Raw genomic sequence first — 230,686 nt, 5'->3', positions numbered from 1 at the left:
GAGCCCTGTACTATTTTTTGCCGGGTGCCATCCACACCGATATAGTGCATGGTGTCGCCAGGGGAAAGGCTTTTCGCCCATTCAACACCGGCGCCTTCGTGGCTGGTATCAATAAAAAGGGTACAGGTGCGGAGAGAGACATTCCAGCGGGCCGGCGTATAGTCGCGATAGTGATATGGCGCTACGCGGCATTTGATATGAGGCGGTGACTGCCAGTTGTGCATGTTCACGCCGGGCAGGTGAAGGTCTATTTCGCAGAAACCGGTTGTTTCCCAATGCCGAACGTCCAGCACAGATCCTTGCCGGTTAATGGTTTTCTCAAGGAGCCCCATGCGGCGTTGACGTAAAGTAGTTGTTTCCATGTGCATTTATTTACCATGCAAAACAACGAATGAATCATTGCCCGGGAAATAGACAATCAAAGGGAAAGATTGGACAAATCGCGGTATCTGGCACGGAAGGTCAGGGGCGTTTCACCCGCCAGCTTATGGAATACGCGCGTGAAATAGGTATGATCTTCAAAGCCGGTGCGGAACGCGATCTCTTTAGTAGTAAGGTCTGTATAGTAAAGTAGCCGTTTGGCTTCCCGTAAGGACTCCTGCTGTATCCAGTGGCTGACAGGAAAGCCGGTATGTCCTTTTACCACTTCGTTGAGATAGGAAAGGGAGAGGTTCATTCTCTCTGCATAGGCGGCCGGGCTTTTCAGGGAGAGAAAATGTTCTTTCACCAGTTCTTTGAACTGCCGGGTGATAATGGCTGCGCGGCCGTTCTGTTGCCGGCTGCTGTCGCTGGCTTGCAGGAATGCTGCGGCCACCATGCCTACGTAGGCGTCAATCAGGGAATGCAGTACTTTGCGTTGCAGGGGATCGCTGCCGGACAGCTGATCGTATTGAAACACCAGCTGAAGGCATTGTGTGAAAGGGCTGATATCGTCCACCGGAATACATTGTTGTTCTCCTTTGGCGTTTTCAAAGATATTGCGCCAGGTGTCCTGTACCAGCGGGATTTCTACCGCAAGGAACCAGCCCTGGGAAGTACCATTGTCCAAATAGTGATGTACCTGTCCGGGTGCGATGAACCCGATGCCTTTGCCCTTGGGGCTATGAAGCGCGAAGTCGATCATCAGTTCCATTTGACCGCTGTCCTGCAGGAAGAACACGAAGTAGTCGTCACGGTGCGGTTCCAATGCTTCCAGTGTACCGGGCTTTATCTGGGTGTATTTTATTTCAATCCCGTTGCCGAAATGGGCTTTATGGGTGGGTACCTGTTTTCTCTTTTGTTGTTTGCCGGGCATAGTATGTTTATTTAGGATGACAGGAGCGCATAGGCTGTTTCGGCGGTCCGCAGCGCTATGGTGGCATCTTCGCCGGCGTTGAGGCTCCAGGCGGCGGAGAGGCCGCCGTAGGCGATGATCCACCGCAGCAGGCGGGAAGGCTCTATGCGGGCGGCGGTACTGACTACCGCTACCTGTCCGGCGAGCCGTCCGGGCGTGCCGGCTGTTTCCTGGTCAGGGTTGCAGAAGATATTGGCGTAATCGTAGCCACGGTCGCCCCATAATCCTTTGGGATCGATGGCCAGCCATCCTTTGTTGCCGCCGTCGAGTACGTTGCCATGATGAAGATCGCCATGCAGAATGCTTATTTCCTGCTGATGACGGAGCAGGTCGTGTGCAATCAGCTGTGCGTCTCCGAGGATGCCACCGTATTTGTCGGCCGCGGGGCGCAGCTCATCGAACCATTTTTCCAGTGGCACCAGTTGAGCGGGCGGCGGCGTGCTACGCGGGGCGTGGAGCAGGTCTGCCACTTCGCAGATAATACGGCTGGCGGTAGCATCTTGTCCGTTACGCGCCATTTCCGCCAGTAGCGGTGTGCTGTTGACCCGTTCCAGCAGCAATGCGGGCCCGTGCTGTTGCAGCACTTTTACGGCGCCTGTGCCGTTCCAGTAGGCCATTAATAAACCGCCGCGTTGCTCTTCTGTTTCGAGGGCTATTTTCAGCATGGCGGGCTGTTGTTGGTAACGTACCGGTTGGAGCCAGCAGGCGTAGGTTTTGAATGGCTTGCCGTCGGGTCCCAGCTGCCATTGTTGCAGATAATGTTTCCGTTGCTGGTCACCGGCCCTGAAAGCAGCTGCTGTTCTCCATTCCTGCACAGGGGCGGTGTTATGATGGTTGGACATCCGTTGAAAGGAGATCGTTGTTAGAAAAAAAGTCCCTCCGGCTGGCGGAGGGACAACCGGTTATGACGGTATATTATCTTTTGCGATAACGGTCCAGTCCTGGCTGCCGTGGCCTTTAGCGATCCAGCGGTCCATTTCTTCCGCGATCGCGGGGATAACGGCGAGTTGAGTGCCGTTTTCCTTAGCGGCGTTCATAAACAGCTGGGTGTCTTTGCGGGACATGTTCAGCTCCCAGGACGGTTGGTCGTACGTGCCTGAGGTCAGGCGTTTTAGCCGTGGCACTACCTGTGCGCCAGGGTTCCAGGCGTTGAACAGGGAATACACTTCCTCCATTTTTATGTTGAGCGCTTTGCAGAGAGACAACATATCAGAGAGGCCGGCGGTGAAGGTCACCAGGAAGAGGTTGCCCATCAGTTTAATAGCGGCGGCTTTTCCCGGTTCCGGACCGAAGTTGAGCACTTTACCGGTGAACGGCGCCAGTTCAGGCTCCAGCTGGCTGATCAGCTCCTGGTCGCCGGACACGAGGATGTTGCCGGTACCTTCCAGTGCATTGGCAGGGCCCATGAACACGGGCGCATGCTGATAAACAAACCCACGTTCCTTCCATGCTCTGGTGCGTTGCACAGAACCTTCGGCGGAAGTGGTGGTATGATCTATGATAATGGCGCCTGGCTTCAATCCGGCGCTGGCGGCGGCTAACACCTCATCTACAGACGCATCGTCTTTCAGGGTAAGATAAATCCTGTCTGCTCCTTTTACGGCATCTGCCGCATTTTCAAATGCTTTGGCGCCATAGGCTTCCAGTGCAGTTGCACGGGAGGCGGTGCGGTTCCATACCTGTACCTGCAGTCCTTTATTGATCATTGCCCTGACAAAGCTCGATCCCAGCAGGCCCATACCTAAAAATGCTACCATAATATTGATTTTTTGGCAAAGGTAGGAAAGAGTGGGAATATGGTTTTTACACTTATAAAGTCATCAGCCGCATAAATGCGGCAGTGCTGCTTTTGTTTTCCCGTGCAGCATGCAGTTCGCGGAGGTAGGGAAAAGTGTGGATATTATACCGGAAAGCTGGCAGCTTGTGGCTGAACTTCTTCTCAAGGTAATCATTGAGCGCTGCGTCGGTTTTATCTCCTTCTATATAGGCATTCAGAAAATAATACAGGCTTTTGTATTCTTTCTCCAGCAGCAGGTGCAGGGCGATGACAAATGCGCCGTAGGTGATATCGTTGCTGCGGGCGATGATACTGCCTGCTTTCTCATAGAAAGCGGTATTCAGCTGCTGGTAATGTTGAGGTAAAAATATCAGGCAGAAATATTCGATGTTGTTGTTTTCAAAAACGCCGCCGGTGGTTTCTCCGCCGTCCATATTGTGCCAGGTGGCCCACTCCATGAATTCGTTGAGCGGCTGCCGGCCGGCCAGCAGCTCGTCCAGCTGGTGTGCCAGTCCTTTTACTGTGGGAGCGGTGTCTTTGGCATATTGTTTATAATCCTGCCACTCGAAAAAATAATCGGGCTGGTAGTTTTCCAGCGCTGTCTCAAAAAGAGACACCGGATCGGTGAACCCGGGCTCATATGGTTCGGGCTGCAACACTTCTTCCATTTGGGCAATCAGTTCCCTGGTAGTCAGTTCTCCCTGGAACCAGCTGATGATCATATCGTGAAAAAACGGGTATTGTTTTCCCGGAGCATTCATGGACAAACAGGTTTATGAGCGCTAATGTACGAAAGAAGTGATTACAGCGGCGTTCGCAAGCCGCGTGGCCGGCGAACGGCCGTTCATCTGTTATTTCTTACCGAAAAACCGCTGCTTCTCGCTTTTTGCTGGCACCATACTTTGTATCGCCGCCGCCGCTTCAATGGAGCGGTCAGCCTCTATAAGGCTGGCGCCATCACGGATGATGGCCTGATAGGCGGCAGCGCGGGCAGTGGCGTCGGGTTGTTTATCGTAGGTGGGCGCGGTGGAAATCATGCACATGACGCCGCGCTGATGAAGTGTTTCGTATAGCGGTTGCAGTTGGGGCTTGTTGTCGGGGCCTACATAGGCCATGATATGCGACCACGGAATGCCGGCGGCTTCATATTCGGCCATGGCCTCCGGTGTTTTGACGAAAGCTTCAAACACAAAGTCCTTGTTGCGGTCATAGTACCACCGGGCTTCCCTGGCGGTATGTACGGTGATCATGACATGTCCTGCTGCCTGGTTTTTAGTGATGAGGGAAGCGGTCATTTCAAAAGGCACGTCTTTTTTATCGAGGATCAGAACGGTTTTACCTTTTGCCCAGGTGATGGCTTCCTGCAGGGTAGGGATGCGGTATTCCGTGATGTTACCGTCCACATCTTTCAGCTTCAGTTGTTTCAGCTCGGCCAGGGTGTAGTCGGATACTTTGCCAGTGCCGGTGGTGGTGCGGTCCAGTGTGGCATCGTGCATAAGCACGATAGCGCTGTCTTTTGTCAGCCGCGGGTCTATTTCAAAAGTCGCGGGCGTATGCCGCAAGGTGTTTTCAAATGCCGCAATGCTGTTTTCCGGGAAACCGGTGTTTACCCCGCCACGGTGACCGCTGATGAAAGGGATGTCTTTACCGGTATAACGAAGAAATGCCTGTAGCTCTTTGCTGTTGCGGATTTTTAGCACATGCATTTTTTGCGCATGGGCAGACAATTGGGCTGTCAGGAAAGCCGTTGCCAGGAACAGTTTTTTTATCATGATCAGGATTTGACAAGCGCGAAATATATCTGTTTTGTTCCAACAATACCGGAAAGGTATATTAAGTTATTTGCATATTTTATTATTCCTATGCTTTTAGGAGAAGATAAAAACGGGAAAACTCCCCTAAATCTTTAGCGTGCATGAATTATTTTTGCAGTTCCTTTTGAGATATAATCATACCATGATCTTTAGGAAAATCGCGAACTGCTGGAATGCTGTCGTTAACATAGGAATACATCCCGGATTGTCTTTTATTGAAACGAGAAGGACAAAACTCCTGAATACGGTGGCTATTCCGGGGGTTATACTGACATTGTATTTCTGTGTTCTCAACCTGGTACAGCACCGGCCGGCATTAGCGCTGGTGAATATCGTCCATACCCTTGGCGATCTGCTGATACTGTACCTGAACAAAAAACAGCGTTACCTGCAGGCAAGGGGAGTGGTGATCGTATTAAGCCTCACCCTGTACGGTATTTCAGGGCTTTTGTTCCGGAACGGGGCGGAGTTTTACCTGATACTCATCCTGGTGCTTACCTACCTGATTTATGACAACAAATGGTTATTAGGTTTCCTTTCTGTATTGATCATTTCTGTGATAGCATTTGTGTACTATGCGCCGGTAATGTGGGACCTGAAGCCACTGGTGCCTTCCGGCAGGATACTGGCCAACCTGGTGATAGCCCTGGGGGTGGCGGTCATCGCCCTGATTTATTTCAAAAGCGTGCATGCTGAATACCAGGAACAGACGGAAGAACAGCGTAAAGTGCTGGACTTGCTGAACCGCGACAAGGTGAAGCTGTTTTCCATCATCGCACATGATATCCGCAGTCCGCTGGCCACCCTGGAAGGGTTGCTGCTCATGTTCAGCAATAACCACTACAGTGAGGCCGAAATGAAATCGGCAGCGAAGGAGCTGCACCTGAAAGTGTCGCAGCTGGGAGAAACGCTCAATAATCTCCTGCGCTGGACAGCCGGACAAATGAAAGGGCTTCATACCGAGCCGGCAGATGTGCTGCTGGCGCCCCTCGTCAATGATGCGCTCAGCACCTTTGAACCCAATATCCGGCAGAAAGGGCTGAAGCTGGACATGTCAGTGGATGACCGCACTCCGGTATATGTAGATACCAATCAACTGATGATCGTGCTGCGTAACCTGATCAGCAACGCTATTAAATTCAGCCACCAGGATGGGACCATCACCATCAGCACCGCCACAGACAATAAAAACGTATGCCTGGCCGTGACTGACGAAGGCATGGGCATGGACCGCGAGCGGCAGGAAACACTGTTCTCTTTCGGTTATAAACCAGGCTACGGCACCGCAGGCGAACGCGGCTCCGGAATTGGCCTGGTGCTGTGCGCCGAATTTATCCGCCAGAACAATGGCGAAATAAGCGTGGAAAGCACACCAGGCAAAGGCACCACCTTCCGGTTGACATTGCCCGCCGGTCATGAAAAAACACCGGAAGAAATAGAAGAAGAATGGTGGGCATAAATACCGCTGCCTAAACTTTACATGATACTGGGTTTGATGAAATATTTTCATAGCTTTGTTTTCAAGGCTAAACATTTTCATCAACCAAACCAATGCCCGCTTACCACGTATACGAGGACAGTGAACTACTCGACTTTGTAAAGTCGGGCAATGAAGCCGCGTTTGATGAAATCTACCGCCGGCACTGGCACAGCCTCTATCACAGTGCCTATTACCTGCTCCAGGAAGAAGCTCCCGCCATGGACATCGTACAGGACGTATTCGTCTGGTTCTGGGAACACCGTGACCACCTGGTGCTGACCTCTCTCCGCGGATATCTCCTTATGGCCGTCCGGTATAAAGTGGCCAACTATTTCCGCCGGCAGAAAGTACGGGCCGCCTTTGCCGCAGAATCCATAATGCTCTCCCGTGAAGAAGGCGCCTGCGAACAGGCACTGGAGCTGAAAGAACTGAAAGCAGTCATTGCCAGCTTTACCGCGGAACTGCCCGAACGTTGCCGGGAGGTATTTCAACTGAGCCGCCAGGAACATTTGTCTAACCGGGAGATAGCCCGTCAACTGGGGGTTTCAGAGAAAACGGTGGAGAACCAGCTGACGATAGCACTGAAGAAATTAAGGGTGAGACTGGGGAGTATGTCGTTGTTGATGTAGGTGCATTAGAAAGAAATCGTGTTTCCTTCTTCCAGTTTTATCTTGTACTTGCTCAGAAAAATAGCTCTTTGGGAGTTGGAAGACGCTCTGGTGGGGTATTTGTCCTGTCTTTTGAAACAAATAATGGCTTTCGTTTCGTAATTTGTCAGATCAATGCTTTCACTTCTGAAAGCCTCGATTGTTGCTGCCAGTTGTTCTACTGCTTTATTCCGCTTGGCATTTCTGGCGCCGGCACTGCTCCATTTGATTTCGACAAAGAAAAGTTTGTCCGTGCTGTGCAGAATGCAATCACATTTACTGACCTGATTTGGAAACAGGCATTTATCAGTTTTTATAAATTCTATTTCAAGTTGATAAGGATTTTCTACCATAAGCTGATGATCTTCGTGAGCGCCTACGATTTGTGAAGGTCGGCCATCGTCAGCATCGCAGACGTAGAATACCGGATCAGTAATAGTTTGATAGGAACTCCGCTGGCCGCACGTCGATGTAGCCAGGTGCTTACAGTCTCCGAAACTTGCTCTTATGAGTGTTTTCATGCGGTTAGTTTGCTAATTCCATTAATGCATCAAAATCATCTGAGAGCTTGTCTGAAGCTTTGTCAATGAAATTGTCAATGATAAGGCCGTTTTCGCGGTCGAAAATGGATTCTGCCATGCCATTAGATACTTGATACGCAGTGAAGTAGTCAGGGTCTATTTCAGCGGAAACTACATTGTTAACTTTTTGATAGAATTCTTTTCTATTTAAATCACTAGATAGAATAGAATCCTTCACTTTATTGGCATAAAGAAGGTTGTTTAATGCAGAAAGAATATAAGGACTATGCGTAGTGTAGGTGTGTATTGAGCCCGAATCTTCCCAGTATGGCTCATTTCTTGAAGATTCCAGTTTCTTTATTAACTCATATTGTGCAAGAGGAAATAAATTTAATTCAGGTTCTTCGATTACAAACGATCTATGACCAGCCACGTCTTTATGAGCTAAAATCGGAATTAAAAGGGGTAAGACGCTCTGAACACCAGAAGCTGCTTCTGTCAACTTTATACTGTGCTTTGTGCTTGTAAATATCCTGTCTTCTCCATTTATATTTTTGTAAACTAGGTCCTTCTGCAAAAAACTTAGATCAATGTCTTCAATAGATGCTTTCTCAACTTCTGCCCCAAACGCCAAGATATGTTTAGGAATAGGAACGTTATGTAGCAATAAATTGAAAGACGCGTTTTTAACGATATTGACAAAGTTTCGTTCAGCAGGAATGTACAGTGCTGCATTGGTGCTTAAATTAGCCTCAGTTTCCTTAATAACTTTTATGATTTCTGAGAACTGCCCTTTAGTTAAGTTGGTTAATTCCCGAGATTCTAGGTCAAATACACTGAAGTCTAAATCTGCTCCCAATATTTTTAAAGTACGAAAGCTAAAACCAATGAACTTGCTTGCGAGGTCACTAATGCTATACGTTATGTTTGCTCGGTTCTCCTCAAAGTTCTCCTTCAACTCTTCGATCATTTCAATTCTATTGAGAAGTAGCGGGGTGTAAGTTATCTTTCCCTTCCTATAGCTTATGGAATGTAACTCGGAGGTAAATTCTATTTCAGTTCCATTTTTAAGAAATGAAGAGATATTATATTCCTCTAATACCTCCCTAAATTGCCAATTGACCTCTTGTGGCTCAGCAACGATATCAAACCTATCTTCCTTAATAAACTTTCTCGGGGCTTTAAAAATAGTATATAGCTTGGCCAAAGCGCTTTTACCGCTCGCCTGTGGCCCTATGAAAACATTCACATTTCTCAGATCCAAATCCACAAATTCTATTGGCCCAAAGTCTTTAACTATCAATCTGGACTGCATATGCAACTAAAAATTTAATGTAAAATACAGAACTTAACACAGAAACAGAAAATTAACCCGCTCGCGGATGGATTAAAATTCTGTCAAAAAAAATTCACCACCCCTTTGGGGGATCACCTCCATAAAGGTGCCTATTATACGAGAACGTCCTCTATGGAACAGGAAGCACTACAGCGTTTATTGGAAAAAATCAGTGATGGCACGGCCACAGATGATGAAATAGCCTCGTATCTCCGGTATTGTGAAGCAACGGAGAAAGCAGGCGAACGCTCCCTGCCACGGCCCGATACGGAAGGCGTGGAGCTACGTATGCTGGCCGCCATCCATCAGCGCACCGGCAGGCGCAAGCCTCGCCGTATGGTGCGTTACTGGTATGCCGCAGCGGCCATGCTGACGGGCCTGATAGCCCTGGTGGCATACCTGAAACCGGAACGCCATGCTGCGAAGCCGGCGATGGCCACGTCGGTTCAGCAGGACATTCCCGCCGGTACGGACAAAGCGGTGCTCACCCTCGCAAACGGCAAAAAGATCACACTTGGAACAGCTGATGATGAAGCCGTGGCGCAACAGGCAGGGCTGAAGGTATACCGGAGCGACAGCGGCGAGATCGTCTACGAAGCCACCGGCGCGGGCAGCGGTTTCCATGAAATCAGCACGCCGCGCGGCGGACAATACCGGGTAGTACTGCAGGACGGCAGTAAAGTATGGCTGAACGCGGCTTCTTCCCTGCGTTATCCGGCTACCTTCACCGGCAGCACCCGCACGGTAGAATTGAAAGGGGAGGCCTATTTTGAAATTGCCGGCAATGCCCGTCAGCCTTTTATTGTACATACGCCTTCGCAACAGGTGGAAGTGCTGGGCACCCATTTTAATGTGAACGCGTATGAAGACAATGCACACACGCAGACAACTTTATTGGAAGGCCGCGTAAGAGTCAGCGCAGGTCATAACGGAGTTATATTAAATCCAGGAGAACAGGCCAGCCTCAACCACCAGGGCGCCCTGTCCAAAGCCCCGGCAGATGCGAATGCCGCGGTAGCCTGGAAAAACGGGTATTTTATTTTTAACGATACGTACCTCACGGAAGTATTGCAGCAACTGTCCCGCTGGTATAATGTGGAAGCAGATTTCAAAGCCGTTCCGAATATGCGCTACAACGGCGTCATTCCCCGGAATGTACCGTTGTCAAAGGCTCTGGAGATGCTCGAATTCACCGGCGGCGTCAAATTCAACGTGAACAATAATATCATCAGTGTCAGACATTAAACAGTAAAACAAGGAGGAAAAAAATCGTCAACCAAAAAAAGACCGGCCATGCGCCAACATGACCGGTCGGAGATAAGGTAAAACAGTTACCAAACGCTTATTCAGTAAACTATTCTTTCACCTAACCAAGCAAATGTATGAATTTCAGAAATCCATACAAGGGGGTGTTTTGTCCCACCACCAGGAACCCCCGTCACCAGTACCTAACAAAATTTTTAAATGTTATGAAGCTGACGTTTCTGTTGATGACGGTCGCTTTCCTGCAAGTGTCTGCTGCTGCATTTTCGCAGCAGGTAACGCTGCAACTGGAGAAAGCCTCCCTTAAAACAGTGTTCGCCGAAATCCGGCGGCAGACAGGCTATCAAGTGCTGTTCAGCACGGAAATACTGGAGAAAGCCACTCCGGTCAGTATACGGGTCAAAGACGCTTCCATCGATGAAGTGATGGCCACCGTACTGTATCATCAACCCCTGTCATACCGGGTGGACGGGAAAATCATCCTGATTGGCAACAAAACACCTAACCCTGTTACCATGCCGGTCGTCGTAAAAATGCCGGTCAAAGGCAAGGTGACCAACGACAAAGGAGAGCCGCTGCCTGGTGTCAGCATCCTGGAAAAAGGAACTGCCAACGGTACTGTCACTGATGGACAGGGCGCGTTTTCCCTGAATGTACAAGGTGCGTCGTCTGTACTGATTGTCCGCTTTATCGGTTATGCGCAGCAGGAAGTCAAAGCCACGGGCAATATGAGCATCGTGCTGCTGGAGGACCTTTCTGCCATGAATGAAGTGGTGGTGGTAGGTTACGGCTCTCAGAAAAAAGCCAACCTCACCGGTGCTGTGAGCTCGGTAAAAATGGACGAAGTACTGGGCGACAGACCCGTTAGCTCCGCCTCACAAGCCTTGCAGGGCGCTGTTCCCGGGCTACAGATCACCTATGGTTCCGGGCAGCCCGGTACGTCCACTGCTATCAATATCCGCGGTTATACTTCTATCAATGGCGGTGAACCGCTGGTACTGGTAGACAATGTACCGATGGACATCGACGATGTAAACCCGAAAGACATTGACAACATAACAGTGCTCAAAGACGCGGCAGCTGCCTCTATCTACGGCGCACGCGCTGCTTTTGGCGTGATACTGGTCACGACGAAAAAAGGAAAGAAAAACCAGCCCGTACGCTTCAGCTATTCCAATAACTTCACTTTCAGCTCACCTACCACACTGCCTAAGAAAGCCTCGCCGCTGGAACTGGTACGTGCCCTGAAAGATTTCGGCACCAACTCCTACTGGACAGGCCAGAATGTAAACACCTGGCTGAAACTGCTGGAAGAATATCAGCAAAACCCGTCCTCTTACCCTGACGGCTATACGACGGTAAACGGGCTGAAGTATCCGCTGGCCGAAACAGACCTCTACGGAGAGCTGTTCACCCGTGGCTTTGAGCAGATGCACAACTTCTCCTTCGGCGGTGGTTCTGAAAAAACAACGTTCCGGGTGTCCGGCGGATATACCGGTGAAGACGGTATCCTCGTTACCAACAAAGACAAATACACCCGTTATAATTTCAACGCTTTTCTCGGTACGGAACTGACCAAAAACCTCAACGCCAGCGTAAACCTCTTCTATAAAAACAGCAACCGCACTACGCCGGCGGATTTCGGCAGCCTCTTCTATAATGCGATCACCTATAGTTCGTATATACCTACGGGTTATGGCACTGCGCCCAACGGGGATGTGCTGCCCTACAATACCCCCAATAACGTGGTGAAAACAGAGCCCGTCAATACCACGTTTGGCGACGATCTGCGCCTGTTCGGTAAATTGGAATATAATCCGCTCAACGGCTTAAAGATCACCGGAGAATATACGTACGACAAAAGAAACCAGGACGACCGGAAGATACAGGGCAAAAATGAATACATCAACGCGGCCACTTATGACCGCCAGTTCCTGAACAACAATACCCGTTACACCCGTGCTAACGATCAGACGGTATATCAGGCGGTGAACCTCTACGCCAGCTATACCAAAGCGCTGGGGCAACATCACGCCACGCTGCTGGTGGGCACCAATCAGGAAATCAGCAAGCAGGAAAATTTCAACATCAACAGGCTGGACATCCTGAGCCCACAGGTGCCTTCCCTGTCCACTTCCACCGGTACCATCGCAGGCGGTGACGGCTTCGGTGAATACGCTATTTCCGGTTACTTCGGCCGCATCAACTACGACTATAAAAATAAGTACCTGCTGGAAGTAAACGGCCGTTTCGATGGCTCCAGCCGCTTTGCGCCGGGACATCGTTTTGGTTTCTTCCCTTCAGTGTCTGCCGGCTGGAATGTCAGCGAAGAAGCTTTTATGAAACCGCTGAGCCCTGTGCTGTCACAATGGAAGCTGCGTGGTTCTTTCGGCGAAATAGGCAACCAGGTGGTGTTTAGAAGAGACAAAAACAATAACAGGGTGCCTAACTATTACCCCTATATTCCTGGTATGGAGCCGTACAACGCTTCGTGGACAGACCCTGCGACCAACATCCGTTACGTGTCCCTGGGCATGCCTGCACTCGTAAGTTCCGACTTCACCTGGGAAACGGTGCGTACGCTCGATTTCGGTACAGACATCAGTTTGTTCCGCGACCGGCTGAATGCCTCGTTCGACTGGTTCCGCCGCAGCACCCTCAACATGCTGGCGCCGGGCGCCGAACTGCCCGCTATCCTGGGCGCGCCCGCACCATTGCAGAACGTGGCAGACCTGCAATCCAAAGGATGGGAACTGCAAATGTCCTGGAAAGATAAGATACGGTCTGTGAGTTATTCCATCGGCTTCAATCTGTCAGACAGCCGTGCCTTCATCACGCGGTATAACAATCCTGCCGGCCTGTTGACCATCAACGGCAGCGGCCAGCTGGACAACTATTACACCGGGGAAGAAATAGGAGAAATATGGGGCTTTGTGACCCACGGATTTTATACCGTCGATGATTTCCAGAAAGGATCGCTGGACGCCAACCTGCAAAAAGGCACACTGTTGCCCGGCGTGCCCGGATACCGCGGCGTGCCGCAGAACCCCGGGGATATCCGTTATGAAGACCTGAACGGCGACGGACAGATCTTCACCGGCAACAATACCCTGTCAGACCCCGGCGACCGTAAAGTGATCGGTAACACGCAACGCCGCTTCCAGTTTGGTGTTTTCGGCAATGCTTCCTGGAATAATTTCGACTTGTCCTTCTTCCTGCAAGGCGTTGGTAAAAGAGACCTGTGGCTGAGTAACCAGCTGTACTGGCCTTATCTCAACCAGTTTGGCACCATGTACAAACATAACCTCGACTACTGGACGCCTGCCAATCCGAACGGTTTTTATCCACGCGGATATCCCGATGGCGCCGGTAACGCCGACAAGAGCCGTTTTGTGCAGACCAAATATTTATCCAACGGCGCTTACCTGCGGGTAAAAAACATCACGCTGGGATATACCGTGCCGAAGCCACTGCTGAAACGTATTTTCATCGATAATATTCGTGTATTCGTGAGCGGTGAAAACCTTTTCACGTTCGATCATCTGCCCGATGGCATGGAGGCAGACGCCAATATCGTCAGCGACGGCGGTATCTATCCATTCCTGAAGAAATACAGCTTCGGTCTTAATGTTAATTTCTAACCAGCAAAACCAATCAGTATGAACCGTATTCAACATATTGTTTCCATTGCTGCCGCAGCCTTGTTGCTGCACAGCTGTCAGGGCCGGCTGGACCTGCAACCCAAAGACCAGCTTACCGAAAAAACAACGTTTACACAATACGATAATATCAAGGCCTACGCCTGGCAGTTTTACGAAGTGTTTCCCGGCTATGCGCCCGCAAGCGTGAACAAGGAGTACGATGCGGACCTGTTCCTGAATGCCAATCCCAACGGGGAATCCAACTGGATATGGCAGCGTGTGACGATCCCCTCTGCCTCTGACGATTACAAAGACCCTTATGCCAGGATACGGGCGGTGAACATCATGCTGGACAACCTGGACCAGTCACCGATTTCAGCATCGGATAAAGACCACTGGCGCAGCGTGGGGTATTTTTTCCGGGCCTATAGCTATGCTAACCTCGTGAATAAATACGGCGATGTGCAGTGGGTGGACAAAGCCCTGTCTGATAGCGACGCAGACCTGCTCTATGGCAAACGTACACCACGTGCCGAAGTGACGCAGAAAATACTCGACCAGCTGTTGTGGGCAGAAGCGCATATCAAACCTGCCGGCGACGGTCCCAATACCATCAACGTAAACGTGGTGCGGGCGCTGATTTCCCGCTTCGGGCTCACAGAAGGCACATGGCGTAAGTACCACCAGCTGGGCGACCCGCTGCCCTATTTGAGGGCCAGCGCAGACGCCGCCGCCAAACTGGTGAAAGATTTTCCCTTGCTGAATCCTAACTACGACCTGGATTTTAACAGTGAGTCACTGGCCGGCGTGCCGGGCATACTGTTGTATAAACAGTACGATCAAACGCAGGTGTATCATTCACTGGCATCGCTGGGGCGCAATTCTGCCGGCCGCTGGGACCTTACCAAAAAAGCTGTGGACATGTACCTGATGACCGATGGACAGACACGCTGGAGCAGTCCTTTGTTTGCCGGTGATAAATCACCTTACACCGAATTCCGTAACCGTGATAAACGTTTATACTTCACCGTGCCGCCGCCGTTTAAAGTGCTGGTAAACCATCCCAGTATGAACTGGCAGCCGACCGCCAATCCTGCGGACCAGGAGTACTTTCCGGTGATGGCCGCTATCTCCGGACCTAAAAACAAAACATTGCCCACGCTCAACTGGCAGGGGCTGGTGGTGCGGCAGGAACCGCATTTTGTAGACGACAACCAGGGACAGCCTTTTAACGTTACGTATACCGGTTACCGTTTTTATAAATTCAGCAACAAAATCCAGATGGTGCAGAACCTCGATGTGAACGATGCGCCCATCTTTCGTATGGGGGAAGTGCTGATCAACTATGCCGAAGCCAAATACGAGCTGGGCGAGTTTGACCAGGGCATCGCGGAACAAACCATCAACAAGCTGCGTGCGCGTGGCGGCGTGGCGCCGTTGCAGCTGGCGGCCATTCCCGATGATCCTACCCGCGATCTAACGGTGACGCCTGTACTATGGGAGATCCGTCGCGAGCGCGCTATTGAACTGATGGGAGAATCGTTCCGCTTCGATGACTTGCGCCGCTGGAAGAAAATGGATTATGCCGTGCAACAGAAGCTGGGGCGCTGGATTAAAAAAGGCGCCGATGTATCCGCCACCGCGCCCATTCCTGTTCAGAATGGCGCTACCGAAGGATATATCGCCTACGAGAAAGTGCCGCCCGCACCTTTTCCCGACTATTATTATCTTTATCCGGTCCCATCTAATCAAACGGTGCTGAATCCCGCGCTGGCGCAGAACCCGGGATGGAAATAACCCATAAAAAATGAACGTGATGATGAAAAAAATGCTTCTTCCGCTTTTGTCAGCCTTATTGCTGACGGGGATGTCTATGCAGGCGCAGCAGCGCCCGAACATTGTGTTTATCCTTGCTGATGACCTGGGATATGGCGATCTCGGCGTATATGGCCAGCAGAAAATCAAAACGCCCAATATCGACAGGCTGGCCCGGCAGGGAATGATGTTCACCCGTTTCTATGCCGGTACTTCTGTGTGCGCGCCTTCCCGCTCTTCTCTGCTGACGGGGCAGCATACCGGTCATACGTACGTGCGCGGCAACAAGGAGATAAAGCCTGAAGGCCAGGAGCCGCTGGCAGATACCGTGCAGAGTTATGCCAGCATGCTGCAACGGGCAGGTTATGTGACCGGTGCCTTCGGTAAGTGGGGACTGGGCATGGTAGGCACTTCCGGCGCGCCTGATAAAAAAGGCTTCGACGTGTTTTACGGATATAACTGTCAGCGCCAGTCGCACCGCTATTATCCCACGCATCTGTGGAGCAACAATACCCGCATTGACCTGGAAGGGAATGACCTGACACAAAAAAAAGTATATGCGCCGGAGTTAATACAGCAACAAACGCTGGCCTTTATTGAAAACAACCGCAGCAAGCCTTTTTTCCTGTTTGTGCCGTCTATTCTGCCGCATGCGGAATTATCCGGGCCGGACGATCAGTATTACAAACAATATGAAAATGCTTTCCCCGAGAAGCCGCATCAGGGCAATGATTACGGTCCTGGCGCGCTGGTGCCCGGTTACGCTTCCGTCGAAAAGCCACATGCCACGTACGCTGCTATGGTCAGCCGCCTCGACGCATACGTAGGCCAGATACTCGATAAACTGGACCAGCTGGGGCTTACACAGAACACCATCGTTATCTTCAGCAGCGACAACGGCGCACATCGCGAAGGTGGTGCCGATCCGGTGTTTTTCAATAGTTCCGCCGGTCTGCGCGGGTTTAAGCGCGATCTGTACGAAGGGGGCATCCGTACGCCTTTCATCGTCAAATGGCCGGGCAGAGTGAAATCCGGCAGTCGCAATACCTTTATGGGCGCGTTCTGGGACCTGATGCCCACCTTTACAGACATAGCAGGCGCACCAAAGCCGCCCTACACCGATGGTGTTTCCCTGGTGCCTACGCTTACCGGAAAAGGCAGACAGGCGCAGCATACTTACCTTTATTGGGAATTCCATGAAGACAATGGAACACAGGCCGTGCGTATAGGCAAATGGAAAGGTTTCCGAAAAGGGGTGTCAAAAAATGCGCAGGCGCCACTGGAATTATATGATCTCGACAAAGACCCGGCAGAACAGCGTAATATCGCTTCATCCCATCCTGGTATCGTCAAAAAAATAGAAGGGTATATGAAAGAAGCGCATATTGAAAGTCCGGTATTCCCGCTGATCGCACAATAAAAAGTCATTAAACAAATAAAAACAGCCAGCTCATTCGTGGGCTGGCTGTTTGCATGAACGGGTATTTTTTTGTACTATTAACTACGTTTAAAATTCCCGTTTATGCATACACGTCGTAATTTCCTCCAACAGGTGGCAGCCGCCACCATGGCCATCCCGCTATCATCGCTTGCCAGTCTGGCTGCCGTGCCCCGCCGCGAGGGACAGGTGCTCAGAGTCGCCCTGATGGGCCTGGGTGGCTACGCCAACCGTGTGGCAGAAGCCATGCAGTCCTGCACCAAAGCGAAGCTCACCGGTATAGTGAGCGGTACGCCCGCTAAAATAAAGGACTGGCAAAGCAAGTATGGCATCCCCGAAAAGAACTGCTACAGCTACGATACTTTCGACCAGATCAAAAACAACCCGGATATCGATGTGGTATATGTGACCACGCCGAACGCTTTGCATCACAACAATGTGATACGTGCCGCAGCGGCCGGTAAACATGTGATCTGTGAAAAGCCGATGGCCCTTAATGCCAAAGAAGGCAGGGAGATGATCGCTGCCTGCAAAAAGGCCGGGGTACAGCTGCTGGTAGGCTACCGGATGCATTTTGAACCCAAAACGCTGGAGGTTGTCCGCATGCGTAATAATGGCGAATTTGGGAAGATCCTGTTCTTCCAGGGCCAATGTGGTTTTCGTATAGGCGACCCCACGCAATGGCGGCTGAATAAAGCGCTGGCAGGCGGCGGTTCCCTGATGGACATCGGTATTTATGCGCTCAACGGCGCCCGTTATATGGTAGGGGCAGACCCCGTATGGGTGACCGCACAGGAAACGAAAACAGACCCGGTGAAATTTAAGGAAGGCGTAGATGAAACGATACAGTTTCAGTTGGGATTTCCGGACGGCACGGTGGCTTCCTGCCTGTCGACCTACAACATGAACAACCTGGACCGGTTCTTTTTAAACGGAGAGAAAGGTTTTGCGGAACTGCAACCGTCTACCGGTTATGGTCCTATCCGTGGACGTACCCATAAGGGAGAGCTTACACAGCCGCATAAGACACATCAAACAGTACAGATGGACGAGATGGCGGGCATCCTGCTGGAAGGCAAACAGCCGGTGGTACCGGTCAATGGCGAAGAGGCACTGAAAGACCTGCAGATCATCGATGCTATTTACCAGGCGGTGAAAACAGGCCGTAAAGTGGACCTCCATCTTGGGTAACTATCCTCTGAAAGTGTTGGGCGCCACAGATGTTTGTTTCCGGAAGAAATTGGAGAAATGCGCCAGCTCTTCGAAGCCCAGGCTGTAAGCGATCTCGGAGATGCTCCAGTCGGTTTGTTTCAGCAGTATTTTAGCTTCCTGTAATATTCTGTTGCTGATCAGTTCCGTGGTGGTTTTACCGGTTTGGTCCTTTAATACTTTGTTGAGATGATTAACATGTACCGCCAGTTGCCCGGCGTAATCTTTCGCCGTGCGGAGGCTTATTCTGTGCTGCGGAGAAGCCACCGGGAACTGGCGTTCCAGCAATTCCATAAATAGTGACGATACTCTTGCCGCCGCATTGTGCGAGGGGTTTAGCACGGCGACAGGCTGCAGTTTCTGGCCGTAGTGGATGAGTTCCATGACATAGTTGCGCAGCAGGTCGTATTTGTAGAGATAGTCGGAAGTGAGTTCTTTTTGCATTTTTCTGAAGATGGCCAGTATTTCCGTAGCTTCTTCATCGGAAACCTGGAACACCGGCACGCCTCCCGGGCGGTAGATAGGCAGCTCTTCCAGTATCACGCCGCTTTTCATGCGGGTGAGGAATTCAGCATTAAAAATACAGAAGCAGCCATTTTGTTCTTCCTCCAGTGGTACCCAGTTGTAGGGTATTCGTGGAGTGGCAAACAGCAGGGCGTTTTTTTCTACCGGGATGATCTTGTCCGCATATTCCGCGCGGTTTTTCCCGCTAATGAGACTGATTTTGTAATAGGTGCGCCGGTTGTAGGGCATCACGCCCTGTTTGCTGACCTCCGCGGTATTAAACACATTAAAGTGGCCTATTTCTTTGCCGGCGTCTGCCGGTTGTTGTTTCTCTGTCTCCCTGTAAAAATCTTCCAGTGTACTGATATCCATAATCATGTCGGATTTGCACTGGTCAAAGGTACAAAAAGACCGCTGATTTGAATTTTGCAAACAATGGATTGATACACACAACCAGCCGCAACAATAGCGGGTTTACCTTTGTAATATCAAAAACAATATTTCATTTATGGCATCTCATAAAAAAATAGCACTGATAACAGGCGGCAGTCGTGGACTGGGCAGGAATATGGCCCTGCGTGTCGCAGAAAAAGGTATAGACGTAGTGATTACCTACCATAGCCGTAAAGATGAGGCTGATGCGGTGATCAAAGCCATTGAAGGAAAAGGCGGCAAGGCGGCGGCGCTGCAGCTGGAAGCCGGCAATATCAAGGGTTTTCCGGATTTTTTTCAACGGTTGAAAACCGTGTTGAAGGATACTTTTCAGACAGACCATTTTGATTTCCTGGTGAACAATGCCGGTACCGCATTATATAAGCCGTTTGCCGAAACAACCGAGGAGGAGTTTGACGCCGTGATGAACATCCATTACAAAGGTGTTTTCTTCCTGACGCAGCAGGCGTTGGCATTGCTGAACGATGGTGGCAGGATTATCAATATTTCCTCCGGTCTGGCGCGGTTTTCCTATCCCGGCAGTTCCGCTTATGGTTCCATGAAAAGCGCTGTTGATACGCTGACACGTTACCTGGCCAAAGAGTTGGGGCCGCGTGGCATAGGTGTCAATGTAGTGGCTCCGGGCGCTATCGAGACAGATTTCGGTGGTGGTCATGTAAGGGACACGCCTGAAATCAATAAAACCATAGCGGCCGCCACAGCGTTGGGCCGGGTGGGGTTACCGGAAGATATTGGCGGTGTGGTGGCGTTCCTGCTCACCGAAGATGGCCGTTGGATTAATGGCCAGCGGATAGAAGTGTCCGGTGGTATTCACCTGTGACCATGACCGCCGGCAGATGTGATTGTTGCTGATGCCCCTGAGTGGGTGGATGAATAATAAAAACAGCCATGGATGTTGAATCCATGGCTGTTTTTATTTTTTTATTTCTGTTGTGATTTTTTTACATCTCCTGCGAATAATATAATAGGCAGATGTTATCGCGTAGTAGTTGCAAAATTATTTTCTCCACGTGATCGTTGCTGATTTCGTCTCTGCAGAATTGGTACCAATGCGGATGATGAATTCGCCGGGCTCCCAGACGTATTGCAGGTCGCTGTTATAGAATTTCAGGTCTTGTGTAGAAATATTGAAGCTGACTTCCTTGCTTTCGCCGGGTTGCAGGGATATTTTACGGAACCCGATGAGGTCTTGTACAGAGCGGGTGACAGAGGCTACCGGGTCGGTGAGGTAGAGCTGCACCACTTCTTCCCCTGCATATTTACCGGTGTTGGTAACGGTAACGCTGGCGGTGATGGTTTCATTACCGGCGGGGTTTTGTTTGCTCACTTTTACGTCACTGTAGGAGAAGGTGGTATAGCTGAGGCCATAGCCGAACGGGTACAGGGGCGTATTGGGAACATCGAGGTAATCGGATTTGAATTTCTGGAAGGCGGTGCCTTCCAGTGGGCGGCCGGTATGTTTATGATTATAGAACACCGGTATCTGGCCTACGTTACGGGGGAAGCTGGCCGTGATTTTCCCGGACGGATTGTAGCGGCCAAACAGTACGTCGGCGATGGCGTTGCCAGCTTCGGTGCCGGGGAACCATGCATCGAGGATGGCGGTCACGTTGGCATCTTCCCAGGAAATGGTCATCGGGCGGCCGTTCATGAGCACCAGTACTACGGGTTTGCCGCTTTTAACGAGTGCTTTGAGCAGCGTGCGCTGACTTTCGGGAATGTCGAGGTTGCTGCGGCTGGCGCTTTCACCGCTCATTTCGGAAGCTTCGCCTAATACGGCCACCACTACATCGGCTTTCTGGACAACGTTGAATGCTTCATGCAGCAGCTGATCCGGGCTGCGGCTGTCTATTTCCGCGCGGGGACCGAACACGTTCACGTTTTTGGCGAGGGTGGTGTCATCGGTGAGGTTGGCGCCTTTGGCATATAATATTTTCACGCTGTCGCCCACTACGTTGCGGATACCTTCGCGAACGGTAACGGCCTGTTGCAGGTCGCCGGATACGGCCCAGGTGCCCAGCATATTGTTTTTGCTGTCAGCCAGCGGGCCTATGAGAGCGATGGTGCCTTTAGCAGCGAGGGGCAGCGTTTGCCGGTCGTTTTTCAGCAGCACAAAAGAGCGGGCGGCTGTTTCGCGGGCAACGGCCCTGTTGGCCGGCGTCAGGATTTCTTTGGCCGAACGGTCTTCCCGGATATAACGGTAAGGGTCATCGAAGAGGCCCAGTTTATATTTGGTTTCCAGCACGCGGCGGCAGGCGTTGTTGATGTCCTGCAGGGTCACTTTACCTTCCTGTAATGATTTTTTCAGGGTGGTCAGGAAACCTTCGCCTACCATGTCCATATCCAGGCCGGCCTTAAGGGCCAGCGCAGATACGGCTTGCAGGTCGCCGAGGCCATGGGCCATCATTTCATTGACAGCGGTGTAGTCACTTACGACGAGGCCCTTGAAGCCCCATTGTTTGCGGAGCAGGTCGGTGAGCAGCCATTTGTTGCCGGTGGCGGGCACGGCGTCGATATCATTGAAAGAAGTCATGATGCTGCCAACGCCTGCGTCGATAGCGGCTTTATACGGAGGAAGGTAGTACTGGTACATTTTGATGCGGCTCATGTCTACGGAGTTGTAGTCGCGGCCGCCTTCAGCAGCGCCATAGAGGGCGAAGTGTTTCACGCAGGCCATGAGGGTATTGCCCTGGCTATAGTCTTTGCCCTGGTAACCTCTTACCATGGCTTCGGCTATGCGTGAGCCAAGATAAGGGTCTTCACCGGAACCTTCGGCTATGCGGCCCCATCTGGGATCGCGGGAGATATCGACCATAGGGGAGTAGGCCCAGGAGAGACCGTCGGCAGTGCCTTCCAGCGCAGCGATGCGGGCGCTGCGTTCAATCAGTCCCATGTCCCAGGAGGCGGAGAGGCCCAGCGGAATGGGGAAGATGGTTTTATGTCCGTGGATAATGTCCAGCCCGAATATCAACGGGATGTGCAGCCTTGAATTTTTAACGGCGATGTCCTGTATCTTGCGGATCTTTTCCGGGCCGGTGATGCCAAAGAGGCCGCCTACATTGCCTTTGCGGATATTGTCATCCACTCCCTGGCTGACTACCGAGCCGGTAACGGTACCGCCTCCCGGCACTACGAGGTTGAGCTGGCCGATTTTTTCCTCTAAAGTCATTTTGCCCATCAGATTGCTGACAAAGGCGTTCATTTTGGCGTCCTGTGCGTGTGTTTCCGTGGCGACTACCAGTAGTAGTCCAATTAGTAGCTTCTTCATCTCGTGTATTTTAAGGCCCGTTGGCGGGGCATTTCAGGGTATCCGGTAAGATACAAAAGCGAGCCGTCGTCCATCGGGAGACCACGAAGGTACATTGATTGTGCCTTGTCCGCCAAAGAAAACCGGCGTTAAATCACGGACGGTCTGACTAACGATGTCGAGCAAACGAAGCTGCACGTTTTTTCCGAAAGGATGTTCCTGCTGCTGGTCGTCCATGAAACTGAGGAATACGACCAATTTCCCGTTGGGCGACGGATGCGGGAACCAGTTGGCGTAACGGTCATCTGTGAGCTGCTCAGGGTCGCTGCCATCGGCCTTCATTCGCCAGATCTGCATCCGGCCGGTACGATAGGAGTTGAAGTAAATATGCTGGCCGTCAGGAGCGTAGTCTGGCCCGTCATCCAGTCCTTTTTCGCGGGTGAGCCTCTTTTCGGGGCCGCCGCCTGCGGGAACGGTATAGATGTCGAAATCGCCGTTGCGAAGCCCTACAAAGGCAAGGGTGCTGCCATCGGGGCTCCAGCTGTGCCAGTAGGAGGGCGATTGACGGGTGAGCTGTTGCAGGGGCCCTCCTTCGGCAGGCGCGGTGAAAACATGGGAGCCGTTGGCGCCGCTGCTGACGGCCAGCTGCGAACCGTCCGGAGAGAAGCCATGATCGTTGTTGGCCTGTAAGGTGCTGTCAAACGGCAATTCGTCAGTGACCCGGTCGTTTAGCCAGTACCGGTATAACCTGCCCTTTTTGTTGAACAGCAGGTAACGGCCGTCTTTCGACCAATTGGGCGATTCCAGCAGCGTGGCCTCGGAATATACAACGGTGCGCTTGCCGGTGCCCACATCAATGACTTCCAGGGAACTGTGTACATGGGCAGGGGCCTGTGCCTGTGCCTGTGCCCGACTGTGGCCGGCATACAGGAAAATAGCAGCAATGCCTGTCAGTGTACGTAGCAGTGGTATATGTGTAACCATATCTATGAGGTGCGACCAGGGTTTCAGAAGAGGAGCGTTCGTCTACAGGGGAAGGGCTTTTACTACCGTATTGTGTTCTCGTGTACTGAAAGATAAAAAGTCTTTTTGATATGTGCGGTTTAAATTGTGTTGGCAGAAAAGCGGTACAAAGGATTAGCCCGCTGCCGGCGGAGCCGGCAGTTGCAGTCAGGGCATTTTTTTTGAGCCCGGTTATAAAAACATATTTATGGCAACGAAGAAAAAAGTATCCAGGCCAAAAAGAAAATGGTCTGCCCGTGTAACCATGCCGGAAGCCACCGTGGAAAATGTGCTGCACGCGGTCAGCAAGGCGTTACAACTGGCCTGGCAGTCGGTTGCCTGTAAGTGGTGCGACCTAATAATTCATCGCACCGATGGTAGATGTATTCCATGGAAGGCTGCCGCGTCCAGTCGATCGTGCAATGAAGATGCTGAAGCAGTGGTGCCCACCGGTGCGGTTCTCCGTCCATACTGATCACCAGGCTCGGCGTAGCGGTGGCTGCGGCAATATGGGACACGCCGGTACAGTTGCATATCAGCGCGCGGCTGCTTCTGATCAGTTGTGCCATACAACCCAGAGAAGTACCACCGGCCAGGTCTATGGCCGGAAACCGCATATAACGCTTTACTTCCGCGGTAAGGTTTTTTTCCTGTGCAGTGCCGGTGAGCACAATTTTCCAACCCTCACTGGCGAGGTAATCGGCTATAGCGGCAAAGTAAGCTGCTGGCCATTGCCGCTCCGGCACGCTGGCGCCGGGATGTATGCAAACATATTCGTAGTCGCCAGCAGGCAGCGCCAGGGCTTCAAAGGCCCGTTTGTCCGCGGAGGTCAGTGGAAATTCCAACATGGTATTGGGGACCGGAACACCTATATGTTCCAGCAAATGCAGATGCCGGTTGATCTCATGCAGGTCTTCCGGATAAGTTGTGAACAGGGATGACGGCGGTCTCTCTCCGGCAGGCATGAAACCCGCAGTATACCTGGCATTCCATTGCATTACAATATCATTGATGATGGTGCCGTCGCCCTGCATTTGCAGCGCCAGGTCATAATGCGTCTGCCGTTGCTTTTGCATGAAAGCGGCAAAAGCAAAGGTGTCAGGTTCCTTTTCCGGCAAACCGGCAAAGCCGGGAAATATGACCAGGTCATCGATATAATGGGAAAAACGTTCCCTGAAGATGGCAGCCCATGGTAGTCCGGCGAGGGTGATATGCGCCCGCGGATACGCGAGCCGTAAGGCCCTGAATGCGGGAACAGTGCATAAAAGGTCGCCCAGTTTCAGGGCCCTCAGTATGATAATTCGTTGCACATCTTGTAACATGGCGGTGGATGTTAATGGTTACATAAAAAATGAGCGATATCTAATCATGCCGTAAATATGCCAGTACACCGAGAGGAAAGGATCGGTCCTCTTCCGCGCCATCACTTTTTATTCATCTGATGAATGTAAAAAACAAGGTGGGCGGTTATTTTTTCATAAAGAAGGCCCAGCGAATGCGGCATGTCTACCTGGCTGATGCGCGTAAGCTGCAGATGATGTGGGTAGCCGTCTGTCAGCTGACCAGGCGCATTGGCAATGGCCTGCAAAAAGATCGGGTCCCACGGTGACAGCCATTTCTCCGGCATCTCTTTACCGGCGGGGAAAAGCGGAAGGTTAATTTCCGCTTCTTCCCCCGTTCCGGCAGGCATCAGTAAATAAGGGTCAAAGGAGTAAGCAAAATGATCAACCTGGTGTAATGTAATCCCGGCTGACTGCAAACAATAGTTGATAGCGTGGTAAGGCAACTCGTAGGCTGCGAATGGGATGGGTCTTTTCCCATGTTTTATGTGCGTAAAACGTTCGTCTTCCGCGGCCGCCACCAGCTGCCCGTCTTTTACAAGACAGGCGGCAGAATCGTGGAAAGCAGCGTTAATGCCTAAGGTATACATGGTCGATGGATGATTAAAAACAAAAATTTAACAGGTTAGTAGCAGTAGTTCAGGCATTTCCTGAACTTCCCTCTTGTTCTTCTCCAGGTTCCCATTCAATATCGTCAGCCTCTTCATCGGAGAGACTGTTTTCTTCAAGGTCCTCTTCATCCAGTACAGGATCAGTGTCTTCCACTGTTTCACTGTCCTCCTCGCCGGGATTGTTTCCCGGGTCTGCGGCTGTAGGCACGGGCACTCGCTGCATCGCTGCACCCGGTAAAAAGGAAGGGCGTTTCCGCCGCATGGTTGATGTAGGTGTTGGAAATAACATAAGCGTGATTTTAGTTTTATAAACCCAAAGACTACGCCATGATGCCAAACGGCTTCCAATGCCTGTAGCGGTATAGATATGCGGAAACACTTACTCATCCAATAGGGGAAACGGGATACATAATGGGAGATATTTTACAGCATGTACCCGGTTAAAATCTGCTGCTAAAGGCTGTACCCGTAAAAAAATAGTATCTTCGCCCGCATTTTTTAGTGAAAGCATCATGAAACTGGAAGAACAATTACAGCAAAGAAGCGGCAACCAATGTGAGTTGTGCGGCTCTACAGACAATCTCAAAATGTATGACGTGGCACCCCGCTCCGGCGATGGCCCAGACAGCACCGTGCTGATCTGTCATACCTGCCGCGCGCAGATTGAACGCAAGGCCGAGCTGGACAACAAACACTGGAGCTGTCTCACCACGGCCATGTGGAGCGAAGTGCCGGGCATCCAGGTACTGTCCTGGCGCATGCTGCACCGCCTGAAAAAAGAAAGCTGGGCCATGGAAGCCCTCGACATGCTGTACCTTGATGAGGAAACACTGGCATGGGCACAGGCTACCGGCGATCATGATAACGACGACGCCGTGGAACTGCACCGCGATTGTAATGGCAACGTGCTCCAAAACGGAGACAGCGTGACCCTTATCAAATCCCTCGATGTAAAAGGTTCTACCCTGAATGCTAAAATGGGAACGGTGGTGAAAAACATCCGCCTAGTGGAGGATAATACAGAACAGATTGAAGGGAAAATAGAAGGACAGCTGATCGTCATTCTCACCAAATACGTAAGAAAGCAAAACTAGGCTACAGCGGCATGTTGATGGCATCCATGAACAGCTTCAATACATCTGAAAGAAGCGGGAGCTTTTTTATTCTTTCTTTTTTTCTTCCATGTGATGCTCATAGCCTTTTACATTGACTAAGAATATCAACAGGATCACAATGATCACCACCAGTACGATGTAGGCGATCATAAAAGGAAAATTATAGATACTGAGGGGCATCAGGTTGGGTTCTTTCTGTCCTGGCCTGGAGAAAGGCGCTGCATCGGCCTGCGGCGCTTTTCCGGCTTCTTCTTTTACATAGGCCAGGATGTCGCGGATCATGTCGTCTGAAAGATCGGGATGGTCCGGCATCGCTACCTGGTTATTGGCATTATATACGGCCAACGCTTCTTTATCACCTGCTTTTACCATACTCTGGGACGCTTTCACAAAGCGGATGATCCATTCTTCGCTGTGGCGCTGGTCTACCCCGGCAAGGGCGGGGCCGGTCAGTTTTTTATTCACGTTATGACAGGAGGCGCAGCGCGCCTGAAACAGTTTTTTACCTTCTGCCGGATTGGCGGCCTTCGCGGAGAAGCAGTATAGCAATAATATTAGGCCGATCAGTTTACTGTTCATGTTGCAGTTTTTTGATGTCCCTGATCAGCTGGTCTACAGCTGATGCGGACGTGCCTTGATAATAACCTCTGATATGTTGTTGCTGGTCGAGCAATACGATATTTTCACTGTGGATGAAATCGTCCGGTCCTCCGTCGCCGTCGGTGGCCGTGATGTAAAGGCCTTTTCGGGCGAAGCGGTAGAGCGATGGTTTATCACCGGTGAGGAGCGCCCAGCCTTTGGCTGGCAAGGCAAACCGCCGGCTGTACCGCAGTAACGCGGCGCTGCTGTCCCGCACGGGGTCTACTGTCAGGGACAGGAAAGCAACGCCTGTATCACTTCCGGCAGCAGCGTATACCCGTTGCAGTTGGTGCATCATCGCTGGACATACCACCGGGCAGGAAGTAAAGAAATAGTTCGCTATGGTGATATGCTGCTGTAACCGTGTATTCGTCACTGTATCCCCGTATTGATCGGTAAAGGCGAATGCGGGCAATACCGCTGCCTGTTGCGGACTGCTGACGATAGTGTTGTTGGGGCCGTACCATGGCAGGGGGGCATAACGGTCTTCTGTCCACCGCACGAGGCTGTAAGCCAGTAACGGCACGCAGATCAGCAGCGCCGCCGCTGTCTTCCAGGAATACAATATGTGCCGGAAGCGGTGATGCATGTCATGGTTTTTTATGCACGATGGGCGTGGGGTCGGTCGGTAAATAAGGCGGCGCCTTTTTACCGGTGTTGTTCAACGCATCGGAAATGGCCGGCAGATAAGTCATGAAGAGTATGAAACCCATCAGGATGAGCCACGGCCGGAAGGTATCGAACAAGGGAATTCGTTTTTCCTCATGCAGGCTTTCGCTCACCGGGAAATCGATCATCGGCTCGGCGCTGCGCTTGCGCAGGAAAGTACCGAAGAACACGATGAAATATAAAAAGCCTGCGGCAAACATAATGCCGCCGCCGGCGAGTCCCAGCATGCTGGAAATAACCCAGTACGGATGGTACTGTTCACTGGCGGGATTGAGGTAAGTGAGGCCCATATTGGTACGGCGCGGTTCTCCCATCAGTCCGCCCCACATGAGCCCGGCGGAAAAAATCAGTACGCCCACGGTCCACAGATAAGGTATAATAGTATTAATAGCCGGCAGGTATATCTTTTTACCGGTGAGCTGCGATACCAGGAAAATCGACATGCCCAGGATGGCCAGGAATACCGGGCCGGCTACGGTGAGATGAAAATGTCCGGGTATAAAGGCGGTATTATGTACCGTGTTGTTCAGGGAATAGGAAGCGTTGACCAGCCCCGTCAGTCCGCCGAAAATAAAGAGGATCAGCCCATTGATGAGGTATCCGAAGAGAAACACGTCTTTCCGGAAGAACGGCAGTTTCCATATCCAGCTGTATAACCCTTTACCACCCCGCAGCCAGGAGGCATGTTCCAGCGAAGCGGCAATGGTAAAAGCGGTAATAAAGCTGGGAATGGCCACGGCAAAGGTAAGCAGTGACTGGGTGAGCTTGATGCCCCGGCCGATGGAAGGGTCGCCAAACTGGTGATGTACGCCAATGGGAATGGAAAACAACAGGAAAAGGAAAAAGGCAATGCGCCCTGCGGTGCCGGAGTAGAGTTTACCGCCGGCCAGTTTGGGCAGCATGGTGTAAAACATGATATAGGCGGGGAGGAGCCAGAAATATACCAGGGCATGGCCAAAGAACCAGAACAGGGTACGGGCCAGCATCACGTTTACGCCGGCGGTCCACCCCAGGCTCCAGGGCACCAGTAATACAAGCACTTCATAAGCTACCGCCAACGTACATACGAACCAGATGGTGAAATTGACCAGCGTGCCGATCACGGCCAGCGGCGTATTCTCTTCCCGGTGTTCCCTCTTCCACCGCACATATACCACGGCCCAGTCCCAGTAAGCTACCCAGGAACCAACGATCAGCATGGCAGTGCCGATATAAAATGCCGGATGTGCTTTTAATGGCGGATAGAAAGTATAGAGTACCGATGCTTTGCCCGATAATATGGCGGCAGCGGCCATCAGCGTGCCGACTATCATCAGTACCAAAGACAGCATGGACGCTTTACGCCCCGGTTCACGCTTCAGGAAAAAGGCGATGGTAGCATGACCAAAGGCCACTGCAAAAAAAGTAGTGAGCACAATGGCATTGATCACACCATGCAGCGTGAGGCCCTGGTAGTAGTCCAGCTTTGCCACCGAAGCCTGGTGGATCACGCCGGCCCGGTAAATCACCTGCATCAACCCGTGATAAATGCCAATGGTGAGTAACAATACCGGTACAAACAGTTCTGCAAGGATGATGTTCCTGAGGTATCTGCTTACATTCATCGCGACTTATTTTTTGGGATAGTTGACAATTATTTCTGCCTGCATGTTCTGATGGCCGGTGCCGCAGAATTCATGACATACGACTTTATATACGCCTGGCTGGTCAAACCGCACCGTCGTTTTGGCGACGCCTCCGGGAACACCCATCAGGTTTACATTTTTGTTGTAGATATCGAAGCCGTGTACCACGTCCTGCGAGGTGAGGAACAGGTCCACTTCGCTGCCCACCGGTATATAGGTGATGGCCGGCTCAAAGCTCCACATCCGGGCGACGTAGAAGATCTGATAGGTGGTTTGGTCGATCTGGTTGACCCTCGCGGTTTCATACGATTTATCGTAGGGAAGGCATTCTGTTACATCCGCTTTTTTAGCGCCCATCGCGTAAAACAGGGAGAAAATAAAAAGGCCGGACAACAGTAATGCCGCAATGATGACGTTCCGTTCAAATTTGTCGATCATGAGGAAACAGTTTATATCCTGGAAAGCATGAGGAAATAGATGCCGAACCATATTATCAGTCCTAATACCACCAGCAGCGCGAAGAAGGCGATGGCGCCCCGGGGAACGAATTTTTCCTGGTTGTTGGATTCTTGCATAAGACAGGATTTAAGAGAGATATCTCTTTGTTATACAAAAAATCGCCGGAAATGTTTGATGTTTTGTTTTTGGGGAGATAAAAAAGCCCCGGGAGACCGGGGCGGATTATTTGTTTGTAGAGTGATTTGTTTATTTCAGGAAGCCGGGTTGCCTGTAAGCCGGATCGGGGTACTTATAGAAGCCCTCTCCGGTGGCGGTGCCGAGTTTTCCTTTGTCGATAAAGTTTTCTTTCAGGAAGGCGGCTGCTTTTGCCTTTTCCGGATCTTTGGTTTTGTCAGCGGCCATATTGGTGATGTTGTAGGCAGTGGTGAGCCCCACGACGTCCAGTATGCCGAACGGCCCCAAAGGTGCGCCGGTGGCCACCATCCATGTCTTGTCGATGGTCTCCACATCGGCCACGCCTCTTACCAGCAGCGTGGTAGCGGCATCCAACAGCGGCACCAGCAGAGAGTTGACGATATAACCGGGTTGTTCTTTGTGCAGCGGAAGTGCCACCATGCCAATAGATTTGGCAAAGGCTACTACGGTATCAAAGGCCGCTTTGCCTGTGCCGGGATGCCCCATGATTTCTGCCGTATTGTGTTTCCATATTTCATTGGCAAAATGAAGTGACAGGAAACGGTCCGGTCTTCCGGTGGCGGCAGCAAACTGGCTGGGCAGCAGGGTGGAGGAGTTGGTGGCGAAAATAGTGTCCGGGTCTGCCACGGCAGCCAGTTTTTGGTAGAACTCCATTTTGATGGACGGGTTTTCCGGGATGGCTTCTATTAGCAGATCGGCGCCTTTAACGGCGGCTGCCAGATCGGTGAAGTAACGGATACGGCCCAACGCAGTGTCAGTGTCTGCTTTTTCCAGGTGAAGGTCACGCTGATAGGCGCCTGCCAGCTGTTGAAAAGTGGCTTTGGCTTTTTCGAGCACTGCGTCGCTGATGTCATACACATTGACCTGGTACTGATGGACTGCGGACTGAAAGGCTATCTGGGCGCCTAATACGCCGCTGCCGGCCACGGTAACTGTTTTTATATTCATATGCTGAGATTGTTGCGGTGATGGAATATGATTAACGGTAAGCGGTGTGTACGGCTTTGGCCAGCACATCAGGACGGCGGTTGTAAGGTGTTACAGGCGCCACTTCCCTGTCTATGTTGAGCAACGTGTACACAGCAGTGCGGGCGGCCCTTACGGAGTATTCCTCTGTAAATACCATGTCCTGCGGTATCTCCACAAACTGGCTGATCATAGCGAGGTTGGTGGAACCCCTGGGCACTACCGGCGGCCGGTCGGACTTGGCATGTGGCTGAAACAACGCATCGATGTAGGGCATCATAACGGGGATGACGTTCACTACGCTCTCTTTGATTTCAGTTTCATGTTGTTCAAAATGCAGGTGGTGTAGCAACTCGGTGAGGATTTCTTCCCCGGTGCAGTCGATCATTCTTTTCTGCACAAAATCGCCCGTTTTGTCGGGATAGAGGCCGTAGCCCCAGAAGATGGTGGTATCCTCGCCCTGCGCTTTAAAATGCGGTTGCGCTGCCACCACGATAGACATCCGCCAGGAGGAATCTTTGAAGGTCATCAGTGCGCCGCTGCCGGGTTTGTTGCCGGAGAAGGCTTCTATGAGCTTCAGCATTTTGTTGCCCCGGAAGGTGGCGGTAAAGGAATACCATTTTGTTTCATCGGGTTTGCCGAAGAAAGGGTCCGGATTACCGAGGCGTGGTTTTTTAAGCGCAATCTTTTTCCACAGCGCAAAAGAAGGCGGATTGTCCGGCAGGTACCGGGCCGGCGTTTTATAGTCGCCATTATCGGAGTTGTCCGTGATGCAGCCGTTCGTGAAGAAACAGAGATCACCTTCCTGTAGCGCGATACTGCCTGTTTGTCCGTCGGCGTCCTGATATTGTATAGCCGTTACCGTTATACCGTTGTCGTCTTTGAAAATAAGATCGGTCACGGTCCTTTTCAGGGAGTAATCGACCCCGAATTTGTCGAGGTGTTTTTTGATGGGAAGGATGACGGATTCATATTGGTTGTACGGCGTTCTGGTGACACCTTCCAGCGTGTCTATCCTGGAAAACTCCAGGATCATGCGGTTCATGTATCTTCTGAACTCGAAGAGGCTGGACCATTCCTGCCATGCGAACGTGGTTTGCCACATGTACCAGAAATTGGTGGTGAAAAAGTGGTCGCCGAACCACTCGCGGATGGTCATATGGTCCAGTTCATTTTCGTCGGTGAAGAAGAGTTTGAGCATCTTCATCCGGTCGTCATGATCGAAGCCCATGGAATGCACGTCGAGGATTTTACCGTATTTATCGATCAGTCTTGCTTTGGCGTGGGTGGGATTGGCATGGTCGAAGGCCAGTATTTCGTCTTTTACGGAGATATTGGGCATTTCGAGGGAGGGAATGCGGCTGGTGAGGTCCCAGAAATTCTCATATGTTTCTTCGTTAAGCATTCTGCCACCACGGCATACAAAGCCCTCCTGTTTGGCGCCGGCGCCGTCGTTGCTGCCGCCTAGAATGGGCAGTGCTTCGATGATGTGAATGTTTTCTCCTTTGAAACCAGCGTCTTCAATCAGGTAAACGGCTGCGGCCAATGAAGCGAGGCCTCCGCCTACAAAATAGGCGTGTTTGTTGCTATCGTGCATAATCAATCAATTTTAAGCAGTTTAACGGAGTTGTGTGTGATGACTTAACAACCGGGTGGTTGTTTTGTTGTCTCAGGGTTGCGGGATAACTGCAGTGGTGTATAATGAGTACAATTTCCAGCCGAGCGTTTCATACAGTGCTTTGCCGGCAGGTGTAGCCACGAGTATGCCCTTTTTGAAGCCACGCGAGACGGCTTCCATGGTGAGGGCGTTCATAACGGCGCTTCCCAGTCCGCGGCGCTGATGTGCAGGCGTGGTGGCGATGCGGTCGTAAATAGTATAGTCGTCAACGATAGCCAGCAGGCCACTGGCGGCTGTTTCGCCGTCGGCAGTGTATATGGTGGCTGCGGGGCCGGCGCTGGTGGTGGTAACAGTAAGGGTGTATCCTTCAGGAAGCCGCACCCCTGGAGGGTGAACAGGCAGGGAGCAGGTCATCATGAATCCGGGGCGCTGTATCTCCCAGCGGGGAGGCAGTACGGGTCTTACGAGGGAGGCCGGCGCACATACTTTCAGAAAAACCGCCGGTTGGAAAATGGTGTTGGCGAAGTGAAACAGACCGGGGCCAAGTGCAGAAAAAACGTACCGTTTTTGCTGGTCTGGCCATCCTACATCTACCCGGAGTCCGCCGTGGTCGGCTATTGGAGGTGGGAGTTCCCGCGCCAGTGACCAACCTTTCAGCCATGTTTCCACTATCTGAGGGTCTGCTTGCTCATATGTTTCTTCTGTTGTCATGAGGCACAATAAAGGTAGGCATTTGATGTCTCCCAAAAACATCTGTTATAGTAAAATATTCAAATTCTGTGTCTGTTACATATTCTTCCGGTGGATTAATTTTGACATCAAAAACAGGAAATCATGGAAACAGATCTGACGTACCTGCCGCCCAACCTGCCCGTCCCAACAGATGACGGCGCCTGTGATCATCTCGACGGATTACAAATACCGGATATACAATTAGCTGCCACAGACGGCACGATGCTGCGCCTGCGGAATATCCCCGGGAGACTGGTCATTTATTGTTATCCGATGACAGGGCCCTCCCATATCCCATTGCCCCCCGGATGGGACGAGATACCCGGCGCCCGCGGATGCACACCGCAGGCCTGTTCCTTCCGTGACCACTATCAGGAGCTGCAACAGTTACAGACAACTGTCTTCGGCATGAGCACGCAGTCACCGGAAATGCAGCGCTCCGAACGGGAACGCATACACTTGCCTTTTCACCTGCTGAGCGATGAGCACCGGCATTTCAGCGAAGCACTCAGGCTACCTGTGCATATGGTGGACTCACTCATTCTCATCAAAAGACTGACGCTGGTCTTTGAAAATGGTTACATCCGCAAACATTTTTATCCTGTATTTCCGCCGGACAAACATATCGATGAAGTGCTGGCTTACCTGAAAGCAACCGCTGTATAAACCAGCTTTTGCTTATTTTTGCGGGATGAAGTACATAGATTGTGTTGGCCTTATCGTAGTGGAAAACAGAGAGCTGATGCTGGCTTTCAGTAAAAACAAAAATGCCTGGTACCTGCCCGGCGGGAAAGTGGACGCCGGCGAAACACCGCTGCAAGCCATGCAACGGGAAATAAGAGAAGAGCTGAATATGGACCTCCCTGCTGACAGCCTGCATTGGTACTATCACATTACCGCCCCGGCTTTCGGCGAAAACAATGTGGAGATGCGGCAAAACTGTTTCCTGCATCAGTTGCGGCAAACACCGCAGCCATCAGCGGAAATAGGCGCCGTGCGTTTCTTCAGCCTCGAAACATACCGAAAAGAACAGCATCAGGTACGCGGTGTATTGCTGGCATTTGAAAAACTGCAACAGGACGGCCTGGTGGATTAACAATACTATATGAAAGTCATCCGTCATCAAGATCATATCGATATTATGGCTGAGGAAGGCGAAGAGATCACTATTCACCGGGAAACAATATATCCCGGCAGGGTAGTGGTCTTTAAGCGCTTGTCGGAAAATGCCTGGCAGGAAATCCATTTCGATAAAAACAACGGAACATGGATCAGCCGTGAAGAACGGGAACAAACGTTACCTGTTTTGCACTTTGACTTCGGGGAGGCTGGTATTAAAGCTGAAGTGGAACATGTATTTCTGGACACGATCAACTTTAACGGCTATACGCCCCTGCACAAGGATACGGAAACCATACGTGTCCGGCTGTTTCGTGAGGGGAAAGCGTGTGGCCATGGCGTTCGTGAAGTCCGGGTAAATGAAGGAAGATATGATTACGCCAAAGCCGCGCGCCATGATGTGGACAGTTTGTTGCAAACGGAGGCTGGCAAACGGAAGTTTGACCTCTTCCTGCGTGATACATATGCCCATTTGCCTGTGGAAGAAAAGATTCACTATCACTACGGCCGCATCCTCTTTGAAGACAGGATGCAGGGCGGCTATCCTTCCGGTTATACCAGTCCCGCAGCAAGCTGTTTCGCCAAATGGTTCATAGATACTTTTTCGCCCTATAACACCGATTGTATCGGTACTTTACAGGAGATCGCGAAGCGGTTCGGTCTTCACATCGATGAAACGCAGTTACGGGAAATGGTCCGCTATGAATTACACAGCGCTGAATGGCGGACCATCGCGGGTCAGCTGGGGCTGCTGGACAAATAGCCACTGCTGCGTAACGGGTTTCATCAATGCTGAATAATGTTAAAGTCAATTCATTTTTTGCAATCCCGCCCGGAAAAATCTAAGTTTACAGCCCATTAATACTACGGCCATGCAACGCATGCACGAACTTCTCCGTCAACAGGTAAATATCACTGAAGAAGACTGGCGCACTTTTTCTGCCTGCTTTGAACCTAAAACCTATCCGGCTAAAACTTTCTATCTGCAGGCAGGGGAAACGGAGAACTATCTCACCTTCGTGGAAAGCGGTGTGGTACGTTTTTATGTAGAAGCTGCCAATGGCGATGAAACGACCGTCGGATTTGCTTTTGACGGCTGGTTCATGTGCGTGTACAGTTCGTTCTATACCCGCGAGCCTTCGCGTTATTACGGCGAAACCATCACTGAAACAAAGTTGTGGCGTATTCACTACGACGATATGCAACGGATGTACGACCAGCTGCGGGTCGTGGACCGGATAGGCCGGCTGGCAACGGAACAAATGCTGCTCATCAAATCAGAACGGGAACTGTCATTGCTGACGAAGACGGCGGAGGAGCGTTACCTGGACCTGCTCAGCAAGTCCCCGCAGCTGTTCCGTTATGTGCCCCTCAAGCACCTGGCTTCCTATATCGGCATTACCCCGCAGGCGCTCAGCCGTATCCGCAAACGGATTTCTTAACCCAGGTTCATCTGCCCGGCGATGTTTGTCAGCTACCTTTGCTGAAAACTATGTGAAGTGAGCCAAACAGACCCATTCCGCCAGATATCGCGCGGCATCTACACCTGCCTGGAACAGACTACCGGTGCGTCCTATGATTTTAAAGCAGGTTATTACGAGCGGCTGGTCAGTACCCACTGGTTCAATCGCCTCTTCTGGGACACCTCCCGCAACGATTACCAGGAGTTTGCGGCCAAAGGAATTCTACGTACAGCCGGCACCGTATTGGACATCGGTTGTGGCGGCCTTGCACAAACATCGCAGCTGTACCGGGCCACCGGCAATGACTGCATACTGCTGGACCGCTCCGTCGAAATGCTTAAGATAGCCCGGGCCAGGCTCTCTGCCGATAACGGCAGGTTGCCTTCCAATATACAGCTGCTGCAAGGCGACGCCTTTCAGTTACCTTTTCCCGACCATACCTTTGATACCGTATGCAGCTTTGGCACCATTCATCTGTTTGACAACAAACGGGCGTTTGTGGACGAAGCCTTGCGGGTGCTGAAACCCGGCGGTAGATGTTACTTCTATTCCATGACGAGCGAGCGGAAGATCAGCCGCATTTTTATGTCTTCCCTGCGGCTGGTGCATGAATTCGGCGAAGTATACTCTGCGGCGCAAACGCTGTCATTGTTTCATCAGCGGCCGTTGCTCGTCAGCAGTCATCTGATCGGTAGTACTATATTCATGGAGGGACTGAAAACGAAATAGGTTATTGCTCCGCAGGTACTGCGCGGGATTGCGCCCTGGCAGACCATCCTACAATGACCAGGGCTATTACGCTCCATAACAACAATTGCCAGGTGGCCATGTCCCAGCCGCCATACTGCCACGCTGCCACACCACAGGAGGTGCCCAGGGCCGCGCCCATAAAATAGGCTGTCATATATACGGTATTGAGCCTGCTGTGGGCGTGTTCGTGCAAGCTGTATATCCGGGTGAAATTAGTGATCTGTGTGGCCTGTACGCCTACGTCCAGCAGGAAGATGCTGACAGACAACAACAGTATGGAATGAGGAAATATCTTCAGCAGCAGAATACTGACAATGACCATCGACACGGTCAGGAACAGCGATTTGTAAACCTGTCCCTTGTCTGCCAGTTTACCGAAGAGAGGGGCCGCCAGTGCGCCGCCGATAGCGATCAGACCAAACAATCCGATACGCGAGGCGGAATAATGCAACGGCGCCGCGCTCAGGTGAAAAGTCAGCGTTGTCCAGAAAGAACAGAACGTCCCAAACGTAAAAGCGCCCAGCAGCGCGGCCTGGCGTAATACGCTGTATTCCCCGATGAGTTTTACAGTAGAGGATAACAGTTGGGGATAACTGCCCTGGAATTTTGGAGGTATCACCGGCAGGTAACGGTACAGGAGCACTGTCACAATAAGCACCAGCAACGCCGATATGGCAAATACATAACGCCAGCCCAGCAGATCGGATACGGCGCCCGCTACCACCCGCGCGCCCAGTATGCCGATGAGAATACCGGCAAACACACGTCCGACCGTTTTACCCCTGTCGCCTGTGCTGATGGTGGCTGACATAGGCAGCAGTATCTGTGCCGGCGTAGAACCGATGCCGACGAAAAAGCTGAGCAGGCAGATCTGCTGTATGCTACGCGCAAAACTCAACAGCAGCAAAGAGAAGAACAGCAGGCTGGTCAGGCCGGTGATCAGTTTTCTGCGGTCCAGCTTATCGCCCAGCGGCACTACGAAAAACATGCCCAGTCCATAACCCAGCTGGGCAAGGGTGGAGACCCTTCCCGCTTCACCGGCAGTAGCGCCGGTGGCGGCGCTGATATCATTCAGGATAGGCTGGTTGTAGTAAATATTGGCCACTGTCACCCCGGCGGAAATAGCCATCAGCGGGACCGTGAATGGATGGTAAGGCGTTGTTTTCATCTTACAAACCTACATTGACGGGGCTGCGGAAAACTTGTACTTTTGAGGATATTACTTGTATCAAAATGAGATTGATCCAGCACGACGATTTGTTTATCCGGCATTTCCAGGCAGGGGAGTGGCCCTTTGAACTACATAACCACAACCATTTTGAACTGATCTTTATTCATCACGGAGCAGGTACGCACCAGCTGAACGGAGAGACTTTCCGTTATGCCGGCCCTTGTGTGTATGCGCTGGCGCCGGAAGATGAGCACATCATTTATATTGAGCAGGAGACGAAATTCACGGTACTGAAATTTACCAACGTATATCTCGGACAGCAGTTGCAGGCTGCCGCCAAAGAACTGTGGGAGCAACGTTTTCAGCAGCTGATCGTTGCCACGCGCTCGCATGGCATACCGGCGGCGTTGCCGGAAGCGCTGGCCCGCATCGGTAACGTGATGCTGGTCATTGCGGCGGAATGGACGTTGCGCCCGGTGCCTTCCAACGAGGGCGTGTTACATCTGATACGTGGCGTGCTGGCGATGCTGGCGGAGCTGCTCACAGAAACGCAGCAGGGGCCGCTGCGGTCTGTAGCGCTTACAAAGGCCATGCACTACATCCACACACATATTGCCACTCCTGAACAGCTGCAGCAGGAGGTGATGGCGCCGGCGCTGCAAATGGGAAAGGCGCGGTTACAGGGATTGTTTAAACACGAGCTGGGCACTTCTGTCCGGGATTATATCAATGAATATAAAAGCCGGCAGATCGAAAATAAGCTCCGTTACAGTGATATGAGTATCAAGGAAATCGCCGTCAGCTACGGGTTTGGTGATCTCAGTCACCTGAATAAATTCTTCCGGAAAATGAAAGGCGTGAACCCCCGTTCTTACCGGGCGCAGTATAAATCAGGTGAGGACGCCTGACAGGAAATCTGCATAGAAGTCGGGAACAGGACTGTTACGTATGCCCGTTAACGTTAACTCCATATCATACTCCACTTTTTGTATCGTGGCACGGAACATTTCGGCCAGCGTAGGTGCGTTGCTGTTACAGATCTCCAGCCGGAGGTAAGACGCCAGCCGGTCGGGCTCTTTGCTGCGCCCGGCGGAGCCGGTGTTGATGGCGGTTTTCAGGCCGTTGCTGATGGTGCGGACATACGACAGATGGGTATGTCCGGTGATGAGGATATCTGCGCCGGCATTGTCCATCATTTCCTGCAGGGCTGCTTCGGGGTGATCGGCATAGAGGTACGTCTCATTGCTGTCGGGAGTGCCGTGCGCCAGTAAAATACGGTAACGTCCAAAGTGGAGGCGCAGCAGGGATGGCAGGGTACGGAGGAACTGTTTGTTATCGGCGGTGATGGTGTTGCGGGTAAATTCGATGGCGGTCAGCCGGGCGGCCCTTTCTTCCGGTCCGTGTTTGGCCAGGGGCTTCACGGGGAGGTCAAAAGCGATACGTTCGTCGTGGTTGCCCATAATAGTAGGAATACGCAGGGAACGGACCCGTGCTATCACTTCGTTGTGCCAGGGGGCGGCGTCGGTAAGATCGCCCAGGCAATAGAGCTGGTCGGCCCCATAGCGGGAAATATCTTCCAGCACGGCTTCCAGGGCAGGCAGGTTACCATGGACATCACTGATAACGGCTATTTTCATCATCCTCTCTTTGGGATGAAGGTAGGAAAGGGAGGGAGAAGAAAAATGGTATTAATAGCAGGAAAAGTTGTAAAAATGCAACGGGCCGGCTTTACGTGCCAGCCCGCTGAAAATATTTACAATAGTTTTTATTTAGCCGGTGTGATCACGAGTTTTTTGAATTCAATCGGACCGTGGTCGCCCTGAATATAAATCGGGCCGGGTTCACCTTCGTTGCTGTCCAGTGCGCCGCCGGTGATGCCGGGGATTTCCTGGTTGTTGATCACGGTTTTACCGTTTACCACGATGGTGACCATGCGTCCGATGAGCGTGATATCGTAGGTCTGCCATTTGTCGGGGCCGAGCGCGTTGATCTCGCTGGGGGCCAGGAAACCGTATACACCGCTGAACAGTACGCTGGACGGGTGAGTGTCCGGGCTGCTGTCTTCGATTTGTACTTCATGACGGCCTCTCAGGTAGATACCGCTGTTGCTTCCTTTCTGGTATCTGAATTCAGCGTGCAGTTTGAAGTCGGTGAATTTCTGCTCGGAGACGAGGTTGGCGCCGGAGTGCGGGCTGGTGAGGATGCCGTCTTTTACTATCCACTGGTTTTCTTTGCCGGCGGCTTTCCATCCGGAGAGGTCTTTACCGTTGAACAGGTTAATGGGCTTGCCCCAGGCAACGGTGCCGGTTTTTTTCAGGTAAGGGGCTTTTACGCCTTTCCAGTTGTATTTTTTGCCTTCGCTGGTGGTGATGGTGCCCTGGATGCCGGCGTCGGTGAGTTCACCTTCGATGACAAAGTCCTGGTTACCGCCTTCCCATTGTGGTGGGATGGAGAAGTTGAATTTACCGTTGTCGAAGTTGACTTTCGCTACGGGCCGGGCGCTGCCGGAGGTGCCTACAAAATATCCCACGAGGGTTTTGAAGCCGGAGAGTTTCACTTCCAGCCAGGAGGGGGCGGATTTACCGTTTTCGTCGATGGTGATGTCCCAGCGGCCGATCAGAGCTTTCGCATCTGTGGGCGCCTGAGCAGTGCAGGGCTGCGGGTGGCCGGATGCCATTGCCGGGGCCATGGCTCCCAGTGTTAATAAGCCGCTCATGCCGAGTACCAGGATGTTTCTGCGCATATGTATCATGTTTTAGCTGATTCTTGAAATCTTTCAGCAGAACAAGATACCGCTTATTCGCATTTTTCCAAATGCCTATCTTACCTCAAACCGCAGGTATTTGCTGAATACGCCCATCGTGGAGATGCCCTGGATGACGCATACAAATACGCCGGGAAGATCATTGAGCCGGAAAGAGAAATTGGCGTGGCCCTGTTCGTCGGTGTTGATCAGGTGGTTCCAGTACAGGGTGGTATTGTAGTTGCGGGCGGTGACGGTATCGCTGGCCTGCTGGAATTCCGGCACCTGGTATACTGGTTTTACTTTTTTCACATAGCCGGGTTCCTGTTGGGGTACGGGTACCTTAGGGTTTGCGGGAGCAGGGGTGATGACGGTGGCTGCCGCTGTTTCTTCCGGTGTGAAGATGGTGCTGTCGGCCATATCTTCCGGCGTATAGGGGTAGTTGATTTTGGCAAGCTGGTGATTGACTCTTTCGATATCATTCAGAAAATTGATTTTAAATTCAGACTGGTTACCTTTCACTACGCTGAGGATGGCGTCCGGTTGTCCGGAAGGGGTGAACAGCTGGTAGGAGTTGAGGCAGAAGAGCCCGTCTTTATTGGTTTTCAGGGTAATCATTTCATTGTTTTTCATGAGCAGCAAGGGGATGGGTTTCTTCACTTTTTTAGTGCCTTTGGTGACGAAACCGCTGACCGGGTTGAGTTCCTGTTGCGCAGTGGAAAGGTCTACCGATGCGGGGAGCCGGTATTGGTCGATGAAATAGTAATGGCAGATGTCCCATTTATCGTGTTTGCGCAGTCTTCTTTCGCACACGCAGGCGACGGAGAACAGTCCCTGTATGGCTTTGCCGGTAGTGTCGGTAAGTACCACGCGGCAATTGACCATGCCTCGTTGCTGATAGGCCGCAGAATCTGTTTCCAGCCGGATGCAGATATTGGAGTCCGGTATTTTCAGTTTAGCCGTACGGGTGGTATCTGCCGGCGTCTTTTTCATTTTAAAGGCGGGCTGATGTGGTTTGCGGACGGATATCCACTGCTGGAATTCCTGTTCGTGGTTGTCAGCGATGTAGTTGTTGGTGTAGCCTACGAGGGCATAGTCGCCGGAAGGCAGGCTGTCCGGCAGTTCCAGCAGACCTTTGCAAACGCCGCGGTCAAATGCAAAACGTTCGTTGAGCACCGGTTTATGGGTGACTGGATTGATGAGGGCCACGAAGAGCGTGTGATAGGGGAGGGTGTCGGTCGCCCGGATATTCAGGAGGTAACCGGTGAACCATATTTTTTCCGCGGGCGTGTAGATGTGTTTGTCTGTGTGGATATACAGCCCTGTGGAGTTGATGTCCCTGTTTTGTGCATGGCAGGGGATGTACAGTATGTACAGAATGATGCTCAGTTGCAGGAGTGTAAAGTTTTTCATGGCTGTTTGGTTGTAGTCAGTTTTCGATATAGGCCGGGAACGGCCGGGTTATGATGGTAATGGTGCTGATGCAGTCCTTACCACGTTACTGCAATACTATAGCAGAATCAAGGCCTAAGTCTCCTGATCTCTCTAAAAACCAGCGATTAACGTGAGATTAACATGCTGTCAGGCAGGCCCTTCCAAAAAAAAGTTCCAGCCTTGTGATTTTTCTCTTCATCCGGCGAATAATAAAACAGTAACATTATTTTTTATCAATGGATTCCGTTATTACAGATCAGTTCCTGGCCGTAGTAGAGACGCACAAGGGCATCATTTACAAGGTGGCCAATGCCTGGTGCAGGCAGGCAGAGGACAGGAAAGACCTTGTTCAGGAGATCATTGTACAGTTATGGAAGGCATTTGGAGGTTATGACAGCGGGAAGGCGCAGCACAGCACCTGGATATACCGTATTGCGCTGAATGTGGCCATTTCCTTTTACCGTAGGGAAACCCGCCGTCAGGCCGCGACAGACAGGCTGAAGGCGGCGGTGCTGGAAATGGAAGGCAACGGGACTGTAATAGAAACAGATGAACAGCTGCAATTGTTGCAGCGGTTCATACATGACCTTCGGGAGCTGGACCGGGCGCTGATACTCTTGTATCTGGAAGAAAAAAGCCATCAGGAAATTGCGGAGATACTGGGCATCTCCGTGACCAATGTGGCGACGAAGATCGGGCGGATCAAAGTATTGCTGAGGCAGCAATTTTCACGTATTAAAACGTAATCGTCATGCAAGACACAGACATTATTCATCTTTGGAAATCGTACGAAAAGCAGTTGGACGAAAACCTGTTCCTGAACAAAAAAAACGCAGCAGAAATTACCGGCATTAAAATTCATTCATCTATCGCCGCTATGCGGCCCATCAAATACTTTGCGCTGCTGGCGGGCATTTTATGGGTTGCATTTATTGACACGCTGCTGGTCGGCATGTTTAGCACCGCCAGCCCGTTTTTCCTGGTGTCAATGGGCATTCAGTCACTGCTTACCACTGTTGCTATCGGTATCTACCTCTATCAGCTGATATTGATCGAAACGATAGACATTTCGGGGCCGGTGCTGGACGCACAGGAAAAGCTGTCCGGACTGAAATCTTCTACCTTGTGGTGCGCCCGTTTGTTATGGCTGCAACTGCCGGTGTGGACCACCTTTTACCTTCATGCGGCCATGTTCATCAGGGAAAATGCATGGCTGCTGGTGATACAAGGGATCGTAACAGCCGGCTTTACCATCGTGGCGATCTGGCTTTTTATGAATATTCGTTATGAAAACAAGGACCGTAAATGGTTCCGGTGGCTTTTTGAAGGAAAGGAATGGACGCCTGTGCTTCGGTCCCTGGACATGCTGGAGGAGATAAAGGCGTTCCGGGAAGGAAAATAAGGCAGGGGTGGAAAGGTGCAGGCCACATCTTAGATATCATTTCAGATGGGGCCTCCTGCGTCATCAACAAATCGTAGCCCAGGGCTTCAGCCCTGGGGCTATTGGCGGCGCAGGTTATATTCCGCCCCGTTGGTTTTTTCTGCCTGCCCGGGCGCCTGTATGGAACGTTCCTGCAGCTGAATGGTATTATCATCAATGATGCTAAAGGAAGTACCCCGGTCGGCCAGATTTTTATAAGTGAGATAGATGCTTTTGTTGGCGGCATCGTAGCTCCATTTGCCGGTGTTGTCCATCTGGTGTTCCGGCTTGCCTTCTTTGGAGAGGTAACTTTCTTTCATGCTGAAAGTGGAGTCTGTATGGAAGGTAATGGAAATGTCCTTTTTTTGGGCGCCACCGGGAATAGTGCCTTTGAAAGTACCGGCATTAAAAGCGGCTGTTTCGGGAGCGGGCATGGGCGCAGGCATTGTGGAATCGGGTATTTCCTTTTGCCTGGAGGGGTTGCTGTTATTACAGCCCAGTGTGATAGCGGTGGCTACCGTACAGATGAGAAAGAAAAAGGATGTTTTGTTCATACAGCGGTTTTTATGCATTAACAGCGGTATGCCCGGGTTTGTTTGACAGGATGGTCAATGTGCAGAAGTTTTGGAAAACAGGTTCACGATGATCACGCCGACGATGATGAACAACAAGCCGATAATGGCGGCGGTGTCCAGCTTCTGGCGGAACATCACCACGCCGATGACAGATACCAGCACAATGCCAAGGCCGGACCAGATGGCATATGCGATGCCGAGCGGAATTTGTTTCAGGGTAAGGCTCAGGCAATAAAAAGCAATGGCATACCCGGTGACAACGATGATGGAAGGCCAGAGACGGGAGAACCCTTCAGAAGCTTTCAGCGCGGAAGTAGCAATGACCTCCGCAATAATGGCAATCAGTAGTAGTACGTATTTCATCTGCATCGGTTTACGGCTAAAGTAACAGATGCGCCCCGGAAAAAAAATTTTTTGTCTGATGGAAAAACAGGCGTCCGGCATTTTGGCGTATAGGCTCAATTATATACCGACAGTGGTGCCACCACTGCTCAAAAGATGGCTGGCAGGGAGGCATCCGGGAGAATCGTGTAATGCATGCCGATAGTTCCAAAAGGCAGACTGACAGGAAGCGGAATTGAATAAATCGTTTATTCGCGGCCGTTACATGCAGCGGATAGGCTGACTCAAAGAGGCACAGGTTAATCAAGTGCCGGTTATTTGAAAAAGAATAACTGGTTTAACTTAATTTAGCGCTTCCTATACTTTGTATTTATTTATGCCAATGACCAAACTAATTGCTGTTGCACTGTTAAGCTCCATGCCCCTGATTGCCGCTGCCCAGAAAGATTCACTGCCGGACAACGGATTAAAGCCCCTACAGATAAAAGGTAACCTTATTCTGCCGGGCATAGGCATGTCGCTGGAAAGAAAGTTGTCCCCTAAAACCACGTTGCACGCGGAGATAGACCTGATGGGAAGTTACTATTACACTTACAGCTCGTACTATGGAGGCGACTGGGGGTATGAACTGGTCCCCGCGGTCCGGCTGGAGGAACGTTTTTATTACAACCTGCGTAAACGCCTTGCCCGCGGCAAGTCTATGCGCAACAACAGCGGAAACTTCCTCGCTGTCAGCGGAAGTTATTTTTTCGGACCGGTGGCCAACAGGAACATGCGCAGCCAATGGTCATTTTCATTGCAGCCGCTATGGGGCATGCAACGGGGCGTAGGCAAACATTTTAGTTTTGATGCCCGCTTTGGCCTGGGACCGGTATATTACAGCGATGTCCGCAGATGGGAGGTGCAACCCCGTGCACAATTAATGTTGGGTTATGTCATCAGATAAACGTTCACGGCTATATTTGTTCACACGATAAAGGCACGACGAAGATACAGGTGCGGCATGCTGATTTTTTTATTAACTTGGATAGCTAACCAAGACCTGTTTCCATGAAAATCGCGACTTATAATGTCAATGGTATCAATGCCCGTTTGCCGGTGCTGCTACGCTGGTTGAAAGAGTCTGCGCCAGACGTGGCCTGCCTGCAGGAGCTGAAAGCGCCGCAGGAAAAATTTCCGGAGCTGGCTATCCGCGAAGCGGGATATGATGTGATATGGCATGGCCAGAAGAGCTGGAATGGTATTGCTATCCTGTCTAAAGTAGGTGTGCCGCAGGAAATCAGAAGAACGCTGCCGGGAGATGAGGAAGATGTGCACAGCCGCTATATGGAAGCTGCTATCAACGGGGTATTGATTGGTTGCCTGTACCTGCCAAATGGCAATCCTGCGCCAGGGCCGAAATTTGACTATAAGCTCAGCTGGTTTAAGCGGCTGACGGCTCATGCACAGGAACTGCTTTCACAAAAGACGCCAGTCATTCTTACCGGTGATTACAATGTGATGCCTACTGACCTGGATGTATATAAACCGGAACGCTGGGTGGATGACGCCTTGTTCAGGCCGGAAGTAAAATCGGCTTTCCATGCGCTGGTGGCGCAAGGCTGGACAGACGCCATCCGCAAGCTGCATCCCGGTGAAAAGATTTATACCTTCTGGGACTACTTCCGTAATGCTTACGAAAGGGATGCCGGCCTGCGGATAGACCACTTTCTGTTGAGCCCCGAGGTAGATAAGCGCCTGGTGGCTGCGGGCGTGGACCGTCATGTACGGGGATGGGAGAAGTCCAGCGACCATGCGCCGGTATGGATAGAATTAAAAGGCGCGTGATCAGGCAGGGGTGACTTTCTGTACTGCTGCCAGTACTTCCAGCAACTCGGCCTGCAAACTTTTGCCTTTGTCTTCATTGTACCACTGCTGTAATTCGATCTTCGTCCGTTCAAAGTCTGCTTTCTCTGCTTTCAGCCGGTTGTACAACACCTGGCATTCGGCGGGCCTGGGGCCCCATACGGCCATATCGTTGCCATCCCGGTCACGGATGATCAGTTTGGGGATGGACCTGGTGCCGTTGGTCAGATACTGTTCTATCAGGAAAGGAGGTGTATCACGTAGCTGTATGTCGATGGTGATCAGCGGATTCAGTGCCGCTATTTTGTGCAGGAAAGGCACAATATGCGCAGCATCGCCACACCAGGGTTCCGTGATGATCACCCATTGTTGCGGGGTCGTGATATTTTTTACGGCCGCTGCGATGTCTTCGACGATCACACCGGTTTTCAGCCAGCGTTGTTGTCTCGACCAGTTGAGTTTTGTATAATTGAAATAGTCGGGGTTGCTGTAAGGAGCCTTCGGTTCCGCGTCTTGCAGGATGTTCTCAAACAGCTGCAGATAGTCTGTAAAATTCATCTCTCACATTTTTATTGTTGAAGGCCGGAAATAATTTTCCGGAAGGCCGCAGCAGCATGGTGCACCTGTACGCTCCATTCTTCTGCTGCACCGCCATCGGCGCCGTCCGTGATATATTTCAGGCACAGAAAAGGTATATTCTCTTTCATGGCCACCATCGCGAGGGAATATGCTTCCATATCGATCACGTTGTAGTCAACGGTACTGTGGCCCGTCTCGAAATTGTCGCCTGTGCCGCAGATGCCATACTGAAAGCCGTCCAGCTGAAGCCCATATTCCAGCACCGGTTCCAGGTTGGAGAATGGCGTTTCATATTTACGGTAGCCAAGACCGGTAACGTCCATGTCCCGCTGTATAAAACGGTTGCAGCATACTACTTCGCCACGTTTGAAAGTGTTACTGCCGGCAGAGCCCAGGTTGACGATCAGTGCCGGTCTTTCTTCCTGTATCCTTTTAGTCAGGTTAAAAGCGGCGTTCACCTTTCCGATGCCGGCGATCAGGATATTATCCCCGTTAAATTCTTCCGCTGCTTCGGAGCTGAGTGCAAAGACAAAAAGTGGTCGCTGGCTCAACAGGCTGGTGATATGCTGCGTCTGTACTGACGGTTCCTGGATCATATATGTTCTACGGTTGTGTTAGTAATTGAAAGCTGCCGCAAAGTTACGTTAAAATGCGGTAGCAGAGCGGTGTTTTGGGTGCGTGGTTACCTGTGGGATACCGCGATATTGACTTACATTTATTACTTTAGGCTTACGATGGACCCACAGCAACAATTTAACGAGACCCTGCGGCAATGGATAGCTTTTCTGGACGATTATTCACTGGAGATGGTCTGCCGGCCAACCAGCGCCGCGGCGTGGTCGCTCGGACAGGTATACAGGCATATCATCGATGATACCGGCTGGTATGTGGAGCAGGTGGAGACGGCATTGGTGCGCCGGGAACATCATGATCAGGAGATGACCGAAGAAGGCCGGCAGATACTGGCCAATGGGTTTCCGGACATACGGATTGCAGGACCTGCCACTAACACGTTTATTCCGCAGCCGGAAAGCCTTGACCAGTTGCGGCAAGGGCTGTTGTCCATTCAGCAGTCGGTTGCGAAGTTATGTCACAACGGTGATTTTGCAGCTGCCACAGGCAAAACGAAGCACCCGGGCCTGGGATATTTTACGGCGGCGGAATGGCTGCGTTTTGCGGTGGTGCATATGCAACACCACCTGCGGCAAAAAGAGAGAATCGACGCGCAGTTGTTTGCCGGTAATACAGTGAATAAATCAGTACTTATTCAGTCGCCGGCAGCGAAAGTGTGGGAAATGCTTACTGTTCCTGAAAAAATAGGGCAATGGATGATGGACACGCCGGTACAGGTTGCGTCTGACTGGCAGGTGGGCAGCCCGCTGGTGTTTACCGGTGATCTGCATGGGATACCTTTTGAAAACAAAGGCGTGATACTGCAACTGGAACCGGAAAAACTGCTGGCTTATACACATTGGAGTTCCCTCTCCGAAAGGCCGGATGAACCGGGGCAGTATGGCATTATCACCTTCAGGCTGACAAGTACCGCTGAAGGCACGGTGTTGGACTTCTCCCAGACGAATACCGGCAAATACGCCACGGACCGGCATGTCAACTACTATTGGGGCACGGTGCTGGTACTGATTAAAAGACTTTGTGAGGCGGCAGCTACACTAATCACCCCCATGAAAAAATAAGGGCTGTCGGTTTTGTTCTATTTTCCGGGGGTAGCGACGGGTAATTTTGAGTAAAGTTAAAAACAATGAAATACCTGATCATACTCCTTGCCCTGTTAAGCGTAACACCTATAGCCACTGCCACCATTCCGGAAGATGACAAGGAAAAAGCCCTGCTGGTGCTCCAGACCAAATGCAATATTTGTCATGTCCGCAATAACCCATTCCGCATTTTCAAAGAAAGGAACATGGAAAGAAATGCAAAGGACATCTATAAACAGGTGTTTGTGAAAGGACGTATGCCGCTCGGCAATGAAGTGAAGCTGACAGAGGAGGAGCGAGAAACGTTGAAGAAGTGGCTGGAAGCTAATATACATTAAGTATACTGTTGATAATCAATATATTAAAATATATTAGCAAGATCGGTATAGTAAAATTGCAAAATTTGTATAGTTTTTATGATTTTTCATTAAATATATCCTGTTTTTGTTGAAAAAATATTTCAAGATGTGATCATTTGTTAGTGAATATTTATAGTTTTGCAGTAAACGTTGAAATATATCCAAAACAATCTTATATCAACTAACAAGATGATCACATTAACTGCAAAAACAAACGATATCCTCCATTTGGAGAAGGGAATATCCCTCATTAAAGATTATTTCCCGGCAGGGTTAAGCCAACGGCTGTCGCTGACCAAAGTGTCCGCCCCTTTGTTCGTTCAATCCGGTACAGGATTTAATGATGACCTGAACGGCGTGGAAAAACCGGTAAAATTCAACCTGAAAAATATCCCCTACCCGGTGGAGATTGTTCAGTCTCTGGCCAAATGGAAACGTATGCGCCTGCATCAGCTGGGGCTGGAGCCGGAACAGGGCATCGTGACAGACATGCGGGCTATCCGCCCGGATGAAGTGGTGTCGCCTGTTCACAGCTTTTACGTGGACCAGTGGGACTGGGAAAAGCGTATCCTGGCAGAGCATCGCCGTATCAGTTACCTGAAAGAGACAGTAGAACAGATCTACCAGGCTGTCCTGGACACTAACGCCATGCTGGAAGAGGCGCACGAAAAGGCGCTGGACCTGCCTGCGTCCGTGTATTTCATCGATAGTGAAACACTGCTGAAACGTTATCCCGGTCTGACGCCCAAAGAAAGAGAAAACCGTATTGCGAAGGAATATGGCGCGGTATTTATCATGGGTATCGGTGGCTTGTTGTCTGATCAGGCGGTGCATGATGATCGTGCCCCGGATTATGATGATTGGTCTACCGCTAACGAAGAAGGTTTCTATGGCCTGAACGGGGACCTTATCCTGTGGAACCCGGCTATGAACAGTGCGCTGGAGCTGTCTTCCATGGGTATCCGGGTAGACGCTGGCGCGCTTCGTGAACAGCTTGCGCTGAAAGATTGTGAAAGCAGAAGCGAATTATTGTTCCACAGTAATGTATTGAACGACGTATATCCGTTGAGTATGGGTGGAGGCATCGGGCAGTCCCGCCTGTGCATGTTCCTGCTGCAGCGTAAACATATCTCCGATGTACAGTCCTGCATCTGGCCGGAAAATATCTAGAGATCCAGATACTGAAGAAGTCCCAAAAGGCATGCGCTTTTTGGGATTTTTTTATACCTGGAGATGTAGCGATACCACGTCTCCGATAACAATTATGGCCGGGTGACCGATGCCGGCCTGCTGTGCACGGAGATGAATATCGCTGACCGTGCCTGTTACGATGCGTGCCTGTGGCGTGGTGCCTTCCTGTATAATAGCTGCCGGCGTATATTGTTTCCCATGATCTATAAATATTTGCAGGATGTACCCGAGGTGGTGCATGCCCATGAGGATAACGACTGTGGCAGTAGACTGCGCTGCCAGGGCGATGTCGCCGGAGAGTTGGCCGGAGCAGGTGGTGCCGGTCGTTACCCAGAAACTTTCCGCCACGCCCCGGGAGGTAACGGGTATCATCTGTGAGGCCGGTACCGCTGTGGCGCTACTGATGCCGGGAATAACAGTCACGCCTATATGATGTTGCTGCGCCGTAATAATTTCTTCCACTGCCCTTCCAAAAACGAAGGGGTCTCCTCCTTTCAGTCTCACCACATGGCCGTACTGTTGGGCCATTTCCACTATCAGCCTGTTGATTTCTTCTTGTGGCAGGCTATGTCGGCCGCAACGTTTGCCTACATACTGCCGGATGGCTTGCGGTGGCGCGTGATCCAGCAACGCCGGGTTTACCAGTGCGTCATATAAGACTACGTCTGCCTGGCCAAGCACACGGACCGCTTTGAGCGTAATCAGTTCGGGGTCTCCCGGGCCGGCGCCGATTAGAGATAAAAATGGTGCTTTCATTTATATGGCAAATAAATTAATGTTAAATAATTGCCGGCTGAGCATTAAAAAACTACCCGTCCGGATTGTTCCTGATCTACGCCTGCTAAGGATAACCATTTGTTTTCAAATTATATTATAAATTAATTAATATGATTAAATTTTGAATTGACTATTTAAAAATAAAGTCAAAACAACTAATTTCATAATCAAAATCGAATGATCGGTGTAAGAAATGATAGTAAGTGCTCTTGAGAATATCATATTGAAAAATTGCTAATATAAATTCTCCATCCAAAATCTCTTCCAATGAAAATCGTGGTTATTGGAAATGGCATGGTGGGCTATAAATTCTGCGAAAAGATCCTCACCAAATCCGCAAAGACGCCTGTTGAACTGGTCGTATTTGGCGAGGAGCCCCGTCCGGCCTATGATCGTGTACATCTCACCTCCTGGTTTGAAGGCTCAACAGCAGATCTTTTAATGGCTACCACCGAATGGTACGAGCAGCAGGGCATCCGGCTGCATCTGGCCGACCCGGTAATTGCCATTGACAGACAGCAGCAAACAGTACGTTCCTACAGCGGCATCGTAGAGACCTATGACTATCTCGTTCTGGCCACCGGCTCCGCAGCCTTTGTGCCGCCCATACCCGGCGTAGAAAAAAAGGGCGTCTTCCTGTACCGTACCATTGAAGACCTGGAAATGATGAAGGCCTATGCGCCACAAGCCCGCAGCGGTGCGGTAATAGGCGGTGGCCTGCTGGGCCTCGAAGCTGCCAAAGCCCTGCTGGACCTAGGCATCACTAATATTCACGTGGTCGAGTTCGCGCCGCGGCTTATGCCCCGGCAGATAGACGACAAAGGCTCTCGACTGCTACAGGAAAAACTGGGGCAGCTGGGCCTGAAAGTGCTCACCAGTAAAAATACCAGGAAAATAACCGGCGAAGAAACCGTCAGCGGCCTGCAATTTACAGACGACACGTTCCTGAAAACGGACATGCTGGTGATATCAGCCGGCATCAAGCCCCGCGATGAACTGGCCGTAGCTGCAGGACTGGCAACCGGTCCCCGTGGCGGCATTGTGGTAAATGAACAACTCCAGACGTCTGATCCGCTCATCTATGCGATCGGCGAATGTGCCCTCTATCAAAACATGATCTACGGCCTCGTAGCGCCAGGCTATGAAATGGCGGAAGTGGCAGCGTCGCATCTCTGCGGAGACAGCAAAGCCTTCACCGGTTTTGATATGAGCACGCGTCTCAAACTCATCGGCGTGGAAGTGGCCAGCTTTGGCGATCCTTTTTCACCTGCGGACAGCTGCCACAGCATTGTATTTGAAGACCGGCTCAAAGGCATTTACAAACGCATCGACGTTACACCCGACGGGCAACAGCTCCTGGGAGGCATCCTGATAGGAGAGGCCAGCGCCTATAATATGCTGCTGCAAACAGTGAAAAATAAAATGGCCCTGCCGGCAGACCCGGCATCATTGTTAGCACCGCCCGCACGGGAAGGCGCAGCTGTCAGCGCCGGTGTGGACGCGCTTCCGGACGAGGCGCTGATCTGCAGCTGTGAGAGCGTCAGCAAAGGCGCGATCTGCGAGGCGGTAACATCCGGGCACGAATCTTTCGATGATATCAAAAAATGCACAAAAGCCGGCACCTGCTGCGGAGGATGTGCACCCATGGTGAAAGACATTATCACCGCCACGCTCAAATCACAGGGTAAATACATCCGCAATGTGATCTGCGAACACTTCGCCTACTCCCGCCAGGAAATGCTGGACATCATCAGGATCAATACACTGCGCTCTTTTGATGAAGTGCTGGACCACTGCGGCCACGGCGAAGGTTGTGAAGTATGCAAGCCAGTGGTGGCTTCCATCCTGGCCAGCCTGTGGAACGATATGATCCTGGCACAGGGTAATGACACTGCCCAGGATTCTAACGACCGCTATCTGGCCAATATTCAGAAAGGCGGTACGTATTCAGTGGTGCCACGTATCCCCGGCGGGGAAATCACTCCGGAGAAACTGATCACCATCGGCATGGTGGCACAGAAATATCATCTCTACACCAAAATCACCGGTGGCCAGCGTATCGATCTTTTCGGGGCGCACCTCAGCGACCTGCCGCTTATCTGGAAGGAACTGATCGATGCAGGGTTTGAAAGCGGCCACGCCTACGGGAAAGCGCTGCGTACGGTGAAGAGCTGCGTTGGCTCTACCTGGTGCCGCTTCGGACTGCACGACAGCGTGAGTTACGCTATCCGCATAGAAGAACGGTACCGCGGCCTCCGGGCGCCGCATAAAATCAAATCTGCCGTTTCAGGCTGCATCCGCGAATGTGCGGAAGCACAGTCCAAAGACTTCGGCATTATCGCCACGGAGAAAGGCTGGAACCTCTATGTATGCGGCAACGGCGGCTCCAAACCACAACACGCGGTACTGCTGGCCGCCGACCTGGACAGCGAAACCTGCATCCGTTACATTGACCGTTTCCTGATGTTCTATATTAAAACCGCAGACCCGTTGACCCGCACGGCCACCTGGCTCAATAAACTGGACGGCGGTATCGATTACCTGCGAAACGTAGTAGTACAGGACAGCCTGGGCATCGGCGCACAGCTGGAAAGTGAGATGCAGCTGCTGGTAGACAGCTACAAGTGCGAATGGAAGGAAGTAGTGGAAAACCCGGACTTGCGTAAACGCTTTTCCCATTTTGTCAACTCACCGGAAGAGAAAGACCCTACTGTAAAATTTGAGACCCTGCGCAATCAGAAGAAAGCTGCAGAGTGGAAATAATCGCATCATTAAAATGTACTGTTATGTCTATGTCATCAACAACGATTCACTGGTTCCTGGCATGTAAAGCATCGGATGTGCCGTCTAACGGCGGCGTATGTGTGAAATATGGAGAGGAACAAATCGCCCTGTTTTATTTTGCCCGTAAAGACGAATGGTATGCCACGCAGAACCTTTGCCCGCACCGCAAACAGATGGCCCTGAGCCGCGGTATGACCGGCACGCTAAAGGATGAGCCCAAAGTGGCCTGCCCTTTTCATAAAAAAACATTCTCACTGCTTGACGGGCGCTGCCTGTCAGACGAAACAGAATGCTCACTTAACGTTTATCCGGTAAAGGTAGTAGATGGCCAGGTGTATATAGGCGTAAATGAAGAAACAGCAATGGTAACAGTATAAGTTGAAACCCGGCAGCGGGCAGGCTGGCCGGGTTTCGGATCTTATATTGATTGGCTCAAATAAAATCAACCAAAGGTACATGAAAAAATGGTTTCAAGGCGGGATCCCCTGGATACTGCCAGGGCTGCTGCTGTCGCAGCACGGCTATGGCCAGTTTACACTGGGCGCCCAGTTGCGTACCCGCACAGAACTGCGCGACGGACAGGGCGCTCCCAAACTACAGGGAACATCTCCCGCTTTCTTTACGTCCCAGCGTACCCGCCTGATGGCCGGACTGAACACTTACCGCCTGAAGCTGGGGCTAACAGTACAGGATATACGCGTCTGGGGACAGGACGCATCCACTATCAACCGCACCACCACGCCTGATAATAACGGCTTCATGCTGCATGAGGCCTGGGCCGAAGTCCTGCTGACGGACACCGTGACAAAGGACCGGCGCCTGGCGCTTAAAATAGGCCGGCAGGAACTGGTATATGACGACAGCCGTTTGCTGGGCAACCTCGACTGGCTCCAGCAGGGGCGCCGCCACGATGCCCTGCTGGTAAAATATGAAACAGCGGTATGGACCGCACATGCAGGACTGGCATTTAACCAGAATAAAGAATACGCGGCGGGAACAGTGTACAATCCGGTCCCACCCGGTAACTACCCCGCGAACACCAACGGCGGCGGTGCCTACAAAAGCCTGGAATTCGTATATGTGTCCCGGAAGTTCAGGCAAAGCAACCTTTCTTTTCTGCTGCTGGCAGACCAGTTCCCCAAATTTCATATAGACAGTACCGTTACCCCTGCCCAGAAAAAGTGGGAAGCGTCTGTACATAACCGTTATACCACCGGGCTGTATTATACCGGGCAGTACAACAACCTGTCGTGGACCGCAGCTGCCTATTACCAGGGCGGGACCAACAGCAGCGCGCAGGATGTCAGCGGTTCGTTGCTGACAGGATACCTGCAATATGGTTTCAACCGGCGTGTCAGTGCAGGTGCCGGCGCTGATTTTACCTCTCCTGATTTTGATCCGTTGTATGGTACGCCTCATAAGTTCTGGGGGTATATGGATTATTTCTATGTGGCCAGCGCTTTTGGTAATAAGGGGCTACAGGACTATTACCTCCGGGGCAAATGGAAACCCGGCAGTCGGTTCACCGCCGGCGCCGATGTGCATGAATTCTTCAGCGCAGCAGCCATTGCCGGTAACGGCAAACGGCTGGGCACAGAAGTAGATATAACGGCTACGTATACACTGACCAGTATGATTGCTTTTGAAGCCGGCTACAGCCACTTCTGGAGCACGCCTTCCCTGGCTTTGATAAAGCAGGTCAATAATGCGTCCGGTAATAACAACTGGGCTTATGTGACCGTCAATATCCATCCTGAATGGCTGATAAACAAATAACCAAATAACTAAATAATTATGCCTGCTCTAACAACACTCAATATATTCCGTATTGATTCCATACAGATGCGGACTTTCCATATCGCCTGGCTAATGTTTTTTGTTTGTTTCTTCGGGTGGTTTGGCCTGGCCCCGCTGATGCCTACCATCCGGGAAGACATGGGCCTCAGCAAGGCGCAGATTGGCAATATCATGATCGCCTCCGTGTCGGGCACTATTATCGCCCGGCTGTTGATTGGCCGCCTCTGCGACCTGTGGGGGCCGCGCAAAACGGCGGTCCGCCTGTTGGTACTGGGTTCGCTGCCCGTTTTCCTGGTGGGCCTGTCCAAAGACTATATGTCTTTTTTATTGTTTCGTTTAGCCATCAGCGTGATAGGCGGCTCTTTTGTGATCACACAGTTCCATACTTCCCTGATGTTTGCGCCCAACATCAAAGGCACGGCCAATGCCGTCGCCGGCGGTTGGGGCAACCTTGGTGGTGGCGTCACCAATATGGTGATGCCGCTGATCTTTGCCGCTATTGTCGGTTTCGGCTATACGAAAGGGGAGGCCTGGCGCTATGCGATGATACTGCCGGGGCTGATGATGCTGGGTGTGGCATGGCTGTATTACCGTTACACCAAAGATACGCCCGAAGGGAATTTTGATGAGATACAGCGGTCGGAAAAAGCGGATAGCATCGACTGGTCGGTGCTGCGTGACTGGCGCATCTGGGTGCTGACCCTGGCTTACGGGATGTGTTTTGGGATGGAGATCACTTTTGATAATGTGGCCTCTTTGCATTTTGTGGACACCTTTCATTTATCGCAGCGCAGTGCTGGTTTCTGGGCCGGCGTCTTCGGGTTTATGAACCTCTTTGCCCGTGCGCTGGGTGGCATAGCGGCGGACAAAGCCGGGGCCAAAGCGGGCATCAGAGGGAAAGGATGGCTGCTGGCAGCGATGTTGATGCTGGAAGGCACCGGTCTGCTTTTATTTGCCAGTGCAGGTTCGCTGGGGATGGCCATCGTTGCCATGCTGAGTTTTGCCTTGTTCCTGAAAATGGCCAACGGTGTCACCTACGGCATCGTGCCGTTCCTGAGTAAACGCAATGCCGGCCTGGTGAATGGAATTGTTGGCGCAGGCGGCAATATCGGCGGTATGTTGTTTGGATTTTTGTTTAAATCAGATCATATCACTTATATCGATGCTTTTAGCTACATCGGCATGACGGTGATGGCGGTAGGGGGACTGGTACTTTTTACCCGTTTCACCCCGAAAGCCGAAAGGGCCGCCGTTACAATAGAAGAAGCGCCGGTAGTTGTATCCTGATCATTATTAAAAAAGGCATTATGCAGCCTCCTCTTAAAACGACCTGTTGTTATTGCGGTGTGGGATGTGGTATACTGGTCCATAAAGACCGGCAGGGAAAACTGCAGGTGGAAGGCGACCCTGACCATCCGGTGAATAAAGGGATGTTGTGTTCCAAGGGAATGAACCTGCATTATACCGTCATGGACACGTCTGACAGGTTGTTGTACCCTGAAATGCGCTACCACCGTAACCTGCCGCGGCAGCGGGTGAGCTGGGACCAGGCGCTGGAGCGGACCGCGGCCGTGTTCGCGTCCGTCATACGGAAACATGGCCCCGACGCAGTGGCGTTCTATGCATCCGGACAATGCCTCACCGAAGAGTATTACGTTGTCAACAAATTAATAAAGGGATTTATAGGCAGCAATAACATCGACACCAATTCCCGGCTTTGTATGAGCAGTGCGGTGGCGGCCTACAAGCTGGCGCTGGGAGAAGACGCGGTGCCCGGCACTTATGAAGACATCGAAAAGGCTGATTGTATTTTGGTGGCCGGCGCTAATCCCGCGTGGTGCCATCCTATTCTCTGGCGGCGGGTAGAAGCGGCAAAGGCGGCCAACCCCGGACTGAAGATCATTGTCAGTGATCCGCGTGTCACGCAAAGCTGCAGCATCGCAGACCTTCATCTGCAAATTAACCCGGGAACAGACATCGTGTTGCATCATGCCATTGGAAGGGCATTGATCGAAAACGGCGATATCAATGCTGCTTTTATCGATGCGCATACGGAAGGATACCTGAAGTACGAAACAACGGTGATGGAACGCACCGTTGAAGAAGCAGCGGCCATCTGCGGCGTTGAGTCCACCGCTGTCTATGAAGCGGCAGAATGGATCGGCAAAGCAGGCGGCTTTATGTCCTTATGGACAATGGGATTGAACCAGAGCGCTGCCGGTACCAATAAAAACCTTAGCCTGATTAACCTGCATCTGATCACCGGGCATATCGGGAAGCCGGGCAGCGGCCCGTTCTCGCTTACCGGTCAGCCGAATGCGATGGGCGGCCGTGAAGTCGGTGGCCTGTCCAACCTGTTGCCTGCCCACCGGTTGCTGAGTGACCCGGCGCACCGCCGGGAAGTGCAGCAGTTCTGGGGTGGCACCACTATCTCGGAAAAGCCCGGCCTTACAGCCACGGAAATGTTTGACGCGCTGCACGACGGTCGCCTGAAAGCAATCTGGATCATGTGTACCAATCCGCTTATCAGTCAGCCGGACGTGCGCTTTGCGGAAGCGGCGCTGCAAAAGGCGAAGTTCGTGGTAGTGCAGGAAATTTCTTCCAAACCGGAAACGCTGCGTTATGCGGACGTAGTGCTGCCTGCTGCCGCCTGGACTGAAAAAGAAGGCACTATGACCAACGCGGAGCGCCGTATCAGTTACCTCGGTAAAATCACAGCGGCGCCCGGAGAAGCACTTCCGGACGCGGAAATCATTTGCCGTTTCGCACAGCAGATGGGCTATAAGGGCTTTGACTACGCCACAACGGAAGATATTTACAAAGAACATGTACAACTGACCGCCGGTACCAATATCGATATCAGCGGACTGAACTACGATATCCTGAAAGCGCAGCGCAGTGTGCAATGGCCTTACCACATGGGAAAAGGAACGCCGCGGCTGTTTACCGACCACCGGTTTTATACCGGCGCCGGCAAAGCGGTGATACACAGCTTTGAAGATGACCACCGGTCGGAACCGCTCACGCCCGAATGGCCGCTTATCCTCACCACGGGCCGTATCCGTGACCAGTGGCATACGATGAGCAAAACCGGTAAGGTAAACAAGCTGAAACAGCATATCGGCAGCGCCTTCCTGGAAATACACCACGAAGATGCTGCGGAGCGGAACATCACTGATGGCGACATTGTAACGGTAACGAATATTCGTGGTCAAGTGCAGGTAAAAGCCCGCGTTTGTGATACGATCAAAAAAGGCGTGGTGTTTCTGCCCATGCACTGGGGGAAAATACTACACAACGATTTACACCGGGCCAATAACCTCACCAGCAAGCGGCTTGACCCTATTTCCAAACAACCGGACTTTAAGTTTGCCGCCGTACAGGTAGCACGTTACCGGAAACCGGTACAGAAGATCGTCATCATTGGCGCCGGCGCCGCTGCCTGCGGGTTTGTGAAATCGTACCGTGAATTGAACACCACCGACGAGCTGGTGGTTTTCGGCAAAGAAGACCAGCCGTTTTACAACAGGGTGATGCTGCCGGACTATATCAGCGGCGCCCAGTCCTGGAAACAGCTGGTGAAGATGACCTACAGCGAAGAGAAAGCGACCGGCATTACTTTGCACAGGGGCGTCAGCATTGTGGATATCGACCGTTCACAAAAGACAGTAAAGGACAGTAACGGTAACGTACATACGTATGATCTGCTGATACTGGCCACTGGCAGCCGTGCCGCTACTTTGCGCCATGTGCCGGCACTGGAAGGCATCTTTACCATGCGTACCCGCTACGATGCGGACGCCTTCAAAGCCCATGTTGATCCTCAGAAAGGAAAGGTAATGATCATCGGCGGAGGGCTGCTGGGCATAGAGCTGGCGGCGTCCCTGAAAGAGATGGGGATAGCGGTAGGGCTGCTGCAACGTACTTCCCGGCTGATGGACCGGCAGCTGGACACATTGGGAGGCCAGCTGCTGTACCAGGAACTGACAGACCGGGATATCGAGATTTACTATAATGATGAGGTAGACCGTTTTTCGGGGCACGGACAGCTGGAAGGCATTCACCTGAAGAGCGGCCGCTATATTGCCTGTCAGGCTGTGGTGATGTCTATCGGCACGGTGCCCAATATCGAGCTGGCCAAAGCATTGCAGTTGCCCTGCGACCGCGGTGTGATCGTGAATGAATACCTCCAGACCGCCGATCCGGATATTTTTGCGATCGGTGAAATAGCCTCGTTCAAAGGGATGTTATACGGCATTACCGCAGCAGCGGAGCAACAGGCTGCGGTGGTGGCACGCTATCTGAACGGCGATATCGGCAGCTACTACCAGGGTTCGCTGACGATGAACATCCTCAAAATGCACGGGGCCGATTTCTGCTCACTGGGCATGGTGGAAACGCCGGATGATCCGGCTTATGAAGAAGTGGTGTTTATCGACAAAGCCAAACGTTATTACAAAAAATGTATTATTCACCAGGACAGGCTGGTAGGCGCTATCCTCATCGGCGATAAATCGGAGTTCCCCGAGTTCCGTGACCTGATACAGCAACGTATGGAGCTGTCAGACAAACGGCTGGAACTATTAGGTTCCGGCAAAAAGGGGACACCCGTTATCGGCCGGCTTATTTGTTCGTGTGGCAATGTAGGCGAGGGGAATATAGAGGAGAAAATAGCTTCCGGCTGTCATCAGTTGCAGCAGCTGTGCCAGGCTTCCGGCGCAGGAATGGGCTGTGGCAGCTGTCGTTCGGAGATCAAATCAATACTGGAAAAAAGCCTCGCTGTTCCGGTATCTGTACCGGTTTAATTATGGCCAGACAATCACATACCATACAAGTCAATTTCAGGGGCGGTATTATTCCGCCCGGCATATTGCTGGAGCTGCTTGAAATAGCGGAAGCGGCTACGGTCACGCAGGTACGCTTCGGACTGCGGCAACAGTTATTGCTGGACGTGCCATATAAGCTGTTGCCCGCTTTTAATACCGCCTGTCATGACCGTCAGATAGACCTTTCGGAGTACCCAAATATGCTGAGCACTTATCCGGCTGCCGGCATTTTTCTGCATGATACCTGGCTGGTGGAGGGAATCTATAAAGATATCTTTAACCAGTTTGATTATCTGCCGTTATTAAAGGTCAACATCTGTGACAGCAAACAAACTTTTGTCCCGCTTTTCACCGGGCATATCAACTGGATATCGTCGCACACGGCCCACTACTGGCACCTGTACCTGCGTTTGCCCGGCAGCCAGGAGCTGTTTCGCTGGCCGGAGCTGATTTATACCAACAGCATAGCGGCGGTCAGCAAAGCGGCGGAAACGCTGATGCTGCGCGGACTGGAGCCTGCTGCTGTTTTTAATGACATCAAAGCGCTGCTTTCCTATATTTTTCGTGAGAGCGATGGAGAGCCGGAGTTCCCTGCTTTCCATCTGCCCTACTACGAAGGGTTTAACAAGCAGGATAACAGCTACTGGCTGGGGATCTATCGCCGGGATGAAACGTTTCCGGTTTCCTTTTTAAAAGAAGTGTGCCGCCTTTGCATGGAAACCCGCACGGGCCAGCTATACAGCACTCCGTGGAAATCGCTGGTGATTAAAAATATTGATGCCGGTCACCGGTATTTGTGGGATTATCTGTTGGGAAAATATGCTATCAATGTGCGGCATGCCGCCAATGAACTGAACTGGCAGGTGGAAGATAACAGTGAAGACGGACTGATTATAAAACGTTACATCATCCGGCATTTTGATGTGGCGGACGTGCGTACCTACGGCCTGTGTTTCAGTGTACGGATGAAGGAGCAGACAAGCCTGTTCGGTAATATCGTGATCCGCAAAAAGGCGAGCCGTCATGGCAGCAAACTCAAATATATGCAGCGGTATGATATCCTCTATACCGCAGGTTTTAATGCCAATTCCGCTGTGCTGGCGCCTTATAGGGAAGATGTGTCCAAGGAGCAGCTGGGGCCTTATGTGGCTTCGTTATGTAAGTTGTTTTACGAACAAAGAAGTGAGACGGACATGCTGCAACATTTTGTAAAAGCGCAACAATCGCCGGTAATGAAGGCAGACACCGTGCGAAAGGTGCATCAGTGTGTGTCCTGCCTTACGGTATATGATGAAACGGCTGGCGACGAGTGGCAGGAAGTGCCTGCCGGCACATCGTTTACGGCTTTGCCTGAAGGTTACTGTTGTTCGGTGTGTGAAGCAGGGAAGGAAACTTTCAGGGAGATAGCCGTGACCGTTACAAGCTGATTTTTATGTTGCCTGGGATAAAAAACATACAGCCGTCTCCGTAAGGGGGCGGCTGTTGTTTTCAAAACAAGGTTTCCGGTTAGCGTCCCAGGAAGGTGTCTACCTGGTTGAAGAACCATTCAGGCTGATCGGTCATAATGAAATGGCGGGCATCATCTGACATCGAAATGACAGCTTGCGGGGCTTTCTGATATTGTGTGCGATAATTTCCCAGTACCATATCGCGGCCAATGCCATAGTTTTTATAGCCTATCCAGTCTGCCAGCACCAGTAGTGGGCAGGTGATCAGGTTCAGTTGCTGCCGCAGGTCGGTGGTGTACAGTTCATACATCACCTGGGCCTGGGTAGGGGAGTGGCTGCGCATGGCCATGTTCATTACTGGTATGCGGTTGATACTGTCGGTGATGAGGCTGGGCAGGACCATCAACTGGTTGGCGCGTGTTTGTTCCGGTGTCAGGGTAGCCATGGCCTTCTGCATATTGGCGGCTATTTCGCGTGTTTGTTGCGGGGTGGCGTCCGGGCCCATGGCAAATGCCGGGAAGAAAGGGCCGGCGCTCACCGCTACCACTTTACCTGGCAGGTCCGGGTATAGGATGCCCAGTTGCAGCGCTATAAAGCCGCCGAGGCTATGTCCAATGACAGTCGGTTTGTCAAGCCTGTTGTCCCGGATAAATCCTGCCAGTTCGCGGGTGATGCTTATCAGCAGGCTGTCGGACTTGATGGGAGGCTGACCGGCAAACCCTGGCAGCGTTAGGGCATAACAGGTGTAGTGGTCACGGTAATGTGCCATGGATTGCTCCCACACTTCGCCGGAGCAGTACAGGCCCGGAATAAAAATAACGACTTTGCCTTTGCCTTCTTTTTTGACGCCGAAGGAATAATGTTGTGCGGATACTTCAGGCCTGATCATCGCCAGGTACAGGCAGATGAACGTAAAAATGCGGACAGGTACGTATTTAAAGAATGGTATCATATGGAGTTGTTTTATCGGTTGATCCGGCACAAAGTGAATTATTCTGCGGGGACGATAAAAATCAATTTGACAAGAAGCTGTTTCTGACGGACGAAATATTGTTTTACGCGGATAGTGCCTGCCAGGACGCCCGGAAGCGGGGCGGAGAGGCATTTAATCCATCAGAAGACAGGTTTCGTCAATAAATGTTGTTAACTTCCCCGGACCTTGCTACTTTACCTACTTATGCGACGATTCTTTTCCACATATAAAGGAGCACATATCCTGTTTTGGCTGGCCAGCCTGTGTTTCTGGACTTATTCCACGTGTGCTACCTACCATGTGTCCGTAGGGGAGGCGCTGCGTAACAATGCTCTATACCTGTTTTTTCAGGCCATACTGGTGTATGCTATTATTTACTGGTTGATGCCACAGTATTTCTATCGCAGGCAGTACTGGCGGTTTGCGCTGACTGCCACCGGATGCTGGGCTGTGATGTCGTTGTTGATTGCGTGGCTGATGTTGTTGCTGGTCAAAGGCGATCATCCCATGGCGAAGATAAGCGGCATTTTTTCTTTTGCCATCTATACAGCGATGACCAACTTTTATGTTTGTTTTGTATTTATTGCGGCTAAAACCATCAAGGAGCGGCTGGTGGAAGAACGGCATCAACGTGAAGCGGAAAAGGAACGGACCGAAAATGAGCTGCGCTTCCTCAAATCGCAAATGAACCCGCATTTCCTGTTCAATGCTATCAACAGTATTTATGTGCTCATCCGAAAAGACCAGGAGATGGCGGCCGGTACGCTGGCCACTTTTGCGGACATGCTGCGGTACCAGTTGTATGAATGCAATACCGAAACCATTCCGATAGAAAAGGAAATAGCATATTTAAACAATTATGTGCAACTGGAGCAGCTGCGGAAGGGGAAAGCTTTACAACTGGATTACCAGGTAGGAGCGAATGTCCGTCATTTTTCCATTGCGCCGCTGCTGCTGATCCCTTTTGTGGAGAATGCGTTTAAGTATGTGTCTACCTATACTCACAAGGACAATCATATCCGGTTGAAACTGGACCACCATGACAATGATTTCCTGCTGGAAGTAGAGAACAGTGTGGAGCCGGTGACCAGCCGGCCGATGGTGAATGGCGCCGGCGGTATCGGGCTGGAAAATGTGAAACGCCGGCTGGAACTGATCTATAAAGGAAACTATGATTTACAGATCACCCCGGGTGATACTGTTTTTACTGTAAAACTGACCTTGAAAATAATATGAACCTGCGTTGTATCATTGTTGACGATGAGCCACTGGCCAGAGAAGGGCTGGAACTGTTGGTCAGGGAAACCGGCATTCTGGATTTTCTTGGCAGCTGCTGTAATGCGATGGAAGCCAGTCAGATGCTGGCACGCGAACAGGTAGACCTTATGTTTTTGGATATTGAAATGCCGCGTGTCCGTGGTATCGACTTTCTGAAAGGGCTGTCATCTCCCCCGTTGGTGATCATCACAACAGCCTATCCCAATTTTGCGCTGGAAGGTTTTGAGCTGAATGTATTGGATTACCTGGTGAAGCCCATCACACCGGAACGATTCCTGCGTGCGGTCAATCGTGCGCGTGACATGTTAACGGTCAAACATACGCCCTCGCCGGAAGCGGATTTTTTCTTTATCAAGTGCAACAACAGCTATGAGAAAATCAACTATGACGATATCCTTTATATAGAGGGTACGCAAAACTATGTAACGATCAATACACAGCAGGGTAAGTTTATGACGCTGGCCACCATGAAATCAGTGGAGGAGCAGCTGCCGGTATGCCGTTTTCTGCGCATACAGAAATCGTTTATTGTGGCGGTGAACAAGATACAGTCCTTGTCAGGCAATGAAATTACGATAGGTACCCATAAGATCCCGGTAAGCAGGATTTATAAAGATGAGCTGATGCAGCTGATAGACAGACACCTGATCAGGAAATAATTGACTTGAAACTAAAATCCCCGGCACCGGTGCCGGGGATTTTAGTTTTGAAGGGATTTAATATTTGTCCTTTCGGAAAACAGGCGTCCATTTGCTTTTGGGTTCAAAATGTTTCCAAAGCAGCGCGGAAATTTCCCGGATCATGTTGACCGCCTCATTGTCGGCTGTCCACCGTTGGTCCTGGATGTTTTTGGTGCCGATATAAAATACATAGTCCCCGTGTGGCGCATTGACCAGCACTACTTCCGAGCGGGATTCATTGACAGAGCCTGTTTTAGCGGCCGCCTGCACATATGGCGGTATCTGGGTGAGCGCCTGTTCGTCGTAGTAGCCTTTGGTCATCAGTCGGTACATCCGTTCACTGGAAGGGCGGCTGATGATTTCTCCCCGGAAGATTTTTGTCACCAGTGTCGCCATTTCACGCGGGGTGGTCTGGCCCCAGCCATATATTTTCCGGTTCTCTTCCCGGCCAGGGGTACGGGAATTTACGCGGGTGTCTTTTAAACCATATTTTTCCAGCAGGGCGTTAACGGCCGCGCCGCCGCCTGCCAGCTGCTGATTCCAGAGGGAAGTGGTGTTGTCGCTGTAAGCCATCATTAAAGCAGCAAGTATGCTGACTTCTGTTTCGGAGCTGTCTTTGAAGAATTGCATCAGGCCGGAGCCGCCGGTTTTGGCGGAGTCACGGTATATCAATGTCTGGTGGTAGCCCAGTTCTCCCTTGTCCAGTTTATCGAACAGTCCCACCAGCAGCGGGACCTTTACAATACTGGCCGTCGGAAAGATGGTGTCTGCATTGATAGCAGCCCATTCGCCTGTTGCTAACTGTTGCACATATACGCCGGCGGTGCCTTTGAACTTATCGACGATCTGCTGCAGTTCCTGTTGCAGCCGGGTATCCGGCTTTTTCTTCAGTTGGGAAAACGTAATGGCCGGCCATAGCAGCAATGCCAGCAGCGTGAATTTATGCATGGAATGATGAGATTGTACGGCAAAAAGATAGAAAGAAAAGTGGAGGAATAAAAGTACCTTTTCCCTAAGTTCAGCGCAGTCCCCATATTTCCTGTTCCAGTTTATTTCTCAGGTTGGTGAAAAATACACTGAACAACGGGATAGTTTTAGGCCATGATGCCTCCAGTGATACGAGGTATTCGGTGGGTGTTTCCTCAATAATCAGCCGGCCATCGGTAAAATCAGCGAACTTGCCCCGGTGACGGCCTACCCTGAAGGCAGCGCCCGAAAACCTGACCATATTATCTTCTATATATGCCTCGTCAGCACCTCCAAGGCGGATCTCACGTCCGTAGAGAGTTAACAATTGGTCGAGTGTAACGCCGAGTATCTGTGCCTTGATGAAATAAGTTGTAGCAACAGGCATATTTAATTCGGTATAAAGGATAAGATGAAATAATTTACATTAACGTACTCAAAATATATAAAACCTATGAAGAAATGTTTGTTTTCCTTTGTACTGAGCACCACATTTTTAGCCGTACATGCACAGGAAACTTTAGAGACAGTTACACAAAGAGGGAAAACCACCACGCAACGAATCGTCTTAGGCACCGTTGACGACGGAACTACTAAGCTTCAGTTAATGGATGGTGGCATGACGATCAACGGAGGATTGAACAACCAGGATTCCCGTCCTCCGCTGTCAGCCGGAACGGGATATGAGATCCGGGCAAGGAGCAAAGATAATCATATGCTGGATGATGGCTTTTTACGGTTGACCGCCGGTGGAGGTACTAACTTTCCCACAAAATCCTTTATTGAATTGTCTGGGTACTCCACCGTTCCTGAGATGAACCAGAATATTGTGATAGGGACAGCCGGAACAGAGCGGATACGCATCAATCCCAATGGTTACGTAGGTATCGGTACCAACAAACCCTACGCGATGTTATCTGTAGCAGGTGACATTATGGCTAAGAAAGTGAGAGTAACGCAGACCGGCTGGGCGGATTATGTATTTGACTCCTCGTATGTACTGCCATCACTTGAAGCAGTGGAAAAACATATCCGTCAATATAAACATCTCCCGGAAATACCGGCAGCAGCGACTATCCTGAAAGACGGGCTGGACCTGGGCGACATGCAGCAGCAACAAATGAAGAAGATAGAAGAGCTGACGTTATACCTGATAGAACAAAACAAGAAAATGGAACAGCTTCAGCTGCAACTGCAGCGGCAGGAAGCGCGTATTAAAGAACTCGAAAAGAAATAACACATGCAATATTCACTGCCTTACTTCGGAGAAATCAACCTGGCGCAGTTGGAAGAATACTACCAGGCAACGACTGCATCAGGCGTCAAACTTGATCTGAACTTTGAACACACCAGCGTTGATGTGAGAATGGCTGATCTTATCAAGTCGTGGTTGCAGGACATTGAACAGCTGGATAACCAGAACATATTGGCTATTCAGCATGATTTTGCCACCGGTGAAGGTGAAACACGCGATTACATCCGTTTTTATATCGAAGAACTGGAGAATGAGGAAGTGGCAGGCATCATTGGGGATGCAGGGAGTGACGAAGAAAAGTCAACTGCATTGTTACATAAGCTGAGATTAAAACGCGTAGGCTTTTATCCTGATGGTAAGTATGGTACCGCCGATTTCGCAATTTTCGATTATACCATCGATATCAATGGAAAACCCTGTGACCAGCTGCTGGTGCTGAAATGGAAAGAACCGCGGCAGCTGGCTGAAATCACATGGGAGAGTTGACCGTTGCTTCCTGTTGGGCTATCTTTCTTTGTTTATTGCCCCAGTTGCTCAGTTGACTTAAGATAGGTTCCAGTTCCCGGGCGGCATCTGTCAGTTCATATTCCACCCGGGGTGGTACTTCCGGATAAACGGTCCGTTTTACCAGGCCGTCCTGCTCCATCGTTTTGAGCTGTAATGTCAGCATACGTTCAGTGATATACGAAAATTCTTTTTTAAGCTCGCTGTAGCGCATTTTGCGTGCGGCGAGCTTATCCAGTATCAGGAGTTTCCATCTGCCGCCAAGCATGTAAATAGCGTAGGTAAGATCGCAGCCGGTGATGCATTTTTCATTGCGGCTATAGGTCGAGTTTTGTTTTCTGTTTGCCATGACGCACATATTTGTATGTACCACACAATTGATGGTATACAACATAAAATTAACAGTTGCTGTTTACTTTTACAAAGAATTTCAAAACAACAGTCATGGACCTCTATTTAAAAGGAAAAACAGCAGTAGTAACAGGTGCCAGTCAGGGCATGGGACGTGCCATCACCAAAGAACTGGCCCTTGAAGGCGTGAAAGTATTGGCCACCGGAAGAAATGAAGATTTATTGAATAGCCTGCGCGAAGAAGTAGTGGCGGCAGGGGGCGTGGGACCGGTGATATTATCGCAGGACTTTATGGCGACCAATGCGCCGCAGAAAATAGCCGCAGCGGCATTCGCAGGATTAGGGCATGTGGATATCCTGGTGAACAACGCCGGCAAAAGCGTGCCACTAGACGTCATCGGCGCGGATAAAGACTGGGATGCCTCTTTCCTGCTGCATTTTGACCGTCTGCGACAGCTGACGCAACAATTCCTTCCTCAAATGATGGAGCGCCGCGACGGTGTTATCCTCAACATCACCAGCACCTTCGAATTGCGTACCATCAATGCATCTTCGGTGGCCAAAGCGGCTGTAGTGGTATGGTCCAAACAACTGGCCGGAGAACTGGGCAAATATGGCATCCGGGTGAATAACCTGCAGCCGGGCCTGATAGATACGGAAAATATCCGTCCGTTTTTTCAGGGCGAGGAGCGTCAAAAATTTGCATCGAAAGAAATACCACTGGGCGATTTCGGGGAAACACAGGACATTGCCAATATGGCAACATTCCTGGTATCACCCCGTGCCAGGTACGTGACCGGCACCATGGTGGGAGTGGATGGTGGTCTGCGCTATAGCGCGTTTTGATGAAGGTTGTCACTGCAAAAGGCGCCTTTGCAGTGGCCTGCCGGAAGATAATGCTTTTGGCGTTTTTTGTGGTATTTTTGACCTACCATGTCCACCGTATTACAACAACACATCCGTAAGTTTGTGGATGTCAGTGATGAAGACCTGACTTCCATCCTCTCTTATTTTGAAAAAGTTGCATTGACCAAGAAGGTCAACCTGCTGGAAGAAGGCAAAGTCTGCAAGTATGACTATTTTGTAGAGAAAGGCTGCCTGCGGTTGTTTTTTGTCAATAACAAAGGCGTGGAAAAAACAATCCAGTTTGCCATTGAAAACTGGTGGATGGCGGACTATACTTCGCTGCAATTGCAAACACCTTCTGAATTCTATATACAGGCTGTGGAAAAATCCGAAGTGCTGGCCATCAGTGTCGCCAACCGTGAAACAATGCTGGCGCTTCATCCCAAGATGGAACGTTATTTCCGGCTAGTACATCAGAAAGCGCATGCTGCTGCACAGTACCGCACCCGCTACCTGGGAGATTATTCCAAGGAACAGCTCTATCTTCATTTCAGCCGTAATTTCCCGGAGTTCGTGCAACGGGTGCCGCAGCACCTGCTGGCTTCCTACCTGGGCCTCACCCCCGAATATCTCAGCGAACTAAGGGCCAGACGTATTTCTTAATCCAGCTTAAGTTTTTCCGGTAGCCGGCGTTGTAGTTTTGTGCTGTACTAAAAAAATAACAGCCATGAGTCAACGTCTCCATATGAAAAGATTAATCCCGGAAGGATATAAAGCCATTCTCGCCATGGATACTTTCCTGGCCCACAGCCCGCTGAAAGAATCCCACAAAGACCTGATCGATATACGCACAGCGCAAATCAATGGTTGCACCTATTGTATGGACATACACAACCGTACGGCGTTACAGCACGGAGAAAGCAGCCAGCGGCTGTTTGTGCTGAGCGGCTGGCGGGAAGCCGGCCTCTTTACGGACGAAGAAAAAGTGGTGCTGGCCATGACGGAAGAAATCACGCTGGTCCACCGGCATGGACTGAGCGATGAAACGTATCAACTGGCCTTGCAGTATTTTGATGAGACCTACATCTCCTATCTGATCATGGCCATCATCTCTATTAATGCTTTAACGAGGGTAGGGGTGAGCACACGTATGGAAGTGGTGAAGGTCAATAGTTAAGGCGGTTTAGCCCATGCTACGGAACAACACATCTGCATCTTCCTGTTTGCAGAGCGTGGTGCCGGGGTGCATCGTAGCGGCAGTGCCGCAAGCCACACCATATTTTACTGCCTGTAATATATCTTCGCCGGCCGCCAGTTTGGTGACAATACCAGCCACCATGCTGTCGCCGGCACCTACGGTACTGAGCCGCTTTACAACAGGCGCCTGTATGCGATGCACCTTTTTTCTCTCTACCAGCATAGCGCCGGCTGCGCCCAGGGATACTACGAGGAACTCACACCCTTCCTGATCAAGCACCTGCTGTGCTGCATGCACGACCTCTTCCCCTGTCAGCTTGTCTTTACCTGTCAAAGCAGCCAGTTCTCCCAGGTTAGGTTTCAGAAAATACACGCCGCTATTGGCAGCCAGCTTCAGAGGCTCTCCTGATGTGTCTACCACGAAGGCAGCGCCATTTTGTTGCGCGATACGCCCTGCCACACTGAAGGCATTGGCAGGCACGCCAGGTGGCAGACTGCCGCTCGCCACCACAAATGCGGCATCCCGGGTGAGCGCCTCGAGGCGTAACTGGAAATGCTGCCATTCCTCCTGCGTTACCTGCGGCCCTGGCATATCCAGCAGGAACTGTTCTTTAGTGGAGTTATTGTATAGGATAAGGTTCTCCCGGGTGATACCGGCAATAGGTATCCTGATAGATGCCACCAGCTCCGCTTCCAGCAGGTCATGAAAGAATGCCCCGGTATGCCCGCCTGCCAGGTATACCGCTGTGGCCGTCCCTCCCAGTTTTACGATCGCCCTTGCCACGTTAACACCGCCTCCTCCCGGCTGGAAGACCGGTACAGAACATTTCAGTTTCTTATCCGGCAGCAGCGCCGGTACAACGGTGCTTTTGTCCAGCGCCGGATTAAAGGTGATAGTGACGATTCGTTTCATACGTCCTTAACTTTTACTGAATTTTCAAACAGATGTACAAATTTATGCGTTTTTAGCGGACGACATTTGTGTAGTCAAACAGTTCAATTGTATGAGCAATCGCAGAACATTTATCAAACAGGCCAGCGCCACCGGCGCACTCAGCGTTTTACCCTTTACGCAACTTTTTTCTGACAGCCCAAAAACAAAAATCATGAATAATCCTACTCACTGGGCCGATGGTTCCCGGCTGGTGGTCTCCGTGTCCATGCAGTTTGAAGCCGGTGGCCAGCCGGACAATGCAGAAAGCCCTTTCCCGCAAAATATGCAGCAAGGTTTCCGTGACCTGCCTGCCGCTACCTGGTACCAGTACGGCTACAAGGAAGGTATTCCCAGAATGCTGGACAACTGGGACAAACTGGGCATTAAAGTGACTTCCCACATGGTGGGCACAGCAGTGCTCAATCATCCGGAACTGGCGAAGGAGATCGTTCGCCGCGGCCATGAAGCAGCAGCGCACGGGATGAACTGGAGTTCGCAGTACAACCTTTCTTATGAGGAAGAGAAAAAGTTTATCAAAGACGGTGCAGACGCCGTGAAACAGGTAACGGGCGTAATGCCCGTAGGATATAACGCCAACTGGTTACGGAGAGGAGAAAATACCCTGAAGATATTACAGGAACTGGGTTTTATTTATCATATTGATGACCTGAGCAGAGATGAACCTTTTGTGATACAGGTCAACCGGAAAGATTTTGCCGTAGTGCCCTACACCCTGCGCTGCAATGATATCCTGTTGATAGAAGGGAAAAATTTCTCTGCCGGCCAGTTTGTTGAACAGGTGAAGATGGAGTTCGACCAGCTGTACCTGGAAAGTGCGCAACGCCGCAGACAAATGTCCATCAGTTTTCATGACCGCATCGGCGGTACGCCACAGATGGTGAAAGCCGCACATGACATCATCCGTTATATACAAGACCACAAGGGCGTGAGCTTCAAACGTAAAGATGATATTGCAAAAATGATTTTACAGGATAAAACGGCGGTGAGGGAATAGTCCCTCTTCCGCCGCAGGTGCCACTGATAAAGGAAACAATGTCTTAACAATTATTTTATATGCGATCTTACCGGCTGCTGATTACTTTTGACATATGGCTATTGAAAAGGAAGGACTTCCGGATGAAGGGCTGCTGGTAGAAAGGCTGCGTCAGGGCGATGAAAAAGCTTTCCGTGCGCTGTATGATTTCTATTGGGAGAAGCAGTACGACCTCGCTTATTACAAGCTGGGCGAGAAAACATTGGCGGAAGAGATCACCCAGGAAGTGTTTGTGGCCCTGTGGATACAGCGCGAAGCGCTGGACCCCGGAAAGCCTGTGGGCGCCTGGTTATATGGCGTTGCCAAAAACAGGATACTCAATACCTACCGTAAACAGTTGTCCCACCACAAATACCTGCAACATGCCCCCCTGCAGGAAATTACCCATAACACGACAGAACAATTATCTTTTAATGAGCTGAATGCCGCCGTACAGCAAAGGATCAATGAACTGCCCGACAAATGCCGGGAAGTGTTTACCATGAGCCGTATACAGGGCTTCAATACGCAGCAGATCGCTGAAATGCTGAACATCTCCCCCAAAACTGTCAACAACCACCTCGTAAAAGCACTCCGCATAATGCGGGTGAACCTGAAAGACTATATCGCGCTGTTGGTCCTCTTGTCTATCCGCAGGTAACATTAATTTAACGTAGCACTGCGTAGGTGTAAGTCCCCACTTGCGGTAAGTATGATTGACACCGGCCATCAGCCGGTGTTGTAATTACTACTTCCATGCAGGACAGGAATGAATTAAACAGGCTTATAGATAATTATCTCAACGGAAAAGCCACACCGGAAGAAACCATCTGGCTTAATAACTGGTTTGAACAGCTGCATACGCCCGGTAAAGACCAGGACGTTAATCGCCGTGAACTGGGACAGCGCATTTTTGAGGCCGTGCAGGTACAGCTGGATATGGCCGCGCCGCAGGAAGAAACGCTGACTGTTCGCCGTAGCTCACGCGTGGTACGGTGGCGTATTGCCGCTTCCGTTATTTCAGCCGCGCTGGTGGCCGGCGGTGGCTGGTGGTACCAGTCGGCCGTGAAAACACGCAAGCCGCTCGCCAAAATGCTGGACCTGCGCACACAAGGCGGACAGATGACCAAGATCACGCTGACAGACAGTTCTGTGGTATGGCTCAATGCCAACAGCCACCTGCGGTACCCGGAAGCATTTGCTGATGACCGCACGGTATATCTTCAGGGAGAAGCATATTTCGACATCCATCCTGATCCCGGACATCCTTTTATTATCGAAAGTGGCGGCTACAGGACCAAAGTACTGGGCACCGCTTTCAGTATCCACGCACATGCGGCACCACAAATATACAAGGTGACCGTAGCCTCCGGAAAGGTGGCGGTGTTTAAATCGGCCGACAGCAGCCGTATCGCATACCTCACCGCTGACCAGGAGCTGCGCATCAATGAAGATGCCGGCACCCAACAGGTAAGGACCGTACACGCACAAACGAAAATGTCCTGGAAAGAAGGAAGCCTTACCTTTGAAAAAGACTTCCTGTCGGAAGTGGTGATATCCCTTCAAAGCCGCTATGGCGTGACGTTCGCCTTCAAAAAGACACAGCTGAAAAATATGGAGATCAGCGGCATTTTTGATCATTCCCAATCACTCAACGATATCCTGAAAATATTAAGTAAAGTATACGGCCTGCACTTCAGCCGGCAGGCAAACGGTATTATACATATTTCCTGATCATTAAAATCCATAGCATGGAAGAAAGATTTACATAACGCGGCAAAGAAAAAACCGGATCACGCAAGCGTACCCGGTTTAAGGTGCGATGCTGATGATACCAGGCCTGAGAAACCGCATCATCGCGTCGCTGTCATTAACTAACCCGAAGGATTAACTAATTAACAAGGTAAAAGTATGAATTTTTTCCTGGGGAAACCCTGCGCTTATTTTAAATGGGTTATGCGTATCTCCTTTTATGTAATGGTGGCTTCCATTGTTACAACAAACCTGATGGCCAGTGTGAGCACCAAAGGGCAGTCCGTGGAACGGACACGCCTCTCGGCCGATTTCAGGAAAACGCCGCTCCGGACAGCACTGGAACAGCTGTCTGCCAGGTCCGGTATCCGGATCTACTTCAACGATGAAAAAGTGGATAATGCGCAACGGGTGTCTATCCATACCGACGATGCGCCACTGCTGGAGATCCTGGACAAATTGCTTGCCCCGGCCGGATTGGCGGCACAGGTGTATAGCGACAATAAAATCACGGTCGTGCCCCTGAGCGCCATTCCTCCGCCGGTGAAAGGTACCGTAACGGATAAAAACAACGGCACGCCCCTGCCGGGCGTAGGTATCCGCATCAAAGGCCAGAGCGGCGGCGTTATCACTGACGGCTCCGGCCATTTCAGCATCAGCATCCCGGAAGAAGGCGCTGTACTGGTGATCTCCTATATCGGTTACCAGCAACAGGAACTGAAAGTAGCAGCAGGCACCACCTCCCTGCAGATCGCGATGAAACCTTCCCGTACCCAGCTGAATGAAGTACAGGTACAGGCCCGCCGTAAAACCAATACGGAAGCTTCCGTCCTCGCAGAAAGAAAAGCCTCCGCCATCGTGCAGGACGCCATCTCTGCGGCCAACATCGAAAGAACGGCCAGCATCACCACCACCCAGGCTTTACAACGGGTGTCCGGTGTTACCATCACTGACGATAAATATGTGGCTATCCGCGGTCTGGGCGACAGAAGCGTGATCGGACAGCTCAACGGCGTACGCCTCGCCTCTTCTGATCCGGACCGCAGCGCTATCCCGCTGGACCTCGTGCCGGCAGCCCTGCTCGATAATATCACCATCTATAAAACCTATACGCCAGACAAACCGGCCGATGCCGCTGCGGGCATCATCGAACTGAAAACCCGCTCTGTGCCGGATACGGCGGTGCTCAGCGTTATCGCGCAGACAGGCTTCAATTCCAATATCGGACTGGGAGGCAGCATCAACAGCTTCAACAATGCAGACCCCGGTTTCCTGGGCCAGAAAGTGAAGCAGGCAGGCCTGTCTAAAGACTTCATTGCACTCGGTAGTCAATACCCCGGTGGATTTTCACAGGTGCAGTCCATGATCGCCAACAGCGGCAATGACCCGCAGCTGAAGCAGGAGGTGAACCGCATCAACAATATTATGCACGGCTTCGACCCGGTGCTCACTACCCGTTATACAACAGCGAAAATGAACCAGCTTTACTCCGTGACCTACGGCAACAGCTTTAACGCTTTTCGCAAACATAAACTGGGCGTGATCGCTGGTGTCAACTACTATCAGCGGGCGACAGACATCCACGGCGGAGACCTCACCCAGTGGAGCATCTACCAGGGCGTACTTACTGGTAATAACCAGGTGAACAGCACCCGTATCATCCCTAATTATATCACACCTAATAACATCAACCTGGGGAAGTATATCTCCTACAAGGAAAATACCGGTACCTCCACGCTCAACTATGGATTTCTCGGAGGCCTCACTTACCGCTTTAATCCCCGTCATGAAATCAGTATGCAGTACATGGGCAGCAGGGGAGCGGAAGTACAGGCGACCAATTTATACGGCGCCTACGAGTACACCGGTTTATCAGGAGATGTGAGCAACATCGTGTATTCGCTGAAGCGCAGCTACCGTACCCTCAATACCTTTAACCTGCAGGGGGAACATAAACTGACAGCGGGCGAATACGCGCCCCGGTTGAGTTACAACTTCGCCACCTCCACTTCCAGCCAGGATGATCCGGATTACCGTTTTGTGAACCTCGCGGCTTACACGCCTGTTGGCGGCGGTGCTATCAGCGTGCCTGGCAGCCTGCCTAATTCTACCGGTGTTACCGGCACACCAGTATATTATTCACTGGTGTCCGGTTATGTGAATGGCTATGGCCCCTACGGTATCATCCAGGCAGATCCCAACGGCCGTCGTTACCGCAGCCTGAAGGAAACGAACTATAACTACAAAGCCGATCTGACGCTGCCTTTCCGCCTGCTGGGCAAACGGCAGGAATTCAAAACAGGCTTCAACTACCTTTTCCGCGACCGTCAGTTCAGGGAAAACGTGCTTTCATTGCCAGGCTCCAACTTCTCGTCCACCGGCAACCAGGCGCTGTATACCGTTCATGGCAACCTCGATCGACTCGTAGGCTATGACCAGATCGGCATCAAACAACCAAACGGCCCTGTCGGTGAAGGACAGCCTGCTGTTGGCGGGTTCCTGTACAACGCACAGAAATCTCCCAATAACTATAAAGGCTCCTTTGAAACACGCGCTTTCTATGGTATGCTGGACCTGCACCTGCTGGACAACCTGCGGTTAACAGGTGGTGCCCGTTTTGAGCTGACCGATATCCGCACGGCGGTGGACACTGCCGGCGTTTTCCTGGACCCTGCACTGACCACCCCCAACAAAGACGGGCAGACCGTGAAGCTGGTATTTACCCAACCTTACTCTGTCTACAAAACAGACTATAAGCCCTATTATTCCCTGAACCTTACCTATACCCTGCAGGAAAACATGAACTTCCGCTTAGGGTACAGCACCACGCTGGCAAGGCCGGAGCTGCGTGAAATCACCAACGTGTTTGAGTTCGATCCCTTCCAGTTTGCACTGGTAGTGGGTAATCCCAAACTGGTGAACCAGTCCACTACCAACTACGATTTCCGTTGGGAATGGTTCCCTCATTCCGGTGAAGTGATCGCCGCTTCTGCCTTTTACAAACAGATAGACCATCAGCTGACGAAGGTGTACACCCAGAACTCTGCCGGCCTGGACGCCCGTTTCCCTGAGTTTCCGGCCATCCGCTTTGAGAATGACCCTAACCGTGGACAGGTATATGGCATCGAGCTGGAAGTAGTGAAAAACCTCGGCAGATGGTGGTATCCGCTTCGGAACTTTAATCTCGGTTCCAACCTGTTGCTGGCACAGAGTGAAATCAAAAAGTCACCTGAACGGCTAAACGATTCCAGGATCGTGGACCGCCGGTCCCCGTCCAACAGCCCGCTGTTTGAACAGGCGCCTTATTCCATCAACGCTTATCTGAACTATAACAACCCGCGCACCCGCACAGACCTCACCCTTACGTTCAACGAAGTAGGTGAGCGGCTGATACAGATCAACCTGACCGGTGAGCCCGACCTGTACAGCAGGCCTGCACCCGTACTGGATTTTGTTTTCAGTCAATATCTCACCAAAAGGTTACAACTGAAAGGATATGCCAAAAACATTCTCAACCCCGCCTGGAGAGAAGTATATGCCAATCCCGGCACCGGAGGGAAGTACTACGGTAACATGTATATCCGTCGCAGTTATTTCAGAGGCACTGAATTTATGCTGGGATTGAATTATAATATTTTCTAAAGGGAAAGACCGCAAAATGAAGATAATGCAAGCAGTAAAATATTTTTTCCTGACATTCCTTCTTACAGGGCTGTGGGCCTGCAAGAAAGACAAAGCGGACTACCTGTTCCGGGAACTGCCGCAACAGCCGCCGCTGACAGCATCCACCGTGCGGCTGATGAACATGGGACGGACTGCCACAGAACTGATCATCAATGATACGCCACTGACCAGTTTCGTACAGCCTAATATCGAAGGGTACTTTCTCGACGCACGGCCTACACTGTATTTTCAGAACGGTCGTATGGGCAGCAGTTATACCATTCCGCAGCGGTTTATCGGCGCTAACGGGAACGCACATATAAAAATCGGGAGCATGATATACGGTCATAAGGAACTGATATATCCCAAGGAGTTTGATATCCATGAGGATGTGAACAACCCGACCGATTTCTACAATGTGTTGTACGGCGATCATGGGGGCAGCAATATACTGGGTGATGACTCCCTGTTTGCCATTCCTCGCTCCATATCCCCGCCGGCCAACCCGGAACATTTCAAAATACGCCTGCTGAACCTCAGCTCCGCACCGGATGCAGCGTCTCTTGAAGGAGATATGTCACTCGTATTTGCAGACGGGACAAAAGTAAGCGCCACTACCAACAACATCGCCACCGGGAAATATTCAGATTATATAGAACTGCCTTATGGTACTTACCAGTTTAAAGCGATGACCAACGACGGCAGACTGCTGCCGGCCGTGAGAGTAAATGCTGATGAGTTGTTGAGCGTTGTTAACAGAACGACAGGCACCATGACAAACGGTAACAATCCTGTAGTAGATACCCGCCTTACGTATGCGCCTATACGTACATTTCAGCCCGGTGGTGTTTATACCATCATGGTATGCGCCAGCATGAGCTTTAGCTCGCTCGATGCCGGCAGCAGTTCTGCTTCTCCGGCAGGTATCAACAGCTATCGTATCATCGCAGACAACAAAGAAGCGTTAAATATCACCTATGGCCGTTTACAGGCGGTGAATGCCATGCCCGGTGTATCTGTTTCTGTCAGCGTGGACAGCAAGCCCCTGCAGGAAGGTGCTATGGCTTTTTCCAAAGCTACCGGATATAAAACATTGGTCAACGGTACACATACCGTGCAGCTCACAGATGCCAGCGGTAAGAAACTCGCCGAGCAGTCCCTGACCATACAGGGCAGCGATAACTATACCGCCTGGGTATATCCGGGAGAGAATGGTCAACCGGCGATGAAGCTGGTGGCCAATAACCTCAGCGGTAGTTTTTATCTCAGCAGCAACCCTAAAGGCGATGACGGCAGCAATGACCAGTATACTTATTCCATGCCGTTTAAGATACGTTTCCTGAACCTTACCACTGATATCCCTGAAGTGACCTTCACAGGCGCCAATGGCGCGCTGTTGAATGATTTCCTGAGCTTCAGAGGCGGCAGCAGCCAGCATATCAGTAGGGGACAGGTCATCACTGATCAGCCGTATATCTTTTTCTCTCCTTTGACGGGCATCAAAAAGCTGGGCGTATACGCTTCCCAGCCGGGTGTGCTGCCGGGTGACTGGATACAGGAAATTCCGCAGCTGTCCGGTACTGATTTTATTGCCCGTCCGGAATTATATGCCGGCTTGCTGCCCGCTTATGAAACAGGCGTGTATACCGTAGCGCTGACAGGTAGCCTGCATCCGAAGAATGCCGGCGAAGCCGCTGCCAGCATGATTATCATCAAACATAACCAATAATGGCCCATGAAGCAGGAATATAAAAACAAGATTCATTTTTTAGGGGGACTGATCGCTTTGGTTTGTATCCTGGCAGCAGGCTGCCGTAAAACGGATTTCCCGGATGTCAGTTCACCCGCTTATCTCCGGGTGTTCAACTGTCTGACCTATAACGTCACTATCGACAACAAAGATGCTCCGCAACCTTTCCTGACCATGCTGATAGACCCGGTGCTGGATGCTTCCGGCATGCCTGTCAACGCAGACGTTACCTTCGATTTTATGACCACCAGGGGCCCGCTGGCAAGACCATACCCCGATGCCGGCAATACCGCCCTGTGGCAGAAGGAGTTTCCCGGTACGGCAAAAATACCCGTAGGCCCTATCGTGAACGGCTACGACCTCTCCGGCTACGGCATGGTGAAAAGCGGTAGCCACCGGTTTATGTTCATCTCACGGCCACGCAGCAACGACCCGTTCTACTCCCTGCCAGCCAGCGCCAGAAAAGGCATACTGGTGGATACTACTGTCAACCTCGAACAAGGCGAGATCTATACGATGAACATACTGGAAAAATCTGTATACACAAGGAAGACAGGGCTCTACCTCCGCAAGGAAATATTCACCAAAATCCCGTTGTCGGATTCACTGGTGTACACCAACTTTTACAACCTGAGCTCAGAAGGGTATGCGCAGACCTTTGTATTCGATGATAACAGCAAAAACACCTGTATCAGGGATACCATGAACATCTTCTATACGCTCTATGCAAAAGACCGGCAGAAGATCAAAGGATATACGAATGCCTTCATGACCGGCGTGACCCGCTCACAGGAACCTGTAGTGCATCCTTACAGCAACTTCCCGCTGTTCCCGGATTCTACCGCCAACCATATTTATGCCGGTACGTCCGGACAGATGTTCAATATCCTTAGTCCTGGTACGCCGCCTGACCAGGGCGAACAGTCTGATGACAGCAAAGGTAACTACACCTCTTTTGCACTAGGTCCTGAAGCGCCGGCGGCCGTGTTCAACCTCGGTGGTGATGTGCGTACGGGCATGGTCATCTCCGTTTACTCCGGTGTCTATAATCCGCGGTCATTTGCTACTGTCAACACCGTAGAATATGTGAATGGCAATATGTACATCACCACGCTGCAGCGCCGTTATGATCCGCCTGTCTATAAATAAACGAATCATGAAAAGATACTTCATCGCTTATATTTCCTTGTTGATGCTGTGGGTAACGGCCTGTAAAAAGATAGACGTTACCGGTGACGAACACACGTCCGATATCCGCACTATAGGTGACTTTATACACAATAACTACGATCTGAGCCTGTTGTCTGCCGCTTTGCAGCAAACGGGGCTGCTGGACAGTCTCAATACAGATGGGCCTTTCACCATATGGGCGCCGGACAATAAAGCGTTTAACGATATCGGCATCAAAAAGCCGGACGACTTTGACCGGATGAACAGGGACAGTCTGCGTACCGCCCTGAAAAATCTGATGCTCAAAGACCGTTTATACACGTCCGTTATCCCCACGCAGCTGGACAACCGCTATGCCTGCCTTGGCGGCATGTCGTCCTATATTTCCGTGGGCGTTATAGGCACCAACGCTGATGCCTTTCCCACGGCCTTTAACGGAAGCCTGGTATATGATGTGGGCAAACGTAACCTGGGCATGAAAAACGGGGTCATACATATACTGAAAGGAGTGCCCAAATACAACGAACGAAACACGCAGGAATGGCTGGCAGCAGATACCACCCTGTCCATTTTCGTGGCTTTGCTGAAGAAAACCAATCAATGGGATGCCCTGAAGACAGAAGGCCCGTTCACCATATATGCACCGGTGAATGACGCTTTTCGCAATTCTCAGCTGACACCCGACAGTATCGCCAAAATAGACCTGGCACGTTACAAGCCGCTGGCATTTAACATATATACGCTTGGGTTAAAACCACATCATATCCTGATGAATGATATGACGGTTATCGGCGCCACCAGCGCCCGTATTGACCTGGGAGACGGATATTCCATTAATCCCAACCCCTACGGTGGTTTTAACGTCTATGCGCCGGGAGGTAAATGGAACTACCATACCCCCGGCGGTGTAGACATTGCGGATGGTGCAAAAGGACGGGATATCATGACCACCAACGGAGTGGTGAACCGTATCAATAACATCCTGTTGTACCCGGACTCCCTTTTAATCAAATAAAACCGGAAATGATGAAGAGAAAATATTTCATATATACGTTTGCGTTATTCCTGCTGTTTCTCTCCGCCTGCCGGTTAAAAGATGCACAGGTGACACCGGTGGGCAAGCCCCTGGAGTATGCCGGGCCTACCCGCAAAATCCGTGAACTGCTGGACAGCACCAACCTCACTGTTTACAAGGCTATCTGGAAAAAGGTGAATATGGATTCCGTGATCGCTGACGGAGCCTGGCAGGCCTATACATTGCTGGCACCGACAGATGACGCTTTCGCTAAAGCCGGTATCACGGCGGACAAAGTGAAGGTCATGCAGGTTGAAGACCTCGATACCCTGTTGTTTTACCATGTACTCGACAGCTGGCTGTCAGGCGACCAATTGAAAAAACTCACCGGCAGCAACAATATGCGTTCGCTGCTGCGGCGCACAGACCTGCCGGGCTTCTACAGCAATGACCCTTATATCTACGCGCAGTATCTGGGATATCATGACGGTAAACTGATGATTAACGGGAAACCCTACACGCTGAAGCCGCTGGAAGCCATCAACGGTACCATCTACCTGCTGGACGCCGTGCTGAACAAACCGGCGCAGGACATGTACGATTACCTGCTTAATAATCCTGAATTCAGTTACCTGATGGAAGCCTTTCGTATCAGCGACAGTATTTACCAGTTGTCGTGGAAGCAGCCCCGGATGACGGACCTGCTGAAAACAACAGCGCAATACAAATCGTTCACACTGTTTGCGCCTACCAACCGCGCTTTTCAGCAATCCGGGTTTAATACGGTGGATGATCTCCGGCAAAGGGCATTGCTTTATGACGTGGGGGATTCCTACTACAATGATAACATGTATTACGTGAGCCCCACCACGTCATTGGACTCCGTGCTGTCGGCCAATCACCTGGATTTTAATGCTGCCATGAAGCCCAATTATCCGTTGGTGCTGTTTTCCAACGACCTGACGGACAACGCCATGCTGGCAGGTTTCCAGATCAGGCCCGGATCTACTTATCACGAAGGGCCGCAGTTTATCCGGCTTTCGTTTGCCAATAATGCCGGAAGCATTATGGTAAAGCAGCTCGGCTCATCCCTGCCCGCCCGCAAACTGGTAACAACCGACCTGCTTTTCCGTAACGGGGTGATTCACGTGATAGACGATGGTCTGTTTATGCCATAAGGCTCATCAAAAATATTTAACAAGATGAAGAAATATATATTGTTTGGGTTGATGACAGCCGCTTTGATTTCCTGTAAGAAGGACGACGATAACCTGTCCCGACCTGATAAAGACAACAATAATATCCTGTACGTGATCGAGGATAATAAGTTCAATTTCTCTTTTTTCAATACCGCCATAACGGTGACCAACTATGGTCCCACTTTCCGTGAGAAGGGCCCGTACACCGTGCTGATACCGGATGATAACGCTTTTCAAAAATCCGGTTATAATACTGTTTCAGACGTGGCCAAAGAAAAAGGCGCAGTGCTGATGAACATGGTAAAGTATCATACCCTGCCGGGAAAATGGCAGCTGGACAAACTGCCTTTCCGGTTTAATCAGCCGGTCACCACCGCTACAGGCGCGCAACTGTACGTTACCCATTGGGTACACGGAACAGACACCGTTATCGTGGTGAACGGCACCCGTGTGACAGCGCTCAATATGCCTGCCAGCAACGGATTGATACAGGTGATTAACACCGTGCTGAACCCGCTGGTGCAGGATAAGCTGAGCGACGCCGTGGCCGCGGAGCCATCGCTGACTTATTTCAACGCCGCCCTGCAACGCGCAGGCCTGAAAGATCTGCTGAAAGGCGATGGTCCGCTCACCATATTCGCCCCCGGCAACGACGCTTTCATCAATGCCGGTTTTCCTACCACCGACAGCATTGTGAAAACCGATCCCGCATTGCTGCGCAACCTGCTACAGTTCCATATGCTGGCCACCCGCCGCTTCGTATATGACTACGTGTTGACAACTGACAACAGCAACCAGACGCAGCAGAATATGCTCAATAACAGCGCCACCACCGTTAACCTGCAAAATAACGGCAACGACTATAGTATCACCATCCAGGGAGCCGGTAACCGGCAACCGGCACAGGTGCTGAAGTCCAATGTGCTGACCAACAACGGGGTGTTGCATATTATCGATCAGGTATTAACGGAAAACTTCTGATGCGTTATTTAAAATGATCCGAAAATGAAAAAATTATATATACTATTCAGCCTCCTGTGTGTGCTTATTGCCACGCACCTGCAGGCGCAGGAAACCAGCGGACGGCTCGACGGGCGCGTGCTGGACGGGAAGGGGCAGCCTGTTCCCGGTGTAACGGTACGGGCCATACATACGCCTACGGGCACACGTTATGGTACCGTGGCCGGTAATGATGGTCGTTACCACCTGGCTGGCCTCCGGATTGGCGGCCCCTATACAGTGCAGGCATCCATGATGGGAATGGGCACACAAACGAGAGATGGCTTGCAGGTAAGACTGGGAGAACCTTTGCAGCTGGAGCTGATATTGGAAGATAAACAGAAACAGCTGTCGGAAGTTGTGGTGAAAGGAAACAAAGTGGCCAAAGCCAGCACCTACGGTGCGGGACAGAACATCAGCAGCGCGCAGCTGAAAAATATGCCGACGATCAATCGCAGCATACAGGATATGACGCGACTGGTGCCACAGGCATCGAAAGACAATTCCTTCGGCGGTACGAACTTCCGTTACAACAACGTTACCCTCGATGGCGCCATCAACAATGATGCGATAGGATTCAGTCCTTCTACCGGTGGCATCACCGGTACTTCCGGCATGCCCGGCGCCAGCACCCATACCAATCCGGTGTCCATGGACGCCATAGAGGATATGCAGGTATACCTCGCGCCATTCGATGTGAAGATCGGCAACTTCACCGGCGGCAGTATCAACGCGGTGACCCGTAGCGGCACCAACACCTTCACCGGTTCCGTATATGCTTTTGGCCGTAATGCCGCTATCACCGGCAAAGACAAAGCCGGCACCCTCGGCAAAATGAACAGCGACTTCTACGATTATCAGACCGGTATACGACTGGGCTTTCCTATCATCAAAGACAAACTGTTCTTTTTTACCAATGAAGAATTTACCGGCCGCCGCGATCCCGTGCAACTGCTGGCAGGACAGCCTGAAACGGCACAGATACTCTCTGCAAAAGACGAGCAGGATATCCGCAATGCCACGCTGCAGCGCTACGGAAATGCCTTTGATCCCGGCACCGGCGGCGCTTTCAGCGCTAAAAGCAATTCCCATAAATTCTTTAATCGCCTCGACTGGAACATCAACGATAAACATCAGCTGTCTGTCCGCAACAATACCATCCTTTCTGAAGCCATGATGATGGACCGGGACCAGGCCGATTTCCGCTTCACCAGTATGGCTTACAAACAAACCAACAACCAGACGTCCACTGTGGCGGAACTGAAATCCCGCTTCAGTCCTCAGCTGGCCAACAGCCTTATCGTTGGTTTTACATCGGTGAAGGATAAACGTGATCCGCAGTCCGATCCTGCATTGCCGCAGGTACAGATCATGGGCCGCACGCCAGGCACTACCATCTATCTGGGCACAGACAGGGAAGCGGCTATTTTTAACATGCAGCAGCGCACCTGGGAAATCACTGATAACGTGACCCTCTACAAAGGAAAACACACCTTCCTCTTTGGTACGCACAATGAACTATATCATATCAACTATGGCTTTGTGAACAGCTGGAACGGCCGTGTGGATTATCTCAGCATAGATGATTATCTCCAAAACAATCCATGGCGCGTAAGGGGTAGCTATAACTATACAGACAACAGCAGGGCCTATATCATGGACCACCCGCAGTCTTTTAACCTGGACATGTTGAGCGCCTATGCACAGGACGAAATTCAGCTGACAGACAAACTGAAAATTACGCCAGGTATCAGAGCCGACTATACGTTGTTGCCGGAAAAACCAACGTTGAGCGACAAAACCCAAACCGCCATCCAGGACGGTTTCCTTGGCACCACTTACTACTACACGCCACTGAACCGGATCACCAACCATTATCTTAACAGGGTACAGATCTCTCCACGCCTGGGCTTCCGTTACGACTGGATGGGCAATCAGCGCCTGATTCTAAGAGGTGGAATCGGTATGTTCACCGGCAGAATTCCGCTCGCCTGGCTGGCCTATGCCTATTACAATAATGGCGACACGTACGGCGCATTCGATCAGAAAGCTGACCAGCAGGCATTCGTAAAAGGTTCCGATCCGCTGAAAGGCGGTAACAACGGCATCGGCGGGTTCATTGAACAAAATGGCGCTGTGTTGAACAATAAAAACACCGGTAAAACGCAGGTGGACGTGGTGGACAATAACTTTGTGATGCCGAAAGTGCTGCGTACCAGTCTCGCCGCTGACTATACTACAGCATCAGGCTATAAGTTCACCATAGAGGGTATCTATACCAGGAGCCTGAAAGATGTGATGTTTAAACAGGTGAATATTAAAGATGACCCGCGTTATTACGGGTATGATGTAAATCAGTCGCAGCCTGTATTTGGCGGCAGCATAGATCCTCGCTTCGCCAATGCGTATGAATTAAGCAATACCAATAAAGGCTACCGCTACAGTCTCACCGGCAGCATCAATAGGAATTATGCATTCGGATTAAATGCAGGAGTGTCTTATACCTACGGTGAATCAAAAGACGTGGCCAATGGCATTCGTAACTCTATGGAGAGCAACTGGCAGCTGAACCAGGCGCTGAACCCCAACAATCCCGGTCTCGCGTATTCCAATTTCGATATCCGCCACCGCATTGTTGTGCATGTAGACTACCGCAAGGCGTGGGACAAAAAATGGGTCAGCAGCTTCTCATTGTTTGTCAGCGCGCAGTCCGGTTCTCCGTTCACCTACGGTATCGTGAACAACAGCATACAGGGATTGCCGCAGCAGGTAAGCCTGGTGTATATTCCACAGGCTACAGAGGCGGTCCGTTATTTCCAGGATTATACAGATGCGGCGGGTAATGCGGTAACAGCAGCGGCCCAGGCAGAAGCCTTTAACCGCTATGTGGATGGCAACGCATACCTGCGCAGCCGTCGCGGTAATTTCACTGAAAGGAATGCTGGCCGTACGCCCTGGAACACACAGGCCGACTTCCACTTCGGGCAGGAGTATCACTTCTCTGGTCGTCCGGGCAGCAGCTTCCTCACCTTTACACTGGACGTGATGAACCTCACCAATCTGCTGAACAAAGACTGGGGCAGGTCATATTTTTCGCCTAATACTTTCAACTCAACAGCCAGTGTGGGATTGACACCTTTTTATCCCGGCCGGCAGAGCAAAGAGAATTATCCGGTGTACATGTTTTCAGATCCGGGAAAACCTTATGCGGTTGATTTCTTTAATTCCCGCTACCAGTTGCAGCTGGGAATGAGGTATTCATTTTAGGTAATCGATATCAAATTAAAAAGTGATGAAACAATTTATATATTTTTTAGCAGGCGCCATGCTCATGCTGGCTGCCTGCAAAAAAGACCATAAGGAGGTAGAGACGCCGCTGACGGTTTCCAACTTTATGCCGGGCAGCGGTAACCCCGGTACGGTGGTGACTATACGCGGAACGGGTTTTAGCCGTACGCTGGAGTCCAATGAAGTAGCTTTCAATGGGACTGCCGCCCGGGTAGTCAGCGCCAACGATTCCGTGCTGGTGGTACAGGCCCCGGACAAAGGCACTACCGGCCCCATAACAGTTAAGAGCGGCGACCGCACCATACAAGGCGGTACCTATACCTATCAGGCATTGAGTATTCACGGTATTACACCTGCCAACGGTCCGGCCGGTACGAACGTATATATTTCAGGCGCCGGTTTCACCGCGACCGACGGCCCGGCTGAAGTGACCATCAACGGACATGCAGCCATTATTGCGAATTCCAACGATACCCTGCTGGTCGTGATAGTGCCTGCAGATGCCGGTGCCGGCGCGATAGAAGTGAAAGTGAACGGTACACATGCCACTGGTCCGGCATTCAACTATCAGTCCATCGCGCAGATCAAACCTGTGAAAGGCGGCGCTGGTACGCAGGTAACGCTGACAGGTTCCGGTTTTGATCCGGTTGTTGCCAATAATCAGGTTTCCTTCAACGGAGCCGTGGCCACCGTGGTCAGTGCCACCGCTACGTCACTGGTGGTGATAGCGCCGGCCAATGTAAAAACCGGTCCGGTGTCGCTGACCATGAACGGGCAGAAAACCACTGGTCCTGTATTTACGCAGGTGCCGCCGCCTTCTGTCAAGACGGTAGCGCCGCTCAGTGGCCCGGTTGGCAGCACTGTTACCATCATGGGAGATGAGTTCAGCGATATCACCGACGAAGATTCCGTATTTATCAATGGCACGGCAACGCATATATTAAGTGCCATGAAGGGCCAGCTGGTGGTCACTGTTCCTCCCGGCACCACCTCCGGTACGCTTAAAGTAGTGGTAAACGGCCAGGAGGTAAATGGCCCGCGTTATACCGTACAGGCGTTAGGGGTAGCGGAGCTGTTGCCTGACAACGGGTTGGCTGGCACCGTGATCAGGATCAGGGGTACCGGCTTTGACCCTGTGGCGGCCAATAACCATGTTACCATTAATGGCCTGGCGCTGACAATCAATACGGCCACCGACACCGTGTTGACCGCTACGATACCTACCGGTATCACTACCGGCGCCTTGCAGATCACTACCGGTAGCCTGTCGGCCACAGGGCCGCTGTTTCGCAGGGCGGGCGTCAGCCTGTTCTATCAAGGCGCGATGGTGGTGGCCAACCAACGGGGCATGGCCATTGACAGCAAAGGATATGTATACCTGAGCGCCAACACAAAAATTTACAGGATCAACCCGGACGGCTCCGGTGGTACGCTGTTCGCGGGCGATGATAACTCCGGAAATGCCAACGGCACCGGCGGCGCTGCACGTTTTAACGGTATCTGTGGTCTTGCTTTTGATGCAAACGACAACCTGTATGTGGCCGATGGCTGGAACAACAGTGTCAGGAAAATCACGCAGGCAGGAGTGGTGACGACCTTCTACTCCGGTATCGAAAATCCACCGCGCTATATTACAGTCGATCCGTCAGGCAATGTGTATATAGGGTCTGAATACAACGGCACCTACCGCATTTCTGCCGATGGCTCCCAGATCAAACAGCTGTCCAGAGGTGGTTTCTCTTCGCAGTTTACTTACGTGAACGGGTCCGTGTTCTGGTCCAACACCGATGGCGGTGCGGTGTACCGCTACAATAGTGTTACCACCGAGGTCGGATTGTTTGCGGGCACCTTCTTCCAGTCAGGTTACGTGGATGGTCCGCGTGGCGTGGGCAAGCTGGACGGACCAGGTACGTTGGTGTATGATCCTGTAAGCGGATTGATTTATGTGATAGATGGCAATAATGCGTCTATTAGAAGCATATCACCGGCAGATGGCACCATTGGTACGGTCACCGGTTCGGGCGGCACTTATGAGCCGTGGCATACCGGCAATAAGAATGGTACTTTACAGGAGGCGCTTATCTCGCCGGCATCGGCGGGGTCTATGGCGGTAGACCGGCAGGGAAATATCTACTTCGTGGAAGATTTCCTGGGGCAGATCAGGAAAATAACCTTGCGCTGATAATAGCCCGATCATAAAGAAGGGTCCGTTTGTCTTCAGGCAGCGGACCTTTTTTATTGCCGGTTTTCTGCGATCATCATGCCGTGAATTTTTATCGGGATTAACACGAAAGTCCGCTCCGGCTTGCCGGAGCGGACACCTGTTATATTCTGATCGTACAGAATGTGGAGCTAATAAGGTTGATTGTCTTCTTCAGACAAGTTACCGAATGATGGTGAACATGTTTTTAGTATAACCACCGTGCGGCTATCTTGTCATAGTTAGACAATACAGTGGCGCCGGAATTACACTGTCCTGCATTCATCAGCGAAAGTGCGTCAGTAACAGGTGTGCCGGGGATTTGCATACCACCGGTTTGATTGGTGTGCATGATGGAAATATTATGTCCTATTTCATGCGTAATAGTACGTTGACGTTGTGCAAAGCTGTTGCCTGCAATATATGACTTGTTGATCTGGATGAGGTTACCTGCCTGACCATTGGAAGGGAAGGTGCCCTGTCCGCAGATGCCTGCGCCAAGGTTGGTGTCCTTGATCAATATGTCATAGGACGTACCGGTAACGATGCTGAGGTGTAAAGCAATGTCGCCACCGATATTGTTCCACTGGTCAATGGCAGAATTGATTTCCGCCATCATGGAAGCCATGCTGTCGTCTACTTTGATACGAACATTCAATGCGTTGGCTGCGGTCAGTTTGCTGCCTGTCCATTGTTGCTCGGTGGAAGCTTTGCCATCAGGGACTACCATGTCTTTGGGGAAGCGGATGTCTCCATCGACGATATATGCGTCGCCGTTATCAACGATGTCGCTTTGGGAAAAGCCCAGGCGTTGAATGTAGGACATCACTTTGTCTGCGTTATCTTTTTTTTCCTGCACTACAGGTACATCAGCATTTTTGCTACAGGATGCCAATAGGAATGCTGACAGTACAGTAAAGGCAAGTGTTTGAAGGGTTTTTTTCATGGCTAATTTAATTTGGTGATTGAGGGGGACGATCAAAATATACAGGATAACATGTACAGTAGCGGAAATATGGCTATTTCGCTTCACTACCGGAATGTTTTTGTGATTCAGACTGGTTGTATGTGCGCTGACGGATTTTATTTGTTTGTAAAGCAATGACAGCATAGCTTTCCGGGTATAAAGCAAATGCGTGGCATTCCTATCGTGCAGACAGATTTAGTATTTGTGAATATTGTTGAAATTAATAACGGTTTAGAAAAATCACTTTGTCAAACGGGTTTGATCAGGTTTTCGTTGTGCTCGTCGTGCTTGAAGCGTGTGCCGTGCTTTTGTGTACAGATTTTGGTTTCTAGTCAGCAATAATATAATAAACAATTCAAAAAAAGAATTTTTTTTGAACGAAAAACGTTTTACCATAATGATAATTGTTTTAGTTATTTGAAGAATGCCTGGCATTCTTCAAATAACTAAAACATCAGAATCTCTAAACAATAAAATGATGGCGGAACGTTTGTAACCAATTTTTTTCACGGTCCCAGAGCAGTGCGTTCTTTTTTCCTGTCAACAGTTCGTAGAGCTTTTTTATTTCGGGGTTGCCGGCAACATGCTGCACCAGGAATTCAAGCGCAAAGATGATTTCTGTTTTACCATCGGTGCTGATCGCCTCTATGGCCCGTTGTTTGGCCACCAGTTGTTTTACCCGCCTGATAAGATCAGGCACCACCTTTTCGTCACCGTATTTAATGACGCCGTGCAGGGCGGTGAACTTGTTTTTGCCGTTTTCCAGTTGTTCGCGGAAAAGGTCGAGATAGGACGCATCGCCTAATTTCAGAATGGCGCTCAGTGCGGTGCCGGAGACATCCTGTTTTTTGTGTTCCAGCAATTTCACGAGATAAGGCAGACTGGCAGGCGACCCTGATGTGGCCAGGGCGATGTTGGCATATATCAGGGCGTATTCATTTTTACTGGTGCTGATAACTTCCAGCAGGGCTTCCTCAGCTGTTTTCTCCGCGGAACGGGACAGCGCTTTGATAGCACTTTGGCTGACCTGCCACGAACTACTTTTCACCGCCTGGACCAGGGGCGTAAGATCGGTGCCTGCCGGCTTTTCCAGATCTGCGAGGTGGTCCAGTATATTCGATTGAATATATTTGTCTTTTTCTTTTGTTACCCGGGAGATAAGAAACTCCATCGCTTCCCGGTTGTCGGTATTTTCTGCGATATGCGCGAGCGTAAAGTAGGCGCTCTTGCGTCGCCGCGCATCTTTCTCCGTGTTGATGAAAGTGATCAACTGGGGAATATGGGCGGTATTGTTGAGTTTTTCCGCTTCTCTCAGCGCAGCCCATGAAATGGTGGTGCTGCTGCTTACGCCCGGCGGCGGAGGCCAGTCGCTGGTGTCATTCATACGGTCGATCAGTTCAGTCAGATATTGGTCCATGGCGGATGAAAGAATTAATGAAGGGCTAAATATAAGCAATTGTCCGCTAGGATGTTACAGGCCAATGTTCATGCGTGGTTATTTCCGCTTTAACCGCTCCAGAAACTGCTGCCGGTAGGTAAGCCCTATCGGTAATGACACCTTATGCAGCATCACCATGTTTTTTTCATACATCGTAATATGCCGGAGGGAAATAACGTATGACTTGTGTATGCGGACGAAATGCTGCGGGGGCAATAGTTCCATCAGCTCGTTCATGTTCATCAGCGCCATCAGCTTTTTTTCTGTCGTATGGAATTGCATGTAGTTACCGGCAGCTTCAATATACAGGATATTGTTTGTCCGGACGCGGTGCCACTGTGAGCCGCTTTTGATCACGACCTCTTCTTCCGCGGGCGTATTGCCTGGTTTGTTGCCGGCTGCGGCAACAGCTTTATTGACGGCTCTCAGGAAACGGGGATAGTTGATGGGCTTCAGCAGGTAGTCGACGGCATTGTATTCATAACTTTCCGCCCCAAATGCCGCATAGGCGGTGGTAAACACCACCATGGGCTGCACCGGCAGAGAGGCCAGCAGGTGCATGCCGGACAGCCCCGGCATATTGATGTCGAGGAAAAGGAGGTGTACCTCTTCCCGCAACAGGTACTCCATGGCTTTAAACGGATTGGTGAAACTGCCGGCCAACTGCAGCCGGGGCGTTTGTTCTATGTAACGTTGCGTCAATGCCAGGGCTAAAGGCTCGTCATCCACCACTATACATTTCATGGCTGTTTAAATTTATTTCAAGCAGGATGTCAAAATGATGATCGTTATTGTTGATGTGCAGCTGGTGCCCGGAAGGATATAGTAACGCGAGCCGCTTTTTTACATTGGCCAGCCCCACGCCGCCCACCTGCGGGATGGCTGTTGCCGGCGTTCCCCCTGCGCTGTTTTTTACAGAGAAAGACAACTTATTGTCCACCACCAGCAGCTGTATGTCGATGTAAGACAGCTCACCCAGTCTGATACCGTGTTTAAAGGCGTTCTCCACAAAGGGGAGCAATAACAGCGGGGCTATCTGGTGATGGCTGTCTGCCTGGTGGTAAAACCGGATATCCGCCCGGATCTCATCAGAGATCCTGAATTGCTGTAATTCAATATAATCTTCAATGTAGGTGATCTCTTGTTCCAGCAGTACCTGTTCTTCATTGCTTTCATACAACATATACCTGATCAGATAGCTGAGCTTGTCGATAATACCGGCAGTGCGGGCATCGCCATACAGCGTGGCGCTGGCATAGGCGGTATTGAGCGTGTTGAAAAGAAAATGAGGGTTGACCTGCGCCTTCAGAAAATTCAGTTCCGCTTTCAGTTTTTCCTGCTGTATCACCTGCTGCTGCGCTTCTTTTTTTAGCCAGGTACGAGTGAAACCATAGCCCATGGCCAGACTCAGCAGGATAAGGTCGAAAACGGCGTTGATCAGGATTTGTTCTTCGAATGACTCTTTTTGTGTAGATACAATACTGTCGAAAAAGAGGAAATCGATGACAGACTTCAGTGTGGTGGTGCCGATATAAAGCAGCAGCAGTTGCAGTGCCAGTTGCTGCTTTTTTTTCAGTGCAGCACCCCGGGGGATGATGATCAGCGACGCAGTATAAAACATGGCGGCATTGATCAGGGTGCCCACTGTCAGCGGATAAAAAAGCGTATGCTCCCTGCTGCTGAAAACACCAATGGTGTCGGCAACGAAGGCAAAGAGCAGATAGGCGCAGGTCCAGATGAGCAGGTGGATAATAACTTCAATGCGTTTTCTTTTCAAGTACGGTGATTTACGGATGAATGTAAAGCTATTCCCGTGTATGGGGAAAAAGAGTTGATGAACCGGTGTTTTTTTTATTTGAAATGCGTAGACAGTGTTAACCGGTATATACAGATAGCCGTGGGCGTTATTGGTGTATTAGCTGTGGCCGCCGCTGGATACAGGACTAAGTTTGCTGTAAATCACAACACATGAAACGTTTTTTTACATCGCTGTTGTTACTGACGGCAACATTTTCCATCAACGCACAGCACTTCAAGGGTATCTGGGTAGGTACGGTAAACCTTACCGGGATGGAGCCTCCGGAGGTGGCCTTCGAAATTGCTGCTGACAGCGCAGGACAGCTGCGGTCACGCATGCATATCATCAACCAGAAAGTTTTTAATATCGAAACGGAGAACCTTATGGCCATCGGGGGACAGCTGACAATGGATATTCCGGCGATGAGCACGCACTACGAAGGCCTGTTGATCAACGACAGCACCCTCTCTGGTTTTTTTCTCATGAAAGACAAACGCAAATTTCCATTCGAGCTGAAAAGGCGGGACGTCTTGCCTACCGCTGCGCTGAGAAGGCCACAGGAACCTGTTCCGCCGTTGCCATACCGGGAAGAGGAAGTGACATTTGTTAACCGTAACGCCGGCGTTTCGCTGGTGGGCACGCTCAGCCTGCCGGCAGGAAAGGGGCCTTTCCCGGCGGCAGTGCTTATTTCCGGCTCCGGTCCAAGTGACCGCAACGAAACCGTATTCACCCACAAGGTATTCCTGGTGCTGGCGGATTACCTTACCCGGGCCGGTATTGCGGTGCTGCGGGTAGACGACCGCGGCGTCGGTAAAAGCACCGGTGATTATGAATCCGCTACCAATGAGGACCTGGCAGACGATGCACTGGCAGGGGTACATTACCTGCAATCCAGAAAAGAACTGAATCCCCGTGCCGTCGGGCTGATCGGGCATAGCCTTGGCGGAGAAATAGCGCCTATTGCCGCCGCTTCGCCGGATGTGGCTTACGCTGTGTTGATGGCTGGCAGCGCTTCGGATATGATCACGGCCTATAATGAATCCATCATGGCCGTTGGCAAAGGGAGTGGCGCCAGTGCTGAGGCTATTAAAGTAAACGTGAGGCTGATGGACAAAGTGCTGGAAGTCATTGCAGCAGAACCGAGCGACAGCATCGCCAAAATAAAGCTGGCAGCGGCATTGCTGCCGTTTGACGCAGAAGTGGCCCGGCTCTCTGCCCGCGACCGGGAAATCATGGAATTAACACAACCCCTGCATGCGGAGGAATTTTATCCTTTTTTGTCGGGCCCCAGGCGTGCCGACTTTTTTCGTGACCAGTCAGCGATTTTGCGGAAAGTGAAATGTCCGGTGCTGGCTATTAATGGCAGTAAAGACGTGCAGGTGCTGCCTGCCCAGCTGCCACGTATTGAAAAAGCTTTGCGTGAGGGTGGTAACAAACAGGTCACCATTAAATTATTCCCCGGGAAAAACCATTTATTTCAAAATGCTAACACAGGACTTCCTGTGGAGTATCCGGACATCGAGCAAACTATCGCGCCGGACGTATTGGCTTATATGGCAAAATGGATTAAACAAAGGGTATATTAATTAATAGCGGCCATTATCAAATGGCCGCCATCATTTATTTTACTCCGCCTTCAGGCTTTTTACCGGATCTGCCAGTGCCGCCCTGATGGACTGAAAACTCACTGTTACAATGGTAATGGCCACTGCTCCCAGGGCCGTAACAAACAATACGCCGGCGCTGATATTGATCCGGTACTCATATTGCTGCAGCCACCGGTGCAGCAGGTACCAGGTGAGCGGTGCGGCCGCTATACAGCTTAATACCGCGAGGACGACAAAATCTTTGGAAAGTAACAGCCACACCTGCGATATGGAAGCGCCCAGCACTTTCCGGATACCGATTTCCTTGGTGCGTTGTTCTGCCATATAGGCCGCGAGCCCAAAGAGGCCCAGGCAGGAAATGAAAATAGCCAGTACGGCAAATACGCCGGCCAGATTACCGACCAGTGTTTCGAAACCGAACTTATCGGCATATGCATCGTTAACGAACTGGTACCGGTAAGAATAGAATGGATTGTGTTTGTTGAAAACGGGTGTCAGTGCGGCTATTGCTTTATCAGTAGGCACGCCGGGCGCCAGGCGGTACGTGATGACGTTGGCCCAGTCAGGATTGTATAAAAACATACAGGGAGGCACTGAGGAATAAGGAGAGCCCATTAGGGCGTCCTTTACAACGCCGATCACTTTCTGGGTCTTCTTCGGCTCGTTCCAGCGTATGATCTGATTGATGGGATCTTTGAAGCGCATGCGTTTAACGGCCGATTCATTCAGAACGATGTAATCTGTATCAGATGCCAGGTTGCCGGCGAAAGTCCTGCCTGCGATGACCGTCATGCCGGTGGTCTTAAAATAGTCTGCGTCGGAAACAGCAGTGGTCCCCAATTCCAGCGATTCGCCAGGTTGTTTGCCCTGCCACTCCCGGATATTATTGGTTACCCATATGCCGGTAACCGGACTGGACGACTTAGTGACGCTGCTTACCACGCCTGTTTGCAGCAGGTCGTTTTTCAAAGCGTCGTAGTTGTGGTTCATATCCGGACTGTTGTCGGTCATCATCAGCCGCTGTGTATCATAGCCTTTGGGGCGGTCTTTGGCATATTGGATCTGTTGATAGATGACTATGGTGGTAATCATCAGCGCTACGGAGCAGGTGAACTGCACCATTACCAGTACTTTTCGCGGCAGTACGGCGGCTTTGCCAGTGTGCAGGGTACCTTTCAGTACTTTTACGGGCTGGAAGGACGAGAGGTAGAATGCCGGTCTCCCGCCTGCCAGCAGGGCTGTCAGTAGCACATAAACGGTCAGTATGCCCCAGAAAACGGCGCTATCGTAAGGTATGCGGATATTGGAGTTTGTGAGCGCATTGAATGAAGGAAGCGTTACCTGCACCAACACCAACGAAATCACAAAGGATATCAGGGTAATCATCAATGATTCCAGCAGAAACTGAAATACCAAGTCATTACGATGGGAGCCAATCGCTTTTCGTATACCCACTTCCCGTGCGCGCTTCTCAGAGCGGGCGGTGGAGAGGTTCATAAAATTGATACAGGCAATCAGCAATACCAATAGCCCGATGATGCTGAACATCTTTACATAATCCAATAATCCGCCGGACACCACGCCATTCTTAAAGTCAGCCTGCAGGTGCCACTGGCTCATCGGTTGCATGAATAACTCACTTTTGGCGATACTGTATTCTTCCACACTATATTTTTTCAGCAACATTCTCATATTGGCAGACACCTGGTCAAAGGATGCATGAGGCTCCAGGCTTACAAACGTCTGAAAACTGTTATTTCCCCATTGCGTGCCCCAGTGCAAGACCTTTACCATGTAATTCAATGGAACAATATAGTTGAACTGAAAAGTAGAGTTGGAAGGTACGTCTTCCAATATGCCTGTCACTTTTAAGTCGGTTTGATTATCGAGACGGACGATCTGATCGAGAGGATCGGTATCGCCGAACAGTGCCTTCGCCGTGGAGGCTGTCAGCACAATGGAATGCATGTCATTCAATACATCGCCGGCTTTTCCGCGCAACAACGGATACTCAAATACTTTCAGGAAATCAGGACCGGCGGTTACGCCGTTCAGGTATAACTTTTTCTCTTTGGCCACCAGTCCATGCCAGGCCGTCCAGTCCGTTTGGACCACATACCGGATACCGGGAACTTCCTTTTTCAGCACCTCTGCCAGCGGATAGGAGGTAGACCGCTGCGTGAGTATGTCTCCGTTATAGACGGTCTTGTGCATTACCTGGCAGGTATGCTGATAACCCGGTAGAAAGCGGTCAAAGGAAAACTGGTAATATACCCACAACCCGATCAGCAGTGCTACTGCCATACCAATGGCCAGACCAAAAATATTCAGTGCGCTATACGCCTTGTTGTTGGTCAGGCTGCGCCAGGCTGTTTTAAAGTAATTCAGCAACATGAAAAAGAAGTTAGTCCGCGGCGATATCTGAAGAATAATGCCATAAAATAATTTATTTAATATTATTTTATTATACGTTATAAAATATTCTATATTGTTCGATTTTAAAACAACGATGTCCGGTTTTGGCAGGCTTGTTATCTTTGAGACAAACTATCTGATTTACCGGAACAAGCACATTTCCCCTGCGTGGTGAACTATCGTTATCCAAACAACCTGTAATATGGGCAAAAGTAACAAACAGAAATTATCAGCAGCACAACAGGCTACGTTGTTGGCTACACTAAAATTACGCTTTGAAAAAAATATGCCCCGGCATAAAGGCCTGGAGTGGGAAGAAGTAGAAACAAGGCTGAAAGCCAACGGTGACAAACTGTGGTCTCTTCAGATCATGGAGGAAACCGGCGGTGAGCCTGATGTTGTGGGGTTCGATAAAAAAACGGGGGAGTTCATTTTTTATGATTGTTCTCCCGAAACGCCGGCAGGGCGAAGGAACGTATGTTATGACCGGGAAGCGCTGGACGCCAGGAAAGAACATAAACCGGCAGACAGCGCGCTGGACATGGCGGAGGCCATGGGCGTGTCCCTGCTGACAGAGGAGCAATACCGGGCGTTACAGCAGCTGGGGAAATTTGACCTGAAAACTTCCAGCTGGATAGAAACGCCCGCCGCCATCAGAAAGTTAGGCGGGGCACTGTTTTGCGACCGCCGTTATGATCATGTTTTCGTGTATCACAACGGGGCTTCTTCCTACTATGCTGTAAGAGGGTTCAGAGGGGCGTTGAAAGTATAAACTTACGTAAAACACTATACGAAAAAAAAACAGCGGCCTATTCCGGTTTGATGCTTTTAACCGGATTGGTGAGCGCTGCTTTGATGGCCTGTGAACTCACCGTTAAAAGCGCAATGATGATCGCGAGCATGCCTGCTATGATAAATATCGGGATGCCGGGTGTGATCCGGTAGTAAAACTCCTTCAGCCACTGGGAATTATAAGTTTTTTAAACATCCGGTAAACGTACGATTGCGGACATCGCAGTGCCGGGCATTAACGACCGGCACTGCGATGTTATCTATAGATGATATGACTGATAAAGCGCCGGCAGGAACTGTCCGAGGATGCTCATTTCTTCGTGGCAATGTTTCTGTAAACCGGTGCCCACTTCGTCTGGATATATGCGTACGCGTGTGTCATAGTCATTCTCCAGTTCATTATCAGCGAAGCAGCCGAGCCAGAAGCGGCTTCGCATTTCGCATCCGTAGGACGTGTCTCTCACGAGGTGCACCATTTTAGCTGTCCATCCCGGTGCGCCGTCTTCTCCGAGGCGTGCATGTACAGCGGTGCTGACACCTGCTGCCGTAAAATGTTCGGTAGCAAGCAGCTCGGAAGGAGAGCGGAAATTGATTTTCAGTTTGTGTACTGTATCGCCGCCCAGCTTCTCATGGGCGATGTGGGTACCGCCGATATACTTACCGGTGCCACGTTCACCGATCCAGTCGCTGTACACATGGTCTTCCGGATGCCATTGTTTGTATTGTTCGGTGGTATGCACGTAGCTGAACCACCAGTCGATCATATGCCCTTTTACGTTTATGAGGCTGCTGCGGGCTGCGACCAACAGGATGCCGTTGTCAAGTCTTTGATAACCGGCTTCAAAAGGCAGGTAGCCGGGTTGGAGGAGTTGGTTTGCTTCTTCTGGTTTCATAAAAATATATTTCAGGATGATTGATTCTTTTTTGTCGATGATAGTATGATGATCAGGGAGATGATAATACCGCCGATACCGGTGAACAGGAAAAGGTGCGGCAGCATTACGACGAAGACAGCCAGGAACTGCCCGCCGAATACGGCCATGGCATAGTATCCCAGGCTGGTGCCCCGGTTGTTGGCAGTACTAACGTTGACGGTCATATGATTTAACAGGGGTATGGTGAACCCAAAGCCACCGCCAAGGCACAGTGCGGCGAGCAGCAGCAGCGACAGTTGGCCGGCGCTGTTCAGCAACAGGTTTCCTGCCGCGAGCATTATAAATCCGGTAACAAGCGTAAACCGTTCTGATATACGTTTGACCATTACCGTTAGCCTGCCAGCGGCCGCCACCGCCAGCAATGATACCGCGCCCATATAGTAGCCTGTCTGCGTGGCGCTGAACTCAAAGCGCTGATGCAACAGTCCCGGCAGCTGAAGGATGCAGGTGAAAAAAAGCAGCATGGCCGCCGCCGCTCCTGCTACAATTCCGTACACCGCCGCCGGCACTGCTGTTGTTTCGTTGAGGGTGGTTCCCTGCTGCTGAGGGCTGCGCGGCACGGTGACCGTCATCATCAGCCACAGTGCCCATGCCAGCAGGTAGATACAGAAGGGCAGCCGCCAGTCGATATCGCCCAGAATGCCGCCGGCCAGCAGGAACAGGGCGCCACCCAGTTCAATGGCCATGCCCTGCGCTGCCATTATTTTAAGCCTCGCTTCTCCAGCAAAGTGAGCGGCCAGCAAGGCGGTGCCGGCAGCCATGACCGCCGCGGTGGCGCCTCCCAGCAGGAGGCGGGTACATAGTATCAACCATGGGGGCAAAGAAAAGACGGCGGCTATGCCCAGCAGGCCATAGGCTGCAAGGCCGGCCTGCATGGCGGTGTAGGCGCCCCTGCGGTCTATAAGCGCCCCGGCAAGCGGAGAAAATACCACCACGCCTAAGGAAGGTAAAGTGATCAGCCACTTGCCCATTGTGTCCATGTGTAAATGGGGAGCTATAATGGTCAGCGACGGCGCGATGGCGGTTCCCACCATAATGGTCAGACAGCTGGTCAGCAGGAGCGTAGCTGTACCTGCTACAGAGAGTTGCTGCATAAGTCTTAAGATCGGGTGAAGAGAAGGCTACCAGAGCACAGGGGCGTTGTCGCCGTTTTTATTTTCTGCGTAGTAGAGCGATGGCAGGAAGTGGGAGAGATAACTGAACTCGGAATAACAATGCACCATCAGTTGCAGCCCTGTCTCATCTGGTACGGGGTGTTGGGCGCCGAGATAAAAACGGCTCCGTAGCACGCAGCCCCACGCCGTATCGCGCAACAGGTGAAACATATAGCCGTCAAGCGGATCGCCGTTGTCGTCCAGCGGGGTGTCTTTTCCGAAACCGATACGGGCATATACGGCGGCAGAGACTTCGTTCCGGGCATAGGCCACCTCCAGCTGGTGCGGATTGAATACTTCCGCCGGATGGTGGAACTTAATAGTGGCAGGGACCGGAGGGATGCTGCCCAGTGATTCGGTGGCATGGACAGTGGCGCCGATGTAGTTCTCATGCCGTTGCCAGTGCTGGTCCCAGCCGCCGTGCTGCACATGGTCATGCGGGTGCCACCATTTGATATGCTGCGTCGTCTCAAAAAATTTAAACCACCAGTCCACCATGCGGCCCCGGCAGCCGTGAAGGTCTGTCCGCACGGATACCTGCAGCATGCCATTGGATAAACGACGGATGCCTGTTTCCAGCGGCAGTGGCCTGGCTGACAATAACTGGTCTATATCTGTAAAAAGTTCTTTCTCCAGTGTTGTTCCTGTCTTCATATGATCTTCTTTTTGATGAATGATTAAAATGACAGATCAAATGTAGAGTGGACAGGGGCTTGGAAAACTTGATCGGGGTTAAGTTTTATGCCGGCTTTTTTTGAGTATGCGGCTGTACGCTTCTGCGGTGATGCCCAGGTACATCGCGATATGTTTATAAGGCACCTGCCGGATAATGTCAGGGTAATGCTCCCGCAGCTGATGCACCATTTCTTCCTTAGTGTAGAGGAGTTTCATATCGGTCAACCAGATATCTTCTGCCATCATCTCCAGGATCATCTTCCTGAACAGCACGCCTGGCCCATGGCTCCGGTAGTAATGCCGGAGAAACTCCACCGCCGGCATACTGATTATTTTGCACGGCGTAACGCTCACTATCTGAAACCGGGAGGGCACCTGCATCAGCAGGCTGTCGAAGTTGGTACAAAGGGCACCGGGGAGAAAGAACCGGCCGATCACCGTTTTATCTTCCATACTGAATTCGGAGGCCAGGATGCCTTCTACAGTCAGCAGCACTTCCTCACTTCTTTTGCCTTTTTTCAGAATGACTTCGTTTTTTTTATAGGTGCGAACGCTGGCGCTGTCCACAAGGCTGGCCCATTCCGGATCATCCGGCTGAAAAGAAGGGCCGGCCTTCGTTTGCAGGTAGGCAGTTATCTCATCCATAGTGACAGATCTTAACGGGGTTTGGTCAATCCTGCCCTGATGCCATGTTCCAGGGCAGTAAACATCTCATAAATACGATCGGCGGCGCCGGGCTGAAACCGGTCCTGCATAATAAATTCCGTATAGGCTTCCCTGTTATCATGCAGTGTTTTTACCTGGTGTAAAAGGGCCGCAGGATTTTTCCTGTCGTAAAAGAGGATAGCTTTTTTATTGAGTATGTCCGGTTCGGGATGATTGTTATCTCCCCAATAAATGGGTATACAACCGCTCACGATCGCTTCAAAGACTTTCTCTGTCACATAACCATGCCGGTTGGTATTCTCCGGGCATATGTTGAACTTGTATTGCCGGAGGAACGCTACTTTGTTATCCTGGTACACCGTTTTCAGGGCATCCGTGTTGTTCAGGAACTTACCGGCGCTGTCCACTTTTTCCACTGTGCTGATCAGGTTGAATAGTTTTTTCCGGTTGCCGTTTTTATCATGGCTGCAAATCAGGGAACAGAAACGTTGTTTGGCCGCTATGATGTTCCCGCTGTTTTGTTTAATACTATCTAGTTTCGCTTTGATAGATTCATAGGTGCTGTCAGGCTCGAATAAAAACATTATCCACAAGGGGAACCTGAGATATCCTGGACGATTAATGTGATCGGAGCCGAGGGACAGATCGACGAAATCAGCGCAATAATCGCGGTATCTCCGGAACCTCGCAAGATTTTCACCGGAGAAGAACACTTTGGTTTTGGAAGGACTTTTCCTGATATGTGACTTGTCTCCGAAAAGCGATGCCAGCAACAGTGAATTCTCTTTATCCAGAATGTCTTCAAATCTGGCGGTGACAAAACGGTACAGCCAGAGGTCCTTACTGGCCTGTCCCGGCCAGAAGTTCAGCACTTCAACGCCGTTGTCAAACGGAGTGTAGGTGTAATGGTCATCGGTTTTAAACAAATAGCGCCAGAAATTAAGTCTCATTAGCAGTGGAAAGTAGTGGTACCGGCAATAAAAAAAATAGTTTCCTTTTGTTATAACGCATGAATGTACGATAGATTCATCGTATACGGAAATATTAATATAGATGTTAAGCGGGTGTTATGCAGATTCCGATTATTTTTGGAAGATCAATTTTAATAATGGCTCACTGAAAAAATAACACGCTACTGAAATGACCTATTTGTACACGGCACGTGCCAGATTTGATCAAAATAATACGAAAGGTTTTTCATGGTCCAAATATATTCAATGGAGCCGGCTGAAACAGTTGACAGAACTGGTTTCCCTGGATATGGGTTTAAATGAACTGCTGGTAGAGCCGGACAGGGACAGTGAAGAAGACTGGAAAGAGATCGTGCTGGAGAATGTCTATGAAACAGGGTTGTTCAGAACACTGGAATATGTGCTCCGGAAAGTGGCCGGCCGGGAAAAATTCAATCTCCTGGCGGTGGTGATCGAACCGGAATCAGATTGTTCCCTGATTCACCTGGATGGTTTTGAGTTTCTTGGCTATGATCTTTTGGACCAATACTACGATACCAGCGCGCTGACCAACTGTGGCGGATTTGATGAAACATTCCTCCCCCGGGATTTAAATGAGGTGGGTTTGATCGATAATTATGAAAAAGCTTATGCTATCAGGAAGGCCCTTTTGGAAAACAATCCTGGCGAAGATCACGCGGACACGAACGTAATAGCCGTTTGGCGCCATCGTTCGATAGGGCGGTAAGGGTGGAATTTTATTAAAATATGGCTATTTTCACGGGATCGTTTTTAAAACATAACAGACCTATGAACATGCAACTTTTGAAAGTCGTCAATGGCCTCAGACCCCAAACCGCATTGGCATTGATTATCCAGGACGACGGCAGCCTTGATAATCCGGGACAGTTAATCCATGATGATTTTTCGGGCCCCAAGGTGAAGTCAACCGTGATTTTCTATAACGGAGACAGTATCTATGATGTATGGGTGTCTGCTACGGGCGATATATGGGTTTGCAGTTCTTACGGGAACGTCTACACTACGGCTGATGTCAAATTTCCTGAAAATGCGGTTAAAACCCCTTACGACCTGGACCACGACGATGTCCGTAACAGCGGAATGGACTGGAAGATGTACTGCCTGGATGCTGTTCAGAACGGGACATCCATTTGGTCGCCGGACGGCGTTAATATTTTTGTAGGGACCTACTCGGGGCATGTTTACCGGTGGGATGGACAAACCTGGACACAACAGGAAACGCCTGTGAGTCAGCATGACGGAAAATATATCACGCATTTTGCCGGTTCTGCTGCGAACGACGTTTACGCTATTGGCGCTCATTCCCGGGAGCTGCTGCACTATAACGGAGACACCTGGAAGCGCACGGCGTACGACGAAAGCAAACACGGGAGCATGGACCCTAACGGTATCGTACGCACGCCTGAGGGTGACTATTACCTGGCCAGTGAAGGAGGCCGTATTTGGAAAACCCGTGACGGACAAGACTTTGAACTGGTAGCAGTGGACCCTGAACTGGATTTTGTGGGATTGACGTACGCGCATGATCAGGTGGTCCTGGCTGCCGGTAAAAAGGGTGTTTACAGTATTAAAGACGGAAAACTGTCGAACCTGCGTAATACGTTTACCGCGGAAACAGCGGCAGGAGAAGGCACTCAGGCTGTTTTTGTTCGTCCGGCGAAGGAGGAAAAAGACAGGACCACGCTTGCCTATGCAGTATACACAGGGGCAGAAGAGAGGCCATGGGTGGGATATTCGATATACTTCGGCAAGTAAAATAAGCCACGTTTCAAAATACCTGGTAGCGGGGATGCTGTCAATGCCCCGGTTGTCCTCTTCCTGTGTAGCGGGCTCTTACGCTAAATGCCGCTGGAGATGTGCGATCATTGCGGGTAAGCCCTTAACCGGGACGGTTTGGCCCCGGCGGAAAATAATTTGACGATCCCCTTGCTGAAACGAATAATATTTACATTATATTTATGGCTCCTTTGAAGGTCATGCCTAAAAACTCAAGAAGTGCAAACTATCACTGAAACAGCGGAAAACACGCAATTATTCGATTACGCTCATTGGAATGCTCAGTTGCCTACGCTCAGCAAAGATTACCAGGGAGCCAGTCCTTATCCTCATATTGTATTGGAAAATTTCATGAACCCCGATGTTCTGGCCACCTGCGCCCGGGAGTTTGATAAATTAAATGAGGAAGAAGGGTGGATCAACTACGTCCATTACAATGAAAATAAAGCCGGGTTGAATAAACTCGACCTCTTGCCGGCCACTATCAGGAAAACGATCAACGAACTGAATTCTCCTGAATTTCTGGCGTTTCTCAGCGAGCTGACCGGCATCAAAGGCCTGATGAAAGACGATCTCCTGGAAGGTGGCGGCATACATCAGTCCAAAAGAGGCGGTTACCTGAACATACATGCCGATTTCACCGTACACCCGCACCATCGTCACTGGCAACGCCGGGTAAACGTGCTGGTATACCTCAACCCCGACTGGGTAGAGGAGTGGGGCGGTAAGCTGGAACTGTGGGACACACAGATGAAGGCTTGCGAAAAGAAAGTGCTGCCCATCTTTAATCGTTGCGTGATCTTTAATACAGACGCCGATTCCTATCACGGACATCCGGAACCTACTACCTGCCCCGAAGACCGTCACAGAAGATCGATCGCACTGTATTATTATACCGAAGAAGCCCAGCCTTTCCGCAGAGCTACACATTACATGGTACGCCCGGGCGAAGAGAAAAAGAAATTCATGGTGAAGCTGGACAATACCATGGTGGCCGTTTACACGGAAATCAAAGGTATGCTGGGATCAAATGATAAAGTGGTGAGCAAGATATTGCGGTTTTTCTCCGGGAAGAAGAAAAAGAAATAACTTAACTGCTTAAAAATATAAAAAAGGAAAGGCGTTGAAATTATTTCAACGCCTTTCCTTTTTATCGCATGACCGGTTATTTCACCGGCACTTCTCTCTTCAAAAACACAAACCCGTTTTTACGATACAGTTCTTTTAAGGAGTACTGTTTGTAATCATCCACCCGGTCTACTTTAGTAACAAAATAGGTGGGCTTGTCAATATCTCCTGACAACAGCCAGGATTCCTCGTAAGAATTTGGATTCGTTGGTTTCTCTTTGTGGGTATAGAAGAATGGTGCGTAGCTCCAGTAACCCAGGCAGGTCACATAACAATCTTCACCCTGGCGTTGCTCGAAAAACTCGATGGCGGCGGCCTGTGAATACTTTTCCACTTTGGGGACAATGATGGCGGCGGCCATGAAAATAACCAGCCCTGTTCCGACAAAGTAGGTGGTGGCAGCTTTGATAAAGGCGTGTTTGCGCAACTGTATTAATCCCACGATGATAGTCACCACCATTAAAATGCCTACTGAACCTTCCAGTCCGCTCCAGTGTACATCGGCAGCCATATTCGCCTGGGCGAAGGTATCGTGGACGTAGGGTATCAGTCGTTTGATGTTTAAGGCGATGAGCGTAACCGCCAGCAGTACGATGGCGATGATCGCTCCCAGGATGGTGGTTAATACGCCCACATATTTTTTGTAGTCCATTTCTTTCCTGTCCCATTTATAGAAGGAATAGGCAGCCAGGAAGGTAACGGGGAACCAGGCCAGGGACGAGTAGTGGATAATGCGGGATTGCACGATGGTAAACAACACTGTTACCACCCAGAACAACAATATCATCCAGATTTTAAAATCTTTATCATACCGGCTGGTATAGCGTCCCTTAAAGAATGCTGGGATCGCAAAAAGAGAGGCCGGAAAACAGCCAATGAGCAGCACTACATAGTGATAGCCGAAAAAGCCCGCCTGTCCTGCATCGTGGGTGGTAAAGAGACGGTATTGGTACTTCAGGAACTCCGTGATGAACCACGGACCGTTTTTAGCCGTTTCGTAGCCGTACCAGGTCAAAGTGACCAAAGCCGTCACAATCAGGAACAGCAGTGCATGCCACCAGTTAAAATAGATCCTGAACCGGTTGTAGATGAAATATATGCCCAGCACCATCAGGAACACCATCAGGGCTACCTGCCCTTTGGTAAGGATGGCCAGTCCCATAAAAACGCCGGACCATACGGCATAGAACACCGGTTTTTTATTTAACCCTTCTTTGTCAAAGCCATTCCTTTTCCAGTGATATAATATAAAATAGAAGAGCGCCAGGAAGGTGAACAGGTTAAACCACGGATCAATGATACCGGATTTAAAGTACATATTAGGGAAAAGGGAACCACCGAAAGCAAGCGCCCAGAGAATACCAAATTTTCTGTCGTATAACCTGGTACCACAAATGAGCAGTACGATCAGCGTCACAATACCACAAACGGCATTGGGAAACCGGGCCGCGAATTCATTGACGCCAAATACTTTCATGGACAAGCTCTGCATCCAGAAGAACATAGGCGGCTTTTCCCAAAAAGGTTTAAAGTTGACATAAATCCTGGTGTAATCGTCCAGCTTCAGCATTTCCCTCGAACACTCGGCAAAGTTGATTTCGTCCCAATCAAACAAATGCACACGCCCCAGGAAAGGAATGAAAAAAAGCGCTGCAATTACGGCCAGTAATAGAATAGTCGATAGTTTGGGTGTACGCATATGTACTGTATGTAAATGATTGTATTGAACAAATATATGTTGATATACTATCATTTGCAAATTGCCCGGTTTCCGGGCAAATTTGGACGGGAGGCGGAATGCTCTTACATGAACTTCCTGATATTATTTTCCAGTTGCCCTAACCTGTCCTGACCAACTACATCGTTGGCAATAATGACAATCCCCAGCTGTTGGCCCGGATACACGGTACAAAGCGTATTGAACCCGAGTTTCGTGTTACCGTCGTGATAAAAGTAACGCTGACCGTTTTCCACGTTTGCCATCCAGCCGAGGCCGACGCCAAAGCCATCGGTTGTTTTGCCAAAGGTGGTCCGGTGAGACAGCCTGATAGCTTCGTTTTTCTCTGCCAGCTGGGCTTGCAGGTAACTGACTATGTCACTGACCGTCGCATTCATGGAAGGACCTATAAAATAGCCTTTCAGGTTGATGTACGCCACCTGGTCGCCCTGGCGGTTATATCCCTGTGCTGTATTCCTCAGCTCCGTCCGGGTAAGCAGGGGCGTGGTATGCAACATGCCAAAGTGCTTTTGCAGGTAGGTAGTTACCAGCTGGTCATAAGACTGTCGGTAAATCCGTTCCAGGATACAGGTCAGCAGCATATAGGCGGCGCTGTTATAGCGGAACCGCGTGCCTGGTATGGTGTCTGGCCTTAATCTGTGCAGATCTGCCAGCAGGCTGTCCTGGGTGTAGGTGGCGAAAAAATCGGCCTGTTCGCTGAGCGTTTGTCCTTTGAGCCGGTCCGCTGCCCAGGAATAATCATGAAATGAGCCGGGCAGGCCGGAGGTATGGTTGGCTAAATCTACCAGGCGTATGGGGTGACCGTTGAATTGTAAATTGTCAAATGTGCCGGGTAAATATTTCCGGATATCATCATGGAGTGCTGCTTTCTTTTCTGTCACCGCCACAGCGAGCATGGTGGCGACAAACGTTTTGGCCACGGAGCCGATATTATAGTACAGCCCGGGAGGAGTAAGCTGGCCACTGCCCTTTACATTCTCTCCATAACGGTACAGCCGCCGCTGCCCGTTTTGGGTCACTCCAATGACCAGCCCATTGGCAGAGTCGTTTTTCAGATAGATCAGCGCTGCCTGATGCACCGCGGAATCAAGTTTGTTTTTCAAAGGGTTGTCAGTCAGTATGCTTTGTTGGGCATGGGTTTTAACACCTGCGAATAAACCGGTAGTGATGATGAAACATATGCTGAGGGCGCTTTTCATGTTTTCTGTGTTTATAATAAAGTCGGCTGGTGGAATGTTGGTCACGTGAAAATAGACAAATGGGCGACAGCAGGCAATATGCCTGTCACAATATCCCCCTCATAATGTCGTATTTTCCCGTCGCGGGAGAGAAAATCTACCGTTATCTTTATAAAAAAGATAAAAAAATGAGAAAGGTGATTGCCGCAATTAATATGACGATTGATGGTTATTGTGATCACACCTATGGCGTGGCAGATGATGAACTGCATGATCACTACACCGCGCTGTTGCGTAATGCAGACACTATCTTGTATGGAAGGACCACTTACCAGCTGATGGAAAGTTACTGGCCCCTGGTGGCGAAAAATCCCACAGGCGACAAATCAACGGATGAATTTGCAATGGTGATGGAGCATATTACCAAAGTAGTTTTTTCCTATACACTGAAAAGTGTTGACTGGGACAGTGCCACTTTGGCGAAAAGAAGTATTGAAGAAGAGGTATTGGCATTGCGCCGGCAACCGGGAAAAAATATCCTGGTGGGCAGCCGAAGCTTGATTATTGCCTTGCTGAACCTCCATCTGATCGATGAATTCCAGCTCTGTATCCATCCGGTGATAGCAGGGAAAGGCCTGCCGTTATTCGCCAATATAAGCGAGAGCATGAAGCTTCATCTCACCAAAACAAAAACCTTTGGCTCAGGCGCCACCGTATTTTACTACGAGCCTCAGCGATCATGATCACGTTGTTATCTTATCCAGGCTATCAGCGTAACAGTACTGAGCCATCCCATAATGAGTACTACGCACCAGCCTATTGCCTGTAGCCATACAGGGTATCTGTAGGCGCCCATCAGTTTCTTTTTCAGGGCAGCGACCAATATCACCGCCAATGCCACCGGTAGAATAAGACCGTTCAGTGCACCGGCTGTAATCAACAGCTGTACCGGGTTTCCAACGAAAACAAAGACGATGGTGGAGAAAACAATAAAGAACGATATGATCCAGCGCTCATAGGCCAATATCAGGGGGTGAAATGTTTTCAGAAAAGATACTGAAGTATAAGCAGCGCCTACAACAGAAGTAATCGCTGCGCTCCACATCACCACGCCGAAGAACCGGTAGCCTGCTACGCCCGCCACGATGCGGAATACCGATGCCGGCGGATTATTGCTGTCCAGCGCTATGCCTTTGGCCACTACGCCAAGGGTGGCCAGGAACAGGACGGTGCGCATAATGCCGGTGATAATGATACCGCTGACAGCGCTCTTGTTGACCAGCTTTAGTTGCCCCGTTCCGCTGATGCCCGCGTCCAGCAGCCGGTGTGCGCCGGCAAAACTGATATATCCTCCAACAGTGCCGCCTACCAGCGTGATGATCGCTTTAGTGTCGATAACGGAAGGCCAGACGGTTTGGCGGATGGCTTCTCCGAGCGGCGGCTGTGAGCTGACAGCGATGTAAACGGTCAGCAGCACCATCAGCAGGCCCAGCCAACGGGTAAACTGATCGAGCATATATCCCATCTCTTTTATCCAGAAAACGAATAATGCAATACCGCAACTGAGCAGCGCGCCATATACCGTGTCCATCCCGGTGATCACCTGTATCCCTAGTCCGCAACCCGCTATGTTTCCGATGTTGAAAGCCAGTCCGCCCAGTACTACCAGTGCGGCCAGCAGGTAACCCAGTCCCGGCAACAGGTCATTGGCGAGGTCCTGTGCGCGGCGCTCTGTGATAGCCAGCACACGCCATATATTGAGTTGTGCGCCGATATCCAGTAAGATAGATATCAGCACCACAAATCCGAAGGCGGCGCCCAGCTGCCACGTGAAAACGGTGGTCTGCGTCAGAAAGCCCGGTCCGATAGCGGAAGTGGCCATCAGGAAAGCAGCGCCCATAATGGCGGAAGATTTTTGTTTACTCACGGGTGTTGGACAGTTAAATGATGATCAAGCAAGGCGGTATGTATGGCACGGGCATATTCCAGCGCATGGGCGCCATCGCCGTGTATGCAGATGGTTTCCGCTTTCAGCGGAACAACTCTCCCTGACAGGGCGGTCACTTCCTGCCGGGTGACCATTTGCAGTACCTGTTGTACGGCCAGTGTTTCATTTTCGATCATAGCGCCTGGCTGTGATCGGGCCGTCAGCGATCCATCGTCCTGGTACGTCCGGTCTGCAAATACTTCGCTGACAGTTTTCAGGCCGGCTGCAGCCGCAGCGCTGATCAGGAAACTGTTGCTCAGCCCGAAGAGCCGTAGGCGGCTGTCAATGTCTTTTACGGCTTTTGCAATAGTTTGTGCCATAGCAGGTATACGGGCGGCCATATTATACAGCGCGCCGTGAGGCTTCACATGGTGCAGCGGTACGCCATGCGCGCGGCAGATAGTCTGAAGCGCGTAGATCTGCGTGCATACCAGGTCGTACAGCGCTGTATCGGTGAGCTGTTGTTCCCTGCGCCCGAAGTGCTCCAGGTCTGCAAATCCGGGATGTGCGCCGATGGCTACCTTGTGTTCCGTCGCCAGCAGCACGGTTTTGTTCATGATGTCTGCATTGCCGGCATGGTAACCACAGGCAATGTTGGCGCTGGAGATGAAGGGCATGATCGCTGCGTCATTGTCCAGCCCTTCGCCCATGTCACAATTAAGATCGATATAATTCATATGGTAGTAACCATTTTTCCAAATGTAACTGACTGGCGTGTTGCAGGTAGCGTACTGCTTTTTCCTGTTGCCATAATGCCGTTGTTGCGGCTTCCCCGCTGATGACGCTGAACTGCAATGACTGCCCGGGCTGATACTGGGCCAGCGCCGGCATATCGGCGGTGATGACATGTGCTGCCACCGGGTAGCCGCCGGTAGTCTGGTGATCGGCCATCAGTATGATCAGCTGGCCATCGGGGAGAAGCTGTATGGCTCCTCTGCATATGCCGGCAGATAACTGCTCCTCTTTTCTGACGGTGCGCAGGGGCGTGCCGTTCAGCCGGAATCCCATACGGTCGCTATGCGGGCCTATCAGGAAACTGCCGGTAGTGAGCTGCTGTTGTGAAGAAGCCTCCAGTATGTCCCAACAGGCGCCCGGCAGGATGCGGACAGCACCTTGTTGATGATACAGGTGGCTGGTGGCGGCTGTCCACGGAAATGTTTCGGGGTGCCTGTCACCGGTAAACTGCGCGGATTGACGGAGCGGTAGTTTGTCTCCTTTGCGGAGGGCCCTGCCATTAAAGCCTCCCTGTGCCACTTTCAGATGGGTGCTGTAGCTGCCAAGCCATGGCGTCAGGGAGAAGCCATGGCGGACGGCCAGGTAGCAACGTGCCCCGGAGCGTAGTTTTTCAAACGTCAGGATAGCGCCGGCCTGAACATACAGCAATTTATGCATCGGTACGGCGAGGCCGTTGATCGCAGCGCTGAAATCTCCTCCTGACAAGGCAATCAGGGCAGGCGCTTCAAACAGGTATTTGCCGGCAGGGAAATGTAATTCCAGCACCGCTTCACCGGGTGGATTGCCGGTGAGCGCATTGGCCACGGCCATGGCTATACGGTCCATGACGCCGCCGGGATTGATCCCAAGATGCTGGAAACCATATCTGCCTTTGTCCTGTATCGTGTCCATGATGCCCTGTTGTAGTACTGCTATGCTCATTGCTCCTGTTGTATCTGTCTGAAAACTTCCAGTGTGACTGGTATAAACTGCACCCGGTCTCCGGGCCTGCAATAGCACGGATCTGCCTTGGCGGCATCAAACATCCGGAGGGGCGTTTGCCCGATGATATTCCAGCCTCCGGGGGAGTCCAGCGGGTAAATGCCCGTCTGTACGCCCGCAATGCCAACGCTGCCGGCAGGAACGTGTAGCCGTGGTTGTTGTCTGCGCGGGGTTGCCAGTGCAGGGCATACTTCCCCCATATACGGAAATCCCGGCAGGAAGCCTGTCAGATATACCGTGTATATGGTTTGTGAATGCCAGGTGATGATATCTTCTATGGCCACATGACGGGAAGCGGCCATCTCTGTGATGTCCGGTCCCAGTGACGGGTCGTAGCACACCGGGATGTGCAGCTCCCGGGGAGCAGGGAAAGAAACGGTGGCCTGTGTGGTTGTTTGCTTCCGTATATAGGCGGTCATCCACTGCAGTCCCGGTATACGCTCGTGACGCCTGAGTTGTGCTGCATCATATACGATGGTTAAAGAGGCGTACGCCGGTATCAGATCGAGGATATAGGAAGATGTCCCGGAGCGGAGGCTATAATAGGTTTTCATCACTTCCTGATGTATTGCCATACTTATCTGCTGCTGCCATTTAAGGATAACAGCACTGTCACCAAGCGGATGTATGACGTAGTCAGGATTCATGGTAACAAGATAACAAATTTCTGACAAGGTATATCGGGAGGATTCTGTACCTTAATATCATCACGTTATTCCGTATACCGCTATGAACAGGATTATTATAACCCTTACCTTATTTCTCTGCTGTGGCAGCCATCTCAAACTTAGGGCACAGCCATCCCGGTCACCATTCCCTTTTAAAAGTTATGCCAGAACGCTGAACGTGTCTCCCCATGGCAGCATGGCCATCACCACAAAAACGGGGGAAATCGCCTATGCTGATTCGGTCAGTGGTTTATGGCGCAGTATATCACCCATGGATGGAAACTCCAGGCCCTTTGGATGGTTACTGGAACGTACCAATCTGTTTAATAATGATACCGCTTTTACGTCCGGGTTCATCGAAAATGAGGGTAAATATGATGTCATCTACAGGACGGAGGACGGCGGAAAAAGCTGGTCCCGCGTGAATTTCGGACAAGATGGCTGGATAGACGCAGCGGTAAGCCTGTCCAATGGGGAAGCCTGGATGGCCGTTGCTGGGAAAGGCGTTGCTCATACTGCTGATTTTGGGAAAACATGGGAGACTGCGCCATCTGCGGATTTGAAACAGCGATATACCAAAATGTTCTGCAATAGCAAACGAGAGGGGATCATGGGCTCTGTCTGGAACTCATTGGGCTATTCTTCCGATAACGGTAAAAGCTGGATACGAATCGCCACACCGCTGGACCAGAAAAAGTACGATAAGACCAATCCCGACAGACGTCCGGAGTTGGATGGGGTGACCATCTTTAAAAACTACTTCCTGGTAAAACAGGAGAATATGGTTTTCGTTTCTGAAAAGAACCCTTTAGACTGGAAGTACATCAGGAATATTGAAGATTTTTATGCCGATCCGGAGCATGACGACTTGTACCTTAGATTGAAGGATAAATCCATTATTCACGTAAATGAGCGGCTGGACACGGCAGTAGTAGGAAACGCAGCAGGTGTGCCGTTTTCCGGAACCTGTGTAAACGGCAACCTTTATTTGCTCACCGATAATAATATTGTTTGTATAGCTGGAAACAAAAGTATGCAACAGTTTCCTGTGCTGCGCTCAGGCAATATTGTGGTGGAACCACAACCATTTAGGATATCTCCTGATAAATACGAGTATGGAATTGCTGGCAGCATAGTTTATAAAAGGAAATTGGAAAAGGACGAATGGAAACCTATGCTAACACTTGCTGTAAGCCCTGATGTGAATACACTGACATTTAGCCCGCAAAAGAATGAAATAGCGTTTGAGGTAAATAATGATTCCATTTATCACGTAGATATAAACAATGGTAAGATGAGAGTGGACCGGAAAGGCGCATACCTGTCCCGGTTTCAGCATCACGCTGTTAGTCGGGTAATAGTTTCTACGGGCAGCCAGGGATGTTTCCATGGTTATAGCGATAACCTGGAATATGAGAGAGACGGAAAAGAATTTGTACTGATGGACAATAATGCCCAAGGAACGGAGCATACCAGGCGAATGGCATCTTCGGTGGAGGTGATAGCAAAAGATGAGGTGGACCGATTGGTGAAAGCTGTCTGTAACGATCCCCAAAAATTGCCGGTCATGACAGAATTAGGATTTACGCAAAAGGACTATGAGCAATGTAAAAAGGATATTCAGGCGTTTAATGTTAACAGAAGGGTAAAGGGAAGACCAGGTAGTACTTCTTTCTATATCGAGGAAAATAATGTCGATTTTAATAAGCTGATTTCATTGGTAGATAGTATTCAATCACTGGACAGTGCAGCAATTGGTAAAATCCTGTTGAATAGCGAGCATATGTTTAGTACCACCACCAACTGGATGTCGGTAACGTTGGTGAATGATAATGACGAGGTACTGCGAATAGCGTATTCCTATTATGAACAGCCTAATGCTATGCGTTTGCCATGTGTCTTGTCTTTTGATGAAGAGACAATGGTGGCATTTACGCCGGAGATCACCCGCTTTATGGATAAAAATTGTCCGGCTTTGATGAAAGATAAAAACCGAATGCCCTTGTTGTATGACATGGTGAAATATCTCTACTCCATGAGAATGTAAATAGGTATGAATTATTTTATGTGATGTACATTTGGTATGTGGATGGAACAGCATCCTGATGCAGCCTTAAACCCTGGTTTTGGCCTCAGAATTGTGATGGCAATGGCACGCCCCGGCTAGACTAAGTGCAAAAACCGGTACTGAAAAAAACGATACAGAATGTGTCTGTATGGAATATCGAACTATAGATAAAATGGCAAATTTATCCAAGCATCCAAAGCGCCTAAACAAAGTATGGCGTTTCTTTAAAAAATTTGGACCAGGACTGGTAACGGGCGCCAGCGATGATGACCCTTCGGGTATTGCCACCTATTCGCAGGCTGGCGCACAATTTGGCCTCGCCACCCTGTGGACGGCACTGGTTACATTCCCGTTAATGGCCGCTGTGCAGGGTATGTGTGCCAGGATCGGTATGGTCACTTCCCAGGGACTGACAGTTACTTTAAAACAGCATTATTCCAAGCCGGTCCTCTTTATCATGCTGCTTTTCAGTTTCCCGGCCATTACGTTAAACATTGGCGCGGATATACAGGGAATGGGTGCGGTAGCACATATGATTGTTCCGGCTGTTCCTGCTTCAGTTTTTTGTGTTGTTATCACGGGAGTCCTGTTGTTTATCATCATCAGGTACCCGTACCGGAAAATTGCCAATATCCTGAAGTGGCTCTGTTTATCGCTGCTGCTGTATATTATTGTGCCATTTTCGGTTGATCAGGACTGGCCGGAGGTGCTTCGGAGAACATTTGTGCCTGTCTTCTATTTTAATAAGGAATTTATTTCAATAATTGTTGCATTATTTGGTACGACAATTTCTCCTTATTTGTTTTTCTGGCAAACGACGATGGAGGCTGAGGACAACGCTCAAAAAGGGGTTGTTTTTGTAGATAAACGAATGTTGGATGATATGAAGACGGATGTAAACCTCGGTATGCTGCTGTCAAATGCTGTCATGTTTTTTATTATTCTCACCACCGGAAGCGTACTCTTTAAAGGCGGCATACGTCAGATCGATACGGTGGACCAGGCGGCGAGGGCGCTCCAGCCGCTGGCGGGAAAGTTTACCTATGCTATTTTTGCTACCGGCGTCCTGGGCACAGGGTTGCTCGCCATACCAGTGCTGGCGGGCTCGCTGTCCTATATGCTGGCGGAGACTTTCGGCTGGAAAGCGGGACTGGACAAAACGTTCACCCAGGCCAAGCCATTTTATATGTCCATTATCGTTTCACTTATTGTTGGGTTATCGATGGATTTTTTTGGGGTCAGTCCTATTAAAGCACTGTTGTTAACGGCTATTGCGTATGGCCTCACTGCGCCGGTCATGGTGGCTATTATTATGCATATCGGGAACAACAGGAAAATAATGAAAGAACACACGAATTCCTGGTTTTCAAATATCCTGGGAGGCATCACACTGGTGCTGATGTCAATGGCCGCCATAGCGATGATCTATTATTTATTTAAATAAGTATAACGGGCAGCCACCTCCGCAGTTTGCCTGTAAAAGGCAGAGCATGATATGCTTCCCGCTCTAATGTTCCCTGTGCATACCATTGTGTGGAGATTTATGCCCATACCCTGAGCCGGATTGCTCCTTCCCATGCTGCGGCCTTGCCGGCGCATTTATTGCGAAAGAGTTGCTGTTACTATACAGCAAAATACATTTTTATGAATTACAACGTTATCGCATTTTCAGGCAGCTTGCGAAAGGAATCTTTTACTACCCGGCTGGTAAAAGCATTCGCGCAATTGGCGCCGCAGCACATAACGGTGAGCTATATCGATATTGGACAACTGCCTTTTATCAATGAGGACCTGGAGGCAAATCTGCCTCAGTCCGTCCTGGACCTTTATGAAACAATAGAGAAGGCGGATGGCGTTATCTTCGCCACGCCTGAATATAACCGTTCGTACTCCCCGGTGCTGAAAAACGCCATTGACTGGGGTTCGCGGCCAGAAGGGAAAAATAAGTGGAAGAAAAAACCGGTAGCCATTGTAGGGTGTACGCCTTATAGCCTGGGAGCGTTCGGCGCACAGAATCACTTAAGGCAGTCCATTATGTACCTGGATATGGTCCCGCTGCAACAGCCGGAGTTTTACCTGGGGCAGGCTGCTGAAAAGTTTGATGCAGCCGGTAATCTGACGGATGATGCAACCAAAAAGAAAATACAGGAATTATGGGAGGCGTTCGCGTCGCTGATAGAGATGCATGGTGGAAAAAAATAAGGAATGTGGAATTTGGCCCATCAAATGCCACAGCAATCCAGTGCCAAAATGACCTGGAAGAGCTGATTTCTTGAGTTCAACTATTGATATTAGCTATAATTGCTTTTCGGAACTGAGTTATTCGATTTATTTGGGATCGCTTGAGTGCATAGGCGGGCTAAATTTTACAGATTTAAACTGCTCGAGATAACTTGTCAACAGGAAAAGTATATCGGAAAATCTGAAAACTCCTATTCAAGATGTAGTATATAGTTTTCTTTTGAATAACACGTGTATGTGCTTTAGTTCCGTCTCAACTTGCGCAGGTAGGAATCCCACGACTCCAGGTTGATAGGAAGACTGGAGTAGCGTTCAAAGTCATGTCTCATACTGCTTTCTTTTAGATCGTCGACCGTCCTTCCGCCGATAATGATGCTATGAAAATTGACATCCTTGTTGGGGTCGACCTGAGTAGCTGGTTCTGGACCAGTAAAAGCGTTAAAGAGAGAAGTTCCGGAAATCACTTTCTCTCTGATTTCGTGTACATGTTCTTTAAATGCCTGTATATTGCGGTGGATAAAACCCAGTCTTTCTCTGATCTGGCTTGCTGCCGTGTCAATATTGGCATTAAACTTCTGATATCCGGACTGGTTAACAATATTAAAATCGGCCCCTTTCACTTCAATCAATATCACCGTCATCCATGAAACGCCCGTGAATATAGCAAAGTCCACAAAACCATTTCCAACTGGGAATTCGGAAAAGCAGATGTAGTTATATGACGGGGAAGCATAGGTTTCTGCCAGCAAAGACAGATCCCTTTTTATCAGGGACTGTATTTGGCGTTCGCCGGCGCCGGCGTGGACCAGCTCCTGTAATGCTGATTTGCGGACCATGTTGTTTTCTATGGTGAGCTGTCGCACCAGCTTTGCAGAATCTACATAGGAAAACTCCATGAGAGGGTCTATCTGCACCCTCATTTTTTCGATTTCAGTCATCAGGATCTCGTTCTTTCTGGTGATGTTTTTCAACTCTCCTTTATTAGTGGAGATTAACTCGAGGACTTCACCACACTCTATACTGTTCCAGGTAGGGGTATATTTTTTATCGAACGTTACTAGGCTGTAAGCGATGATCGGAATAAAAACCATAAGGCTCCAGATGTTGTACGATAATGCTTTCTTTAGGAATGACTAGTTTGGCAATTAATTCTTTTACAATCACTTCTATTAGTTGCACTACCGATCCGGAAGGATTGAGATTTCCCAAATCAGTTATTAATACGACAACAGCCTGTTTCTTCCAATTAACAAAGGTTCTTACTCTGCATAAACCATCTCTGTAATGCCATCCTGTAAATCTGAAAATGCGATCACTTGTTTTCATAGGTTGGTTGAAATTCTTTAAATAGTATTGAAAATTACCCCTTTTTAGGTAAAGGGTAATTAACTTAACAAAGGATTAACTGAGCTTGTCCCCAATTTGGACACGGTAAACCAGAGATTTTGGACGTATTGTACCATATGAACCATTGTTCGATAAACACTATAAAATACCCTTAAAGAGCAGCAAACCCTTAATGGCAACTTGGCTGGCATTGAGAAAAAAATAGAAGCGCTGGAGGAAAATTCTATATCGAGAAGAAAGTCCCTGCCGAACCCTATGAACGGTTAACGATGAAATTAGCTATTGAGTAGAAGCAGATATTAGAATCTTTGGCCGGAGCCGGCATAGGCAGTTCTAGCTTAAAATAATAGTTCAGTTGGGCAATGATACTTTCGTCTAAGCTCCCTACAACATGAGATTCCAACAAAGTGCCAGTGAAAGAGAAGGCACCAAAACTGCTGTTTCCAGAAGAAGTAGGCTGTAATTGGGAAAAAGGCACATTTCTAATTACAAAAACTAACGAAGTATTTGCGCCAATTGTAAGCCTGAACAGGATTATAGGTTGGGTAAAAAAGAACAGGATGGTATCTATTACCATCCTGTTCCTTTTTGTCGGGATGACTGCCCGAGGGAAGTTGTCTATAATTGTATTGTCTATCAATTAGTTATATTCTTCATTTCCTTTTGGGCCACAAATGGGACATACTTCTGTTAAATCGCTAAGCACTGAACTTTAGTATTCCAAAGGCTAGTCAAATTGAGCAACTTGTATTGTTATATTGCATGTAATTTTAATATAATAGGTTCTTTAAAGCGCTAATTTTACTCCGTTTACTTTAAGGTAATTAGGCATTTTTTCATCCAGCTCAGTCCAGAATTCGGAGGAATGGTTGGGATGAAGTAAATGGACCATTTCGTAGGTAATGATATAATCCAAGACACCAACAGGAGCCATTTTGCCCCGGAACTAATTCAAAATTAATAAAAACGTATAAAGGGGAAAGGGAGAATTCCAATCTATCATATGGTAAATTAGTACTTCGATTTATAACTTATTATTGAAAAAACTCCAATGGCTGACAAGGTGCTTAACCCTCCATTTCATTACCTGATCCGCTTGCTCCAGATCATCAAACCGAATGTCTATATTTCGGATCTGTATATCAATTTCCTTTAGCAACATAGCTGACGGAACGTTGAAAGCTGAGGGTGAATGAAGTCCGTTAGTCATTGCGGGGTACAGCATTAAAATATTGCTGCAGTTTCTCCTCAGTGCATAACTAATCATTTGATACATGTCGTTCTGACTTACCCCAGCTTTTAGGCCATCCTCCGTAGAGCGGCTTTTATATTTCGTGTCGACAATAAGCTGGTCAGGGATGTACAGATCGTTTTTTATCTGAAAGACCTCTTTATTTTGATTAAGCGCCAAATATCCTGTGCTCTGGCCTCGGGTATTCAAAGATGGCCAATGAGTTGTAAGGAAGCCAAAAATGAAATCTTCAAAAACGTATTCCATAGGCACCAGGAAGCAGAAATTCCTGCTACTCTCGTCATTTGTATCAATCACCTGATTAGAGAGGTATAGTTTGCACAATGCCAATATGTGCTTATGGTCTTCAAAAAGCGGGTTCAGTTTCACTTTGTCGCAGTCCTTGGCAGTGCAGGGAATATCGGATACATCGTGGAGTAGAAAAAGAAGCGAATTGAGTTTTTCTATATTAGGCTGATGTCTACTAATGGCAGCTAATCTCTTAGTGATGTATTTTACGATCCTGTTGAACAGATTGTCATACACAAATGGCTCATGCATGCAGTAGAAATGTTGCCATTTCCCCGTGATCAAATTGTGTTTAGTGTAGTTGTCGAAAGATAAGCGCCCCTTCAGGAAGGTAGTTTCCTCTTCTACAGTCTGGTAGGTCTGGAATGGTTGATTGGATATGATTTCCTCTGTATAATTGGCAAAAATATAAATGAGTAATTCCAGGAAATCGTTGAACGCGGAGCTCGATATGTCGGCCAGAGAAAATGGAAACCTGATCTTGCTGCAATAGCTAAGCCAATAGAGTAAATTCTGTTGCCATAGTTTTGTAGGTTCTGTATGGTCTCCTGCGAAAATTTTCGGATACACTTCCATACGAATATCTTCATACTGAACTACGCCAACATAATTTCTTGCAGCGATTTTTCCGTCTACGGTAAAATTGAAAAAGCGCTGCCTTTGTATCTTTTCCTCCTGTTGCTCTTCTTCTGAGATTTCTTCAGGCGACTCGATATAGCGATTCCTGTTTTGCCAGACACTTGAAAGGTAGTTGACAAAATTATTTAATTTATCTTTGTGCGCTTCAAAAGAAGTGTTTTGCCATTCGGAGAGTCTCACTCTGCTACAATTTGATAATTATTTTTGATGCCTGGTTGCTGAATGCCAATTCCTGATTTGTTCAGTATATGTTTTACACTTTCTGCATTGTTCTGGAAATATTCGTTCAACAACGGAATGATCTTGTTATTGAAGATATTAGTCTTATCTGATTCCTCTTTATTAATGAAGAAGGCGTGCCCGATAAAGAAATCAGCGTTTCTTTTCTTCTCATAAATGGCATCATTTAAAGTTTGTAAAACAGAACTCCACCATGCTCCTTCATGATACTCGGGATAAAGGGCTTTGAACTCAAAACGTCTCCTAAGTGCTATATCCAACAGTGCTATAGAACGGTCGGCAGTGTTCATAGTGCCGATAACATATAAGTTGGATGGTACGCTAAACATTTCATGTGAATATGGAAGTTTGATCCACATCTCTGTCAATTTTCCATCTTCATTAGTAACCCCCGTTCGTTTATCCTCTTCCAATAGTGTAATCAATTCACCAAATACAGCAGAAATATTAGCTCTGTTTATTTCATCAATGAATAAGGCGAATTGTTTAGCAGGATTGTTCCGGGCTTTTTCAAATTTTTCAATTCTGTTATCAGGTGTGTCATTATGGCAGGCTTCAAATGATTCATAACCTGCTAATTTGAGTGCTTCTAAACAACTGTTGTAGAAAATTCCCTTTTTTAATTCAAATTGCAAATCGCCAGAAAGTTCCTCTACTTCCTCATTTTTGAGCATGGGCTTTATTCCTTCTATAAAATCTTCATAACTATATTTCTGATGAAAGGTGATGAAATGATAGCGCAATTTATCAGCTACATTTTGAGTTGGCTGTTGCTCTGGGTGTACCACAATGTCCATTAGTTCCTGGCTGATATCAGCTAATACTTCATTCTTGTTTGGCATGATGCCCCAGCGGCTATCTTTGTCTTTTTGAAATAATTCGAAGGATCCTTTGTATTTCGCATTCAACTCTGTAGAGTTGCTGTCTGCATAAGATTGCAATATTCTCCAAATGGTACTTCGGGGAGCTCTGGCTTCCGGGTTCAATTTGGCTTTTACTACAGGGTTACTCAACAGTTCAGAAACAGACACAGGTTTATTCAGTGTACTCATGACAGCAGCGAGTATTTGCCAAAAAGGATAGGCGTTTACATTTTCTCTAAGTACTTCGTCACTGCTCTTTGTAATTCCTTTATCTGTAAAGAAGTCTTCTTTGTACCTATTCAGATTATATGTCTTGCCAGTACCGGGAGGGCCATACAGAATAGTATTGATACATAAGCCAATGTGGATGTTCATAGTTTTAATGCTTTTATTAGTAAAACGACTGTTCCAGATTGCTATCGCTCTATTTTTAATTTCCGGTAAGTGTACATAACAACGGCCTTGTTGTAAATTGTACGAAAACCTTTCTTCTTTTGATAATTCATACCATTCTGCAGATGCGTATTTTACCCATTCTTCATAATCGATTTTGTATTTATTGAAATCTGCCGCTAACTCAAAATTAGAAGTAACAGGTTGAGGGTATTTCAAAATCCTGGCTAATGCAAAAACAGTCTGACCTTGGGTGACTAATATCAAATCATTAGGTTGATACAATAGATCATCGGCGCAAATTGCAATCTTTCGCTCGCGGATCATTTTATAAAAACTTGGCGCCCCCTTGCCCCAATTGCATCCCAGCTTAATGACCGTGTTTGTTAAACGATTGGTTGTATTGCCTGCATTGTCTTGCTCTTTTGGCTGTATCTCAAACCCAAATTTTTCCAGGTACTTATTGGTAGGTTCTCCACCGCTGTTAGGCCAATCCATTGTTTTGTTTGCCATCAAATTGGCATAACGCATAATCTCTTTGGGCGGATAGGCTTTACCATTAATCACTACATCAAATTTGGCGGATGGCTGCAGTGTAATGTTTTCCCGTTCTATTTTATCAACGGCGGCTAAAACATGTTCCCTGGTGATTTTGTCTATACTCATGTCAGTTTACAATCTTGGGTTAGTAGGATTATTGCCATTATGTTGTTTCCATATTTTGTCAAAAACAAATTCGAGGTACTGACGCTTGAAGTCGGCGTCGTCAGTAAATTTTTTGTAGAGGTCGGTGTAGGTGAATATAATGTCCTGCATGAGGTCTTCTACTTTTTTATCGGATGTAATTTTGGCATTCTGCTTATCGGAGTTGATGACAGCGGTTACGGTATCCTCGTCTTTTTCAAAATCTGCGGGCAGTTGCTGAAATAAAAAGCTTTTGACCTTATCGTCGTCCGTCCAGTTGTCAATGCCAAAACGGTTGTTAAATTCTCGTACAATCGTTTCCAGCTCATCAAATGCATTGTATCCTTTCTTTCCTTTTACAATGGCTGGTGTCGGGTCTATTTCTTCTCCGCCATCCAGGCGTATATTTTCTGTGGTTGTTTTGCTGAGTCGGTAGCTGTCCAGGTCTATCGCTTCCAATATTCCTTTGGCAAGATCGTCATGCTCCGCGGGTTTTATTTTGGGTATCAAAAATTTCAGGAACCAATATAGCCGCTCCCAGTATGTGTTGCTGAATGACAGGATCTTGGAAAGGAAAGCGTAGGTTCTGTAGAATGATCTTGCCTTTACATAGAAGCCAATTTGTGCATCTACATGCAACTCACTGCGAAACTGCGCTACGCAGGCATCAATAATGGGATCTAATGTTGTTCGGTCTGTGCTGGTTATATACAGGTCAGTAAAGTTAATCACATCGTCTGTGGCATATACTTGTGCATTGTCCAATGCGTCCTGTAGATCGTTTAGCTTATTGGCGTCAGTTTCTTCGCTCAATATAGTGGTGGTGTAAAACGGCTCGAAGGCTTCTCTGATATCGTCTGTGCTGTTAAAAAAGTCTAGCACAAAAGTATCTTCTTTGTCAGGCTTGTAGGCTCTATTGAGGCGTGACAGCGTTTGTACAGCCTGTACGTCTGCTAGCTTTTTATCTACATACATGGTATGTAGCAAGGGCTGGTCGAAGCCTGTTTGGAACTTATTGGCTACAATAAGGAAGCGGTATTCATTTTTCTTAAAGGTATTTGGTATATCGCCGCTGGCAAATCCGTTAAGTTTAGCTTCGTCATATTCTACTCCGTCAATGGTGCGCTTGCCGGAGAAAGCTGCGATGGCTCTGTAAGGCGAATGTATTTCGCGAAGGTATTCGTTGAAGGAACGGAAGTATTGAATGGCGTTATTGATGGAGCGGGTTACCACCATTGCTTTGGCTTTGCCTCTGATCTGTTTCCTGACGTCGGTATGGAAGTGATCGATCATTACTTTGGCTTTTTCACGAATGGAGAAGGGGTGGTTCTCTACGTAGGCTCTTAATTTTTTCTGTGCCTGGTGTGTTTCAAACTCGGGGTTTTCTTCTACAGCTTTATGCAGTTTGTAATAGCTTTGATAGGTGGTGTAGTTTTTCAGCACATCGAGAATAAATTCTTCTTCGATGGCCTGCTTCATGGAATAGAGGTGAAAGGGATAAAATTTCCCTGGTTCGCCCGGGGTGTCATCGGGCTGTATTCCTTTGCGGCCAAAGGTTTCGAGTGTTTTGTTTTTGGGTGTGGCAGTAAAGGCGAAGTAGCTGGCGTTTTTCAGCATTTTGCGTTGCTGCATTTGCTCATGAATGATGTCTTCGGTATCCTGTGGTTCGGGATCAGATTTAGTGTCTTCATTGCCGTAAGGCTCTGCCCGATCACTCAGTACCCAATTCATTTTGGAAGCGGTTTCGCCGCTCTGGCTACTGTGTGCCTCGTCTATGATGATGGCAAATTTCTTTGCGGCCAGTTCGCCGATCTCGTCCATCACATGAGGGAATTTCTGCACAGTGGTAATGATGATCTTTTTGCCATCTTCCAATGCTCTTTTGAGTTGCTTGCTGCCTTTGTCTATAGCTTCTACTACTTTTGCTACTTGCGCAAATTGTTTGACGTTGTCGCGTATTTGCTTATCCAGCATTTTACGGTCGGTAACCATAATGATACTGTCAAAAACAGGCTGAGTATTGGTGCTATCGTGCAGGCTTACCAGTTGGTGTGCGAGCCAGGTAATGGAGTTGGATTTGCCGGAACCTGCGGAGTGCTGTACGAGGTAGCGTTGTCCAATATCTTTTGCTTTGGCATCTGCTAGTAGCTTTTGCACCACTTGTAGCTGGTGATAGCGGGGGAAAATGAGCTTGCGTTTTATCTTTCCGGTGTCCTCATCTTTTTCTTCTATTACTTGCGCATAGTGCTCTAGGATATGACTAAGGCAGCGTTTGGATAATATTTCTTTCCACAGATAATCGCTTTTGAGTCCATGCGGATTTACGGGATTACCTGCACCATGATCTACGCCTTTGTTAAACGGCAGGAAGAAGGTGCTCTGCCCGCCCAATGCGGTGGTCATATATACAAGATCGGGATCTACAGCAAAATGTACCATGCAACGCCCGAAGATAAATAAAGGTTCTTTGGGGTCGCGGTCTTGCTGGTATTGTTTGATGGCATGTTTTACATTCTGCCCTGTCCAGGGGTTTTTAAGTTCCAGTGTACTAACGGGCAATCCGTTGATAAAGAGCACCATGTCCAGCGAATTGCCGTTGCTGAGGCTGTAGCGCAATTGCCGAGTGACAGAAAATATATTGGATTCGTATTGTTGTACTGCTTTGGTATTGAGTGCGGATGCGGGATTTTTATAGTACAGCCACACCTGCAAGTCTTGGTCTTTAATGCCTTTGCGCAATACATCTATAATTCCGCGTTGTTTAATTTGCTCTGCAAGCCGCTTCAGAAATTTTTCTTCACCGCGTTTTTGAATGGTGGACCATGCTTCGGGCTGGGTGGTATTGATAAATTCAGCCAACAGCTTTTTATCCACGCACAACTCCCGATCGTAGTCGGTAGGATAGGATATGCGATAACCACCGTCTGTGGACAGTGCTTTTTCAATGATGATCTCAAGACCTTTTTCTGATGTATCGCTGCTCATAGTTTATACAACTTTTATCTTGCCCGTTACTACTTCGGCAATCAGGCTTTGTTTGAGTTCTTTTACTTTTTGGATTTCGGTTTGTATGCGTTGGATAGTGGTATCTATTCTATCAGTTTCAAATTTAATTCTACATAGTACCTCATTCTGCTTTTGAATAGAAGGAATAACAGCCAGATAGTTTTTTACAAATTCAACAGGCACACGCTTTTGCCCAGCAGAGCCTTCCATGAAATACTCTCCAAGAGACAAAAATGCTTCACTATGTAATATCCACCACAAATATTCTGGATTAACCTTTTTTGTATAAGCCCTTACTGTGTGAAATTCGGTGCTTCCAAAACCATAAGGAGTAAGCAGATTTGAAAGTAATGCGCCTTTGCCATTTTCAAAACAAGGCGTAATTTTCGCAACAATAATGTCTCCTTTTTCAAAAAAGGTAAATCCATTTTTTAACTCAAGTGTGGGTTTCAGAATACTACAATCTATTTTCCCATTTTCTGAGACTTTTTCCATTGGCAAGAATACTACGTTATCGCTGTCGTCAATTTTCAGAGTTGATGACGACTTAGTAGGATTGACTTTCCCGACAAACTTGACGCGAATAGTAGGATAAATATCTTCACCTTCATTCAATATCTCATTAATAAAAGCTTTCTTCTGCTCTTTCAGCAATGCTATCAATCGCTCTTTTTTCTCAATAAAACGATTGATCTGCTCTGTTTTTGCATCAAGGTAATGAGCAATGGCTGTTTGTTCTTCGTAAGGGGGGAGAGGTAATGTAGCGTCCCTGAATGCTGTGTAATCTATATTTTGCCCTTCACGAATACCCGTTACAAACAAAGTAAGCGAATTAATAAAGGGATATGATTTGAATAGATGCTTGAAGTAGCCTTTATAAGTATCAGCATCTTTCCTTTCGTAAAAAATACTGTAGGCCGGGCTGATAATTCCCTGATGCCAGGCATATTCTATTCCACCTTGAAATGAACGCAAACTGATAACAAAGTCTTCTTTTCTTACCAGCTTGAGCAAATGAAAATCTTTCTGAGCTGTAACTGTTCTGGTCTCATAATCCTCTTTCCTAACTACTCCTTTGGTTTGTGTAGCAGCCAATAAAGGCTCATCGGGAAATCCTTTTTCAGAACGTTCTTTGAAAAGATGTTTTACTTTCCTCACTTCCCAATGCTCCGGCATTTCCGGAAGCCAGGGAATAGATGTTGGGTTGTATGTTGAATATGTCTCTTGCATAAGTATTATGGCCGAGGAAGGGTGATGAAGTTATTTGTAGGGTCAAAAGACGCTAGATGTATGCCGGGAAAAGGTCTGATCAAAGTGCCATTAATCATGATACCATTAATAAGTACATTTATTACCTCGCTGTACGTTATGAATTGATAATACCATATAGAAAAGAAACCATTTGTTCTTGCTAATTGGATAATATTCTCCAGGTCAGTTGTAGGATTAGCCGCTGTGTATTTTTGATATTGTCTCTTTACAATGTCATATACCTTCAATCTTGTATCCCATCTATCATCTTTGTCTGAATAATCTGAATGTCCGGGAACTCTGTCTATTCCTGTAAGATTAATAAATCCTCTTATTCCATTCGTGTCTGTCGCACTTAACCCCGCTTTAATCTGAATAAGTCCCCCTGTATTTATAGTAATATAGTGAATCAGGTTATTTATATGTGGCATATACGGATTTGTCAGGGCAATATCCTTGTTGCCCTTTACACTATTACAATTTACACATGCCAATAGAAAATTGTCCCAACGATGTTTTAAAGTATCGTAGATCAATACCCCCGCTGCATTAATACACTTTTTGCCATAAATATGTTCCACATGTAAGGCCGAACGACTATTGTATTTTTCGCAAAATGAACAAAAACTACCTATTTCGGATATCAACACTTTTTTTGCTTTTCCCCAAGGGGTATATTCCATTGGAGTGCCGTCTGCCTTTTGTTTATTTGTCTTCACTACAGGTCTCATTGGTCTAATCTTTTTTAGGCATTTCGGACTCTAATAAAGCTACATACGCCGGATCATTATTGTACTTAATCCTCAGTTCGTCTAATTTCTGTTTTGCGTCATGCAATATTTCATTCGGAGCTCCTTGCTTAATCAGGTCAAAATACTCTTTTGCTCTACTTTTCATTTCTATAAATTCTTTGCTTCTCTTCACTTCTTCAACCCCCATTTCCTGCTGCGCGATCTCTTCAATGCTATTTTTGAGAGGATCATCTGCAATCATTCTACCTTCATCTAAAATTCTCAATTCATCAGCTTTCAACGACTGTACAATAAACGGCGAATGTGTAGTTGCTACAAACTGGATTTTGGGAAATGCTCTTTTAAAATCATCTACAATCCGGCGTTGCCAGTTGGGATGCAGGTGCATGTCAAGTTCATCTATAAGTACAATGCCCGGCGTTTTTTCAACTGCCTCTTCTTTTAAATGCGGATTAAGTTGAATGCACCGATAGGCTAAATCGCCGGCAATGGCTATTATGTTTCTAAAGCCATCACTCAGCTGGCTAAATTTGAGTTTCTCTTTTGTGCCTGCATCCGTAGTAAAAATGCCTGTGAGTTCATTCTCCTTATTATCAAAGGCTACATCCTGCCAACGGTCATCGGGTATTAGCTGTGTAATCGTTCTTTTAAATGCCGTAAGATGTGCCATGTCAAGTGGCTGTTCAAATTTTTTAACAGAATCTTCCTGTGTCTTAAACCATTGCAGAAATTCTTTTGGTGAGGCTTTGGCAGAAAGTGCATAAGCATAAGCCATTTTAACACCCTCTTCCTGCTTTTGATAATTTAGTTTTTCGTGTATTGCCCACAACCTACCCGTGCCATAAAAAGCGAAAAGAGGAAAAACAACTCTGGATCCATCGCGACTGGCTTTAAGCAAGGACTCTGCAAATGTCCTGATGTTTTTGGCATCTTTACTGGTAGTATTGTTTTTTATGTTCTCCCGTTTCCATTTCATCTCAGGTTTAATAGCATAATCTTTCCATAAGACCATTTCCTCTTGTTCTGGTCGCCATTCTGCTTCAATTACAACGGGTTTTTGTGGTCTTGGCTGTCCGTCGATCGTTTTCACTCTTACTTCATTTTTCTGTATAGCACGGGAATCGATGCCATCGATACCTAGAAAAAAGCTACCCATTGCTACCGACATTGCCTGAAGCATCGCAGTTTTTCCCTTAGCATTGTCTCCAATAAAAACCGTGAACTGAGGATTGAGGGAGAATGATTCATCTTCAAATCCTTTAAAATTTTTTATGTTGAGTTTATCTATTCGCATACTATGAAATTATTTCGTTGAGCAAACCTTCTGTCTCTTTTTCCAATTGCATAATCTCTTCGGTTATCTCTGCCACGCTGCGCAAGGGTTGGTATTGATAAAATATTTTGGTGAAGGATATTTCGTAACCCTTCACCGTTTTGTCATGGTCTATCCAGGCATCGGGTACAAATGGCAATACTTCTTTTTCAAAATAGGCCTGTATGTTTTGTTTTACAGGTATATTTTCGTAATCTCTCAATTCGGTGTCTGCTTCATATACAGTAGTGCCGCGTTCCTGTTTCTTTATGACAGGCATGGCGGTTTCATCTTTTTGGGAAATAGCATCCAGGAAGGTTTTCCGCTCTTTGGGTTTCCATTTTATTGCCAGTTTTTTTAATGCTTCATCCAGCGCTGGTGATAGTTCATTATAGTCCTGCTGAATTTTTTTTCCAAACTTTTTTTGGAGTGCCGCCATTACGGGCATAAATAGTTCTTTATTGTCAAGTCCAGCCAGTCGTTCCTCTGTCAACTGCCAGGAAAGACGCAACGGACGGTCAACGGTGATGTTCCAATAGGCAAAGTCATCATTATCAAATATACGGCTGATAGGTGTTTCTTTACAATCTGTAAATACACTGGTAATTTCCTGGATGTGCGCTTCGCTTAATTCGTTGGATTTGCTGCCCAGTCCTTTTCGCATTTTACGAAAGATGCCTGATGCGTCTATCAACTGCACTTTGCCTTTGCGATTTTTTATTTTTTTATTACTCAGCACCCATATATAAGTAGCGATGCCAGTGTTGTAAAACATGTCGTTCGGCAACTGAATAATAGCCTCGAGCAGGTCGTTTTCGATGATGTATTTTCTCATTTCACTTTCGCCACTGCCTGCATCTCCTGTAAACAAGGATGAGCCGTTGTGAACGGAAGCTATGCGGCTGCCGATCTCGCTATCTGTTTTCATCTTTGATACCATGTTCATAAGGAAGAGCAGTTGCCCGTCGCTTACTCTGGGCACGCCCACGGCAAAACGCTGATCGAGTATTTCTTTGGTCTTAAGATCTATGATGCTTTCCTGGTCTATCTTCCATGTTTTGCCGTAAGGAGGATTGGATAGCATAAAATCGAACTTCAGCTTGGGAAATCCATCATTGGATAAGGTGGATCCGAAGGCAATTTTCTCAGGGTCTTCTTCCTTAATAAGCATATCCGCTTTGCAAATGGCAAATGTTTCGGGGTTCACTTCCTGGCCATACAAGTGAAAGGTGGCTTTGGGATTTATTTCCAGAGCAAAATGTTCTGCTTCCGTGAGCATACCACCACTACCACAAGCAGGGTCATAGATAAGGTAAGTGCCTTCTTTAATTTTATCTTTTATCGGATCAAAGATAAGATGCGTCATCAGCTTAATGATCTCACGAGGCGTAAAGTGTTCTCCCGCTTCTTCATTGTTTTCTTCATTAAACTTGCGGATCAGTTCTTCAAACACGTAGCCCATACCGAGGTTGCTCAATCCTGCATGAATAATGTTGCCCTCTTTGTCCTTTACAGGAACAGGGCTTAAATTGATTTGTGCAGAGCAGAATTTTTCGATTAAAGGGAAGGTTATATTTCCTTCTTCCAATGTGTCTAACTGGTTGCGTAGTTTAAACTTGCTGATTATGTCCTGTACATCGGAACTAAAACCATCCAAATAGTTTTCAAGATTTCGACGGATGTTAGCTGGATCATTGAGCAATTTTTTGAAGGTATATGGAGATGTATTGTAGAACACATAGCCTGATACCTTACACAATTGGGGTGATTGGTTATCGATCTTCAGTTTATTCAATTGCTCATGCATGGAAATCACTTTGTCCTTGGTTGTTTCCAACAAGGCATCCAATCTGCGCAGTACGGTAAAGGGCAAAATGATATCGCGGTATTTGCCGCGGGTATATACATCGCGGAGTACGTCATCGGCAATGCTCCATATAAAGTTTACGATCTGGTTATGCTGTGTATGATTCACTTGTTCTTTTTTATTTTTTTTGATACTGTTTTTAAAGCTTCACTAGCCAGCTTTTCATCTTTTAATACGTCCATTACCTGGTCTGCCAGCCAAAGTGTTAATAGTTCGGCTTCATTAGCTTTCAGGATTAGAGCGAGATGAATGGCTACTTCTTTTTTTGCGATTCGTTCGCCACGTTCTATTTTGCTGTATAGTGGTGTGTCTATATCGAGTAATGCAGCTACCTGTCGCTGTAGAAGTCCCCGTGTTTCCCGTAGCTCTCTTACCCGCAACCCAAATTGAGTGTCCATGAACTGTGTTTTGACTTGTCAAATTTTGGTAAATATAGGTGTTTACAATAATACTAAATTTATTTAGATTTTTCATCATGAGAGATGCAACTGGTTTGGAGTGGCTTGTACTTAAAATATTGAACCTTATCTTTCCCTGGAAACCATGACAGTAGAGGATGTAAAATAAAAGGAGTGATTAGTTACTTTCACTCAGACAGAGTTGAAGAAGGGAAAAATGGTTAAACTTACTCAGTTAAAACCCAGTAATGTGACTCAGTTTTTTACTTGGTAAAACTAGAAAAAGAATCCTCAGACGGAATTACTATAAAAAAATAGCTCGCTGGATTTCAGCGAGCTATTGTCGGGATGACTGGATTCGAACCAGCGGCCTCTTCGTCCCGAACGAAGCGCGCTACCGGGCTGCGCTACATCCCGTTTTTGCTCGGGGCCACAAAGTAAACACGATTTTTCCTAAAATCCAACTTTTTTTGACTCAAACAGGCAGATGGCCGTTTACAGGGGTTGCTGGCGCACGACGGCCTGTTGTCTTTCGGCAATGGCCGGTAAAATACCATCTCCCTTTTTTACCATAAAATAGTTGGTGCCGGCGACTTTATACCTGTTCACCTGCTTCATTCCGGAGGCCTCCTGGTAGGTATACAGGACGTCGTATTTATCGGTCAGCAATGCTTCGAATTGTTCCTGGCGGATGCTGGTATGGGGATAGCTGACCAGCTTCTCCCGGAAACCGGAACCTACTTTCCCATGGCCATGGTGACTTAATTTGGAGGTCTGGATAGAGATAATATCAAAGGGCTCCAGGGAGAGGCTTTGCCGGTTGAAGATCATAAAATCGGCGTCTCGTGCCTTTAGGGCCAGGAGTGTCTGACCGGGGGATGCTGTATACTGATACGCTCCGGAAGTAAACACAATATCGGCGGGTGGCACGTCTTCCAGGGAGCTGACAAAACGAAGCTCGGCTGTCTGAAAGGGTTTCATGGCGGCTGTCATACCCGGTGTTTCTACAATGGTCCATAGTAAACGCACAAACGAAGGGAGCGTTTTTCTGAGATGGTAGTAGTATTTACCTTCTCCGCCGCCGTAATCTATGATGCTGACCTGCTTACCGGGAGAAACCAACAGCACCTGGTAGACGGCCGACAGCAGTGCCATAATACCAGGGTTCACATCGGGTACTGTGGTGGTGGTCATCTCTGTTTCCAGGCCTGCTCCTTTGTTGGCGACGGTGTCAATAATATCATTATCATGGTAGGCGGCGGAATGACAGGCTTTAAGTGCCTCGTCGTAAGTGGTATAAGTCCGCTCCGGCAACAGCTTATAATGCCTGGCGGTGTAAGTTAACAGCTTCAGTACTTGCATGGTCACATGACTTTGCGGTAATTTATGCCAATGCTGTACAGAAGTCCTGAAAAAAAATATATCACGATAAACTGACTATCCCCCGATTTCTCTGAAATGCCCCGGAGCCGCGCCGGTGAACTGTTTGAGCTCCTTGATAAGATAATTTTGATCATAGTATCCATGATCCGGTGGGAGGGTGCGCAAAGGCCACTACAGGGCTGCTTACCCGATGAAATAAATCGTACCTTGGCGGTATGAAAATGAGCCAATACCTGCGGCAGGGGAAATCCGAGAACTACCAGGACGCGGAAGAAAAAGGTCTGCTGAAGGCGGGTGACGTGGCGCGCTTGCTGACGAAGAAGTTTAAAGAGAAAATATCGGCTGCGGAACTGACGCCTTTTGCTTCGGAATGGCATCATGCCGGCGTGTTTAAATCAGGCAACGCCCTCAAGGGAAAACGCATCTACTTCTTTTCACCTGCTGCCGTTGAAAAGATAACGCTGGAGCAGGTGCTGGCCCGCCGTCAACAACCGGTGAAGGATACACGCGCGGTGAAAGGATGGTACCCGCAATATTTTCGTATGACCGACCCCGTGAGCCGGCGTACTTACAACAAACGTTTTGTAGGCATATACGAAGGACCGGCACACAAAGCGCCGAAAGGCTTTCAATCGCTGCCGGAAGAGGTATTTAAAAAAGCGGTGCAGCAAAAAGGAAAAGAGCTGAAAGCAGGAGAGGTGCCCGTTTTTTAAAGCAGTATCTCTGTTTTTATCCGATGATAGCCTGCCGTAAAAACACCAGGCGGCGCATAACGCTCTACCCTGTCAAGGATTTCAAGGAATGGCTCTTTCCTGAAAAACTCACGGTCCAGCCGCAATTTACGGTCTCCGTAACGGATAATCAGCTGCACTTCCCGGTATCGCCCTACACGCTTCAGATCTACGTCGGTAATATCGGTCCATTGAAAATGGTGTGGCCGGAACCCGCCTGTATATGACACTTCCTGCGGGCTGAGCGTCAGTTTTAACCTGGGATAGGCATACATGGACCACGCCAGGAAAAAGAATGCAAGGCTCATAAAAATGAGACTGTCTCTTTTGTGCTGGGAGAACTCGATGTAACCAATGAAAACGCCCATACATACCATAAATACGGCGCCCGCGTAACAAAGGTTACGGTACCAGTCGGGGAGGGTAAATGTTTCCTGCATATAACGAATGTATTACTTTCACGGCTGCTTTGTCGTTTTGCGTGAAAAAACGTAAATTAAATATCGAAATACTCCATGGTATGAAAAGCTTGCCAACACTCCCGCTGGTCGCAGATCAGCCCCGCTTCAGCCTACTGGACCCTGTTCGGAACAGGATTGAACTGATCGTTTTCTGCAGTGTTTTCAGTTTTTGCTTCATGTATATTTTCCTGCCCTTTAATATCAATATGTGGTATGAAGGGCAACATCTGCACCTGGTGGTGTTCTTCGGCATATTTACCGGTTGCGGCATACTGGGGCTTACGGTTTCACAATTTCTGCTGGCAGGCTGGAAAATCCGCCGCAGGCTCACCAACGCCACCTACCTGTTTTGGCTGCTGGGCGAAATCGTACTGGTGGCATCTATCGTGACCATGGTGGACGTACTGCTGACCGACACTTTTTTCTTCACCTGGAGCGAATTTATCAACACCCTTCGATATACTGCGCTCATCATGCCCCTGCCTTATATGATCTCCCTGCTCTGGTTTTTCTCCCGGGAGAAATATAAGCAGTTGAAATCACTGGAAAACAGGGTGTCACAAATACCCGTGCTACCTGCCCCGGTAGCGGACATTCCGGCGCCACTGCCGGCGCCCGTGCCGGACAGCTGCCTGCAAATCAAAGATGAACAGGGAAAGACCGTCTTGTCAGTACATCCTGCCAAACTGCTGATGATCAAAGCAGAAGATAATTATGTGCAGGTGTTCTATCGCAACGGTGCTGCTGTCAGCAAAGAACTGGTGAGAGTGCCCCTCAAAAAAATGGAATTACAACTGACGGCCAACGGCTTCGCCCGCGCCCACCGGTCCTATCTGGTCAATCTCTCTAAAGTGGTACTTTTTAAGAAAAATTCAAAAGGGTGTTTGTTACATATCGAAGGCATGGAAGATACCCCCGTTCCCGTGTCCGGTACTTACCTGCCGGTGTTTCAGTCAGCCTTCGGCTGATGACCGACATGATACCCGATACCCGTCCTGCTACCATTATCCAATATCAACAGACCGAAATGGCAAAATAACCAACAGCCCGTCCCTCAGTAGTCGCTAAATACCGAAATGGCAAAGTAACCAACAGCCCGTCCCTCAGTAGTCACCAAATACCGAAATGGCAATGTAACCAACAGCCCGTCCCTCAGTAGTCGCTCAGTACTAAAATCTCAAAATACCAAAATTCGTAAATCCAATTTTCGCCCCATATGTGCCTGATTTCACCCCAAACCCGCCGCCGTGGGCACGTTGCCACGGGTGTTTTTGGTAATATCGCCTTTGTCAACCTGTCTAAATTCCACCCTGATGTTCAAAGTCTTATTATCAACCATTATTTGTCTGATGGGTTTTATCCATCTGTCGCAGGCCCAGATCACGGTCTCGGGCAACGTGCGCAATGCGGACACCAAAGAGGTGGTCCCCGCCGTATCAGTGACCATGAAAGAAGCGCCTAACGGCGACTATACCAATGATCAGGGCAACTTCCGCTTTTCTGTAAAAAAACAGTATCCCGTTACCCTGGTTTTTTCCTCCCTTGGATTTGAAACCAAAGAGGTGATCGTCAGTAGTGCCGGCCCACTGAAAATAGAGCTCACCCCTGTGTCCGTGCTCGGCCGGGAAGTGGTGGTCTCCGCCAGCCGCTTTACACAAAAGAAGATTGAATCCCCCGTCACTATCGAACGGATCAGCACCAAAGAAATCATCAACTCCCCACAGCCCAGTTATTTTAATATGATACAGGGCCTCAAAGGGGTAGACGTCACCACTTCCAGCCTTACCTTCACTACTATCACTACTCGTGGTTTTAATACCAGCGGCAACACCAATTTCACCCAGATCGTTGACGGGATGGACAACCAGGCCCCCGGCCTCAACTTCCCCCTCGGCACGGCTATCGGCCTCACAGAACTGGACGTGGACAACCTTGAAGTGCTCTCCGGCGCCTCTTCTGCCCTCTATGGCTCCCGCGGCCTCAACGGCACCCTCGTCATGACCGGCAAAGACCCGTTCAAATACCAGGGCCTCAGCGCCCAGATCACCCAGGGCGTGAACCATGTCAGCAAAGGCAAGTCTAATGATCCGTTTGGGCCATCGCCTTATTATGACTGGACCGTCCGCTGGGCCAAAAAAGTGAGCGACAAATTCGCGTTTAAGATCAACGTGCAGTATATCCAGGCCAAAGAATGGATGGCCACTGATACGACCAATACCAACGGCCCCGGCGGCCCGCTCACCGACCCCAAATACAACGGGGTGAATATGTATGGTAGTAAAACCATGGTGGACATCAACCCGTTCCTGCAGGCGGCATTGCAACAGACGCCGGAACTGGGGCCTGTCATCAACCCGCTGCTGCAAAACGGCAGCAACTATGTGGCCCGTACCGGTTACCCGGAATACGGCTACCTGAGCAACGACGCCAAATTATTAAAGGCCAACGTGGAACTACGGTACAAAATCCGGCCCCGGCTGGAAGCGATCATCTCCGGCACCTTCGGTAAAGGCAATGCAGTGTACAGCAACGATACCCGTTATGCCCTCACCAACTTCGAACTGGGCCAGTACCGTGCGGAACTGAAAGCGGAACACTGGTTCCTCAGAGGCTATACCACCCGCGAAAACTCCGGTAACACCATCATCGCCAGTCCTACCGCACAACTGATCAATGAAGCCTGGAAACCCAGCTTCAACCCGGCCACCAACGACGGCTGGTACCCGCAATACACCGGCGCGCTGCTGGAAGCCATGGCCGGTGGTAAAAGTTACCTCGATGCAAGCAACATCGCCCGGGCTTTTGCAGACCAGGGCCGCCCGGACGCGTCCAGCCCCCTGTTCCAACACCTGAAAGACAGCATTGCGTCCCTGCCCACTTCCAAAGGAGGCACGCTGTTCCTCGATAAAAGCAAACTGTATAACGTAGAAGCACAGTATAATTTCACCCACCTCGTGAAATTCGCGGAACTTATTGCCGGCCTCAACTACCGCCTGTACCGCCTCGACTCCAAAGGCACCCTGTTCCCCGATAACGACGGTCCTATCGATGTGGCGGAATACAGCGCCTACGTCCACGCCACCAAAAAAGTGCTGAAAGATAAACTGAGCCTGAGCGCCGCTTTCCGGTACGATAAAAACACCCTCTTTGAAAAGCCGCGTATCACCACCAGGGCATCGGCAGTAGGAGAGGTCAACCGCGAAAGCTTTATCCGTTTCTCCTACCAGAACGCCTACAGCTTCCCGTCCAACATCCAGGCGCTGCAAAGCACGCCGGTAGATTACAACAGCTTCGCCTCCGGTGGCTCTTCCCGGCTGCTCAACGGCGTATACCAGTTCGACCGCTATCCGGCCTATACCCTGGAAAGCGTCACCAAATACCAGCAAAGTAACAATCCGGCTGACCTACAAAAGTTCGCCCTCAGCGATATCAAGCCACAGTCCGTAGATGCGTTCGAGTTAGGTTATTCCTCCCTGATCGCTAAATGTATACTGATAGATGTGCTGGGCTACTACGCCACCTGGAAAAATTTTATCGGTTATGTGAACGTAGCTAATACGCCCGGTACCGATGATCCGGCCGCCTTCAAGGACCACAGCACTTACATGTCCTATAACATTGCCTACAACGGCGCCGAGAAGGTGAACACCTACGGTTATGCCGCCAGCGTAGCCGTGGACATGACACACAACTTTATGGGGAAAGTCAATTTCTCGTCCGACTTCCTCAAAAACAGGAACAACAGCCAGGTCAACAATTTTAATACGCCTAATTATAAGTTCAATATTGATTTTGGCAACACCGGCTTTGGTAACAAGGAACGTTTTGCTTTCAGTACAACTTTCCGTTACCGTCCGGGTTATTTTTATCAGATAGGGTTCGCTGCCGGTAACGTGCCAGCCTCTTCCGTGATAGATGCGCAGATCAGCTACCGGCTGTTGCAGGCGCATTGCAGGATTAAGCTGGGCGGTACCAACATCACCAATGTGTATTACCGCAACGGTTTCGGTAGCCCGGCCATCGGCGCTATGTACTATGCCAGCTTTGCATACAACGTATTTTAATCATTTATAAAAATGGAAATCATATGAAACGATACAACAGATATCCTATCCTGGCCCTCGCCCTGGCAGGCCTGCTGATGGCATGCCACTCGTCGCAGGAAGACAAGGACGGCTACAAAACAAAACTCTCTTTCGGCCCCGGTGACGAAACGAAAATAGCCGAAGCTTTCCTGACCCTCAAAGACAGCAGCAGCATCTATCTGAAAGAAGGGACCTATAAGTTCGATAACCTGAGCATCGCACAGGTGAAACATATCCGCATAGAAGGCGCCGGCCCCGATAAAACGGTGCTGGACTTCTCCTCCCAGAGCCAGGGCGGTGAAGGCATCCGCGTGACTGACGTGAACGGCTTCTCTATCCACGGCATGACACTGAAAGACTCTAAAGGAGACCTCATCAAAATAAATAAAAGCCGGGAGGTGGTCATCACCTACCTGCACGCCATCTGGTCAGTGTCTGACTCCACCAGCGGCGGTTACGCCATCTATCCCGTGATGTGCAAAAATGTGCTGATAGAAAACTGTTACGCACAAGGCGCTTCCGATGCCGGCATCTACGTAGGACAGACTGACAGCGCCATCGTGCGCAAATGCAAGGCTTATAAAAATGTGGCCGGTTGTGAAATAGAAAATACGTCCAACGCACAGGTGTATGACAACGACTTCTATGGAAACACCGCCGGCTTCCTCATTTTTGACCTGCCGGACCTGTCTCAGCGCGGCGGCCATGTGAAAGCCTATAACAACCATTTCCACGACAACAACGAACGTAATTTCGCCAAAGCAGGCAGTTTCGGATCTACCTGGGGCGTGGGAAACGCCGCTCCCGGCAGTGGAGTGGTGATACTGTCAGCCTCCGATATTGAGCTGTACAATAACCGCATTATCAACAATAATTCCAGCGCTATTTCCGTGGTGTCCGGATTTTTTATTGATTCCAATGCGGGCGCTAAAATGAACGACCACTATGACCCTATACCTAAGAACATTCGCATCCACGACAATGAAATGCAGGTGGGCGACAGCTTTCCACCAGCTGTCTATGAGCACCATACCGGTAAAATACTGGTTGGACTTGAACAACAGTTGAACGCACAAGACCCTGCCCGTAAAAATGCCCGCCTGCCTTTCATTACCTACGACGGTATCACCAGCAACGTGCTGACAAAAGGTAACGCCGCCAATCCCGATTCCATCTGTATCCGCCAGCAACAGCCAAACCTGTTTGTAAATGTGCATGCCCTGCAGATGGGTACCAAAGAATGGCGCCCGGATACTGATGTGACACCGTTCTTATGTAAGTAATGTTATTTTGATAGTGGGTCATTTGATCATTTGATTATCGGGTGACTGTAGATTTAATTTTTTAGCGAGATGAGGAAGCCTTGTTTGCTGTTATTGATGTTTGTTTCCCTGCTGGCATGGCTCAACAGCTGCCAGCAGAAACCTGCGGGCCAGGGAAACACCGGTTTTGCGTTTAAAGAAAAACTGTCTGATTATGGATTTTTTACGGGCGAGCTGAAAGCGCTGGTTCCCCGTAAAGGCGTGGTGCGTTATGAGCTGTCAACGCCACTGTTTACCGACTATGCGGTAAAAGACCGTTTCGTGGTGCTGCCGGAAGGCAAAGCGGCGAAATATACCACCCATGGCGCACTGGATTTTCCGGACTCCACTTTTATCATCAAAAACTTCGCGTATACCAGTCCGGAACATAAGAAGGTGATGATAGAAACACGGCTGCTGTTCAAAGATCCGGCTGGCAAGGGCTGGAAAGTAATGAACTATCTCTGGAACGATCAACAGACAGACGCGGTGAAGTGGATACTGGGCAAAAAAATTCCGATCACCCTGCTGGACGATAACGGAGAAAAAATTTCCACTACCTACCAGATGCCCAATACCAATGACTGTAAACGTTGCCATATCAACAACAGCGTACTGACGCCCATCGGACCGAAAGCGCGCAATCTCAATTTCACGCTGGCAGGACAGGCGTCCAACCAGCTGCAGCAATGGGCCGCTGCCGGTATGTTGCAGGGGATGCCGGCATTGAAAGACGTGCCGCAGCTGCCAGATTGGAAAGACAGTACGCACTACTCCGTTGACCAGCGCGCCAGGGCCTACCTCGATGTGAACTGCGCCCACTGCCACACAAAAGGCGGCGACGCGTTTAATACCGGACTGTTCCTCGAATACGAGCAAACCGGCCATGACCAGCTCGGTATCATGAAACAGCCGGTATCTGCCGGCGGCGGCGCCGGAGGACTGGACTACGACGTGATCCCCGGCGACCCGGTGCATTCTATACTGGTACACCGGATGAACAGCACAGAGCCGGGTACGGCCATGCCGGAACTGGCGCGTACTGTGATCCACAAAGAGGGCGTAGCGTTGATACGTCAGTGGGTGGCCGGGATGCCCCGTCAGTAAACAGCAGTTAAGCATAACATTAGACAGCCGGACAATACGTCCGGCTGTTATTTTTTATGGAGGAAGGAGATGTTATACCCTGAATTTTTGGATTAGTTGTTCTTTGTATGACTGGCTGACAGGGATCGTCAGGCTCTTGGAAAGATAAAGGGTATCTTTTTTAATCGCGATGATCTTCTTTACCGGAACAATGTAGGATTTATGCACCCTGATAAATTCATCAGCAGGCAATTCCTCTTCCAGCGCCTTTAATGTTGACCGTTGCAGCAAATACCTGTCTGAGAGATGGATCTTCATATAGTCTCCCACAGCTTCGATGTACAGGATATCATCATGGTATATCTTTTCAGTGGAACGGTTATTATTGGAAAAAAAATAACTGCGCTCCGGCGTAACCGTTTTCTCCGTCTTTATTTTATCAATGGCCTTCAAAAACCGGTCATAGGAGAAAGGTTTTAAGAGATAATCTACTGCGTTCAGTTCAAAACCATCGATCGCATATTCCTGGTAAGCCGTGGTGAAAATCACTGCGGGAGGACGTTCCAGGTTTTTTAAAAAGGTAAGGCCACTGATCAGCGGCATTTGTATGTCTAAAAAGATCAGGTCTATGGCGTATTTCTCCAGCAATGCAAGCGCCTCCACGGCATTGCGGGCATGGCCCACGATGGTAATGCGTCCGCAACGCAGTATATATTCTTCCAGAATTTCATGAGCGATAGGCTCGTCATCTACTATAATACAGTGTATCATGAAAGATTCAAATCAATTGATAAATAAACTTTGTACTGCTTGTTCCCTTCGTCGATCTTTAAAATGTATTTGCCGGGATAACACAGTTCCAGCCTGGCTCTGACATTTTCCATTCCCACGCCCTTGGGGCCTTTCAGTATGTCAGGATTATCATGCACATCGTTGGCGATTTCGAAATACAACCGGTTTTCCTGTAAGGTGATCTTACTGTCTATCTGCGCGTTTTCCCGGAAATGCTGCGCTCCGTGTTTGATGGCGTTTTCAATGAAAGGCAGCAGTATCAGTGGCGCTATCATGGTGCTACTGTCTATGCCCTGGGATGCAAAACGTATCCGGACATTTCCCAGGCGTTGGTTTTCTATGGCAAAGTAACTTTCAATAAAGGCCACCTCTTTTTCAAGCAACACTCGTTCTGCACTGCTTTCATACAGGATATAACGCATGGCGTCAGACATCCGCAGAATAAAATCCGGGGCGTCTTTTTTCCCTAATAACGTCATCCCATATACACTGTTCAGGGTGTTAAACAGGAAATGAGGATTTATTTTGGCTCTCAAAGCATCTATTTTTAATTGATAGTTCTGACGTTCCATCTGCCAGTTTCTTTGCTCGCTTTCAATGGCGTACCGTAAGAAGGCCACGGAGCTAAAGGCGATGAGGTCCGGGGCCAGGATATTCATGGACCATCCTCTGCCATACGCCATACGCCGGGCATATACCGCAAATTCTGACGCATAAAACCGGTGCAGTTCCTCCTGGCCGTTCAGTTGCATGAAAATCCAGGTGACAAAGTAGTTGTTGGGAATGGAAAGCACCAATACAAAAAGCAGAATAGCAATGAGCAGCAGCCAGTGCTTTTTATGCCGCAGTATCCACGGCACCGCTGCCCGGTAGTACAACAGCCAGTACAAGGACATGGCGAGCGCGTAAATCGCTACCTGGGGATACGGAAACATACTGACATTATGCGCAATTTCCACCCTGTCGACATAATAGGCATATTTATAGGTGCCGACATACAGCACCCATATCGTGATTTCATATATCAGTGGAAGTCCGCCAGTCTTCAATCCTGAATGTGTTTGCATACTGTAAATCTATTCTAAATATCAGTACGTAGTTTTTTTTGCGATGAAACGGTCCCATTTTGCGATAAAACAGCTGCCTTCCTTTTTTGTCTTAAAAAGCAGCCGGGAGAAAGAATAGAATTGGCAAGGGAAACAACGGCAGGTAGTTTTGTGTCATACAAAATCCAAAAACATGAACCGCGTCGTTATCTTACTTATCTCCCTGGTTTTATCTGTGCGGCTGCTTGCACAGCCCGATGCTAAAAGAGCGCTCATTCCGCTGAAAATAAAGGGCAGCGTTATTGCTGCCAGCCAGCTTCAACCCCTGATTAACAGTATAGGGGATCAAAAAATTGTGGGGCTCGGAGAAGGCACGCATGGTACAAAGGAATTTAATGAACTGAGGATCAATATTATTAAACAACTGGTGGAAAAAAAAGGGTTTCGCATTATCTGTTTTGAGAATGCCTTCGGCGATTGTTATTACTTTGATCAATGGATTAATTCAGACAAGCCGATAGACGAGGGAATGAAGAAATATTTGATCGCCCTTTGGCAAACCCGCGAGCTGGAAGGCTTATTTGAATGGGTAAGAAATTTTAATAAACATCATGCGGACAAGGTGATGATCGCCGGTATGGACTTTAACTATATCGGCAGTACGGCCGGCATTATCCATGAAGAGGCCCGGCAACTGAATAATGCGTCCATGATACAACTGGCGCAACAGCTATGCTTTGCTGCCCAGGCATTTGATTCCGCGTGGAATAACCAGATGAAAGGAATTAGCCGGAAAACATTCGCGCTGATCAGGAACAGTATCCATACAAACCTGCACCAGATAGACAGCATGGTCAAAGCTGACAGGCTGCCGGTTACGGAAACATGTAAGCGTGCACTTTTTAATGGCCGGTGTTGGTTGGGAGGAGAAGAAAAAAGAGACAGCGGCATGGCCAATATGGCCGTCAATATAGCGCAGAACGGTAAAACGGTGCTATGGGCACACGCGGTCCATCTGGCACTAAAATCGCCATTTAGCGATAACACCGTAGGTGGCTGCGGAGGCTTGATCAAAAAGATGGTGCCCGCGTATTATTCATTGGGCATGGGAACTGCGGAGGGCAGCTACGGGGGACTGGAAGACCGCTTTGATACCCGGTTGAATGTCATGCATGCCTATGAGCTGCCGGCAGTAACAAAACCAAGCTGGGACGAATTTTTCCTTCAATACAATATCCCGGCATTTTATATGGATATGCATAAAGCCGCTACAGACTCCACCCCCAGACCGTTGCGTCTTATTGGCTATGGCCCGCCGAAATCTATTTCATACAGTGATGAAGTGAATTGTTCCGATTTGTTTGATGGGTATATTTTCATAAAGCATACTACTGCACCTGAATATATTCCGTAGGGAAAGCAGTTTTTGCCGGTCCGGGTCCGCTTAGGCGGCTCCCGGACTGTTGTTTTTTACCCAGGGGGAAAAAAATGATGACTTCTGCCTGCTTCCTGTTGTTCTTTGCCTTCAACTTCTTAGTTTTACGGGGAACAATGAATGAAGCTACAAAGTGAACAAGACATCAATCCTAATCTGAGATAACATGCATTACCTGAAAAAATTACTGTTTACCGTCGTCCTCACGGGTATGGCCCATGCGGCGGTAAAAGGTCAGCAGAAAGGACAACAGCCCAATGTGATCATCATCTATGCAGATGACCTGGGATACGGGGATATCAGCTGCAACGGCGCCACCCGGGTGAAAACGCCGCATGTCGATCAACTGGCATCGGAAGGGATACGCTTTACCAATGGCCATGCAACGGCAGCTACGTGTACACCTTCCCGTTATTCCATTCTCACCGGTGAATATGCATGGCGTAAAAAGGGAACGAACATCCTCCCCGGCAATGCCGCACTGATTGTACCAACAGACCGCACCACGCTGGGCAAAGTGTTCCAGCGGGCCGGCTATCGTACGGCCTGCATCGGTAAGTGGCACCTTGGACTGGGAACGCAGGGAGAGCCGGACTGGAACGGGGAAATCAAACCCGGTCCGCTGGAAACAGGTTTCGACTACGCATTCTTTTTCCCCGCTACGGCCGACAGGGTGCCTACCGTATACGTGGAGAACCACCGTGTGGTGGCCCTCGACCCGAAGGACACCATACAGGTCAACTACCAGCATAAGATCGGCAGCGAGCCTACCGGCAAGGAAAACCCCGAACTGCTCAAAATGCACTCTACGCCCGGTCAGGGACATAATCAGACCATCGTGAACGGCATCGGCCGTATCGGATGGATGACCGGCGGCCAGCGCGCCCGCTGGACAGACGAATCGCTGGCAGGTGATTTTGTGGACCAGGCGCAACACTTTATAGAAGAACACCGCCGTCAGCCTTTCTTCCTGTATCTCGCGCTCAGCGATATCCACGTGCCACGTATGCCCGGCACCCGCTTCAAAGGAAAAAGTGAACTGGGCTACCGCGGCGATGTGATCATGCAGCTGGACTGGTCGGTAGGAGAGATCATGAAAACACTCGACTATCTGGGCATCGCGAAAAATACCATCGTCATTTTCAGCAGCGATAACGGCCCGGTGCTGGATGACGGTTATCTGGACGGTGCTGTTGCCCAACAGAACGGCCACCAGCCTGCCGGCGTTATGCGCGGCGGCAAATACAGCATCCTCGAAGGTGGTACGCGCGTGCCTTTCATCGTTCATTGGCCTGGCACCGTGAAACCTGGTGTTTCCGGCGCCCTGGTAAGCCAGGCGGACCTGCTGGCATCTTTTGCGGCCATGCTCCGCCAGCCGCTGTCCGAAAGCGATGCGCCTGACAGCTGGAACATCCTGGGCACCCTGCTGGGGAAATCACAACAGGGCCGCAGCAGCTATGTGGAACAAGCCAACACACTGGCGCTTGTCAAAGGCGACTGGAAATACATCGCGCCACAGCGCGGGCCTAAACTGTTTGATGCCGTGAACATCGAATCCGGATTGGACACTGTTCCCCAGCTGTACAATCTGAAAACTGATCTGGGTGAAAAAAATAATGTTGCCGCCGCACATCCTGAAATGGTGAAGGAGATGTCTGCTATGCTGGAAAACATCAGGAGCAGTGGCCGCAGCCGCTAAATAGCAATCAAAAAACCTCCAAATGTTACCGTGTCGGTTTTGTTCTATTTTCCGGTAATCCGGTGTGCTAGTTTTGACTTATAAAAACAAAGCAACCATGAACAAAGCACCCATTTTAATATTAGGAGGCACCGGTAAAACCGGCAAAAGAATCGCGCAACTGTTACAGGAAAAAGACCGGCCATTCCGGATTGGCTCGCGTGCTGCATCCCCGTCGTTTGACTGGGAAGATCGCACTACCTGGCGCGCCGCACTGGAAGGTGTTGCTGCAGTATACCTGAGTTATTTTCCTGACCTGGCAGCGCCGGGCGCAGCAGATGCTATCCGTGGTTTCACGCAGCTGGCGGCCGAAGCGGGCGTAAAGAAGATCGTGTTGCTGTCCGGCCGCGGCGAACATGAGGCCCAGGCCTGTGAGGAGATCGTGATCAATGCCGGTATGGAGTGGACGATCCTCCGTTGCGCCTGGTTCAGCCAGAACTTCAGCGAAGGCTACCTGTTGGAGCCGTTACAGGCGGGCTTTGTGGCCCTTCCGGCCGGTGGGGTGCGTGAGCCCTTTATTGATGCCGATGATATCGCTGATGTTGCGGTGGCGGCCCTTACTGAAGATGGTCATGCCGGAGAATTGTACGAATTGACCGGCCCCCGCCTGCTGACTTTCGCCGAGGCCGTGGCCGAAGTGGCCAAAGCTACCGGTCAGCAGATACAATACCAGCAGGTGAGCGTGGATGAATATGCCGATATGTTGGAGGAATATGGCCTTCCCAACGAATTTATCTCGCTGATTTCCCACCTTTTCTCAGAAGTGCTCGATGGCCGTAATGAAAGCCTGACAGATGGAGTACAGCGTGCCCTTAAAAGGGCGCCCCGTGATTTTGGCGATTATGTGCGTACTACTGCCGCATCAGGGATCTGGAATCAGCAGTAATCAAATCCGGAAAAGTATCCGAATCAGGAATGATCAAATCCGGAAAATATCAGGAACCAAGAACTGGTTCCTGATATTTGTTTTATGTATAGTTTATTGATAATCAATTCAAATATTTGTTGAAGGATAAATTTTTCCGCTTTGCGTAAATGCTTTTCCCGATTCGCCGATGCTATGAACCGGGCACGGCGTTCCTTTGCGCAAAATTTATTGAGCGTTGAAAAAATTATACTTCACTATTGGTTTTGTTTTGATGAGCGTTGCCGCTATGGCGCAGAACGGCGTTATCAAAGGTAAAATCAATACTGCGGACGGCGAACCGGCTGCTTTTGTGACAATAGGACTGAAAGACACGAAGAGAGGCACCCTTACCAATGAAGACGGTACTTTCACCGTTAAAAACGTTAAACCGGGCGTGTATACGCTCGTAATATCCTGTACTGGTTGCCAACCCATCCAAAAAACAGTTACTGTAGCACCTGACCAGTCTGTAGAAATCCACCTGGACCTGCAGAATACTTCCAGCCAGCTGAATGAAGTAGTGGTAGACGGTACCCGTACCCGTACCATCAACCGCAAGCCGGTGTCCATCGGCAAACTGCCGGTACCGGTGATGGACCTGCCACAGAGCGTGGCCATTATTGGTCATGAGGTACTGGAAGACCAGCAGGCGCAACGCCTCAGTGATGTGGTGAAGAATGTGAACGGCGTTTATATGGCTTCTCAGCGTGCCGGTACACAGGAAACTTTCAATGCCCGTGGTTATGGTTTCTCCAGCACCAACATGTTTAAAAACGGTACGCGTGTCAACTCCGGCGCCATGCCCGAAATGAGCTCCCTCGAAAGAGTGGAAATCCTTAAAGGCAGCGCTGCCATCCTGTATGGTAACGTAGCCCCCGGCGCTGTGATGAACATGGTGACCAAACAACCGAAATTCAACTTCGGTGGCGAAGTAAACCTGAGGGCCGGCAGCTATGGCCTGTTGAAACCTGCTTTCGACGTGTACGGCCCCATCTCTTCCAAAATCGCTTACCGCGTGAATGGTACCTTCGAAACAGCCGACAGCTACCGCGACCAGGTGCATTCCAAAAGATATTACATAAACCCGTCACTGCTGTTCAAACTGAGCGACCGTACGGAATTACTGGTGCAAGGGGATTACCTGAAGCATGACTTTACACCGGATTTCGGTTTGGGCTCTATTGCCGATACCATCATCAATAAAGCTCCCCGCAATACTTTTTACGGCGCACCATGGCAATATGCGCACACACAGCAGTCTACTGCTTCTGCCAACATCAAACATAAATTCAACGAGAACTGGTCTATCAATGGCCTGGTGTCTTATTCAAAATATGCCCGTGATTATTATGCGATAGAGAGAATTCAGGCAAATGCAAGCGGCGACTGGGACCGTCCACTGGGTAGGAACGCTACCAGCGAAGACTACTATGCTGCGCAGGTAGACCTCACCGGTAAATTTAAAACCGGGTCTGTAGAGCATACAGTGCTGGCTGGTGTAGATGCTGATCGTTATGTTACAGGTACCTATGGTTATGGTCTTGCAGCGACTAAAGTAGGAACCGGCTACATTTACGACAAAATGAACGTATTGGATCCCACTAAATACGCCCTGCGTACAGATCGTCCCGGCGATACTTTGCTGACGGTTAATAATGTGCCTATTAACAGGGTAGGAGCTTATATTCAGGACTTGGTGAGCATCTCTGAAAAACTGAAAGTATTGGCAGGTGTACGTGTTTCTTATCTCCAGAGTGAAATACCGGTGTCCTATAATTTCCAGAATGGCGGCAAGACATTGGGCGCTGCCAAAGGTAAATATGATAATGCGGTATCTCCACGCTTTGGGATCGTTTACAAGCCCATCGCCACTACTGCGTTGTTTGCCAGCTATTCTACTTCCTTCACGCCAAATACCGGCCAGGATATTTACGGACAACCTGTAAAGCCTTCTATTATTAACCAGTATGAAGTAGGTGTGAAAAACGATTTCTTTAAAGGTCTGTTATCTGTGAATGTGACTGCGTACCGTATTCGTAATAACAACTACGCACAAACAGCGCCGTTCCTGGCAGATGGCATAACTGCAAATAACAATACGAACATCAAATCCCTCATCGGCGAAACCCTCAGCCAGGGCGTAGAAGTGGATATTGCCGGTCATCCGCTGCCCGGACTGGACGTTATTGGTGGTTACAGCTATAATAACATGACCGTTGAAAATACGCCTACGTCCACTGGTTCTGTAATTGCCGGTCAGCGTCTCGTGGGTAATCCTAACCATACTGCCAATGCCAGTGTTTTCTATACTTTTCAGGAGTCAGCTGTAAAAGGCCTGAAACTGGGCGCCGGCTTCTATTACATTGGCCAGCGTTATGCAGGCTGGAATAACACAGTTGGCCAGAAGCCGATACCAGCGAGCCGCCTGATTTCCGTTCCGGGATACACCACGCTGGACCTCAGCGCAGGTTATTCTTTCAAACGTTTTGCTGTAATGGGTAAAGTGTCTAACGTTACCAACACGTACAACTACTACGTTCACGAAAACTACAGCATCAACCCGATTCCGCCTACACAGTTTGTAGGTACTGTTTCTTACAAGTTCTAGTGGATACTTTTTATAGTTAGCAAAGAGGCTGTCTCCAAAGAGGCAGCCTCTTTTTTTTGCTGATATTACCGGAAAAATCAAAACCGGCAGCGGACGCCTGCGCTGACGTACAGGTTCGTTGCCAGCCTGTGTTCCGGACGGGTGGAGAACATGTCAGATATCTTTTTGTCCCTGAAGGTGACGGAGCGCAGCAGCACGGTGCCACCGGCGAGATTGAAGTCGATTTTTTTGCTGAGATGCAGGGTGTTTTCCAGGCCCAGGCTCATTTCCTGGTAGCCCATCAGGCGTTTGCCGTCCTTCCTGTTTTCCACGTCATAGGCGCCACCGTTGAAACGGAAAGCGAGTGCCAGGTCGTCGTATTTGCTGAGGGAGCTGCTGACACTGAGCTTTTCGGGGAAGTTGATGTCTACCCTGAACCGGTCGCCGGTACGCCACTGCACCAGCAGGGCGGGCAGTACCATGGGAGTACCGAAACTGTTGGTGAGGGCGGCGCCCACGCCAAGGTTTAGTTTGCGGTTGATTTTGCGGATGAAGATCACGCCACCGGTGATAAAAACATCGTCGTAGGTGATTTTCTCCAGGTCTGTATACAATCCTACAGACACCATGCCCATCAGGCTCCATTTGGGATTGAGCGTACGCATATGTTGCAGCGCTATTTCACCGCCAAACAACTCTTTCGGAAAGACAGAATTTTCGTAGTCTTTATTGGAAAAACTGGTGTAGGAGCCCATCACGCCGAGGTTCCATATACGCACCTTGCCAGTAGAAGTATCTATTTTTTGAGAGAGCGTAAAGCCCGCTCCCAGCGTGAGCCGGCGTTGTACGGTAGTAGCAGGCATTTTGAGGGAATCTTCCGGACGGATATAATGACTGGAAGGCTGATAGTCGGCATTGATGGCAATCCCCGGACCGGTGAGACTGCTGGCGCCCAGCTGCGCCCTGGCACTGCCGGCCAGCAGGAGAAGGCCCGGCAGCAGCCAGTAAGCAGGTTTATTAAATACCGGCTTTTTGATAAGCCGTGTCCGGATGCTGGAAAGTAGGTGTACCATATCGAAAAAAAATATTCAGTTTCGATATCGACACCTAACTATTCGCGTACCCCTATTTACTTGCAGGAAATTTTTAAAAGAGGCGCTACGTCAAATTTGAGCGCGGCATCATTGCCGGAGAAAACAGGGATGCCTTCGGGGTTAATACTGTCGGGCACCGCTTCATAGGCCTTGTCATCCTGCAGTTTGAACACTACAGGGCGTGTGCTTTGTACGCCTTCGCTCATGAACGTGTATTGTGCGTGGATAATATTATTGCGGATACTGCCACTGATGGCGCCGGTGTTTTTGTCTTTTTCAAAATAACGATAGCTCAGGTCTCCGCTAATACTGGTATCCTTTATATGAACCTGTAACAGCACGCTGTCTTTGCCGGTGGCCTTCAGGAAACAGGCGTCGCTGTTGCCGCTGGTCACCTCAGTTTTTAAACTGTCGGTATTTTTATTAGCTTGGCTGCCCGATTGGCTGCAGGAAGTCACCACCGCGGCCAGCAACAAAAAGAAAGGAAGTGTTTTCATAAAATTTAAACGTTTGAAAAACTAAAAGTAACCAAATGACCAAATTTCTGAAGATTTTAGGTGTGTTATTTTTTTTACGGGGGATGTGTGTGGCCGCGCCGGATACGGCTGTTGCCGGCTGTCAGCGCTGCATCGTGCTGGCGGAGCAGGCGGAACACCGTATCGTTATCGCCGATATTGCCTCCGGGAAAATAATCTGGGAATGGAAGCCCGCCCTTTGCGGCGTATTGCCGGAACATGTGAAATGGTTCAACAATCCCAGCGAAGCCAAAGCTGTCCGCAAAGGGGAATATATCCTTATGACCGCCTCCGGTGGCGGCGTGGCACTGGTCCGCATTGCTGATAAAAAGACTGTCTTCTATGGATACGCGGGTGGCAATACCCATTCGGCCGCCATACTGCCGGATGGTAATATTGTCAGCGCTTCCAGCACCGGCAACTATCTCATGTTGTTTAAAACAGATACTACCGGATATAATGCCAATGCCTATACGAAAAAAATAACGGTGGCCTTTGGGCATAATGTGGTGTGGGACGCGGCGCATAAGCGGTTGTGGACAGCCGCCATGGACAGTATGATCGTGTTCCGCTACAACTACGACCACGCGGCGCCGGACCTGCTAAAGGATACCAGTATGCTGCTGCCGGGCACGGAAGCGCATGACCTGTACCCGGAATATGGCACCGGCAACCTGTGGCTGACCAACACCACGAATGTTTACCGGTTTAACGTTGATACCCGGCAACTATCTGCCGCACCGGTGATACAGCAGAATATCAAAAGCGTGTCCTCCGGCCCGGCACGTCCGGTGATCGTCTGCAAGCCCAAAGTGTCCTGGTGGACAGACGAAGTGCTGGACGCACAAGGAAAAAGGGTCTTTATGCAGGCCGGACTGAAGATTTACAAGGCCCGCTGGGTTTTGCCCGACCCTTTCAGTGAATCGGCACAGTAACAGCGGCCCCAATTTTTATTTTCGTACTTTTGCCGCAAATGCAAAAAGGAACATACTCATTAGGAAATATTCTTTCCAATCTTAAAATCGACGCGCTCAACGAAATGCAGGAGGCATCGGTAGCCGCCAACCAGCAACAGCAGGACGTTATCCTGTTGTCAGCGACCGGCTCCGGTAAAACCCTCGCATTCCTGTTGCCCGTGCTCGACCGGCTGGACCCGGACCAGAAAAAAACACAGGCTATGATCGTAGTGCCCTCCCGTGAGCTGGCATTACAGATCGAAAAAGTGTTTAAACTGATGGGCACCGGCCATAAAATCACGGCCACCTATGGCGGTCACCTCCGGGAAACAGAGGAAAACAACCTGATACAGCCACCAGCCCTCATTGTAGGCACTCCTGGCCGTATCGGTGATCATATCCGCAGAGGCAATATCACCACCGACACCATCCAGACACTGGTGCTCGATGAATTTGATAAAACCCTCGAACTGGGCTTCCAGGAAGAAGTGGCTTTTATCATCGAATCACTGCCGAACGTAAAGAAAAGGATACTCACCTCCGCTACAGAAGCGGTGGAGATACCCGATTTCGTGCAGCTGAACGAGCCGCAGAAACTCAACTTCCTGCCGGAAGACGGTACCCCGCAGGCCCGGCTGGCCTACAAACAGGTGCTGTCACCGGAAAATGACAAGGTAGATACCCTCTTCCGCCTGATCTGTCACCTGGGGAACCGCTCTACTATTGTGTTCTGCAACCACCGCGATGCGGTGGAACGTACCAGCACCATGCTGAGCGAAAAAGGCATCCTCAACGAGTTCTACCACGGAGCGATGGAACAGCGTGACCGTGACGCGGCGCTCTGCAAGTTCCGCAATGGTACCGTCAATGTCCTCGTGACCACCGACCTGGCCGCACGCGGACTGGACATCCCCAATATCCGCTACATCATCCATTTCCACCTGCCGCATACAGAAGACAGCTGGACACACCGCAACGGCCGCACGGCAAGGATGGAAGCCAGCGGCACCGCTATCGTCATCCTGGCGCCGGACGAAAAACTGATGCCTTATGTGACCGAAGACGTAGAAACCATCGAACTGCCGGAAACAGCCGTTCTGCCACAAAAGCCAAAATGGACGACGCTGTACATCTCCGCAGGTAAAAAAGACAAAGTCAATAAAATTGATATCGTCGGCTTTCTTACCAAAAAAGGCATGTTGAAAAAAGAAGATGTGGGATTGATAGAGGTGAAAGATTTCTTCTCTTTTGTGGCTGTGGTGAAGTCCAAAGCCTCTCATGTCTTACAGCTGGTGAAAGATGAGCGGATCAAGAACAAGAAAGTGAAAATTGAAGTAGCTAAGTAGTTACCATAGGAAGAAGGCCGGAATCATTTCCGGCCTTCTTGTTTTTTGTTGCCAGTGAAAGCAACAGCAGATCATTTCAGCAGGTAGCTCATTCGTACCGGTGCGTTACCTCAATCAGCCCCACAATATTATCATTCATAGCCTCCAGCTCTTCGGCGGGTATCCATAGTTCATCATGAATAACACCACCTACGTTTTGCACGGGGTAGGCTTTCAGAAAATCAGTATTGACTTCAAAGCGGGTCACATAACCTTTGCCATAGGCCGGCACGTTCCATTCAGTGGTGATCTGAACGGCATATGCTTCATTCATGACAGGGTAGAAAATAGGTTGTTCCGGCAGGCGGGGCGGAAAACGTTTCCAGCCGGATTGTTCGATCAGCAGCAGCTCTGCCTCTCCTACAGGGCGGTATAAAGTAGTTGTCATAAGGGGTCAACCAATTTTTAATGATAAGATCGTCCGTTCAAATGTTTGCTTCAGCACCGCTTCACTCAACCTGAACGGTTTGTCGAAGAAAGCGTTGTTATGTACGTGGAAACCGACAAGCGTATAGAACGGCCCGTAAGCCAGCGCCCAATACACTTCTACCGGAAGATCAGGGATCTGTTTACGACGTATCGCATTGGCCGTAAATTGTTGCATCGCCTGCCTGAACGCATCTTTTCCGATGGCCGGATGGCGGATTAACGGTGAGTGACGGAACTGCTCGGAAAACAGGTAGTGCAGCGGATATCGCTGGATATAACGGAAACGGTTACGCCATTGCAGCCAGAGCCCTGCCTCAAAGTCCATCTCCGGATCAAAGTCCTGCAGCGTTTCGCGGACAAATACCGCCATCACGTCGATATACAACTGGTTAAGCAGGTCTTCCCTGTTTTTAAAATAGATGTATATCGTAGATACCGATATGTCGACCGCTTTGGCCAGTTTGTGCATACTGAGGCCATCGAAACCTTCACGCACGATCATTTCGATGGCCTTTTCCTGAATAAGGGCGGCTTTTTGTTCGTCTTTTACACGCATAACGTCACAAAGATAAACGAATAACCGTTCGTTTTATGTATTAGCGAAGAAAATTCAGGTTGCTGCCGGGATCAACTTCATAAGGCGTTTTTCCGGCTTCAAATATGCGGGCGGTGGGTTTGCCTTCCAGCGTGATCTGATCGCCTTTCACCAGAATCCAGCCGCCTTCACGCAGCCCCAGCACCGGCGTGGCATGTTGGGTATGGAACTCTTTGATACGTGTTTCGCGTGTTTCACCCATATGGGGCAGGTTAGGAATAGGATCGAGGTAGTGTGGGTTCAGGTTAAAAGGCACCAGTCCCATCGTCTGGAAACCCGGCGGATACACGATCGGCATGTCGTTGGTCGTTTGCATGGAAACACCGCCAATATTGCTGCCGGCACTGCATCCCATATACGGACGGCCTTCTTCTACGGCGGTTTTCAGTTTGTCCATCAGTCCGCGCTCCAGCAGTTCCTTCACCAGCAGGAAAGTATTGCCGCCGCCGGTAAAGAACCCCTGTGCTTCACGGATGGCCGAGGCAGGATCTGCAAAAGTATGCAGCCCTTTCACCTGTATCTGTAACGGCGCAAAGGCCGCTGCGGCTCTGGCGGTATATTCATCATGGGAAATGCCACCCGGACGGGCAAATGGCACAAAGATAATTTCACTGACACCGGCGAACAATGTCTGCATCACAGGTTGTAAATAAGCCAGATAACCTTCTCCATAGAGGGTAGACGTGCTGGCCAGGACAATATGCTTCATATAACGTTTTTCTCGAAGGCCAAAATTAAGGGTTCAAAAGGAGAAAAACAGGTTAATAGAGACGGATTGAAAATACGCAGGTATTACTACCTCGTTTTTTTATTGCTGTTATCGTTTCGTTTATGGGAAGGTTTTAGTTTACGGCCGGTACTTTTATAATAGTGAATGGCTTCACTGATTATTTGACGGTCTTTGTCAGTCAATGGTTTGGGATCAACCACCCAATCAACGCCTTTAGGTTCTTTAATGTATCCCATATATCATTATTTATAATATTTGTTAATGAGAATGGCCGCGTTTTCCGGAAAGATAATCATTTTATGGTTACCGATATGGGTGGCGCCAAGGCTTTTTTCATAATGGGAAATAAGGCGTGTTTTAGATGCGAAAGCAACAAAACCCTGGTAGCCTTGTTCCTGGGATAGCTTGCAGGCAAAGGCAAAGAGATTGCCGGGAACTCCTTCATAAAGCTTGGGGCTTCCGGTATTAAAAGGGGCGCTTTCAATGAGATGAGTATAGTAATGGTTCCTGCAATCACTTAAACTCATGAGTCCCTGGACTACTTCATGATTATCCATAATAGACAGTTTATAGGTTACCCTGTCTTTTAATCGAAACTCCTTTTTCCAGTCAAACTTCCAGTTTGTCTTCGCTGAAATCATCCTTAAATCTGCTTTGTTGACAGGGTTGACAATCGTTTCGAAACTGTCTCCGGAGATAGTATTGACAATACTGTTTGTTAGTTTGTCAATGGTTACTTCAATACGGTATTTGGTCAGTGTTGACATGAGTTAACAAATAATGGCTAAGAAATTGTGTTTGGCTCCCAATAATAGCCACAAATCACGACTTCACTAACCGGCGCTTTGTTAATACAACATTTTTCATAAATGATTCATACCACCCACAAACAATAATTAACATCTCCCCATTTCTTCTTTTCCCTAATTATCACGATATTTAACGATACTATTCACTTAACCTTATATACGTTATGGAAATGAACCTCAGGGGGCTCTCGGCCCTGATGATCTCAGGCACTGTCCTGTTGGGCGCCTGCAACTCGGCTAACGCTCCTAAAGAAGAAAGCAAGACCGGCACGGACACCGCTGCCGCTGTTACGGCTACTACGGCCCACAACTATGGACAAACAGACGGACAGGATGTATTGCAATACACTCTCCGCAATGCTGCCGGCATGGAAGTGAAAATTCTGAACTATGGTGGTATTGTCACAGATATCATCGTGCCGGACAAACAAGGGCAGAAAGCCAATGTGGTATTGTCTTACGACTCGCTCAGCGGATATCAGCAAAAAGGACAGCCTTACTTCGGCGCACTGATAGGCCGGTATGCCAACCGTATCGCAAATGCCAAATTCAAACTGGACGGTAAGGAATATACGCTGGCAGCTAACGATCACGGCAACACGCTGCACGGTGGTATCAAAGGCTTTGATAAGGTAATATGGTCTGCCGCACAATCCGGCGACAGCTCCCTGCAACTGGAATATACCAGCAAAGACGGGGAAGAAGGATATCCCGGCACGTTGAAGGCGACAGTGCAGTATACGCTTACGCCTGACAACGCCCTGAAGATCCATTATACCGCCACCAGCGATAAAGCCACGCCGGTGAACCTCACCAATCACAGCTATTTTAACCTCTCCGGAGGCAAAGACAGCACCATCCTGGACCAGGAGCTGCAGCTGAAAGCCAGCCGCTACACGCCGGTAAATGATAAACTGATCCCCACCGGCCAGTTGCAACCGGTGAAAGGCACCATGATGGATTTTACTACGCCTAAGAAAGTAGGAAAAGATATCGCTGCGGTGAAAGGTGGGTACGATCACAACTTCGTGCTAGACAAAGCAGCAGGCAGCCTGGAAACAGTAGCTACGCTCTATGACCCCGCCAGCGGACGTTTGATGGAGATGTCCACCACCGAGCCGGGGGTGCAGTTTTACTCCGGTAATTTCCTGGACGGTACATTGTCTAATACCCGCGGCGGAAAAAAATATGTGCAACATGCGGGACTGTGCCTGGAAGCGCAACATTTCCCTAATTCGCCCAACCAGTCTGATTTCCCTACGGTTATCCTGAAACCGGGAGAAACCTACCAACAAACAACGGTGTATAAATTCTCCACCAAATAATAAAATAATCCGATAACCAAATGGACCGGTGTTGCGGCTGTCTGCTGCAACACCGGTTTGTTTTTTTAGTAGTTCGGATTCTGTACCAGCGTGCCTTTGCTCTTATCGATCTCCGTCTGTGGCATCGGGAAATAATAATGTTTAGGCCGTATAAACTTACGTGGTGAACCGCCTCTGCTCATCACAGTGCCGTCATAGGCCAGCTTAGGCTGGTTGTTGATGGCCACAATATCGATCAGCTTCGCTTTGTCCCATCTCAGCAGGTCCTGCTGCCTTTCGTTTTCACCGCACAGCTCTACACGGCGTTCATGCATCAGCTCCTTCATACCGGCACTGTGTACAGCCGGCAAAGTGGCGGACGCACGGGTACGGATGGCCTGTATCTCTGCATCGCCGGCGCCTGGGCCATTGAGGCGGATCTTCGCTTCTGCCACCAGCAGATAAATGTCTGCGCTGCGCAGGAGCGGGGTTTTTAACGAATAGTTAAGACCACCGGAAGGTTTCCACGCACAGAATTTTTTGTAGTGGTAGCCGGACCAGGAAAGGTCTGCTGTAGCGGTTTCTATACCGGTGCCTACGTTGACTTTATCGCCGGGCGCCATAATACAGATCTCTTTCCGCGGATCACCGGGCTCAAATTCATCTACCAGCGATTTGGTAGGGTAGAAGAAGCTCCAGCCGTTCCACTTGCGTGGCGCATGGTAGGTGACGAAGTCGGAGTAACCGGCGCCGTCAACGGTCTGCACGGCCAACAACATCTCTGAATTATTGCCGGTAGCTACGCTGAAGTTGTCAGCATACCGTGGCGCCAGTGCGTAGTTGGCGTTGCTGATGACTTTATTGCCTACGGCGATGGCTTTGTCCAGTTGGTCCCATTCCATGTACAGCTTACAGAGCAGGCCCCAGGCGGAACCTTTGCTGGCACGGCCTTTATCGGTTTCGCCATAGGTTTCCGGCAGTTCGTCGGCGGCCAGCAGCAGATCGGCTTCTATCTGTTTGCGCAGTTCGTCGGCGCTCACTTTGGGCTTGTTATAATTGACTTTCGTTACATCATCTTCCGTGATAATGGGTACTTCTCCATATATCAGCAGCAGGCGCCAGTAGGCGTATGCACGAAGGAAATGCGCTTCTCCAAGGCAACGTTGTTTGATGGCGGCGTCAATGTTGCTGATCTTCGGAATATTGATCAGCGCACTGTTGGCGCGGTTGATGGTTTCATATTTCCATCGCCAGCCGGCGCGCACGGTAGGCGTAGAGGCGTCATACGTGAATGCTTCAATGGCATCGTCATAATCATGGTCGCCACCACGCACCTGGTCGTCTGAACAGTTATCAAAAACAAATTCATTGAAGCCTGTAAAATCTTCTTCCAGCAGGATATTGTAAATACCGGTGATGCCCTCTATGGCCTGGTCCTGATTACGCCAGTAGTTACCGGTGGTGAAGTTGCCCTGAGGCTGTACGTCCAGCACGTTTTTACAGCCGGATAACAAGGTGGCGGCGGTAAGGCCGGCCAGCAGTATATGTTTCATTGATTGCATGGTCGTCAGTTTTAGAAGTTGAGCGTAGCGCCAAAAGTGAATGTTCTTGCCTGCGGATAAGCAGCCACGTCTACGCCGCGTTGCCGGTTCCCGTCCTGTGTGGCGTCGTTATAACCCAGTTGTGGTGTGAGCCCGGAATAGGAGGTGAGGAAAAACAGGTTCTGTGCTGCCACGTATACGCGTACGTCGGAGATACCGGTACGACCCCATACTTTGGACGGAATCGTATAGCCGAGCGCGATATTACGCAGGGAGAGGTAATCGCCTTTTTCCACAAAACGGTCGGAAGTACGGTTGTTGCTGTTGTCGCTGGAGAGGCTCATGCGCGGCACGCTGTTGCTGGTGCCCGGACCGTGCCAGCGCTGAAGCGCTTCTGCGTACATATTGTACGGATAGGTGGGGTCCATGCCCTGCATTTTATCGGCGTTGTATAATTTAACGCCGCCTACGCCGGCAAAGGAAAGGCTCAGGTCAAAGCCTTTGTACTGTGCGCCTGCCTGAAAACCATACACTACGCGCGGATTGGGATCGCCGAGGTTGGTGCGGTCCAGCTCATTGATGATGCCGTCGCCGTTGATGTCCACAAAACGTACATCGCCGGGTTTGATGTTTTCCTTATTGGGATCTTTGGCGATATAAGGGTCAGCATCGATTTCCTGTTGGGTTTGATAAATGCCGTTTGTTTTCCAACCGTAGAAAGATGCCAGCGGCTGCCCTTCGTAGGTACGGGAGATCTCCTGGTTTTGCCGGCCGTAGTTGCTGGAAGAAATATAAGTACCGGCTTCATAGAGTTTGGTAACGGTATTTTTGATAAAGGACGCATTGGCGGAGAGGTTGTAACGGAACCTTTCGTTGCCGCCCTGGTAGCTGACTTCCAGCTCCCATCCTTTGTTGTTCAGCTGACCGATGTTCTGGTCAGGGATGGCGGCAGTGCCGTGCAGGTCCATGGCTGCGGCAGGTACCAGCATGTCTTTGGTGTTTTTGTTGAACCAGGTGATCACCGCATTCAGCTTGTTTTCAAAGAAGCCGGCTTCCAGGCTGATGTTGGTCATTTCGGCTTTCTCCCAGGTGATGGAAGGGTTGGCGAGGCGGGAATTCCATATGCCTACGTAGGGACTTTCGCCGAAGTTATACCGTCTGTCTTTATTCACCGGTGCGAGATACTGGAAATCACGAACATTCTGATTGCCCAGCTGGCCCCATCCGCCGGTGATTTTCAGGTTGCTGACAAACTTCACATTGTCTTTGAAGAATGTTTCGTCCGAAACGCGCCATCCGGCGGAGAAAGCGGGGAAGTAGCCCCAGCGTTTGCCCGGTGCGAAGCGGGAAGACCCGTCGGCACGGAAGGTAACGGTGAGCAAATATTTTTCCTTGAAACCGTAGAAACCTCTTACAAAGCCTGATGCGATGGCACTCTGTGGGTTGAAGTTGCCGCTGGCGTCATGAATTTCGTTGCCGTTATCGAGCACGCGTACGTCTGGTGATTCGTCGGCAAAGCCCCAGCGTTCGCCTTTGAAGAAATAGCCTTTGGTTTCCTGTTGGGAATAACCGCCGGTGAAGGTAACATGGTGCTGATGAAAGAATTTGTTATAGGTCAGAAATACTTCACTCAGCTGGGAGCTGTTGGACTCGCTGCGGTTCCACAGTTGGGCACGGTCACGGGTACGCGTCTGGTCCAGCACTTTGGGCACAAAGTTGGACTGGTTGTAGATGCTGCCGTCATAACCATAGTTGCCGCGAAGGGTAAGGCCGTCGAGGATTTCCAGTTCCGCATATACGTTGGCCAGCATGCGGTAGTTTTTGGCCCATCCGTCGGTGGTCTGTGCGGTAAAGACCGGGTTGTTGATATCGCCGAGTTCATTGCTGGCTTTGGAGGAGCCGTAGCTGCCGTCCGGGTTGAACACCGGGATGGCCGGATTAAAACGCAGAGCGCTGAAGATAAGGCCTGTCTGGGAAGAGTAGGTATCGAAGCCTTCATTCTGGCGGTAGGTCAGCTGCAGGTTTTCACCCACCTTCAAACGTTTGCCCAGCTTGTGTTCCGAATTGATGCGGACGGTGTACCGTTTGAAATAGGTGTTTTCTATGATACCTTTTTCATCGTAGTAGCCGGCGCTGAAGAGGTAGTTGGAGCTGCTGTTGCCGCCGCGGAGGCTCACATCCGCGTTGGTTACCTGGCCGGAGCCGAGCAGGGCGCGTTGCCAGTCGGTCCGTTGTTGCGAATAATAAGGGTCGTTCCAGATAGGATCTATCTGTTTACCGTCATTGGTATAACGTTCTTTTTTCAGCATCACCAGTTCAGGGGCGGTGAGCAGCGGAATGTAGCGGATAGCGTTGGACACGCCTTTATATACGTTCACGGAGGCTTTCAGCTTTTCACCATAGTTGCCTTTTTTACTGGTGATGATGATAACGCCGTTGGCCGCCCTTGTCCCGTAGATAGCAGAGGAGGAGGCGTCTTTTAGTACCTCCATGGAGGCGATGTCATTGGGATTGATATCGCTAAGCCCTCCGGCGGGTACGCCGTCTATGATGACCAGTGGTTCTGCATTGTTGATGGTACCGGTACCGCGTATACGAATACTGGGAGCGCTGCCGGGCTGTCCGTCGGACCGTACGATGTCTACGCCGGTAACGCGGCCCTGCATGGCCTGGGCTGCATCGCTGACCGGCAGATTTTTGATGTCGGCGCCTTTCACGGAGGAGATGGTGCCGGTCAGGTCGCGGCGCGTTTGGGTGCCGTAACCTACAACTACCACTTCGCCCAGTCCTTTGGTGGTGGATTGCAGGGCGACGTTGATCACGTCCCGGTTACCGATGGTGACGGTCTGCGCTTCATATCCAAGAAAGGAGAATGCAAGCGTTTGTGCAGTTGCGGGTAAGGATAACTTATACACGCCGTTGGCATCGGTGCTCGTGCCCGTGCTGGTACCAGGCACCGTGATGGTGACGCCCGGCAGGCCCTGCCCGTCGGCGGCGCCGGTTACTTTGCCGGAGATCGTTCTTTGTGCCATGGCCACTGCGGTGATTACGCAGAGAAAGGCCAGCAAAAAGCCCGTTTTTCTAAGAAAGGAAAACTTCATAGTGAATTGAAATGAGCGGTGAATGAAAACTGTTTGTAAGCGTTATGATGGATCGTTCTGTCAGGCAGCTGGACTTTTATGCTTTGGGATAAATAAGTTTTAATTGTTGGCAAAGGTTTGCATTGATACAATTTCACATAACCGGCCCCGTTAGGCTGTGGTACACACGCTCTCCCTGTTTCATGAACTACACTACACAGCCTTTGCCCTAACTATATCGATTTAGCTAAGGAGGCCCGCTTTAACATCTCTCTAAAAATGCAAGCGCTAAAATCTTGATGGAATAATACAGTTGTTGGTTTTTCTTTTGGTCGATGCTGTTTGGTTTTAAAACAAGTTAATGAATTATGTAAATTAAGTGTATAGTTTTTTCTCAACAGGCTGCCGCATGTTAATTATCTATTAACAGTTGACTGAAAAATATCAGGCCGCCAGCCATAGGGCTGAACGCTATCCGGCACATTCGCAGGAAACGCTTATGGCGGGCTGTTTTCATCTGGTCACAAGGCGGCCGGGATGAATATGTTCAGTGGAAGGCCGGAAAGCTGTTGCCCGCTTTCGGATGTTTATTTATATGCAGCGGGAGATATGTTCATATCTGCTTTACGACCGCCTCCCGCGGCGTCTTTACACCTTTGGGATGACCAGCGCCGTCTGCTATAATGCCAGCGCTCCTGATAGGCGCTTGCCACAGGTTTAAATTTGCCTGCTGCAGTGATGCAGTATCTGTGCAATTTCTTATCATGCTCGTATAATGATGGTTTCCTTATAAACAGTTATCTATACCTATACATTTATCTCACCTCATACCATTACCGCTCATCGGTGATCGTAATACATTCTTTTCAAAATGTTCCCCAATAACCATCTTTCCTCGGTTCGATCATCATCTTCCTACAGTCACCATCTTCCTACGATCACCATCTTTTCCCGATCCGATCATTATCTTCCTACAGTCACCATCTTCCTACAGTCACCATCTTCCTACGATCACCATCTTTCCTCGATCCGATCACCATCTTCCCACGATCACCCGGTAAAATATTCCCAAAAAAATAATTCACTTTGAAACACAAAGTGCTTTTTATATCTTTGATGCAGTTATCCCGTTATTATGAATGAATATCCATCGGGCGCATTGCTCGTTATTTACCGCATTGGCCTCTTCCTGTTAGCTGCTTATGCGGCTGTTTGGGTATTGTTCTATTATATATGGCATGAAAACGGGTTGAAGAGAGAAGTGGTATTCCTGACAGTGTTAAACGTTGCCTGGCTGGTAATAGCTGTGGTCCTGAAGGGGCTGAAACGGGGATGTCCGCTCAGACGGAAAATTGTAGCTGTATGGCTTTGTATGTTCATGCTTTCAGCGCTGTGGGTGAACAGTATCGTGTACCGGACGTTTGTATCCCCCGCCGGGTGGTATGCGATCGTATTGCTGCTAATATGGTTAAATACCTTCCTGTTGTCTTACTTCGATGAGATGCCGGTGTATATCAGGGAAATACAAGCCTTTGCATTAGGTATCACCACCTGGATTTTATTATATCTGATGGTATATCTACTCCCCGTATATCCGTTTGCGTTGATGGCGGCCTTTCTTTTCGGCATTTCATTAACGGCATTTGCTCCACTGGCATTGGCCTGGTATAGCTGGCGTACTGTTCGGTATATGCTTTGGCCGCAACACAGGTACCGTTGGGCCTTTCTGCTGGGCACAGGCGTTTCTTTGATGATTGTTACCTGCTTCTGTATTTATTTCGGTATTGTACAACATGATATAGAGAAACGTTACAGCCAACTGGTAAAGAGTAGGGATGTTAAGGACCCGGAAATGACACTTGCCCGGGAGCTTTCCGGGAGCTTTATGGAAAAACGGGTGTTAAAAGCAGGTATCGTATATACTACACCGTTATTTCGTCCCTCCGCTCCAGCGTTTGGAGTGGATGAAACCTGGGACGTTGAAATGTGCAAAAAAGGAATTCATGATCCGCTGGTCATGATAGCTGCGCTACTTTGTGGAGAATCTTCCATGCCACCGGGAGAAGGAAGTAATTGTCCGGCTGATGTCCGGAGAGAAATTATCACCGCGATTTAGTCCACCAGTCATTATAGACACTGTCAAAGTCCGTAAGACCTCGGACCTGCCTTCCGAACACATGGCCGATGATTAATCTTCTTGACTACTGCAACGCATACACGATAATATTCACGCCGAACTTCGTATTGTCCTCCGCCAGGAAACGTTTGTTGCGGAAGTCATAATCCCATTCACAGCCATAATCCTTGTTACTGTACAATACGCCGATACGTCCATTCACTTCAATGGCTTTCAGGTAATCATGTACCAGGTCGTCGCCCCAGCCATTCAGCTCAAAGGAAGTATTGGGCGGCCCCTTTTCAAATTTGAAGAAGCTGTTATAAACAGCGTGCGTGGAAGGAATCTTTTTTAAGGCATGGGGCCCAAACAGCTGCGACATCTGCGTTTCAAACGAACGGGCAAACAGCCCGTCGATGTCATGGTTGCAATCATCCACAAAAACAAAACCGCCCCGGTTGACATATTGTTTGAAATTGGCCGCTTCCGCCGCATCAAATTGTACCAGCTTATGCCCGCTCAGGTAACAAAACGGGTATTGAAACAGCTCGCTGCTGCTGAGATCTATCACCTTCTCCTGCATGGCCACCGGTATAGTGGTGTACTCAATCAGTGAATTGAGGAGGTTGGAAGGCATCCGCTGATCAGTGTCCCAGTCGCCCGACCGGTATCTTAATCTCACAAATGTAAATGTATTCCCTTGCATGCGTTTATCATTGGCTGTTGCCGCCAGTCTAATTTTTCTTCAATTTCATAATTTTATTTCGTTATTTACTAATTTATTATTTGGTTATTTTGTGTGAGAAGAAACCTGCGGGGAATTTAATAACCCGATGCCAAAATCAGAACGAAATCAAATGGGTATACAATTGCTGGAGAAGTTACCGCTGCTTAAACAGGAAATCAGAAAAGTTATTGTTGGCCAGGAAGCCGTGCTGGATGAAGTGCTGGTAGCCATGATGGCCGGAGGCCACTGCCTGCTGGAAGGCGTGCCCGGACTGGCAAAAACACTGATGGTCCGCACGCTGTCACAGGCGTTGCACCTGTCTTTCCGCAGGATTCAGTTCACCCCCGATCTCATGCCTACTGATATCATCGGTACGGAAGTGCTGGAAGAAGACCATGCTACCGGCAAAAGGTTTTTTAAGTTCAACAAAGGCCCTTTATTCGCCAATATTATATTAGCTGACGAAATCAACCGTACGCCACCAAAGACGCAATCCGCGCTGCTGGAGGCGATGCAGGAGTTTGAAGTCACCTACGCCGGACAAACTTACGCGCTGGACAGGCCGTTTTTTATCCTGGCTACCCAGAACCCTATAGAACAGTCCGGCACCTATCCTTTGCCGGAAGCACAGCTGGACCGCTTTCTGCTGTACGTTAAAATAGGTTACCCGACTGAACAGGAGGAAACAGCGATCCTCACCGGCACTACCGGCACTCGTAAAGTTGATGTGCAACCGGTGCTGGATGCCAATGATATCAAACAATTACAACAGCTGGTGCGGGAAGTGTCTATTGATGCTGAACTGGTGTCCTGGGTAAGCCGCCTGGTACGCAATACCCGTCCGGACACGACTACTGTCGATTATGTGAAGGAATGGGTGCGCTGGGGCGCAGGGCCCAGAGCCGGCCAGGCACTGATCCTTACAGCCAAGGCTCATGCATTGCTGCAGGGCCGTTATGCTGTCACCACCGCTGATATCACCGCCATGGCTTATCCCGTTTTGCGTCATCGTATCCTCATGAACTTCAGGGCGGAAGCGGAAGGCGTACATCCCGACAAAGTCACGGAGAAACTGTTACAACAAGTAGAAAGAGCGGCCACCCGCTTGTCCTGATCAATATGAGCAACCTGCTGGACCCGAAAGTATTACTGGCCATCAAAGACCTGCCGCTCGCTGCCAAAACAGCGGTCGATGGTTTTATGGCCGGAATGCATGCCAGCAGAGTGAAGGGAGCGGGGCTGGAATTCAGCCAGTACCGCAGCTATCAGCCGGGAGATGATCTTCGCTGGCTTGACTGGAAAATGTACGCGCGCTCTGACAGGTACTATATCCGTGAATCGGAAATGGAAACCAGCATCGATATCAGTTTCCTGATAGATGCCAGCAATTCCATGTTGCATACGGAAGATGGTATTTCCAAAATAGATTATGCCCGTTACCTCGCAGCTTCCCTCGCTTATTTGGCCCACTTGCAGGGCGATGCGGCGGGACTGGCCGTGTTGCACAACAGCCGCCTGTTTACCATGACGGCCAGGAGAGAAGCGCAACACATGGCCCGCCTGTATTACCAGCTGGAGAAAATACAGCCCGGCGGAACTTTTACGGAACCTGCCCATTACCGCGATCTCTTCAGTGGACCGCACAGCCGGCAATTGCTGGTATTCATTACGGACTATTATGAACAGTCCAATGAAATTACCACGTTGCTGCAAACATTGTCGGCCCTGGGGCATGAGATACTCGTATTTCATCTGTTGGGAGATAAGGAACGCCGCGGCGATTTCCGTGGCTACGATGCCGTAGAAGACCTGGAGACAGGGCAGCGGCTGGAACTGACGGGCATAGCGGATACCGACTATCCTTCAAAGCTTGAACAATACAACGATCACCTGCGTACACAATTGCTGCAACGGCGTATCTACTACCGGCAACTCCTCTTACAGGAGCCGCTGGATACCGCCCTGCGCGATTTTTTGAACCAGCGTAATAAAATGAGAAAATAGTTTTGCTGCACCTGCTACAACCCATATGGATGACACTTGCCACCGGAATTGCTGTTCCGGTGTTTATCCATTTGTGGCACCGCCGCCCGGGAAAGGTGCTCCGTATCAGCAGTGTGCAACTGCTGGCCGCTTCTTCTGTACGGCATGCCCGCAGCTGGCGCGTGTCTGACTGGTGGCTGCTGTTGCTGCGCTGCCTGCTGATCGTCCTGCTGGCTTTGCTGTTGTCTCAGCCGGTATGGCGTAAGCCACTGACAGCCCGCACCGTGAAAGGCTGGGTGGTGACAGAGCAGGCAGCTTATCCTGCTTTCCGCCACCAGATCGATTCCCTGTTGCGGCAAGGTTTTCAGCTGCATGCCACGGATACAGCGTTTACTCACCTGCGCCGCCCGGATGAGCTCACGCCGGATACCTCGACGGCCTCTTACTGGCAACTGCTGCAAACCCTTTCCCATAAAGTGCCCGCAGACTTACCGGTGTACCTGTTCACCGGCAACCGCCTGGCCCGTTTCTCCGGACCAATGCCGGCAGTAGCTTTAACACTCCACTGGCAAACAATGACGCCGGCAGATTCGGTTGATAACTGGAACGACTATACGTACCTGCTGGAAAATGACAGCCTGCGCATACGAAAGGGCAGGAGTACGCCGTCAGGGACCGTTTTCAGTTATCATGATACCCAACGGGGCAACAATGATACCGCGACCTTATATTATACCATTTATACAGATAAGTATCCGGAAGATGCCCGCTACCTGGAGGCAGCACTGAAAGCGGTACGGCAATATACCCACCGGAAAATCAGCCTGCTGTCTGTGAGACAGGCAACCGCTATACCTGCATCGCAGGACTGGCTCTGGTGGCTGTCAGACAGCCCGGTGCCCGCAAATATCAAAGCAGGAAGGACCATACGTTATGCCACCGGCACACCGCAAATAGTAGCCGCCACCATCGGTAATACTGATATTCGGCTATTCCGGCGCCTGCCGGCAACAGATACTGCCGGCGCCATGTGGCTGGACAGTTACGGTAACCCTTTGCTGACAAAAGACAACCTTTATACGCATATCGATCCAACATGGAATGAGCTCCCCTGGAGTGGGGAATTCCCGGAAATGCTGCTGGAACTGATGCTGCCGGCTACCTGGGAAAAGCAGCATGACCGTCGCAGCATCGATACGCGGCAACTGGCACTGCCTGCGCCTGCCGCCGCTGTTAAACCGGCCGTGTTGCCGCAACAGGAAACTTCCCTGGAGAAAACGATTTGGATAATCCTGTTCCTGGCATTTTGCATGGAACGATATCTTTCATCCAAAACAGCTGTAAAAAGTGAATAACGTCAACGGTCATATGAAAATAGCAGACATCCGTGCCCGCTGGGTACGCAGCCAGCTATTGCGCTATGGCCTGTTGTCAATAGCGCTGGCAGCGCCGCTGGCATTGCTGGGGACCATACCGGCCGTCATCGGAGGCGTATTGGCGCTGACGGCCCAGCTATGGTGGCACCAGCCCTGGCGTTTGCCGGAGGAGGAAGTGGCGCAGTACCTGAACCAGACCTTCCCGGAAATGGAGGACAGCGCAACGCTGTTCTTAAAACCCGCTACAGACCGCAACCTGCTGGAAGCCCTGCAGGTAGAGAAGATAACACCCGCGCTGGAAAATATACAACTGCCCGGGAAGTTCTATAAACCGTTACGCCAGGCGGCCCTGACAACTTTGTTTATGATATTGTTCACCGCGGGTTGGCAGGTACTGAATAACTATGTCGTCTCACATCCAACCGGTACCACAAACACTGCCGCCCCGGCAAATCGGCCGGAAAAAATATTGCCCGGCATCAACAGGGTGGAGGTCACCCTACAGCCGCCGGCATACATGCGCCGTCCTGCCAGCACCCAGTCGGCGTTTAACATCACTGCTCCTGACAGCGCTTCGGTAAAATGGACGTTGCATACCAATGACCAGGTGCAGGAACTGGTATTATTGTTTAACGACAGTACACGGCTGGCGTTGAAACCTGATGCAGCGCATACCACGTGGACGGCTACACGGACTTTGCATAAATCCGGTTTTTACCAGGTGTCCATGAATGGCCGCCTGTCCGAATTGTACCAGTTGCAACTGATAGCTGACCAGCTGCCGGTCATACGTATTACCAGCCCTAAACCCTATACCACCATTGAATTCGGACAGTCCACCAAAGTGAATGTACAGGCGACGCTGTCCGACGACTATGGCGTCCGCAACGCATATATCTCCCTTACCATTGCCAGCGGCAGTGGCGAAGCCGTTCGCTTCAAAGACCAGGAACTGCCTTTTGATAACAACTTCAGCGCGGCACTGCCCCGGTACGAGGTCAGCAGAATGCTGGACCTGTCAGCCATGGGGATGAAGCCGGGCGATGAGCTGTATTTTCATATACGCGTTACCGATACCCGCCGGCAGGAAACCCGCTCTGATGTATATATCGTCACACTGCCGGATACCGCACAGCTCTTCAGTATGGAAGGCATGGTGACCGGCGTGGCCTTTAAGCCCGAATACTTCCGCAGCCAGCGTCAGATCATCCTGGACGCAGAGCAGCTGCTGCGGGAAAAAGACAGCATCGGCAAAGAGAAGTTCAACAGCCGCAGTAACGATCTCGGCACAGACCAGAAGCTGCTGCGCCTGCGCTATGGAAAATTCCTCGGGGAAGAATCAGCATCCAACGTAGGCGACCCGCGCGTGGCCGCGGAAGAAGGCCACGATGACCACGACCATGACCATCACGGCAAAGAAGAACACGGGGCCGCAGACCCTAAGGATTTCGGCAACGCCGCCAAAGTGCTGGACGAATTCACAGACAAACATGACAACGCGGAAGATGCCACCTTCTTTGATCCCGAGGTGAAAAAACAACTGAGGGCCACGCTGACGGAGATGTGGAAGTCGGAGTTGCAGCTGCGTCTCTATAAACCACAGGAAGCCTTGCCGTTCGCTTACAAGGCGTTGCGCCTGCTGAAGGACCTCCAGCAGCAGTCCCGCGTATACGTGGCAAAAACAGGCGTTAAAACAACGCCGCTGAAGCCGGAGAAACGGCTCACCGGAGAGCAGGATAAGATTCAGCCGCGGCAGCAAAAAGAAACTGTCACCTACCAGGACCAGCTGCTGGCCGTGCGTCAGGCGCTGGCCGTTCTCGATGCCATGAAGCCCGGTGATACCAGCGTGAACATGGCCGTTCTCCGTGACGCACAGCAGGCGCTGGCCACACAGGCCGCTGCTACGCCGGCGGTGTACCTGTCCGCGTTGGAAGCGATGCGCCGCATACAAATACACAAAGGCACGGAGAAGGATATACGTACCGCCCAGCAGGGGCTGCAGAAAATCCTGAAAGCACCGCCATTGCAACCGGCACCGGCTTCGGCGCCGGTATCTCCTTCGTTACCGCAACACTATTTCCATAACCTTAAAACCGGTACACCATGACCAGCTGGAACTACTTTTTGTTAGTCGCCGGCCTGCTGGCTGCCTGCTGGTTGATTATACGGGAGGCACGGCGCCCGAAAAAAGACCGCCTCATAGCACGTATAGCCGCTACCGTTATCGCTGTGGCAGGTGTGGTGCTGGCAGGCTGGCCGTTGTACGTTGCCCATGAGGCGCCGTTGCAGAAACAGGCAGTTGCGGCGGTAGCCCCGGCCGCGGGCATCGTGGCCTGTGACTGGCCCCGCAGCCTGGCTACCGGCAGCGAATGGACCGTACAGGGAAGATACCGGAACAACACCAATAAAACCGTCACTTTACGGCTGGCTGGCTTTGACACTACGCTGGACTCCGTGGCGATAGCGCCTCAGCAAGACTCCTCTTTTTCCCTCAAAGCATGGCCGCTACATCGGGGCAGAGCGGTGTACAGGATCACCGCCATGTCTGGCAGCGATACGCTGGAACAACAGCCTTTACCGCTGGAAGTAAAGCCCACGGCACCGCTGGCGGTACTTTTCCTGGCACAGTCGCCGGACTTTGACAACCGCTTTCTGGCCGATTGGCTGGTGCAACAGGGAAATGCCGTGGCTATGCGCACCCTGGTGGCAAAAGATAAATATCTGCTGCGTTTCTCCAATTTTCCGGAGCAATCGCTTGATGCGCTGACACCGGCCCTGCTGGCCAAATTCGACGTAGTGGTGGCGCAAAGCGGCGCTATCGATAAAAATACCCGTGCCCGGCTGGAAGACGCCGGCATCGGACTGGTATTAAAAGCAGACAGTACCGGCACGCAGCCACGTCCGCTGTCGCTGAAGCTGCGTTCAGGGCTGCGCATGCCCGCCTTGTCCACAGATCCCGGACAGGCATTGCCCCAGGGCAACGGTCAGTTGCCGCTGGTAACAGACAGTCTGCATCGCGCGTATGTAACGGTGTCGCTTGCCGGTGCAGGAAAACTGGTGCGTACGCATCTCCTGAATACCTATAGCTGGCAGCTGGAAGGACAGTCCACTGCTTATGGACAATACTGGTCGGCCATCCTCGAAGCAGCTGCCCGTAAAAAGGCCACTGTGGAAAAAATAACATTTACGCCGGCAATAGCCCGTGTGTACCATCCACTGGACATTCAGCTGGAAACCACCGCCACACAGGCTTTACAGGTGGGTGGTGTTACGCTGCCGCTGGTACAGCATCCCTGGCTTAATGATCATTATACCGGCACCTGGTGGCCTGTAAAAACCGGCTGGCAACAGGTGACCACTAATACCGGCGCCTCCTGGAACTATATCTTTCAGGAAGATGACTGGAAAAACCTGCCTGCCTCCATCGCGACAACGGCAGCTCCGGCATCCCGGCCAATAACCCTCGTACGGCTGTCTCCCGTTTGGTGGCTGCTACCGCTGCTACTCGCACTCATCTTTTTATGGTGGGAAAAGAAAATGTGACGAATGGCTAAAAAAAGTAAGAAAAAAAAATTAGCTTAGGATTCTGGAAGGGTTACAAGGTTTTATGCTCATGAGAATTGCATCACCATGCCGCTGATGGTGCATGGAATCACAGATACCCGCTGTCAACTAAAATCTAAACCAAACTAAACCGGAGGACTTTCAATTTGAAACGTAAAGATTTTATCCAGCTATCCGCAATGGGGCTGGGAGCACTTGTCCTGCCGAATTTTTCCGCTTTCGGCACACCCGTCGACCCATCACGCTTTCTCAATGATGGTATGGACGTAAAACTCAAGAAACAACTGGCAGATGTGGCGCTTAATGCCGCCCGCAGCAAAGGGGCCACGTATGCGGACGTACGCATTGGCAGGTACCTCAACCAGTTCGTCGTAACCCGCGAAGCCCGCGTGCAGAACATCGCCAACGCGGAATCGTTTGGCGTAGGCATCCGCGTGATCGCCAACGGCTGCTGGGGATTTGCCGCTACCAACGTGGTCACGAAAGAAGCCATCGCTAAAGCAGCGGAAAGGGCTGTGGCAGTGGCTAAAGCCAACTCGCGCGTAACCACTACGCCCGTGCAGCTCGCCCCGCAAAAAGGCTATGGTGAAGTATCGTGGAAAACACCCATCGTGCAAAGCGCCTTCACCATCCCGGTGAAAGACAAAGTGGACCTGCTCCTGAATGTGAACAGCATCGCCATGAAAGGCGGCGCCAACTTCGTGAATTCCGCCATCCTGGCCATCAACGAACAGAAATACTTCGCATCTACGGACGGCTCTTATATCGACCAGGATATCCATCGCCTGTTCCCCACTTTTACGGTCACTAAGATAGACCGCGGCAGTGGCAAATTTGAAACACGCAAATCGCTCAGCTCTCCTGTAGGCATGGGGTATGAATACCTGACGCCTACGGCGGACAATAAAGTCGGCGGTATCGTTACCCGTTATAAAGACCGGTACGATATGCTGGAAGACGTAAAAAATGCGACCGCGGACGTGGACCAGAAACTGAAAGCCAAGTCAGTGGAACCAGGCAAATACGACCTCGTGCTAGATCCTTCGCATCTGTGGCTGACTATTCACGAATCGGTGGCGCACCCTACGGAACTGGACCGCGTACTGGGCTACGAAGCCAACTATGCCGGCACCAGCTTCCTCACGCTTGATAAATGGAAATCACGCAACTTCCAGTTTGGCAGCAAGCTGGTCAACGTGGTGGCAGATAAATTACAACCCGGCTCCCTCGGCGCCGTAGGCTATGACGATGAAGGCGTGCAATGTGGCAAATGGGACCTGATCAAAGACGGTGTGCTGGTCAACTATCAGGCTATCCGCGATCAGGCGCATATCATCGGCCTCGATCACTCTCAGGGATGCTGCTACGCCCAAAGCTGGTCTGATGTGCAGTTCCAGCGTATGCCCAACGTGTCGCTGCAGCCCGGAAAAGAAAAACTCAGCGTGGACGATATGATCAAAAACGTGGAAAAAGGCATTTACATCATCGGTGACGGCTCCTTCTCCATTGATCAGCAACGGTACAATTTCCAGTTCGGTGGACAAACATTCTACGAAATCAAGGACGGAAAAATTGCCGGTATGCTGAAAGATGTGGCCTATCAGGCCAATACACAGGAGTTCTGGAACAGCTGCACGGCCATCGCCGACAAGAGCGACTACCGCCTCGGCGGCGCCTTCAACGATGGAAAGGGACAGCCCGGCCAGTCCAACGCCGTGTCCCATGGCAGTTCCACGACCCGCTTTAATGGTGTAAATGTTATTAACACAGCAAGAAAAATCTGATCTAACGCACATGGCTATATTAAAAAAAGAAGAAGCAAAAGCATTACTGCAAAAAGTGCTCGCCCACTCCAAAGCAGATGAATGCGAAGTGTCGCTCCGCGGGGAAGAAGGCGGCAATATCCGCTATGCGCGCAATGCCATTTCCACAGCAGGAGATATCGACAATACCACCCTGTCCGTAACGTCTTACTTTGGTAAACGTTCCGGTACTGCTACCATCAACGAATTTAATGATGCCGCCCTTGAAAGGGTGGTGCAACGCGCTGAAGAACTGGCGCGCCTGGCGCCGGAAAACCCGGAATATATGCCGTTGCGCGGCCCGGCGGATTTTAAGGATTCCAAAACCTATGTGCCGGCAACGGCGGCCATCACGCCGGATACCCGCGCAGACGCCGTGGCCAAAAGCATACAGGTAGCAAAAGAAGCTCAACTGGAAGCTGCCGGTTTTATTGAGAACACTACCAGCTTCTCAGCCATACTCAATTCCAAAGGACTGTTCGCCTACGATACAGACACCAACGTGGTGTTTACCATCACTACCCGCAACAGCGCCGGTACCGGCTCCGGCTTCGCGGCCCGCGGGTATAACGACATCAGCCGGCTTGACACGCTCTCCGCTACCAAAATTGCGGCGGCGAAAGCTAACAGCTCCGCCGGCGCAAAAGCGATAGAACCGGGTAAATACACGGTGATACTGGAACCGGTGGCGGCTACCTATATGCTGGAAAATATGTTCCGTGGCCTCGACGCCCGTAACGCGGACGAAGGCCGCAGCTTCATGAGCAAACCCGGCGGCGGCAACCGTATCGGCGAACAACTCATGGACGACAAGGTGACAATCTACTCCGATCCTTTCCATCCCGATCTTCCCGCTTCCACCTGGAACCGCGATGGTTTCCCCCTGGAAAAAACAGCATGGATAGATAAAGGCGTGGTCAAAAATCTCGTCTACTCCCAGTACTGGGCTAAAAACAAAGGCGTACAACCAGTGCCCCAGCCCTCCAATATCATCATGGAAGGTGGCAACGCCTCGCTGGAAGAGCTGATCAAAAGCACCGAGAAAGGCATCCTGGTGTCCCGCCTCTGGTACATCCGCCTGGTGGACGCGCAAACATTGCTGCTGACAGGACTTACCCGTGACGGAACGTTTTACATCGAAAACGGAGAGATCAAATACCCGATCAAAAACCTCCGTTTTAATGAAAGCCCGGTGATCATGCTCAATAACGTGGAAGCACTCGGAAAAACGGAAAGAAGCATCAGTATTGAATCTTACCGGAGTTACCTGATCCCGCCGATGAAGATCAGGGACTTCACGTTTACGTCTCTTTCTGACGCTATCTAAAAGATTATCTTGATAGAATTGATGGATGTTTTGTTCGCTGTAACTTGTTATCTTTAAGAATAATGAAGACAGCCAACGGGACATCCATTCTTTTTCGATAATACACACGTCACCCAAACTCTTAACACCAAATATGCTCCATGTAACAAAGCTCAACACAACGTACTAATCCCTTATTGCTAACAATCAAGATCACTCCTTTAATCCTGCTATAATGAAAAGAAGAGAATTCCTCCATTACACAGGCCTCGGATTGGGCGCAGGACTGCTGTCCCAGATCCCGATCATCGGAAAAGCGGTTCCGCTGGAAGCTCCCTGGTACACCATCGACGTGGCTAAGAAAAAAGAGCTCGCTGATGTGGCCCTCAACGCTGCCCGCAGCAAAGGCGCTACCTACACCGATGTACGCATAGGCCGTTATCTCAATCAGTTTGTCATCACCCGGGAAGACAAAGTGGAAAACGTGGTCAACACTGAATCCTATGGCATCGGTATCCGCGTGCTGGCCAATGGCAGCTGGGGCTTTGCTTCTACTGACCAGATGGACAAAGACAGCATCGCCCGCGCTGCTGCCACCGCTGTGGCCATCGCCAGAGAGAATGCCCGCCTGCTGACCACTCCCGTACAACTGGCCCCACAAAAAGGTTACGGCGAAGTCAGCTGGAAAACCCCCATCGAAAAAAATGCATTTGACGTTCCCGTAAAGGAAAAGGCAGACCTGCTCCTCTCTGTCAGCGATGCAGCCATGAAAGGCGGCGCTGACTATGTAGGCTCCTTTATGTTCCTCGTAAATGAACAGAAATACTTCGCTTCTTCCGACGGGTCCTATATAGATCAGGACGTACACCGTATCTGGCCTACGTTCCAGATCACCAAGATCGATAAGGCCACCGGTAAATTTGAAACACGCAACGCCCTCAGTTCCCCCCGCGGCATGGGCTATGAATACCTCATTCCCCGTGAATCAGATAAAATACATGGCGTAACAACGTTATACCGTGACCGTTATGACATGCTGGAAGATGCCCGCCAGGCAGGCACGCAGGTAGGGGAGAAGCTGAAAGCCAAATCCGTGGAACCGGGTAAATATGACCTGGTGCTGGATCCTTCGCACCTGTGGCTGACCATCCACGAATCGGTAGGACACCCCACAGAACTGGACCGCGTGTTAGGCTACGAAGCCAATTTCGCCGGCACCAGCTTCCTCACATTGGATAAATGGGAAAGTAAAAAATTCCAGTTCGGCAGCCCGCTCGTCAACATTGTGGCAGATAAAACACAGCCCGGCTCCCTCGGTGCCGTAGGGTATGACGATGAAGGCGTGGCCACCCAGAAATGGGACCTGATCAAAAACGGGGTACTGGTCAACTACCAGGCTATCCGTGACCAGGCACATATCATCGGCCTTAAACAATCTCAGGGCTGCTGTTATTCGCAAAGCTGGTCTGATGTGCAGTTCCAGCGTATGGCCAACGTGTCGCTGCAACCAGGCACTGCTCCGCTTACGCCGGCAGAACTGATCAAGAACGTGGAAAGAGGCATCTTCATCGCAGGCGACGGCTCTTTCTCCATCGACCAGCAACGCTACAACTTCCAGTTTGGCGGCCAGCTTTTCTATGAGATCAAAAACGGTCAGATAGTAGGCATGCTCAAAGATGTGGCTTACCAAAGCAACACCCAGGAATTCTGGAACTCCTGTAAAGCGATCGCTGATAAGCGGGACTACCGCCTCGGTGGCTCCTTCTTCGATGGAAAGGGCCAGCCTTCACAGGTGAGCGCCGTTTCCCACGGCTCAGCGACCGCCCGCTTCAATGGCGTAAACGTTATTAATACAGCTAGAAAAATTTAATATATGCCGATACTCACTAAAGAAGCAGCACAGGCATTATTGAAAAAAGTGCTTGCCTATTCAAAAGCAGACGAGTGCGAGGTCTCTATTTATAGTGGCGATTCCGGCAATGTGCGCTATGCCCGCAACGAAGTGTCCACCAGCGGCGCCAATAGCAAAAGCATGCTGGTTGTTTCTTCCGCCTTCGGGAAAAAACTGGGCACTGCCACCATCAATGAGTTTGATGATGCCTCCCTCGAGAAAGTAGTCAGAAGGGCCGAGGAACTGGCCCGCCTTGCGCCGGAAAACCCGGAATATATGCCGATCCTCGGGCCGCAACAGTATGGAGAAGGCTCCGGTGGCTACAACAAAGACACCGCCGCGATAGATCCGGCCTACCGTGCGGACGCGGTGGCCCAAAGCCTTACCATTACCAAACAGAACAAACTGGTGGCCGCAGGATTCCTCGAAAATACAGTGGCCTCTTCTGCTATGATGAACTCTAAAGGACTGTTTGCATATAACAGTTCCACCGAGATCAATTTCAGTATCACTGTTCGCTCGGAAGACGGCACCGGCTCTGGTTACGCCTCCAAAGCATACAACAATGTAAAGAAACTGGACGCGGCAAAAGAGACCAGCATCGCGGCGCAGAAAGCCAGCGGCTCCAAAGGCGCCAAAGCCATTGAGCCTGGCAAATATACCGTGATCCTGGAGCCTGCCGCTTCCATCGTACTGATCGAGCAGCTCGTCAATAACCTGGACGCACGCAGCGCGGAAGAGGGCAGAAGCTTCCTCAGCAAAGCCGGTGGCAAAACCAAACTGGGTGACAAACTCATGGACGACCAGGTGACCATCTATTCTGATCCATGGCATCCGGATATGCCTACATCACCTTATAACAACGATGGCCGCCCTCAGGAAAAAATCACCTGGATCGAAAAAGGAGTGGTGAAAAATATGTACTACTCGCGCTACTGGGCACAGAAGGACAACGTAAAAGCCATTCCCGGCCCGGACGCTTTTATTATGGAAGGCGGCACCGCTTCGCTCGAGGAGCTGATCAAAAGCACCGAGAAGGGCATCCTGGTGACCCGCCTCTGGTACATCCGCCCGGTAGACCCGCAAACACTGCTGTTTACCGGCCTTACACGTGACGGGACTTTCTATATCGAAAACGGTGTGATCAAACATCCGGTGAAAAACTTCCGCTTCAACGAAAGTCCGGTGATCATGCTTAACAATGTGGAAGCGCTGGGCATACCGGAAAGGGCTGTCAGCGGTGAAAGCAATTCAAGTGCTATCCTCCCGCCCATGAAACTGCGTGACTTCACCTTTACCTCTTTATCAGATGCTATCTGATCTGAGGTTCTAATGATAAAATAAAGAAGGCACACTCTTTTTGAGGTGCCTTCTTTATTTATTGTTCTTACTCTTCTCTCATTCTCACTTTCCTGATAGAAAAATCCTGCTTCAGCGATAAAATTAAAAAAGCTAATAAAATTAGTTTTAAATGCTAATATTATTAGTAAATTCGTGGTGATACCTTTTGTTTTAATTAAATATTGTTAACCTATGATCTTCTCAACAATTGGGCTGTTAAAGCTTACTCCTGGTGCCGCCAATAATGATGTAGCCAATGTATTAGGATATTATGCTCCTGGAGATGGTGGTGGTGGTGATTTTTACTGGGATGACAATTCCACCGCAGATAGTGATAATGGAATTGTATTCCAGGTGTCCGGTATTGCAACCGGAAGGTGGAAAAGACTATTCTCCGGTCCTGTCAATGTTAAGTGGTTTGGTGCCCAAGGGAACAATTCTTTTGACAATTATGCAGCTTTTGCTGCTGTAAGCGGCTATCTGTCAAATTCTCCATATGGGGGCACGATGTATATCCCTGAAGGCAGATATCTTCTTGAGCGGGGTGTTGAGTTTAATCAGCTTGTGGGTGATGAGTCTGCGTTGAGAAGGATTTCTGTTAATGGTTCCGGAATGGGAAGTACAGAAATTATTTTTACGGGAACAGGAAATGCGTTTCGGTTTTACTCGCAATACCAGTCAGCAGTCGTTCAGAATTATTCCATATCTAACTTTAAACTTCGGAAAGAAGGTACTTTACAAAGCGAGGTCGGGATCAAAATCGAATATTCGGCTTTTATGGAAATGCAGAACGTTAAAATTGTCTTCTTTGAAAAGGCGCTGTTGGCCGACAATTTCCTGGGAGCGTCTTTTTATTCCTGTATTTTTAATCAGAACAATTATGGTGTGGTTTTTCAGGGACAACAACTGGCTCCCAATGATATTAATTTGTTCGGTTGTACTTTGGCGGGTAACACAACCCTGGCACTTTATGCCATCGGTGGTGTCACATTAAACATTTTCGGTGGAGATGTAGAAGGCAATGGATGGTTTCCGACAGATGCCAGGCAAGGCGGTATCGTTATAGATACCGGTACTAATCTGATTGGCGGTGGCATATCAGCAAATATACATGGTGTATACTTCGAAGGAAATGGAGGAGCGGCAGATATCATGTACTATGGTGGCAATGGGGCCGGTTTGTCAGTACTAAATGTGTATGGAACAACCTTTAACCGTATCTCTCGGGATACTAACAGATTCGTGGTGAATAATATAGCGGTACAACTTGGAACTCAGCAAAATTCTCCTTCCAGAATAAATGTGAAGGATTGTGCTTTCAGAAGTTTTAATAGCTATGTTCCTGATGCCGGCAGACGTTATATCAATGTAAACACGAATGGAGCTGTATTTAGATTTTCTGATGAGGGTAGCTCCTATGAGAGCAGTATTGAAGTACCCGATATAAAAGGAATAGTTTATAAAGATAATAATAAAGTTGCTGCTGGCGTGGTCTTTAGAGGGGTTGATGCTTCCATAGTCAATAATATGGGAAACATCTCCACAGTTATCAGGAACGGTATTGGTGATTATACCATAAAATTTATAGAAGCATTTTCAGGTCCCTGGTACGCGCCGTTTTTTTCTGGTACCGAACCTGCAATAATATATGTGTTCTCTAGTTTTGTCGATAGTCTGAGGATTAAGGCGGAAGATGGACAAGGAAATCCTAAAGACATCGCTGCTATTTTTGTTACGATAAGCGGCGTATAAACCGCTTAAGCTTTCAATATTGATACAAAAATGTCCAGGCTGCGAGTTAAGAGATTGTCTTAAAGTAATCTTCTGTAGGGTAGTTTACTCTTAAGACAATCTTTTATCACATGATCTCTTCAGTTTCCTTATGCCTGGGTTGATACCAGATGTAATAATACGCCAATATCAACAGCCCCGATACAAACGGCACCAACGCCAGATGTTTGTATGTGACCGCTCCCCATACGGTCAGCATATCAAAGTGGAAGAACTCGCTGATCATCCAGTAGGAGTTGGCCGTTATCCAAAGGGAAATAGCCACATTATGGCATAGCTCCGACATGAACTGCCGCGTACGCCAGGCGATCACCAGGGAAATGATCAGCGTGGGAAAGATCATGGCCACACCCAATGGTTTCCAGATCATACACCAGCTGATATCTTTCAATAACCAGAATACAATATGCAGGTTTTCCATTCTCCGGTAACTCAGGGGGATACTGTATACCGGCGTATCTTTGGTGTCTTCGCGCATGCTGTGTGTCAGATTTTAAGTTGATAAGACCGCAAAAATATAAAAACAGCTGCACAACGGGCATGAAATTTTGCATGAGAATAAATGTTTATATTCGCTGGCATGAACGAATTTTACTGGTCATTCCGGAATACCCGCTTTCACGGCATCAGCTGGATACCTGAGCAATTCAGCCGGGTGATGGTCCTCGTGCACGGCATCGGTGAAGACGTGGGGCGGTACGATCATGTGGCCCGTTTTTTTAACGGGGAAGGATATGCGGTGCTGGGCATTGATCATTACGGCCATGGTAAGAGCGATGGGAAACGGGGCGCTACGCCTGGCTTTGAATACATGTTCGACTATGAAGCGGCTTTTCTGGCTTATGCGAAGGAGTTGTACCAAAAGCCGGTGGTCATGTACGGGCATAGTATGGGCGGTGGCCTGCTCACCGGTTTCCTGTTGCACAGAACACCAGATATACTGGGGGCTGTTATCTCCGCGCCGGCGCTGATCGTCGCCAAACGTCCGGGCAGCTTCCTCCGCGGCCTGCTGCGTGTACTGAACAGGATCGTGCCCAATCTCCGGTTGAACCAGGGACTGGACATCACCAAAATATCGCATGACACGGATGAAGTGGAGAAATTCCGGCAGAACCCTCTCCGGCATGACAAGATGAGCGTGCGCCTGGCCAGTGATATGATACACAACGGCCTTTGGTGCCTGGAACACGCCCGGACCCTGCAAATACGTTCCCTGCTGATTCATGGGGGAGAAGATGAATTCACCGCGGTAGACGGCTCACGCCTTTTCGCGGAAAGGGCACCGGCCAGCCTGCTCACCTACCGCGAATGGCCCGGCGATTACCATGAACTGCATAATGAAATCAACCGGCAGGAAGTACTGCTTTTTGTGGCGGGGTGGTTAAGCGCTTTACGCTAGTGCAGATACCCTGCGTAGTAATCATCTATCTTCACTATAAATAACCGTTCTGTAAAAGGAACCCCAATTCGTCATTCGTCATTCGTAATTGAAATATCCTATGGCCATCAGAAAACGACAGGAGAGTGCCGACCTTACCGTTAACCCGGGATCGGACGTTATCCTCAACATCACCATCGGCAATGCCCAGATCGGCGCCAGCGTGGTACGTTTTGACAAAGACACGGACGCCCTGGCAAAGGGTGAGATCCGTAACCTCCGCCTGGGCACAGCGGCAGACCTGAAAGGCAAAACACTGAAGGTGACCACCAATGTGCTGGACACCAACAGCCTCACCAACGGAATTGTCGTTACCTACGCTTTCAGCACCTGTACACCTTCTGTTATCCTTTATCAGGATGAAGTGAAAACAGACGGAGATATTATGTCTTTTTTGCTGGACTTTAATTTTAAGTAAACCATGAAAAAGTTATTCTGGTGGGTGTTGCTCCTCGCAATCGCCCGCCCCGGCTATGCCCAGTTCCAGGATTCCCTGAAGATATCCGATATGACCATGCCTTCTTCGCCAGGGCTTATACTGGCCGACAAAGCGCCGGCGGCCATCGACAAGCCCACCAACCCTAAAGCTTTTGGGATCAGCCTTATCAACCTGTGGCAGGGCGGGGCGGTAGATGTAACGCCCTATTGGCTCACAAACAAACCGAACCTCACTTTTGAAAAGTACCTGAACAACAATTTCCCGGTACTGCAAACATTCAACATATCGGCGGCCACTTTCAGAACAGACACCACTACCAGTATATCTGCAGGCTTTCGCACACAGGTGTTCCGGTTTTATTACCGCCGTAACCGCGAAGCCATGTTACAAAAGAAAAAGGAAATAGAAGCGCTGCTGGCAGTAGAAGATCCGTCGCAATTGGATACCGTGGCGCTGGCGCAAAAGAACAGGGAGTTGCGCGATATGTTTGATGTGCAGCGCAATAAAGGCCTCGTGATCGTGGAACTGGCAGGTGCGCTGGCTGGCAGCGCGCCAGGCAACCGCTTCAAAGACCTTGCCTCCAGCCGCTCCGGCATATGGACCAACATCCGCTGGGCGCCGGGCAAATTTCCGCTCGACTTCATCGCCCTCGGCCGCTATATCTGGAACAACCAGGACGTCTATACCGGTAGCTTCCCGTATAACAGCCAACTGCTGGACTACGGCCTCTCCGCCAACTATCAGAAAGGCCGCTTCGACCTCTCCGCCGAATATGTCAACCGCCACGATCTGAAAAACGGCCAGCACTACGACCGCCTCGCCTTTGTGACCAACTTCATGATCAGCGACAGCTTCTACGCAGTAGCAGCATTCGGCAAAAATTTCGACCGGATGGATAATATCCTCGCAATACTGGGCATCAAATTTGCGCTGTCTAAAGAAATCGTACGCCTTAATAACGGCCACTAACTAACCCATTATAAATAAGCCCCCGGTGAAATCTTCACCGGGGGCTATCTGTTTATTGTCATGATATAAATCGTTGTTTAAAACCGGGCGTTGTTATACCACCGCATCACAACAGGTTATCGCCAGAGAATTAAACACAACGTAGCCCAGGGCTTCAGCCCTGGAAACCGGAAATTATGGGTTCGTAGACCACATAGACGCCGTCTTCAGCACTACTCTTCTGTTCATCTTCAGTTGCGCTACAATCAGTTCTGCGAGGTCTTCCGGCTGTAATACCTTCTCCGGATTGCCGTCTGTCAGGTTGAGTTCTTTGGCCATGTCAGTGGCGATGGTGCTCGGTGTGAGCGCGCTCACGCGGATATTGTGTTTTCTCACTTCCAGCATCAACGACTCGGTAAGGCCAAGCAGCCCGAACTTGGAGGCGCTGTAGGCGCTGGTGAGTGGGGCGCCGCGTTGGCCGGCGGTAGAAGATATGTTGATGATATCGCCGGTCTTACGGGCAATCATATCAGGCAATACTGCACGGGTCACATAATATACGCCCAGCAGGTTCACCCGGATAATATCTTCCCATTGTGCAGGCGTAAGCTCCATGAAACCGCCGAAAGCAGCAATGCCGGCGTTGTTGATCAGAATATCGATGTTGCCCAGTTGTTGCGTGAGACTGGCCACCGCTTTGTCCACTTCTGCCATCACCCCCACGTCAGCAATAGCGTAGGCTGCCTTCACGCCCATACCGGTGAGCGTTGCAACAACTTCCTGTAACGGGCCTTCGCTGCGTCCTATTAAAGCAATGTCTGCCCCTTCCTGTGCCAGCGCTACCGCTACCGCACGTCCTATGCCCTTGCCACCACCGGTGATCAGCACTTTTTTTCCTTGTAATGATTCCATATGAAACTGCTTTTAAGACCACAAAGATAACACCCATGAAGCGAACGGCAGGCCGGGGAACGCGTTAATTTTTGTTTATCTTCGTTTTTCTAAGGCTTTACACGTATGATAACTCTTTCCAACGATCAACTGACAGTCTCGCTGGCCACCGCCGGCGCTGAGCTGCAACATATTATCCGCAAAGACAACGGACTGGAATACCTCTGGAGCGGAGATCCCGCTGTATGGGGCAAAAAAAGCCCGGTGCTGTTCCCTATCGTAGGCGGATTAAAAAACAATACCTACACGTATAACGGTAACAGCTATACGCTGGGAAGGCACGGGTTTGCCCGGGAAAGCGAATTTGAAGTGCTGACACAATCTACAGAGGAGGTGACTTTCCGGTTGACCGACAATGAGGCCACCCGGGCCGTATATCCGTTCCGGTTCGACTTCCGCGTCCGCTATTCCCTGATTGGTGATACGCTGAAAGTGACTTACCATGTTCACAATACGGACAGTAAGGAGCTTTTGTTCTCCGTAGGCGGCCACCCGGCATTTAAAGTCCCCCTGGTGGATGGCACAGACTATGAAGACTATTTCCTCACCTTCAATAAGACGGAAACTGCCGGCCGCTATCCGCTGTCACCCGGCGGACAAATAGAGCTGCAACCGGTGCCCCTGCTGGACCATACCCAACAGCTGCCCCTGAAAAAATCACTGTTCCTAGAAGATGCCCTCGTCTTTAAATCACTCGCATCAGACGCCATCAGCATCAACAGCGGTAAAACACCGCATGGCCTCACCGTAACATTCAGCGGCTTCCCTTTTATGGGCATCTGGGCAGCGAAGAACGCGGATTTTGTATGCATTGAACCGTGGTGCGGCATTGCAGACAACGTGGCGGCCACCGGTGAACTGACGGAAAAAGAAGGCATCAACCGGTTGGCGCCCGGAGCTTCATTTGAACGTACCTGGACGGCGACCTTTTTCTAAACTACACCATGAACTATAAGATCATCCTGGATGAAGAAGCCCTGAAAACCTTCATCGACTGGCTTCCTGAATGTAACGAACAGGAACAGTACTACGTGTCCCTGCTGGCCCGTACCAAATACCTGGAAGAAGGCCACGGCTTTAAATCAGATAAACAACAACTGAAAAGGTTTACCAGCAAAAAAGAAAACATGCTGGAGAAAATCCGTCAGCTCGAATGCGCTGTAGGTGCCTATACACAGCGGGGAATGCCTATCCCGCAGGAAGCCCTGGCATTGTACATCAGCATCAATCCCCGCGACCTGTGGAAAGCTACCTTTGCTTCACTGGTCACCTTTGCGGAAAATATTCAGGCCAACGCCAGCGCAAAAAATCCCCACCAGGAGGTGATGAGCGCTATTCAGCAAGCCTGCAGCAACAAGTATTATATCGATATCGATGTGGATGCGAAAGATCCGGCCATCCTGGAGAAAATAAAGGAATATGTCAATCCTTCCTGCCTGACAGTGGTGGAAACAAGGGGCGGTTATCATGTGTTGGTGGAACTGGCAGCATTGGACCCCGCTTTGCGGAAATCGTGGTATCCCAATATTATGAAACTGCCAAACGTAGATCAGAGCGGAGACAATATCATCCCGGTGCCAGGCTGTACCCAGGGCGGGTTTACACCGAAGTTTATTTAGTTGTTGGGTTATTTTGATATTTTGTTATTGAGTTAATAGACAACTAAACGAACTCAATAACAAAATATCAAAATAATCTAATAATTAAATTTAAAAATTATATCCTGCTTTCAGGCCCCAGAATCCATGGGTGCCATCTTTAAACCAGGCTTCATATTTACCTTCCACATCCAGGCCCAGTAAACGGATGCCGATGCCCGGAGCAAATAATGCACCCATACCATTGTTGTAATCGCCGGTGAAGTTCACGGTACCGCCTTCTGCTTTTACATACAGGATGGATACCAGGTTGTAGCGAAGGCCCAGTCTTACCGGTATTACTTTAGCAGAAGCATAACTGATATTGTTGTCGCTTTTGCCTTTGAAATACATAAAACCGACAGAACCTACGGCAGTCAGGCCCGCCACCAGTTTTACGTCAGCACCCAGTCCTACGCCAAAACCCGGCTTGTGGGAATTGCTGAAATCACCGGTAGGAAAACCAGCTTCTACATAAGGACCAATACTGAATCGCTTTAACTGTGCCTGCGATTGTTGCGCACAGAGGCATACCGTTAACATGACTGCGATGAACGCCAGGATGTTTCTTTTCATAAGAACAAATTTTCAGAGGAAATGGTGGTAGTATCGTAATAGCCCCAAAAATAAGGAAGAATTACGAATTCAGCACTGCTTCCTTCGGAATAGACAGCTGATGCCCATGTCCGTTGCCGTTATACTCCGGTGATACCGGGGGCTCAGCAACTATTTTCGGGGGAATCAGCTTGTATACCACCGGCGTAACAATCCTTGACAACAGGGTGGAACTGATCAGGCCTCCTATCAATACTATGGCCAGCGGCGCAATCATCGGGTTGGTAGAGATGGCGATAGGTATCAGTCCCCCGATGGCGGTCAGCGATGTTAACACGATTGGCAGAAACCTGATTTCGCCGGCTTCCCGTATCGCCTCTTCCAGTGATTTGCCCTGTGCCCGCAACTGGTTGGTGAAATCCACCAGCAGAATGGTATTCTTCACTTCAATACCCGCCAGGGCAATCAATCCTACAATGGCAATAAAGGAGAGTGAATTGCCGGTCAGCCACAAGGCCACGGCAGCGCCTACAATGCCCAGCGGAATCACAGACAACACGATCAGCGTACTCTTGAAAGTCTTGAACTCCAATACCAGCACAGCAATGAACAGGAAGATGGTCACAATGATGATACTCATAAAACCACCGAAGGAATTGTTCCGGCTTTCCACTTCACCGCCCATTTCATAGGTATAACCTTTTGGCAGTTGCAGCTGGTCCATCTGCCGGATAACGTCATTGATCACACGGTCTGGCAGGAACCCTTTTTTTACAAAGGCACCCACGGCCACCAGCCTGTTTTTCTCCTGATGATTGATGCTTAAAGGGGACGTCTCCAGTTTCACGCTGGCCACCTGCGACAGCGGAATGGCGGTACCGGCCGCATTGTTGACATACAGGTCCCGGAACACGTCCAGCGTAGGCTTGCCGCTTTTTTGTTTGGTGACAAGGATATCGTAATCGGTATCGTTTTCGTCATTATACCTGCCGAGGTTAATACCGGCGATGGCTAAACGTACTGCCCGGTCTATATTGACAGTGGGGATGCCCAGCTGTTGCGCCTTTTCGCGGTCAATGTTCACCCGGATGTCTGATTTCAGGGTGCTGACAGGATTGTTGATATAGATGGTGCCGGGCGTTTTCTCCAGCATCCTTTCCACCCGTGCGGCCAGTGTACGCAGGGTGTCCAGGTTATCGCCAAACAGCCTTACTTCCACGGGGGCGGTAATGGGTGGGCCCTGCTCAAAATTTTTCACTTCCACTTTGGCGCCGGGATAAGGTGTCCATTTTTTCCGGAGTTTTTCGATGAGGGCCAGTTTGTCATCCGGGCTGGTGTTCTGGTCCAGCTGGATGAACAGCTGAGCGTAGTCGCTGTGCTCATTTTCCTGTACTTCGTTGTAATAGATACGGGGATTGCCTTTCCCGATATTGCTGGCCACATAGCGGATGCTCTTTTCCTGCTTCAACTCTTTCTCCAGTTTCTCTACGATGCTGTTGGTATAGGCAAGATTGGACTGGGGCGGCGTCAGTACGTTGATCAGGAACTGTGGTTTCTCCGAAGCGGGGAACAGGCCAAAGCCTACCGCTTTCATGAGCACCATAGAGCCGCCGAACAACACCAAAGACACGAGAATGGTCAGTACCGGGCGGTGCAGGGCTTTGTCCAGCAGCCTGGCATAACTGCCATGGATCAACTTTTTCAGCAGGCGCATAAAGATGTTGCCTTCCGGGTGGCCGCTATGCGTTTTCAACAAACGGCTGGCGAGGAATGGAATGATCGTCAGTGACACGACCATGGATGCCAGTACGCTGAAAATCACGGCCAGCGGCATGCTGCGGATAAAGTCGCCGCTACCTTCCGGTAAAAACACCAGCGGCATGAAGGCGATGATCAGCGTAGCGGTGCAACCAATAACGGCCATGCCTATCTGAGAAGTGGCTTTCAGGGTAGCTTCCATGCGGGAGTGCCCTTCCAGCATCCAGCGTTCTATATTTTCAATCACCACAATACTGTCATCTACCAGCAGGCCGAGGGCCACTACCAGGCCTACGATGCTGAGCTGGTTCAGGTTGTAGCCGAAGAGGCGCAATAGTACAATGCCAATGGAAAGGGACAACGGAATAGAGATCATCACGATGAGGGCGGGCCGCTGCCCTAACGGCAACAGGGTAAACGCCACCAGCGCGATCGCGATCAGGAAATCTTTGCCGAGGCCGCTCAACCGGTGGTTTACCGCGTCTGCCTGGTCAAAGTACTGCACCATGTCTATGTTGGCAGGTAATGTCTTTTTAAACTGCTCGATCACCGGTTTGTATTGCAGCTGCGTTTTGCTGATGTTCTCTCCGGCTTTCTGTGCGGCAGATACGCTCACGCTGCGGTGCCCGTTGAGCCGTGCAAAATACTTCTCATCTTCAAAACCATAATACACTTTTGCGATATCTTTCAGGAAGATGTTTTTGCCATTGGCGGCGGTAACAATCGTGTTGTTGATCTCATCAATGTTTTTGTAGTTGCCGCTGGTTTTGATGTTGAAGCTTTTATCGCCCGCATCGATGCTGCCGCCGGGGATATTGGCCATTTCGCCCTGGATGGCGCCCATGACGGTGCTGACGGGGATGTGCAGCTGTGCCATCTTGTCGAGTTCCAGTTCCACGCGTACCTGCTGGTCGGGGAGGCCGTGTATCTTCACATTTTTCAGGCTGGAAACTTTTTCCAGGTCTTCCTGTAATTTTTCGGCATAATACCGCAACTTATCTCTGGAGGCATTTTCTGATATCAGTGCTACCTGGAGCACATTTACATCAGAGGGCTCCAGTTTTTTTACCTCGATGCTGTAGATGTCGGCCGGGAGCGTGGCTTTTTTGTTGTTCACCTCTCTGACCAGCTCCTGGTATTTCTGGTCTACGTTGGATTCGTATTTGTATTCCACACGCAGTACGGCCACGCCGTCGCTGATAGCGGTACGGAGCCGTTTGATATCAGCGAGGCCGTAGATATCTTTTTCGAGTGGGTCTACTACCAGGTCTTCCATGTCTTTGGGACTGGTGCCGGGATAGATGACCACGACGGTAAACTGTGGAGCCTGCATTTCCGGGTCTTCGGAGCGGGGCATATTGAGGATGGTTGTGATGCCGAGCACAATGATCATCAGGAAGATGACGAGGGTGAACTGGTAGTTCTTGACGGCGTAACCGGATATTTTCATGGCAGTAGTGTTATTGGATGATACGGATACGGGATTCGTCTTTCAGATAGGCGCTGCCGGAGATGATCAGGGACCGGGCCTGTTCCATGCCCTGGCTGATGAGCACCTGGTCTTTTTCCATGCCGGCGATGGTGACGGGGATGCGGTGGGCGGTTTTGTTGTCATTGGTCACAAACACATAACCGCTGTTGCCGTTGCCATCGAGCAGGGCTGCATAAGGAATGCTCCAGGCAGTGCCGCCGCCAGTGCCGCCCGTGGTGATGTGGCACCTGCCGAACATACCGGTGGCAATGGCGGCGGGCTTGCTGCCGCTGAGTTGTACGTCTATCACGAAGGTGCCGCTGGCGGCGTCAATGCCTTCTGATTTGCGTGTTACGCTGCCGGTAAATGTTTCACCTGGCAGGGAAGGGGTTTCAACGGTGGCTTTGTCGCCGGTGCTGACTTGTGCCCACTCTCTGTCAGTGACGCCTATACGAAGCAGCCAGTGGGCGCTGCGGGCGCCGTTGATTTGTAGGACAGCGGTGCCGGCTGAAACAAACTGGCCGGGGTTGGCGAGTTTGCGGAGCACATAGCCGTCCTGGGTGGCGCGGATGGCGGAATAGCTTTTGTTGAACTGCGTGGAGCTGAGTTGCTGCCGGGCCATGTCCAGCGCGGTCTTGCTGTTCTGCAGCTGTTCCAGCGTGGCCACGCTGTCATTGTGCAGGTTAAGCGTACGCTGATAGTCGCGTTGCGCTTTTTCAAATCCCAGCTGCGCCTGTTGCACCTGTGCATCTATCTCGGTCATGTTCAGCGTAGCCAGCAACTGTCCGCTGCGAACGGCATCGCCTTCTTTCACAAGGATAGTATGGATGATGCCATTGGTTTTGAAAGAGAGGTTCACTTCATCGTCGGTGGTGAACTGCCCGGAGGCATGGATGGATACAGCGCTGCCGTTTTTTTCCAGCGGTATCACTTTTACCGGTATCACATCGGTGCTGTCTGCATTATTGGCCGCGGTCTTTTTGTCGCCGCAGGCAAAAAACAGCAAGGAGAGCGGAAGCAGGAGAAAAGTATTTTTCATGAAAGAATTTTTATGGTTGAACGGATTCGATATTGTAAGAGGCTTGTGCACGTTCTACACCGGCGTATGCCGTTTGTACGGCGGCCTGTGATACTGCCATCTGTAGCTGTGCCTGTGTGAGCTGGTTTTGCGCATCTACCAGTTCTATGTAGAGCAATTGCCCTTCCTTGTATACTTTCAGCTGATCGCGGTAGTAACGCTGTGCGAAAGACAACTGGCTTTCTGCGGTGGTCAGGTTACGCAGAGCAGTGCGATAGTTATTACCGGCCTGGTATAGCTGTAACTGCAATGCGTCTGTCGTTTGTGCGGTGGCGTTCTCAATGGCCTGTATGTCCAGCGTGGCCTGCTTAATGCGGTATTTGTACTTATGAGAGCCAAACAGGGTCCATTCAAGGTTTACACCAAAGAGATAGTAGCGGGACTTGTCATCAAAACGGAAGGCGGTAGACTGTGATCCGAGATCAAGGAAGGTGCTCAGGCGCGGGATGATATAGGCTTTCTGCAATTTTTCGTTTAGGCGGTACGCGGTAGCGGCGCTTTTGTATTGCTGCAGCTCTTCTCTTCCGCTGATATTATTGCTGCCGGCGAGGGGAGCAGGTGGGTTGACCAGCAGGCTGCTGTCCAGCGCGATGTCCCGGTTCAGGTCGCGGTTCAGCAGGAAGTTGAAATATGCCTGCGCATTCTGTTGTTCATTAAGCGCCTTGCTGATGGCCGCATCTGTTTTTTCCTTTTCGGTCTGGGAGCGGTATAGGGCGGTATTGTTACGGACACCGTTACGTACCATGCTTTCATTGATACGGATGCTTTCCTGTATCAGCGATAGGGCATTGCGGTAAATGGCCACTACCTGGGATGCCTGATAATACTGGAAGTAGGCGGTTTTGATGTCTTGTACCAATTGCCGTTTGTATACGTTGACTGCCGCCTGTTGCCGGGTCAGTTCTTCCTTTTTGATCTTCTGGTTGTAGTAGATCTCGGCATTGATCAACGGAAGACTGGTCCTGAATTTGGCATCATAGAAGTTGTCAGGGTTCAGCAATACGGACACGTTGTCTACCTGTGGAAACTGATGACTGTTGGTCAACTGGTTCAGGCTTGCATACACGGGGTTCAGCAGGTCGCCGATAGGCATATCGATAGTACGGCCGCCGCCGGCTTTGGTGTAGTTGCCCATAAACGTTATGTTGGGTCCAAAGAGGCTTTTGGCCTCCTGCAGGGCTGCCAGTGATTTGTCGAGCTGAAAACGCTGGTCTTTGAGGCCTTTGTTGTTGCTGAATGCCTCCCGGATATATTCGTCGAGAATACCGGCGGCATGGTCAGTATGGGCACTGCTGCTGTCATGGCCGGGCTTTGCCGGGAGAACTGCCACGCCGTCGGCAGCCGGGTACGACATACCGGGGGCTGCTACCAGGGCGTTTTGAGGAGAAATTCCTTTCCCCGCATATTGAGCCATCACACTACATCCCGCGACCAGCAACGGTATTAACATTGCTCCTTTTGTGATGATTGTTGACATAATGAACGGTGTTTATTTATCTTGAAAAAAATAAGCCCGAAGGGCTGCTATTGTCAATGTTTATATACTGAACAGTGTTTAATGCTGATGCTTTAAAAAGGCCTGTGGGCCTTTACTGCTGCTGTCAGCAGCGTAGTATGTTTTTTTTGCAGTTTCGTTTTTCGCCGTTATCAGTCCGGATCTTTTTCCTTCTTCATCATCGGGATATTCTTACCTGAATTCATCACTTCACCAACAACACGCCTGTTTTACTTCCTCAATACTTTATTACGTCCAGGTATTCCCTGATGGAATCATCAATACTTACGTTCAGCGTTTTATCGGGCAACTTACATACCTTCAGCCGTGAACGAAGGTCCAGGCTGATCAGGCCGTGCGCAAAGGCCCAGATAGACATCGCAGCGACGGTCGGGTCTTTGAAGCGTATTTTTTTCTTCTCGATACATTCCGCTACCAGGTTATACAACGCGTCATATGCAGGATCGCCGTTCTCCCATTTCTCTTTTTCATGCTCTGCATTCATGGGCGCTTTGATGATAAACATCAAATCATATAGCTCCGGGTTTTGCCGGTAAAAACCAACATAGGCCCATGCCAGCTGTTCCAGCCGCTCCAGCGGGTCTGCCGCGGTAAGGTCACGCGCAAAATGCTCCGACAGCGTGCCAAAAGCTTCCTTCTGCACGTCGTATAACAGCTCGTCTTTGTCTTTGTAATACAGGTAAATAGTGGCAGGGCTGTATTCTATCCTGTCTGCTATGTTTCGGATAGATACTTTCTCGTAACCCTCTTCCACAAACATCTTGATCGCTGCGTCCACAATGCGCCTGCGCATATCTGCCCGCTCACGCTCTTTTCTTTCTGCAATGCCCATGTGAGAATGTTTACGCTGCAAATATACTGAACGGTGTTTAGTTTCCAAATTAATAGTCAGAAATTTTTTCTGGATGGCAGTAAGCTATTTTAAATGAGCTTCCTACATATTTTACTTTTGTATGTAGGGAGATAGACAGGCATGCTTCCCTTAGCATTTCCCGGGGTAGGCGCAAGTCATTAACTATTTCAGGTAATGGGACAGCTCTAAAACTTCCGCTGAAACACCAGGTAGATATCATACTGGTTCTGATAATCGGTATTGGTGATCTTCTGATTGATCCACGTACCGAAAAGTCCCACGGTGGTACGGTACCGGATCACCTTCTGATAACCGGTGCCTACGCTGTGCGTCAGCAGGCCCGAAAGCTCAGGGAACCGGATCAACCGGCTACGGTCATCAGGAGAAGTACCAATACCCGCTATCAACGTCACAAAATCCTGGTGGTTGTTCATATAATATCGCGTGGTCAGATTAAAGGCGGTATAAAAGTCGGAAGACTCGCTGATAAAATACGCCCGCAAATTCACCCAGAAATCGCCGAAAGGCCGCGCTACAGAGGTCACCCCGGTGAAACTGTTGGAACTGTCAAGGTTCAGGTAACGTGCTCCCAGTTCCACTTCTATCTGGTTGTGAAAAGTCTTGAAAATAGAATAGGCTGCCCGCACTTTCGGAAACACATCGTAATTGGAATAAGCCAGTAGTCCATAGGAATACAACGATGGCCGGTGCGTATAATACAATTCTGCTTCTCCCTGTATCCCGTTGCCGGTCTGCCTTCCGGCATAGTTCACCCGGAAAGCGTAGGACCCTCTTTTGAAATAACGCCGGTATTCTACTGTGGCGATATTGTACTTGTTACTGGAAAAATCATAGGAAGAATTCAGATAGTACAAGGCAAACTGATTTTTCAGGGTCTTGCTTTCCAGCATGTACAGGTAATCCCTGTTGGGCGTGCTGGGGTCCAGCTGTACTACGGAATCCATCGCCAGCGCGGCGGCTACATAGTCTTTTTTATTTTCGAGCGTATTGGCCCGTTTCAGCAGAAACGTTTCATGACGGGGATAATAATGCAGCGCCTCTCCGGCATATGTCAGCGCAACATCATAATCCTGCTGTTCATTGTTGATATTAATGCAATACAACAATGCCAGCGTATCTTTTGGATTGAGTGCCAGCACGCTGTTATAGGCTATGAGTGCGCTGTCGTGCCGCTGGCGCTGCTGATAGGCCCTTCCGGCAGCCATCTGGCTGGTCATAAAGGCATTTTTGTATTTAACGGTATAAGGGTATTTGTCCATCAGCTTTTGTGTGATGACGGAAGAACCGGCATAATCTTTCATGTCATACAACACGGACGATTTTTTCAATAGCAGGTCGCGGTCATCAGGATAAGCCTCCAATGCCTTGTTGGCATACAGCAACGCGCGGTTCAGATGACCGGTGGCGCTTTGCAGGTTGATCATATAGTTCAGCGCGTCCTTATTGGTTGGTTCCAGGGCTAGCACCTGTTCCAGCTGTTGTTTGGCCGGATCGTAATCCTCTGACTGCATCAGCGCCCTGGCATTGGTCATGCGGATGTCCGCCAGGTTGGCTTTGTAACGAGGGTCGTCAGGATTGCGCGTGGCCAGATCGGCCATCAGGGCGGCGGCTTCTTCATGCCTGCCGCTGCCTGCCAGCAGACTGGATTTCTTCAGCTTCAGCCGCTCGTTGTCCGGTTCATAGGCTAATGCCTGGCTGAGGATGTCCAAAGCTGCGCTGCTGTCTTTTTGCGACAGGTAGGTATTGGCCAGCAGGTCAAGTACGGCGGTATTATTGGGGCTCAGTTTCCGGGCGGCCTCCAATGCTGTGAGCGCCTGCTCGTACTGCTGATCGGCCAGGTAGTCGCGGCCGCTGTTCAGCTGCAGCCCCACCAGCCGTTCTTTCAGCTGCGGATTAGGCGACTGCTGGTACAACCTGGTGGCCAGCTCCGCGGCGGCGCTGTATTTTTTGTCTTCTTCCAGCATATCGGTTTTTAACGCCAGCAAACGATGGTCATTGGGACTGCTGCGAAGCCCCTGGTTGATCCAGTCCATAGCTTCCTGCCGTGATCCACGCGCCATGCTGTGCCCGATCAGTTTGTCCAGCGCATCACGACTGTGGCTCCGCTCATATACTGACTGGTACAACGAGTAGGGGTCGGCGTTAGTATAGTACTGTGCGGCTTCCATGCGCAGCGAATTCTCCATGGAACGGGCCTTGCTGTCGCCCGGATATTTGCGGATGATTTCCTGTAATACAGACAATGCTTCGGTATAGGCGTGCATGTCCTGCAGGATGCCCAGTTTGCGCATCAGCAGATTATAGGAGTTGGGGTTAACAGATAATTCACTGTTGACCTGCTCCAGCGCGCTGGTATACCGGCTGCCCTTCAAATCAGCGGCCAGGCCGCCTTCCTTGGCTTCATCATTCAACGGGTCTGCTTCCAGCGCTCTGTCAAAACTTTTACGCGCCATATTGGTATTGCCGGTCTGTTTATAATAGCGGCCACTGATCAGGTGGTGTTCTATGTAAGCTTTTCGTATAACCGTATCTGTTGGATATTTGGTAAACATCAATCCGGCGTAGTTGTCAGCCTGCATCACTTTATGCTGTGCGTCCAGGATGCTGAGCTTTTTCAGCATCAGCTCCTTGCTGCCGGGGAAATAGGTTAACGCCTGTTCGGTGTAGCGCAACGCTTCATCATAATGCCCGGTGGACAGTTCAATATTAATAGCATAGCTGTAAGCATCGCGGTACCGGGGATTCTTCGTCAGCACCTGTTGGATATATTTGCGAGCGTTGTCATACTGTTTGGTTTGCAGGTACAGTTTTCCCAAAAGCAACTGCTGGTCAATAAAGTCGGGCTGCCTGGACAGCGCCTGCTGTGACAGCTCAATAGCTTTATCGTAATGCTGTTGGCGGGCTTCCCGGACGGCCTGTTTATACAGCTCTTCCGGCGTGGCCTTATGCTGAAAGATCTGTGCGGACAGCTGCAGCGCTGTGCACAGTAACATCATAGACATCAGGGATTTCAAGACAGTCATAATACATCATTTAAATTTTGGAAGGGATGCTGTTGGTTGACCGAAGCCTTGCCGTTGCATATTGCCCCAGGGCGTTTTTTTGCCGGTAAGAAAAAACCAGTACCCGCGCAGGGCAAAAAACATAATAAGCGGATGATAGATAAAAGGCTCCAGATAAGCCATCAGGGCTAAGCCCATTACCTCCCGCCAGCTGCGGTAATAACGGTAAGTCAGTTGGTCCCAGCAGATAGCCAGTGTAGTGATCATCACCGAATACAGATAAGCGAACACCAACAGGATGGTGGCATACACCCAATATACCTGGTGGGTGAAAATCAGGTAGAGATATACGATCAGTCCCACACACTCAATGATGGGGGCCAGAAATTCAAAAAAGAGATTGTAGGGCAATACAAGCATGCCCAGCTTTTTATAACGGGGGTTGAAGATCAGCTGGCTGTGCATGTTCATGATCTCTGAAAGGCCGCGGCCCCAGCGGGTGCGCTGCCGGCCAAAGACAGCCATGTTCGGTGGTCCCTCTGTCCAGCACTGGGTAGTAGGAATATACCGGATGGCATACTGCTGATGGTTGTCCATCATATAGGCCGACATCCGGGTAACGATGTCCATATCTTCTGCAAACGATTTGCTGTCATAACCGCCCGCCTTGATGGCTATTTCCTTGTCAAACAGGCCAAGGCCTCCGGACACATTGGGCACGCTGTTCATCATGCTCCAGCCTACTTTCCCCAGCACATAGGACCGCACATACTCCATTTCCTGGAAGCGGGGCAGCGGGTTTACAGGCGGCCGCACCCGAAGGATCTCGCCTGCTTCCACCTCGCAGGAGTTGGCAATACGCAAGGTAGCGCCGGTGGCAATTACCCGTTTACTGTCTTCTTTTACATGCACATGTCCGCATTCGGGACAGGGTTCGCCTACTTCTTTGATCTGTCGCAGCTCTTCTGTCATAAAAGGTTTTACCATGCGTAACAAGGTATCTTTCTCTAAAACAGAATCTACATCGGTGCACAGAAAATAATTAAAGGAGGCGGCGTTAATACCGGCGTTGGAGGCATCGGCCTTGCTTTTGCCATTTATTTTGTCAATGACCAGCAATTTATCATAGGCAATATTGACCGACTTGAAAAAACGCCGCACGGCCTGTGTTTTGATTCTCTCGTGATACGCAAATTCAATCTCGGTTAGTTCGTACTCCCGTATCAGTTTCTCCAGCGTGTCGTCTGTACTGCCGTCATTGATAATGATCACTTCAAAGCGTGTATAGTTCAGCGTTAGTAAGGACCGTACGTTGGAAATGATGGTCAGGCCTTCGTTGAAAGCAGGCGCAATTACCGAAATGCCCGGCGCCAGCGGTGATTCCAGCAACTGGTTAAAATCGGTGAAACTGTTGTGTTTCCGGAACAGCTGTATCGACCGGTAAGAGAGCACGGCCAGTACGCCATACATCAATAAAATGAAGGCGCCGTAGATAAATACCATTGTGCTGAACAATACTTTGAGCGAATCCATGATCACGATGAATTATTTTTTACCAAAGCCCTGTCGTTGCATATTTCCCCACGATACCTGTTTGCCGGTAAGGAAATAATAGTAGCCCCGCAGGGAGAAAAACACAATAACAGGATGATATATAACAAACTCGAGGAAAGCGGTCATACACAGAAATGCCACTTCCTTCCAGGTCTTATAGTAACGGAAGGTGAGCTGGTCCCACAGGATGGCAATGGTGGTGATCATAATGGAATAGGTGTATACAAACAACAACAGCCATAGTGCATTGTGCCAATGTATATATCCCAGCAGGGCCAGCAGCAGATAGATGATAAGCCCTGTCATTTCCACTACCGGGCCCAGCAGCTCAAAGAAAAAGTTATAGGGGAAGATGATCATGCCGATTTTACCATACTTCGGATTTAGGAACATATGGAAGTGGGCATGTATCAGCTGCGCCAATCCTCTGGCCCAGCGTATCCGTTGCCGCTTGAATATGGTCAGGGTGTTCGGAGCCTCTGTCCAGCACAGGGTTTTGGGAATATAGCGGATGGCGTAATCAATGTTGTAGTCATAGGCGTAACGGCACATACGGCTCATCAGTTCCATGTCTTCACCGAAGGAGGTATGGTCATAACCGCCGCAGCGTATGGCTACTTCTTTGTCAAACAGTCCCAGTCCGCCTGAAACATTGGGCACGCAGTTGATATAACTCCAGCCCATTTTGCCCAGCACAAAGGAGCGGATATATTCCACTTCCTGGAACCGCGGCAGTAGCTGTCGCGGCGGCCGCATGCGTACCATCACGCCTTCGTCGAACTCGCAGGAGTTGCCGATACGTAACGTAGCGCCGGTGGCTATCACACGTTTTTTCTCTTCCTGCAATACCGGGCGTATCAGCTCCAACAGTGTGTTTTTATCCAATACACAGTCTACGTCCGTACAAAGGAAGTAATCGAAAGAGGCGGCATTGATGCCGGCGTTGGAAGCATCGGCCTTGCTTTTACCGTTTACCTTGTCCAGCACCACGAGGGTGGAATAGGCAGGGTCGGCGGACTTATACACCCGTTTGACCGGCTGTGTTTTCAGTTTTATATGATAGGCAAAATCAACTTCCTGCAGGCTGAACTCCCGGATAAGCTGTTCCAGCGTATCATCTGTGCTGCCGTCGTTGATGACGACGATCTCGAAGCGGGGATAATTCAGCGTCAGCAACGAACGGACGTTATCGATAATGGTGGGGCCTTCATTGTATGCCGGCGCCAGTACAGTGATGCCGGGAACGATACCGGAACCGGCCAGCACGTCCAGCTGGTAGTCGTTGTTTTTGCGGGCATACTGCCGTACGGCCAGCATGGAAAACAACGCCAGCATGGCATATACCAGCAACAGTACCAGCCCGTACAGGAAGATGGTACTTTGGTAAACATGGCTGATAACGTCTGCAATGCTTTGCATCAGTACTTGATTAAGGGGTTCATACAATGTCTTAGTATCCGCAGGTTTTCCGGGGTAACGGAAGAAACCAGCTCGTCACCGGGCTGATCGCTCACCCATTGGTTTTTCACCAGCGACTTGGCGGCGTGTTTGCGCAAATCAAAATCCGTGGCATGCAGGAATTCTGTTTTCAGAAATTCAACATGTTCCCCGCTGCCGATACGGCCCAGCGCTTTGAGTATTTCTATCTGGCATGGGATGGGTTGATGGCTGTATAGCCCTACCAGCTTGTCTTCTGCGATACTGGCGCGCAACTTGCCCAGACAGTTGATGGCGTCTGCGCGCAGATAGTGGTCTTTGGTGTCCAGCAGCCGGAGAATTGCGGGAACGGCGTTATGTTGGTTGTAATGCACCACCAGCTTCAGGCAGAAAGAAATCACACTCTTGTTGCCGGAATAGGTAATCCATCGCGCGAAATTGGGAATGGCAATATTTTCTGTGCTGGTAATGGTGCGGAACAGCTCTACCTGGTCCCACATCAGCAGCGGCTCCTTCGCTATGTCGAAGAACTTGAACGGTTCGTTTTTGCTCAGCTTAATATAGGCGTGCCGCGCGGCTGCACGCAGCTCCCGGTTGCGGTCATTGGTCATCGGCAGAATGGTGACGTCAGAGATGAACATATCAAGACTGGTCAGCTCGGTAAGGGCCTGTACCTTTTTCTCCCAGTGCCGTGACTTCAGTTTTTTAATGGTATCGTTGTCCAGGTCCAGCTGCATGTACAGGTTGCGCAACAGTTGCGCGATATTGCCCCGCACGTTGCGGCGAAAGTGGATAATGCGGCTGGTGAGGGCCTGCCGTGCCCATCTGCGGTGTAGTGGCAGTTGTTCAAAAGGGGCGATGTTGAGTTGTATTTCATCTGGTGGAATATGCTGCTGTACCGACGGATGGCTCAGCACTTCATCTATCAGCAGGTTGTCAATACGCGGGCACAAACGCGCCAGCTTCCTGTCAGTCCGGTATCCCCGGTAACGGTTGCGCAGTATAGAGATATAGGCCAGCATTGTGGTAACAATGGCAATGATGATGAACACCATCGCTATCTGGATGGTGAGCGGGGCGTTCAGGAAGGTGGTTTCCATAAACCGGACAGCTGTTTTCACAGATGTGGAAGCTGTTTCCAGGTATGAGGAAGCTGTTTCCACAAAAGCGGAAAGTTTGGGGTTGTCAATCTGTGACATGACTAACTATTCTTCATTAATAATTTTTTGACCCTGATCAGCAGTTCAGCAGGGAGTATAGGCTTTTTTAAAAAGTCATCTGCACCCAGCTTGAACCCTTCCATGATCATATCTTCATTGCCTGCGTTGGAAATGATAATGACCGGGATGGGATGGTCCCTGTGCTTTATCTTACTTAGAATCTCAAAGCCGTTGGCATATGGCATCATGATGTCTGTAATAATCAGATCATAGGCGTAACTGTTCTCTTCCAGTTTCTGCAGGGCTTCTTTTCCATTGGACGCATGTTCAAGCCTGTACTCGGTGGAAGGGAGGATACGAGCCACGATTTTGGGCATGATCTCGTCATCTTCTATTAATAAAATCTTCTTCATAGACGGCCTCCTTTCGGGCGTTAACAACCATTCTAACAAAGTAAACCATACATTGTTTCATGGATATATGTTAATGATTTGTTGTCGTATGTGCGTTGCTACAACCTAACGGGACAGCACGTTGTTATTCAGGTATGATGAAACTATCTCCTGCAAAAAGATTGTACCTCGGCCTGGCTGCTGTTACCCTGCTCATGCTGCTGGGCGGCATTCTTTCCTGGTGGCCTTTCCCGCAACGTTCACGCATGACCGGATTAATGCTTCCGTTGAATACTGCTATTATCATATGTATTGGTTGTGTGTTGATGTATTTTTTTTATAAAGAGTTTTATTATGGACAGCTGGTCCGGAAAAAAATCAACAGCAAACTGGAAGAAGTAGTGACGCTCAACAGGGAATCCAATGACCGTAACTGGCTGCTCAGTAGACTGAACGACATGAAAGAAAACCTGCTTGGCATTCATAAGCCGGAAAGCCTGGCATATAAATGTTTGCTGTCATTCACAGAGAGCGCTGGTTTCACGGCAGGTGCGCTGTACCAGTATGAAAAGGATGAAGTGTTGCTTCGTTTGTGCAGCAGTATTCATCTGCCGGCAAACATACCGGTGCAGTTGGCGCCGGGTGAAGGGCTTACCGGCGATGCGGCTACCGGCAGGGATATACGCATCATCAGCCAGCTGCCTGTCAACTACCGGAGTAAGGTGGCCGCGGGCGCCCGGATATCTCCCAATATGCTGGTATTTGTTCCGCTGTTAATGGGAGATGAGTTGATCGGGGTACTTGAACTCGTTACCGCCAAACAGGTTACCCCGCTTCAGTTACAGCTGCTCGAACTGGTGTCCGGTGATGTGGCCGTGGCGCTGCATGCTGCACGCGAGCGGGAAAAAGTGCTGGTCCTCCTGCGGGAGGTACAGGAACAGAAACAAGCGCTGTACTGTCAGCAGAAAGAACTGCGCCAGTCCAACGAAGGGCTGAGCCGGCAGTCCGAATTCCTGCAGGCGTCTGAAGAAGAGCTGCGTGTGCAGGAAGAGGAACTGAGGCAGGTCAATGCTGAAATGGTCATGAAAAATACCGAACTCGAAACTGCCCGTCAGGCCCTTTCTCTCAAAGCTGCGGAACTGGAAGCCAACAGTCGTTATAAATCCGAATTCCTGGCCAATATGTCGCATGAACTGCGTACACCGCTCAACAGCGTGCTGATACTGGCTAAAATGCTGGAGGAAAACAAGGAAGGTAACCTGTTTCCCCGACAGGTGGAATATGCAGCGATCATGCATAAGTCAGGTTCAGACCTGCTGCGGCTGATCAATGATATTCTTGATCTCTCCAAAATAGAAGCCGGTAAAGTGGAGCTCACGCCCGAGCCGGTGCGTATTGCAGCTATTATCGAGGACCTGAACAATTTGTTTGGAGTGGTGGCCCAGGAAAAACAAATACAATACACCACCGAAGTTACTGTCAACGTACCGGCGGTCATTACTACCGACAGGCTACGGTTGGAACAGGTGTTACGTAATCTGTTGTCTAATGCTTTTAAGTTTACGCCAGTCGGTGGACATATCAGCCTCTCCTGGTACCTGCTGCCTGAAAATGCGCTCTGTATCAGCGTTACAGACACCGGACCGGGCATCCCGCCTGAGAAACAACAGCTGATCTTTGATGCTTTTCATCAGGGCGATGGGGCCACTACCCGGAAATACGGTGGTACGGGCCTGGGGCTGTCCATTAGCAGGGAACTGATGTTGTTACTGAAAGGGGCCATTCATCTCGAAGCCAGCAGTCCGCAAGGCAGCACGTTTACTGTAATACTGCCGCTGAACGCGGAGCAGCCGCTCCGGAATGATATGATACGGAGTTTATACGATGCAACAGTACAACTTCCGGCTGAACAAAATGATGACGGCCGTCACCTGTTCCCCGGCGGGCAAAAAATATTGGTCATCGGAACAGAAATATTTATCGGAAGGAAACCGAACGTTTATTATGACGTAGCGGCCAATATGGCCGTGGCAGCGAATTTGATGGCCGCCGGAAAATACGGCTGCATCATTTTGGACATGGGCTGCGACCCTGAAGCAGGTAAGGCGGCCCTCATTACCTTACAACAAATGAACACTACGCCCTCTACGCCTGTTATTGTATATATCGACCAGGATATCTCAGCTTCCGAAGAACAACAGATCAGAAAACAGGTGGCTGCTATTATACGTAAAACCCCATTTCCGACAGATCGCCTGACCGATGAGCTGGAACGATTACTCAATAACAGCACGCAGATGGAGGAAGTGTCCCGTCCCCATGGTCCCGCCGCTAAGAATATACTCGCCGGAAAACGGGTGCTGCTGGTAGATGACGATATGCGCAATGTATTTTCCATGAGCGCACTGCTGGAAGAACAGGGCGTTTGCGTACTGACGGCCGCAGACGGAAGAGAGGCGCTCTCTGTATTAGACCGTCATCATAGCGTGGACCTGGTCCTGATGGATATGATGATGCCGGAAATGGACGGCTTCGAGGCTATCCGGCATATCAGGAACGACCGGAGACTGGTACAATTGCCGGTCATCGCGATCACGGCCAAAGCCATGCCGGGCGACCGGCAGCATTGCCTCGACGCGGGGGCGTCAGACTACATTGCTAAACCGGTTGACGGTATCAAACTATTGTCATTGCTGCATGTATGGTTATCCTGAACTGATAAACAACACCGATACCTATGATAAAAGAAATCAGTAATGAGGAACTGGAAACGCTGGTGGACGTCATTCACTGCCAATATGGCTACGACTTCAGCGATTACGCGCGCGCTTCCCTGAAGCGCCGCTTCCAGCGCTTTATGGGACATGCCTATATTGAAGAGGTGACAGAGCTGTCAGACAAGTTGCAGCAGGATGCAGCTTTCTTTGAGCGCATGACGCAGTTCATCACCGTTAATGTAACGGAAATGTTCCGGGACCCGCTGTTCTATAAAACACTCCGGGAAATGGTGCTGCCGCGACTGGCCACTTATCCTACCATTAAAATATGGCATGCCGGCTGCGCTACGGGTGAAGAAGTGTTTTCCATGATCATCCTTTTACAGGAAGCCGGTCTGCTGGACCGCTGCCGCATTTACGCCACAGATCTTAATGCCGTCAGTCTCCACAAGGCGGAAATGGCCCTCATCCCCCTGAAATACATGAAAGATTATACCCAGAACTATCTGCAGTCAGGCGGACTGGAAGATTTTTCCGGCTATTATACGGCAAACGAGGAATATGCTTTGATCGATCCGGCCCTGCGCCGCAATATTGTTTTCTTTCAACACAACCTTGTCACAGATCAGGTGTTTAATGAGTTTCAGTTGATCTGTTGCCGGAATGTGTTCATCTATTTTAATAAACAGTTACAGGACCGTGTGCTGCGGTTATTTTATGACAGCCTGGCGCCCCTGGGGTATCTGACGCTGGGACTAAAAGAATCGATGATGTTTTCCGGAGAAAGCAGCCGGTTTGAAACGTTAAGCGCTGTCCATAAAATTTTCAGACGTAAAAGCTAAATCTTGCAGGTAACATCTCCATACGACATGATAGCCATTGGCGGCTCTGCCGGCAGCCTGCCGGTGCTGGCTGAACTGTTGGAGCAATTACCGGCATCCATCGATTGCACGATGATGATCATTGTACACCGGCTGAAAAATGTGCCCAGTGATCTGGACCGGCTGCTGTCGCTTAAGGCGCCCATCATTGAGCCGGAAGATAAACAACCGGTATTGTCCCACCGGATATACCTCGCACCACAGAATTACCACCTGTTGATAGAAGACGAAGGTACTTTTGCATTGGATTATGCTGAGCCGCTGCATTACAGCCGGCCTTCCATCGATGTAAGCTTCGCCAGCGTGGCGGAAGTTTACGGACCACGGGCATTGGCCATCCTGTTGAGCGGCGCCAGTAAAGACGGCGCAGCCGGTATGCAACGGATCATAGCGGCAGGAGGCACGGGCTTTGTACAGGACCCCGCCTCTGCCTTGTTTGACACCATGCCGCTGGCAGCCCTCGAACTTTGCCCGGAAGCACAGGCAATGAGTCTTACGGATATGGTACATTTTTTAACGGAACTGAAAATGAGCGCAGAACATGACCAGTGATTCCCCGAATAGTTTTTCCCTTTTATTGGTAGATGATAAAATGGAAAACCTCATCTCCCTGCAACGAATGCTGGAAGGGGACAACCGTTGCTTTCACCTCGCCACGTCGGGTAACGAAGCGCTGAAAACAGTGCTCCGCAACAACGATATCGGCCTCATACTACTGGACGTGCAAATGCCGGAAATGGACGGCTTTGAAGTGGCCCGCCTGCTACAGCTCAACCCCAAAACCCGAGATATCTCCATCATATTCGTCACGGCTATCAATAAGGAAGAACAAAACGTTATTCGCGGGTTTACCGCCGGCGCGGTAGACTACCTGTCCAAACCACTCGACGTAAACGTCACCCGCGCAAAGGTCAACGTGTTTGAAAAACTATATTTCTCCCGGCAGGAACTGAAAAACGCATTGGCAGAGAAAGACAAGATCAACAAACAACTGGAACGATTTACCTACATGGTGGCACATGATCTGAAATCGCCGCTGGCAGGCGCTATCAGCCTGCTGTCCATGATCAGCGAAGAAGATTGTGTACAGCAGTCGCCGGAAATGAAGGAACAGATGGGCACGGTGCTTAGTGCCACTAATCATCTCACGGAAATGATCTCCGCTATACTGGACTATGCCCGGCAAAATGATACCGCTGAAACAACAGAAACGGTAGACATAAACCTGCTGATCACCGATATTTCAAAGTTACTGTTCCCGCCGCCCAATATCTGCATTGTGGCAGACGGAACATTGCCTGTGATCACAGCTCCCAGGTTGAAACTGCAACGGATATTCCAGAATCTGATCTCCAACGCCATCAAATACAACGATAAGGCCAACGGGCTGATTGCCGTAGGGGCCACAGACAAAGGCGATTTTTACGAGTTTTATGTAAAGGACAACGGTCCGGGCATGCAGCAGCGCGACACAGAGCGCGTGTTCCGCCTGTTTGAGCGGTTGGATTACAATGGTAAGGAAGAAGGCTCTGGTATCGGCCTTAATATTTTTAAAATGTTGGTGGAAGAGCAGGGTGGCAAGGTATGGGCCAAGTCGGAACCCGGACAAGGCAGCATTTTTTATTTCCTGTGGCGAAAAATATGACCGGTCACTCTTCAAAAATCCAAAGGCGGCCGCTGATACGCTGAGAGGCTATCGGCAGGCACGATACCCGGTAGGTCCTGGGCGGATCGCCTTCCAGCTTCCATTCCCAGTCGGCAATAGTATTTCCCGGTGAAGCAAACAGCTGTATGGCGGTGTTGTAAATGTCTTCTGTATTCATCGCTTTGTTACGCAGCAATGTCATGGCATCCGAGAGAATGGCGGGCAACTGTTCGCCGGGCCCCGCAAGCCCGAGGATGTCTGCGGCCTTCTGGTTTACCCAGCCTGCGTATCCGTCATTGTTGATAAACACTACCGCGTGGGGAAGGCTGTGCAGGATAGCGGCAAACCTGACGGCAATGCCCTGAAAGTACAGCCGCTCCTGTGTTTGACTGAGTATCTCCCTTAGCCGCAGCCGGATGGTTTCTATACAGTCCTGGAATCCCTGGTCAAATGTCTGCGGGTCAGACCATCCCAACAGCAGCAGGCTGTTGTGCGGTTCTATATTGATCGGGATAATCACGGCGCAAAGCAGGTCCTGTAACTGTTCCTTCAGGGGATTGTCTGACGGGATCTCCGGCCAGTAAATGGTTTTGAAGGCATTGCGGTAGAGCAGCTGCCGTACCGGGTCAGGGTTTACCACCGCTCCGTTGTGGAAATGCGGGGAGGCATTTTTTACCTTGGCGGAATGTTCATGCTCAAACTCCAGTTGCAGCGCCACATCTGCCTGCAGCAGGTTTTTGACCAGGGAAATACTGAACGCCAGAAAGGAGGATATATGTTTTTCCTTGTCCCAGCGGCTCGTCTGGTTGATAAAATCGAGTGCTTTACTCTCCCATTTGATCACGGTATAAAGATTAAATACTGAATAAACTATACAAATGACCGCAACGCAGCGATCACTTCGTTAGGTGCGCTGATCTGCGGAAAATGGCCTTGTGCGTTTATTTTAATTCTTTTGCTGCCGGGGATATGCCGTTCCATGTATTCACTGACGACTGCGGGTACCACGATGTCGTTGGCAGTCTGTATGATCAGGGTGGGTTTTGATACTTTAGGCAGCTCCGGCCGGTGGTCCAGCAGGAAGATAGCCCTTGCTACGGCCAACGCGATGTCCGGCCTCAACGCCTGCAGGGAGCTGGCAAACTGCCTGGCCAGTTCCGGCCGCTCTTCGTTGCGCATGGCCATCGGCGAAAAGCCGATCACCCACGCTTCGTAGTTGGTTTGCATCGCCTCAAACAATGCCTTCAGCGCAGCTTCGTCAAAACCGCCGGTATAGGAAGTCTCCTGGTCGTTGAGGTAACGCGGACTGGAACCTATCAATACCAGTTTATCGAAAAGGTGCGGTTGCCGGTTGGCGGCCATCGTGCCTACCATGCCACTCACGGAGTGACCGATGAAAGTGGTATGGCTGCCCTGCGCAAAGGCCATGATGTCCGTCAGATCTGTCACATAACCTTCCAGTGTTTCATAACGCTCATAGCTATACGAAGAAAGGTCTGATTTCCCACCGCCTGCATTATCGTACAGTACAATACGGTAGTCCTGTTCAAAAGCGGGAACGATCTGGGAAAAAGACTGTTGGTCGATGCCAAAGCCATGTCCGAAGACAAGTGTTTTACCGGCTTGAGGGTTACCGGCAAAATGGATATTATGTTTCTTGCTGAGGTCCATGTTTCAAATAGCGCTTTAACTGTTGCGATACCTTTCGGCAGCAGCTTTCATAACAATGGTCTGTAACGTTTTCAAATATAAGTAAATAGTTCCGTTCGGAACTATTTACTTACGGCCAGTACCCGGAAGGTGCCGGGGGCGATGGCGGCTTTACCGTCGGCGCCGGCTGCCTGGCGATCGGCCACGGGCAAAAATACGGTATGTGTCAGCGGGTCAACGGTCAGCGTTTTGGCGCCTTTGGCAGTGGGAACGTGGGCCACCAGCTTATACTTGTCGGCTGTCTCCTGGTGGTATACGGACAAGTTGCCTTCTCCGTTGGAGGCAAACACCAGTTGACCGGCAGCGTCAAAAGCTACGCCGTCACAACCATCACCGATAGGCAGCGTAGCGATGGTCCGGCCGTCATGCTCGTCCAGCACGATCATCAGCTTGTTGTCACAACCGGCGAAAAGCCGGTGATGCACGGTGTCAATGGCCAGCCCGGTAGGTGCTTCCCCTTTGCCCAGCGGCCACTCTTTTTCTACTTTGAAAGTAGCCATGTTCACTACGGCAATACGGCTTTTGTCTTCCAGGTTCACAAACAGCCGGCCTTTCCCGTCGGAAACAGCTGTTTCCGGCCTCGCCTGTAAAGGCACGGTGGCTACCACTTTCTGCGTATTCGGATTGATGATGCTCAGGTCTTTGCTGGCGCCGTTACAGGTAATGACTTTATCGGAAAACGGCTCAAACAGGATGGCGTCGGGATTACCGCCAACAGGTATTTCTCCCTGCACCTGGTTGTTGTGCAGGTCAAAAACCGTAACGGTGTTCAGTTTGCCGTTGCTGGTGAATCCTTTTCCAAACGGAACGGCAAAGGCGATGCCGTGTACGCCGGTGGTGTGCGGGATCACGCCGGCCTCAGCGCCGGTAGCCTTGTCCAGGATATTGACCTCGGTACCGTGTGCAACGTACAACTGTTGCGTCACCGGACTGACAGCGATATAATCCCATTTCCCGTCGCCTTTTACGGGATAGGTGGCAGATACATGCCAGGTGGATGTTTGCGCGGACGTTGACATAACAGTGAACAGCAAAGCCGGCAACAATAGTTTTTTCATAATAGGAGATTTTGTCTTCAAAACTCCATCTTAATTCTGGAGAGAAACTGTAGGCGGATATATTATCTTTGCGGCCATGAAAGCGTTTATTTTCGATCTCAACGGGACCATGATCAACGACATGGAATTTCACCTGGACGGCTGGCACAGCATGTTAAACAAACTGGGCGCCAATATGACCAGGGAAGAAGTAAGAGGCCATATGTATGGTAAAAATGAAGAACTGCTGATGCGCATTTTCGGAAAGGAGCGTTTTACCATGCAGGAAATGCTGGACATCGCCCATCAGAAAGAAGTGCTGTACCAGGAGGCTTTCCGTCCGCACCTGGAGCTGATAGCCGGCTTACCCGTATTTCTCCGCGAAGCGGCCGCCAAAGGTATTCCCATGGCCATCGGTTCGGCCGCCAACCGTTTCAACATCAGCTATGTGCTGGACAACCTGCAGTTGCATGGGTTTTTCAAGGCCATCGTCAGCGCGGAAGATGTGACGACCAGCAAACCCAATCCGGAAGTATTCCTGAAATGTGCGACGGCCCTACAGGCTGCACCGGCAGATTGCATCGTTTTTGAAGACGCCCCTAAAGGGGTGGAAGCTGCACTGAACGCAGGGATGGAAGCTATCGCATTAACGACCATGCATACACGGGAAGAATTTGCCGGCTATTCCAATATACGGGCTTTCGTGTCTGATTATAATGATCCCGTGCTACAGCAACTGCTGACGGCATAACCCACCAAATATTTTTTTAATATCATCCCGGTGACATAAATTGCTGCTGTCAACTGTTAAACTGTTATGAAACATCATACCGGGTGGTCTTCTATGCTGGTGACGGTGGTAAACATTATTTTCGGTTTCGATGGTCAGGACCTGAAACTGTTACTGGTGAAGCATGGCGAGGAACCCCTGAAAAGCAGGTGGGGCCTGCCCGGCGATAGCCTTCTGTCTTCCGAAAATTTCGATCAGACTGCCGCCCGTATCCAGCAAACACTGACCGGCCATGAAAAAATACACCGGGAACAACTGGGTGTTTTTGGTCCTTCCAAACGTACTGCCGGAGAACGCAAAGCAGCAGTCGCATTTTTTTCACTGATGTATATCCGCAGGGAGAAGCTGTTTCCACTGCATAACGGTCACCCGCAATGGCACTCGTTTCACGAGCTGCCATCGCTGCCGGCGGACCAGCGGCATATACTGGAAGCAGCATTGCAATATATCCGTTGTCAGTCGTCTGCCGTTCCGCTGTTGTTCAGGCTGCTGCCGCCGAAATTCACCATCCCGCAACTGCAACTCCTGTACGAAACAGTACACGGGCACGCTTTCGATAAACGGAACTTCAGCCGTAAAATGCTCTCCACCGGCCTGCTGGTGAAACAACCGGACAAGGAAAAACTGAGTTCTAAGCGTGGCGCATTTTATTACAAGCTATAGCTATAAAAAGGAACAGCCACCGACAACACGTCGGTGGCTGCTGTTTTTTGTTATTCAGAGGATCGGTTATGGTTTCATCGCTTTTAATATCTTCCTGAAAATTTCATTGTTCTCATACACCCCCTGAAACTCCTGGCTGTTAGGGCCATACGCAAAAACCATCACAGGTATGCCGGTATGGTCGTTGGTAGCAAAATGCCCGCGCAGCGTACCATTGGCGATGCTGCCGTCCATCAGGGCCAGGCCGCCGGTTTCATGGTCTGCGGTAACAATGATGGTGGTCTGTTTGTCCTTATCAGCAAAACGCAGCGCTTCACCGATGGTATCGTCGAAGTCCAGCATTTCCCGCACGAGGTAGTCGAGATCGTTATGATGGCCGCCATGGTCTATGCGGGAGCCTTCCACCATCAGGAAGAAACCTTTGCCGGAAGCGTTGAGCTGCTGCAAGGCTTTTTTAAGGGCGTTTTTAAGATAGGGACCACGGCCATCACGCATGGAGGTAACGGTTTTGTCGGAAAGGATAACGAGGGTACGGCCTTGCGTGGTGGCGTCCCAGGCATTGAGATCGTCATAGAAACGGATGCCGGACTGGGCAAGTGTTTGACGCAGGTCACCCTTTACATCGCGGGCAAAATCTTCTTTGCCGCCGCCAACGGCCAGCTGTAGCTTGCTGCTGATCAGTTGCTGATGAAGCACCTGTGTGTTGTCACGGTCGGCGGTGTGCCCATAGAAGCCTGCCGGCGTGGCGCCGGTAATTTCTTCGGTCACAATAACGCCGCTGGGAATACCTTTGGCAGCCAGTATCTCCGGCAATACCGGGATAGCATGGTAGGTATTGTCCATCCCAATTTCCCGGTTGTTGGTTTTGGAACCGGAGCTCAGAGCGGTGGCGCCTGCGGCGGAATCTGTATGATAGTTATCGGTGGAAGCTGTTTTGGACAAGCCCAGCTGCCGCATGCGGAACAGGTTCAGATCGCCCTTGTTGGCGGTATAGCCGGCAAACATCTCGGCCAGACCGGTACCATCACCGATGAACAGGATAACATTTTTGGATTTCACACGGGTGGCGTCGGAGGCGTATGTCGGCGTATACACCGGATGTACGGGCAGATTACCGGTGCTGGTGTGGGCCGTGTTTTTAAGTACGTCTGCCAGTTCTTCGGGATAGTCGGTGCCAATTACATCAGCGCCCAGGTCCATCAGTTTGTAATAACATGTTTTGGCGGAAGGGGCGCCCCAGAAGCGGAAAGGAAAGCCCTGCTGGTGGACCTGGGAGATCACCGCTTTTACTTTTTCCAGTTCTGCCGGCAGGAAAGTGCCTTTGCCATTCCATTTGCTGTACAGGTGGAAGTCGGTGCTGACGAGCGCCACGCGTTGTTTTACGGCAGCAGGGTAGGTGCTGTCGGGACGGCCGTCAAAGAAAAAGAGTTTGTCGAAATCTGACCAGGCGCTTACCGGCGGAATGTTTCCGGAAAGAATCACCTGCACGGCATTGGGATTTACGGACGGATCAAAGTACTGGCGGTAAGGCAGCAGTAATGTTTGCAAAGCCTGTAACGTAGGCACGCCGGCAGTTTTGAGGTCTACCAGCAACCGCAGCGGGGTGCCGTCAACATAGGCTTTGCCGTCGTTGAGGGCAAACTGCCGGAGCACCGGCTCCAGGTATAATGCTTTGAAAGTCCGGTTGGGCCTGATGTCCCGAGTGTCATGGGCCACATACAGCTCACCGTCTTTCAGATGGATGTCTGCTTCTATATAACCAAACTGCAGGGCGGCCGCCTGGTAGAATGGTGTTTTACGTTCGTAATCGTTATGGGAATGGGCGTTGGCCAGGGTGTAGGTTTTCGTTTGGGCGTAGGTGTTAACCGACAACCACGCGGTGCATAAGAGAATGATTTTTTTCAATTGTCTGGATTTTAACGGCTTAACTATGAAAACGAAGGGGCAAAGGTAGTTGCTGGATGGGTTCCTGTAGGGCTCCCTGTTTTATGTTTATGTTAATTGTCCACCTTGATTCCCTGTAGAAAATCGATTTAGGAGCTGCGGATAAAAAAACGGGCTATAGGGTAGGCCAGTTTTGTACCAGTTCTTTCAGCAGCCGCTGTCCTTCCAGCCATTCGCCGAGGCCGGAACTGGCGTTGATATGCCCTTTGGGACCGGCATTGACAAACCGGCTGCCCCACTGTGAAGCCAGGAAAGATGCACGGGTAATGCTGCAATATTCATCATTGGTGCTGGCCACCACAATGCTGCGGAAGGGCAGCTCCTGTAAAGGAACAGGCGTGAAGCCGGTGGCTTCCGGCGGAAATTCCGGCCTTTCCGCATCGGCGGGAGCTACCAGCAGAGCGCCGGTGATATGCAACCGCGTTTGCGCCGCCCAGTGCGCCAGCGCTATACAAGCCAGGCTGTGCGCTGCAATGACCACCTGCGGACCAGCTTCTGCCACGGCAGCTTCAATGGCCGCCACCCAGTCGCTGCAAACAGGCCGGTCCCATGAATGCTGCTCTATCCGCCGGGTGCCCGGTATGGACTGCTCCCAGAGTGTCTGCCAGTGCAAAGGACCAGAGCTGCCAAGCCCCGGCGCAGTCAATACTTTTATTTCCATGACAAAACGGTTGTGAAGTGTTGAAGTTGGTCGCTGAAGATAGTGCTTTTGCATGATTTCCGGAAATATCCGGCAAAAGGGAAAACGTGCGTAAAAAAGTATACGTATAGCCACGCCGGTTATACCTTCCCCAAAAGAAAAAAGGTCGAAAGAATTCGACCTTTATCGCTAAAATTCCACGTTATGGCACTCAGGTCCATAAAAAGCTGAATCAGTTATCTTCCGGCGAAGCCGGGATATATATAATTGATTGAAAGCATTTATTGAGTACAAAAGTAGGTGATGCTAAATCCATTGTCAAGTATTTAGCAGATATTATTTTGTTAAAAGATAAATGAATCCTGTTAACAATATATGCGGATAATTTAATACGATAGTATTACCCTTTTACAAGGATAATCTGTATTTTTTAGCCCTAATTCCATGTGATGAGAAAACAATTACTCGTGGCAATATTTGGCTGCCTGCTGGCTGCCCTTACTGCCAGCGCTCAGCAGGAGCGCCGCCAGCCGGTCGTGACGCTGGATTACCACTACAATTACGAACATAAAAAAGACAAAGCCGGTAATACCGTCCGCTGGCACTATATCTGGGAGGAAGACGAAAGCGGCGGCCTGTCCATATGGGGCCATATCTTCGACTCGCTCGGCATCCGCCGCGATACCCTCCACGATGCGCCTACTGCGGCCAATCTCCGCAAATCAGATATCTATATGATCATCGACCCGGACACAGACAAGGAATCACCCGCACCCAATTATATGGACGCGGCAGCAGCTAAAGTTATCTACAACTGGGTGAAAGCAGGTGGCGTCCTCGTGTTGCTGCAAAATGATTCGCTCAATGCGGAGTTTGATCACTTCAACCTGCTCAGTGAACAGTTCGGGATTCATTTTAATGGCGACAGCCGAAACCGTGTACAGGGCCGTAACTGGGAACAAGGCGCCTTTGTATTGCCGCAAAACCATGAGATCTTCCCGGGAGTAGGGAAAGTATATATTAAGGAACTGTCTACGCTTACGCTGAAAGCGCCTGCCAGGGCTGTTTTTAAGGACAACGGCTTTAACATCATGGCGGTGGCCAAAGTAGGGAAGGGGACGGTCTTCGCGGTGGGCGACCCCTGGTTCTACAACGAATATGTAGATGGAAAAAGGTTGCCTGCAGACTACCACAACTATGAGGCAGCTGCGGCGCTCACAGCGTGGCTTAAAAAACAAATACCGGCGAAACGTTAACGTTTCGGGTTCAGAAAATGAAGATTCCTGCGGATACCGGCATACTTGCTGCGTTTTAACGGCGAGTGCCGGAATATTTCCCGGAAAGCCTCTTCTGTCATGTCTTCCCAGTCCTGCGTGCTGAAATTGAGAATAGCCGGTATAGGCGCAAATTCCGCTTCGGAATGGGCTTTGGAGAAGCGATTCCAGGGACAAACATCCTGGCAGGTGTCACAGCCAAACATCCAGCCGTCAAACTGCCCCTGCATCTTTTCAGGGATAAGCTGCTCTTTCAGCTCTATCGTAAAATAAGAAATGCAACGACTGCCATCCACCACGCCGGGCGCTACCAGCGCCCCGGTGGGGCAGGCGTCCAGGCAACGGGTACAGGTGCCGCAATAATCACCGACCGGGCTGTCATATTCCAGCGGGATGTCCGTGATCAGCGTGGCGATGAAAAAGAAAGAACCCGCCTGTTTGTGGATGAGGTTCCCGTTTTTGCCAATCCAGCCAAGGCCGCTGCGGCGGGCCCAGCTGCGCTCCAGCACCGGGGCAGAGTCTACAAAACCGCGTCCCTGCACCGGCCCGATATGCTCCTGCATCCGCAGCAACATGGTTTTGAGCCTCGCCCGGATCACTTCATGGTAGTCCTGTCCATAGGCATACTTGGAAACTTGAGGAGCATCCGGCCGCTGCCTTTCGGAAGGAAAATAGTTGAATAACAGCGTGATCACCGATTGCGCTCCTTCCACCAGTTTACGGGGATCTATCCGTTTGTCGAAATGGTTCTCCATGTACTGCATGTTGCCATGCATTCCCTTATTGAGCCAGCGCTCCAGCCTGCGGGCATCATCGTCCAACTGCTCCGCCTTTGCAATGCCGCAATGGTCGAAACCCAGTTCAGCCGCCAGCTGTTTGATATATAAGGTGTTGTTCATCCCCGCAAAATTACGGATAACAAACACGCGATGCATAATTTCTATTATCTTCGTGGCTCAATCCCCTATACCTGTATGAACTGCAAGTCCGGTTTATTAACCTTTATCATCGGTTGTCTGTATGCCATAACAACCCTTGCGCAGGATGGCGCTAAAATAAAATATGGCAAAGTTTCCAAGGAAGATTTTACCGTACCTCCTGTAGCCGGCGATTCCGGAGCACATGCTATCGTCCTGGCCAGGATCGGTTCTTCCCGCTTTGAATCCGATGGAAGCTGGTTCCGTATGGTGTATAAAGTCCATGCCCGTATCAAGATCATAGACAAAAACGCGTACGACCTGGCCACGGTAAAAATCACACTGCACAAAGGCAGCTCCGAAGAGGAGAAGGTGCAGAACCTGAAAGCGTCTGCCTACAACCTCGAAAACGGAGAGGTCGTGGAAACGAAAATGGACAGTAAAAACGTCTTCACAGACAAACAGGATAAGAACATCGTCGTGAAGAAATTCGCGATTCCTGCCGTGAAAGAAGGCACCATTATCGAATACACCTATACGGTGCTGTCTCCCTACTACCAGCACCTGCGCTCGTGGGACTTCCAGGGACCTTACCCTGTCCGCTACAGCGAATACAGTGTAGGTATTCCGGAATATTTCGATTACATCCAGATTCCCCAGGGATATGAGAAATTTGTGTTCTCCAAGGAACAAAGCCGTACTACACTGACTTTCCGCTCGGAAGCCAGCAACGGTTATGGCGGCTCCGCAGGCTCACCGTCTGAAGTGACCACCGTTACGCCCAGCGTCATGATCTATAAATGGTACCTGCAAAACGTGCCGGCCATGCGTGAGGAAGATTTTATCACCACAACGGACAACTACGTCAACCGGATAGAATTCCAGCTGGCTTCCATCAACTGGCCTAACAGGCCTCCCCAGCCGATAACCAATACCTGGCCCAAACTGATGGAAGAACTGATGAAAGATGAAAACTTCGGTTCTGCACTTGGTAATAACAACGGCTTCCTGGGTGATGTGGTGGACGGTTTGGTGAAAGACGCCAAAACAGACGAAGAAAAAGCAAATGCGATCTATCACTGGGTGAGAAGCAATTTCACCTGCACGGACCATTCCGGCGTATGGATTTTCAGGACACTGAAATCCATCTATAACAGTAAAAACGGTACCGTGGCGGAAGTGAACCTGCTGCTGGTGGCTATGCTGAAAAGAGCGAAACTGGAGGCCTGGCCGGTGATCCTCAGCACCCGGGATAACGGTCATATCTATCCGTTTTATCCGCTGCTGGCCCGCTTTAACTATACCATCGCAGGGGTACGCCTCAACGATAAGTTCGTCAGCCTCGACGCCTCTGACCCATTGCTGGGATTTGCCCGCCTTTCTCCCAACTGCTACAACGGGCCTGCCCGTATTGTGGATGAAGGCGCTACCGGCGTGTCTTTCGAAGCCGATTCCCTGCGCGAACAAAAGTTCACCAGCGTGATGTTGGGCAAAATCGAAAACGGTATGATAGAAGGTTCTTTCCAGCAAAGACCTACCTACTTCGAATCTTATAAAGTCCGCAAAACAGTAAAGGAAAAAAATCAGGACGAGTTCTTTGACAATATACGCAAAGGCTTTGTGGGAGAAGTGGAACTGGCCAACAAGGAAATAGAAGACCTGAAAACACTGGAATCGCCGGTAATGGTCAAGTTTGACTTCAAAATCAGGCTGGACAACGATCAGTTGATCTATATCAACCCGATGTTTACGGAAGCCAACCGTTCCAACATCTTCAAATCCGCGGAGCGCAAATTCCCGGTTGAAATGAACGCTGTGTTTGACGAAATCTATTCGCTGAATATGGAACTGCCCGAGGGATATGAAATAGATGAGCTGCCGAAACCAGCTATCGCAAAGTACAACGAAGAGGAAGGCATTTTCCAGTACCTGATCCAGCAACAGGATAACCACATCCAGCTGCGTTCCCGTGTGAAACTCAACAAAGCTAACTTTGCGCCGGAAGACTATCCGTCCCTGCGCGAGTTTTTCGACCTGGTCGTAAAAAAACAGGCCGAACAGATCGTGTTAAAAAAGAAAAAATAACCCCCATGTATAAAATAATGTCATCCCTTGCAGCCGCATTGTTATGCTGTACCAGGCTGATGGCCGGCGACCCGGTGTATCCTGTGAAGGCCATCCCGGACTCCATGCGGGAAAATGCCCACCTGGTGAAGCGGTTCGAGGAGATTGTCCAGACCATCTCCGGTCCGAAAGAAGTGAATGTGGTTACCCACTATGTGCTCACCGTGCTCGATGAAGAAGGCGCTGAGGCCAGTACGCTCGTAGAGTCATATAACAAACAGGTCGATGTGAGGTCCATCAGCGGCGCGTTATACGACGCTGACGGTAAACTGGTGAAAAGATTGAAACAGTCGGATATCAAAGATCTGAGCGTAGACGGTGATGGCAGCCTGATGACAGACACCCGCTATAAAGTACACCGGTTCTATCATAACATCTACCCCTATACGGTGGAATATGAAGTGGAAGAACGGGTGAATAACACCTATCATCTCCGCTCCTGGATGCCTCAGGTCATAAAAGAGTGTACAGTGGAACTATCCCGCTTTGTGGTGGAAACGCCTGTAGGCTACAAATTACGTTACCTGGCTTCCGGTGCTGCCGGCGAGCCAAAGGTGGCTGAAAAAGGAAAGGTAGCATACAGCTGGGAAGTGAAAAATATTCCTGCGTTTACAGGGGAACCTTATTCCAGGGAATTTGTGGAGCTGAGCGCCAACGTGTTGTTATCGCCTTCTGTTTTTAAGTTCGATGATTACGAGGGCAACGGTACCACCTGGGAAGGCCTGGGTAAATTTGGTTACACCATCAATGCCGGCAGAGATGAGTTACCGGACAACATCAAACAGAAAGTACAGGAGCTGACAGCTGGTCAGTCTTCCAAAGCACAGAAGATACAGGTACTCTATAAATGGCTGCAGCAAAACTACCGTTACATCAGCATTCAGCTGGGTATCGGCGGCTTGCAGACTTTCGACGCTAAAACTGTAGCCGCAAAGGGGTACGGCGATTGTAAGGCTTTATCTAACTACATGATGGCGTTGTTGAAAGAGGCGGGCATTAAATCCTACTGTGCCTGGGTAAAAGCAGGAGAGGGGGAGAAATATATTAATGAACAATTTCCGGATGATGACTTCAATCATGTGATCCTGTGTGTGCCGGACAAAGATACCACCTGGCTGGAATGTACCAGCAATACGCTTCCTGCCGGATACCTGAGCGGCTTCACGTCAGACCGTGCAGTACTATTGCTCACAGAAGAAGGGGGTAAACTGGTGCACACGCCCGCATTGGGCATGAAAGACAACCGGCAGGTACGTACTGTCAATGCGGTTATGCAGGACAACGGCAACCTGAAGGTCTCTGCTGTTACCATGCGTAGCGGTGAAGAACAGGAAACGCTGCATGAAGCGCTGCATGTGTACAGCAAAGACAAACAGCTGGAGATGATGCGCAAATCCCTCGATTTGTCAAGTTATGATGTAGGTAAATTTGACTGCCGCGAGCTGCCGGCGCTCATTCCGGAGATTGAAGAACAGCTGGACCTTAACTGCAATGCCTATGCTACGGTCACGGGCAAACGTATTTTTATTGTGCCCAATATCCTTAACCGGAGCAGGGTAGGTAAACTGGAACCGGATAGTAACCGTATCTCTGATGTAGTGCTGAAATTCGCTTTTGAACATGTGGATTCTGTCAGCATTACAGTGCCGGAAGGTTACAAAGCAGAAGCAATGCCGGCGCCGGTTGCCCTGCAAACGAAGTTCGGCAGCTACAGTGCCACCGCTGCCATGAAAGGTAACACCATTACGTATATACGCAAATTGCAGCGGAAAGCTGGTATTTTCCCCGCCGCTGAATACAACGAATTTGCAAAATTCTATACCGCCATCTACCGTGCAGACCGCAACCGGATGGTGCTGGTGAAGGAATAAAAACAAAAAGCGAAAAACAAAAAGCGTCTGACATTAGATTTGTCAGACGCTTTTTGTTTTATAAAACTTCGCACAGATTCTCGTTAATCAGGCGAATCAGTGATAATCATGACCTTCACAGTTTATTTTTCCCGTACGCTCACAGAGATATGCCTGTCTTTTTTCCTTTCTTCATCAGGAGCGGTGGCTTCAGCTTTGGCGAATTGTGAGCCATAACCTTCGGCGCCCAGCAGCTGTTTCATGTCCGCTTTTTCGTTTTTGAGGGCTGTTTCCACAGCTGTGGCGCGTTCCTGCGACAGTTTCAGGTTCTTGGTGCTGTCGCCGGTTTTATCGGTGTAGCCGCCGATTTTGATTTTAGCTTTAGGGAAAGCTTTGAGGATGGCAGCGATGTTTTTCACCTGCTGCATACTTTCCGGTGTGATCTCTGCGCTGCCGGTTTTGAAATTGAGGTTATCGAAATCAAACCATACATCTTTCCCGGCCGGCCGGCTGTCGTCTTTAAGGAAAGTCACCAGTTGGTCTTCAATGCCGCCTTTGTAGGCCTGAAGCACGGTGCCATCGGGCAGTGTCACCTGGATATTCTCGCGGCTGACAACAGGACCGCCTTCTGTTACATGCGTGGCTGCGGAATCTGCCAGCTGACTGGTGGTAATACTATCGGTGGCGGTGGTGCTTTCAGGCTTATTGCCTCCGCAGCCCCTCATCAGGTACCATAGCAGAATGATGGCCACCAGTATCAGCAGGAGTGACCATATCCACCTGCCGCCGCCGCTTTGTTTCACCGTGTTGATCGCGGAGTTGGCAGCGCCGGTGGCGGCCCCAATACCTGCTCCGCCAATGCCTGCAGCAAGGCCTCCCAGTTTTTTGCCAAGATCGCCCAGGCTGGAAAGGCCCAACATGCCGGCCAGGTTAAGGCCGCCGGGCACGGCGTTTAGGATGCTGTCTTTTTGTGTATTCAGGAAGGAAAGGAAAGAATTGGGGGTAAGGTTGTTTTGTGCCGCATATTGTCCTGCTGCGCCTAATGTGGCTGGTGTGGCTGTCTGCAATAAGGTGCTGGCAGAAGATTCCTTGATGCCTGCGAAGGAAGACAACATGCCCGTGATAGAACTGATTTTGTCGCCAAAGAGGCTGCGCAGCAGGTCCCCGCCTTTGGCCAGCAGGCCGCCACCGCCACTTTGCAAGGCGCCCGCCACGGCTGACGGATTAGCGTCGCCTGCCACGCCCTTGATCATATTCAGTAAACCACCGGCGTCTCCACCTGAACCGGCTTTATTTAACAGTCCCGTTAATACGACCGGTACAATCCCACTTAATGCTTTTTGGATGCCGCCTTCGCTCTCCCCCAGTTGTGAGGAAGCCTGACTAACGACATTACTGTTAAAAATACTTTTTGCACTTTCAAGTAAGTCAAATGACATAATTGTAGGGTTTAATGATGAAGAAATTGCTGGAACAGATTGGAATTCAACCGAACTTATAACAATCTCTTTTGCGAGGTTGTTTGATGTTTTTCAAAAAATGCTTGGCAGCGGAGCCATTTTTTCGTATTTTTGCAAAGCTTAACGCAAAACCCGACTGTTTAAAAGTGCCTTCCGAGCACAACGCATTACGCTATAACAGTCAATATTATTGGAAATTTGATCATTTGTCGGGCCGTTTCGCGCCCGGTTTTCCTTTTACGCTCGCTGTCAACAGTGCAGTGGCATGCTCATAGGTCCCCTATGTCGCCCGGGAATAGATCAGCTTAAACATATTAAATAATTAATGACTATGATAAAATCATTGCATTGGTTGTTGCTATGCTTATTGCTTCTCTTGCCTAGTTTGGTTATTGTTGCACAGGATAGTACGGAAACCAGAAAAACAGATAAACCCACGTTTCACATCGGAGGCGCATTGCGCTTCAACTATAACCTCTCGTCCTGGAAAAAGGAACAGATGAAAAGAGGAGGTGATTTCGGCTTCGACATGTTCCGCGTAAATGCGGACGCGTCCTGGAAAAAATTATCGCTGCACGCTGAATACCGCTTTTACTCAAAAGATTTTGGTGGCAGCTTCCTCAAGGAAGGATATGTGCGCTATCACTTCAACGATAGTACGCACCTCGACATAGGCCTTACACAGGTACCCTTCGGTAACGTTACCTACAACTCACACAGCTGGTTTTTTAACCTGCCTTATTATGTTGGGAAAGAAGATGACTATGATATGGGGATCAAGTTTGAACGCCGCGCCAACCGCTGGCTGTATCAGCTGGCATTCTTCAAGAACGCGGAAGAACTCAGCTTCGGCGATAAGTCGGCCATTGACCCCGGCCGCTACTCTTACGATGTGGCTGGCCGCAATAAAGAAGTCAATCAGGGAAATGCCCGCGTGGAATATTTCCTGAATAAAAATAACAGTATAGGCGCTTCCGTAATGCTGGGCGGGTTGTATAACATCCCCTCCGGAAACATGGGAAGCCACTGGGCCGCAGCGGTACACAGCAACCTGAACAAAGACCGCTGGAACCTCAAACTGCAATCCATGTACTACCGCTATAATGTGGCCGATTCTGCCCAACTGGCGGACCATGTGGAAATGGCGGCCTATGGCTCGTCTTATCAGGTAGCCGCGGAAGCATTTATGCACACGGCATCCCTGTCTTATACACAGCCGGTCCACTGGGGACCTGTCAGTGCATTAACGTTTTATAACGATTACTCCTATATGCAGAAACAGGGCAAAGGACTTTACAATTCCCAGATGAACGTGCTGGGATGTATGATCACGGCAGGCCACATATTTACTTATGTGGATTGGGCCGCCGGTAAAAACCATCCCTGGCTGGGACCTGTATGGAACGAAGCCCTGGCTGCCGGTACGCCCGATGCCCGCTGGCACAGCCGCCTGAACCTGAACATCGGGTACTATTTCTAAACGCTAAAATCACGATGATGCCTAAACTAAAAATAGAAAATCTTACGCTGATCTTCGGCCGCGAACAACAAGAGGCGCTGCAGATGCTTCAGCAGGGCCAGTCAAAAGCGGACATACTGGAACGTACCGGTGCTACCGTCGGCGTGAAAAACGCTTCCTTTGAAATTGAAAAAGGAGAGTTTTTTGTAATCATGGGCCTCTCCGGCAGTGGTAAATCCAGCCTCCTGCGCTGCCTGAACCGGCTCATAGAACCCAGTGCGGGCAAAGTGTTGCTCAATAACGTGGATATCACGGCCCTCGCCGATGCCGACCTGCAAAAGGTACGCCGCAAGGAAATAGCCATGGTGTTCCAGAAATTCGGTTTGCTGCCGCATCGCTCTGTACTGGAGAACGTGGCTTTCGGCCTCGAGCTGCAAGGCATGCCGGCGGAAGAGAGACTGGAGAAGGCGCGTAATGTTATCGAACTGGTAGGCCTCAAAGGCTATGAAAATATGATGCCCGCTGAACTCTCGGGGGGTATGCAGCAACGCGTAGGCCTGGCACGCGCACTGGCCAACGAGCCGGAAGTGCTGCTCATGGACGAAGCCTTCTCTGCCCTGGACCCGCTTATCCGCACCCAGATGCAGGATGAACTGCTGGACCTCCAGGAGAAAATGCATAAAACCATTGTGTTCATCACCCACGACCTCGATGAGGCCATACGCCTCGGCGATCGCATCGCGATCATGAAAGACGGAGAAGTGATACAGATCGGTACCCCTGAAGAAATCCTCACGGCACCGGCCAACGAATATGTGAGCTCCTTCGTGGAGAAGGTTGACCGCAAAGCGATCATCACCGCCTCTTCTCTCATGGACACCAAACCCACGACGGCCGTTTTCCGGAAAGACGGCCCCGAAGGCAGTCTCCGTAAAATGAGGGCCACCGGCCTTAAAATATTGCCAGCCGTTACGGTAGATAAACATTTCCTCGGTTTTGTATACCTCCACGAAGTGCTGGAAGTAAAACAACGGGGCGATAAAACGATCGAAGCGGTCATCCATCGCGATGTGCCGGTAGCACACCCGGATACCACCGTGGAACAGATGCTGCCCTTCATCGCGGAAACAGATAAACCGGTGGCTGTGGTAAACCCCGCCAATAACAAGCTGCTGGGGCTGATATCCCAGACATCCCTGATAATTGAAACCACGGGTAGCCAGACTAACCCGCAAGCATAAACGAATTTTGTATGATTAGAATCGGAAAATATATAGAACAATTTATTAATTGGCTCACGCACAATTTCAGCCCCTTCTTTAAGATGGTGAAAGCCTGCGTGGAAACCATGGTAGACGGGGTGGTGGGATTGTTCACCTTCCTTCCCTTCTATGTGGTGATCGCACTGGTGGCCATCCTCGCCTGGCGACGGGCCGGATGGGGCATAGGCGTGGTTACGGCATTGGGCCTGTCCCTGATCTACGCGATGGGCTACTGGGCGCCTACCATGGAAACACTCTCCCTGATATTGGTATCGGCATTTATTGCGCTGATCATCGGTATTCCGCTGGGCATATGGGCGGCAAGAAGCAGGACCGCCGGTCGCGTGATGCGCCCGTTGCTCGATTTCATGCAAACCATGCCTGCCTTCGTGTACCTGATCCCTGCGGTGCTTTTCTTTGGGCTGGGGAAAGTGCCCGGTGTGTTTGCGACCATTATCTTTGCTATGCCGCCTGCGGTAAGACTGACCACGCTGGGCATCAGCCAGGTGCCGGAAGATATTGTGGAAGCTACCCGTTCTTTTGGCGCTACGCCGCGGCAATTGCTCTTTAAAGTGGAACTGCCGTTGGCACTGCCGACTATCCTCGCTGGCGTCAACCAGACGATTATGATGTCTCTCTCTATGGTAGTGGTATCAGCAATGATCGCAGCGGGCGGACTCGGGGAAATTGTCCTGAAAGGGATTACCCAGCTCAAAATAGGACTGGGCTTCGAAGGCGGTATCGCTGTAGTGATACTGGCCATTATACTGGACCGTATCACACAATCGTTCGGTAAAAAGAAATTAAAGAAAAACGCTAAATAAAGATAGTATGAAAAAAATTCTTCTCCTCGCACTGGCGGCAGTAACGTTGACATTCGCTGCCTGTCAGCAGGGCGATAAAAAAGGCACCAGGAAAATTACCATCGGTTATGTCAACTGGGCGGAAGGGGTGGCCATGACCCACCTGGCCAAAGTGCTCCTGGAGCAGCAAGGCTATACTGTCGCGCTCAAAAATGCCGACGTAGCGCCCATCTTCGCAGCTGTCGCCGGTGGCGATGCCGACGTGTTCATGGACACCTGGATGCCTGTTACCCATAAAACATATATGGAAACATTCGGTGATAAAGTCACCGTGCTTAATACCAACTTCGACAGCGCCAGGATTGGCCTGGTAGTGCCTGACTATGTCAGCGCCCGTACCATCGAAGATCTGGCGAAACAGAAACCTGCTTTCGGCGGTAAAGTGGTAGGCATCGATGCCGGCGCCGGTATCATGACCAAAGCGGAAGACGCTATCCGCGCCTACGATCTGGACTATGAGCTGCAATCCTCCAGCGAAGCGGCTATGATGGCCACCCTGAAGAAAAGTATCGATGAAAAAATGCCAATAGTGGTAACAGGCTGGGCGCCGCATCACATGTTCGCCCGTTTCAAACTTCGTTTCCTTGAAGATCCTAAAATGATATTCGGCGACATGGAGAAAATCATGACCATCGCCAACAGCGAATTCACCGTGAAAGACACCGTAGCGGTTAACTTCTTCCGTAAGTTCAAACTCAATTCGGAACAATTAAGCTCCCTCATGAACGTCATGGCTGATGCCGACGGAAAAGAAGACGCCGCTGTAAAACAATGGATCAGCGAACACGAAGCGCTGGTAAAAGAATGGATGTAACATTTTTTGATGTTCGGTTTTTTGTTCGGATTTCGGAAGAAAGTACAGATGATATTAAGTGTTGATAGAAGGATGATTGAAAAAAGGGCAGACACCTCAAAGTGTCTGCCCTTAACTTTTGTTACAATCCCGGCTCCAAACGTCTATCAACCTCCACACAAACACCTGTCAATCTCCGCACCAAACACCTATCAACCTCCGCACCAAACACCTGTCAACCTCCGCACCAACACCTGTCAACCTCCGCACCAAACACCTATCAACCTCCGCACCAAACACCTGTCAACCTCCGCACCAAACACCTATCAACCCTACTGCATGTAATATCCCCACTGCCGCAAGAGACAACCAAATCTAATTGTAGCCCAGGGCTTCAGCCCTGGGGACCAATAATTTGCAGACGCTGATTCCGGAAAATAGTCAGTTTTTCCCGTCTGTCACCCTGACGGCTATACGTATTCAGAAAGTCTTTTACTTTTTCCACCGCTGTATCTCCAACTTTTAAAATCACGTCACCGGCCTGCAACTGGTAAGGAAAGTTGTCCGGCACGCTGATGACGTACACGCCATTGTCGTCCGGTAACCCTGCTGCGGAGCGTTCTCCCAATGTTTCGATGTTTTTGATGCGTGCGCCCAGCCAGGTGGTTTCAGATGTGGTAAGCAGGCGTTGTTGTGCCAGTACGGGCAACGGCGCTTTTTTCGCCAGCTGGCGCAGTGCGGGGGATACTACGCCGAAACTGTCCATGGAGAAGCTGTTGAACAATATGCGCAGGGCAGGGGAGGCGGCTTTCACCCGGTAGTCTCCTGCAATCGGGTTGACGAATCCCGCATCGCCGCTAACGGAATGTTTGTCTGTTTCCGTGGGAAGGGCTGTATTTGCCGGGAACAGGTTGTTGTCAATTTCATCGCCCCAGTAATGGATGCCAATAGGTTTGTAAGGGCCGGTGACAATATTGTGCCGGAAGATATCATGGCTGTTTTTAAACCATACATGCGGATGGAAAGAGTTATTGAGAATAACATTGTTTTCTACAGTCCTGTAGAAACCTTCGCGCAGTTTAAGCCCTCCATTCAGGCACACGTTATTGTAGATGTAGTAATTGGAGGAACCATCGTCCAGATCGATGTCCCAGCCGTGATCGCAGCGGAAGCGGTTGTGATGCAGTTGGGTGGTGTAGATGGCGTCCAGCAGGATAAGCTCCGGGTGTGCTGCTGTAAGGCTGTCCATGGTACGGCGGTCCGGATGCCAGTAACGGTCGCGGCCCCAGGAGTTGAATGCGCCATGGTCGCCTGTTTCCAGGACTGTGTTAAATACATCGTTATACGCAATGTCATGCCCGCCAAAGGTGCCTTCACTCACGTTAATGCCTGCACGGGGTACGTCATAGATGGTGTTATGCAGTACGCTGATGTTCGTCGCCATGGACAGCTGCACGCCGGCAGTTTGTTTTTCGATGGTGCCGGTGCGGTAAATCAGGTTGTTGTAGGCTGTACAGGAGTCCGGGTAGTGGTTGGTTTTAGGGCCGCGTACGGTATCGATGGCAGCCAGTGGCTGTGACTCATTGTATTCAAACAACGGTGAACGAACGGCGTCCGGATTGCCGACAAAGCAGATGCCGCTGCCGCCGGCATCATGGATGTGGCATCCGCTGATGAGGGCGTGGCGGTTATAGTTGCTTACAAAAACAGCGTTGCCGCCGTTATGGTCAAATTCACAGTCCCGGATGGTGCAGTGTTCGGTGCCGTCCAGCAGGACGGTGCCGCCGCGGTAAATGGTCCAGTCACTGCGCAGCAGCGGTTCCCGTGTATCCATAAACGTTGGGGCGGTATGTGCAAAGCGCAGGTTGGCGATGGTCACATTCCGTACCGGATTGTCTGCGCTGCCTTTGAGGGCTATCACCTGTAGCAGCCGTGATACTACTACGCTGGCTTTTGACAGGCGGGTACCGGGTGCCGGCTTATAGTACAGTGTTTTATCAGGTTGATCATAGAACCATTCGCGGGTGGTGTCCAGCTCTTCGAAAATGTTCTCAACAAAACGATGGCCGGCGTGCATGCCCATCTGCCGGTTGTTCTGATAACCGCCTTCGAGTTGCAGGGTGTTGTCGGGATTTACGCCGATGATGCGGTAATGGTAACCGCCCCATTCTCCCTTGTGCAAAGCGTGCACATATCCGCCCTGCGGATGTTTCCATGTTTTTATCCTTTCAGGGCTGAGCGCATCGGCGGCGCTGCCGTTGTAGTGCTTTGCGCTGCTGTCGTAGTTGGGGTAGCGGGCGCGTACCTGTTGTTCATCATTGATGTACAACTGATCAAAGTTATAAGGCAGGTCAAGCCTGGCTTTATAGATACCTTTCTTCCAGCGCCGCCATTTTACTTTAATGGGTTGGCCGCCGCTGAGGGTGATGCTGTCACCCGTGTTGGCAGGCATAAATACAATGCTGCCGTTGCCGTTGGCCAGTTCCGGTGTGATGACCAGCGTGGTGTCCAGGTACCAGGTGCCGGGCTGCGTAAAGATGATAGCCAGTGTTTTACCGGGATAGGCTGCCCGTTTCTCCCGCAGCATATGCTGTAGCCGGATGGTATTGCCATCAGGCGGCAATGGGTCCCCGGTGCGGATGTCTGCCGGTATATATACGGTGTCGTTAGACACACGTTCCTGGGCCTTGGAAGCCAGCGGTCCCGCCAGGGACATCAGCAGGAGAAGATAGAGGTTGATAGATTTCATCGCTCACATATTAGAGAAACGCTAATATACGGCGCTGATTTAAAGTCTTTCATGCTATTTTAACAGTTAATAACCTTATCTTCTGCTAAAAATGCAGGAAACTTATACGTAATATGTCATAATTTCCGAAAAACAACATTGGTTCAGGCTTTGTTAATACTACAACACGTTTGTAAATCACTAAAAAAAGGAGCAAAACATTACTATATGAACCTGAATAACTTCACTATAAAATCGCAGGAAATACTGCAACAGGCGCAGCAACTGGCATTTAATAACCAAAACCAGGCTATCGAAACGGGGCACATCTTAAAGGCCTTGTTGGAAGACAATGACAGCCCGGTAGAATACCTGCTGAAAAAGAATGCTGTAAATACCAGCCTGCTCAATACCAAACTCAATGAGCAGTTGCAGAAATATCCCAAAATGGTGGGCGGCGAAGCCGGACAGGTATTGAGTCGCGACGCCAACAACGCTTTACTGCGTGCAGGCGCTACTATTAAGGAATTTAAAGATGAGTTTGTAAGCGTGGAGCATTTGCTGCTGGCCCTCCTCGGCGGTAGCGATGATACTTCCAAACTGCTGAAAGATGCCGGTCTCACAGAGAAAGGCCTTAAAGCAGCCATCAAAGAATTACGTAAGGGCGAAACCGTTAATTCCCAAAGCGGCGGTACCCAGTTCAATACATTACAGAAATACGCTAAAAACCTGAACGAGCTGGCCCGCGAAGGCAAGCTGGACCCGGTGATAGGCCGCGATGAGGAAATCCGCAGGACCCTGCACATCCTCTCCCGCAGATCTAAAAACAATCCGATACTGGTAGGTGAACCAGGTGTAGGTAAAACCGCTATCGTAGAAGGACTGGCACACCGTATCCTCAATGGCGACGTGCCGGAAAACCTGAAATCAAAAACCATCTACGGCCTCGATATGGGCGCGCTCATGGCCGGTGCCAAATACCGCGGTGAGTTCGAAGAAAGACTGAAAGCAGTGGTGAAAGAAGTGACAGACAGTGATGGCGACATCATCCTCTTTATTGATGAGATCCATACGCTGATCGGTGCCGGTGCCATGGAAGGCGCCATGGACGCTGCCAACATACTGAAACCCGCCCTGGCCCGTGGAGAGCTCCGTGCTATCGGCGCTACCACGCTCAATGAATACCAGAAATACTTCGAAAAAGATAAAGCGCTCGAACGCCGCTTCCAGAAAGTGCTGGTGGACGAGCCCAGCGTGGAAGACGCCATCTCCATCCTCCGCGGCCTGAAAGAAAGGTACGAAAGCCATCACCATGTGCTGATCAAAGACGAAGCGATCATTGCCGCGGTAGAACTGTCGCACCGTTATATCACAGATCGTTTCCTGCCTGACAAAGCCATTGACCTGATTGATGAAAGCGCAGCCAAACTGCGGCTGGAAATGAACTCCATGCCGGAAGAACTGGATGAACTGGAAAGAAGGATACGTCAGCTGGAAATCGAAAAAGAAGCGATCAAAAGAGAAAATGACGAAGATAAACTCAGGGAACTGAGTGAAGAAATAGCCCGCCTCAGCGAAGAACGTAATACGTTCAAAGCCAAGTGGCAGGCAGAGAAAGAAGTGGTGGACAAGATCCAGGGTGCTAAGTCGGCCATCGAAAACCTGAAACTGGAAGCTGAACAGGCGGAACGTAACGGTGATTTCGGTCGCGTGGCGGAAATACGCTACGGTAAGGTGAAAGAACAGGAAAAACTGGTACAGGACCTGACGGAAGAACTGAGTACAATATCTGCGCATAACAAACGTCTTCTTAAAGAGGAAGTAGATGCGGAAGATATTGCGGAGAATGTGGCCAAAGCTACCGGCATCCCTGTGGCGAAGATGATGCAGAGTGAAAAAGACAAGCTGCTGCACCTTGAAGAAGAGTTGCACCGCCGTGTAGTGGGACAGGAAGAAGCCATCATCGCCGTGTCTGATGCTATCCGCCGCAGCCGCGCCGGTTTGCAGGACCCGCGCAGGCCTATCGGCTCTTTTATCTTCCTGGGTACAACCGGGGTGGGTAAAACCGAGCTGGCCAAGGCATTGGCAGAATACCTGTTCGATGACGATCAGATGATGACCCGCATCGACATGAGCGAATACCAGGAGAAACATTCCGTAAGCCGCCTGGTGGGCGCGCCTCCGGGATATGTAGGATACGATGAAGGCGGTCAGCTGACAGAAGCCGTACGCCGTAAGCCCTACTCTGTAGTGCTGCTCGATGAAATCGAAAAAGCACACCCCGACACTTTTAACATTTTGTTGCAGGTACTTGATGATGGCCGTCTGACCGATAACAAAGGCCGCGTGGTGAATTTCAAAAACACCATCATCATCATGACCAGCAATATGGGCAGCCATATTATCCAGGAAAATTTTGAAAACATTAACGATTCCAACAGAGAGGAAGTAGTAGACAAGACGAAAGAAGAAGTGATGGCACTGCTGCGTACAACCATCAGACCGGAGTTCCTCAACAGGGTGGATGAAGTGATCATGTTCCAGCCACTGCTGCGTGATGAAATTAAAGGAATAATTAACATTCAGTTACAGCAACTGAAGGACATGGTGGCAAAAAGTGGCATGATATTGGAATTTTCTGACTATGCGCTGGAGTATCTTTCTGTACAGGGTTATGATCCGCAGTTTGGTGCAAGGCCGCTGAAAAGATTAATACAGAAGGAAATCATCAACCTGCTTAGCAAAAAAATACTGGCAGGTGACATTGATAAATCCAAGCCCGTGCTGATCGATGTGTTCGACGGCGTGGTAGTCATCAGAAACAAATAATACAAGCAATTCTAAATACGACGATACATAGTTAACGATAAACCCCGCGATTCTTCGCGGGGTTTTTTTATGCCTTCTTTTCGGTAAATTTGAATGAACCAATATTTGTAGCGTTTATGATCGGAGAAAGAGAAAGAAAATTCATGCAATATGCAGTGGCTTTGTCCCGCAGGGGAATGGAGCAGGGGGATGGTGGCCCTTTCGGGTCTATAGTGGTAAGAGGGGAGGAGATCGTGGGAGAAGGATGGAACCAGGTGCTGTGTGAAAATGATCCTACCGCCCATGCGGAAGTAATGGCTATCCGTGATGCTTGTAAAAGGCTGGGCACTTTCCAGCTGACAGACTGCGAAATATACACCTCCTGTGAGCCTTGCCCCATGTGCCTCGGGGCTATCTATTGGGCACGGCCGTCAAAAGTGTATTATGCTAATACCAAGGAAGATGCTGCTGCCATCAATTTCGATGACTCTTTTATTTATCGCGAGATCACAAAGCCGCATGAAGAAAAGAAAATCCCGCTGATAGCTTTGCGGGATGAAAATGCGTTGGAAGTGTTCCGGCAATGGGCGGCTATGAATAACAAAACCCTGTATTAGCCGGGAGAGACGACCGGAAGATTTGAAGAAGTTTAACCCTGACAGTTCTCCACTTTTCAAATCCTCCGGAACTTAATGTTTTACTGCAAAATGATATGCCCAGAATATCGCCAGTACCAGGAAAATGATACAAAGGATGATAACGGCAAGGGATATATAATTTTCCGTTTTCCTGCGGGTGCGGTATTTCTTCCGTAATTTTTTCAGGAGGTCCCATTTCATTTCGCTGATCCAGCCGGGGATTTTTTCCTTGTCTTTGATGTTAGACAGGCCTTCCAGAGCTTCACTGCAAAATTCACAATCAGTCAGGTGCATTTCCACTTCATGCCGTTCTTCCGCAGACAGCTTGCCCTGCACGTAGTCCAGTAGCTGCTGTTGTGTGGGACAGCCCGTAGTAACAAATATATCATTGAAATGCTCGTTCATATCGTATTTGATGCAAATTAACGCTTGTTTGCGCGTTGTTGTTTTTCCAGTATTAATTTGAGATTACGTTTACCATTCTGGATATAGCTTTTTACCTGTAACAGGCTGTAACCGGTCTGTGAGGCTATTTCCTGATAGGACTTCTTTTGCAGGTAGAAGAGCTCTACGCAGATTTTCTGTTCCGGGCTCAGAAAAGCCAGGGCTTGTTCCATGTTGTTAAGCATCAGGTCTTTTTCCTGATGCGACCGTTGGTCTTCCGGATCAGCGGCCAGTTCCCCGGCATGTTTATCGGTAATCTCTTCCCGGTATTTCAGGTGATGCTGCCGTAGCTGCATGAGGCAGTAGTTTTTTGCTACCTGGTATATCCAGGCGCGAAAAAACTGTATCTCATGTTTATTGACGTCAGATAATACCTTTAGAAAGATCTGTTGCACGGCGTCGCGTGCATCTTCTTCGTTTTTCAGGTATTTCATGCACATACCCAGTAATAACAGGGCATAGCGGTCAAAAAGCACACCTATCCATTCACTGTTTTGATCAGTTTTGAACCGTTGCAGTAACTCCTGGTCTGTCAGTTGTTGTATCGCTGGATTATTCACAGGCTAAAAAGAATGCTGCCTGTAAGATGCAGACAGCGCTAAATTCCACAAAAATACGAATTACAAATATGTATTCACTTGCAGACTTGGCTACAAGATAAACTCCAATTCGTAATTCGTAATTTATAATTGTTTACATGCTGTCCAATGCCTGTTGCGCGTTGTTTTTGAGAGAGCCGTCCATCCGTATTACTTCACGGAAAAACCGGCGTGCTTTATTCATTTGTCCTTTGCTGCGGTAGCAGATAGCCAGTTGATAGGTGGCCATCTCTGCGTATTTGCCGGAGCTGTTGGAGGCAATCCGTTTATAC

Annotated in this window: 198 protein-coding genes and 1 tRNA gene (2 of these 199 cut by a window edge); 98 read left to right on the top strand and 101 right to left on the bottom strand. The window is 50.0% G+C overall.

The features are described from left to right. The 6 genes from HGH92_RS02355 to HGH92_RS02330 all read right to left on the bottom strand — a co-directional run. On the bottom strand, positions 1-362 hold the 5' portion of the coding sequence (locus tag HGH92_RS02355; protein WP_168869153.1) for a siderophore-interacting protein. Its footprint begins 325 nt before the window's first position; only the first 362 of its 687 coding nucleotides appear in the window; its start codon is at positions 360-362; the stop codon falls past the left edge of the window. Between the two features lie 56 nt (positions 363-418). Continuing rightward, a complete protein-coding gene (locus HGH92_RS02350) occupies positions 419-1,294 on the bottom strand; it encodes an AraC family transcriptional regulator (protein WP_168869152.1) in 876 nt (291 codons plus the stop codon). 11 nt (positions 1,295-1,305) lie between these two features. Beyond that, positions 1,306-2,175, bottom strand: coding sequence for an aminoglycoside phosphotransferase family protein (locus HGH92_RS02345; RefSeq protein ID WP_168869151.1), 870 nt, complete (start codon positions 2,173-2,175; stop codon positions 1,306-1,308). Between the two features lie 60 nt (positions 2,176-2,235). Then, complete coding sequence (locus HGH92_RS02340; RefSeq protein ID WP_168869150.1) at positions 2,236-3,090, bottom strand: NAD(P)-dependent oxidoreductase; 855 nt, start codon at positions 3,088-3,090, stop codon at positions 2,236-2,238. A gap of 52 nt (positions 3,091-3,142) precedes the next feature. Continuing rightward, the gene (locus HGH92_RS02335) at positions 3,143-3,871 is read right to left on the bottom strand and encodes a hypothetical protein (protein WP_168869149.1); all 729 of its coding nucleotides are present in this window, start codon (positions 3,869-3,871) and stop codon (positions 3,143-3,145) included. A 90-nt stretch (positions 3,872-3,961) separates the two neighbouring features. Further along, positions 3,962-4,882 carry a glycerophosphodiester phosphodiesterase family protein gene (locus tag HGH92_RS02330; RefSeq protein ID WP_168869148.1) on the bottom strand — a complete coding sequence of 307 codons (921 nt, stop codon included), beginning with the start codon at positions 4,880-4,882 and terminating at the stop codon, positions 3,962-3,964. Positions 4,883-5,066: 184 nt separating this feature from the next. Between HGH92_RS02330 and HGH92_RS02325 the strand changes: the two genes are divergently transcribed. Both HGH92_RS02325 and HGH92_RS02320 read left to right on the top strand, forming a co-directional pair. Further along, entirely contained in the window at positions 5,067-6,383 is a 1,317-nt protein-coding gene (locus tag HGH92_RS02325; RefSeq protein WP_168869147.1) for a sensor histidine kinase, read from the top strand. 92 nt (positions 6,384-6,475) lie between these two features. After that, complete coding sequence (locus tag HGH92_RS02320; protein ID WP_168869146.1) at positions 6,476-7,033, top strand: RNA polymerase sigma-70 factor; 558 nt, start codon at positions 6,476-6,478, stop codon at positions 7,031-7,033. A gap of 5 nt (positions 7,034-7,038) precedes the next feature. On the opposite strand, the gene HGH92_RS02315 is transcribed toward HGH92_RS02320, so the two are convergent. Next, a complete protein-coding gene (locus HGH92_RS02315; protein ID WP_168869145.1) occupies positions 7,039-7,572 on the bottom strand; it encodes a hypothetical protein in 534 nt (177 codons plus the stop codon). 4 nt (positions 7,573-7,576) lie between these two features. Next, a complete protein-coding gene (locus tag HGH92_RS02310; protein ID WP_168869144.1) occupies positions 7,577-8,887 on the bottom strand; it encodes an AAA family ATPase in 1,311 nt (436 codons plus the stop codon). Positions 8,888-9,040: 153 nt separating this feature from the next. On the opposite strand from HGH92_RS02310, the gene HGH92_RS02305 reads away from it, so the two are divergent. The 5 genes from HGH92_RS02305 (at position 9,041) to HGH92_RS02285 (ending at position 18,256) form a co-directional block, all read left to right on the top strand. After that, complete coding sequence (locus tag HGH92_RS02305; protein WP_168869143.1) at positions 9,041-10,153, top strand: FecR family protein; 1,113 nt, start codon at positions 9,041-9,043, stop codon at positions 10,151-10,153. A gap of 224 nt (positions 10,154-10,377) precedes the next feature. Beyond that, a complete protein-coding gene (locus HGH92_RS02300; protein WP_168869142.1) occupies positions 10,378-13,812 on the top strand; it encodes a TonB-dependent receptor in 3,435 nt (1,144 codons plus the stop codon). 18 nt (positions 13,813-13,830) lie between these two features. After that, positions 13,831-15,609, top strand: a complete 1,779-nt coding sequence (locus HGH92_RS02295; RefSeq protein WP_168869141.1) for a RagB/SusD family nutrient uptake outer membrane protein — start codon at positions 13,831-13,833, stop codon at positions 15,607-15,609. A gap of 19 nt (positions 15,610-15,628) precedes the next feature. Beyond that, positions 15,629-17,047, top strand: a complete 1,419-nt coding sequence (locus HGH92_RS02290; RefSeq protein ID WP_211092519.1) for an arylsulfatase — start codon at positions 15,629-15,631, stop codon at positions 17,045-17,047. A 102-nt stretch (positions 17,048-17,149) separates the two neighbouring features. Then, positions 17,150-18,256, top strand: a complete 1,107-nt coding sequence (locus HGH92_RS02285; RefSeq protein WP_168869140.1) for a Gfo/Idh/MocA family protein — start codon at positions 17,150-17,152, stop codon at positions 18,254-18,256. On the opposite strand, the gene HGH92_RS02280 is transcribed toward HGH92_RS02285, so the two are convergent. Then, entirely contained in the window at positions 18,257-19,150 is an 894-nt protein-coding gene (locus HGH92_RS02280) for a helix-turn-helix domain-containing protein (RefSeq protein ID WP_168869139.1), read from the bottom strand. Positions 19,151-19,286: 136 nt separating this feature from the next. Here HGH92_RS02280 and HGH92_RS02275 point away from each other — a divergent pair, with 136 nt between their 5' ends. Next, positions 19,287-20,051 (top strand): SDR family oxidoreductase, encoded by a 765-nt coding sequence (locus HGH92_RS02275; protein ID WP_168869138.1) that lies wholly within the window; start codon positions 19,287-19,289, stop codon positions 20,049-20,051. Positions 20,052-20,228: 177 nt separating this feature from the next. On the opposite strand, the gene bglX is transcribed toward HGH92_RS02275, so the two are convergent. The 5 genes from bglX to HGH92_RS02250 all read right to left on the bottom strand — a co-directional run bounded on the left by bglX (position 20,229) and on the right by HGH92_RS02250 (position 25,720). Then, the gene (gene bglX / locus HGH92_RS02270) at positions 20,229-22,499 is read right to left on the bottom strand and encodes a beta-glucosidase BglX (RefSeq protein ID WP_168869137.1); all 2,271 of its coding nucleotides are present in this window, start codon (positions 22,497-22,499) and stop codon (positions 20,229-20,231) included. A gap of 33 nt (positions 22,500-22,532) precedes the next feature. Further along, positions 22,533-23,462, bottom strand: coding sequence for a TolB family protein (locus HGH92_RS02265; RefSeq protein ID WP_168869136.1), 930 nt, complete (start codon positions 23,460-23,462; stop codon positions 22,533-22,535). Between the two features lie 320 nt (positions 23,463-23,782). Further along, entirely contained in the window at positions 23,783-24,802 is a 1,020-nt protein-coding gene (locus tag HGH92_RS02260; RefSeq protein ID WP_168869135.1) for a glycosyltransferase family 9 protein, read from the bottom strand. A 101-nt stretch (positions 24,803-24,903) separates the two neighbouring features. Further along, on the bottom strand, positions 24,904-25,410 hold the full coding sequence (locus tag HGH92_RS02255) for a carbamoyltransferase N-terminal domain-containing protein (RefSeq protein WP_247654811.1): 507 nt from the start codon (positions 25,408-25,410) through the stop codon (positions 24,904-24,906). A gap of 49 nt (positions 25,411-25,459) precedes the next feature. Then, positions 25,460-25,720 carry a hypothetical protein gene (locus HGH92_RS02250; RefSeq protein WP_168869134.1) on the bottom strand — a complete coding sequence of 87 codons (261 nt, stop codon included), beginning with the start codon at positions 25,718-25,720 and terminating at the stop codon, positions 25,460-25,462. Between the two features lie 223 nt (positions 25,721-25,943). On the opposite strand from HGH92_RS02250, the gene HGH92_RS02245 reads away from it, so the two are divergent. Then, complete coding sequence (locus tag HGH92_RS02245) at positions 25,944-26,525, top strand: PhnA domain-containing protein (RefSeq protein ID WP_168869133.1); 582 nt, start codon at positions 25,944-25,946, stop codon at positions 26,523-26,525. A 66-nt stretch (positions 26,526-26,591) separates the two neighbouring features. On the opposite strand, the gene HGH92_RS02240 is transcribed toward HGH92_RS02245, so the two are convergent. From HGH92_RS02240 to HGH92_RS02205, 8 genes are all read right to left on the bottom strand, one after another. Beyond that, the gene (locus tag HGH92_RS02240) at positions 26,592-27,125 is read right to left on the bottom strand and encodes a c-type cytochrome (protein ID WP_168869132.1); all 534 of its coding nucleotides are present in this window, start codon (positions 27,123-27,125) and stop codon (positions 26,592-26,594) included. Continuing rightward, on the bottom strand, positions 27,115-27,774 hold the full coding sequence (locus HGH92_RS02235) for an SCO family protein (protein WP_168869131.1): 660 nt from the start codon (positions 27,772-27,774) through the stop codon (positions 27,115-27,117). The genes HGH92_RS02240 and HGH92_RS02235 overlap by 11 nt, the downstream gene beginning before the upstream one ends. Before the next feature lies 1 nt (position 27,775). Then, entirely contained in the window at positions 27,776-29,458 is a 1,683-nt protein-coding gene (locus tag HGH92_RS02230) for a cbb3-type cytochrome c oxidase subunit I (protein WP_168869130.1), read from the bottom strand. Positions 29,459-29,464: 6 nt separating this feature from the next. Continuing rightward, positions 29,465-29,917: a hypothetical protein gene (locus tag HGH92_RS02225; protein ID WP_211092518.1), complete on the bottom strand. Its 453-nt coding sequence runs from the start codon at positions 29,915-29,917 to the stop codon at positions 29,465-29,467. A gap of 11 nt (positions 29,918-29,928) precedes the next feature. Continuing rightward, complete coding sequence (locus HGH92_RS02220) at positions 29,929-30,054, bottom strand: cytochrome c oxidase subunit 2A (RefSeq protein WP_168869129.1); 126 nt, start codon at positions 30,052-30,054, stop codon at positions 29,929-29,931. 130 nt (positions 30,055-30,184) lie between these two features. Then, a complete protein-coding gene (locus HGH92_RS02215) occupies positions 30,185-31,081 on the bottom strand; it encodes a 3-hydroxyacyl-CoA dehydrogenase (protein ID WP_168869128.1) in 897 nt (298 codons plus the stop codon). Between the two features lie 31 nt (positions 31,082-31,112). Beyond that, entirely contained in the window at positions 31,113-32,696 is a 1,584-nt protein-coding gene (locus tag HGH92_RS02210) for an oleate hydratase (RefSeq protein ID WP_168869127.1), read from the bottom strand. A gap of 72 nt (positions 32,697-32,768) precedes the next feature. After that, entirely contained in the window at positions 32,769-33,428 is a 660-nt protein-coding gene (locus tag HGH92_RS02205) for a GNAT family N-acetyltransferase (protein ID WP_168869126.1), read from the bottom strand. A 123-nt stretch (positions 33,429-33,551) separates the two neighbouring features. Here HGH92_RS02205 and HGH92_RS02200 point away from each other — a divergent pair, with 123 nt between their 5' ends. The 5 genes from HGH92_RS02200 to HGH92_RS02180 all read left to right on the top strand — a co-directional run bounded on the left by HGH92_RS02200 (position 33,552) and on the right by HGH92_RS02180 (position 36,760). Next, on the top strand, positions 33,552-34,115 hold the full coding sequence (locus HGH92_RS02200; protein ID WP_168869125.1) for a peroxiredoxin: 564 nt from the start codon (positions 33,552-33,554) through the stop codon (positions 34,113-34,115). A 25-nt stretch (positions 34,116-34,140) separates the two neighbouring features. After that, positions 34,141-34,545 carry an NUDIX hydrolase gene (locus tag HGH92_RS02195; RefSeq protein WP_168869124.1) on the top strand — a complete coding sequence of 135 codons (405 nt, stop codon included), beginning with the start codon at positions 34,141-34,143 and terminating at the stop codon, positions 34,543-34,545. A gap of 9 nt (positions 34,546-34,554) precedes the next feature. Continuing rightward, entirely contained in the window at positions 34,555-35,331 is a 777-nt protein-coding gene (locus HGH92_RS02190; protein WP_168869123.1) for a hypothetical protein, read from the top strand. A 109-nt stretch (positions 35,332-35,440) separates the two neighbouring features. Then, positions 35,441-36,010, top strand: a complete 570-nt coding sequence (locus HGH92_RS02185; RefSeq protein WP_168869122.1) for a Crp/Fnr family transcriptional regulator — start codon at positions 35,441-35,443, stop codon at positions 36,008-36,010. Positions 36,011-36,067: 57 nt separating this feature from the next. After that, on the top strand, positions 36,068-36,760 hold the full coding sequence (locus tag HGH92_RS02180) for a class I SAM-dependent methyltransferase (RefSeq protein ID WP_168869121.1): 693 nt from the start codon (positions 36,068-36,070) through the stop codon (positions 36,758-36,760). Position 36,761: 1 nt separating this feature from the next. On the opposite strand, the gene HGH92_RS02175 is transcribed toward HGH92_RS02180, so the two are convergent. Then, positions 36,762-37,949 (bottom strand): MFS transporter, encoded by a 1,188-nt coding sequence (locus HGH92_RS02175; protein ID WP_168869120.1) that lies wholly within the window; start codon positions 37,947-37,949, stop codon positions 36,762-36,764. Positions 37,950-38,014: 65 nt separating this feature from the next. Between HGH92_RS02175 and HGH92_RS02170 the strand changes: the two genes are divergently transcribed. Further along, positions 38,015-38,860, top strand: a complete 846-nt coding sequence (locus tag HGH92_RS02170; RefSeq protein ID WP_168869119.1) for a helix-turn-helix transcriptional regulator — start codon at positions 38,015-38,017, stop codon at positions 38,858-38,860. Here the strand turns inward: HGH92_RS02170 and HGH92_RS02165 are convergent. The 3 genes from HGH92_RS02165 to HGH92_RS02155 form a co-directional block, all read right to left on the bottom strand. Further along, the gene (locus HGH92_RS02165; RefSeq protein WP_168869118.1) at positions 38,843-39,592 is read right to left on the bottom strand and encodes a metallophosphoesterase family protein; all 750 of its coding nucleotides are present in this window, start codon (positions 39,590-39,592) and stop codon (positions 38,843-38,845) included. The two genes, HGH92_RS02170 and HGH92_RS02165, sit on opposite strands and share 18 nt — an antisense overlap. 125 nt (positions 39,593-39,717) lie before the next feature. Then, complete coding sequence (locus HGH92_RS02160) at positions 39,718-40,695, bottom strand: DUF1080 domain-containing protein (protein WP_168869117.1); 978 nt, start codon at positions 40,693-40,695, stop codon at positions 39,718-39,720. Positions 40,696-40,770: 75 nt separating this feature from the next. Continuing rightward, positions 40,771-42,108, bottom strand: coding sequence for a hypothetical protein (locus tag HGH92_RS02155; RefSeq protein ID WP_168869116.1), 1,338 nt, complete (start codon positions 42,106-42,108; stop codon positions 40,771-40,773). Positions 42,109-42,365: 257 nt separating this feature from the next. On the opposite strand from HGH92_RS02155, the gene HGH92_RS02150 reads away from it, so the two are divergent. After that, positions 42,366-42,875, top strand: coding sequence for an RNA polymerase sigma factor (locus tag HGH92_RS02150; RefSeq protein ID WP_168869115.1), 510 nt, complete (start codon positions 42,366-42,368; stop codon positions 42,873-42,875). A gap of 5 nt (positions 42,876-42,880) precedes the next feature. Next, positions 42,881-43,531 carry a hypothetical protein gene (locus HGH92_RS02145; RefSeq protein WP_168869114.1) on the top strand — a complete coding sequence of 217 codons (651 nt, stop codon included), beginning with the start codon at positions 42,881-42,883 and terminating at the stop codon, positions 43,529-43,531. Between the two features lie 98 nt (positions 43,532-43,629). Here HGH92_RS02145 and HGH92_RS02140 read toward each other — a convergent pair whose 3' ends face one another. Continuing rightward, positions 43,630-44,103 carry a copper resistance protein NlpE N-terminal domain-containing protein gene (locus HGH92_RS02140; protein WP_168869113.1) on the bottom strand — a complete coding sequence of 158 codons (474 nt, stop codon included), beginning with the start codon at positions 44,101-44,103 and terminating at the stop codon, positions 43,630-43,632. A gap of 54 nt (positions 44,104-44,157) precedes the next feature. Next, the gene (locus HGH92_RS02135; protein WP_168869112.1) at positions 44,158-44,487 is read right to left on the bottom strand and encodes a DMT family transporter; all 330 of its coding nucleotides are present in this window, start codon (positions 44,485-44,487) and stop codon (positions 44,158-44,160) included. A 361-nt stretch (positions 44,488-44,848) separates the two neighbouring features. Here HGH92_RS02135 and HGH92_RS02130 point away from each other — a divergent pair, with 361 nt between their 5' ends. After that, entirely contained in the window at positions 44,849-45,412 is a 564-nt protein-coding gene (locus HGH92_RS02130) for a hypothetical protein (RefSeq protein WP_168869111.1), read from the top strand. A gap of 104 nt (positions 45,413-45,516) precedes the next feature. Next, entirely contained in the window at positions 45,517-46,293 is a 777-nt protein-coding gene (gene xth / locus HGH92_RS02125) for an exodeoxyribonuclease III (RefSeq protein ID WP_168869110.1), read from the top strand. Here the strand turns inward: xth and HGH92_RS02120 are convergent, their stop codons facing one another. Continuing rightward, a complete protein-coding gene (locus tag HGH92_RS02120; protein ID WP_168869109.1) occupies positions 46,294-46,869 on the bottom strand; it encodes a thioredoxin family protein in 576 nt (191 codons plus the stop codon). 11 nt (positions 46,870-46,880) lie between these two features. Then, a complete protein-coding gene (locus tag HGH92_RS02115; protein WP_168869108.1) occupies positions 46,881-47,486 on the bottom strand; it encodes a nucleosidase in 606 nt (201 codons plus the stop codon). Between the two features lie 138 nt (positions 47,487-47,624). Between HGH92_RS02115 and HGH92_RS02110 the strand changes: the two genes are divergently transcribed. The 3 genes from HGH92_RS02110 to asnA all read left to right on the top strand — a co-directional run bounded on the left by HGH92_RS02110 (position 47,625) and on the right by asnA (position 50,134). Next, positions 47,625-48,584 (top strand): SRPBCC domain-containing protein, encoded by a 960-nt coding sequence (locus tag HGH92_RS02110; RefSeq protein WP_168869107.1) that lies wholly within the window; start codon positions 47,625-47,627, stop codon positions 48,582-48,584. A 65-nt stretch (positions 48,585-48,649) separates the two neighbouring features. Next, positions 48,650-48,943 carry a hypothetical protein gene (locus tag HGH92_RS02105; protein WP_168869106.1) on the top strand — a complete coding sequence of 98 codons (294 nt, stop codon included), beginning with the start codon at positions 48,650-48,652 and terminating at the stop codon, positions 48,941-48,943. Between the two features lie 210 nt (positions 48,944-49,153). Further along, positions 49,154-50,134 carry an aspartate--ammonia ligase gene (gene asnA, locus HGH92_RS02100; protein ID WP_168869105.1) on the top strand — a complete coding sequence of 327 codons (981 nt, stop codon included), beginning with the start codon at positions 49,154-49,156 and terminating at the stop codon, positions 50,132-50,134. 51 nt (positions 50,135-50,185) lie between these two features. On the opposite strand, the gene cobA is transcribed toward asnA, so the two are convergent. Beyond that, positions 50,186-50,911: a uroporphyrinogen-III C-methyltransferase gene (gene cobA, locus HGH92_RS02095; protein WP_168869104.1), complete on the bottom strand. Its 726-nt coding sequence runs from the start codon at positions 50,909-50,911 to the stop codon at positions 50,186-50,188. Between the two features lie 288 nt (positions 50,912-51,199). Here cobA and nirB point away from each other — a divergent pair, with 288 nt between their 5' ends. The 6 genes from nirB (at position 51,200) to HGH92_RS02065 (ending at position 61,766) form a co-directional block, all read left to right on the top strand. Beyond that, positions 51,200-53,695 (top strand): nitrite reductase large subunit NirB, encoded by a 2,496-nt coding sequence (nirB, locus tag HGH92_RS02090; protein WP_168869103.1) that lies wholly within the window; start codon positions 51,200-51,202, stop codon positions 53,693-53,695. A gap of 23 nt (positions 53,696-53,718) precedes the next feature. After that, complete coding sequence (gene nirD, locus HGH92_RS02085) at positions 53,719-54,093, top strand: nitrite reductase small subunit NirD (RefSeq protein WP_247654810.1); 375 nt, start codon at positions 53,719-53,721, stop codon at positions 54,091-54,093. A 79-nt stretch (positions 54,094-54,172) separates the two neighbouring features. Next, positions 54,173-55,492, top strand: a complete 1,320-nt coding sequence (locus tag HGH92_RS02080) for an alginate export family protein (RefSeq protein WP_168869102.1) — start codon at positions 54,173-54,175, stop codon at positions 55,490-55,492. A gap of 18 nt (positions 55,493-55,510) precedes the next feature. Beyond that, positions 55,511-56,800, top strand: a complete 1,290-nt coding sequence (locus HGH92_RS02075) for an MFS transporter (protein ID WP_211092517.1) — start codon at positions 55,511-55,513, stop codon at positions 56,798-56,800. Positions 56,801-56,820: 20 nt separating this feature from the next. After that, positions 56,821-60,318 carry a nitrate reductase gene (locus HGH92_RS02070; protein WP_168869101.1) on the top strand — a complete coding sequence of 1,166 codons (3,498 nt, stop codon included), beginning with the start codon at positions 56,821-56,823 and terminating at the stop codon, positions 60,316-60,318. Positions 60,319-60,320: 2 nt separating this feature from the next. Beyond that, positions 60,321-61,766, top strand: coding sequence for a rubredoxin (locus tag HGH92_RS02065; protein ID WP_168869100.1), 1,446 nt, complete (start codon positions 60,321-60,323; stop codon positions 61,764-61,766). Positions 61,767-61,845: 79 nt separating this feature from the next. Here HGH92_RS02065 and HGH92_RS02060 read toward each other — a convergent pair whose 3' ends face one another. Next, entirely contained in the window at positions 61,846-62,739 is an 894-nt protein-coding gene (locus HGH92_RS02060; RefSeq protein WP_168869099.1) for an alpha/beta fold hydrolase, read from the bottom strand. A 225-nt stretch (positions 62,740-62,964) separates the two neighbouring features. On the opposite strand from HGH92_RS02060, the gene HGH92_RS02055 reads away from it, so the two are divergent. After that, the gene (locus tag HGH92_RS02055; protein ID WP_168869098.1) at positions 62,965-63,996 is read left to right on the top strand and encodes a sensor histidine kinase; all 1,032 of its coding nucleotides are present in this window, start codon (positions 62,965-62,967) and stop codon (positions 63,994-63,996) included. After that, entirely contained in the window at positions 63,993-64,697 is a 705-nt protein-coding gene (locus HGH92_RS02050; protein ID WP_168869097.1) for a LytR/AlgR family response regulator transcription factor, read from the top strand. The genes HGH92_RS02055 and HGH92_RS02050 overlap by 4 nt, the downstream gene beginning before the upstream one ends. 57 nt (positions 64,698-64,754) lie before the next feature. Here HGH92_RS02050 and HGH92_RS02045 read toward each other — a convergent pair whose 3' ends face one another. Together HGH92_RS02045 and HGH92_RS02040 are read right to left on the bottom strand one after the other, a co-directional pair. Then, positions 64,755-65,666 carry a serine hydrolase gene (locus tag HGH92_RS02045; protein WP_168869096.1) on the bottom strand — a complete coding sequence of 304 codons (912 nt, stop codon included), beginning with the start codon at positions 65,664-65,666 and terminating at the stop codon, positions 64,755-64,757. A gap of 70 nt (positions 65,667-65,736) precedes the next feature. Further along, entirely contained in the window at positions 65,737-66,072 is a 336-nt protein-coding gene (locus HGH92_RS02040; protein WP_168869095.1) for a hypothetical protein, read from the bottom strand. A 66-nt stretch (positions 66,073-66,138) separates the two neighbouring features. Here HGH92_RS02040 and HGH92_RS02035 point away from each other — a divergent pair, with 66 nt between their 5' ends. Together HGH92_RS02035 and HGH92_RS02030 are read left to right on the top strand one after the other, a co-directional pair. After that, entirely contained in the window at positions 66,139-66,921 is a 783-nt protein-coding gene (locus HGH92_RS02035) for a hypothetical protein (RefSeq protein WP_168869094.1), read from the top strand. Between the two features lie 3 nt (positions 66,922-66,924). Continuing rightward, positions 66,925-67,425, top strand: coding sequence for a DUF2004 domain-containing protein (locus tag HGH92_RS02030; RefSeq protein WP_168869093.1), 501 nt, complete (start codon positions 66,925-66,927; stop codon positions 67,423-67,425). Here the strand turns inward: HGH92_RS02030 and HGH92_RS02025 are convergent. After that, positions 67,409-67,792: a winged helix-turn-helix transcriptional regulator gene (locus HGH92_RS02025; protein WP_168869092.1), complete on the bottom strand. Its 384-nt coding sequence runs from the start codon at positions 67,790-67,792 to the stop codon at positions 67,409-67,411. The two genes, HGH92_RS02030 and HGH92_RS02025, sit on opposite strands and share 17 nt — an antisense overlap. Positions 67,793-67,887: 95 nt before the next feature. Here HGH92_RS02025 and HGH92_RS02020 point away from each other — a divergent pair, with 95 nt between their 5' ends. The 3 genes from HGH92_RS02020 to HGH92_RS02010 all read left to right on the top strand — a co-directional run bounded on the left by HGH92_RS02020 (position 67,888) and on the right by HGH92_RS02010 (position 69,817). Continuing rightward, positions 67,888-68,640 (top strand): SDR family NAD(P)-dependent oxidoreductase, encoded by a 753-nt coding sequence (locus HGH92_RS02020; protein WP_168869091.1) that lies wholly within the window; start codon positions 67,888-67,890, stop codon positions 68,638-68,640. Positions 68,641-68,727: 87 nt separating this feature from the next. Next, positions 68,728-69,303: a Crp/Fnr family transcriptional regulator gene (locus HGH92_RS02015; RefSeq protein WP_168869090.1), complete on the top strand. Its 576-nt coding sequence runs from the start codon at positions 68,728-68,730 to the stop codon at positions 69,301-69,303. A gap of 82 nt (positions 69,304-69,385) precedes the next feature. Further along, positions 69,386-69,817 carry a carboxymuconolactone decarboxylase family protein gene (locus HGH92_RS02010; protein ID WP_211092516.1) on the top strand — a complete coding sequence of 144 codons (432 nt, stop codon included), beginning with the start codon at positions 69,386-69,388 and terminating at the stop codon, positions 69,815-69,817. A gap of 6 nt (positions 69,818-69,823) precedes the next feature. Here HGH92_RS02010 and HGH92_RS02005 read toward each other — a convergent pair whose 3' ends face one another. After that, on the bottom strand, positions 69,824-70,750 hold the full coding sequence (locus tag HGH92_RS02005; RefSeq protein ID WP_168869088.1) for a 1-phosphofructokinase family hexose kinase: 927 nt from the start codon (positions 70,748-70,750) through the stop codon (positions 69,824-69,826). Positions 70,751-70,841: 91 nt separating this feature from the next. On the opposite strand from HGH92_RS02005, the gene HGH92_RS02000 reads away from it, so the two are divergent. The 11 genes from HGH92_RS02000 (at position 70,842) to HGH92_RS01950 (ending at position 88,822) form a co-directional block, all read left to right on the top strand. Beyond that, the gene (locus HGH92_RS02000; RefSeq protein WP_168869087.1) at positions 70,842-71,786 is read left to right on the top strand and encodes a polysaccharide deacetylase family protein; all 945 of its coding nucleotides are present in this window, start codon (positions 70,842-70,844) and stop codon (positions 71,784-71,786) included. Positions 71,787-71,880: 94 nt separating this feature from the next. Further along, the gene (locus tag HGH92_RS01995) at positions 71,881-72,465 is read left to right on the top strand and encodes an RNA polymerase sigma factor (protein WP_168869086.1); all 585 of its coding nucleotides are present in this window, start codon (positions 71,881-71,883) and stop codon (positions 72,463-72,465) included. Between the two features lie 95 nt (positions 72,466-72,560). Further along, positions 72,561-73,538: a FecR family protein gene (locus HGH92_RS01990; protein ID WP_168869085.1), complete on the top strand. Its 978-nt coding sequence runs from the start codon at positions 72,561-72,563 to the stop codon at positions 73,536-73,538. Positions 73,539-73,715: 177 nt separating this feature from the next. Then, a complete protein-coding gene (locus HGH92_RS01985) occupies positions 73,716-77,198 on the top strand; it encodes a TonB-dependent receptor (RefSeq protein ID WP_211092515.1) in 3,483 nt (1,160 codons plus the stop codon). Positions 77,199-77,223: 25 nt separating this feature from the next. Further along, complete coding sequence (locus HGH92_RS01980) at positions 77,224-78,948, top strand: DUF4397 domain-containing protein (protein WP_168869084.1); 1,725 nt, start codon at positions 77,224-77,226, stop codon at positions 78,946-78,948. Positions 78,949-78,954: 6 nt separating this feature from the next. Continuing rightward, positions 78,955-80,118 (top strand): hypothetical protein, encoded by a 1,164-nt coding sequence (locus HGH92_RS01975; RefSeq protein ID WP_168869083.1) that lies wholly within the window; start codon positions 78,955-78,957, stop codon positions 80,116-80,118. Between the two features lie 7 nt (positions 80,119-80,125). Then, a complete protein-coding gene (locus HGH92_RS01970; RefSeq protein WP_168869082.1) occupies positions 80,126-81,154 on the top strand; it encodes a fasciclin domain-containing protein in 1,029 nt (342 codons plus the stop codon). Between the two features lie 8 nt (positions 81,155-81,162). Beyond that, positions 81,163-82,332 (top strand): fasciclin domain-containing protein, encoded by a 1,170-nt coding sequence (locus HGH92_RS01965; RefSeq protein ID WP_168869081.1) that lies wholly within the window; start codon positions 81,163-81,165, stop codon positions 82,330-82,332. Positions 82,333-82,356: 24 nt separating this feature from the next. Beyond that, a complete protein-coding gene (locus HGH92_RS01960) occupies positions 82,357-83,334 on the top strand; it encodes a fasciclin domain-containing protein (RefSeq protein ID WP_168869080.1) in 978 nt (325 codons plus the stop codon). Between the two features lie 24 nt (positions 83,335-83,358). Next, positions 83,359-86,619: a TonB-dependent receptor gene (locus tag HGH92_RS01955; RefSeq protein ID WP_168869079.1), complete on the top strand. Its 3,261-nt coding sequence runs from the start codon at positions 83,359-83,361 to the stop codon at positions 86,617-86,619. A 25-nt stretch (positions 86,620-86,644) separates the two neighbouring features. Next, a complete protein-coding gene (locus HGH92_RS01950) occupies positions 86,645-88,822 on the top strand; it encodes an IPT/TIG domain-containing protein (protein WP_168869078.1) in 2,178 nt (725 codons plus the stop codon). A 226-nt stretch (positions 88,823-89,048) separates the two neighbouring features. Here HGH92_RS01950 and HGH92_RS01945 read toward each other — a convergent pair whose 3' ends face one another. From HGH92_RS01945 to HGH92_RS01930, 4 genes are all read right to left on the bottom strand, one after another. After that, complete coding sequence (locus HGH92_RS01945; protein WP_168869077.1) at positions 89,049-89,786, bottom strand: M57 family metalloprotease; 738 nt, start codon at positions 89,784-89,786, stop codon at positions 89,049-89,051. A 484-nt stretch (positions 89,787-90,270) separates the two neighbouring features. Then, positions 90,271-91,224 carry a HEAT repeat domain-containing protein gene (locus HGH92_RS01940; RefSeq protein ID WP_168869076.1) on the bottom strand — a complete coding sequence of 318 codons (954 nt, stop codon included), beginning with the start codon at positions 91,222-91,224 and terminating at the stop codon, positions 90,271-90,273. A gap of 78 nt (positions 91,225-91,302) precedes the next feature. Continuing rightward, the gene (locus HGH92_RS01935) at positions 91,303-91,989 is read right to left on the bottom strand and encodes a LytR/AlgR family response regulator transcription factor (protein ID WP_168869075.1); all 687 of its coding nucleotides are present in this window, start codon (positions 91,987-91,989) and stop codon (positions 91,303-91,305) included. Then, positions 91,967-93,022, bottom strand: coding sequence for a sensor histidine kinase (locus HGH92_RS01930; protein WP_168869074.1), 1,056 nt, complete (start codon positions 93,020-93,022; stop codon positions 91,967-91,969). The genes HGH92_RS01935 and HGH92_RS01930 overlap by 23 nt, the downstream gene beginning before the upstream one ends. 191 nt (positions 93,023-93,213) lie before the next feature. On the opposite strand from HGH92_RS01930, the gene HGH92_RS01925 reads away from it, so the two are divergent. Next, complete coding sequence (locus HGH92_RS01925; protein ID WP_168869073.1) at positions 93,214-94,629, top strand: alpha/beta hydrolase family protein; 1,416 nt, start codon at positions 93,214-93,216, stop codon at positions 94,627-94,629. A gap of 39 nt (positions 94,630-94,668) precedes the next feature. Here HGH92_RS01925 and HGH92_RS01920 read toward each other — a convergent pair whose 3' ends face one another. Continuing rightward, the gene (locus tag HGH92_RS01920) at positions 94,669-97,044 is read right to left on the bottom strand and encodes an ABC transporter permease (RefSeq protein ID WP_168869072.1); all 2,376 of its coding nucleotides are present in this window, start codon (positions 97,042-97,044) and stop codon (positions 94,669-94,671) included. 223 nt (positions 97,045-97,267) lie between these two features. Between HGH92_RS01920 and HGH92_RS01915 the strand changes: the two genes are divergently transcribed. Further along, positions 97,268-97,837: a DUF4256 domain-containing protein gene (locus HGH92_RS01915; protein WP_168869071.1), complete on the top strand. Its 570-nt coding sequence runs from the start codon at positions 97,268-97,270 to the stop codon at positions 97,835-97,837. Positions 97,838-98,117: 280 nt separating this feature from the next. Here HGH92_RS01915 and HGH92_RS01910 read toward each other — a convergent pair whose 3' ends face one another. The 5 genes from HGH92_RS01910 to HGH92_RS01890 form a co-directional block, all read right to left on the bottom strand. Continuing rightward, positions 98,118-98,750 (bottom strand): DAPG hydrolase family protein, encoded by a 633-nt coding sequence (locus tag HGH92_RS01910; protein WP_168869070.1) that lies wholly within the window; start codon positions 98,748-98,750, stop codon positions 98,118-98,120. Between the two features lie 11 nt (positions 98,751-98,761). Next, on the bottom strand, positions 98,762-99,886 hold the full coding sequence (locus HGH92_RS01905; protein WP_168869069.1) for an MFS transporter: 1,125 nt from the start codon (positions 99,884-99,886) through the stop codon (positions 98,762-98,764). 27 nt (positions 99,887-99,913) lie between these two features. Continuing rightward, positions 99,914-100,600 carry a DAPG hydrolase family protein gene (locus HGH92_RS01900; protein WP_168869068.1) on the bottom strand — a complete coding sequence of 229 codons (687 nt, stop codon included), beginning with the start codon at positions 100,598-100,600 and terminating at the stop codon, positions 99,914-99,916. A gap of 78 nt (positions 100,601-100,678) precedes the next feature. Beyond that, positions 100,679-101,266: a Crp/Fnr family transcriptional regulator gene (locus tag HGH92_RS01895; protein ID WP_168869067.1), complete on the bottom strand. Its 588-nt coding sequence runs from the start codon at positions 101,264-101,266 to the stop codon at positions 100,679-100,681. 11 nt (positions 101,267-101,277) lie between these two features. Further along, complete coding sequence (locus tag HGH92_RS01890; RefSeq protein ID WP_168869066.1) at positions 101,278-102,237, bottom strand: glycosyltransferase family 10 domain-containing protein; 960 nt, start codon at positions 102,235-102,237, stop codon at positions 101,278-101,280. Between the two features lie 190 nt (positions 102,238-102,427). Between HGH92_RS01890 and HGH92_RS01885 the strand changes: the two genes are divergently transcribed. The 3 genes from HGH92_RS01885 to HGH92_RS01875 all read left to right on the top strand — a co-directional run bounded on the left by HGH92_RS01885 (position 102,428) and on the right by HGH92_RS01875 (position 105,144). Beyond that, complete coding sequence (locus HGH92_RS01885) at positions 102,428-102,985, top strand: hypothetical protein (protein WP_168869065.1); 558 nt, start codon at positions 102,428-102,430, stop codon at positions 102,983-102,985. A gap of 62 nt (positions 102,986-103,047) precedes the next feature. Further along, complete coding sequence (locus tag HGH92_RS01880) at positions 103,048-104,034, top strand: hypothetical protein (protein ID WP_168869064.1); 987 nt, start codon at positions 103,048-103,050, stop codon at positions 104,032-104,034. Positions 104,035-104,274: 240 nt separating this feature from the next. Beyond that, positions 104,275-105,144, top strand: a complete 870-nt coding sequence (locus tag HGH92_RS01875) for a 2OG-Fe(II) oxygenase (RefSeq protein WP_317166370.1) — start codon at positions 104,275-104,277, stop codon at positions 105,142-105,144. Positions 105,145-105,220: 76 nt separating this feature from the next. Here the strand turns inward: HGH92_RS01875 and HGH92_RS01870 are convergent, their stop codons facing one another. Continuing rightward, positions 105,221-106,882 carry an ArnT family glycosyltransferase gene (locus tag HGH92_RS01870; protein ID WP_168869063.1) on the bottom strand — a complete coding sequence of 554 codons (1,662 nt, stop codon included), beginning with the start codon at positions 106,880-106,882 and terminating at the stop codon, positions 105,221-105,223. A 104-nt stretch (positions 106,883-106,986) separates the two neighbouring features. Continuing rightward, positions 106,987-108,120, bottom strand: coding sequence for a serine hydrolase domain-containing protein (locus HGH92_RS01865; RefSeq protein WP_168869062.1), 1,134 nt, complete (start codon positions 108,118-108,120; stop codon positions 106,987-106,989). Positions 108,121-108,287: 167 nt separating this feature from the next. On the opposite strand from HGH92_RS01865, the gene HGH92_RS01860 reads away from it, so the two are divergent. Then, on the top strand, positions 108,288-108,842 hold the full coding sequence (locus tag HGH92_RS01860; protein WP_168869061.1) for a dihydrofolate reductase family protein: 555 nt from the start codon (positions 108,288-108,290) through the stop codon (positions 108,840-108,842). 8 nt (positions 108,843-108,850) lie between these two features. Here HGH92_RS01860 and HGH92_RS01855 read toward each other — a convergent pair whose 3' ends face one another. Genes HGH92_RS01855 through pxpB form a run of 4 tightly spaced genes read right to left on the bottom strand, consistent with a single transcriptional unit; the run spans position 108,851 to position 112,449 of the window. Further along, the gene (locus HGH92_RS01855) at positions 108,851-110,026 is read right to left on the bottom strand and encodes an NRAMP family divalent metal transporter (protein WP_317166369.1); all 1,176 of its coding nucleotides are present in this window, start codon (positions 110,024-110,026) and stop codon (positions 108,851-108,853) included. Beyond that, positions 110,023-110,763, bottom strand: a complete 741-nt coding sequence (locus tag HGH92_RS01850) for a 5-oxoprolinase subunit PxpA (RefSeq protein WP_168869060.1) — start codon at positions 110,761-110,763, stop codon at positions 110,023-110,025. The genes HGH92_RS01855 and HGH92_RS01850 overlap by 4 nt, the downstream gene beginning before the upstream one ends. Then, positions 110,744-111,742, bottom strand: coding sequence for a biotin-dependent carboxyltransferase family protein (locus tag HGH92_RS01845; RefSeq protein WP_168869059.1), 999 nt, complete (start codon positions 111,740-111,742; stop codon positions 110,744-110,746). Before HGH92_RS01845 ends, HGH92_RS01850 begins: the two co-directional genes overlap by 20 nt. Beyond that, positions 111,739-112,449: a 5-oxoprolinase subunit PxpB gene (gene pxpB / locus HGH92_RS01840; protein ID WP_168869058.1), complete on the bottom strand. Its 711-nt coding sequence runs from the start codon at positions 112,447-112,449 to the stop codon at positions 111,739-111,741. Before pxpB ends, HGH92_RS01845 begins: the two co-directional genes overlap by 4 nt. Before the next feature lie 217 nt (positions 112,450-112,666). Here pxpB and HGH92_RS01835 point away from each other — a divergent pair, with 217 nt between their 5' ends. The 3 genes from HGH92_RS01835 (at position 112,667) to HGH92_RS01825 (ending at position 116,740) form a co-directional block, all read left to right on the top strand. Next, on the top strand, positions 112,667-114,517 hold the full coding sequence (locus HGH92_RS01835) for a WD40/YVTN/BNR-like repeat-containing protein (RefSeq protein WP_168869057.1): 1,851 nt from the start codon (positions 112,667-112,669) through the stop codon (positions 114,515-114,517). 193 nt (positions 114,518-114,710) lie between these two features. Beyond that, entirely contained in the window at positions 114,711-115,982 is a 1,272-nt protein-coding gene (locus HGH92_RS01830; protein ID WP_168869056.1) for an NRAMP family divalent metal transporter, read from the top strand. Between the two features lie 200 nt (positions 115,983-116,182). Further along, positions 116,183-116,740 (top strand): NADPH-dependent FMN reductase, encoded by a 558-nt coding sequence (locus tag HGH92_RS01825; RefSeq protein ID WP_168869055.1) that lies wholly within the window; start codon positions 116,183-116,185, stop codon positions 116,738-116,740. Between the two features lie 281 nt (positions 116,741-117,021). On the opposite strand, the gene HGH92_RS01820 is transcribed toward HGH92_RS01825, so the two are convergent. From HGH92_RS01820 to HGH92_RS01760, 13 genes are all read right to left on the bottom strand, one after another. Continuing rightward, positions 117,022-117,717, bottom strand: coding sequence for a Shedu immune nuclease family protein (locus tag HGH92_RS01820; protein ID WP_168869054.1), 696 nt, complete (start codon positions 117,715-117,717; stop codon positions 117,022-117,024). 106 nt (positions 117,718-117,823) lie between these two features. Further along, a complete protein-coding gene (locus HGH92_RS01815) occupies positions 117,824-118,105 on the bottom strand; it encodes a hypothetical protein (RefSeq protein WP_168869053.1) in 282 nt (93 codons plus the stop codon). An 808-nt stretch (positions 118,106-118,913) separates the two neighbouring features. Then, a complete protein-coding gene (locus tag HGH92_RS34280; RefSeq protein WP_168869052.1) occupies positions 118,914-119,060 on the bottom strand; it encodes a M48 family metallopeptidase in 147 nt (48 codons plus the stop codon). Between the two features lie 90 nt (positions 119,061-119,150). Continuing rightward, entirely contained in the window at positions 119,151-120,485 is a 1,335-nt protein-coding gene (locus HGH92_RS01805; RefSeq protein ID WP_168869051.1) for an McrC family protein, read from the bottom strand. Continuing rightward, on the bottom strand, positions 120,482-122,467 hold the full coding sequence (locus tag HGH92_RS01800) for an McrB family protein (protein ID WP_168869050.1): 1,986 nt from the start codon (positions 122,465-122,467) through the stop codon (positions 120,482-120,484). Before HGH92_RS01800 ends, HGH92_RS01805 begins: the two co-directional genes overlap by 4 nt. Before the next feature lie 6 nt (positions 122,468-122,473). Then, positions 122,474-125,470, bottom strand: a complete 2,997-nt coding sequence (locus HGH92_RS01795) for a type I restriction endonuclease subunit R (protein WP_168869049.1) — start codon at positions 125,468-125,470, stop codon at positions 122,474-122,476. A 3-nt stretch (positions 125,471-125,473) separates the two neighbouring features. Beyond that, positions 125,474-126,721: a restriction endonuclease subunit S gene (locus tag HGH92_RS01790; RefSeq protein WP_168869048.1), complete on the bottom strand. Its 1,248-nt coding sequence runs from the start codon at positions 126,719-126,721 to the stop codon at positions 125,474-125,476. A 5-nt stretch (positions 126,722-126,726) separates the two neighbouring features. Beyond that, a complete protein-coding gene (locus tag HGH92_RS01785) occupies positions 126,727-127,473 on the bottom strand; it encodes an HNH endonuclease (protein WP_168869047.1) in 747 nt (248 codons plus the stop codon). 4 nt (positions 127,474-127,477) lie between these two features. Continuing rightward, complete coding sequence (locus tag HGH92_RS01780; protein WP_168869046.1) at positions 127,478-128,788, bottom strand: AAA family ATPase; 1,311 nt, start codon at positions 128,786-128,788, stop codon at positions 127,478-127,480. 1 nt (position 128,789) lies between these two features. After that, on the bottom strand, positions 128,790-130,781 hold the full coding sequence (locus HGH92_RS01775) for an N-6 DNA methylase (RefSeq protein ID WP_168869045.1): 1,992 nt from the start codon (positions 130,779-130,781) through the stop codon (positions 128,790-128,792). Then, positions 130,778-131,071 (bottom strand): helix-turn-helix domain-containing protein, encoded by a 294-nt coding sequence (locus tag HGH92_RS01770; protein ID WP_168869044.1) that lies wholly within the window; start codon positions 131,069-131,071, stop codon positions 130,778-130,780. The genes HGH92_RS01775 and HGH92_RS01770 overlap by 4 nt, the downstream gene beginning before the upstream one ends. 343 nt (positions 131,072-131,414) lie before the next feature. Further along, positions 131,415-131,488 (bottom strand) — tRNA-Pro (locus HGH92_RS01765). Between the two features lie 78 nt (positions 131,489-131,566). Beyond that, positions 131,567-132,433 (bottom strand): methyltransferase, TIGR04325 family, encoded by an 867-nt coding sequence (locus HGH92_RS01760; RefSeq protein WP_168869043.1) that lies wholly within the window; start codon positions 132,431-132,433, stop codon positions 131,567-131,569. A 236-nt stretch (positions 132,434-132,669) separates the two neighbouring features. Here HGH92_RS01760 and HGH92_RS01755 point away from each other — a divergent pair, with 236 nt between their 5' ends. Then, entirely contained in the window at positions 132,670-133,167 is a 498-nt protein-coding gene (locus tag HGH92_RS01755) for a hypothetical protein (RefSeq protein ID WP_168869042.1), read from the top strand. Here the strand turns inward: HGH92_RS01755 and HGH92_RS01750 are convergent. Continuing rightward, complete coding sequence (locus HGH92_RS01750; protein ID WP_168869041.1) at positions 133,164-133,625, bottom strand: PH domain-containing protein; 462 nt, start codon at positions 133,623-133,625, stop codon at positions 133,164-133,166. The genes HGH92_RS01755 and HGH92_RS01750 overlap by 4 nt on opposite strands. Before the next feature lie 80 nt (positions 133,626-133,705). Between HGH92_RS01750 and HGH92_RS01745 the strand changes: the two genes are divergently transcribed. From HGH92_RS01745 to HGH92_RS01730, 4 genes are all read left to right on the top strand, one after another. Further along, positions 133,706-134,614 (top strand): LytR/AlgR family response regulator transcription factor, encoded by a 909-nt coding sequence (locus HGH92_RS01745; RefSeq protein ID WP_168869040.1) that lies wholly within the window; start codon positions 133,706-133,708, stop codon positions 134,612-134,614. A 345-nt stretch (positions 134,615-134,959) separates the two neighbouring features. Further along, positions 134,960-137,710 carry a TonB-dependent receptor gene (locus HGH92_RS01740; protein WP_168869039.1) on the top strand — a complete coding sequence of 917 codons (2,751 nt, stop codon included), beginning with the start codon at positions 134,960-134,962 and terminating at the stop codon, positions 137,708-137,710. Between the two features lie 23 nt (positions 137,711-137,733). Further along, positions 137,734-139,014, top strand: coding sequence for a parallel beta-helix domain-containing protein (locus HGH92_RS01735; protein WP_168869038.1), 1,281 nt, complete (start codon positions 137,734-137,736; stop codon positions 139,012-139,014). Positions 139,015-139,083: 69 nt separating this feature from the next. Further along, positions 139,084-140,139: an SO2930 family diheme c-type cytochrome gene (locus HGH92_RS01730; protein ID WP_168869037.1), complete on the top strand. Its 1,056-nt coding sequence runs from the start codon at positions 139,084-139,086 to the stop codon at positions 140,137-140,139. Positions 140,140-140,211: 72 nt separating this feature from the next. Here HGH92_RS01730 and HGH92_RS01725 read toward each other — a convergent pair whose 3' ends face one another. Both HGH92_RS01725 and HGH92_RS01720 read right to left on the bottom strand, forming a co-directional pair. After that, the gene (locus HGH92_RS01725) at positions 140,212-140,889 is read right to left on the bottom strand and encodes a LytR/AlgR family response regulator transcription factor (RefSeq protein WP_168869036.1); all 678 of its coding nucleotides are present in this window, start codon (positions 140,887-140,889) and stop codon (positions 140,212-140,214) included. Then, complete coding sequence (locus HGH92_RS01720) at positions 140,886-141,977, bottom strand: sensor histidine kinase (RefSeq protein WP_168869035.1); 1,092 nt, start codon at positions 141,975-141,977, stop codon at positions 140,886-140,888. Before HGH92_RS01720 ends, HGH92_RS01725 begins: the two co-directional genes overlap by 4 nt. Positions 141,978-142,149: 172 nt before the next feature. On the opposite strand from HGH92_RS01720, the gene HGH92_RS01715 reads away from it, so the two are divergent. The 4 genes from HGH92_RS01715 to HGH92_RS01700 all read left to right on the top strand — a co-directional run bounded on the left by HGH92_RS01715 (position 142,150) and on the right by HGH92_RS01700 (position 148,644). Then, positions 142,150-143,370: an erythromycin esterase family protein gene (locus tag HGH92_RS01715; RefSeq protein WP_168869034.1), complete on the top strand. Its 1,221-nt coding sequence runs from the start codon at positions 142,150-142,152 to the stop codon at positions 143,368-143,370. A 187-nt stretch (positions 143,371-143,557) separates the two neighbouring features. After that, a complete protein-coding gene (locus HGH92_RS01710; protein ID WP_247654809.1) occupies positions 143,558-145,090 on the top strand; it encodes a sulfatase family protein in 1,533 nt (510 codons plus the stop codon). A gap of 97 nt (positions 145,091-145,187) precedes the next feature. Continuing rightward, the gene (locus HGH92_RS01705) at positions 145,188-146,015 is read left to right on the top strand and encodes an NAD(P)H-binding protein (protein ID WP_168869033.1); all 828 of its coding nucleotides are present in this window, start codon (positions 145,188-145,190) and stop codon (positions 146,013-146,015) included. Between the two features lie 217 nt (positions 146,016-146,232). Further along, on the top strand, positions 146,233-148,644 hold the full coding sequence (locus tag HGH92_RS01700; RefSeq protein ID WP_247654808.1) for a TonB-dependent receptor: 2,412 nt from the start codon (positions 146,233-146,235) through the stop codon (positions 148,642-148,644). Positions 148,645-148,721: 77 nt separating this feature from the next. Here HGH92_RS01700 and HGH92_RS01695 read toward each other — a convergent pair whose 3' ends face one another. After that, positions 148,722-149,696 (bottom strand): DUF6268 family outer membrane beta-barrel protein, encoded by a 975-nt coding sequence (locus HGH92_RS01695; protein WP_168869032.1) that lies wholly within the window; start codon positions 149,694-149,696, stop codon positions 148,722-148,724. Positions 149,697-149,752: 56 nt separating this feature from the next. Beyond that, the gene (locus HGH92_RS01690; RefSeq protein WP_168869031.1) at positions 149,753-150,214 is read right to left on the bottom strand and encodes a hypothetical protein; all 462 of its coding nucleotides are present in this window, start codon (positions 150,212-150,214) and stop codon (positions 149,753-149,755) included. A 35-nt stretch (positions 150,215-150,249) separates the two neighbouring features. On the opposite strand from HGH92_RS01690, the gene HGH92_RS01685 reads away from it, so the two are divergent. Then, positions 150,250-151,167 (top strand): DUF6528 family protein, encoded by a 918-nt coding sequence (locus HGH92_RS01685; RefSeq protein WP_168869030.1) that lies wholly within the window; start codon positions 150,250-150,252, stop codon positions 151,165-151,167. Positions 151,168-151,205: 38 nt separating this feature from the next. Further along, positions 151,206-152,534 (top strand): DEAD/DEAH box helicase, encoded by a 1,329-nt coding sequence (locus HGH92_RS01680; protein WP_168869029.1) that lies wholly within the window; start codon positions 151,206-151,208, stop codon positions 152,532-152,534. An 88-nt stretch (positions 152,535-152,622) separates the two neighbouring features. On the opposite strand, the gene HGH92_RS01675 is transcribed toward HGH92_RS01680, so the two are convergent. From HGH92_RS01675 to HGH92_RS01655, 5 genes are all read right to left on the bottom strand, one after another. Beyond that, on the bottom strand, positions 152,623-152,961 hold the full coding sequence (locus tag HGH92_RS01675; protein WP_168869028.1) for a hypothetical protein: 339 nt from the start codon (positions 152,959-152,961) through the stop codon (positions 152,623-152,625). 6 nt (positions 152,962-152,967) lie between these two features. Next, positions 152,968-153,558 (bottom strand): TetR/AcrR family transcriptional regulator, encoded by a 591-nt coding sequence (locus HGH92_RS01670; protein ID WP_168869027.1) that lies wholly within the window; start codon positions 153,556-153,558, stop codon positions 152,968-152,970. Positions 153,559-153,598: 40 nt separating this feature from the next. After that, positions 153,599-154,306, bottom strand: coding sequence for a dipeptidase PepE (gene pepE, locus HGH92_RS01665; protein ID WP_168869026.1), 708 nt, complete (start codon positions 154,304-154,306; stop codon positions 153,599-153,601). An 86-nt stretch (positions 154,307-154,392) separates the two neighbouring features. Beyond that, positions 154,393-154,563: a hypothetical protein gene (locus tag HGH92_RS01660; protein WP_168869025.1), complete on the bottom strand. Its 171-nt coding sequence runs from the start codon at positions 154,561-154,563 to the stop codon at positions 154,393-154,395. Between the two features lie 6 nt (positions 154,564-154,569). Next, positions 154,570-155,094, bottom strand: coding sequence for a hypothetical protein (locus HGH92_RS01655; RefSeq protein WP_168869024.1), 525 nt, complete (start codon positions 155,092-155,094; stop codon positions 154,570-154,572). A gap of 206 nt (positions 155,095-155,300) precedes the next feature. On the opposite strand from HGH92_RS01655, the gene HGH92_RS01650 reads away from it, so the two are divergent. Further along, complete coding sequence (locus HGH92_RS01650; RefSeq protein WP_211092514.1) at positions 155,301-156,461, top strand: aldose epimerase family protein; 1,161 nt, start codon at positions 155,301-155,303, stop codon at positions 156,459-156,461. A gap of 65 nt (positions 156,462-156,526) precedes the next feature. Here HGH92_RS01650 and HGH92_RS01645 read toward each other — a convergent pair whose 3' ends face one another. Then, positions 156,527-158,002 carry a RagB/SusD family nutrient uptake outer membrane protein gene (locus HGH92_RS01645; RefSeq protein ID WP_168869023.1) on the bottom strand — a complete coding sequence of 492 codons (1,476 nt, stop codon included), beginning with the start codon at positions 158,000-158,002 and terminating at the stop codon, positions 156,527-156,529. 11 nt (positions 158,003-158,013) lie between these two features. Next, positions 158,014-161,013: a SusC/RagA family TonB-linked outer membrane protein gene (locus HGH92_RS01640; RefSeq protein WP_168869022.1), complete on the bottom strand. Its 3,000-nt coding sequence runs from the start codon at positions 161,011-161,013 to the stop codon at positions 158,014-158,016. Positions 161,014-162,196: 1,183 nt separating this feature from the next. On the opposite strand from HGH92_RS01640, the gene HGH92_RS01635 reads away from it, so the two are divergent. Next, entirely contained in the window at positions 162,197-163,177 is a 981-nt protein-coding gene (locus tag HGH92_RS01635) for a hypothetical protein (RefSeq protein ID WP_168869021.1), read from the top strand. Positions 163,178-163,262: 85 nt separating this feature from the next. Here HGH92_RS01635 and HGH92_RS01630 read toward each other — a convergent pair whose 3' ends face one another. Further along, positions 163,263-163,859 carry a DUF4159 domain-containing protein gene (locus tag HGH92_RS01630; RefSeq protein ID WP_211092513.1) on the bottom strand — a complete coding sequence of 199 codons (597 nt, stop codon included), beginning with the start codon at positions 163,857-163,859 and terminating at the stop codon, positions 163,263-163,265. 175 nt (positions 163,860-164,034) lie between these two features. Here HGH92_RS01630 and HGH92_RS01625 point away from each other — a divergent pair, with 175 nt between their 5' ends. The 10 genes from HGH92_RS01625 to HGH92_RS01580 all read left to right on the top strand — a co-directional run bounded on the left by HGH92_RS01625 (position 164,035) and on the right by HGH92_RS01580 (position 178,919). After that, on the top strand, positions 164,035-165,018 hold the full coding sequence (locus tag HGH92_RS01625; RefSeq protein ID WP_211092512.1) for an AAA family ATPase: 984 nt from the start codon (positions 164,035-164,037) through the stop codon (positions 165,016-165,018). Between the two features lie 5 nt (positions 165,019-165,023). Further along, a complete protein-coding gene (locus tag HGH92_RS01620; protein ID WP_211092511.1) occupies positions 165,024-165,908 on the top strand; it encodes a DUF58 domain-containing protein in 885 nt (294 codons plus the stop codon). A 2-nt stretch (positions 165,909-165,910) separates the two neighbouring features. Next, on the top strand, positions 165,911-167,242 hold the full coding sequence (locus tag HGH92_RS01615) for a BatA domain-containing protein (RefSeq protein WP_262888715.1): 1,332 nt from the start codon (positions 165,911-165,913) through the stop codon (positions 167,240-167,242). Positions 167,243-167,255: 13 nt separating this feature from the next. Then, positions 167,256-169,370: a DUF4175 family protein gene (locus tag HGH92_RS01610; RefSeq protein ID WP_168869017.1), complete on the top strand. Its 2,115-nt coding sequence runs from the start codon at positions 167,256-167,258 to the stop codon at positions 169,368-169,370. Next, on the top strand, positions 169,367-170,806 hold the full coding sequence (locus tag HGH92_RS01605; protein WP_168869016.1) for a hypothetical protein: 1,440 nt from the start codon (positions 169,367-169,369) through the stop codon (positions 170,804-170,806). The genes HGH92_RS01610 and HGH92_RS01605 overlap by 4 nt, the downstream gene beginning before the upstream one ends. Before the next feature lie 167 nt (positions 170,807-170,973). Then, a complete protein-coding gene (locus tag HGH92_RS01600; RefSeq protein WP_211092510.1) occupies positions 170,974-172,611 on the top strand; it encodes a TldD/PmbA family protein in 1,638 nt (545 codons plus the stop codon). 10 nt (positions 172,612-172,621) lie between these two features. Then, positions 172,622-173,956: a TldD/PmbA family protein gene (locus HGH92_RS01595; protein ID WP_168869015.1), complete on the top strand. Its 1,335-nt coding sequence runs from the start codon at positions 172,622-172,624 to the stop codon at positions 173,954-173,956. 214 nt (positions 173,957-174,170) lie between these two features. Further along, a complete protein-coding gene (locus tag HGH92_RS01590) occupies positions 174,171-175,805 on the top strand; it encodes a TldD/PmbA family protein (protein WP_168869014.1) in 1,635 nt (544 codons plus the stop codon). A 3-nt stretch (positions 175,806-175,808) separates the two neighbouring features. Then, positions 175,809-177,146, top strand: a complete 1,338-nt coding sequence (locus HGH92_RS01585) for a TldD/PmbA family protein (RefSeq protein ID WP_168869013.1) — start codon at positions 175,809-175,811, stop codon at positions 177,144-177,146. A gap of 213 nt (positions 177,147-177,359) precedes the next feature. Beyond that, on the top strand, positions 177,360-178,919 hold the full coding sequence (locus HGH92_RS01580) for a glycosyl hydrolase family 28-related protein (protein WP_168869012.1): 1,560 nt from the start codon (positions 177,360-177,362) through the stop codon (positions 178,917-178,919). A 106-nt stretch (positions 178,920-179,025) separates the two neighbouring features. Here the strand turns inward: HGH92_RS01580 and HGH92_RS01575 are convergent, their stop codons facing one another. Beyond that, positions 179,026-179,436, bottom strand: a complete 411-nt coding sequence (locus tag HGH92_RS01575) for a hypothetical protein (RefSeq protein WP_247654807.1) — start codon at positions 179,434-179,436, stop codon at positions 179,026-179,028. 102 nt (positions 179,437-179,538) lie between these two features. Here HGH92_RS01575 and HGH92_RS01570 point away from each other — a divergent pair, with 102 nt between their 5' ends. The 3 genes from HGH92_RS01570 (at position 179,539) to HGH92_RS01560 (ending at position 181,804) form a co-directional block, all read left to right on the top strand. Further along, positions 179,539-180,357, top strand: coding sequence for an alpha/beta hydrolase (locus HGH92_RS01570; RefSeq protein WP_168869011.1), 819 nt, complete (start codon positions 179,539-179,541; stop codon positions 180,355-180,357). A gap of 100 nt (positions 180,358-180,457) precedes the next feature. Continuing rightward, positions 180,458-180,814, top strand: coding sequence for a hypothetical protein (locus HGH92_RS01565; protein WP_168869010.1), 357 nt, complete (start codon positions 180,458-180,460; stop codon positions 180,812-180,814). Positions 180,815-180,817: 3 nt separating this feature from the next. After that, on the top strand, positions 180,818-181,804 hold the full coding sequence (locus HGH92_RS01560) for a hypothetical protein (RefSeq protein WP_168869009.1): 987 nt from the start codon (positions 180,818-180,820) through the stop codon (positions 181,802-181,804). Between the two features lie 174 nt (positions 181,805-181,978). Here the strand turns inward: HGH92_RS01560 and HGH92_RS01555 are convergent, their stop codons facing one another. Then, positions 181,979-182,695, bottom strand: a complete 717-nt coding sequence (locus HGH92_RS01555) for a 3-ketoacyl-ACP reductase (protein WP_168869008.1) — start codon at positions 182,693-182,695, stop codon at positions 181,979-181,981. Positions 182,696-182,800: 105 nt separating this feature from the next. Between HGH92_RS01555 and HGH92_RS01550 the strand changes: the two genes are divergently transcribed. After that, entirely contained in the window at positions 182,801-183,670 is an 870-nt protein-coding gene (locus HGH92_RS01550) for an aldose 1-epimerase family protein (RefSeq protein WP_168869007.1), read from the top strand. A gap of 8 nt (positions 183,671-183,678) precedes the next feature. After that, positions 183,679-184,353 (top strand): hypothetical protein, encoded by a 675-nt coding sequence (locus tag HGH92_RS01545; RefSeq protein WP_168869006.1) that lies wholly within the window; start codon positions 183,679-183,681, stop codon positions 184,351-184,353. 90 nt (positions 184,354-184,443) lie between these two features. Here the strand turns inward: HGH92_RS01545 and HGH92_RS01540 are convergent, their stop codons facing one another. The 10 genes from HGH92_RS01540 to HGH92_RS01495 form a co-directional block, all read right to left on the bottom strand. After that, a complete protein-coding gene (locus tag HGH92_RS01540; protein WP_247654806.1) occupies positions 184,444-184,947 on the bottom strand; it encodes an outer membrane beta-barrel protein in 504 nt (167 codons plus the stop codon). A 61-nt stretch (positions 184,948-185,008) separates the two neighbouring features. Then, entirely contained in the window at positions 185,009-188,134 is a 3,126-nt protein-coding gene (locus HGH92_RS01535; protein ID WP_168869005.1) for an efflux RND transporter permease subunit, read from the bottom strand. A gap of 10 nt (positions 188,135-188,144) precedes the next feature. Beyond that, a complete protein-coding gene (locus tag HGH92_RS01530; protein ID WP_168869004.1) occupies positions 188,145-189,194 on the bottom strand; it encodes an efflux RND transporter periplasmic adaptor subunit in 1,050 nt (349 codons plus the stop codon). Between the two features lie 10 nt (positions 189,195-189,204). Beyond that, positions 189,205-190,710, bottom strand: a complete 1,506-nt coding sequence (locus HGH92_RS01525; RefSeq protein WP_168869003.1) for a TolC family protein — start codon at positions 190,708-190,710, stop codon at positions 189,205-189,207. A 256-nt stretch (positions 190,711-190,966) separates the two neighbouring features. Then, positions 190,967-191,581 carry a TetR/AcrR family transcriptional regulator gene (locus HGH92_RS01520; RefSeq protein ID WP_168869002.1) on the bottom strand — a complete coding sequence of 205 codons (615 nt, stop codon included), beginning with the start codon at positions 191,579-191,581 and terminating at the stop codon, positions 190,967-190,969. A gap of 206 nt (positions 191,582-191,787) precedes the next feature. Next, on the bottom strand, positions 191,788-194,646 hold the full coding sequence (locus HGH92_RS01515; RefSeq protein ID WP_168869001.1) for a tetratricopeptide repeat protein: 2,859 nt from the start codon (positions 194,644-194,646) through the stop codon (positions 191,788-191,790). Positions 194,647-194,652: 6 nt separating this feature from the next. Continuing rightward, positions 194,653-196,158, bottom strand: coding sequence for a glycosyltransferase family 2 protein (locus HGH92_RS01510; RefSeq protein WP_168869000.1), 1,506 nt, complete (start codon positions 196,156-196,158; stop codon positions 194,653-194,655). Between the two features lie 12 nt (positions 196,159-196,170). Continuing rightward, positions 196,171-197,598, bottom strand: a complete 1,428-nt coding sequence (locus tag HGH92_RS01505) for a glycosyltransferase family 2 protein (RefSeq protein WP_247654805.1) — start codon at positions 197,596-197,598, stop codon at positions 196,171-196,173. Then, positions 197,598-198,815 (bottom strand): HEAT repeat domain-containing protein, encoded by a 1,218-nt coding sequence (locus HGH92_RS01500; protein WP_168868999.1) that lies wholly within the window; start codon positions 198,813-198,815, stop codon positions 197,598-197,600. The genes HGH92_RS01505 and HGH92_RS01500 overlap by 1 nt, the downstream gene beginning before the upstream one ends. Before the next feature lie 2 nt (positions 198,816-198,817). After that, complete coding sequence (locus tag HGH92_RS01495) at positions 198,818-199,189, bottom strand: response regulator transcription factor (protein WP_168868998.1); 372 nt, start codon at positions 199,187-199,189, stop codon at positions 198,818-198,820. 134 nt (positions 199,190-199,323) lie between these two features. Between HGH92_RS01495 and HGH92_RS01490 the strand changes: the two genes are divergently transcribed. Genes HGH92_RS01490 through HGH92_RS01475 form a run of 4 tightly spaced genes read left to right on the top strand, consistent with a single transcriptional unit; the run spans position 199,324 to position 204,411 of the window. Next, complete coding sequence (locus HGH92_RS01490) at positions 199,324-201,882, top strand: response regulator (protein ID WP_168868997.1); 2,559 nt, start codon at positions 199,324-199,326, stop codon at positions 201,880-201,882. Between the two features lie 23 nt (positions 201,883-201,905). After that, on the top strand, positions 201,906-202,727 hold the full coding sequence (locus HGH92_RS01485; protein ID WP_168868996.1) for a CheR family methyltransferase: 822 nt from the start codon (positions 201,906-201,908) through the stop codon (positions 202,725-202,727). A gap of 3 nt (positions 202,728-202,730) precedes the next feature. After that, on the top strand, positions 202,731-203,318 hold the full coding sequence (locus HGH92_RS01480; RefSeq protein WP_247654804.1) for a chemotaxis protein CheB: 588 nt from the start codon (positions 202,731-202,733) through the stop codon (positions 203,316-203,318). Further along, positions 203,308-204,411 carry a sensor histidine kinase gene (locus HGH92_RS01475; protein WP_168868995.1) on the top strand — a complete coding sequence of 368 codons (1,104 nt, stop codon included), beginning with the start codon at positions 203,308-203,310 and terminating at the stop codon, positions 204,409-204,411. The genes HGH92_RS01480 and HGH92_RS01475 overlap by 11 nt, the downstream gene beginning before the upstream one ends. A gap of 4 nt (positions 204,412-204,415) precedes the next feature. Here HGH92_RS01475 and HGH92_RS01470 read toward each other — a convergent pair whose 3' ends face one another. From HGH92_RS01470 to HGH92_RS01460, 3 genes are all read right to left on the bottom strand, one after another. After that, a complete protein-coding gene (locus tag HGH92_RS01470) occupies positions 204,416-205,255 on the bottom strand; it encodes a hypothetical protein (protein ID WP_168868994.1) in 840 nt (279 codons plus the stop codon). A gap of 26 nt (positions 205,256-205,281) precedes the next feature. Next, positions 205,282-206,082 carry an alpha/beta fold hydrolase gene (locus tag HGH92_RS01465; RefSeq protein ID WP_168868993.1) on the bottom strand — a complete coding sequence of 267 codons (801 nt, stop codon included), beginning with the start codon at positions 206,080-206,082 and terminating at the stop codon, positions 205,282-205,284. A gap of 101 nt (positions 206,083-206,183) precedes the next feature. Continuing rightward, the gene (locus HGH92_RS01460; RefSeq protein WP_168868992.1) at positions 206,184-207,179 is read right to left on the bottom strand and encodes a YncE family protein; all 996 of its coding nucleotides are present in this window, start codon (positions 207,177-207,179) and stop codon (positions 206,184-206,186) included. Between the two features lie 76 nt (positions 207,180-207,255). On the opposite strand from HGH92_RS01460, the gene HGH92_RS01455 reads away from it, so the two are divergent. Together HGH92_RS01455 and HGH92_RS01450 are read left to right on the top strand one after the other, a co-directional pair. Beyond that, entirely contained in the window at positions 207,256-207,909 is a 654-nt protein-coding gene (locus HGH92_RS01455) for an HAD family hydrolase (RefSeq protein WP_168868991.1), read from the top strand. A 66-nt stretch (positions 207,910-207,975) separates the two neighbouring features. Beyond that, positions 207,976-208,611 (top strand): NUDIX hydrolase, encoded by a 636-nt coding sequence (locus HGH92_RS01450; protein ID WP_168868990.1) that lies wholly within the window; start codon positions 207,976-207,978, stop codon positions 208,609-208,611. Positions 208,612-208,677: 66 nt separating this feature from the next. On the opposite strand, the gene HGH92_RS01445 is transcribed toward HGH92_RS01450, so the two are convergent. Both HGH92_RS01445 and HGH92_RS01440 read right to left on the bottom strand, forming a co-directional pair. After that, the gene (locus HGH92_RS01445) at positions 208,678-210,516 is read right to left on the bottom strand and encodes an alkaline phosphatase (RefSeq protein WP_168868989.1); all 1,839 of its coding nucleotides are present in this window, start codon (positions 210,514-210,516) and stop codon (positions 208,678-208,680) included. A 154-nt stretch (positions 210,517-210,670) separates the two neighbouring features. Beyond that, the gene (locus HGH92_RS01440) at positions 210,671-211,270 is read right to left on the bottom strand and encodes an RBBP9/YdeN family alpha/beta hydrolase (RefSeq protein WP_247654803.1); all 600 of its coding nucleotides are present in this window, start codon (positions 211,268-211,270) and stop codon (positions 210,671-210,673) included. Positions 211,271-211,644: 374 nt separating this feature from the next. On the opposite strand from HGH92_RS01440, the gene HGH92_RS01435 reads away from it, so the two are divergent. Further along, complete coding sequence (locus tag HGH92_RS01435; protein WP_168868988.1) at positions 211,645-212,451, top strand: DUF4350 domain-containing protein; 807 nt, start codon at positions 211,645-211,647, stop codon at positions 212,449-212,451. Here HGH92_RS01435 and queG read toward each other — a convergent pair. Continuing rightward, positions 212,448-213,368 carry a tRNA epoxyqueuosine(34) reductase QueG gene (gene queG, locus HGH92_RS01430; RefSeq protein ID WP_168868987.1) on the bottom strand — a complete coding sequence of 307 codons (921 nt, stop codon included), beginning with the start codon at positions 213,366-213,368 and terminating at the stop codon, positions 212,448-212,450. The two genes, HGH92_RS01435 and queG, sit on opposite strands and share 4 nt — an antisense overlap. A 75-nt stretch (positions 213,369-213,443) precedes the next feature. Between queG and HGH92_RS01425 the strand changes: the two genes are divergently transcribed. Both HGH92_RS01425 and HGH92_RS01420 read left to right on the top strand, forming a co-directional pair. Further along, on the top strand, positions 213,444-215,471 hold the full coding sequence (locus HGH92_RS01425; protein ID WP_168868986.1) for a DUF3857 domain-containing protein: 2,028 nt from the start codon (positions 213,444-213,446) through the stop codon (positions 215,469-215,471). Between the two features lie 5 nt (positions 215,472-215,476). Next, complete coding sequence (locus HGH92_RS01420) at positions 215,477-217,381, top strand: DUF3857 domain-containing protein (protein WP_168868985.1); 1,905 nt, start codon at positions 215,477-215,479, stop codon at positions 217,379-217,381. 122 nt (positions 217,382-217,503) lie between these two features. Here the strand turns inward: HGH92_RS01420 and HGH92_RS01415 are convergent, their stop codons facing one another. Then, complete coding sequence (locus HGH92_RS01415; protein WP_168868984.1) at positions 217,504-218,799, bottom strand: OmpA family protein; 1,296 nt, start codon at positions 218,797-218,799, stop codon at positions 217,504-217,506. 397 nt (positions 218,800-219,196) lie between these two features. Here HGH92_RS01415 and HGH92_RS01410 point away from each other — a divergent pair, with 397 nt between their 5' ends. From HGH92_RS01410 to HGH92_RS01395, 4 genes are read left to right on the top strand one after another with little or no spacing between them, the layout of a single operon-like run. Next, complete coding sequence (locus HGH92_RS01410; RefSeq protein ID WP_211092509.1) at positions 219,197-220,300, top strand: hypothetical protein; 1,104 nt, start codon at positions 219,197-219,199, stop codon at positions 220,298-220,300. Between the two features lie 14 nt (positions 220,301-220,314). Then, positions 220,315-221,520: a glycine betaine/L-proline ABC transporter ATP-binding protein gene (locus HGH92_RS01405; protein WP_247654802.1), complete on the top strand. Its 1,206-nt coding sequence runs from the start codon at positions 220,315-220,317 to the stop codon at positions 221,518-221,520. A gap of 11 nt (positions 221,521-221,531) precedes the next feature. Further along, a complete protein-coding gene (locus HGH92_RS01400) occupies positions 221,532-222,365 on the top strand; it encodes an ABC transporter permease (RefSeq protein ID WP_168868982.1) in 834 nt (277 codons plus the stop codon). A 7-nt stretch (positions 222,366-222,372) separates the two neighbouring features. Further along, on the top strand, positions 222,373-223,218 hold the full coding sequence (locus HGH92_RS01395) for a glycine betaine ABC transporter substrate-binding protein (protein ID WP_168868981.1): 846 nt from the start codon (positions 222,373-222,375) through the stop codon (positions 223,216-223,218). 373 nt (positions 223,219-223,591) lie between these two features. Here HGH92_RS01395 and HGH92_RS01390 read toward each other — a convergent pair whose 3' ends face one another. Further along, entirely contained in the window at positions 223,592-225,946 is a 2,355-nt protein-coding gene (locus HGH92_RS01390) for a PDZ domain-containing protein (protein ID WP_168868980.1), read from the bottom strand. Between the two features lie 207 nt (positions 225,947-226,153). On the opposite strand from HGH92_RS01390, the gene clpB reads away from it, so the two are divergent. Then, entirely contained in the window at positions 226,154-228,754 is a 2,601-nt protein-coding gene (gene clpB, locus HGH92_RS01385; protein ID WP_168868979.1) for an ATP-dependent chaperone ClpB, read from the top strand. A gap of 116 nt (positions 228,755-228,870) precedes the next feature. Next, complete coding sequence (locus HGH92_RS01380) at positions 228,871-229,350, top strand: nucleoside deaminase (protein ID WP_168868978.1); 480 nt, start codon at positions 228,871-228,873, stop codon at positions 229,348-229,350. A gap of 72 nt (positions 229,351-229,422) precedes the next feature. Here HGH92_RS01380 and HGH92_RS01375 read toward each other — a convergent pair whose 3' ends face one another. The 3 genes from HGH92_RS01375 to HGH92_RS01365 form a co-directional block, all read right to left on the bottom strand. Further along, complete coding sequence (locus tag HGH92_RS01375) at positions 229,423-229,776, bottom strand: anti-sigma factor family protein (RefSeq protein WP_168868977.1); 354 nt, start codon at positions 229,774-229,776, stop codon at positions 229,423-229,425. A gap of 17 nt (positions 229,777-229,793) precedes the next feature. Next, the gene (locus HGH92_RS01370) at positions 229,794-230,375 is read right to left on the bottom strand and encodes an RNA polymerase sigma factor (protein WP_168868976.1); all 582 of its coding nucleotides are present in this window, start codon (positions 230,373-230,375) and stop codon (positions 229,794-229,796) included. Positions 230,376-230,508: 133 nt separating this feature from the next. After that, a protein-coding gene (locus HGH92_RS01365) for a tetratricopeptide repeat protein (protein WP_168868975.1) crosses the window boundary here: on the bottom strand, positions 230,509-230,686 show its 3' end. Its footprint extends 950 nt past the window's final position; only the last 178 of its 1,128 coding nucleotides appear in the window; the start codon falls outside the window, past its right edge — the gene reads right to left on this strand; it ends in the stop codon at positions 230,509-230,511.

This window comes from Chitinophaga varians (assembly GCF_012641275.1).
In the GTDB taxonomy this organism is placed as follows: domain Bacteria; phylum Bacteroidota; class Bacteroidia; order Chitinophagales; family Chitinophagaceae; genus Chitinophaga; species Chitinophaga varians_A.
The sequence above is the reverse complement of the archived record's forward strand: the minus strand, read 5'-3'. Positions and strand labels throughout refer to the sequence as shown.

Coding starts and splice junctions, on each gene's coding strand:
- HGH92_RS02350 (WP_168869152.1), bottom strand. CDS start 1,294: ATGCCCGGCAAACAACAAAAGAGAAAACAGGTACCCACCCATAAAGCC.
- HGH92_RS02345 (WP_168869151.1), bottom strand. CDS start 2,175: ATGTCCAACCATCATAACACCGCCCCTGTGCAGGAATGGAGAACAGCA.
- HGH92_RS02340 (WP_168869150.1), bottom strand. CDS start 3,090: ATGGTAGCATTTTTAGGTATGGGCCTGCTGGGATCGAGCTTTGTCAGG.
- HGH92_RS02335 (WP_168869149.1), bottom strand. CDS start 3,871: ATGAATGCTCCGGGAAAACAATACCCGTTTTTTCACGATATGATCATC.
- HGH92_RS02330 (WP_168869148.1), bottom strand. CDS start 4,882: ATGATAAAAAAACTGTTCCTGGCAACGGCTTTCCTGACAGCCCAATTG.
- HGH92_RS02325 (WP_168869147.1), top strand. CDS start 5,067: ATGATCTTTAGGAAAATCGCGAACTGCTGGAATGCTGTCGTTAACATA.
- HGH92_RS02320 (WP_168869146.1), top strand. CDS start 6,476: ATGCCCGCTTACCACGTATACGAGGACAGTGAACTACTCGACTTTGTA.
- HGH92_RS02315 (WP_168869145.1), bottom strand. CDS start 7,572: ATGAAAACACTCATAAGAGCAAGTTTCGGAGACTGTAAGCACCTGGCT.
- HGH92_RS02310 (WP_168869144.1), bottom strand. CDS start 8,887: ATGCAGTCCAGATTGATAGTTAAAGACTTTGGGCCAATAGAATTTGTG.
- HGH92_RS02305 (WP_168869143.1), top strand. CDS start 9,041: ATGGAACAGGAAGCACTACAGCGTTTATTGGAAAAAATCAGTGATGGC.
- HGH92_RS02300 (WP_168869142.1), top strand. CDS start 10,378: ATGAAGCTGACGTTTCTGTTGATGACGGTCGCTTTCCTGCAAGTGTCT.
- HGH92_RS02295 (WP_168869141.1), top strand. CDS start 13,831: ATGAACCGTATTCAACATATTGTTTCCATTGCTGCCGCAGCCTTGTTG.
- HGH92_RS02290 (WP_211092519.1), top strand. CDS start 15,629: ATGATGAAAAAAATGCTTCTTCCGCTTTTGTCAGCCTTATTGCTGACG.
- HGH92_RS02285 (WP_168869140.1), top strand. CDS start 17,150: ATGCATACACGTCGTAATTTCCTCCAACAGGTGGCAGCCGCCACCATG.
- HGH92_RS02280 (WP_168869139.1), bottom strand. CDS start 19,150: ATGGATATCAGTACACTGGAAGATTTTTACAGGGAGACAGAGAAACAA.
- HGH92_RS02275 (WP_168869138.1), top strand. CDS start 19,287: ATGGCATCTCATAAAAAAATAGCACTGATAACAGGCGGCAGTCGTGGA.
- bglX (WP_168869137.1), bottom strand. CDS start 22,499: ATGAAGAAGCTACTAATTGGACTACTACTGGTAGTCGCCACGGAAACA.
- HGH92_RS02265 (WP_168869136.1), bottom strand. CDS start 23,462: ATGGTTACACATATACCACTGCTACGTACACTGACAGGCATTGCTGCT.
- HGH92_RS02260 (WP_168869135.1), bottom strand. CDS start 24,802: ATGTTACAAGATGTGCAACGAATTATCATACTGAGGGCCCTGAAACTG.
- HGH92_RS02255 (WP_247654811.1), bottom strand. CDS start 25,410: ATGTATACCTTAGGCATTAACGCTGCTTTCCACGATTCTGCCGCCTGT.
- HGH92_RS02250 (WP_168869134.1), bottom strand. CDS start 25,720: ATGTTATTTCCAACACCTACATCAACCATGCGGCGGAAACGCCCTTCC.
- HGH92_RS02245 (WP_168869133.1), top strand. CDS start 25,944: ATGAAACTGGAAGAACAATTACAGCAAAGAAGCGGCAACCAATGTGAG.
- HGH92_RS02240 (WP_168869132.1), bottom strand. CDS start 27,125: ATGAACAGTAAACTGATCGGCCTAATATTATTGCTATACTGCTTCTCC.
- HGH92_RS02235 (WP_168869131.1), bottom strand. CDS start 27,774: ATGCATCACCGCTTCCGGCACATATTGTATTCCTGGAAGACAGCGGCG.
- HGH92_RS02230 (WP_168869130.1), bottom strand. CDS start 29,458: ATGAATGTAAGCAGATACCTCAGGAACATCATCCTTGCAGAACTGTTT.
- HGH92_RS02225 (WP_211092518.1), bottom strand. CDS start 29,917: ATGATCGACAAATTTGAACGGAACGTCATCATTGCGGCATTACTGTTG.
- HGH92_RS02220 (WP_168869129.1), bottom strand. CDS start 30,054: ATGCAAGAATCCAACAACCAGGAAAAATTCGTTCCCCGGGGCGCCATC.
- HGH92_RS02215 (WP_168869128.1), bottom strand. CDS start 31,081: ATGAATATAAAAACAGTTACCGTGGCCGGCAGCGGCGTATTAGGCGCC.
- HGH92_RS02210 (WP_168869127.1), bottom strand. CDS start 32,696: ATGCACGATAGCAACAAACACGCCTATTTTGTAGGCGGAGGCCTCGCT.
- HGH92_RS02205 (WP_168869126.1), bottom strand. CDS start 33,428: ATGACAACAGAAGAAACATATGAGCAAGCAGACCCTCAGATAGTGGAA.
- HGH92_RS02200 (WP_168869125.1), top strand. CDS start 33,552: ATGGAAACAGATCTGACGTACCTGCCGCCCAACCTGCCCGTCCCAACA.
- HGH92_RS02195 (WP_168869124.1), top strand. CDS start 34,141: ATGAAGTACATAGATTGTGTTGGCCTTATCGTAGTGGAAAACAGAGAG.
- HGH92_RS02190 (WP_168869123.1), top strand. CDS start 34,555: ATGAAAGTCATCCGTCATCAAGATCATATCGATATTATGGCTGAGGAA.
- HGH92_RS02185 (WP_168869122.1), top strand. CDS start 35,441: ATGCAACGCATGCACGAACTTCTCCGTCAACAGGTAAATATCACTGAA.
- HGH92_RS02175 (WP_168869120.1), bottom strand. CDS start 37,949: ATGAAAACAACGCCTTACCATCCATTCACGGTCCCGCTGATGGCTATT.
- HGH92_RS02170 (WP_168869119.1), top strand. CDS start 38,015: ATGAGATTGATCCAGCACGACGATTTGTTTATCCGGCATTTCCAGGCA.
- HGH92_RS02165 (WP_168869118.1), bottom strand. CDS start 39,592: ATGATGAAAATAGCCGTTATCAGTGATGTCCATGGTAACCTGCCTGCC.
- HGH92_RS02160 (WP_168869117.1), bottom strand. CDS start 40,695: ATGCGCAGAAACATCCTGGTACTCGGCATGAGCGGCTTATTAACACTG.
- HGH92_RS02155 (WP_168869116.1), bottom strand. CDS start 42,108: ATGAAAAACTTTACACTCCTGCAACTGAGCATCATTCTGTACATACTG.
- HGH92_RS02150 (WP_168869115.1), top strand. CDS start 42,366: ATGGATTCCGTTATTACAGATCAGTTCCTGGCCGTAGTAGAGACGCAC.
- HGH92_RS02145 (WP_168869114.1), top strand. CDS start 42,881: ATGCAAGACACAGACATTATTCATCTTTGGAAATCGTACGAAAAGCAG.
- HGH92_RS02140 (WP_168869113.1), bottom strand. CDS start 44,103: ATGAACAAAACATCCTTTTTCTTTCTCATCTGTACGGTAGCCACCGCT.
- HGH92_RS02135 (WP_168869112.1), bottom strand. CDS start 44,487: ATGAAATACGTACTACTACTGATTGCCATTATTGCGGAGGTCATTGCT.
- HGH92_RS02130 (WP_168869111.1), top strand. CDS start 44,849: ATGACCAAACTAATTGCTGTTGCACTGTTAAGCTCCATGCCCCTGATT.
- xth (WP_168869110.1), top strand. CDS start 45,517: ATGAAAATCGCGACTTATAATGTCAATGGTATCAATGCCCGTTTGCCG.
- HGH92_RS02120 (WP_168869109.1), bottom strand. CDS start 46,869: ATGAATTTTACAGACTATCTGCAGCTGTTTGAGAACATCCTGCAAGAC.
- HGH92_RS02115 (WP_168869108.1), bottom strand. CDS start 47,486: ATGATCCAGGAACCGTCAGTACAGACGCAGCATATCACCAGCCTGTTG.
- HGH92_RS02110 (WP_168869107.1), top strand. CDS start 47,625: ATGGACCCACAGCAACAATTTAACGAGACCCTGCGGCAATGGATAGCT.
- HGH92_RS02105 (WP_168869106.1), top strand. CDS start 48,650: ATGAAATACCTGATCATACTCCTTGCCCTGTTAAGCGTAACACCTATA.
- asnA (WP_168869105.1), top strand. CDS start 49,154: ATGATCACATTAACTGCAAAAACAAACGATATCCTCCATTTGGAGAAG.
- cobA (WP_168869104.1), bottom strand. CDS start 50,911: ATGAAAGCACCATTTTTATCTCTAATCGGCGCCGGCCCGGGAGACCCC.
- nirB (WP_168869103.1), top strand. CDS start 51,200: ATGAAAATCGTGGTTATTGGAAATGGCATGGTGGGCTATAAATTCTGC.
- nirD (WP_247654810.1), top strand. CDS start 53,719: ATGTCTATGTCATCAACAACGATTCACTGGTTCCTGGCATGTAAAGCA.
- HGH92_RS02080 (WP_168869102.1), top strand. CDS start 54,173: ATGAAAAAATGGTTTCAAGGCGGGATCCCCTGGATACTGCCAGGGCTG.
- HGH92_RS02075 (WP_211092517.1), top strand. CDS start 55,511: ATGCCTGCTCTAACAACACTCAATATATTCCGTATTGATTCCATACAG.
- HGH92_RS02070 (WP_168869101.1), top strand. CDS start 56,821: ATGCAGCCTCCTCTTAAAACGACCTGTTGTTATTGCGGTGTGGGATGT.
- HGH92_RS02065 (WP_168869100.1), top strand. CDS start 60,321: ATGGCCAGACAATCACATACCATACAAGTCAATTTCAGGGGCGGTATT.
- HGH92_RS02060 (WP_168869099.1), bottom strand. CDS start 62,739: ATGATACCATTCTTTAAATACGTACCTGTCCGCATTTTTACGTTCATC.
- HGH92_RS02055 (WP_168869098.1), top strand. CDS start 62,965: ATGCGACGATTCTTTTCCACATATAAAGGAGCACATATCCTGTTTTGG.
- HGH92_RS02050 (WP_168869097.1), top strand. CDS start 63,993: ATGAACCTGCGTTGTATCATTGTTGACGATGAGCCACTGGCCAGAGAA.
- HGH92_RS02045 (WP_168869096.1), bottom strand. CDS start 65,666: ATGCATAAATTCACGCTGCTGGCATTGCTGCTATGGCCGGCCATTACG.
- HGH92_RS02040 (WP_168869095.1), bottom strand. CDS start 66,072: ATGCCTGTTGCTACAACTTATTTCATCAAGGCACAGATACTCGGCGTT.
- HGH92_RS02035 (WP_168869094.1), top strand. CDS start 66,139: ATGAAGAAATGTTTGTTTTCCTTTGTACTGAGCACCACATTTTTAGCC.
- HGH92_RS02030 (WP_168869093.1), top strand. CDS start 66,925: ATGCAATATTCACTGCCTTACTTCGGAGAAATCAACCTGGCGCAGTTG.
- HGH92_RS02025 (WP_168869092.1), bottom strand. CDS start 67,792: ATGGCAAACAGAAAACAAAACTCGACCTATAGCCGCAATGAAAAATGC.
- HGH92_RS02020 (WP_168869091.1), top strand. CDS start 67,888: ATGGACCTCTATTTAAAAGGAAAAACAGCAGTAGTAACAGGTGCCAGT.
- HGH92_RS02015 (WP_168869090.1), top strand. CDS start 68,728: ATGTCCACCGTATTACAACAACACATCCGTAAGTTTGTGGATGTCAGT.
- HGH92_RS02010 (WP_211092516.1), top strand. CDS start 69,386: ATGAAAAGATTAATCCCGGAAGGATATAAAGCCATTCTCGCCATGGAT.
- HGH92_RS02005 (WP_168869088.1), bottom strand. CDS start 70,750: ATGAAACGAATCGTCACTATCACCTTTAATCCGGCGCTGGACAAAAGC.
- HGH92_RS02000 (WP_168869087.1), top strand. CDS start 70,842: ATGAGCAATCGCAGAACATTTATCAAACAGGCCAGCGCCACCGGCGCA.
- HGH92_RS01995 (WP_168869086.1), top strand. CDS start 71,881: ATGGCTATTGAAAAGGAAGGACTTCCGGATGAAGGGCTGCTGGTAGAA.
- HGH92_RS01990 (WP_168869085.1), top strand. CDS start 72,561: ATGCAGGACAGGAATGAATTAAACAGGCTTATAGATAATTATCTCAAC.
- HGH92_RS01985 (WP_211092515.1), top strand. CDS start 73,716: ATGAATTTTTTCCTGGGGAAACCCTGCGCTTATTTTAAATGGGTTATG.
- HGH92_RS01980 (WP_168869084.1), top strand. CDS start 77,224: ATGCAAGCAGTAAAATATTTTTTCCTGACATTCCTTCTTACAGGGCTG.
- HGH92_RS01975 (WP_168869083.1), top strand. CDS start 78,955: ATGAAGCAGGAATATAAAAACAAGATTCATTTTTTAGGGGGACTGATC.
- HGH92_RS01970 (WP_168869082.1), top strand. CDS start 80,126: ATGAAAAGATACTTCATCGCTTATATTTCCTTGTTGATGCTGTGGGTA.
- HGH92_RS01965 (WP_168869081.1), top strand. CDS start 81,163: ATGATGAAGAGAAAATATTTCATATATACGTTTGCGTTATTCCTGCTG.
- HGH92_RS01960 (WP_168869080.1), top strand. CDS start 82,357: ATGAAGAAATATATATTGTTTGGGTTGATGACAGCCGCTTTGATTTCC.
- HGH92_RS01955 (WP_168869079.1), top strand. CDS start 83,359: ATGAAAAAATTATATATACTATTCAGCCTCCTGTGTGTGCTTATTGCC.
- HGH92_RS01950 (WP_168869078.1), top strand. CDS start 86,645: ATGAAACAATTTATATATTTTTTAGCAGGCGCCATGCTCATGCTGGCT.
- HGH92_RS01945 (WP_168869077.1), bottom strand. CDS start 89,786: ATGAAAAAAACCCTTCAAACACTTGCCTTTACTGTACTGTCAGCATTC.
- HGH92_RS01940 (WP_168869076.1), bottom strand. CDS start 91,224: ATGGACCAATATCTGACTGAACTGATCGACCGTATGAATGACACCAGC.
- HGH92_RS01935 (WP_168869075.1), bottom strand. CDS start 91,989: ATGAAATGTATAGTGGTGGATGACGAGCCTTTAGCCCTGGCATTGACG.
- HGH92_RS01925 (WP_168869073.1), top strand. CDS start 93,214: ATGAAACGTTTTTTTACATCGCTGTTGTTACTGACGGCAACATTTTCC.
- HGH92_RS01920 (WP_168869072.1), bottom strand. CDS start 97,044: ATGTTGCTGAATTACTTTAAAACAGCCTGGCGCAGCCTGACCAACAAC.
- HGH92_RS01915 (WP_168869071.1), top strand. CDS start 97,268: ATGGGCAAAAGTAACAAACAGAAATTATCAGCAGCACAACAGGCTACG.
- HGH92_RS01910 (WP_168869070.1), bottom strand. CDS start 98,750: ATGAAACCAGAAGAAGCAAACCAACTCCTCCAACCCGGCTACCTGCCT.
- HGH92_RS01905 (WP_168869069.1), bottom strand. CDS start 99,886: ATGCAGCAACTCTCTGTAGCAGGTACAGCTACGCTCCTGCTGACCAGC.
- HGH92_RS01900 (WP_168869068.1), bottom strand. CDS start 100,600: ATGAAGACAGGAACAACACTGGAGAAAGAACTTTTTACAGATATAGAC.
- HGH92_RS01895 (WP_168869067.1), bottom strand. CDS start 101,266: ATGGATGAGATAACTGCCTACCTGCAAACGAAGGCCGGCCCTTCTTTT.
- HGH92_RS01890 (WP_168869066.1), bottom strand. CDS start 102,237: ATGAGACTTAATTTCTGGCGCTATTTGTTTAAAACCGATGACCATTAC.
- HGH92_RS01885 (WP_168869065.1), top strand. CDS start 102,428: ATGACCTATTTGTACACGGCACGTGCCAGATTTGATCAAAATAATACG.
- HGH92_RS01880 (WP_168869064.1), top strand. CDS start 103,048: ATGAACATGCAACTTTTGAAAGTCGTCAATGGCCTCAGACCCCAAACC.
- HGH92_RS01870 (WP_168869063.1), bottom strand. CDS start 106,882: ATGCGTACACCCAAACTATCGACTATTCTATTACTGGCCGTAATTGCA.
- HGH92_RS01865 (WP_168869062.1), bottom strand. CDS start 108,120: ATGAAAAGCGCCCTCAGCATATGTTTCATCATCACTACCGGTTTATTC.
- HGH92_RS01860 (WP_168869061.1), top strand. CDS start 108,288: ATGAGAAAGGTGATTGCCGCAATTAATATGACGATTGATGGTTATTGT.
- HGH92_RS01850 (WP_168869060.1), bottom strand. CDS start 110,763: ATGAATTATATCGATCTTAATTGTGACATGGGCGAAGGGCTGGACAAT.
- HGH92_RS01845 (WP_168869059.1), bottom strand. CDS start 111,742: ATGAGCATAGCAGTACTACAACAGGGCATCATGGACACGATACAGGAC.
- pxpB (WP_168869058.1), bottom strand. CDS start 112,449: ATGAATCCTGACTACGTCATACATCCGCTTGGTGACAGTGCTGTTATC.
- HGH92_RS01835 (WP_168869057.1), top strand. CDS start 112,667: ATGGCCATCACCACAAAAACGGGGGAAATCGCCTATGCTGATTCGGTC.
- HGH92_RS01830 (WP_168869056.1), top strand. CDS start 114,711: ATGGCAAATTTATCCAAGCATCCAAAGCGCCTAAACAAAGTATGGCGT.
- HGH92_RS01825 (WP_168869055.1), top strand. CDS start 116,183: ATGAATTACAACGTTATCGCATTTTCAGGCAGCTTGCGAAAGGAATCT.
- HGH92_RS01820 (WP_168869054.1), bottom strand. CDS start 117,717: ATGACTGAAATCGAAAAAATGAGGGTGCAGATAGACCCTCTCATGGAG.
- HGH92_RS01815 (WP_168869053.1), bottom strand. CDS start 118,105: ATGAAAACAAGTGATCGCATTTTCAGATTTACAGGATGGCATTACAGA.
- HGH92_RS34280 (WP_168869052.1), bottom strand. CDS start 119,060: ATGGCTCCTGTTGGTGTCTTGGATTATATCATTACCTACGAAATGGTC.
- HGH92_RS01800 (WP_168869050.1), bottom strand. CDS start 122,467: ATGAGTATAGACAAAATCACCAGGGAACATGTTTTAGCCGCCGTTGAT.
- HGH92_RS01795 (WP_168869049.1), bottom strand. CDS start 125,470: ATGAGCAGCGATACATCAGAAAAAGGTCTTGAGATCATCATTGAAAAA.
- HGH92_RS01790 (WP_168869048.1), bottom strand. CDS start 126,721: ATGCAAGAGACATATTCAACATACAACCCAACATCTATTCCCTGGCTT.
- HGH92_RS01785 (WP_168869047.1), bottom strand. CDS start 127,473: ATGAGACCTGTAGTGAAGACAAATAAACAAAAGGCAGACGGCACTCCA.
- HGH92_RS01780 (WP_168869046.1), bottom strand. CDS start 128,788: ATGCGAATAGATAAACTCAACATAAAAAATTTTAAAGGATTTGAAGAT.
- HGH92_RS01770 (WP_168869044.1), bottom strand. CDS start 131,071: ATGGACACTCAATTTGGGTTGCGGGTAAGAGAGCTACGGGAAACACGG.
- HGH92_RS01760 (WP_168869043.1), bottom strand. CDS start 132,433: ATGCAAGTACTGAAGCTGTTAACTTACACCGCCAGGCATTATAAGCTG.
- HGH92_RS01755 (WP_168869042.1), top strand. CDS start 132,670: ATGAAAATGAGCCAATACCTGCGGCAGGGGAAATCCGAGAACTACCAG.
- HGH92_RS01750 (WP_168869041.1), bottom strand. CDS start 133,625: ATGCAGGAAACATTTACCCTCCCCGACTGGTACCGTAACCTTTGTTAC.
- HGH92_RS01745 (WP_168869040.1), top strand. CDS start 133,706: ATGAAAAGCTTGCCAACACTCCCGCTGGTCGCAGATCAGCCCCGCTTC.
- HGH92_RS01740 (WP_168869039.1), top strand. CDS start 134,960: ATGTTCAAAGTCTTATTATCAACCATTATTTGTCTGATGGGTTTTATC.
- HGH92_RS01735 (WP_168869038.1), top strand. CDS start 137,734: ATGAAACGATACAACAGATATCCTATCCTGGCCCTCGCCCTGGCAGGC.
- HGH92_RS01730 (WP_168869037.1), top strand. CDS start 139,084: ATGAGGAAGCCTTGTTTGCTGTTATTGATGTTTGTTTCCCTGCTGGCA.
- HGH92_RS01725 (WP_168869036.1), bottom strand. CDS start 140,889: ATGATACACTGTATTATAGTAGATGACGAGCCTATCGCTCATGAAATT.
- HGH92_RS01720 (WP_168869035.1), bottom strand. CDS start 141,977: ATGCAAACACATTCAGGATTGAAGACTGGCGGACTTCCACTGATATAT.
- HGH92_RS01715 (WP_168869034.1), top strand. CDS start 142,150: ATGAACCGCGTCGTTATCTTACTTATCTCCCTGGTTTTATCTGTGCGG.
- HGH92_RS01710 (WP_247654809.1), top strand. CDS start 143,558: ATGCATTACCTGAAAAAATTACTGTTTACCGTCGTCCTCACGGGTATG.
- HGH92_RS01705 (WP_168869033.1), top strand. CDS start 145,188: ATGAACAAAGCACCCATTTTAATATTAGGAGGCACCGGTAAAACCGGC.
- HGH92_RS01695 (WP_168869032.1), bottom strand. CDS start 149,696: ATGGTACACCTACTTTCCAGCATCCGGACACGGCTTATCAAAAAGCCG.
- HGH92_RS01690 (WP_168869031.1), bottom strand. CDS start 150,214: ATGAAAACACTTCCTTTCTTTTTGTTGCTGGCCGCGGTGGTGACTTCC.
- HGH92_RS01685 (WP_168869030.1), top strand. CDS start 150,250: ATGACCAAATTTCTGAAGATTTTAGGTGTGTTATTTTTTTTACGGGGG.
- HGH92_RS01680 (WP_168869029.1), top strand. CDS start 151,206: ATGCAAAAAGGAACATACTCATTAGGAAATATTCTTTCCAATCTTAAA.
- HGH92_RS01675 (WP_168869028.1), bottom strand. CDS start 152,961: ATGACAACTACTTTATACCGCCCTGTAGGAGAGGCAGAGCTGCTGCTG.
- HGH92_RS01670 (WP_168869027.1), bottom strand. CDS start 153,558: ATGCGTGTAAAAGACGAACAAAAAGCCGCCCTTATTCAGGAAAAGGCC.
- pepE (WP_168869026.1), bottom strand. CDS start 154,306: ATGAAGCATATTGTCCTGGCCAGCACGTCTACCCTCTATGGAGAAGGT.
- HGH92_RS01660 (WP_168869025.1), bottom strand. CDS start 154,563: ATGGGATACATTAAAGAACCTAAAGGCGTTGATTGGGTGGTTGATCCC.
- HGH92_RS01655 (WP_168869024.1), bottom strand. CDS start 155,094: ATGTCAACACTGACCAAATACCGTATTGAAGTAACCATTGACAAACTA.
- HGH92_RS01650 (WP_211092514.1), top strand. CDS start 155,301: ATGGAAATGAACCTCAGGGGGCTCTCGGCCCTGATGATCTCAGGCACT.
- HGH92_RS01645 (WP_168869023.1), bottom strand. CDS start 158,002: ATGCAATCAATGAAACATATACTGCTGGCCGGCCTTACCGCCGCCACC.
- HGH92_RS01640 (WP_168869022.1), bottom strand. CDS start 161,013: ATGGCACAAAGAACGATCTCCGGCAAAGTAACCGGCGCCGCCGACGGG.
- HGH92_RS01635 (WP_168869021.1), top strand. CDS start 162,197: ATGAATGAATATCCATCGGGCGCATTGCTCGTTATTTACCGCATTGGC.
- HGH92_RS01625 (WP_211092512.1), top strand. CDS start 164,035: ATGGGTATACAATTGCTGGAGAAGTTACCGCTGCTTAAACAGGAAATC.
- HGH92_RS01620 (WP_211092511.1), top strand. CDS start 165,024: ATGAGCAACCTGCTGGACCCGAAAGTATTACTGGCCATCAAAGACCTG.
- HGH92_RS01610 (WP_168869017.1), top strand. CDS start 167,256: ATGAAAATAGCAGACATCCGTGCCCGCTGGGTACGCAGCCAGCTATTG.
- HGH92_RS01605 (WP_168869016.1), top strand. CDS start 169,367: ATGACCAGCTGGAACTACTTTTTGTTAGTCGCCGGCCTGCTGGCTGCC.
- HGH92_RS01595 (WP_168869015.1), top strand. CDS start 172,622: ATGGCTATATTAAAAAAAGAAGAAGCAAAAGCATTACTGCAAAAAGTG.
- HGH92_RS01590 (WP_168869014.1), top strand. CDS start 174,171: ATGAAAAGAAGAGAATTCCTCCATTACACAGGCCTCGGATTGGGCGCA.
- HGH92_RS01585 (WP_168869013.1), top strand. CDS start 175,809: ATGCCGATACTCACTAAAGAAGCAGCACAGGCATTATTGAAAAAAGTG.
- HGH92_RS01580 (WP_168869012.1), top strand. CDS start 177,360: ATGATCTTCTCAACAATTGGGCTGTTAAAGCTTACTCCTGGTGCCGCC.
- HGH92_RS01575 (WP_247654807.1), bottom strand. CDS start 179,436: ATGCGCGAAGACACCAAAGATACGCCGGTATACAGTATCCCCCTGAGT.
- HGH92_RS01570 (WP_168869011.1), top strand. CDS start 179,539: ATGAACGAATTTTACTGGTCATTCCGGAATACCCGCTTTCACGGCATC.
- HGH92_RS01565 (WP_168869010.1), top strand. CDS start 180,458: ATGGCCATCAGAAAACGACAGGAGAGTGCCGACCTTACCGTTAACCCG.
- HGH92_RS01560 (WP_168869009.1), top strand. CDS start 180,818: ATGAAAAAGTTATTCTGGTGGGTGTTGCTCCTCGCAATCGCCCGCCCC.
- HGH92_RS01555 (WP_168869008.1), bottom strand. CDS start 182,695: ATGGAATCATTACAAGGAAAAAAAGTGCTGATCACCGGTGGTGGCAAG.
- HGH92_RS01550 (WP_168869007.1), top strand. CDS start 182,801: ATGATAACTCTTTCCAACGATCAACTGACAGTCTCGCTGGCCACCGCC.
- HGH92_RS01545 (WP_168869006.1), top strand. CDS start 183,679: ATGAACTATAAGATCATCCTGGATGAAGAAGCCCTGAAAACCTTCATC.
- HGH92_RS01540 (WP_247654806.1), bottom strand. CDS start 184,947: ATGAAAAGAAACATCCTGGCGTTCATCGCAGTCATGTTAACGGTATGC.
- HGH92_RS01535 (WP_168869005.1), bottom strand. CDS start 188,134: ATGAAAATATCCGGTTACGCCGTCAAGAACTACCAGTTCACCCTCGTC.
- HGH92_RS01530 (WP_168869004.1), bottom strand. CDS start 189,194: ATGAAAAATACTTTTCTCCTGCTTCCGCTCTCCTTGCTGTTTTTTGCC.
- HGH92_RS01525 (WP_168869003.1), bottom strand. CDS start 190,710: ATGTCAACAATCATCACAAAAGGAGCAATGTTAATACCGTTGCTGGTC.
- HGH92_RS01520 (WP_168869002.1), bottom strand. CDS start 191,581: ATGGGCATTGCAGAAAGAAAAGAGCGTGAGCGGGCAGATATGCGCAGG.
- HGH92_RS01515 (WP_168869001.1), bottom strand. CDS start 194,646: ATGACTGTCTTGAAATCCCTGATGTCTATGATGTTACTGTGCACAGCG.
- HGH92_RS01510 (WP_168869000.1), bottom strand. CDS start 196,158: ATGGATTCGCTCAAAGTATTGTTCAGCACAATGGTATTTATCTACGGC.
- HGH92_RS01505 (WP_247654805.1), bottom strand. CDS start 197,598: ATGCAAAGCATTGCAGACGTTATCAGCCATGTTTACCAAAGTACCATC.
- HGH92_RS01500 (WP_168868999.1), bottom strand. CDS start 198,815: ATGTCACAGATTGACAACCCCAAACTTTCCGCTTTTGTGGAAACAGCT.
- HGH92_RS01495 (WP_168868998.1), bottom strand. CDS start 199,189: ATGAAGAAGATTTTATTAATAGAAGATGACGAGATCATGCCCAAAATC.
- HGH92_RS01490 (WP_168868997.1), top strand. CDS start 199,324: ATGATGAAACTATCTCCTGCAAAAAGATTGTACCTCGGCCTGGCTGCT.
- HGH92_RS01485 (WP_168868996.1), top strand. CDS start 201,906: ATGATAAAAGAAATCAGTAATGAGGAACTGGAAACGCTGGTGGACGTC.
- HGH92_RS01475 (WP_168868995.1), top strand. CDS start 203,308: ATGACCAGTGATTCCCCGAATAGTTTTTCCCTTTTATTGGTAGATGAT.
- HGH92_RS01465 (WP_168868993.1), bottom strand. CDS start 206,082: ATGGACCTCAGCAAGAAACATAATATCCATTTTGCCGGTAACCCTCAA.
- HGH92_RS01460 (WP_168868992.1), bottom strand. CDS start 207,179: ATGAAAAAACTATTGTTGCCGGCTTTGCTGTTCACTGTTATGTCAACG.
- HGH92_RS01455 (WP_168868991.1), top strand. CDS start 207,256: ATGAAAGCGTTTATTTTCGATCTCAACGGGACCATGATCAACGACATG.
- HGH92_RS01450 (WP_168868990.1), top strand. CDS start 207,976: ATGAAACATCATACCGGGTGGTCTTCTATGCTGGTGACGGTGGTAAAC.
- HGH92_RS01440 (WP_247654803.1), bottom strand. CDS start 211,270: ATGCAAAAGCACTATCTTCAGCGACCAACTTCAACACTTCACAACCGT.
- HGH92_RS01435 (WP_168868988.1), top strand. CDS start 211,645: ATGAGAAAACAATTACTCGTGGCAATATTTGGCTGCCTGCTGGCTGCC.
- queG (WP_168868987.1), bottom strand. CDS start 213,368: ATGAACAACACCTTATATATCAAACAGCTGGCGGCTGAACTGGGTTTC.
- HGH92_RS01425 (WP_168868986.1), top strand. CDS start 213,444: ATGAACTGCAAGTCCGGTTTATTAACCTTTATCATCGGTTGTCTGTAT.
- HGH92_RS01420 (WP_168868985.1), top strand. CDS start 215,477: ATGTATAAAATAATGTCATCCCTTGCAGCCGCATTGTTATGCTGTACC.
- HGH92_RS01415 (WP_168868984.1), bottom strand. CDS start 218,799: ATGTCATTTGACTTACTTGAAAGTGCAAAAAGTATTTTTAACAGTAAT.
- HGH92_RS01405 (WP_247654802.1), top strand. CDS start 220,315: ATGATGCCTAAACTAAAAATAGAAAATCTTACGCTGATCTTCGGCCGC.
- HGH92_RS01400 (WP_168868982.1), top strand. CDS start 221,532: ATGATTAGAATCGGAAAATATATAGAACAATTTATTAATTGGCTCACG.
- HGH92_RS01395 (WP_168868981.1), top strand. CDS start 222,373: ATGAAAAAAATTCTTCTCCTCGCACTGGCGGCAGTAACGTTGACATTC.
- HGH92_RS01390 (WP_168868980.1), bottom strand. CDS start 225,946: ATGAAATCTATCAACCTCTATCTTCTCCTGCTGATGTCCCTGGCGGGA.
- clpB (WP_168868979.1), top strand. CDS start 226,154: ATGAACCTGAATAACTTCACTATAAAATCGCAGGAAATACTGCAACAG.
- HGH92_RS01380 (WP_168868978.1), top strand. CDS start 228,871: ATGATCGGAGAAAGAGAAAGAAAATTCATGCAATATGCAGTGGCTTTG.
- HGH92_RS01375 (WP_168868977.1), bottom strand. CDS start 229,776: ATGAACGAGCATTTCAATGATATATTTGTTACTACGGGCTGTCCCACA.